This window comes from Mycoplana sp. MJR14, assembly GCF_029210525.1.
Taxonomy (GTDB): domain Bacteria; phylum Pseudomonadota; class Alphaproteobacteria; order Rhizobiales; family Rhizobiaceae; genus Mycoplana.
The window spans coordinates 113,847-344,532 of record NZ_JARGEO010000004.1 but is presented as its reverse complement, the minus strand read 5'-3'; the positions used below and the strand labels follow the sequence as shown (position 1 = coordinate 344,532).

Below are 230,686 nucleotides of genomic sequence, written 5' to 3'. Positions count from 1 at the left end.
GTGGTGGTTCAGCCGCTCCGCCGCCTGCGCAGCCTCGGTCATGAACGCGAACGCCGACGCGAACGTCTTGAACCTGAACGACTTCGCAATCGCGAGCCCGTCATCCTCGAGCGTCCAGCCCTCGAGCATGGAGAGACTGGACGTGATCGCCTCGGTGCTGAGCTTGTCCTGCTTCATCGACAGTGTCCTCCGTTGCAGGCCCTCCTCTTAGCAGATAATTTGCTACCCTTCACCTTCGCGGAGCCCTTCGTGCCCCAGATCTCGATCCTGTTCGCCTGCCTCGGCAACATCTGCCGTTCGCCGCTGGCCGAGGGAATCCTTCGCCATCTCGCCGCAGCGGCGGGTCGCGCCGATGAATTCCTGATCGATTCGGCCGGAACCGGCGCCTGGCATGTCGGCGATCCGCCGGACAGCCGCGCCATCGCCGTTGCCGCCGAGCACGGGATCGATATCTCGACGCTACGGGCGCGCCGGGTCGAGGCGGCGGACTTCGACCGCTTCGACCTGATCCTGGCGCTCGATCGCAAGAACCTGCAGAGCCTGAGGGAATCCGCACCCGCGGGCGCTTCGGCCCGGATCGCGCTTTTCGCCGAACACGCCTTCGCAACTGCGGACGATGTGCCCGACCCCTATTTTGGCGGCAGGGCCGAGTTCGAGGACGTCTACCGCATGCTCTACCGGGGATGCGCTTCCATGGCCGGCAGCCCGAAGGACGAGCCCCCCTCGTAGAGCGGAAAGACCTCTTCGGTCACATAGGGTCCGCCGCCGACCGATTCCTTCGACGACATCAGCACGAAGCGGTTGACCATGAACGGGGAGGAATAGAAATTCCCGCGCCCGGAGAGATAGGATACCACGTCATCGAGCCGCGCGTTCCTGAGCCGGGCCAGCGTCACGTGCGGGGTGAACTTGCGGGGGTCGGCCGGCAGGCCCAGGCGCTGGCAGATCCGCTCGATCTCCGCCTGCAGCGCATACATCTCCGGCGCCTGCGAGACGCCCGCGTAGATGGAATGCGGCTTCCTGGACCCGAAGGAACCGACGCCCGAAAGCGACAGCTGGAACTCGGGTCTCTCGATGCGATCGAGCCGGTCGACGACCTCATCGGCGGTGCGGCCATCGATGTCGCCGATGAACCGCAATGTGATGTGGAAGTTCTCGACGTCGATCCAGCGTGCTCCGGGCAGTCCGCCGCGGAGCAACGAGAGGCTCATGGCGGCATTACGCGGCACTTCGAGGGCAACAAATAGTCTCGGCATGGCGAGCTCCCCGAATCTGTGATCGTTTGCTCAGGGAATCACGCATTACTCATATGCGCAACCCCAATTTCGCACCCGCGAAATCACTCACTCGTTTACCCCCAGGCTTTTTAGAAACTGATGAACTGAGGGCAGCATCTTGTCGACCATCACTGCCACTCCCTTGCTGTTGGGATGCATGCCGTCCTCGAGCTGCAGGTCGGCATGCGTCACCACCCCGTCGAGAAAGAACGGGTAGAGGGGCACCTGATGCTTCTCGGCCAGCCTTTGGTACATGCCGTTGAAGCGCTCGCCATACGCGGCACCCATGTTGGGGGGCGCCAGCATCCCGACGAGCAGCACGGCCATTCCGCGGCCCTTGAGCCCGGAAATCATCCTGTCGAGGTTTTGTTCCGTCTGTTCCGGCGGAATGCCGCGCAGCGCATCGTTGGCGCCGAGTTCGAGGATCACGCCCTTCGTGCCGTCGGGCACCGACCAGTCGAGGCGGGCGAGCCCGCCCGAGGTGGTGTCGCCCGAAACGCCGGCATTGGCGATGGCGACCTCCGCGCCCCTGGCTCGCAACGCCCTTTCCAGCTGTGCGGGGAAGGCGTCTTCGGCCGGAAGCTGGTATCCTGCCATCAGGCTGTCGCCGAAGCCGACGAGGGCCACGGGCTCGGCTGCGGCCGGGCGCGCGGCCGACAACACCATGAGGGCCATGGCGATGAAAATTCCGTGAGCGGCTTTAAACGGCATTTCGCTGATCCTAAGTTGCTGCCGCAGCTCCCGGACATTTCCGGAACCGCGCCTGCGGGCTGCGATTTCGGGAGAGCGGAGGGACTGCCCTGCCGATCCCGCATTGCATCAAGATATAGGATAGATTTCCGTGGGCGAAACCATCATCGATCTCAAAAAGGCCGACCTCACGCTCGGCCGGGACGCGGCCTCGGTCCATGTGCTCAAGGGGATCGACCTGCAGATCGCCGCCGGCCAGTCGGTCGGCATCGTCGGCCCCTCGGGATCCGGCAAGTCTACCCTTCTCATGGTGCTGGCCGGCCTCGAGCGGCTCGATCGCGGCGAGATCCATATCGGCGGCGCGGCGCTGCACACGATGAGCGAGGACCAGGTCGCCGATTTCCGTGGCCGCAACATCGGCATCGTCTTCCAGTCCTTCCACCTCATCCCCAACATGACCGCGCTCGAAAACGTCGCCGTGCCGCTGGAACTCGCCAACGTCAAGGACGCCTTTGCCATCGCCCGGGGCGAACTGGAGGCCGTGGGGCTCGGCGAACGGCTGTCGCACTACCCCGGCCAGCTGTCGGGCGGCGAGCAGCAGCGCGTCGCCATCGCCCGGGCGCTCGCCCCGCAGCCGCGCCTTCTGATCGCCGACGAGCCGACCGGCAATCTCGACGGCGACACCGGGCGGCAGATCTCCGACCTGCTCTTCGCCGAACAGGCCCGACGCGGCATGACGCTCGTGCTGGTCACCCACGATCCCGCGCTCGCCGGCCGCTGCCAGCGCCAGGTGCGCATGCGCTCCGGCGAGATCGTCGGCACGGAGGCCGCCCCGGCGGCGACCGGCCAGAAGGTTTCGGCATGAACGCGCCGGCGCGCTCCACCGCCTGGATGGCGCTCGCCTTCCGGCTTGCGCTGCGCGAGATGCGCGGCGGCCTGCGCGGCTTCTACATCTTCCTCGCCTGCATCGCGCTCGGCACGGCCGCGATCGCCGGCGTCAACTCGGTCTCCGGTGCGATCAGCGAATCCATCGAGGCCCAGGGCCAGACGCTGCTGGCCGCCGACATCCGCTTCCAGTTGCGCAACCGCGTGGCAACGGAGCAGGAACGGGCCTATCTCGACACGCTCGGCGACGTCTCCGTCTCCTCCGGCCTGCGCTCGATGGCGCGCCTGCTGGACGGCTCCGACCAGGCACTGGTCGAGCTGAAGGCCGTCGACGGCGCCTATCCGCTCTACGGCACGGTCGAGACCACACCGGCCGGGCCGCTGCCCCGGCTGACGGCGGAGACTGGCGGCAGCTTCGGCGCGCTCGCAGCACCGCTCCTGCTCGAGCGCCTCGGCATCGGCGTCGGCGACGAACTCCTGCTCGGCAACGCCAGGGTCCGCATCACCGCGACGATCGACCGGGAGCCCGACGCGTTGTCGGACGGCTTCGGGCTGGCGCCGCGCCTCCTGATCTCCAACGACGCGCTGGCGGCCACCGGCCTCGTGCAGACCGGCAGCCTGGTGGAACATCAGTACAAGATCCGCCTCGATCAACCGACGTCGCGGCGCATCGCCGAGATCCGCCGGCAGGCCGAGCGGGCGTTTCCCTCCGCCGGCTGGTCGATCCGCACCAGCAACAACGCCACTCCCGCGCTCACCAACAACATCACCCGCTTCTCGCAATTCTTGACGCTCGTCGGCCTGACGGCGCTGATCGTCGGCGGCGTCGGCGTCGCCAATGCGGTGCGCGCCTATCTCGACACCAAGCGCGGCGTGATCGCCACCTTCAAGTGCCTCGGCGCGCCCGCCCGCCTGATTTCGGCGATCTACCTGATCCAGATCATCCTGATCGCGGCCATCGGCATCCTGATCGGCCTCGTCCTCGGCATGCTGATCCCGATCGTCGCCGTCCGCTTTCTGGAAGGCGTCCTGCCCGTCCCCGCCGGCCTTGCCATCTACCCGGGCGCGCTCGCGCTCGCCGCGGCCTTCGGCATCATCACCGCGCTCGCCTTCGCCATCATGCCGCTCGGCCATGCCCGCGAGGTGCCGGCGACGGCGCTCTTCCGCGAGCAGGGCTTCGAGCGCAGCCGCCTGCCCGCCTGGCCCTACATCGCAGGCGCGGGGCTTTTCCTGGCGGCGCTCGGCGGGCTGGCCGTCTGGACGGCCTATGACCGCTATATCGCCCTCGTCTTCCTCGGCTCGATCGCCTTCGCCTTCGTCGTCCTGAGGCTCGTCGCCTCCCTCGTCACCGCGCTGGCCCGCCGCGCGCCGCGGGTCAATTCGCCGGCGCTGCGGCTCGCGATCGGCAACATCCACCGCCCCGGCGCGCTGACGCCCTCCGTCGTGCTGTCGCTCGGGCTCGGGCTGGCGCTGCTCGTCACCCTGACGCTGATCGACGGCAACCTGCGCCGCGAACTGACGGGCAGCCTGCCGGAACGCGCGCCCAACTTCTTCTTCATCGACATCCAGGGCAGCGACCTGGACGGCTTCCGCAAGGTCCTGAGCGACAGCATGCCGGACGGCAAGATCGTCGAGGTGCCGATGCTGCGCGGCCGGATCACCGCCTTCAACGGCGAGGATGTCGCGCGCCGCAACGTGCCGCCCTCCGGCCGCTGGGTGCTGCAGGGCGACCGCGGCATCACCTATGCGAAGACCCTGCCGGAGAATTCGACGCTGGCTTCCGGCCAGTGGTGGCCGGCCGACTATGCCGGCGAGCCGCTGGTGTCCTTCTCGGCCGAGGAGGCCGGCGAACTCGGTCTGAAGGTCGGCGACACGGTCACCGTCAACGTGCTCGGCCGCAACCTGACCGCCCGCATCGCCAACCTGCGCAACGTCGAATGGGAATCCCTGTCGATCAACTTCGTCATGGTGTTCTCGCCCAACACCTTCGCCGGCGCGCCGCATGCCTGGCTCGCCACCATGATCGACCCCGAGGCGACGGCGGACCAGGAAGCGGCGACGCTGCGCGCCGTCACCAACGCCTATCCGACGATTACCAGCGTGCGGGTGAAGGATGCGCTCGATATCGTCAACGAGCTGATGGGCCAGCTCGCGACCGCCGTGCGCGCCGCCGCCGCCGTGGCGCTGATCGCATCGGTGCTGGTCCTCGCCGGCGCGCTCGCGGCCGGCAACAGGGCGAGGACCCATGACGCCGTGGTGCTGAAGACGCTCGGCGCCACCCGCACGACCCTGATCCGCGCCTTCAGCTACGAGTACATCATGCTCGGCCTGGCGACGGCGACGTTTGCGCTCTTCTCCGGCGGCGTCGCCGCCTGGTTCGTCGTCAGCCGCATCATGACCCTGCCGTCGCGCTTTCTTCCCGATGTCGCCGTCACGACGGTGCTCATCGCACTGGCCATGACGGTGGGCATCGGCCTGGCGGGCACCTGGCGCGTGCTCGGGCAGAAGGCGGCAACGGTCCTGCGGGAGCTCTGAGGGCGCAAGGGCGGCATCGGGCGGCTACCACGCTCGCGCGAAACTGATCGCCCGCCCGGCATTGGTACTTGTACAACAGCAGCTTAGTGATCATATTGATGGCAGGCATGCTGGGGCCCCGCAGCGGCGCCTGGGTGTTCGGCACGAGGCCGGCTGGAAAGCCTGGAGCAGCCGAAAGATCGCCCTGTCCGGAAGAGGACGGGATGCGACACCCGACACCGTAACAACCAACGGGGCTTTCGAGAGGACAAAATGTCAGATTTCCGCAACTACCAGACGCGCGTGACGAATACCGGCACACAGGCCGGCGCCGTCGTCGACGAGGGCCTCCGCGCCTATATGCTGAAGGTCTACAACCTGATGGCACTGGGCCTGGCAATCACCGGCGTGGTCGCGTTCTTCGCGTCCCAGGCTGCCTTCTCCGGCGGCCAACTCACCGCTTTCGGCCAGGCGATCTATGTCAGCCCGCTCCGGTGGGTCGTGATCCTCGCGCCGCTGGCACTGGTCTTCTTCCTGAGCTTCAGGATCCACACCATGAGTGTCGCGGCCGCGCAGGCGACGTTCTGGGTCTATGCCGGCCTGATGGGCCTGTCGCTGTCGTCGATCTTCCTGATCTACACCGGCGCCAGCATCGCGCAGACCTTCTTCGTTTCGGCCGCGGCCTTCGGCGCCCTGTCGCTCTACGGCTACACGACGAAGCGGGATCTCTCCGCGATGGGCTCGTTCATGGTCATGGGCCTGTTCGGCCTGATCATCGCCTCGCTGGTGAACATCTTCCTGCAGTCGACCGCGCTTGATTTCGCGATCTCCGCCATCGGCGTGCTGGTGTTCGCCGGCCTGACCGCCTGGGACACGCAGAAGATCAAGGAACTGTACTACGAAGCCGACGAGGTGGCGGTGGCCGGTCGCAAGGCGATCATGGGCGCGCTCACCCTCTACCTCGACTTCATCAACCTGTTCCTGTTCCTGCTGCGCTTCATGGGCAACCGGAACAGCTGAGCGTCTGCCGGCCAGCCTGCAGACCGCAATCCGTGTGACGACCAACCCCGCCGGGAACGGCGGGGTTTTTGTTTGGCGGTCGGCGATGGCGGAAAGCACTTGCCAATCGTGCATGATTGTGCGCATTTGTGCATGAAGATGCATGATTGGAGATCGAATGTCGCTCAGCGAACTTCTCCTTGGCGAACGCCAGACACTGATAAAGACCCGGCTTGCCGCGCAAGGCCGGGTGATCGCGGCCGACCTCGCCCAGGAGCTCGGCGTCTCGGAAGATACGATCCGCCGGGACCTGCGGGAAATGGCGGCGGCGGGGCTGTGCCGCCGCGTCTATGGAGGCGCGCTGCCGCCGACCCCGGACACCAGGTTCAGCGAGCGCGTGGGCACCGACGACGAACGGAAGGAGGCGCTGGCGCGCGCCGCCGCCGCCCTCGTCCAGCCGGGCCTATGCGTCTTCCTCGACGGCGGCAGCACCAATCTCGCGATCGCCCGCGCCCTGCCGGAGGACAAACGCCTGACGGTCGCCACCAACATGCCGGCCATCGCAGCCGTGCTGATCGACCGGCCGGGCATCGAGGTCATCCAGATCGGCGGCCCGATCGACAGGAAGACCGGCGCGGCGATCGGCGCGAAGGCGCTGCGCGACGCCGAGATGCTGCGCCCCGACCTTTGCATCCTCGGCGTTTGCGGGCTCCACCCGGACGTGGGCGTCACCGCCTTCGGCTTCGAGGACGCCGAATTCAAGCGCTTCATGGCGCTGCGCAGCCGCGCGGTGCTGGCCGCCGTCACCAACGACAAGCTCGCCATGGCTGCCCCTTACACGGTGATTCCGATCGAGCGGCTCGACCGGGCCATCTTCGAGGCCGATGCCGACGCGCAGGAGGTCGCCGAATGCGCGGCGGCGGGACTGCACGTCATCCGCGCGGAGCCTGTGGAACCGCGCCCCGGCCGGCGATCGAGGAATGCGGACACCACGCAGGCCAAGGCCGCACGAACGAACCCGGGCGGCACCGCACCGGCCACCGACAGACTGGAAGCGAAATGAGCACCCAAGAAAACACAGCAACCGCGGCCCTGCGATCGTCCTACTTCCCGGCGCCGCGAACGGCCGTATCCGGCCTGTTTCTCCTGAACGGCACCTTCATGGGCGCCTGGGCGCCGAAGATTCCCGAATTTGCAAGCCGCCTGTCCTTAAGCGAATCCCAGCTCGGGCTAATGATCGTCGGCTTCGGCATCGGCTCGCTCGTCCTGATGCCGCTCGCCGGCATCCTGATCGCTCATCTCGGCACGTCGCGCGCCGTGCGGGGCGCGACCATCGCCTTCATTCCGACGATGCTGCTGTTGTCGCTGGCCCCGAACATCTGGACCGGCGCGATCGCCATCTTCCTCTTCGGTGGACTGACCGGGGCGATGGACATCGCCATGAACGCCAATGCCGTCGAGGTCGAAAAATCGATGCGGCGGGCGATCATGTCCTCCTGCCACGCCTTCTGGAGCCTCGGCGCGTTCCTCGGCGCCACGACCGGCGGTTACCTGATCGAAACCATCGGCGTCCTGGGCCACGCCGGTCTCCTGACCGCGCTCGCGATCGCCGGCCTGGCAGCCCTCTGGACCTCGATCCTGCACGACCGGCCGCACCCGACGGAAACGCGCCAGAAGGTTCGTCTGCCGATGTCGCCGCTGCCCTGGCTGATCGGCATCATGGCCCTGTTCACGATGATCCCCGAAGGGGCCATCCTCGACTGGGGCGCCCTCTACATGCGCGACGAACTCGGTGCCTCGCTGGCGCTGTCGGGCTTCGCCTTCGGCGCCTTCTCAGCCACCATGGCCATCATGCGCTTCGCCGGCGACCATGTGCGTGACCGCTTCGGCGCCGTCCGGACGCTCCGTGTCTCCAGCGTGCTCGCCATCGTCGGCATGATGATGGCCGGCTTCGCGCCGAACGCCTATCTGGCGATGGTGGGCTTTGCCATTTGCGGGATCGGCATTTCCAACATGGTTCCGATCGCCTTCTCTGCGGCCGGAAACCTGCCGGGCTTCGCCCAGGGCGTGGCGCTGTCGGTAACGACGGTGATGGGCTACTCCGGTTCGCTGTTCGCCCCCTCGTCGATCGGCTTCATCGCCGAATATACGAGCTTCGGCCTGATCTTCACCGCGCTGCCCGCCCTGCTGCTGGTCGTGCTGCTCCTGTCGAAACACGCCGTGCATGCGGACGTGCACGAGCGCCACTGATCGGGCCTCCGGCGCCGGATCGACGCTTTACTCGGCCGGACAGGGCGCTCCGGCCGCAGACCATTGTTGCAGCAGCCGGTAGGTCTCCTCCGCCGATCCCGGCGCCGGCTCCCTGCCCTTGCCCGGCGCCCAGCCCCAGCCGACGAGGTCGTCGTCGCGCACGTGCACCGCGATCTCCTCGAGCGTCCTGTTGCCGTTGCGGGCCGGGTCCTTCACCTGCTCGCAGATCTCCTTCGACGATTTCTGCCACCAGACCATCTCGGCCGGTGCGAGGTGCCAGGCGGGCGCGCCGGGCGGGCCGTGCAGCTGCGCGGCGTTCTCCTCCTGGTGGCAGGTCGTGCAGCGCAGGCCCGGATTGCCGAGCCCGTCTGCGCCGCGCTGGACGTTCATGCCGTGCACACGCGTCTTTCCGTAGTGCGCACCCGACCAGCGCGGCCGCGCGTCCTCGACATGGCAGTTGGCACAGCGCGGATGCGAAAAGACGGCATAGATGCCCTGCCATGCATCGAGCCCCGGATCCTGCGCATGCCCGGGGCCTACGGAGATGAGCGCGACAGCGAGGCCGAGACCGGCGAGCCCGACGAAGGTCCTGCGCCGATCGGTCATACGAATTCCACTTCCTTCGACAGCGGCATCGACCGGATCCGCTTTCCGGTGAGCGCGTGGATCGCGTTGGCCAGCGCGGGGATGGACGGCGGCGTGCCCGGTTCGCCGGCACCGCCCATCCGATGCGCCGTCTCCAGAATGCCGACCTCGATCTGCGGACACTGGTGCATCCGCATCGGCGTGTAGTCGTGGAAATTGGACTGCTGCACCGCGCCGTCGGCAAAGGTGATCTCCTCGCCGATCGCCGACGCCAGGCCGTAGACGATGCCGGACATCATCTGCGCCTCGAAGATCGCCGGATCCATGACCTGGCCGGGATCGGCAGCGCACCACACCTTCTCGATGCGGATCCGGCCGCCGACGTCGGCAACCTGCACGACCTGCGCGACCCAGGTTCCGAAGGACAGGGTGAAGGCGAAGCCCTTCGCCCTCCCCGGCGGCAGCTTCTCGCCCCATCGCGACATCGCGCCGACCTTGTCGACCACGTTGACGGCGGTCGGATGGGCCGCCATCAGCCTTCGCCGCAGTTCGAGCGGGTCGAGGCCGCCGGCAACGGCGATCTCGTCCATGAAGCCTTCGTGGAAGAATCCGTTGAAGGAGTTGCCGACCGAACGCCAGAAGCCGACGGGCACCGAAACCGGTGCCTTGATGCCGCCGACGCGATAGTTCTCGATCGTGTAGGGCTGGTTCGCCGACCCGTCGGTGATCGATTTGTCGGGGCCGATCGGGGAGATGCTGGGAAAGTAGCGCGGCAGGAGACTGCCGATGATCGAGGGCGCGGCAATGCACATGTCGACGGCGACGGGCAGTCCGTCCTCGCCGAGCCGGGCGCGGAAGCGGCCGAGCGCTGCGGGACGATACATGTCCTGCTGCATGTCCTCCTCGCGCGTCCAGGTCACCTGCACCGGCCGTCCGCCGGTCTCCCTGGCGACGACGGCGGCATAGATCGCGTAGTCGATGTCGCCGCGACGCCCGAAGCCGCCGCCGAGATAGGTCGTGTGGACGAAGCAGTTGTCCGTCGCAATGCCGACGGCGGCGGCTGCGAGCTGGCGCACCATCGTCGGCATCTGGTTCGGCGCCCAGATGTCGAGCCGGCCGTCTCTCAGCTGCGCCGTCGCATTCATCGGCTCCATCGTGGCATGCGCCAGATAGGGCACGCTGTAGTCGGCCTCGACGATCCGCTCGCGCGGCGCGTCGGCAAAGGCCGTCTCGACGTTGCCGTCGTCCCGGCCGTAGCTGGCGTCCCCCTCCTTCAGCGCCGTCTCCAGCACTTGGCGGATGCCGGCGCTGTCCGCTGGGTAGGAACCCTTGCCCCATTCCGCCCTGACCGCATCGGCCGCGCGGAACGCGCGCCAGCTGTTGTCGGCGATGACGGCAAAGCCGTTGGCGATCCCGGTCTCGACCTTCACGACCTTGACGACGCCCCGCATCCTCTCGGCGTCCGTCGCGTCGAGGCCCGCAATCGGGCCGCCGCGATAGGGGTTCATCCGCAGCGTGGCAAACAGCATGTCGGGCAGGCGGACGTCGATGCCGAAGATCGGCGCGCCGGTCACCTTGGCGCGCATGTCGATCCGCTTCTGCGGCTTGCCGAGGATCTTCCACTCGGATTTCTCGCGCAGGCGGATCTCGGCCGGCGGCGCCAGGGCCGCCGCCTCCTGCGCCAGCGCGCCATAGGGAAAGGTCTTGCCGGAGGCCGGATCGGTGACGATGCCGTCCGATGTCCACAGCGAGGCGGCATCGACCCCCAGCCGGTTGGCCGCCGCCAGCTTCAGCACCTCGCGCGCCGCCGCACCGGCCTGCCGCATCCGGTCGAAGCCGTCGACGATCGAGGTCGATCCCCCGGTGCCCTGCATGCCGAGGAACTTGCCGGCCACCGCCATGCCCGATCGCATCAGTTCCGCGACGGTCGATTCGTCAAAATGCGCAAACGGCACCCCCTCCTCCAGCATCGTCGTGTTGGCGTAGGCGTGGCCGGCCGGGCCGTGCTCGACGATCACCTGGTCGAGCCGGACGTCGAGCTCTTCGGCGACGAGCGCGGCCAGCGTGGTGGCGACGCCTTGGCCCATCTCCGCCCGCGGCGCGATCAGGGTGATGGTGTTGTCGGGCGCAATCTTGACGTAGGGGTTGAACGTGGCCTCGCCCGCGGCGAGCTCACCCTCGAGCGGGTTGGGGTAGGGCTTGCGGTAATAGTAGTAGCCGACCGCCAGGCCGCCGGCGACGAGCCCCGTGCCGATCAGGAAGGTGCGACGCGCGATCGTTCCGAGCCGTCCCATGCTCAGGCCCCCGCCGTGGCGCTGGCCGCCCGTTTGATCGCGGCGCGGATGCGCGGATAGGTCCCGCATCGACAGAGATTGCCCGACATCGCATTGTCGATGTCCTCGTCGGTCGGCTCCGGAACGGCCTGCAGCAACGCCACCGCCGTCATGATCTGCCCGGCCTGGCAATAACCGCACTGGGCGACCTGTTCGTCGATCCAGGCCTGCTGAACCGGATGCAGGCGGCCGTCCGCCGCCAGGCCCTCGATGGTCGTGACCGCACCGGACACCTCGCCGACGGTGACCGAGCAGGAGCGCACCGGAGCGCCGTCGATGAAGACGGTGCAGGCGCCGCACTGGGCGATGCCGCAGCCGAATTTCGGACCGCGGATGTCCAGCGCGTCGCGCAGCGCCCACAGAAGCGGCATTTCCGGCTCGACATCGATCTCATGCTCGCGGCCATTCACGTTCAGCTTCATCTTCGTCTCCTCGAGACCCGCAGCGACGGGCGATGGGCGCAACGCCTTTCCGCCCGTTCATGCGATGTGTTACGGTTGCGCCGCGTTTCAACGCCTTTGACAGAATAACAAAAAATGTCAGAATGTCAAAAATGGAAATGACCGCCGAAGATCCGCGACGAGACATCATCCTGCAGGCCGCCTTCAGGGTCTTCGTCACCTACGGCTTTCGCCGCACCAGCATGAGCGACATCGCCGAGGCCGCCGGCGTTTCGCGCCCGGCATTGTACCAGCACTTCAGCAGCAAGGCCGACATCTTCCGCGCCTATGTCACGCTGATCATGGCCTCGACCCTGCAGGCGATCGGCACGGCCTTTGCCGGCGACGGCGACTTCTCCTCGAAGCTCGCCAGGGCCCTCGACGGGGCCTTCCTCGCCCCGCACCGGCTGATCACCGATTCGCCGCACGGCGAGGAACTCATAGGCGTCAACAAGGAGATCGCCGCCGACCTGTTTGCCGACTGGATGAAGGGCGTGGAACAGGCGCTGCAAGAAGCGTTCGTCGCCGAGTCGAAAGCGGGGCGGCTGGACCTCGGCCGCAGCGGCCTCGATGCGTCGCGGCTCGCGCGCCTCGTCGTCGACGCCATGGAAGGCATCAAGCTGCGCATGGCCTCCCTGGACGAGGCCGAGCATTCGATCGCCGATGTCGTGCGGCTGGTGGCGGCGGCGACGCGACGATAGCGGCGGGGCGCGGCAATGGGCGGGATTTGGCGAGGCCGGGAACAGGCCTGGCAGTTGACAAGCCACATTTCCTGCTCCACCTGAGGGATGAACGTTCCCGCATCGCGCCGTCATGATCGACGGCCTGGACGGAACCCAAGCGGGGCCACGACGAGGCTTATCATGTCCTTCTCCTTCGATTTCGAGCCCAAGCCGCGCCGGCAGTCCGTCGGCGTCGACGTCGGCGGCGTCATGGTCGGCGGCGGTGCGCCGGTGGTCGTGCAATCGATGACGAACACGGACACGGCCGATGTCGATGCGACGGTGGCGCAGGTCGCTGCCCTCTTCCGCGCCGGATCGGAGATCGTCCGCATCACCGTCGACCGGGACGAGAGCGCCGCCGCGGTGCCGAAGATCCGCGAACGGCTGCTCAGGCTCGGCATGGACGTGCCGCTGGTCGGCGACTTCCATTATATCGGCCACAAGCTGCTCGCCGATCATCCGGCCTGCGCCGAGGCGCTGGCAAAATACCGCATCAACCCCGGCAATGTCGGCTTCAAGGACAAGAAGGACCGGCAGTTCGCCGCCATCGTCGAGACGGCGATCCGCCACGACAAGCCGGTGCGCATCGGCGTCAACTGGGGTTCGCTCGACCAGGAGCTCCTCACCCGGCTGATGAACGAAAACCAGGAGAAGGGCTTTCCGCTCACCGCCCAGCAGGTGATGCGCGAGGCGATCTGCGCCTCCGCGCTCCTGTCCGCCGAGCTCGCCGAGGAAATCGGCCTGCCACGCAACCGGATCATCCTGTCGGCAAAGGTCAGCAACGTGCAGGACCTGATCGCCGTCTACGCCATGCTGTCGGCCCGCTCCGACCACGCGCTGCACCTCGGCCTGACCGAGGCGGGCATGGGCACCAAGGGCGTCGTCGCCTCCTCCGCCTCGCTCGGCATCCTCATGCAGCAGGGCATCGGCGACACCATCCGCATCTCGCTGACCCCCGAGCCCGGCGGCGACCGCACCCGCGAGGTGCAGGTCGCCCAGGAACTGCTGCAGGTCATGGGCTTCCGCCAGTTCCTGCCGGTCGTCGCCGCCTGTCCGGGTTGCGGCCGCACCACCTCGACCGTGTTCCAGGAACTCGCCCAGAAGATCCAGGACGATATCCGCAAGAACATGCCGGTCTGGCGCGAGAAGTATCCCGGCGTCGAAGCGCTCAAGGTCGCCGTCATGGGCTGCATCGTCAACGGCCCGGGCGAGAGCAAGCATGCCGACATCGGCATCTCGCTGCCGGGCACCGGCGAACTGCCGACCGCCCCCGTCTACATCGACGGCAAGAAGGCGATGACGCTGCGCGGCACCAACATCGCCGGCGAATTCGAAGCGCTCGTCACCGACTACATCGAACAGCGCTTCGGCCGGGGCCAGGCGGCGGCGGAATAGCGGCCAAGCCTTCGCGCCAGCAGTGATTGACAATTCAAGCGCTAATCCCGACCGCAAATTGCGAGTATGCCTCGCTTATGTCAGGGGCTGCTCGGCCTGCTCGACGGTCAGCACACCCGGTAACTCCTCCTGCCTGTCACCGGGTCTACTAATCCAATGAAGCCAATCCAAATTCTTGTAACGTTCGTACTCATGGGGGAGCATCATTAAAGTTATTCTCTTGAATGAGCACTTTCTAAACGTGCAGTTCTCTACAATTACTCCATTATTGAAATTTCTATCGCCATTTAACATTACTGCATCGACCATTGTAAGTAATTGCTCGTGCACCTGATAATTTCCACGAAGAAATAAATTTGCAGGACCCACGATTTCGCAGTTTATAAATGTCTTATCGGATATGAATAGATCCGAAGGCAAGACAAAATCTGCAAGAAAAATGCGTTTGTTCTCGAACGTGGCCGCCATGGGATCAACGAATCCACTGCGCTGGTACAGATTGTTGTCATATGCGGAACGGATCAAGCTTGCGCGTGCACGGGCAAATATGGCGTAGGCTACAGCAGTCGTGAGCACGCCCGCGAATCCAGCAACCACCCATGAAAGTGGCTGATACCGCGCAAACAAGTCTGTTGCGTATACTGCCCATGCAGGCAAGGCAAAGCTGCCGACAATGCCACTGCCCTTAGCCAGATTCCATAGGGACCATTGCCACTCTAGGGTCGCAAGCAATTGAAGTAATTTTCTCTGTCGCGTCATCCTCACAAGAAAGCACACTTACTGTTGGATGTGTAGCGTCCCTGCTCTACTTCAAGGCGGATATCCCTATGCTTTGCTGCAGCTCACGCCGTACGAAGTATCAAATGAATTCTTCCAGCGCAGCCACCAGCCGGTCGCATTCCTCCGGCGTGCCGATCGTGATCCGCAGGAAATCGGCGATGCGCGGCTTGGCGAAATGGCGCACCAGCACGGCGCGCTCGCGAAGGCCCCTGGCGATGTCTGCGCCGCTGTGGCCGGGATGGCGGGCGAAGACGAAGTTCGCCTGCGACGGCAGCACCTCGAAGCCGCGCTGGCGCAGCGCGCCAGTGACCCGCTCGCGCGTCTCCATCACCCTGGTCCGCGTCTCGTCGAACCAGGCGACGTCCTCGATCGCAGCCGTGGCGCCCGCCTGCGCCACCCGGTCGAGGGGATAGGAATTGAAGCTGTCCTTCACCCGCTCCAGCGCGTCGATCAGCGGTCGCTGGCCGATCGCATAGCCGACCCGCAGGCCGGCGAGCGAGCGCGACTTCGACAGCGTGTGGACGACGAGCAGGTTGTCGTACTTTCGCGTCAGCGGCACAGCGCTCTCGCCACCGAAGTCGATATAGGCCTCGTCGATGACGACCGGCTGGTCGGGGTGCTCGGCCACCAGCCTCTCGATCACGGCAAGCGGCAGGCCGATGCCGGTCGGCGCGTTCGGGTTCGGCAGGATGATCGCGCCGCAGGCCCGCCGGTAGTCGGCAATGTCGATCGTGTAGTCGTCCTTCAGCGGCACCTCGACAGCCTCGATGCCGAACAGCCCGCAATAGGTCGGGTAGAAGCTGTAGGTGATGTCCGGATAGAGCAGCGGCTTCTCGTGCTTCAGCAGCGCGACGAAGGCGTGCGCGAGCACTTCGTCGGAGCCGTTGCCGACGAACACCTCCTCCGCTTCCACGCCGTAGGTGCGGGCGATCGCCTGCCGCAGGCCGAGCGCGGAAGGATCCGGATAGAGCTTCAGACTGTCCGACACCGCCGCCTGCATCGCCGCGATCGCCCTCGGCGACGGGCCGTACGGGTTCTCGTTGGTGTTGAGCTTGACGAGATCGGCGATGCGCGGCTGCTCGCCGGCGACATAGGGCTTCAGCGTCGCAACGACCGGCGACCAGAACTTGCTCATGCGTTCAGCTCCTGCGATTGGCGACGAAGCGGGCAGTCTCTATCAGGATGCCGGCCCGTTCGCCGAAGGGCGCAAGCAGGGCCTCGGCGTCTGCGACGAGTTCGTTCAGCCGTCGCTCCGCCCAGTCCTGCCCCTTCAGCGCCACCAGCGTTCCCTTGCCGCGCGCCACGTCCTTGCCTGTTGCCTTGCCCATCGTCTGCGCGTCCGCCGTCAGGTCGAGCAGGTCGTCCGCCAGCTGAAACGCCAGCCCGACCGTCTCGCCGTATCGCCTGAGCAGGCTTCGCGCTTCGGCATCCGCACCGGCGACGATCGCACCAGCCTCGCAGGCAAAGCGGATCAGCGCGCCCGTCTTCATCGCCTGCAGCAGGACGATGCCCGCCTCGCCGGGGGCGTTCTTCTCGGCAGCCAGGTCCAGCGCCTGCCCGCCGGCCATGCCGCCGATGCCGGCGGCGCGTGCCAGCGCCAGCACGAGTTCCGTCTTGATGCGGTCGGCAAGGACCGTCTCGGGGGCGGCGATGATGTCGAAGGCCAGCGTCAGGAGCGTGTCGCCGGCGAGGATCGCCGTCGCCTCGTCATAGGCGACGTGAACCGTCGGCTGTCCGCGGCGCAGGTCGTCGTCGTCCATCGCCGGCAGGTCGTCGTGCACGAGCGAATAGCAGTGCACGCATTCGAGCGCAGCCCCCACCCGAACCGCGGAAGCGGCATGCTCCTTGCCGAACAGCGCGGCCGCTTCGATCACGAGGAAGGGCCGCAGCCGCTTGCCGCCGTTGAGGGCGCCATGGCGGACGGCCGCCAGCAGCCGTTCCGGCCGCGCGATCTCACCCGCCTGCACATCCGCGGCCAGAAGACCGGCGAGCATGATCTCGACGCTTTCGGCGTTCGATTTCAGGCGTTGCTGGAAAAGGGCGGACGGGCTGGTCATGCGCGCTCTTTGGCACGGGGCGCGGCGTTAGGCAACGGCACAGGCCGGGATAGCCGCATCAAAGCCGGCAAAGTTGGCGGCAACCACTGGCAAACCGCCCGGCATGACGGTATGAAAACCGGGAACGCAAAAGGACGGACGCCGCCCTTGGAGATATCACCGGAAACACGCGCTGATGCGGACTTCGATGCTAGGCAGGGCGATGCCGCCGCGGACGGCGCCGGCGCGAACGAGAGCGTGACCCGGCGGCTCCGGCGCAGCTGGCGCAAGGTCGCTCTCCTCGTCGTGGCGTTCCTGCTCCTGCCCTACCTGCTCATTCCGGTCTACGCCGTCGGCTTCGTCCACCCGGTTTCGACGCTGATGCTGCGCGATCTCGTGACCTTTCAGGGCTACGACCGGCGGTGGGTCGACTTCGAGGACATCGCGCCCGTCCTCGTGCAGTCGGTGATGATGTCGGAGGACGGCCAGTTCTGCCGCCACGGCGGCGTCGACTGGGGCGAGATGCGCGGCGTCGTCAACGACGCGCTCGAAGGCGCCCAGACGCGCGGCGCCAGCACGATCCCGATGCAGACGGTGAAGAACCTCTACCTCTGGAACGGCCGCTCCTTCCTCCGCAAGGGGATGGAACTGCCGCTGGCGGTCGCCGCCGACTTCGTCTGGTCGAAACGGCGGCTGATGGAGATCTATCTGAACGTCGCCGAGTGGGGACCCGGCATCTATGGCGTCGAGGCGGCCGCCCGGCACCATTTCAACGTCCCCGCCAGCAAGCTCTCCCGGCGGCAGGCGGCGCTGCTTGCCGTGTCGCTCCCCAACCCGATCGAGCGCAATGCCGGCGAGCCCGGCCGCGGGCTCCGCCGCCTCGCCGGCGTGATCGAGCGCCGTGCCAGCCGTTCCGGCGAATACATCAAGTGCCTTTATGACTGACTTCATGGGTTTTCATTGGCGCCCGGCCGATCGGACTTCTAGGGTTGCCGCCGATGACATCCGCCAGGAGCGCCGCGCATGACCGACCTCGTCCTCTATATCGGCAACAAGAACTATTCCTCCTGGTCGTTCCGGCCGTGGATCGCGCTGGAGGCGGCCGGGATCCCCTTTTCCGACCGGGTGATCCCCTTCGACTTCGCAGCCGGCAATCCGGCCTTCAAGGAGCTGTCCCCGACCGGCCGCGTTCCCGTGCTCCATCACGGCAAGGTGCGGGTCTGGGAATCGCTCGCCATCATCGAATACGTGGCCGAACTCTTCCCGCAGGCGGGCCTGTGGCCGCAGGACAGAGAGGCAAGGGCCCAGGCGCGATCCGTGTCGATGGAGATGCTGTCCGGCTTCCGGGCGCTCCGCGGCGCCTGCCCGATGAACATTCGCCGGCCGCAACGGGCGATCGACCTGCCCGACGGCGTCGCCGACGACGTCGCCCGCATCGAGACCATCTGGCACGATGCGCTGCAGCGCTGGGGCGGGCCGTTCCTGTTCGGCGGCTTCTCGGCGGCCGACGCGATGTTCGCCCCCGTCGTCAATCGCTTCCACGCCTACCTCTTGACGAAGAACCCGACCACGCTCGCCTATATGGACCGCGTCATGGCGCATCCGGCCTGGAAGAAATGGCAGGCGGCGGCCCTTGCCGAAACCTGGATCGTCCCGGAAGACGAAGCCTGAGAGACCGGGTGCCGGGGCGGCCGATCGCAGCCGCTCCGGCAAAAGCGAAAAAATGCCCGCGGGGACTGGTCAAGCCGGTATTAGCCATGTATAAGCCCGCCAAATTTCCGAGATAGATGCACGTCTTTTTCGGCCATTTTCAGTGGCCTTGGATGTGTTTGCCCGTTCAGTGGAGTAGTGAAATGGCTGTACCGAAAAGAAAAACGAGCCCGTCCAAGCGCGGCATGCGCCGCTCCGCCGACGCCCTGAAGGCTCCGAGCTACATCGAAGACAAGAATTCCGGCGAACTGCGCCGCCCGCACCACATCGACCTGAAGACCGGCATGTACCGCGGTCGCCAGGTGTTGACGCCGAAGGAAAGCGCATAAGCGCTGTCCAGCAGAGCGACATGTTTTGAAAGGCCCGGCTCGTCCGGGCCTTTTTTCTTGCGGGATCGCCGCCGTATGGGCATGGCCGCGCGCGGCGATCGACCCTGACGGCTCGGTTGAATGCGCCGGCCGAGCCCGCCTCAGCCTCAGCCCAGATTGTCGAGCTTCGACTGCAGCGCGCGCAGCTGCTCCTTCAGCTCGTCGATGTCCTTCGCCTCGGCCTTCTTCGTTTCCTTCGGCTGCGGCGCCGTCATGAAGGGCGAGAACATCTGCATCGCCTTGTGGAACATCTCGGTATTGCGGCGCACCTGCTCCTCGACCAGCTGCATCGGCATCTGCAGGTTCTTGGTCAGCGGGCTGTCGCCGAAGGCCTTGTTGATCTGTTCGCGCATCTGCGCCTGCTGGTCAGTGAAGGCCTGCATCGAATGTTCGAGATAGCTCGGCACCACCATCTGCATCTGGTCGCCGTAGAAGCTGATGAGTTGCCGCAGGAAGGATATCGGCAGCAGCGTGTTGCCGGTCTTCGATTCCTGCTCGAAGATGATCTGCGTCAGCACCGAGTGGGTGATGTCCTCCCCGGACTTCGCGTCCTGGACGGTGAAGTTCTCTCCCTTCTTCACCATCACCGCGAGATCGTCGAGCGTCACGTAGGTGCTCGTTCCGGTATTGTAGAGGCGCCGGTTCGCATATTTCTTGATTGTAATCGGATTGTCGTTCTTGGCCATCTGGGTCTCCTCCTCCCCGAATTCCCATCGCTCCATGCATTTGCGAGTATCCGCAAAAAACTACGTTATAACAAACGCATTGTGCGTTGCAGTGAAAAAATGCTGCGCAAAATCATTTTCGCCGTGCCGGCCGGCCGCGCATCGGGGCGGCGATGCCAAGACAAGTCGTTTGACTCTCCCCCTAAGCTTTGACAGGTTTGCCTTGAGGCGGTTGCTCACGCCGGCGGTCGTCCGGCGACGCAACCGAAAAGGGTAATTCCGACAACCGGGCGGGCCGCAGCGCCTCGCCGCCAACGGTTTCGGCACGAAACACGTGAGGAGACGCTTCATGGCTACCCCGTCCATCGTCATCGCCAGCGCAGCCAGGACCGCCGTCGGCTCCTTCAACGGCGCCTTCGCCAATACGCCCGCCCACGAACTCGGGGCCGCGGCCATCGCAGCCGTGCTCGAGCGGACCGGCGTCTCGGCCGAGGAAGTGGACGAGGTGATCCTCGGCCAGGTGCTGCCCGCCGGCGAGGGCCAGAATCCGGCGCGTCAGGCCGCCATGAAGGCCGGCGTCCCGCAGGAAAAGACCGCCTGGGGCATGAACCAGCTCTGCGGCTCGGGCCTGCGCGCGGTGGCACTCGGCATGCAGCAGATCGCGACCGGCGATGCCGGCATCATCGTCGCCGGCGGCATGGAATCCATGTCGATGGCGCCCCACTGCGCCCACCTGCGCGGCGGCGTGAAGATGGGCGATCTGAAGATGATCGACACGATGATCAAGGATGGCCTGACCGACGCCTTCTACGGCTATCACATGGGCATCACCGCCGAGAACGTCGCCAAGAAATGGCAGCTTTCCCGCGAGGAGCAGGACGCCTTTGCCGTCGCCTCGCAGAACAAGGCCGAGGCCGCCCAGAAGGAGGGCCGCTTCAAGGACGAGATCGTTCCGTTCACCGTCAAGACCCGCAAGGGCGACGTGATCGTCGACAGCGACGAGTACATCCGCCACGGCGCGACGCTCGACCAGATGGCCAAGCTGCGGCCCGCCTTCGACAAGGACGGCACCGTGACTGCGGCCAACGCCTCCGGCCTCAATGACGGCGCGGCCGCGACACTTCTGATGAGCGAGGCGGAGGCCGGTCGCCGCGGCATCCAGCCGCTCGCCCGCATCGTCTCCTGGGCGACGGCCGGCGTCGATCCGCAGATCATGGGAACGGGTCCTATTCCCGCCTCCCGCAAGGCGCTCGAGAAGGCCGGCTGGAAGACCGGCGACCTCGGCCTCGTCGAGGCCAACGAGGCCTTCGCCGCCCAGGCCTGCGCCGTCAACAAGGATCTCGGCTGGGATCCCGCAATCGTCAACGTCAATGGCGGCGCCATCGCCATCGGTCATCCGATCGGCGCGTCCGGCGCCCGCGTGCTGAACACGCTGCTCTTCGAAATGAAGCGCCGCGGTGTCTCCAGGGGCCTGGCCACGCTCTGCATCGGCGGCGGCATGGGCGTCGCCATGTGCGTCGAGAGGATGTAAGGAGGAGCTTTCCGACTGCCTTGACCAACAAGCCGCATCGGGGCGGCCCACAAGGTGCCGGCCCGACCCAAGAACAATGGCAGACAACATTGGGGGGAGTGCACACATGAGCAGGGTAGCTTTGGTAACCGGCGGCACACGCGGTATCGGTGCGGCCATCTCCGTCGGCCTGAAGGCGGCCGGCTATACGGTCGCGGCCAACTACGCCGGAAACGACGAGGCGGCGGCCGCCTTCAAGGCCGAGACCGGGGTTCCGGTCTACAAGTGGGACGTGTCCAGCTACGAGGCCTGCGCCGACGGCGTCAGGAAGGTGGAGGCCGACCTGGGCCCCATCGAGGTCCTCGTCAACAATGCCGGCATCACCCGCGACGTCATGTTCCACAAGATGACGCCGCAGCAGTGGCGCGAGGTCATCGACACCAACCTGTCCGGCCTGTTCAACATGACGCACCCGGTCTGGGGCGGCATGCGCGACCGCGGCTTCGGCCGCATCGTCAACATTTCCTCCATCAACGGCCAGAAGGGACAGATGGGGCAGGCGAACTATTCGGCCGCCAAGGCCGGCGACCTCGGCTTCACCAAGGCGCTCGCCCAGGAAGGGGCTGCAAAGAACATCACCGTCAACGCCATCTGCCCGGGCTATATCGGCACCGAGATGGTCCGCGCGATCCCCGAGAAGGTGCTGAACGAACGCATCATCCCGCTGATCCCGGTCGGACGGCTGGGAGAACCGGAGGAGATCGCGCGGTGCGTCGTCTTCCTCGCCTCCGACGAGGCGGGCTTCATCACCGGCTCGACGATCTCCGCCAACGGCGGGCAGTTCTTCGTCTGACGCCTGCCGGGAAGGACCGGCGGGGCCGAAGCGGCGCCGCCGGACAGCCGACATTGATTCTTCTTCGGACTGGCGCTATGTAGGACCCGTCCCGTGGTGATTTGGCCGGCCGGCTTGCAGCCACGTAAAACAAGTCGCTAAAGGGCCGCGAGAAGAGACCTTCCGTGGACCGGTTGCGACTGACGTCGCCGCCGGTTTTTTTATTTTGATCGAGTGAAACATGCCCATCAAGATTCCCGATACGCTGCCCGCATTCGAAACCCTCGTCCACGAGGGTGTGCGGGTGATGACCGAAACGGTGGCCGTCCGGCAGGACATCCGCCCGCTGCAGATCGGGCTTCTCAACCTCATGCCGAACAAGATCAAGACCGAGATCCAGATGGCGCGCCTCGTCGGCGCCTCGCCGCTGCAGGTCGAGTTGTCGCTCGTGCGCATCGGCGGGCACAAGGCGAAGAACACCTCCGAGGATCACCTGCTCGCCTTCTACGACACCTGGGAGGAGATCCGGCATCGCAAGTTCGACGGCTTCATCATCACCGGCGCCCCGATCGAGACGCTCGACTACGAGGACGTGACGTACTGGGACGAAATGAAGCGCATTCTCGACTGGACCGTCACCAACGTCCATTCCACCCTGAATGTTTGCTGGGGCGCCATGGCGGCCATCTATCATTTCCACGGCGTGCAGAAATATGCGCTCGACGAGAAGGCCTTCGGCGTCTTCCGCCACCACAACCGCAATCCGGCGTCGGTCTTCCTGAACGGCTTCTCCGACGACTTCCAGATCCCCGTGTCCCGCTGGACCGAGGTGCGGGCGGAAGACATCCGCAAGCACCCGGACCTGGAGATATTGATGGAATCCGACGAGACGGGCGTCTGCTACGTCCAGGAAAAGGGCGGCAAGCGGCTCTACGTCTTCAACCATGTGGAGTATGATTCGACTTCGCTCGCCGACGAATATTTCCGCGACGTCAACGCGGGCGTGGCGATCAAGATGCCGAAGAACTATTTCCCCCACAACGATCCCACGATCGCGCCGATGAACCGCTGGCGCAGCCATGCGCATCTTCTGTTCGGCAACTGGATCAACGAGATGTACCAGACGACGCCCTACGACCTCGAAAAGATCGGCCAGCAAGGATGAAGCCATGGGTGGACTGACGATCAGACCCCTCTCTCCCTCGGACGAGGCCGACTGGCGGCGCCTCTGGACCGCCTATCTCGCCTTCTACGAAACCGTCCTGCCTGAGGCGATCTTCACCACGACCTTCGCCCGGCTGACCGGCGGCGGGGCGAACGAATTTGCGGGCCTGCTCGCCGTCGTCGACGGCAGGCCCGTGGGTCTCGCCCACTACCTGTTCCATCGCAGCTGCTGGACGGTCGGCAACGTCTGCTACCTGCAGGACCTCTATGCCGACCCGGCGGTCCGCGGCACCGGCATCGGCCGCGCCCTGATCGAGGCGGTCTATGCCAGGGCTGCCGAGGCCGGTGCGGCGGAGGTCTACTGGATGACGCAGGAGTTCAACGCCACCGCCCGCCGGCTCTACGACAGGATCGCCGACAAGACGCCCTTCATCGTCTACCAGAAGGGCCTCTAAGGGTTCGTCCGTCCCATCGTCGCCACGGCGGGGGCGGCGAAGAATATGTATGATTTTTCCGTTGCCCCCCGGCCGGTTTTGCCGCAGTTTGCGGCGCGGATTCGAGAATGCCGGGAGGGACATCGGTGAACGCGCGCAATGAACTGTTCGGCCGGCTCGAAACGGGCGAGCCGGTCCAGCTGGTCGTCCTCACCGGCGGCGGGCTGACGGCGAGGATCATCACCTGGGGCGCCGTCATCCAGGATCTGCGCCTGGACGGGCACGCGCCGCCGCTGGTTCTCGGCCTCGAAAGCCTTGCCGACTACCTCGCCCATTCGCCCTATTTCGGCGCCACCCCCGGCCGCAACGCCAATCGCATCGGCAACGGGCGCTTTGCCATCGACGGCGCGTCCTTCCAGCTCGAACTGAACGAGCGCGGCGTGACCCATCTCCATGGCGGCAGCGACGGCCTCGGCCGGCGCAACTGGCAGATCGTGGACCAGTCGGACAGCCACGTGACCTTGCGGATCGTCGACCCGGCCGGCCGTGCCGGCTACCCGGGCAATTGCACCGTCACCTGCACCTACCGCCTCCACGCCCCGGCAACGCTGTCGGTCACCTACGAGGCCACGACGGACGCCCCGACGATCGCCAATCTCTGCCAGCACAGCTACTTCAACCTCGACGGCGAAAGCGACGCGCTGGGACACGAGATCAGCATTGCCGCCGAGCACTACCTGCCGGTGGACGAGCGCCTGATCCCGCTCGGCGAGATCAGGCCGGTGGCGGGGACGCCGTTCGACCTGCGCACGCTGACGCCGCTGCGCCGCCAGACCGAAGCCGGCGGCGTCGCCTTCGACCACAATTTCTGCCTGGCGAAGGAACGACGCGCCAAGACGCCGGTGGCGCTTGCCCGCAGCAACCGTTCCGGCGTCGCGCTCGAGGTGCACACAACCGAGCCCGGCGTGCAGCTCTACACCGGTTCCATGATCAACGTCGCCGTGCCGGGCCTGGAGGGGCGCCGCTACGGCCCGTTCGCCGGCTTCTGCCTCGAAACGCAGGTCTGGCCCGACGCGGTCAACCACCAGGGCTTTCCGCAGGCGGTCCTGCGGCCGGGCGAGACGCTGCGCCAGGAAACCGACTACATCTTCACGAAGGGCTGACCGCCGGCCGCACGCCCCGTCTGCAGGAGTGTGAGACGGGGAAACAAGCCTGGCGGCGGTATCCTCATGTCGCCGCGACAGCCGGCGCAGCAACACGCAATCTGGAAGGGAGGCCAATTGTCATGACGAAGCAAACGGTGGGATTTATCGGGCTCGGCTACATGGGCCAGGGCATGGCCGCCAACATCCTGGCCAAGGGCTATCCGCTGGTGTGCATGGCGCACCGCAACCGGGCGCCGCTCGAAGCCCTTGTCGCCAAGGGCGCGCGCGAGGCGAAGACGCCGCGCGAGATGGCGGCAGAGTGCGACGTGATCGTGCTCTGCGTGACCGGCTCGCCCGAAGTGCTCGCCATCGTCGAGGGGCCGGACGGCATCGCTTCCGCCGGCCGGAAGCTCTCGATCGTCGACTGCTCCACCTCCGAACCGTCGATCACCACGGCACTAGCCGGGCGGCTGGCGCAGAAGGGCATCACGCTGGTCGACGCGCCCCTGGGACGGACGCCGGCCGACGCTGCCGCCGGCACGCTGGACGTGATGGTCGGGGGCGCCGAGGCCGACGTCGCGCAGGTCCGCCCCATCCTCGACTGCTTTGCCGGCCGGGTCATCCACACCGGCCCGACAGGAACCGGCCACACGATGAAGCTTCTCAACAACTTCCTCTCGATGGGCTATGCGGCACTCTACTCCGAGGCGCTGATGCTGGGGCGCAAAGCCGGACTGGCGCCGGCGACCTTCGACAGCGTGATCCGCGGCGGACGGATGGACTGCGGCTTCTACCAGACCTTCTTCCGCTGGGTGCTGGAACGGGACCCGAACGCCCACAAGTTCGCCATCCGCAACGGCTTCAAGGACATGAGCTACCTCGCCGCCTTCGCCAACGCGGCGGGTGCCGCCAACCCGATGGGTGCTGCCGTCCGCAACACCTTCGCCGAGGCCGTCGGCGCCGGCCGCGGCGAGGACTTCGTTCCGATGCTGTCGGACTTCGTCGCCGCGGCAAACGGCTTGAAGGACTGAGGCCTCAGCCCCCTCAGGCCGGCCCCGACGACCCGGCCTCGGTCAGGAGTTAGCTAGAGAAGCGCGTAGCGGCGCAGGATCTCTGCGATCCGGCCGTCCTGTTCCGGATTGGGCAGCAATGCCGGTTGCCTGCTGGCGCCGACGGAGGCGTCCTGGAGATAGAGCGCGCGCTTGACCATGGCGGGCGCAAATCCCAGCGCGTAGAGATCCGTGCGGAAAGCGGCAAAGGTCGCCTGCTGCCGCTCCGCTTCGGCGACATCGCCGGCGTTGTACGCCTTCAGGATTCCGGCGAGCACATGCGGCATGGCGTTTCCGAGCCCGGAAATGCACCCCGCCGCGCCGTTCTGCAGCGACCAGAGCACCAGGTGGTCCGGCCCCGAATAGACCTCGAACCCGGCGACGTCCTTTGCCACGGCGAGATAGGCTTCCAGCGTCTCCTTCGCCCCGCCCGAATCCTTGATGCCGGCGATATTGCCGTGGCCGGCAAGCAGGCGGGCGGTTTCGGGCTCGATATGGTTCTGGGTGCGGGCCGGGATGTCGTAGAGATAGACCGGCGTCTGCACCGCATCGGCGACGGTGGAGAAATGGCGCACGAGCCCGTCCTGCGTGCAGGCGATGAAGAAGGGCGTGATGACGGCGATGCCGTCGACGCCGATGCTGTCGAATTCCCGCGCCAGCTTCACCGTCTCGAAGGTCGCCGGCATGCCGGCGTTGACGATCACCCGTACACGCCCCCCGACCTCGTCGACCACCTCCTGCGTCAGCCGGACCTTCTCCTCGAAGGTCAGCGCGGTGAAGTCGCCGTTGGTGCCGGCGCACATGATGTTGTTGCCGGCCTCGACCTGGCGACGCACCTGGGCGCGCGTCGCCGCGTAGTTGATGGTTTCATCCTCGTTGAAACAGGTCACGAGGGCGACGAAGGCTTGTTTCGACATGGATCTTTCCTTTGAGTGTGGCGGCCCTTCAGGCGCGTTTAAGACGGGCGGCGCGATGGGCGGCCTGAACGTCCGGGTCGGGATCGAGGCCGGCTGCGAGCAGGGCGCGGGTGTAGCCCTCGCGCGGCGCCTCGAAAACGTCGCGCACCGTGCCGAACTCGACGACCTTGCCCCTCTGCATGACCATGACATGGTCGGCGAAATCGCGCACGACGGGCAGGTCGTGGGCGATGAAGATGAAGGCGATGCCCATTTCCCGGCGCAGCCTGTCGAGCAGCGCGATCACCTGCGCCTGCACCGAGACGTCGAGCGCCGATACCGCCTCGTCGCAGATGATCAGCTGCGGTTCGAGCGCGAGCGCCCGGGCGATCGCGATGCGCTGGCGCTGACCGCCCGAGAACTGGTGCGGATAGCGCCCCATGTGCTCCGGGCCGAGGCCGACCTGCACCAGGAGCTCGGCCACGCGATCGCGCCATTTCGCCCTGGGCAGGATATCGGGATGGATCAGCCAGGCCTCGGAAATGAGCTGGTAGACGGTCATGCGCGGGTTGAGCGACTGGGTCGGGTCCTGGAACACCATCTGCAGGTCGCGGCGCAGCTTGTAGAGTTCGGCCGGCGACAGCGTGAAGAGATCTCGCCCCTTCCACTGCGCGCTGCCGGCGTCGGGCTCGTCGAGGCGGAGCAGCACGCGGGCGAGCGTCGACTTGCCGGAACCGCTTTCGCCGACCACGGCCATCGTCTCGCCGGGCATCAGGTCGAAGGATACGCCCTTCAGCGCCTCGAAGGCGCCGTATCGCTTGCGCACGTCCCGCACCGAAAGCACCGGCTCGGCGCGGGCGGCAGGCTCGTGCATCGCGCCCTTGCCCGGGGCGGCTGCGATCAGCTTCTGGGTATAGGGGTGCTGCGGGTTGCGGTAGACCTCGCGGACCGTGCCGGCCTCGACCAGCACGCCCTTCTCCATCACCACCACGCGGTCGGCGATCTCGGCGACCACGCCGAGGTCATGGGTGATGATGAGCACGGCCATGCCGGTCTCCTGCTGCAGTTCCTCGAGCAGGGCCAGCACTTCGGCCTGCACGGTGACGTCGAGCGCCGTCGTCGGCTCGTCGGCGATCAGGAGGTCCGGGCGCAGCGCCAGCGCCATGGCGATCATGACGCGCTGGCGCTGGCCGCCGGAGAATTCGTGCGGGTACTTGTCGAGCGAGCGTTCGGGCTCGGGAATGCCGACGCGGGTGAGGAGGCGGAGGGCCTCCGCCTGCGCCGTCGCGGCCGCCGTGCCATGGGTGGTCAGCGCCTCGCGGATCTGCCAGCCGACCGTATAGACCGGGTTCAGGTGACTGAGCGGGTCCTGGAAGATCATGGCGATGCGGCGCCCGTTCACGGCGCGCCGCTCGTGCGCCGGCATCTTGAGCAGGTCCACGCCGTCGAGCAGGATCTCGCCGGAGCTGATGCGGCCGGGCGGCATGTCGATCAGGTTCATGATCGCCGAGGACGACACCGACTTGCCGGATCCGCTCTCCCCCAGGATCGCCAGCGTCTCGCCGCGGTCGAGATGGTAGGAGATGTCGCGCACCGCCTTCACCACGCCCGCCGCCGTGTGGAATTCGACCGAGAGGTTGCGGACTTCGAGAAGATGCTCAGCCATTCTTGCGGCCCTTCATTTCGAGACGCCAGCGCTGCACCGGATCCAGCGCGATGCGCAGCCAGTTCGACAGGAGGTTCAGCGACAGGGTGGTGAGGATGATCGCAAGGCCCGGCCAGAACGACAGCCACCAGGCATTGGTGAGATACTGCCGGCCCTGCGAGATCATCAGGCCCCAGGTGATTTCCGGCGGCTGGATGCCGATGCCGAGGAAGGACAGCGCGCTTTCGGCGAGCATCACATAGGCGAAATCGAGCGTCGCCAGCGTCGTCAGCGTCGGCAGCACGACGGGCAGCATGTGGCGGAAGAGAATGCGTCGGCTGGACGCGCCCATGACGCGCGCCGCCTGCACGAACATGCGCTCGCGGATCTCCAGCACCTCCGCCCGCGTGGTGCGCAGGTAGACCGGAATGCGGGTGATCGCGAGCACCAGCACGAGGTTGAGGATGGAGGAACCGAGGATGTAGAGCACGATCACGGCGATCAGCAGCGACGGAAAGGACATGATGACGTCGGCGAGGCGCATGATCACCTGGTTGACGCGCGGCGAGGAGAAGCCGGCGACGAGGCCGAGCAGGGTGCCGACGACCGCCGAGAGCGCGACGGCGCCGGCGGCCACCAGCAGCGTGTTCTGGCTGGCGACGACGATGCGGGCGAGCAGCGGACGGCCGAGGGCATCCGCCCCCATCCACCAGACCCAGCCGCGTTCCCAGTCGAACGGGGCGGCATTGCGGCCGCGCAGGTTCTGCTTGGTGGCGAGGTCGCCCAGCCAGCTCGGCCCGACGATTGCAAGGACCAGGATCACGAGAAGGAAGATCGCCGCGCACAGCGCGAACTTGTCGGCCAGAAGCATGCGCAACATGCGCCTGGCGAAATGAGGTTCTTCGACGAGGACGGCATCGGTCGTCTGTTGGGTCATGGCCATGCTCCTCAGTGGCGAATCCGCGGATCGAGCAGCGCATAGGCAAGGTCGATCAGCAGGTTCATGAGGAAGATCGCGAGCGCCGTGACGAGGATCGCCGCGAGCACCACGTTGAAGTCGCGCTGCAGGATGGAATCGATCATCAGCTTGCCGACGCCGGGAAAGCCGAAAATCGTCTCGACGATCACCGCGCCGTTGAGAAGGCTCGCCGCCTGGTCGCCGATGACGGTGATGACCGGCAGCATGGCGTTGCGCAGCGCGTGCACGAAGATGATCGGCCCCGACCGGACGCCCTTGGCGCGCGCCGTCTTGACGTAGGCCGACGACAACGCGCCGATCATCGAGCCCCGCACCACCTGCACGATGATCCCGAACGGGCGGATGAAGAGCACGCAGATCGGCAGGATCCAGTGGAGCAGCGATCCGGTGCCCGAGGTGGGCAGCCAGCCGAGGTTCACCGAAAAGACGACGATGGCGACGATCGCGATCCAGAAGTCGGGCACCGAGGCGCCCAACAGCGAGATGATGGAAGACAGGCGGTCGAAGAAGCCGCCGGCGCGGAAGGCGGCAAGCGAGCCGACGACGATGGCGGCCCCCGTGACGAGCGTCATGGTGATGATCGCAAGCCACAGCGTCCAGACGAAGGCTTCGAGCACGACATCGAGCGCCGGGCGGGCCTTGCGCAGGGACTCGCCGAGATCGCCTGTGAGGACGTCGCCCACGTAGCGGCCGAATTGCACGAGGAGCGGATCGTTCAGGCCATGCAGTTCGCGAAACTGGTCCTTCATCTCGGCCGAAGCCTCGACCGGAAGGAACAGCGCAGCCGGATCCCCCGTCAGCCGCGACAGGAAGAAGACCATCACGATCAGCCCGACGAGAGAGATCAGGCTGGCCACTGCGCGTTTTCGAATGAAGCTAAGCATGGCATCCCCGGAAAACCGGGCGGCGGGCTTCTCCCGCCGCCTTGATTGCTGTTGTGGCTGGCAAACGCTGCGCGCGCCAGCGCGAGCTTACTTGATCTTGATTTCCGAGAGCTGCAACGTCCCGTTCGTCGCCATCGTCGGCTTGAAATCGAGGCGCTCGGAGACGCGCGAGAAGCCGACCATGTGGAACAGCAGCACGTCGGCGACGACGTCGTCATGGAGATAGGCGATCAGTTCGGACCACAGCTTGGCGCGCTCATCGCCGACGGCGGCCGAAGCGCGCTTGATCAGGTCGTCGACCTTCGGATCGGAGAAGCCCGACTGCGTGCCGTCCGTCGCATACTTGAAGAACATCGAGAACGACGGATCGCCCTTGGAATTGTCATGCATGGCGGCGACGATCTGCGGGCCGCGACCTTCCTTGAAGGGCTTGGAGTAGTACTGCTCGTGCTCGGCGACCTCGACGAATTTCAGGTCGATCGTGAACCCGACTTCCTGCAGCTGCGCCTGGATGGCCTCCATGATCTCGGTGACGTTCGGGAAGTTTGCCGAACGGGCGATGATGGTGATCGGCGTATCGACCTTCACGCCATCGGCCTTGGCCTCCTCGAGCAGCTTCTTGGCGCCTTCCGGATCATAGGGGAAGACCTTGACGTCGGGGTTCCAGCCGAGCGTCGGCGGCGGCACGATGGCGGTGGCGAGCAGCGCGCTTTCCGGGACGAGCGTGCCGAGGAAGGCCTCGCGGTCGATCGCGATGTTGAGAGCGCGGCGGACGCGGACGTCGTTCAGCGGCGCGATGTTGTGGTCGATGCGGAGGTAGACGGTCTCGCTGTCGAGATAGGAGAAGTCCGTATTGAGGTTGGTGGCGTCGAGCTGCGAGATCGACGGCGAGAGATCCACCTCGCCGGCCTGCACCATCGCCGCGCGGACCGACGGATCGGCACGGAAGAGATAGGTCGCCTCCGTCACCTCCGGCTTGTCGCCCCAGTAGTCGTCGCGGGCGGAAAGCACGATCTGCTGGCCGGGGGTCCAGTTGGTCAGCTTGTAGGGGCCGGTGCCCACCGGTTCACGCACGAACTCGAGCGGCGTTTCCTCCGGAACGATGGTGACGAGCGACAGCAGCAACGGAAGGATCGGCTGCACCGGATCGGCCTTGAAGTCGATCGTGTAGTCGTCGACGACGGTCGGCGTGACGGTCATGCCGCCAAAGTAGCGGCGCGACTCGCAGGCGTTCTTGTCGCTCATGATGCGGTCGAAGCTGTGCTTGACGTCCTTGGCGTCGAAGGTCGTGCCGTCGGAGAACTTGACCCCCTGGCGCAGCGTGAAGCGCCAGCTGCCGTCGGCATTCTGCTCCCATTTTTCGGCGAGCCGCGGCATCACGCCCTTGTCGCCGCGCACATCGAGTTCCGTCAGCGTTTCGCTGACGTTCTGCATGATGATGCGGCCGATGTTCGATCGGGTCGCCATGCAAGGCTCGAGCAGGTCCGCCTCCTCGGCCAGCACGATCTTGATCGGCCCCGAGCCGGCGAAGGCTGGCGACAGGGCGGAGCCCAGCATGAGGGCGCCCAGGACAAGCATTTTCTTCACGACATTTTCCTCCCTAGTGAAATAGCGTTCAGGCTGATATTGCTTTTCCGGATCGCGCGGCCGGCAATGCCGCGCAACGGCTTGTGGCCGCCGGACCGCAAGGACCCGGCAAATTCAGGGCCGCGCCCGCAAGCGCGACCACGATGGCAAGATCCATCTCCGCGCCCGACAGACCGGCGATCGCAAGCGCGCCGAGAAGGCCGACCGCCACGATGCCGACCGTCGCCGGGACCATGGCCTCGGCCGGCACGCGGACCGCAGAGACGAGCCGGGCAATCGCAGCCATCGTTGACGTCTGGGGGGGCGCCGGCTTGCGGCATGGATGGATCCTCCTGCCCGGCATTCCTCTCTGCCGGCTCAGCCTGACCATCCTCCTTTCCCTCAAGTTTGTCAAATTATTTCGGAATGTAATTCCTATTCGGCGACGATGCAAAAAATATATGCATTAAATTCAATAATTTAAGTGCCTCAAATTCAGCGTTCGTCGCCATTCATAACATTCTTAAACTTGACAACTTTGTAATTTTGGCGATCTTCAACGGCAGCAGGAGGAGAGAATGGACCCCAACGAAGTCGCCCGCCACATGGATGGCCTGCTTCAGGACGCGTCGCCCGGACGCACCGAAGCGCTGTTGCCCTCGCCCATGATCCAGAACCATGCCGCCTTCCTTCATCTTCTGGCCGACGGTGCGCTCGCCTGCGCCTGGTTCGGCGGCACGCTGGAAGGCAAGTCGGACATCTCGATCTTCGCATCCGTGCTGGAAAAAGGCGCTTCCGCCTGGGGCCTGCCGCAGCGGCTCAGCTTCGATTCCGCGCATTCGGAGCAGAACCCGGTTCTGTTCACCGCGCCGGACGGCCGGCTCTGGCTCTTCCACACCGCGCAGCCGTCCGGCAACCAGGACCAATGCCGGATCCGCATGGCCGAAGTCCGGCGCGATCCGGCGGATCCGCTGGCGCTGACGGCCGAAGAGGGACGCTATCTGGATCTGCCGCTCGGCTGCTTCGTGCGTGCGCCGCTCGTGGTGCGCGCCGACGGGGCGTGGCTTCTGCCGATCTTCCGCTGCGTCCAGCGCCCCGGCCAGAAATGGAACGGCAGCCACGACACCGCCGCCGTCGGCATTTCCCTGGACGAGGGCAGGACCTGGCGGCTGGAGGATCTCGCCCGGTCATTGGGCTGCGTGCACATGTCGCCGGTCGCGCTGGAGGACGGACGCCTTGCCGCCTTCTTCCGCCGGCGCCAGGCGGACTTCGTCTACCGGACGGAAAGCCGCGACGGCGGCCGGTCCTGGTCGACCCCAGAAGCAACCGATGTCCCGAACAACAATTCCTCGATCGCCGCGATCCGTCTCAGCGACGGTCGCGTCGCGATGATCTGCAATCCCGTGAACGCGGACCGGTCGGCCGACCGCCGCGCCTCGCTCTATGACGAGCTCGGCGAGGACGACGGGCGCCCCGATGCGGACCCCGCCGGCGGCTGCGTTCCCGTCTGGGGCGTGCCGCGCGCGCCGGTGGCGCTCTGCCTGTCGGAGGATGGCGGCAACACCTTCCCCGTCCGGCTGCTGGTCGAGGACGGGCCGGGTACCTGCCTGTCCAACGATTCGACCGACGGCCGGAACAAGGAAATGTCCTATCCCTGGCTGCTGGCGGAAGCCGACGGCACGCTGCACCTCGCCTACACCTATCACCGCCGAGCCATCAAATATGTCCGCCTGGCACCCGGCTGGGAGCGGGCCGACACCTGGAGACCATCATGAGCAATATCATCGGCATCACCATGGGCGACCCGTGCGGCGTCGGCCCGGAGATCTCCGTCAAGGCGCTTGCCGGCATGACGCCGGAAGACCGCGCGACGATCCGCATCTACGGCAATCTCGCCACGCTCGAGGCGGCGCGCGAAGCCCTCGGCATCGAGATCGACCTTGCGCCCCATGTCGTGGACCTGCCGATCGAGGGCGCGCCGCTCGCCTTCGGCCAGCTCAGCCCCGTCGCCGGCGACGCCGCCTTCCGCTTCATCGAGAAGGCGGTGCGCGATGCCGAAGCCGGCACCATCGGCTGCATCGTCACCGCACCGATCAACAAGGAGGCGCTGAACCTCGCCGGCCATCACTATGACGGCCATACCGGCATGCTGCGCAGCCTCACCGGCTCCAGGGCCGCCTATATGCTGCTCGCCTCCGATCGCCTCAAGGTGATCCACGTCTCGACCCACGTGTCCCTGCAGGAGGCGATCCGCCGCTCGACGACGGAGCGGGTCCTCGCCACCATCCGGGCCGGGAACGCCCACCTGAAGCGCATCGGCTACGCCGCGCCGAAGATCGCCGTGGCCGGCATCAATCCGCATTGCGGCGAAAACGGCCTCTTCGGCACCGAGGACGACGACCAGATCGCGCCCGCGGTCGAGGCGGCCCGCGCCGAGGGCATCGACGCCTACGGCCCGATCTCCGCCGATACGGTCTTCTACCGCGCCTATTCGGGCGCCTTCGACCTCGTCGTCGCCCAGTATCACGACCAGGGGCACATCCCCGTCAAGCTGGTCGCCTTCGACACCGCCGTCAACGTCTCCGTGGATCTGCCGATCGACCGCACCTCCGTCGATCACGGCACGGCCTTCGACATCGCCGGCAAGGGTATCGCCGATCACGGCAACATGAATTCCGCCATCGCCTACGCCCGCAAGCTGGTGTCGGGCGCCGCCAAGCGAGGATGACGCCATGACCATCGCCCCCATCACGCTCCACCAGCCCCGCCGGCTGGCCGTCGGCGCCGGCACGATCGGCGAGGTCGGCGCCTGGGCGGCAGACGCCGCCTCCGTGCTCGTCATCGCCACCCCCGTCACGGCCGGCTTCGTCGATCGCCTGAAGCTGTCCGGCCGCGTCAGCGTCTTCGACGCCATTCCCGGCGAACCCGACACCGCGACACTGGAGGCCGCGCTCGAGATCGCGCGCCGGTGCCGGCCCGATCTCGTCGTCGGCCTCGGCGGCGGCTCGGTCCTCGACGTCGCCAAGCTCGTCGCCGTCCTCTGGGACAGCGAACAGACGCTCGCAGATGTTGCCGGCCCGAACCGGGTGGCAGGGCGCCGCACGCGCCTCGCCCAGGTCGCCACCACCGCCGGCACCGGCTCCGAGGCCGGCATTCGCTCGCTCGTCATCGATCCCGGCAAGGGCAACAAGATCGCGGTCGAAAGCCCGCACATGATCGCCGACTTCGCCGTGCTCGATCCGGAGCTGACCTATTCCGTGCCGCCGGCCGTCACCGCGGCCACGGGCGTCGACGCCATGGCGCATTGCGTCGAGGCCTTCACCAACCGCCGTGCGCACCCGATGATCGACGGCTTTGCCCGCATGGGATTCCGGCTCGTCGGAACGTATCTCGCCCGCGCCGTGCGCGACGGCGCCGACACGGAAGCCCGCGAGGGGATGATGCTCGCCTCCTACTATGGCGGCATCTGCCTCGGCCCGGTCAACACCGCCGCGGGACACGCGATTGCCTACCCGCTCGGCACCCGGCTTCGCCTCCCGCATGGCTTGGCAAACGCGATCATCTTCCCGCACGTGCTCGCCTTCAACCAGAAGGTCGCGGCTGAAAAGACGGCGGAGGTGGCCGAAGCCCTCGGCCTCGGCGAGAACCTCGCCCCCCAGGACCTGCTTGCCAAAGCCCATGGCTTCTGCCGCGACCTCGGCATCGAAATGGCGCTCGCCGCCCATGGCGCAACCCCGGACGACCTGCCCGTCTATGCCGGCGAGGCCCACGCCAATCGCCGCCTGATGGACAACAATCCCATCGACATGAGCGTCGAGGACGTGCTGGGCATCTACCGGGCGGCCTTCTAGGACAATCCGCACTGCCGTCCAAAACGGTTTGGCGCCCGGACCGTGGAAACGATCCGGGCGCCACCGCACTGCGACATCAAGGCCCCGGTTCGGCCGGGGCCTTGCGCACTATTTCGTGGCCTGGAACAGCCGTTCGCGCGACCCGGTGAGATGGTCGTGCATGAGTTGCCGCGCCTTCGCCGCGTCGCGCGCGGCAATCGCTTCGGCAATCGCCTCGTGCTCGCCGAACACCCGGCTGAGCCCGGTGCTCTCGCGCTTCACCGAGGCGCCGTGGAACCGCATGCCGACGGCGATGTGATCCTTCAGCGCTTCCATGGCCGTGAAGAAATAGCTGTTCTGCGCAGCGCGGGCGATCGCCAGATGGAACTGGAAGTCGGCATCCTCGCGGTGCGATTGGCGGTTGGTGGCGTCCCGCATCAGCTCCAGCGCCTGGCGGATGGCGGCCAGCGTCACCGCGTCGTGGCGCTCCGCCGCCGCCGCCGCCGCAGCCGGCTCGACCGTCAGGCGGAATTCGTAGCAGTTGAGAAGGTCGGCGACGTTTTCGAGCTGCCCGAAGCCGAGCGGCTCGCGCATGCCGACGGCGCGAACGAAACTGCCGGCACCGCGCCGCGAATAGATGAATCCCTGCTCGCGCAGTCGCCGCAGGGCCTCGCGGATGATCGGCCGCGACACCTCGAACTCGATTGCCAGGTCATGCTCGGTCGGCAGCCGCTCGTCCGGCTTGTAGGCGCCGGACTTGATGGCCCGGTGCATGCGTTCGAAGACGAGATCGCCAAGGCTCCTGCGCGCTGTTCCGTTCTCCAGTCCCATTTCCTATCCTGTCCTGCCGCGCAGCCGGCCCGCGATCTGCCTCAATGTGTCCGGCTGCCCAAATCCTCCCGACTTGGCGATAATGCAATGCCCGTCGGCATGCGCCAAGCCCAGTCCGGGCAGGCATTCGCCGAGCAGCCGAAACCGGATGATCCCCATTTTCCGCAGCACCGCCTCCGCCGTGGCGCCGCCGGAAAGCAGAAGCGTCGATGCCGCGCCGGCAAGATCGAGGCAGACGCTGTCGGCAAGCGCCTGCGACACCTCTTCGGCCGTGGCGGCCACAGCACCCGGGACCGCCTGGACCAGCGTCAGCCCGCAGCGGTCGGCCGGGACATCGGCAAGACGGCCGTTCGGCGCCGGCAGGTAGCGGACGTCGCCGTCGCGGCGCAGCGCCTCGATCTGCGCAAGGGTGATCGGATCGCGCGAACCGACCACGAAGAGCGCGGGCCCAGCCGGAATGTCGGCCACCAGCGCCGGCGCCTCTCCGCTCATCTGTTCGGCGAGCGCCTCCGCCAACCCCCGCGCGCCAACCAGCAGGTCGACCCCCGACGCGTCGGCCCGCTCGAGCCAGAGGCGCATCTCGCCCTGGCTGGCGATGTCCGGGATCGTCGCGCGCGCCGCATGCGGCCCGAGCTTCTCGGCAACGGAAATGGGTTCGTCCACGCCGAAGCCCTGTACGCACCCCTCCCTCACGATCCGCCCGAAGTCGGCAATCGCCGGCGCCACCAGCGACGACCGATAGGACATGGCATCGAGCTCGGCCGCGATATGCCCCTTGAGGCGCGAATCGACCTTCTTGAAGAGACGGGTTCCGGCCGGAAGCGCGTGAAGTGCCGCCCTCACCTCACGCTGCGCCGCAGATGGCGCCAATTCGCGCGTGCCGAGGTTGATCGCAAGGACATCCGGCGCCGCTCCGGCTGCCGCACCGACGGCCGCGGCCGCCAGGGCCACCTCCACGTGCAGGCCCCGCGCGGCGAAAGGCGCTGCACTGTCCAGCGCGCCCGTGAGATCGTCGGCGAGAATGGCCAGCATCAAGATCTCCAGAGATTGTTGTTATCTTTATAACGCGACTTTATATTGAAATGTCAACGATATTTGAGGAATCATTACAAATTTTGAGACCACCACGAACGCATGGCGGGCCGCCGGCAGTGGAAAGATTTACGTGCCGATAGGTGCCGTTTTGGTAGCGCGCGCCGGGAATGGCGCCGCTGCCCTCTATCGTGCCAGACGATGACGGTCAGGCGCGGAAGCGGCATGCACCAGGATATCGAACAGTTCTGGGTCAACGTGGCGGTGACGCGCGGATGCTGCAAGCAGGCCAGCTTGCCGCCGTCCACTCCGCCATCCGATGGCGCTCGGAGGTGCAGTCGCTTGCAACCACTTTTGAAACAAATCTGCGCCATCAGCGAAAGGCGAAGCATCTCACGCAGGATCAACTCGCTGCGATGGTAGACCTGTCCTCTGAGATGATCAGCAAGATCGAACGAGGAATCGCAGCTCCTTCCTTCACAACTGTCGAGAAGCTATCCGAGGTGCTTAATGTGCCCGGGGCCGTATTCTTCGGCGTCGGCTTGGTGGTGACGAGCGATAACGCTCGGACGCGCCAGCTTGCGAAGATTCAAACACAGTTATCGCGGATGAACGAGGATCAACTAGTCCGCGCCAGCAAGCTACTGGCGGCACTCATAGATTGACAGCACCAAGAAGTAACAACAGCATACAATTAGGCTGGGCTCGATTCTGCCTATTGCCCGAGGGAACTTCCGTAGCCTCGGTTCAAGTATGTTAGGCACGTTGCTGCAGGGGGGGGCTGTGCATGGCACATGTACGTAAATCAGCAAAGTCAACTACCGAGATTGATACCACAGGGGAAAAAATCAAAGAGGTAAACGAGCGGGTTAAGCAGGAAGTCGCTCGAAGGAAGCGTATTGTGCGCAATTTTCCAGCATCGCCTTTTGAGGAGCCGGTCGATTTCGCAAGACAAATATTTGAATTTGGAAGCGGCGAACCTGTCAGGCGCCTTTCATTTTTTGACCATATCAGCAAAGCACCTGAAAGTGGTTCAAGTCGCCAGCTTATCGTTAACGCAGGTCGCTATGGACTGCTCAAAGGAGGCTACCAATCAGATATTATCGAACTGACTTCGGATGGCGTACGCGCAGTCGATCCTCAGATTCCGGTACGCGATCAAGCCCGCGCGAGAATCAAGCTCGCCATTGAGGACATCGAGGTCTTCGCCAAACTCCATGAAAGATTTGTAGGAAAAGCGTTACCCGCTAGGGCAGCACTCATAGACGCCGCTATGGAGTTTGGTTCATCTAGGGATGCTGCCGAGGAGGCGATTGATACATTTATTGTTAACTTGCGATTTGTCGGCTTGCTAATCACGCTGTCTGGGGCGGAGCGGATTGTTTCGAAGGATCACGCGCTTGATCAGCTTCCCGCCTCCGGTCCTTCGGTGCGCCCCCAGTCAGTCATTGGACAACAAAGTGCTATCGTCACGGCTGAGCACGCCCATTTCGAATCAACATGTTTTTACATTACTCCAATTGGATTGCCAGATAGCGAACAGCGAAAGCATTCTGACTTGTTTCTCGGCTCATTTATTGAGCCTGCACTGCAATCATTCGGTCTATCCGTAGTGCGAGCTGACGGAATCGATAAGCCCGGCGTCATTACAAAGCAAATAATAGAATACATTGTGAAATCACGTTTGGTTATCGTTGATCTATCCTATCATAATCCAAATGTATTTTACGAACTAGCAATACGACACATGATGAGACTCCCTATAGTTCAAATAATTCGGAAGTCTGATCCAATTCCGTTCGACATAAATCAGATGAGAACAATAGTAATCGACACCACTGATATATTTACACTTGTCCCTAAGATCGCTACATACCAAACGGAAATTTCCTCCCAGATACGCAGAGCACTCGACAACGCTGATGCGGTAGAAACGCCGATATCTACCTATTTTCCTGGTCTGCGCGCAGTGACAGGTTAGGCGCCAACCTGAGTTGTAAGTTACGGTCCTAACTGGAAAATGCGACACCCTCCAATTCCCCAGCTTACGGAGTGAGGGCAGGGCGGCGTAGTCGCGAAGCGTCAATGCGGCGGTTGCAAAACTGGACCAGTATTCCTATCTATCTCCAATGATTTCAAGGTTCGGCGTTAGTGACCTTGGGTTTCACCATCGGAGATGTTGGGGCGTGTCTATTCGCTTTCTGGCTCTGCATAGACTGGGTTTTCAACCTTGACTGGCTGACGGAGGCTTACATGAAGGCAATGCTCAAAACTGGTATGAATGCTCTCGCGGTTCTGTGGGGCCTGGGTAGCGAGCAGACACGCCATCAACAAGAAGCGGGAACGAGCCCATAAGTCCAAGCCGGGAGACCGCAGGGCGGTTCGATTCCGTCCCCCCACGCCAATTCGAAGCCAGCGTATCGCCCGATACTAGAGGAAGTTTGCGTACGCCTTAACAAGGCCGCGCTTCATGTCTCATCGGTTACGCAATTCTGTAACCCCGGGTAACCGCGACCTTCCAACGACCCTTGGCGGCTGGCGATTTCAACCGCGCCAGAAAACACAAAAGCCCCGGCGAACCGAGGCTTCGAAGGGCTTGAAAGAATGGAGCGGGTGAGGCGATTCGAACGCCCGACCCCAACCTTGGCAAGGTTGTGCTCTACCCCTGAGCTACACCCGCTCATCGTCGACGGCCTGGGGTAGTCGGTGGCCGAAGGTCGCTGCGTTGCGGCGACGGGCGCTATATGGCCCAAGCGATTTTCAAATGCAACAGGGAAATGACGCCATGTTCGAGAAATTTTCAGACCGATGGTGCCGGCCCCGGCAAGCGCCCGGGCCGCGGCCCGCCATTGCCGTTGCCTGGCGACCGGGAAGGCATTATGGAACGCGGCAGCGGCATATCAGGGCGGCCGGACCGGGCGGGCCGTAACGACAGCGACGATTGAGGACCGACATGGACATGACCTCCGACAGGCAGCAGCCGAAGACCGACGGCGATCTTTTCGCTTTCCTCGACAGCCTCGGCATCGCCCATACGACGAAGACCCATGCGCCGGTCTTCACCGTCGCCGAATCGGTGGCGCTGCGCGACGAAATCCCCGGCGGGCACACGAAGAACCTGTTCCTGAAGGACAAGAAGGACAACTACTTCCTCCTCACGGTGGAGGAGAACGCCACCGTCGACCTCAAGACCGTTCATTCGGTCATCGGCGCGGCGAGCCGCGTCTCGTTCGGCAAGCCCGAGAAGCTGATGGAGTATCTCGGCGTCGTTCCCGGTTCGGTCACCGCCTTCGGCGTGATCAACGACACCGGCCTCAAGGTGAAGCTGATCCTGGACGCGGACCTGATGCACTGCGACGTCATCAACGCCCATCCGCTGCGGAACGACGCCACCACGTCGATCGCCGCAGCCGATCTGCTGCGCTTCATCGCGGCGACCGGCCACGAACCGCTTGTCTTGAAAGTGACCTCCTGACATACGATCTTCAGGCGGCATTGAACGAAGTCGGGCGACGGTCCGCAGGAGCAGGAAGATGAGTGACAATCCCTATGCGACGTCGTTTGGCGGCCAGATGAGCGGCGCAGTCAACTATGGCGCCGCGCCTGCGGCCGATCTCGTCAAGGATACGACGACGGCGACCTTCGCCCAGGACGTCATCGAGGCCTCGCGCCAGCAGCCGGTCCTCGTCGACTTCTGGGCGCCCTGGTGCGGCCCCTGCAAGCAGCTGACCCCGATCATCGAGAAGGTGGTCAAGGAGGCCGGCGGCCGGGTGAAGCTCGTCAAGATGAACATCGACGACCACCCCTCCATCGCCGGCCAGCTCGGCATCCAGTCGATTCCCGCCGTCATCGCCTTCGTCGGCGGCCGGCCGGCGGACGGCTTCATGGGGGCGCTGCCGGAGAGCCAGGTCCGCGCCTTCATCGACAAGATCGCCGGCCCTGCGGATGCCGACCAGAAGGCCGAGATCGAGGCGATCCTCGACGAGGCGAAGACCCTGCTTTCCCAGCACGACATCGGCGGGGCCGCCGATCTCTTCGGCGCGATCCTGCAGGCCGATCCGGAGAATGCCGCAGCCTTCGCCGGCATGGCCCAGTGCATGATCGCGGCCGGCCAACTGGACAATACCCGCCAGATCCTGGCCTCGGCGCCCGAAGCGGTCGCCAAGGATCCAGCCGTCGCCGCCGTGCAGAAGCAGCTGGAACAGATCGAGGAGGCCCGCAAGCTCGGCGACCCGCAGGCGCTCGAACAGGCGTTGGCGGCAGACCCGGACGACCACGCGGCGCGGCTGAAGCTCGCCAAGATCCGCAATGTCGAGGGCAATCGCGAGGCGGCGGCCGACCATCTGCTTTCGATCATGAAGCGCGACCGGAGCTTCGAGGACGACGTCGCAAGGCGCGAACTGCTGCAGTTCTTCGAGGTCTGGGGACCGAAGGACCCGGCCACGATCGCCGCCAGGCGGAAGCTGTCGTCGATCCTGTTTTCCTGACGGTTGCCCGCCGCGCATCTTGAGAAATCCGCTCCGGACCCCATTTCAAGGGTCTTGACGCTGCCTGCCGCCTTCAGCGGCGGGCTATGCCGAATGCGACGGGAAGGCGATGCAATGCATGTCGGGAATGCGCGCTATCTGAAGCCGGAAGACCTGCCGGGGACGATTCCGGTCTTTCCGCTGACGGGCGCCCTGCTTCTGCCGGGCGGACAGTTGCCCCTCAACATCTTCGAGCCGCGATATCTGTCGATGTTCGACGACGTTCTCGCCGGCAGCCGGCTGATCGGCATGGTTCAGCCGGTGTTCGGCGATCACATCGTCTCGGACCCTGCCGCGGAGGCGCCCGCGCTCTGCCAGGTCGGCTGCCTCGGCCGCGTCACCTCCTTCGCCGAGACCGGCGATGGCCGATACATCACCTCGCTCACCGGCGTCTGCCGCTATCGCCTCATCAGCGAGGTCCGCACCGGCAAGGCCTACCGCTCGTTCAAGATCGCGCCCTTCATCAGCGACCTCTCCGGCACCGACGACGAGCGCGGGGTCGATCGGGAGGCCCTTCTGTCGGCCTTCCGCGCCTATCTCGACGCCAACAAGCTGGAGGCCGACTGGGAAAGCGTCGAGCGGGCCAGCAACACCACCCTCGTCAACTCCATGTCGATGATGTCGCCCTACGGACCGGCGGAAAAGCAGGCCCTCCTCGAGGCCCCGGACCTGAAGACGCGTGCCGAAACGCTGATCGCGATCACCGAGATCGTGCTGGCGCGCAATTTCGGCGACGTCGACACGCGCCTGCAATAGGTCCGCCGATGGAAAACAAGACCAACAGCGTCGATACCAAGCTCCTGGAACTTCTCGTCTGCCCGCTGACGAAGGGCCGGCTGACCTGGAATGCGGAAACCGGCGAGCTCGTCTCCGAGCGGGCGAAGCTCGCCTACCCGGTCCGCGACGGCATTCCGATCATGCTCGTCTCCGAAGCGCGCGAACTGAAGGACTGAGAAACGCCCGTTCGGTCGCCCGGCTCAGATCGCTTCGCCGACGAGCATGCGCGGCTGGTCGCGGCCGGCGAGACCCTCGGCCTGGCGGATGAAGAACGACTTCAGCCCCGGCAGCCGGTCGACGATCCCGAGCCCGAGGTCGCGCGCGACGCGCAGCGGTGTCAGGTCGTTCGAGAACAGCCGGTTGAGCACGTCCGTCGTGACCCCCATGCGGAACGTATCGAAGCGCCGCCACGTCTCGTAGCGCTCGAGCACCGAGATAAGGCCGATGTCGAGGCCCAGCCGGTCCGCCTCGATCACGGTTTCGGCCAGTGCCGCCACGTCCTTGAAGCCGAGGTTCAGGCCCTGGCCGGAAATCGGGTGGATGCCGTGGGCCGCGTCGCCGGCAAGGGCGAAGCGGGGAGCGACGAAGGATCGCGCGAGCGTCAGCCCCAGCGGAAAGGCCCTGCGGCCGCCCACCACCCGCAAGGCGCCGAGCTTGTGACCGAAGCGGCGCTCCAGTTCCTCCTCGAACACCAGGTCGTCGCTTTCGATCAGGCGGTTGGCGTCCTCGGTCCGCTCCGTCCAGACGAGCGAGGATCGATTGCCCTTCATCGGCAGGGTCGCGAAGGGGCCGGCCGGCAGGAAATGCTCCTCCGCCGTCCCCTCGTGCGGCCGCTCGTGCTCGACGGTCGTCACGATTCCCGACTGCCCGTAGTCGAAGCGGACGGTCTTGATGCCGGCAAGGTCGCGCAGCTTCGAGCGGACACCGTCGCAGGCGACGAGCAGGCGGGCCTGAAGCGTTTCGCCATTCGACAGGCGGATCGTGCTCGCATGCACGTCGGTGGAAAAATCCACCACGGAGGTTGCCCACCGAATGGGCAGGCCGAGCGGCTCTGCCGCCGCTACCAGGCTTCCCGTGACGGCGCGGTTCGGCACCATGTGGGCGAAAGGCGCGCCGTCGTCGGCCTCGCCCGCGCCCTCGAAGGTCAGGAAGACGGGGCGCACCGGATCGGCCGTGCGCGAATCGGTGATCACCATGCGGCGGATCGGTTCCGCCTCCGGCTCGATCTCGTTCCAGACGCCGAGGACGTCGAGGAGGTTGCGGGCGGCGGCCACCAGCGCGGAGGCGCGCTCGTCGCGCCTCCAGGCATCGGCCGGGGCCGGATCGACGAGTTCAATCTGCAGATGTGGAGCGGCCTTCTTCAGCGCCACGGCCAGCGACAGCCCGACATATCCGCCGCCTGCCACAAGAATGTCGATCATCGCTGGTCTCCGTGCCCTTGAGCCGTCCTTTCATCCTATATAGATGACGCAGACGGAGTTTCCTACACCGGGAGCCTACAGCAGGAGAAGGTCCAAATGTCACGTCCGGAAGAGCGCGGCTCCCCCATGCAGGAACTCCTGTCGACGCTCGACCTCGAGACGCTGGAGGAAAACCTGTTTCGCGGAGGCAGCCCGCAGGTGGGCTGGCAGCGGGTGTTCGGCGGCCAGGTGATCGGCCAGGCGCTGGTCGCCGCCAGCCGCACGGTGGCGGAGGACCGCTTCGTCCACTCCCTTCACGCCTATTTCATCCGGCCGGGCGATCCGGCCGTGCCGATCATCTACGATGTCGACCGCATTCGCGACGGCGCCGGCTTCACCACGCGGCGCGTGATCGCCATCCAGCACGGCAAGCCGATCTACTTCATGACGGCGTCCTTCCAGGGCGACGAGCCCGGGTTCGACCATGCCGTGCCCATGCCGGACGTCCTGCCGCCGGAGCAGGTGCTGCAGGACGGCGAGGAGCGCGCGCGGTTCCTCGCCAGCGCGCCCAAGGCCATTCGCGAATACTGGGAACGCCCGCGGCCGATCGAGCTCCGCCCGGTCGAGCTTGCCGGCCGCCCCGGCCCTGCCGGCAGCATGACCGGGCGCAACGTATGGATGCGCGCCACCGGCCCGGTGCCGGACGATCGCCACCTCCAGGCCGCCGTGCTCGGCTATCTCTCCGACCTGACCCTGCTCGACACCGCCCTCTTCGCGCACGGCACCTCCGTCTTCGACCGGTCGCTGCAGGTGGCGAGCCTCGACCATGCCATGTGGTTCCACCGGCCCTGCCGGCTCGACGACTGGCTGCTGTTTGCCCAGGACAGCCCCTCGGCTTCCGGCGCCCGCGGCATGACCCGCGGCAGCCTCTTCACGCGCCAGGGCCTGCTCGTGGCCTCGGCTGCCCAGGAAGGGCTGATCCGCAAAAAGGCAACTGAACAAATTTAAGGCATTTTTTCAAAATTGCCTATTATTTGCGCTCACTGATTGGCGCTTTTTTGACGTCCGTCGCTCATCGACGACAAAATCATTATTTAACAATACGTTACGAAGTGCGTCGAATCTGGCACGCCCCTTGAATGTGTAGGCTTGGCAGCCGCGGCATGATGCCCGCGGCAGCAAGGAGAAACGGCCTCGGCCGTGGGTGAACACAAGGGATGGGAATCCAGATGAAAATCGTGATGGCAATAATCAAGCCGTTCAAGCTCGATGAGGTACGCGAAGCCCTCACCGCAGTGGGTATCCAGGGCCTCACCGTGACCGAAGTGAAGGGATACGGGCGCCAGAAGGGACACACGGAAATCTACCGCGGTACCGAGTATGCCGTTAGCTTCCTTCCGAAACTGAAGATCGAGATCGCCGTCCCGAGCGAGACCGTCGAGAAGGCCGTCGAGGCCATCGCATCCGCCGCCAAGACCGGCCAGATCGGCGACGGAAAGATCTTCGTCTACTCGATTGACCACGCCGTCCGCATCCGCACCGGCGAAACCGATTCCGAAGCGCTGTAAGAACCGGCAGATCAGGAGCAATATCAATGTCATCGCATACTCTCAACTCCATCCTTGGCCGCGTTGGCGCCGCTGCTGCGGCCGTTCTCGCGCCGGTCGTCGCCTTCGCGCAGGAAACCGCACCGGCCGCTGCCGAGGCCGCCGCTGCCGCCCCCGTTCCGGACAAGGGCGACACCGCCTTCATGTTCATCAGCACCCTTTTGGTGCTGTTCATGCTGATGCCCGGCCTCGGCCTGTTCTACGGCGGCCTGGTCCGCGCCAAGAACATGCTGTCGGTGCTGATGCAGTGCACGATCATCGGCGCCGTCATGATGCTCGTCTGGGTCATCTACGGCTACTCCTTCGCCTTCGGCGGCTCCACCAGCCCCTATTTCGGCGGCACCGCCAAGCTGTTCCTCTCCGGCGTGACGATGGAATCGACCGCTGCGACCTTCTCTGACGGCGTCGTCATCCCGGAATTCATCTTCGTGATGTTCCAGATGACCTTCGCAGCGCTCACCCCGGCCCTGATCGTCGGCGCCTTCGCCGAGCGCATCAAGTTCTCCGCCGCGGTGCTGTTCTGCGTGCTCTGGGCGACCTTCGTCTACTTCCCGATCGCCCACATGGTCTGGGACGCCAACGGTCTTCTGTTCGGCATGGGCGCGCTGGACTTCGCCGGCGGTACCGTCGTGCACATCAACGCCGGCGTGGCCGGTCTGGTCGGCGCGGTCATGGTCGGCAAGCGCATCGGCTACGGCAAGGACATGATGGCCCCGCACTCCATGACCCTCACCCTCGTCGGTGCGGCCATGCTGTGGGTCGGCTGGTTCGGCTTCAACGCCGGCTCCAACCTCGAAGCCTCCGGCGGCGCGATGCTCGCAACCGTGAACACCTTCATCGCAACGGCCGCAGCCATCGTCTCCTGGTCGCTGGTCGAAACCTTCACCCGCGGCAAGGCCTCGATGCTCGGTGCGGCATCCGGCATGATCGCCGGCCTCGTTGCCATCACCCCGGCCGCCGGCATCGCCGGTCCGATGGGCGCCATCGTCATGGGCCTGGTCGTCTCGCCGATCTGCTACTTCTTCATCTCGGTCGTGAAGGCGAAGTTCGGCTACGACGATACCGCTGACGTGTTCGGCGTGCACGGCATCGGCGGCCTGTTCGGCGCGCTGGCAACCGGCATCTTCGCCTCCGACACCCTCGGCGGCATCGGCTATGCCGAAGGCGTCACCATGGGCAGCCAGTTCATGACCCAGCTGACGGCCGTCGCCATCACCATCGTCTGGTGCGGCGTCGTCTCGGCGATCCTCTACAAGATCGTCGATGCGATCGTCGGCTTGCGCGTCACCGCCGAAGCCGAGCGCGAAGGTCTCGACCTGTCCTCGCACGGCGAAGCCGCCTACCACGTCTGATGCGTGCTACCGGCGCCGGTTGGGACCGGCGCCGTCTGATCCTCCCTCCGCGCCTGTGCAAGCAGGCGACAGCCCGGACCTCGCGGTCTGGGCTTTTTGTGTGCCGGGCCGGCATTTTTGGCATTGGGGCCGCTCTGCGCGCCATGGTTAATACGCCATTAACGCTTGTCCCGTTAGGGTCGTACATCATCCATGCCCTCCGGGCCCGGTGGAACGACCGCACCGGGACCAATCGCGCGACAGGCTGAAGACACATGGCGAGAAGCACAACCGCAATGCTGGACAATCGTCCCGAACGATTTGTTCTGTCGGCCTTCCTATGGCGACAGATCAGGGCGCTCCTGGGTTTCGGCCTGTTCGTGGCGCTGGCGCTCGCCGTGGCCGCCCTCTCCACCTGGAACGTCTCCGACCCCAGCTTCTCCTATGCATCGGGCAGCGAGCCCACCAACGCGCTCGGCTATGCCGGCGCGGCCTTTGCCGACATCTTCATGCAGTTCTTCGGGCTTGCCTGCGTGATCGCCCTGCTGCCGGTCGTCGCCTGGGCGCTGGCGCTGATCAAGAACCGCCGCCTGTCGCGCATCGTCAAGCGGCTCGGCTGCTGGTTCGTCGGCGCCGTGCTCGCCTCCGCCGCGCTCAGCTGCATCCCCGCCCCGATCACCTGGCCCCTGCCGAACGGCCTCGGCGGCGTCTTCGGCGACATGATCCTGCGCTTTCCAGCACTCTTCACCGGCGCCTATCCGACCGGAATCCTGGCGAGCATCCTCGGCGGGATCGTCGCCATCCCGGCCGGCTGGCTGCTCGTCTTCAGCGCCGGCCTGATCGGCAACGATCCGGTGGAAGACGACGAGATCGCACCCCCCGTCAGCGTCGAGCGGACGCGCACGGTCAGCGAACCCGACGAGGAGGACGAGGCCGAAGGGCCGCTGATGGTCGTCGCCGGCGCGCTGACCCATGCCTGGTACACCAACCAGGCCCGCCTGCGCCGCCTGTTCGGGCTCACCGGACGCGGCAAGACCCGTTCGCGCGCGGTCGAGCAGCCCTATGATTTCAACGATGACGAGTTCGGCACGCTGAACGAACCGACCCGTGCCAAGGCCGCGCCGCGCTTTTCGGAGCGCGTCGAGCCGTCGCTCGACGGCGGTGCCCGCCGCCATGTCGCACCGCCGCCGATGGCCGGCTACGACGACGAGGAGATGGACGAGGACGACGACGTGCCGCGCCCGGCCGGCATCCTGCCGGACGACGACATGGCCGACGATTGGGCGCCGCGCAAGGCGCCGGCACCGGCGGGCCTGCGCTCGCGGATCGCCGCCGCCGCTCCCAAGCCGAAGCCCGGCGTGCGGGTCGAACGGGAGGCCCAGGCCTCCTTCGCCGCGCCCGGCGGCTTCCAGCTTCCGTCGCTGCACCTGCTGGCCGAGCCCCGCAACGTAGCCCGAGACGCGTCGCTGTCCGCCGATGCGCTGGAGCAGAACGCCCGCATGCTCGAAGGCGTGCTGGAGGACTTCGGCGTCAAGGGCGAGATCATCCACGTCCGCCCGGGTCCGGTCGTCACGCTGTACGAGCTCGAGCCGGCGCCCGGCATCAAGTCCTCGCGCGTGATCGGCCTTGCCGACGACATCGCCCGCTCGATGAGCGCGATTGCGGCCCGCGTCGCCGTCGTGCCTGGCCGCAACGCGATCGGCATCGAACTGCCCAACCAGAGCCGCGAGACCGTCTACCTGCGCGAACTGCTCGCCGCCCGCGACTTCGAGACCAGCAAGGCCAAGCTCGCCATGGCGCTCGGCAAGACGATCGGCGGCGAACCGGTGATCACCGACATCGCCAAGATGCCGCACCTGCTGGTCGCCGGCACGACCGGCTCGGGCAAGTCGGTGGCGATCAACACCATGATCCTGTCGATCCTCTACCGGCTGAAGCCGGAGCAGTGCCGCCTGATCATGATCGACCCGAAGATGCTCGAACTGTCGGTCTATGACGGCATCCCGCATCTCCTTTCCCCCGTCGTCACCGATCCGAAGAAGGCGGTGGTGGCGCTCAAGTGGACCGTCCGCGAGATGGAGGAGCGCTACAAGAAGATGTCGAAGATCGGCGTGCGCAACATCGACGGCTTCAACAGCCGCGTCGAGCAGGCGCTCGCCAAGGGCGAACAGATCACGCGCACCGTCCAGACCGGCTTCGATCGCCAGACCGGCGAGGCGATGTACGAGACCGAGGAATTCGATCTCCAGCCGATGCCCTACATCGTCGTCATCATCGACGAGATGGCCGACCTGATGATGGTCGCCGGCAAGGACATCGAAGGCGCCGTCCAGCGCCTGGCGCAGATGGCGCGCGCCGCCGGCATCCACGTCATCATGGCGACGCAGCGTCCCTCGGTCGACGTCATCACCGGCACGATCAAGGCCAACTTCCCCACCCGCATCTCCTTCCAGGTCACCTCCAAGATCGACAGCCGCACGATCCTGGGCGAACAGGGCGCCGAGCAGCTGCTGGGCATGGGCGACATGCTCTACATGGCCGGCGGCGGGCGCATCCAGCGCGTGCACGGCCCGTTCGTCTCCGACCACGAGGTGGAGGGGGTCGTCGCCCATCTGAAGGCGCAGGGCGCGCCGCAGTATCTCGACGCGATCACCCAGGACGACGATGACGACATGGACGGCGCAGGCCCGGCCGGCACCGCCAACCTCGACGATTCCGACGACCCCTACGACCAGGCCGTCGCCGTGGTCCTGCGCGACGGCAAGGCGTCGACGTCCTATATTCAACGCCGGCTCGGGATCGGCTACAATCGTGCCGCCTCGCTCATCGAACGGATGGAGCAGGAGGGGCTGATCGGCCCGGCGAACCACGCCGGAAAGCGCGAGATCCTGGTTCCGACGGAAGACGACATCACGGGCCGTTGACGGGAACACAAGTCGCTCTACCTGTGCCGTCACGGTCGCAGGCGTCCGGCTCGCGCCATGATCACGCCGTACTTGGCGGACATTCAGAGCGGCATAAGGAGACCAAGATGAACGCTCACGACACCACCCCGGCCGGCCATATCACGCGCAGGAACCTTGCCGGACTGCTGGCGCTGGTCCTCGTCGGCGGCCCGTCCCTGCTGGCATCGGATCCGGCTGCCGCCCAGGCCTCCGGCACGGCGCAGAAGATCGCCAATCACTTCTCGTCGGTGAAGACGATGATGGGCGAGTTCGTGCAGTTCGGTCCCCGCGGCGAGCAGACGGGCGGCAAGTTCTTCATCAGCCGCCCGGGCAAGATCCGCTTCAACTACGAGGATCCCTCGCCGATGCGCGTCATTTCCGACGGCCGCACGGTGGTCATCGGCAACCGCAAGCTGAAGACCTGGGACGTCTATCCCCTTTCCAAGACGCCGCTGAAGCTGCTGCTGGGCGAGCAGATCGATCTCTCCACCCGCATGGTCCGCAACGTGAAGGAAGAGGACGACCTCATCACCATCGTGCTGGGCGACCGCAACATGTTCGGCTCCTCGACCATCACCATGATGTTCGACCCGAAGACCTACGACCTTCGCCAGTGGACGATCAGGGATGCCCAGGGCAAGGACACGTCCGTGATGATCTTCAACGTCAAGAGCGGCGTGCCGCTGGATTCGAAGATCTTCGCCATCCCCTACAACGAGATCCACGGCCGCTGATGCGGCCGGCACGGCTCGAACTTCCACCGGACCGCGCCGCGCCTCGTGGTAGTGGGTGACGGCCCGATTTTCGGCCGGATCGGCGGAAAACCGATTCCGGTCCCGGCTCTTATCGGCTAAGTACCTCGCGACCTGCCTGCCGGGCACAACGAGGATGCCGACCGCATGAGCCTTTCCATCGCGACCTGGAACATCAACTCCGTCCGCCTGCGGATCGGCCTGGTCGAGCATCTCCTGAAGACCCATGCGCCGGACATCCTCTGCCTGCAGGAGACCAAGTGTCCGAACGACCAGTTCCCGTCCAAGCCGCTGAAGGCGCTCGGCTACGAGTACATCGTCATGCACGGCCAGAAGGGCTATCACGGCGTCGCGACGATTTCCCGCCTGCCGCTGACCGAGCTCGTCGAGCGGCGCGACTACTGCGGCGTCGGCGATGCGCGGCACGTCTCCGTCGTCTTCCGCCACGGCGGCAAGTCGATCCGGCTGCATAACTTCTACGTGCCGGCCGGCGGCGACGAACCGGACCGCACGATCAACCCGAAGTTCGGCCACAAGCTCGACTTCATCGAGGAGATGAAGCTCTTGCATGCGGAAGCCGAGACCGGGATCTCCTCGATCCTCGTCGGCGACCTGAACATCGCCCCGCTCGAGCACGACGTCTGGTCGCACAAGCAGCTTCTGAAGATCGTCAGCCACACGCCGGTGGAGGTCGAGGGGCTGACGGAGGTCATGACGAAAGGCGCCTGGGTCGACCTGATGCGCCGCAAGATCCCGGCCGACCAGAAACTCTATACCTGGTGGAGCTATCGCGCCCAGGACTGGGCGGCAGCCGACCGCGGGCGCCGGCTGGACCACATCTGGTCGTCGGCCGATCTCGATCCGCACCTGTCGGAGATCACGGTGCTGCGCGAGGCGCGCGGATGGGAGCGCCCGTCCGACCACGTCCCGGTCATCGCCACCTTCGATCTTTAGGCTATCTGCGCAAGTCCGGTGCCTTCCGCGCCGGACCGTCAGGCGAACCGTCCGGCCATCCCCGAGGCCCCGTCGACCATCGCCGCCAGGTTGGCGCGGATCCGCCCCTGCACCATCACGGCCACGTCCGGATATTCCTCCAGCATCCTTCTGAACAGCGGGCGGTTGATGCGGATGACCTCGCTGTCTTCGACCGCGGTCGCCGTGAACTTCCGTTCGATGACCGAGATCATCGCAAGCTCCGACAGAAGCGTTCCGACATCGGCAGTGCCCTCGTCGCGCACGGAGCCGTCGCGCGCCGTGGACGTGAGGCGAAAGCTCCCCGAGGCGACGACGAAGCCGCAATCGGCCGAAGCCCCCTCACGAAAGAGCGTCTGGCCCTCGACGATTCTCCGCCTCTCCGCACCGAACGCGATCAATCGCAGCTTGTCCTCGGCCAGGCCGGCAAACAGCGGCACTTGCGCGAAAAGCCTGATGTCGTCGATGAGAGCCAAGCGGCGCCTCCGTCTTGCGGCCGGGCGCGGCGATCGCGGCCGCAGCCCTGGTCTGTTGCCTGAATGAATAGCCGACAAGGCCGGGCGGCGTCCAGCGCCCGGCCCCGCAATCCCGGCACGATGGCGCCGGCGACCGGCCTATGGAACGATCTTGTAGCCGCCGTTCTCGGTGACGAGGATCTGCGCGTTCGACGGGTCGCGCTCGATCTTCTGGCGCAGCCGGTAGACGTGCGTCTCGAGCGTGTGGGTGGTGACGCCGGAGTTATAGCCCCAGACCTCTTCCAGGAGCACGTCGCGGGTGACCACCTTCTGGTCCGCCCGATAGAGGTAGCGGATGATCGCCGCCTCCTTCTCCGTCAGCCGGATCTTCTGGCCGTTCTCCATGGTCAGGAGCTTCTGGCCGGGCTTGAACGTGTAGGGACCGACCGTAAAGGTGGCGTCCTCGCTGCTTTCGTGCTGGCGCAACTGCGCGCGGATGCGGGCGAGAAGGACGGCGAAACGGAACGGCTTGGTGACGTAGTCGTTCGCACCCGCTTCCAGGCCGAGGATCGTGTCCGAATCGGTGTCGTGTCCGGTCAGCATGATAATCGGCGCCTTGAAGCCGCCCTTGCGCAGGAGCTTCACCGCCTCGCGTCCGTCCATGTCCGGCAGGCCGACATCCATGATGAGCAGGTCCACCTGCCCCGCCCGGGCGGCCTGGATGCCTTTCGCCGCGGTCGCCTCCTGCTGGATCGTGAACTCCTCGTAGAGCGCAAGCTGCTCGACCAGCGTCTCGCGCAGGTCGTTGTCGTCATCGACAATGAGGATGGTTCGCGATGTCATATGCTTCCCTTCGAATATTGGAACGACCCTATGCGAAATTGCTCTTTTGACAAGTCCGTCAAGGATATATGCAAACCCCATGCCCGCCGGCGAGCATATGCTTGGACCCGGTTTTCCGGGCAACGCACATTCGCGTGAGCATGAAACAGGCACGGTCATGAGACGGGCAAACAAGACAGCATCAGACAATCGCGGCACAATCGTGATCCGTCGCGCGCCGCTGAACAAAAGCCGCGCCATCCTGCGATACGGCCCTTTGTCCATGCCCGCGGCGATCGGGCGGAGCGGCACCACCGCCCGGAAACGCGAGGGCGACGGCGCCACCCCGATCGCGTCGATGCGGCTGCTCAACGGCTTCTTTCGCGGCGACAGGATGCGGGACCTTCGCACCCGCCTGCCGATGCGCCGCATCCGCCCGGACATGCTCTGGTGCGACGAGCCGCGCGATCCGAACTACAACCGCCTCGTCCGCCGGCCGCTGAAAGCGAGCCACGAGGAGATGCGGCGCAAGGACGGGCTCTACGACGCCTGCCTCGTCCTCGACTGGAACGTCACCTCCCGTCGCCGCTACCGCGGATCGGCCATCTTCTTCCACCTGATCCGCCCCGGTTTCGAGCCGACGGCGGGATGCGTGGCGATCCGTCCCGCCGACATGCGCCGCCTGCTGACGCTGATCGGACGCGGAACAATGCTGAAGGTCGTTTGAGACTCTTTCTGCCGGGCAACTTTCAGGCTCCGGCGGATGTGGAATCTGCCGATGGCGACCCTATATGAACCCGGTCGCGCCCGGCCCTGTGGCGCTGCGCGCCGGGCCGGGCATGCCGGCCCCTCGCAACCATTCTGACGCATTCATATGTGGAGACCTTTCGTGACCAAGACGCCCGCCATACCTCTCAGCGACGGCAACACCATCCCCCAGGTCGGCCTCGGCGTCTGGCGCACGCCCGACGACGTGGCCGCGCCCGTCGTGCGCACCGCGCTCGCCGCCGGCTACCGCCATATCGACACCGCAGCCATTTACGGCAACGAGGAAGGCGTCGGCGAGGGCATTCGCTCGTCCGGCGTCGACCGCAAGGAGATCTTCCTGACCACCAAGCTCTGGAACGACCAGCAAGGCTTCGATTCCACGCTGAGGGCCTTCGACGAGAGCCTGAAGCGGCTCGGCACCGACTATGTCGACCTCTACCTGATCCACTGGCCGGCGCCGCAGCGCGGCCTCTACGTCGACACCTGGAAGGCCTTCGTCCGCCTGAAGGCGGAGGGCCGGGCACGCTCGATCGGCGTCTCCAACTTCTACCCCGAACATCTCGAAATGATCATTGCCGAGACCGGCGAGGAGCCGGTGATCAACCAGATCGAGCTCCATCCCGACTTCCAGCAGAAGGCCGCCCGCAAGGCCCATGCCGCCCGGCGCATCGTGACCGAATCCTGGAGCCCGCTCGGCCAGGGCACGCTGCTCGACAACCCGACCATCAGCGCCGTCGCCAAGAAGCACGGCCGCACCGCCGCGCAGACGATCATCCGCTGGCACATCGACAACGGCCTGGTCGTCATCCCGAAATCGGTGACGCCGTCGCGGATCGAGGAGAACTTCCAGGTGTTCGATTTCAAGCTGGACGACGACGACCTGACCGCGATCGCCGCCCTGGACCGCGCGGACGCCCGTATCGGGCCCGACCCGAAGACCGCGGATTTCTGAGCACGGAACGCCTGTCTTCGATGCGGCCGGGAACCACCCGGCCGCTTTTCCATCCCCTATTCCAGCGACCGCGGCGTGACGAAGCGCTCGAGCGTCCCGGTTCCCGCATGCAGGTCGGGCCAGAGGTCGAGCGGCAAGTCGATCACCGCCAGCCCTGCCGTCGGGAACTTCTCCTCCAGCCGCTTCAGCGTCTTGCCGTCCCCGGCGCCGACGAGTGCTGCCGCGAAATGCTGCAGGCCGGGATTGTGCCCGATCAGCATCAGGGTGCGAACCGAGGCATCCGTGGCCCGCACGATCTCCAGCAGCCGGTTGGCCGGCGCCTCGTAGAGCACGTCGATCTCGCGCCCTTCCGTGCCCTTCGGCAGGTGCGGCGCGACCAGCGCCCATGTCTCCTGCGTCCTGCGAGCGCTGGAGACGAGAACGAGATCGGGGATGAGCTTTTCGGCTTCGAGATACTCGCCGATGCGCGGCGCCGCCTTCTGCCCGCGTGGCGCCAGCGGCCGCTCCCGGTCGGAAACCCCGTCCGGCCAGGCGGACTTGGCATGGCGCAACAGCATGAGGCGGCGATGGGTCATGTCCGTTCCTTTCGGCGCGTGGCGCAAGGCGTGCAGCCGATCTTGCGACAAATGCGTGCACCGACAAAGCCCCGAAGCGCGAAATACGATCGTTGCCGCCGCCAAATTGCAGGAGGGCCGTCCCGAACGGGACGGCCCTCGCCATCATGAAGAACCGGCAGGCAGGCCAGGCGACCCGCCCGAGGCCGTCAATTGAATTCGCGGATGTCGACGAAGTGGCCGGCAACCGCCGCCGCCGCCGCCATGGCCGGCGAGACGAGGTGCGTGCGGCCCTTGAAGCCCTGGCGACCCTCGAAGTTGCGGTTCGACGTCGAGGCGCAACGCTCGCCCGGCTTCAGCCGGTCGTCGTTCATCGCCAGGCACATCGAACAGCCGGGCTCGCGCCAGTCGAAGCCGGCCTCCTTGAAGATCCGGTCGAGACCTTCGGCCTCCGCCTGCTCCTTCACGAGACCCGATCCCGGGACGATCATCGCCGAGACGGTCGCGGCGACCTTCTTGCCCTCGACCACCTTGGCGACGGCGCGCAGGTCCTCGATGCGACCGTTGGTGCAGGAACCGATGAAGACGCGGTCGATGTTGATGTCGGTGATCTTCGTGCCCGGCTTCAGGCCCATGTAGTCGAGCGCGCGCTGCTTGGAAGCCCGCTTCGTTTCGTCCTGGATCTCGTCGGGGTTCGGCACGACGCCCTGCACGGAGACGACGTCCTCCGGCGACGACCCCCAGGAGACGATCGGCGGCAGGTTGGCCGCATCCAGCACGACGACGCGGTCGTAGTGGGCGCCCTCGTCGGTGTGCAGCGTCTTCCAGTAGTCGAGCGCCATGTCCCAGGCCTTGCCCTTCGGCGCGCGCGGCTTGTCCTTGACGTAGGCGAAGGTCGTCTCGTCGGGCGCGATCAGGCCGGCACGGGCGCCGCCCTCGATCGTCATGTTGCAGATCGTCATGCGGCCTTCCATCGACAGCGAGCGGATCGCCTCGCCGGCGAACTCGATGACGTAGCCGGTGCCGCCGGCGGTGCCGATCTCGCCGATGATGGCGAGGATGATGTCCTTGGCCGTGACGCCCGGCGGCAGCTGGTTGTCGACGCGCACCAGCATGTTCTTCGCCTTTTTCTGGATCAGCGTCTGGGTGGCGAGCACGTGCTCGACCTCGGACGTGCCGATGCCGTGCGCCAGCGCCCCGAAGGCGCCGTGCGTGGACGTGTGGCTGTCGCCGCAGACGATCGTCATGCCGGGCAGGGTGAAGCCCTGCTCGGGGCCGACGATGTGCACGATGCCCTGGCGCACGTCGTTCTCCGAGTAGTATTCGACGCCGAAGTCGGCGGCATTCTTCGCCAGCGCCTCGACCTGGATCCGGCTCTCCTCGTTCTTGATGCCGTGCTTGCGATCCGGCGAGGTCGGCACGTTGTGGTCGACGACGGCGAGCGTCTTCTCCGGATGGCGGACCTTGCGGCCGGCCATGCGCAGGCCCTCGAAGGCCTGCGGACTCGTTACCTCGTGAACGAGATGACGGTCGATGTAGAGAAGACAGGTGCCGTCTTCTTGGGTGTTGACGACATGGTCGTCCCAGATCTTGTCATAGAGGGTACGGGGTGCGCTCATGGCTCTTCATCCGTGGAATGCAAAGGGAATGGAAGCAAAATGCGGCTGTGCCGCGGATCCGGCAGGGATCAGGCCAGGCGGCTGGTAAGCGCCCCGCATACACGCGCAAAGAAACGGACCGGCAGGCGCTTGTGGTCCTGCAGTACGAAGATGCGCGCGCCGATGCATGCGAACTTGGATTCCATGGGCCTGCACATACCAATTTTTGAGGGCCTCGGCAACGGCTGTCGAAGCGGCCGATACATGACCCTCTCGAACAGCAAGGGGCAATGCCCTTACCGCTCGGCCCCTTTTCGCAAGCGCTGCTCCAGGCCGCGCAGCGCCAGGGACAGCCCGACCGTCAGGATCAGGTAGACATAGGCGACGATCGAATAGGTCTCGAAGAAGCGGAACGAGCCGGAGGCATAGATCTTCGCCATCTGGGTGATGTCGGAAACGCCGAGCACCGAGACGAGCGAGGAGTCCTTCACCATCGCCACGAAGTCGTTGCCGAGCGGCGGCAGGATGACGCGGATCGCCTGCGGCAGCACGACGAGGCGGAAACGCTGGGTGCGCGACAGGCCGAGCGCCTTGGCCGCCTCCACCTGCCCCTTGTCCACGGACTGGATGCCGGCGCGGAACACTTCGCCGATGAAGGCGGAATAGCCGATCGTCAGCGCCAGGATCGCCCGCCACATCAGGGAGACGTCCCGCACGAGGAGCGGCTCGGCATAGCCCGCGGCGATTAGGGGGCCGAGCACGAAATTTGCGAGCGCCACCACCGCCGGCGCACCGACGAAGGCGATGTAGAACAGCAGCACCAGGATCGGCACGCCGCGGATGACCTCCGTATAGAAGCGCGCGACCTGGCGCAGCGCCGCATGGTCGGAGAGACCGAGCAGCGCCACCCCGAGCCCGACGAGGGTGGCGAGCAGAAAGGCGACGACGGTGACGAAGATCGTGACCCACAGGCCCTGCAGGATGACGCCGAAGACCTGCGCATAGATCTCGTTGGCGGCGATCACGACGGCGAGCGCAAGACCGATCGCAACGAGGGCGACCAGCCACCAGGGATAGTCGCCCTTCGTCGTATCCGGATTCCGGGATGCAGCAGCCATGAAGGGCTTACTGGCCCATCTTGTAGTCGAGGAACCACTTCTTGTTCAGAGCGTCCAGCGTGCCATCCGCCTTCAGCGCGGCGATCGCGGCATTGACGGGCGCGACCAGGTCCGACCCCTTGGGGAAGATGAAGCCGAAATCCTCCGTGCCGAGCGGCTCGCCGATCACCTTCAGCGTGCCCGCGGACGCGTCGACATAGCCCTTGGCGGCGACGCTGTCGGTCAGCACGAGATCGACGTCGCCCGCCTTCAGCGCCTGCACCGTCGCCCCGAAGGTCTCGAACAGCTTGATGCGCGGGTTCTGCTCGTTGCCGTCGAGGATCTCGTAGACGGCGGCATAGAACGGCGAGGTGCCCGGCTGCGCGCCGACCAGCCCGTCGGCAAAGGCGCCGAAGCTCTTGGCGTCGGTGAAGCGGCTCTCGTCGCCGCGGACGAGCATGAACTGCTGCGAGCGCATGTAGGGGTCGGAGAAGTCGACCTTCTCCTTGCGATCGTCCTTGATGGTGATGCCGGTCATGCCGATCTGGTACTGGTTGTCGGAGACCGCCTGGATCATCGCGTCCCAGCTGGTGTTCTGGTACTCGACCTTGAAGTTCAGCCGCTTGGCGATCTCGTTCATCGCGTCGTATTCCCAGCCGATCTGCTCGCCGGTCTTCGGGTCGACGAACTGCAGCGGCGGATAGGCGTTCTCCGTGACGACCACCACCGTCTTGCCGCCCAGGTCGGGCAGTTCGGCGGCGTTGCCGGCCAGCGGCATGAGAACAAGGGCGGAGAGCCCGGCGAGAACTGTGCGGCGCGAAAACATCGGAATGCTCCAGAAATTGTGGCACGCGAAACGTGTCACAGAACAATCGGGGCTGGCAAGCTTGAATGTGCCCCGGTCACTCCATGGGCGAAAAATCCGACCCTTCCAACTATCCCCACCAGAAATGCACTTCCAGTGGCATTCTTCCAGCGCGCACGCTGTACGACAGCAGTTGGAGAAATATAATATCCAAGCAAATGCAGTGGCTGGCATTTCCTCGTGCGGTATCGGAGTTGGCATGCCCTTGGAGGCGCGGGATTTTGTAACTGCAGGCTGGGCTTACGGCCCGGACTCAGCAGCCTTGGCCATCTCGATCCTGAGGGCGGCCGGCATTTTCGTGCTGCCACACTCTTATCACCATGCATCTGTTGCATGGCACCACGTCACGGCGCTCGGAGGGATCGAGCTCCGTGTCCCTGCATCGCAAGCGGGTGACGCCCAGGCCATCCTGCGATCAATCGATATCTCGCAGCCCCGCCGGAGCGCCTGGCTTCGCGCCGCGACCGGCATTCTCCTGCTGATATGGATTGGCATACCGCTGCCGGCGGGCGGCCTATTCGCGAGAGGGGCTTTTTCCGCAGCGCAGCAGACGGTCAGCAGGTAGCAGACAGCAAAAAGGCGGCCCGAGAGCCGCCTCTTCGTCAATCCGATGGGACCGGAAACTTATTCCGCCGCTGCTTCAGCGTTCTTTGCTGCCTCTTCGGCGGCCTTGGCTTCCGCGGCCTCGGCCGCTGCCTTTTCGGCCGCGAGCGCCTGTGCAGCTGCGACCTTCTCGGCCTCAAGACGTGCCTTTTCCTCGGCGACGGCCTGACGCTCGGCGTCGTTCAGCTTGCGGGCGCGGGTGCCGGTGTTCTCGACGATACGAGCCGACTTGCCGCGGCGATCGCGCAGGTAGTAGAGCTTGGCGCGGCGGACCTTACCGCGGCGGACGACTTCGACGCTCTCGACGAGCGGCGAGAAGATGGGGAATACGCGCTCGACGCCTTCACCGTAGGAGATCTTGCGAACGGTGAAGCTCTCGTTCAGGCCGCCGCCGGAGCGGGCGATGCAGACGCCTTCATAGGCCTGCACGCGGGTACGGCTGCCTTCCGTCACGCGGACGTTGACGCGCAGCGTGTCGCCCGGGGAGAATTCGGGAAGGGTGCGCTTGGCGGCGATCTTTGCGGCCTGTTCGGCCTCGAGCTGCTCAATGATGTTCATCGGTCTAACCTTTACGTTCTTCTGAAACAGCCAGAGCGCTCGACCTTGTCCCTTGGGTGAAAACCTCGGGGAGATGTCCGTTGCCGGACAGGAGCGGATTCGCCATTCTTTGCTTGCGGCTTTCCGGGACGATCCCAAAACCGAGCGGGCCAATACACCATTCCTCGACCCTTGTCATCCCTTGCGGCACGATAAATCGTTGGCCCTTGCGGCTTTTGGAGGATTGCAGCGCGGCGCGGCGGACGATATCAGCGCTTCCGGAGGAACAGGCGGCTCGTCGGGCTGCCCCCGGGGGAGAGAGCATGTCGATCGTCGATGCCGCCATTCTGTTCGTCGCGGGCTTCCTGTCCGGCGTGGTCAATGCGATCGCCGGCGGCGGCACCTTCCTCACCTTCGGCGCCATGACGCTGACCGGCCTGCCGCCGATCGTCGCCAACGCCACCTCCTCGATCACCCAGTTCCCCGGCTATGTCACCTCCGCGCTCGCCTACCGGCGCGAGATCCGCTCCGACTGGAAGGAGGCGCTCGTCGTCGGCGCCCTGTCGCTGGTCGGCGGGCTCGCGGGCGCGCTGCTTTTGCTCTCCATGTCCAACCCGGGCTTCCGCGCGCTCGTGCCCTGGCTGCTTCTCGGCGCCACCGCGGTCTTCGCCGCCGGTCCGCTCCTGAAGCCGAAACACCTGCATGCCGAGCAGCCGCTCGGCCCGCTCGGGCTCGTCGGCCAGTTCGCGACCTCGATCTATGGCGGCTTCTTCGGCGCCGGCATGGGCATCATGACCCTTGCCGTCCTCGGCCTCTCCAAGGGCGGAGACTATCATCGCCTGAACGCGCTGAAGAATTTCCTCGCCATGGTGATCGCCGCCGTCGCCATCGTCATCTTCGCCAGCGGCAAGGTGGTCGGCTGGCCGCAGGCGGCGGTGATGATCCCCGCCGGCGCGATTGGCGGCTATTCCGGCGTCTGGGTCGCCCGCCGCGTCCCGCAGACCGTCATCCGCGCCCTCGTCGTCGCGGTCGGTGCGCTGCTGACGGTCTATTATTTCGTCTCGGGCTGAGGGCCGAGCAGATCCGGGCGACGCTCCTCGGTCAGCCGGCGCGCCTCCGCCAGCCGCCATTTCTCGATTTCGCCGTGATGGCCGGAGGTCAGCACCGCCGGGATCTCCCGGCCCTCCCACACCTGCGGCCGGGTATAGTGCGGATGCTCCAGCAGCCCGCCCTCGAAACTCTCGTGAACGCCGGAGAGCACGTTGCCCATCACCCCGGGAAGGATGCGGACGATCGCGTCGAGCAGGATCATCGCCGCCGGCTCGCCGCCGGAGAGGATATAGTCGCCGATCGAGACCTCCTCGAGCCCGCGCGCATCGATCACCCGCTGGTCCACGCCCTCGAACCGGCCGCAGACGATGACCGCACCCTCGCCCGCGGCAAGCGCGCGCACCCGCTGCTGCGTCAGCGGCCGGCCACGCGGGCTCATCAGCAGCCGCGGACGTGCGTCCCCATCCGGCGAAGCCTGGTCGATCGCCTGTGCGAGCACGTCGGGCTTGAGCACCATGCCGGCACCGCCGCCGGCCGGCGTATCGTCCACCGTCCGATGCCGATCGGTGGCGAAATCGCGGATCTGGACGGTCTCGAGCGACCAGTCGCCGCGCAGGAGCGCCTTGCCGGACAGGGACTGTCCGAGAAAGCCCGGAAACATCTCCGGGTAGAGCGTCAGGATGGTGGCGCGGAAAGCCACGTCATTCCCCCTCGCGCGGCGGGCGGCGCTTGCGGCTGCCCGGTCCCTCCTCGTCGCCGCCTTCGAGCCCGGCGGCAACCGGATCGATCAGCAGCCGCCCGTTCTCCAGATCGATCTCGATCACGGCGGTCTCGGAGAAGGGAATGAGCACCGGCCGCTTGCCGGGCCCTTTCAGCTCCAGAAGGTCGCCGGCGCCGAAATCGAAGATGCCGCTGACCGTGCCGTGGCTGCGCCCGGTGGCATCGACCGCCTCCAGCCCTTCGAGATCGGCGTAGAAGAACTCGTCGTCGTCCAGTTCCTCGTCCGGCAGCTTGTCACGTTCGATATAGAGATCCAGGCCCCGCAGCGCCTCGGCCGCGGTGCGGTCGTTCACGCCGCGAAAGCGGACGATCGCCATCTCCTTCTGCTCGCGGATCTCCAGCACCTCGAAGACCCGGCCGTCCTCGCTGTGAAGGTTGCCGTAGTCGCCGAGCGAAACGGGATCGAGCGTATAGCTCTTGACGCGGACTTCGCCGCGCAGGCCCTGCGCTGCGCCGATCGTGCCCATCAGCACGGGATTTTGAAGTTTGCTCATCGATCCGGCCCGCGGTCAAAAACAGTCAGACAAAGAATACGCCAAACGAAAACGGGCGGCATGAGACACGCCGCCCGCCCGAATTTCGCTGCGCCGGGATTATTCGGCGGCAGCGGCAGCAGCGGCGTCCTCGGCCTTCTGCTTCTTCTCGGCGACGCGCTCGAGCGCCTTCTTGCCCGGCTTTGCCTTTTCCGGGTTGTTGCGGGCGTCGCGCTTGGCAAGGCCGGCTTCGTTCAGGAAGCGCAGCACACGGTCGGTCGGCTGGGCGCCCTTGGCAAGCCATTCCTTGATGCGCTCGGCATTGAGCTCGACGCGCTTGGCATCGTCCTTGGCCAGCATCGGGTTCCAGGAACCGACCTTCTCGAGGAAGCGGCCGTCGCGGGGCGAACGGGCGTCGGCAACGACGATCTGGTAGTACGGGCGCTTCTTGGAACCACCACGGGCGAGACGGATCTTCAGGGACATTTCATTTCTCCTTGAGCGTAATCAGAGGCCGCTTGTCTTCAAGCGGTAGGCTGGTTGTTGGAGCCGCTGTAATCGGCGGCGATGGCTTCATGATGCCGGATCACCTCGCGGATGACGAAGTTCAGGAACTTCTCCGCGAAATCCGGATCCAGATTGGCGTCCTTCGCCAGACGACGAAGACGTTCGATCTGGTATTCCTCGCGCGCCGGGTCCGCCGGCGGCAAATCGTGGGCGGCCTTGAGCACGCCGACGGCCTTGGTGCAGCGGAAGCGCTCGGCCAGGATATGCACCAGGGCGGCGTCGATGTTGTCGATCGACTGGCGGTACTCGGCCAGCTGCTTCTTGATCTCGGGATCGGTCATCGCCCGCTACCTCACTTCTTCTTCGGCAGGCCGGGAAGGCCCGGGAAACCGCCGCCAAGGCCGGGCAGCTTGCCGCCGAGGCCGGGAAGCCCGCCGCCGCCGAGGCCCGGCATGCCGCCGCCCGGCTTGAGGCCCGCGGCTTCCGCCTGCTTCTGCAACGCTTCGAGCTGCTTCGGGTCGAGCTTCGACAGGTCGGGCATGCCGCCCATACCGCCCATGCCGCCGCCGAGGCCGCCCAGCCCCATCTTGCCGGCAAGGCCGCCCATCATCTGCTTCATCATGCCGCCCTTCTTGCCGCCCATCATCTTCATCATGTCGGCCATCTGGCGGTGCATCTTCAGAAGCTTGTTGATGTCGGCGGCATCGGTGCCGGAACCGGCGGCGATGCGCTTCTTGCGCGAATGCTTGAGCAGGTCGGGGTTGGCGCGCTCGGCCTTCGTCATCGACGAGATGATGGCGAGCTGGCGACCGAACATTTTGTCGTCGAGGCCGGCCGCGGCCATCTTGTCCTTCATGCCGGCCATGCCGGGCATCAGCCCCATGATGCCGCCCATGCCGCCCATCTTCTGCATCTGGCGGAGCTGGTCGGCGAGGTCGTTCAGGTCGAACTTGCCCTTCGCCATCTTGGCGGCCATCGCGGCCGCCTTTTCGGCGTCGATGTTCTCGGCCGCCTTCTCGACGAGCGAGACGATGTCGCCCATGCCGAGGATGCGGTCGGCGACGCGGCGGGGATGGAATTCCTCCAGCTCACCCATCTTCTCGCCGACGCCGATCAGCTTGATCGGCTTGCCGGTGACGGCCCGCATCGAAAGCGCCGCACCGCCGCGGCCGTCGCCGTCCATGCGGGTCAAGACGAGGCCGGTGATGCCGACGCGATCGTCGAAGTTGCGGGCGAGGTTGACCGCGTCCTGGCCGGTCAGCGCGTCGGCGACGAGCAGGATCTCGTGCGGATTGGACTTCCGCTTGATCTCCGCCATCTCGATCATCAGCGGCTCGTCGATATGCGTGCGGCCGGCGGTGTCGAGGATGACGACGTCGTGGCCGCCGAGCCTCGCGGCCTGAACGGCGCGCGCGGCGATATCGGTCGGCGACTGGCCGGCGATGATCGGCAGCGTGTCGATGCCGGTCTGGACGCCGAGCTGGCGCAACTGCTCCTGTGCGGCCGGACGGCGCGTATCGAGCGAGGCCAGCAGGACCTTCTTCTTGTCGCGCGTCTTCAGCCGATTGGCGATCTTGCCCGACGTCGTCGTCTTGCCCGAGCCCTGCAGGCCGACCATCATGATGACGACGGGCGCGGCGGCGTTCAGGTCGATCGACACGCCCTCGGAGCCGAGCATGGAGACCAGCTCGTCGTGGACGATCTTGACGACCATCTGGCCGGGCTTGATCGACTTCAGGATCTCCGCGCCGACCGCCTTTTCGCGCACGGCATCGGTGAAGGCGCGCACCACTTCCAGCGCCACGTCCGCTTCCAGAAGCGCGCGGCGGACCTCGCGCAGCGCCGCCGAGACGTCGGCCTCGGAGAGCGCACCGCGGCCTGTCAGCCCATTCAAGATGGCGCCAAGGCGGTCCTGGAGTGTTTCAAACATCGGGTCTTCCTTCTTGTTTCCGGCTCCCCGGAAACGTCGGTGCTATCTGCGACGAAAACAAGACGCAAAGCCGAAAACCACCCGAGGGCGCATCGCGCTGTCGGGTGTTGACCTCCGGGATCTCTTTATACCTTTTCGGGTCCCGGTCGGCGGCTTCAAGTGTCTGAACTTGTCGCAGATGGCGCGGATAAACAGGAAAGCGGCGCCAAAGTCAAGGATAGCGGCTGAAAATGCGCGAAAGCCGGCCGGAACCCTTACAAAGCACGCGCCGACCTCCCAGATCATGCGTCCAGCAACATTGATTGGTTCGGCATGAAACAGACGCCGCGCGAGAACAGGCCTCGCAACCCCTACTATGACGGACCCGTCTCCGATCACTTCGACGGCACGGTGTTCTTCAATCCCGAAGGGGAAACGCCGCTCGGCCTTCGCGATCTAATGCGCTGGCAGTTCGGCGGCGGCCGGGCGCGGTGGCCGAAGCGCGCGGAGAGCCCCTTTGCGCCGGTGCGGCCCGACGAGCGCGTGGGCGGCGATGGCCTGCGGGTCACCATGATCGGCCACGCGTCCCTGCTGATCCAGGTCGCCGGCCTCAACATCCTCACCGATCCGGTATGGTCGCAACGCGCCAGCCCGTTTTCCTTCGCCGGTCCGAGGCGGGTGGCGGCGCCGGGCGTCCGCTTCGACGACCTGCCGCCGATCGACATCGTCATCGTCACCCACAACCACTACGACCACCTCGATCTCGCCACGCTGAGCCGGCTGCAGGCCCGTCACGCACCGCGCATCGTCACCCCGCTCGGAAACGACACGATCATCCGCCGTGTGATCCCCGGCGCCCGCTTTTCGACGATGGACTGGGGCGACCGGCTTTCGCTGGAAGGCGGGATCGCCATCGATTGCGAGCCCTGCCACCACTGGTCGGCCCGCGGCACGCGCGACCGCCGCATGGCCCTGTGGGCCGCCTTCGTCGTCGCCACGCCTGCCGGAAAGATCTACCATGTCGGCGATACCGGCTTCCACGGCGGCGCGAACTACCGCGCGGCGAAGGAAAAGCATGGCGGCTTCCGGCTCGCCAACCTGCCCGTCGGCGCCTACGAGCCGCGCTGGTTCATGAAGGCGCAGCACCAGAACCCGGAAGAGGCGGTGGAGGGCATGCTGCTCTGCGGCGCGGACTTCGCGATCGGCCATCATTGGGGAACGTTCCAGCTGACCGACGAGGCGATCGGCGATCCGCTGGCGGCCCTGCACGCGGCACTCGACCGCCGCGGCATCGCCCCCTGGCGCTTCCGGCCGATGCATTCCGGCGAAGTCTTCGATGTCCCGGCTTGACGAAAGACGCTCACATTTGCTTGATAGGTTAATTCATGAGTTTTTGGGGAAAGAAATGCAGATCGAACTGGACAATCCCGCCGCGGCCACCCGGATCCAGCGCCTGAAGGCGATGACGGATGCGACGCACGACCGTCTCGACAAGCGGATCATGGCCGCCCAGCCTTTCGCGAGCAAGGAACGCTATGCGCAGTTTCTGGACGTGCAGCACGGCTTCCATGCCGATGTCGCCCCGCTCTATGCCGCGCCCGAGCTCAACCGGCTGTTGCCGGGCCTTGCAGACCGCTGCCGCTTCCAGGCGATCAAGCAGGACATCCGGGACATCACCGGCAACGAGCCGGCCGCGATCGAAAGCCGCAACGGCGCGCTCGACCTTCCGACCGCGCTCGGCTGGGTCTATGTCGCCGAAGGATCCAACCTCGGCGCCGCCTTCCTGCTGAAGGAGGCGATCAAGCTCGGCCTGTCGGAAGACGCCGGCGCACGGCATCTTGCCGGCCATCCGGACGGCCGCGGCCTGCACTGGCGCAACTTCGTCTCCGCCTACAACGCCCTGCCCATGTCGGAGGCGGACGAGCTCAAGGTCGCCGAAGGCGCCAAGGCCGCCTTCAACCGGGTGCATGCGCTGGTGGAAGAGACGTTTGCCTGAGATCCGGTAGGCCCGCACGCCTCTGGTAATTTTCCGGCAGTTCCGCCATATACGCCTGAAGACGGGCAATCGGCGCCCGACGGGATGGGCAACATGGCAGACCTTGTCGCATTCGCGAAGATGAACGGGCTTGGCAACAAGATCCTGGTCGTCGACATGCGCGGCCGCACCGACCGGGTGACGCCGGCGGCGGCGATCGCGCTCGCCGCCGATGCCGAGACCGTCTTCGACCAGATCATGGCGATCCACGATCCGAAGGCGGACGGCACCGACGCCTTCATCGACATCCTCAACTGCGACGGCACCCTGGCGCAGGCCTGCGGCAACGGCACGCGCTGCGTCGTCCAGGCGCTTGCCGCCGAGACCGGCAAGAAGGCGTTCGCCTTCCAGACCGTCGCCGGCATCCTGAACGCGGTGGAGCACGAAGACGGCACGATCTCCGTCGACATGGGCAGGCCCGTCTTCGCCTGGGACAGGATCCCGCTGGCAGAGGAATTCTTCGATACCAGCCGCATCGAACTGCAGATCGGTCCGATCGACGATCCGGTGCTGCATTCGCCCTCGGCCGTGTCGATGGGCAATCCGCACGCCGTCTTCTGGGTCGATCGCGACGTGATGTCCTTCGATCTCGCCCGCTTCGGCCCCCTGCTCGAGAACCACCCGATCTTCCCTGAGCGGGCCAACATCACGCTGACCGAGGTCACGTCCCGCTCGTCGATGAGGACGCGTACCTGGGAACGCAGCGCCGGGCTGACGCTCGCCTGCGGCTCGGCCGCCTGTGCCGCGGCCGTCAGCGGCGCCCGCACCGGGCGCACCGGGCGCAAGGTCGCCATCACCGTCGCCAGCAGCCCGAACCGCGGCACGCTGCAGATCGAGTGGCGCGAGAGCGACGACCACGTGATCATGACCGGGCCGGCCGAATGGGAGTGGTCCGGCACCGTCGATCCTGCGACCGGCACCTGGCGCCGGGACGTGGCCGAAGGCGGAGCGGCCGCGCTTTGAGCGGCGTCGAGGTCATCACCTTCGGCTGCCGTCTCAACACCTACGAATCGGAAGTGATGCGCGGCGAGGCCGAAAAGGCGGGGCTGAACAACGCCATCCTCGTCAACACCTGCGCGGTGACCGGCGAGGCCGTGCGCCAGGCCCGCCAGGCGATCCGCCGCGCCCGCCGCGACAATCCCCATGCCCGCATCATCGTCACCGGCTGCGCCGCGCAGACGGAGAAGGAGACCTTTGCCGGCATGCCGGAGGTCGACGCCGTGCTCGGCAACGAGGAGAAGCTCAAAAGCGCCTCCTACCGATCCCTGCCGGATTTCGGCGTCTCGGCCGAGGAAAAAGTCCGCGTCAACGACATCATGAGCGTGACCGAGACCGCGCCGCAGATGGTCAAGGCCATCGACGGCCATGTGCGCGCCTTCATCCAGGTGCAGAACGGCTGCGACCACCGCTGCACCTTCTGCATCATCCCCTTCGGCCGCGGCAATTCCCGCTCCGTGCCGATGGGCGCGATCGTCGACCAGGCGCGCCGGCTGGTCGAGGGCGGCTATCGCGAGATCGTGCTCACCGGCGTCGACGCCACGAGCTACGGCGCGGACCTTCCCGGGCAGCCGACCCTCGGGCTGCTCGCCAAGACCCTGCTGAGGCAGGTACCCGACATCCTTCGGCTCAGGCTTTCCTCGATCGACGGCATCGAGGCGGACGGCCACCTCTTCGACCTGATCGCCGACGAACCGCGTTTCATGCCCCACCTGCATCTGTCGCTGCAGCACGGCTGCGACCTGATCCTCAAGCGGATGAAGCGGCGGCATTCGCGCCAGGACGCGATCGAGTTCTGTCGCAAGGCGCGCGCCCTTCGGCCGCAGATCAGCTTCGGCGCCGACATGATCGCCGGCTTTCCGACCGAGACTGCGGAGATGGCCGAGCAGAGCGCGACACTCGCCGAGGCCTGCGGCATCGCCCAGTTGCACGTCTTCCCCTACAGCCCGAGGCCGGGCACGCCGGCCGCGCGCATGCCGCAGCTCGACCGCGCGCTGGTCAAGGAGCGCGCCGCGCACCTGCGCGAGACTGGACAAAAGCTGCAACTGGCCCATTTCTCCGCCATGACCGGCAGCCGACAGACGATCCTTGTCGAAAACAACGGCCTGGCGCATACGGAGAATTTCACGCTGGCCGACGCCACCGGCCTTGTCCCGCGTGACCTTGTTTCGGTGATCGTCACCGGCCACAATGGCAAGCACCTGACCGTGCGGGCAGACCCCGCATCCGTTCGCAACTAGCGGAAATCATTCATGGCCTTCGGCTTCATCAAGAAAGTCTTCACCTTCGGCAAGGACACCGCGCCCGCGCCGGAAAAGCATGAGGAGGCCGCACCGCCCGATCGGGCCCCGCTTGTCGAGGACGCCGGCATTCCGCCGACCGAGCCGATCGACGCCGGGCCCGTGTCCGCAGAGCCCGAAGGCGAGCACGACCTTTTGCTCGAGGAGGCCGAGGCCGCCAATCCCGAGGCCACGCTCCATCGCGAGCCGCAGATCGACATCTACCCGCTCCCGCCGGTCGTCCATCCGCTGCCGGTCGCGCCCGACGAGGTGCTGGAGCCGGAGATCGAGACCGCCGGCGGCCCGGCGCCGGACCTGGTCGAGCCGGCCGAAGAGGCCGTCGGCCAACCCGACACGGCGCTCACGCCCGAGGCGGAAGCCATCCGCGCCGCCGAACTGGTGAACATCGGCCTGGGCGGCGTCGAACACGCCCATGAGGAGATCGCCGCGGAAGCGCCGGTCGATACCGCCGCGGCTGACGACGCGTTCAGGGCCGCCGATGCCGACGCGGAAGCCGAGCTTTCCGAACCGTCGCCCCTTCCGCTCGACGAGCCCGCGACCCGGGTCGAAAAGCCGGCCCGTCCCAAGGCGAAGAAGGCAAGACAGACCGACCGGGAGGCCGACGACGAGAGCCGCCCGCAACCGGTTCTGCCGAAGGGCTTCTCCGCGGCCGACCGGAAGCCCAAGGAAGAGGCGGCTGCCGCGCCGGCGCCGAAGCTCAGTTGGTTCCAGCGCCTGCGCGCCGGCCTTGCGCGCACCTCCTCGCACCTGACCGGCCAGATCGCCAGCCTGTTCACCAAGCGCAAGCTCGACGATGCGACGCTGCAGGATCTCGAGGACCTGCTGATCCAGGCCGACCTCGGCGTCGAGACGGCGCTGCGCATCACCGACACGCTCGCTGCCGAGCGCTATGGCAAGGACGTCACCGGGGAAGACGTCGGCCGCATCATGGCCGGCGAGATCACCAAGGTGCTCGAGCCAGTCGCAAGGCCGCTCGAGCTCGACCTCTCGCACAAGCCGCACGTCATCCTCGTCGTCGGCGTCAACGGCACCGGCAAGACGACGACGATCGGCAAGCTCGCCGCAAAGCTTTCGGGCGCCGGCCTGAAGGTGATGATGGCCGCCGGCGACACCTTCCGCGCCGCCGCGATCGAGCAGCTCCACATCTGGGCCGAGCGCACCGGGTCCGACATCGTCTCCTCCAAGCTCGGCGCCGATGCCGCGGGGCTGGCCTACGAGGCCTACGAGCAGGCGAAGGAGAAGAAGAGCGACGTCCTCATCGTCGACACCGCCGGCCGGCTGCAGAACAAGGCCGAACTGATGGCGGAGCTGGAGAAGATCGTCCGCGTGCTCGGCAAGCTCGATCCGGACGCCCCGCACACCGTGCTCCAGACGCTCGACGCCACGACCGGCCAGAACGCGATGAACCAGGTCGAGATTTTCCGCAACGTCGCGGGGGTCTCCGGCCTGATCATGACAAAATTGGACGGTACGGCTCGCGGCGGCATCCTGGTGGCGATCGCCGCCAAGCACAAGCTGCCGGTCTATTTCATCGGCGTCGGCGAAGGGATCGACGACCTCGAACCGTTCGAGGCGAAAGATTTCGCGCAGGCGATTGCAGGGGTTGAGGCATGAGCAACGACAGGATCATCGAGACGCTGGAAGACGCCGGCAAGCCCAAGGTCAGCCCGGCGCTGAAGCTCCTGCTGGAGCTCGGCCCGCTCGTCGTCTTCTTCTTCGCCAATTCGAAAGGCGAATGGCTGGCTGGGAAGTTCCCGGCCCTGACGGAACTCGGCGGCCCGATCTTCATCGCCACCGGCCTGTTCATGGCCGCGACCGCGACGGCGCTGATCGTTTCCTGGGCGCTGACGCGCACCCTGCCGATGATGCCGCTGGTCTCAGGCATCGTCGTCTTCGTCTTCGGGGCGCTGACGCTCTATTTGCAGAACGACGCCTTCATCAAGATGAAGCCGACCATCGTCAATACGCTGTTCGGCGCGATCCTGCTCGGCGGCCTCGCCTTCGGCAAGCCGCTGCTCGGCTACGTCTTCAACGCCGCCTTCAGGCTGACCGAGGAAGGCTGGCGCCGTCTGACGCTGCGCTGGGGCCTGTTCTTCCTCGTGCTCGCGATCCTCAACGAGGTCGTCTGGCGCAGCTTCTCCACCGACTTCTGGGTGGCCTTCAAGGTCTGGGGCACGATGCCGATCACCATCCTCTTCACCCTCGCCCAGATGCCGCTGATCATGAAATACTCGGTGGAGCAGCCGGAAGAGGGCCGGACGCCCTGAGGGCACGAAAGACACGCCCGCCGACCGTCCGGCCTTTTCATCTCGGCGCCGCCACACTCTATGCCGTCATCCCGGCCTTGATCCGGGATCCGGCAGCGTCGCGTCCGCGGCGCGAAAAATGCCTTATCGCACGACAACTTGCGCGGACCGGATACCGCTCGAGGCCCGGCGCGACGATTGTCGGAAGCTCAGCCTGCCGGCGCGGGAGCGGCCAGCGCCTTCTCGATCGCCGGCATCAGCCCGTTCTTCAGACTGTCCCCGTCGAACGGCCCGACCTTCTTGTAGAGGATCGTGCCGTCGGGCCCGACGAGATAGGATTCGGGAATCCCGTAAACGCCGAAGTCGATCGCCATCTTGCCCTGCGGATCGAGGCCGATGGCGGCAAAGGGATTGCCGAGCTCGCCGAGGAACCGCAGCGCGTTCTCGTTGCCGTCCTTGTAGTTGACGCCGACGACGGTCAGCCGCGGATCCTGCGCCAGCGCCATGATGACGGGGTGCTCCTGCCGGCACGGCACGCACCAGGACGCCCAGAAATTGACGAGGGTCAGCTTGCCCTTCACCGTCTCCGCCGTCAGCGGCGGCACCGGGACCCCGTCGCGCATCGCCCCCGCAAGCGGCTCCAGGTTCCGGAACGGCGCCTTGGTCCCAATCAGGGCGGAGGGGATTTCCGAAAGATCGCGCCCGGATCGAAGCTGGAAGAAGAAGATCGAGGCCAGTGCGACGAAAATGGCGAGCGGCAGCAGCGCCAGGAGCACGCGCGTCCGTGACCCGGCCGGCCTGTCGTCGGCCGGCTTTCCGTCTGCCGGCACGCTCACATGGCCTCCCCGGCGGAGCGACGGCGGATGCCGGCCGCCTCCAGCGCCGCCAGTTCCCGCCGGCGGGCGCGGCCATCGAGCCAGACCCAGAGGATGAGACCGGCGACGGTCAGAAGGGCGGCGCCATAGGAGGCGGCGACATAGGCGGCATGGCTCATCGGGACGCCTCCCCGTAGCCGGCGGAGCGGGCGGCCAGCCGCCGCAGGGTCGCCACCCGCCGGCGCAGGATCTCGTTGCGCATGGCCAGGATGTGCAGGGTGAAGAACAAGAGCGTGAACGCGATCGCCATCACCAGCAGCGGCCACAGGAATTCCGGGTCGATCGTCGGCCCGTCGAGGCGGATGACGCTCGCCGGCTGGTGCAGCGTGTTCCACCACTCGACCGAGAACTTGATGATCGGGATGTTGACGAAGCCGACGAGGATCAGGATGGCGCTGACCTTGGCCGCGCGCGCGGGATCGTCGACGGCGCGGTTCAGCGCGATCAGGCCGAGATACATCAGAAAGAGCACGAAGACCGACGTCAGCCGGGCGTCCCAGACCCACCAGGTGCCCCACATCGGCTTGCCCCACAGCGAGCCGGTGATCAGCGCGATGAAGGTGAAACAGGCGCCAATCGGCGCGGCCGTCTTCGCCGAGACGTCGGCGAGCGGATGCCGCCAGACGAGCGTGCCCAGCGCCGAGACCGCCATGACCGAGTAGCACATCATCGACAGCCAGGCCGCCGGCACGTGCACATACATGATCCGGACCGTCTCGCCCTGCTGGTAGTCGCCGACCGATATGAAACAGAGATAGAGGCCGACGGCGAAGAACAACGCCGTGATCGCCGCCATCCATGGCCAGACGATCGCGCTCAACGCCAGGAACCGGGTCGGGTTGGCGAGATCGGAAAACTTGCGGATGGCCAGGCTCTGTTCGCTCATGGGCTCTATCTACCGCTTTCCCCCCACAGCTGCAATTGACCGCCATCAATCACATTTGCGTCAATTCGTCGACGCGCGAAGTGCCGCGGCGGCGGCGACCGGGCCGATGACGGCGAAGACCAGCGTCAGCGCGGTCAGAAACAGGAACGGCGGCAGGAACGGCGCCGGCTCCTGCACGGCGGCATAGACGGCGCTGACCCCGAAGATGAGGACCGGGATCGCGAGCGGCAGGACGAGGATCGAGACGAGCAGCCCGCCGCGCGGCAGCGCCACGGCGACGGCGGCGCCGGCGGCGCCGATGAAGGTGATCGCCGGCGTTCCGACGAGCAGCGTCAGCATCGTCGCCGCCATCGCGGCTGCGTCCATGTTCATGAACAGCGCCAGAAGCGGCGAGGCGACCACCAGCGGCAGGCCGGTCGCAAGCCAGTGCGCCAGGCACTTGACCAGCACCGTCAGCACCAGCGGCGTCTCCTGCATCAGGATCAGGTCGAGCGAACCGTCCTCGCGCTCGGCCTGGAACAGGCGGTCGAGGCCGAGGAGGGCGGCGAGCAGCGCGCCGATCCACAGGATCGCCGGGCCGATGCGGGCGAGCAGGTTCAGGTCCGGTCCGACGCCGAAGGGGATGACGGCGACCACGGTCATGAAGAACAGGACCCCGATCATCGCCCCGCCCCCGGCGCGCACGGCGAGCTTCAGGTCGCGGAAGAGGAGGGCGGTCATGCGAAAGCCCTCCGGCCGGTGTGCGCGCAGCCACCTCTCATCCGCCTGCCGGCACCTTTTCCCCGCATGCGGGGAAAAGGACGCGTGCCGCTGACGTCTCCGTCCCCTCTTTCCGCCTGCGGGGGGAGGGTCAGGGTGAGGGGCCATGCGCACCGAATGGGCAAACGTACATGGAAAACGCAGAAATCCCTCACGCCCACGCCTCCACGGAAACCCCGGCGAACCCCGCCATGTGCAGCTCCTGCGCCGCTCCGAGTCCCAGCGGCTGGTGCGTCGCGGCGAGCGCCAGCCCGCCCTGCGAAAGATGCGCCTTCACCAGCCCGGCGAACATCGTCTCGGCGGCCGCGTCCAGCGCCGCCGTCGGTTCGTCGAGAATCCAGATCGGTCGCCAGGCGACGAGCAGCTTCGCCATCGCCATCCGCCGCTGCTGGCCGGCGGACAGGTAGCCGAACGGCAGGTGCACGATGCCGCCGAGGCCGACGGCCTCTGCCGCCGCGTCGATCGCCACGCCCGCGCCGCCGTGCGAATCACCGGCAAACGCCTTCCAGAAATGCAGGTTTTCCTCCACCGTCAGCTCGCGCTTCATCGCATTGCGGTGGCCGAGATAGTGGCAGGCGGATGCGACGGTCTCGAACGCCTGCGCACCCTCCCCGGCAAGCGCGACCTTGCCGGCCTCGCGGGGCAGCAGGCCCGCCACGACGCGCAGCAATGTCGACTTGCCCGACCCGTTCGGCCCCTTCACCACCAGGGCCTCTCCGGGCCCGATTTCGAAGGAAATGTCCCGGAAGATCAGGTCTTCGCCCCGTCTTGCACTCAGCCGCTCGGCAACGAGGCGCATCCTGTTCGCTTTCCCTCTGCGACCTTGGTCGCACTGCAAAAAAATTCTTCCGATCCATACACCGGTCCTCTGGATCGTTCCTTAGAAATTATCTATAAGGCCCGCAACACGCCAGCGGTCGGCGTGAATTTCATCCTAGCGCCGAACCCGGAAATGACTTCCGCGTACGGACAGCGGAAATGGCCGCACCCGCATCCCATACAGCGCCTCCCAGGCGCACGGGCGTTCGTACGTCAGCTTTTGGCGACCAGACGGAACGGGGTATCAAGTGTCCAAATCCCTAGACAGCTTCAACTGTCGCTCGACGCTCAAGGTCGGCGATGTCGACTACGTTTACTACAGCCTCCCCAGGGCCGAGGCCAACGGCCTCGCCGGCGTCTCGAAGCTCCCCTATTCGATGAAGGTGCTGCTCGAGAACCTGCTGCGCAACGAGGACGGCCGGTCGGTCACGAAGAAGGACATCGAGAGCGTCGCCGCCTGGCTGACGAACAAGGGCCTGACGGAGAGCGAGATCGCCTACCGCCCCGCCCGCGTGCTGATGCAGGACTTCACCGGCGTTCCTGCCGTCGTCGACCTCGCCGCCATGCGTGACGGTATCAAGGCGCTCGGCGGCGATCCGGAAAAGATCAACCCGCTCGTGCCCGTCGACCTCGTCATCGACCACTCCGTCATCGTCGACGAGTTCGGCACCGCTTCCGCCTTCGCCCGCAACGTCGAGCTCGAATACGAGCGCAACGGCGAGCGCTACCGCTTCCTGAAGTGGGGCCAGCAGGCGTTCAAGAACTTCCGCGTCGTCCCCCCCGGCACCGGCATCTGCCACCAGGTCAACCTCGAATATCTCGGCCAGACCGTCTGGACCAAGGAAGAGGACGGCGAGACGATCGCCTATCCGGACACCTGCGTCGGCACCGACAGCCACACGACGATGATCAACGGCCTCGGCGTTCTCGGCTGGGGCGTGGGCGGCATCGAGGCGGAAGCCGCCATGCTCGGCCAGCCGGTCTCCATGCTCCTGCCGGAAGTCATCGGCTTCAAGCTGACCGGCAAGCTGAAGGAAGGCGTCACCGCCACCGACCTCGTGCTGACCGTCGTGCAGATGCTGCGCAAGAAGGGCGTCGTCTCCAAGTTCGTCGAATTCTTCGGCCCCGGCCTCGACAACATGACGCTCGCCGACCGCGCCACCATCGGCAACATGGGGCCTGAGTACGGCGCCACCTGCGGCTTCTTCCCGGTCGACGCGGAGACGATCAACTACCTCACCATGTCCGGCCGCGAAGAGAAGCGGATCGCGCTCGTCGAGGCCTACTCGAAGGCGCAGGGCATGTGGCGCGAAGGCGACGGCTCCGACCTCGTCTTCACCGACACGCTGGAGCTCGACCTCGGCGACGTCGTCCCCTCGATGGCCGGCCCGAAGCGTCCGGAAGGCCGCCTGCCGCTCGAGACCATCGCGCCCAATTTCGCGACCGCGCTCGAGAACGACTACAAGAAGCCCGGCCAGCTCCAGAACCGCTATGCGGTCGAAGGCACCGACTTCGATCTCGGCCACGGCGACGTGGCGATCGCCGCCATCACGTCGTGCACCAACACCTCCAACCCGAGCGTCCTGATCGCCGCCGGCCTTCTGGCCCGCAACGCGGTCGCCAGGGGGCTGAAGTCCAAGCCGTGGGTGAAGACCTCGCTCGCACCGGGATCGCAGGTGGTCGGCGAATACCTCGCCAAGTCCGGCCTGCAGAAGGACCTCGACGCGCTCGGCTTCAACCTCGTCGGCTTCGGCTGCACGACCTGCATCGGCAACTCCGGCCCGCTGCCGGCGCCGATCTCCAAGACGATCAACGACAAGGGCCTGATCACCGCCGGCGTGCTCTCGGGCAACCGCAACTTCGAAGGCCGCATCTCGCCGGACGTCCAGGCCAACTACCTGGCTTCCCCGCCGCTCGTCGTCGCCTACGCGCTCGCAGGCACGGTCCAGAAGGACCTGACCAAGGAGCCGATCGGCGAGGACAAGGACGGCAAGCCGGTCTATCTGAAGGACATCTGGCCCTCCTCCAAGGAGATCCAGGACTTCATCATGAAGTACGTCACCCGCGAACTCTACGCCACCAAGTACGCCGACGTCTTCAAGGGCGACGCCAACTGGCAGGCGGTGCAGGTTCCGGCAGGCCAGACCTATGCCTGGGACGACAAGTCGACCTACGTGCAGAACCCGCCCTACTTCGTCGGCATGGGCAAGAAGGGCTCCGGCATCAAGAACATCAAGGGTGCGCGCGTCCTCGGCCTGTTCGGCGACAAGATCACCACCGACCACATCTCGCCTGCAGGCTCCATCAAGGCCGCCTCGCCGGCCGGCGCCTACCTGCTCGGCAACGGCGTCCAGGTCGCCGACTTCAACCAGTACGGCACGCGCCGCGGCAATCACGAGGTGATGATGCGCGGCACGTTTGCCAACATCCGCATCCGCAACCACATGCTCGGCCCGAACGGCAAGGAAGGTGGCTACACCATCCACTATCCGTCCAAGGAAGAGATGTCGATCTACGATGCGGCCATGAAGTACAAGGAAGAGGGCACCCCGCTCGTCATCTTCGCCGGCGTCGAATACGGCAACGGCTCCTCGCGCGACTGGGCGGCCAAGGGCACCAACCTGCTCGGCGTCAAGGCCGTGATCGCCCAGTCCTTCGAGCGCATCCACCGCTCCAACCTCGTCGGCATGGGCGTCGTGCCCTTCGTCTTCGAGGAAGGCACGACCTGGGCAAGCCTCGACCTGAAGGGCGACGAACTCGTCGAGATCGACGGGCTGGAGGGCGAGATCAAGCCACGCGAGAAGAAGATCGCCAAGATCACCTACTCCGACGGCACGGTGAAGGAGGTTCCGCTCCTCTGCCGCATCGATACGCTCGACGAGGTGACCTATATGAACAACGGCGGTATCCTGCAGACGGTTCTGCGCGATCTCGCCGCCTGATTTCGACTGGATTTTCAATCAATGCGGTGCCGGGGCGATTGCCCCGGCATTTGTTTTCGGGCCATAGTTCCCGTTAAGGAAGCCTCACTCCTTCGTGACTTCCTGTTGACTGTGCAAGCGGGTATGACGGTCGCGACAATGGCGCCCAGCCTGCATTCTCCGGAATTCCCAATGTCCAGACTGCTCATCATCGGTTGCATTGCGAGCCTGCTGGCGGTCATCCCGGCAGTCGGCGGCGCAGTTGCGCAGGATGCCGGCAAGCAGCCGATGGGCGTCGTCGAACTGTTCACCAGCCAGGGATGCTCGTCCTGCCCGAAGGCGGACAAGGCGCTGGAAACGCTGATTCGCGAAGGCCGGGTGGTGGCGCTCGCCTATCATGTCGACTACTGGAACTACCTCGGTTGGACGGACACGCTCTCCACCAAGGAAAACACCGAGCGCCAGTACGACTATGCCCGCATGTTCGGGCGCGGCAGCGTCTACACCCCCCAGGCCGTGATCAACGGCCGCGCGCATGTCAACGGCGGCGAACTGGGACAGATCCGCAGCCAGGTCGAAGCGCTCGGCGCGCAGGGGCGCGGCCTCTCGGTCGACGTGTCGGCAGAGGTCGTCCAGGACGAGATCCGCATCCGGATCGGCAACGGCCACGGCAAGGCCAACGTGTTTGCCGCCTACTTCGACGACCAGCAGGATGTGGACATCATGGAGGGCGAGAACCGCGGCCGGCGGGTGACCTATTGGCATGCGGTGCGCGACATGGAGACGATCGGCATGTGGGAAGGGGCCGAGACGACCCTCGTCCTGCCGGCCAGCATCCTCAATCAGAAAGGCACGGGCGGCTGCGCCATCCTCGTGCAACGGATGAAGACCGCCGACACGCCGGGTGCGATTCTCGGCGCGACCGTCGTCAGATCGACACTGCCGCAGACGGCGCGTCGGCAATAGCGCCCGACCGGGCTGACTGACTTCCAAGGCTGATGGTGAAGGTTGGGGGGGGGGGGGTCCGGACCGGGCTCTTCGAGGGGCTGGGGCTTGAGGGTTCGAAGACACGCCGGGCCGGACCTTGACGAAGCTTCCGGCAACGGAATACAGGATGAGCTTCGACGCATACCCCTGTGGCCGACCGATTTCCCGCACATGCAAAGCGGTCCGGCTGCAGGGCAGCGTGATGACTTTCCTAGAAAAATTGGGCGCGGATTTGTCTGAATTGGGGCAAGGACGCATTTTGCCGTGCCGTACTGGTTAACGGCGTCCCGGATCGAAACGGTTTTGTCCGGATTTTCAGGCATTTGCCCGGGAAGGGCACACTGCGATCGGCGATCCGGCCTGTGGAAATCCGGCCGCAGGCGCGGTTTTTTTCATCCGCGACGGCCCTCGTTTCGATCCGAATGCCCGCAAATCAGGCGCAGCGGCGCGATGGAATTCCCTGCCTGTTTTCCGTGCGTTTGCGGGCTTGCCAGGCATATTCGGCGCCCCGGGCCTGCCTCCGGCGCTTGCAATTCCGTTCAGGTGAGGCACACTGTCATCCAACCGTCATTGTCGAAGTGCGGAGAACTGATGACTGATCAACCGGATTTGTCGCCGGGAGAAGCGGTATCCCAAGGGTCGGGTGTCGTCGTCGACCTGAGGGAATACCGCAACCGCAAAGACCCGCTTCCGGTCACCTTCCATCGCAAGGAACTCGACTGCATCCTCCGGATCTACGGCCGTATGGTCGGCGAGGGAGAATGGCGCGACTATGCGATCGACCATACCCATGAGAAGGCGGTGTTCTCGATCTTCAAACGCTCCGGCGAGATGCCGCTGTTCCGGGTCGAGAAGAACCCGAAGCTGGCGTCGAAACAGGGCGCCTACAGCGTCGTCAACACCCACGGCATGATCCTCAAGCGGGGACGCGAGCTGCAGCAGGTGCTGAAGGTTTTCGACAAGGTCCTGAAACTGGTCGAAACCTGACGTCCGTTTCCGCCGAACTCACGCCGGCTGGAACGTGCCCTGGAGACCGGCCGTCTGCATCGCGCGCAGGAGCGCCTCGTCCACCCGGTAGCGCGCGGCATCCGACGGTGCCTTCCGCGCCGTCCTGTTGTATTTCCAGTTCGTGGTGATCTCGCTGAAATGGCCGTAGGCGAAGCGGCTGGAACGGGTGAAGTAGTTCTCCAGCCCCTTCACCCGATGCGCCGACCACGTCATCGCCCGCGTGCAGCGCCATGGAACGACGGCCCATTTCAGCGGGCAGCCGGCCTTGTCGCTCGCATCGTATCGGGCGAAATCGGCATGGCGCGGGACCTGCTCGCCGCGCCCGGCGCCGGCGTCGCCGATCCACCGGCCGCGGAAATGAACGGCGCCGAACAGCGACGTTTCCGCCGCCCTGAAGACAGATCCGCCCGCGCGCGACGGCAGCACCAGTTCGTCGATGTCGCAGCTGAGCACGCTCCTCGCCTTCTGCAGGAACCGGAACCGGGCGTGCTGCAGGGCGCCGGCCTGGCAGAACTTCGAACTGATCCGCCGCTCGTTGCCGCTTGCATCGCGCCGACGCCAGACGCGCGGGCCGAACCGGAAGGGCCAGTTCACGACACGGATGGTGACACCGGGAAAGGTCCGCTCCAGTTCCGCCTCGAGCTCCCGCGCACTGTAGGCGGTGGATGCGTTGTCATAGAGCAGCACCGCGTCCGCGCCGTGGATGCGGACATGGAATTGCACCCAGTCCTTGATCCACTGGACGTCGTTATCCTTCGAGAGGGTGAAGAGCACGCGCTTGTTCCGAAAGACCTGGCCGAGCTCCGGCTGCACCCGCACTTCGACGCGGCCGAGGCGGCCTTCGATCCTGATGTCCGGCGGACCTCCCTTCAGCCAGAGCTCCACCCCCGACGACCGGTCGATGACGACGCCACCGTTCCGGATGAATCCGCATGGAACGCCGTCTCCTCCAGATGGCCCTGGAAATTGAACAGCGGCGGCCCCTGCAGCACGGTATAGTTCCCGCACCGGTAGACGTCGTAGAACAGCGTGTCGAAGTCAAAAAGGGCATTGTAGGCCCTGTCCCTGAACTCCGGTGGCAAAGGCGCGTCGCGCAGGACGCCGCAGTCCTCGGCCACCTTCACGAAGCTCAGTTCCGTGTCGATTGTCATCGTTCCATCCCAACGCCGTTCGGCGGCTTCCGGCCCGATGGATACGGCCTTCAAACACGCTTGCCAAGAATGCCGATGGCAACGGGCCGGAGCCGCGCCGTCAGATCTTCGCTTCCGACAGGGGGACGCCGGGGTCCGGATCCGTGCCCGCGCCCTCGCCCAGCGCGCGCTGCATGATCACGGTATCGAGCCACCGGCCATGCTTGAAGCCCGTCGCCTTCATCCGCCCGCCATGCTCGAAGCCGGCCGCCTGGTGAACTGCCACGGAAGCCGGATGCGCGCCGCCGATGACGGCCACCATCTGCCGGAAGCCGAGCGCCGTGCAGCGCGCGATCAGTTCGGCGAGCAGCGCGCCCCCGATGCCCCGGCCGCGCGCCTCCGGCGCAAGATAGATGGAATCCTCCACCAGCCAGCGGTAGGCCGGCCGGGTGCGGAACGCGGAGGCGTAGGCATAGCCGAGGATCGTCCCGTCCTCGCCCATGGCGACGATGTAGGGATAGCGCGCCGAGGTGATGGCGGCAAAGCGGGCCCGCATCTCGTCCAGCCCCGGAGGCTCGATCTCGTAGGAGGCAACCCCGTTAAGCACGGATTCGCGGTAGATTTCGGCGATCTCGGCGATGTCGCCTTCTGCGGCATTGCGGATGGTAAAGGCCATCTTTGGGCAACCATTGGCTTGATGAAAAAGGCTGACGCTACAGGACCAGCGCGAGACGCGGCGGGGCGGTTCGTCGCACGCCCCCGCGGTGGCCGGATCGCCACCGCATAGCCGCACATCATCCGTCCCGCAAGGTGCTCCCGCCAGCCGGACGGAAGGACACCCCGGCGGGGGGGCGCCCACGGCGCCTGCCGGCTAGCCGAACACGATCAGCAGGTCCTTGGCGTCGATCTGGTCGCCGGCCCTCACCAGGACTTCGGCAACGATGCCGTCCTTCTCCGCATGCAGGGCCGTCTCCATCTTCATGGCCTCGATCGAGAGCAGCACGTCGCCGGCCTTGATGGACTGGCCGGCGGCGACGGCCACCGTCGAGACGACGCCCGGCATGGGCGCGCCGAGCTGGGCGGCGTTGCCGGCTTCCGCCTTGCGGCGGACGGCGCCGGAAGCCCCGCGGTTGCGATCGGGAACCTTGATCGGGCGCGGCTGGCCGTTCAGCTCGAAGAACACCTTGACCATGCCCTTCTCGTCGACCTCGGCCTGTGCCTGGTTGAGGACGACGAGCGTCTTGCCCTTCTCCAGATCGGCGAAGAGCTCCTCGCCGGACGCGATGCCGTAGAAATAGGCATGCGTCGGCAGCACGCTGACCGGGCCGTAGGTCTCGGCCGCCTGCGCATAGTCGGTAAAGACCTTCGGATACATCAGATAGGAGGCGAACTCGAAATCGGTGACCTTGCGCTCCAGCTTCGTCTCGATCGCCTTGCGCTCGGCGTCAAGATCGGCGTCCGGCAACAGCGAACCCGGCCGGTCCGTATAGGCCGCCTCGCCCTTCAGCACCTTCGCCTGCAGCGCCTTCGGCCATCCGCCGGGCGGCTGGCCGAGGTCGCCCTTCAGCATCGAGACCACCGATTCGGGGAACGACACGTCCTTGGCGGGGCTCTCGACATCGGCCACCGTCAGGTCCTGGCTCACCATCATCAGCGCCATGTCGCCGACGACCTTGGAGGACGGCGTCACCTTGACGATGTCGCCGAACATGCGGTTGGCGTCGGCATAGGCCTGCGCCACCTCGTGCCAGCGCGTCTCCAGCCCCAGCGAGCGGGCCTGCTCCTTCAGGTTGGTGAACTGCCCGCCCGGCATCTCGTGCAGGTAGACCTCCGAGGCCGGCCCCTTGAGATCGCTTTCGAAGGCGGCGTACTGGTGGCGCACGGCCTCCCAGTAGAAGGAGATGCGGCGGATCCATTCCGGATCCAGCCCCGGATCGCGCTCCGACCCGCGCAGCGCCTCGACGATCGAGCCGAGGCAGGGCTGCGAGGTGTTGCCGGACAGCGCATCCATCGCCGCATCCACCACGTCGACGCCGGTCTCCACCGCGGCGAGCACGGTCGCAGCCGCGATCCCCGAGGTGTCGTGCGTGTGGAAGTGGATCGGCAGGTCGGTCGCCTCCCTGAGCGCCTTGAACAGCACCCGCGCGGCCGCGGGCTTCAGCAGGCCCGCCATGTCCTTCAGCGCGATGATGTGCGCGCCGGCCTTCTCCAGCTCGGCCGCCAGCGCCGTGTAGTACTTCAGGTCGTATTTCGGCCGGGCCGAGCTCAGGATGTCGCCGGTGTAGCAGATCGCCGCCTCGCAGATCCTGTTCTCCTCCACCACCGCGTCCATCGACACGCGCATGTTCTCCACCCAGTTCAGGCAGTCGAACACGCGGAACACGTCGATGCCGCCTTTGGCCGCCTGGCGGACGAAATACTTCACGACGTTGTCCGGATAGTTCTTGTAGCCGACGCCGTTCGCCCCGCGCAGCAGCATCTGCAGGAGCAGGTTCGGCGCGCCCTCGCGGACCATCGCCAGGCGCTCCCACGGGTCCTCCGTGAGGAAGCGCATGGAAACGTCGAAGGTCGCCCCGCCCCAGCATTCGAGCGAGAACAGCTGCGGCAGGGTGCGCGCATAGGTCTCGGCGATGCGGGCGATGTCATAGGTCCGCATCCGCGTGGCCAGCAGCGACTGGTGCCCGTCGCGCATGGTCGTGTCGGTGAGCAGCACCTGCTTCTGCGCCCTGACCCATTCGGCGAACTTCTGCGGACCGAGTTCGTCCAGCTTCTGCTTGGAGCCGGCGGCGATCGGACCCTCCGAATAGGGCACCACCGGCGCGGCGATGTCGTCGGACGGCATCGGCCGGCCCTTGGCCTCCGGATGGCCGTTGACGGTCACGTCGGCGAGGTAGGTCAGAAGCTTGGTCGCGCGGTCCTGCCGCTTGACCTGGGCGAACAGCTCCGGCGTCGAATCGATGAAGCGCGTGGTGTAGCTGTTGTCGCGGAACTTCGGGTGGCCGATGATCGCCTCGAGGAAGGTCAGGTTCGTGGCGACGCCGCGGATGCGGAATTCGCGCAGCGCCCGGTCCATGCGCTGGATCGCCTCCTCCGGCGTCGGTGCCCAGGCCGTCACCTTTTCCAGGAGCGGATCGTAGTAGCGCGTGATCACCGCGCCCGAATAGGCCGTGCCCCCGTCGAGCCGGATGCCGAAGCCGGTCGCGCCGCGATAGGCGGTGATCCGCCCGTAGTCGGGAATGAAGTTCTGCTCCGGATCCTCGGTCGTGATGCGGCACTGCAGCGCGTTGCCGTTGAGGCGGATGTCTTCTTGCGCCGGCACCCCCGATTCCGGTGTGCCGATGGCGAAGCCGTCCAGGATGTGGATCTGCGCCTTCACGATGTCGATGCCGGTCACTTCCTCGGTGACGGTATGCTCGACCTGGATGCGCGGGTTGACCTCGATGAAGTAGAACTTGCCAGTATCGGCGTCCATCAGGTACTCGACCGTGCCGGCGCCGACATAGTCGGTGGCCCGGGCGATCTTCAGCGAATAGTTTGCAAGCTCCTGCCGCTGCGCCTCCGACAGGTAGGGCGCCGGCGCGCGTTCGACGACCTTCTGGTTGCGGCGCTGGATCGAGCAGTCGCGCTCGAACAGGTGCACCGCGTTGCCGTGCGTGTCGCCGAGGATCTGGCTCTCGACGTGGCGGGCCCGCTCCACGAGCTTTTCGAGATAGACCTCGTCCTTGCCGAAGGCCGCCTTCGCCTCGCGCTTGGCTTCGGTCACCTCGCGGGCCAGGTCCTTGGGGTCGCGGATCGCGCGCATGCCGCGCCCGCCGCCGCCCCAGGACGCCTTCAGCATGACGGGGTAGCCGATCGCTTCGGCCATCCTCGCCACTTCCGCCATGTCGTCCGGCAAGGGATCGGTCGCGGGCACGACCGGCACCCCGATCGAAATCGCCAGGTTGCGCGCGGCCACCTTGTTTCCGAGCTGGCGCATCGTTTCCGGCTTCGGCCCGATGAAGGTGATGCCGGCAGCCGCGCAGGCCTCGGCGAACTCCGGGCTTTCCGACAGCAGGCCGTAACCCGGATGGATGGCGTCCGCCCCGGCGAGCTTGGCGACGCGAATGACCTCGTCGATCGACAGATAGCTCTCGATCGGACCGAGATCGCGGGAAAGATGCGGCCCGCGCCCGACCTGGTAGCTCTCGTCCGCCTTGAAGCGGTGCAGCGCCAGTTTGTCCTCCTCGGCCCAGATCGCGACTGTTTTCAGACCGAGCTCATTGGCCGCGCGGAACACGCGGATGGCGATCTCGGAACGGTTGGCGACAAGGATCTTGGATATGGGCAAGTCGGACTCCTCATTGACTCGAACACGGGTATGCTGCACCCGCGAAATGAAACATTAGCGAGTCCCGGACGGAAGTTCAATTTCCGCCATCCGCTGCCGCAGAGGATTTGCGCCGTCAGGAAATCAGCCCCAGCCGGAAGGACAGAGCGACCACGTGGTGCCTGTTCTTGGCCTTCAATTTCTCCTGGATTCCGTTCATGTACCAGTCGACCGTGTGGTTGGAAATCGACAGCACCCGGGCGATCTCGTGCGAGGTCATGCCGTCGGCGAGGTAGTTCAATGCCTCCATCTCCCGGCGCGTCAGGTGAAGGTTGACCTCCGCCGACAGCTCCAGCGACTTCTGCGGATCGACATGCTGCAGGAGCTTCCAGAACAGTTTCTTCGCGACGTTCTCGAACAGTCCGATCTCGGCCGGATGAAGGTCCACCACCTTCCCGCCGATGGTGATGCTTCCGAGCAGGCCGCGGCGGCCGTGAACCGGAAACGTGTAGCCGTCCTGCAGGCCGTTGTTGCGCGCGTCGACCATCATCCGCTCCATCCGCTTGCGATGCGGATTGGCATGCAGGGCGGCGAGCGAATCGCGCCAGCGAAAGCCGGAATGGGCGTGGTTGAGGTACTGAACGGTGGGATCGATGACGATGTACTTCTTCCGGGCGTAGACCTCCGGCCAGCCATCGGGCCAGCGCCCCGCCAGCACCAGGCTCATCACATCGTCGTGAGGCTTCGGCTGACGGGCGACGACGTAATAGTCGAAGCCGTAGCGGTCGAGCAGCCGCTCGAACTCCGGCAGCAGCTCGCTCGGTTCGGACAGTTCATCGAGCAGGCCCGTAAACTGGGCCAGAAGATTGATGTTCATAATAAAATAGACCGGTCACGCGGCCCCTCCAAAACACTTTGTCACTAAGTGGCCCCTGCTCGCAAAACGGGCACGGTGCGGAAAAACACCCCGCTGACGACCCGTTTATCAAGTTGCGCCGATTTGGCAACGTACCGTTCAGCGTCCATTCATCGACAAGCAAATAGCATTCGGCCATCGCTGAACATGTGCCCGGTGGACAAGCCTCCCGGAGAGGACCGGTCACAGACCGTGTGCGAGCCTCAATCGCAGGATTGGCGCAGTGCACACTACAGGACCGCGAAAGGGTTTCGAAGTGTCGTTGTTCCAGGTTTACACGCGAGCGTTAAGCTATCTTTCCGTATATCGGTTCCGCGTGTCGTCTATCGTCGTCGCAAACGTCGTGCTGGCAATCATCACCATTGCCGAGCCGGTGCTGTTCGGCAAGATCATCGACGCCATCTCGTCGAAGGGCGCCGTCACGCCCATGCTCCTGATGTGGGCGGGCTTCGGCGTGTTCAACACCATCGCCTTCGTCCTGGTGGCGCGCGAGGCCGACCGGCTGGCCCATGGCCGCCGCGCGAGCCTGATCACGGAGGCCTTCGGCCGGATCATTTCCATGCCGCTCTCCTGGCACAGCCAGCGCGGCACCTCGAACGCGCTGCATACGCTGCTGCGCGCCTGCGAGACCATGTTCGGCCTCTGGCTCGAATTCATGCGCACCCATCTGGCGACCGCGATCGCGCTCGTGCTGCTGGTGCCGACCGCCTTCGTCATGGACTACCGGCTGTCGTTGGTCCTCCTCGTCCTCGGCATCGCCTATGTCATCATCGGCAAGGTGGTGATGAACAAGACCCGCGATGGCCAGGCTTCGGTGGAGGGCCATTACCACACCGTCTTCTCGCACGTGTCGGATTCCATCAGCAACGTCTCGGTCGTCCATAGCTACAACCGCATCGAGGCCGAGACGAAGCAGCTGAAGCAGTTCGCCCAGCAGCTCATCAATGCCCAGTATCCGGTGCTCGACTGGTGGGCGCTCGCCAGCGCGCTGAACCGCATTGCCTCGACGATCTCGATGATGACGATCCTCGTGATCGGCACCGTCCTCGTCCAGCGCGGCGAGCTGCGCGTCGGCGACGTCATCGCCTTCATCGGCTTCGCCGGCCTTCTCATCGGCCGCCTGGACCAGATGAAGCAGTTTGCCGAGCAGATCTTCGAGGCGCGCGCCAAGCTCGAGGACTTCTTCGTCCTGGAGGATTCCGTCAAGGATCGCGAGGAGCCCGTTGACGCCGGCGAGCTGACCGATGTCCGCGGCAAGGTCGAGTTCCGCGATGTCAATTTCGACTTCGCCAATGCGACGCAGGGCGTCCGCGACATTTCGTTCACCGCCGAGGCCGGCCAGACGGTCGCGATCGTCGGCCCCACCGGTGCCGGCAAGACGACGCTCGTCAACCTGCTGCAGCGCGTCTACGAGCCCAAGAGCGGCCAGATCCTGATCGACGGCGTCGACATCTCGACGGTGACGCGGAAGTCGCTGCGCCGCTCGATTGCCACCGTCTTCCAGGACGCCGGCCTGCTCAACCGCTCGATTTCCGACAACATCCGCCTCGGCCGCGAGGGTGCTACGGACGACGAGGTCATCGATGCGGCGGAGGCCGCCGCCGCGGACGACTTCATCCAGTCGCGTCAGGAAGGCTACGATACCCGGGTCGGCGAGCGCGGCAACCGGCTCTCCGGCGGCGAGCGCCAGCGCATCGCGATCGCCCGCGCCATCCTCAAGGACGCGCCGATCCTCGTGCTCGACGAGGCGACCAGCGCGCTCGACGTCGAGACCGAGGCCCGCGTCAAGGCGGCGATCGACAACCTGCGCAAGAACCGCACCACCTTCATCATCGCCCATCGCCTGTCGACGGTGCGCGAGGCCGACAAGGTGCTGTTCCTCGACCATGGCCACATCGCCGAGATGGGCACCTTCCACGAGCTCAGCCAGAGCAACGGTCGCTTCGCGGCGCTGCTGCGGGCAAGCGGCATCCTCACCGACGAGGACGTCCGCAAGAGCCACACCGCCGCCTAAGGCTTTCGGTCGGTCGACAATCTGACGCCGCATTCGGTTTCGAGTGCGGCGTCTTGCGTTGTGGCCCCAGGCGCACGCAAGAAGGCAAGCACCGGCCCTGTTGCCGCGATCGCCGACGTCAGGCGGGCTGCTTGCCGGCCTTGGCGGCGACCGGCCTGGACAGGCCCGCAAGCCAGTCCAGGTAGCGCGCATAGGCGAAGAGGAGCCCGATCCCGATGAGCACGAAGACCGTGCCCACGAGCTGGCTCCTGCCGGAGATGAAGACCAGCACCTGGCCGGTCATCGCCAGGATCGTCCCGAAGATGAAGATCGCAAGGCCATGGCGGCCGACGGATGTCAGCGGATGGGCCACAGGCAGGGCCAGCCGGCGCGAAAGGGCCGGGACCATCGCCAGGAGATAGGCGATCGCGAGCACGTGCAGCAGCCGCGGCGCCGACAGGAAGGTCTTGTCGAAGCCGGTGAGGACCACCGGCAACCCGAACGAGGTGTCGATCCACCAGAGCGACAGCGCCACCCAGACGAGCGAGAGGGCGAGATAGGCGCAGCACAGCGCGATCACCGCCCTGTTCGCCGCGGGCCAGTCCCCGCGCCGGGCCCGGCTGCTCGCGGCGAGGCCGATCGCAAAGAGGAACTGCCACGAGAACGGATTGAGGAACCAGTAGCCGTCGTCCAGGAGGTTGGACGGCGCGATGTTGAAGACGCCGGCCGCAAGCCACAGCAACCCGGACAGTGTGAGCATGAGCATGGGACTGCGTGCATGCAGCCACAGCATGCCGGGCAGCATCAGCAGGATGACGGCATACATCGACAGGATGTTGTTGTAGCCGAACTGGTGGCCCAAAAGCACCATGCCGAGCAGCCCCTCCTCGGTCCGGTCGACCACCGCGCGCAGGTTGATCTCCGACAGCAGGTCGGGCCGCGAGAACCACAGCGCCCCGCCGGCAAAGATCGCGAAGGTGACGAGGCTCGTCATCACATGGGCGACATAGAGGCTGAAGGCGCGCCGCAGGATCCGCACGCTGACGGCGAGACGCTTGCCGGGGACGAACGTCGCCCCGAAGGCGAGGCCCGCCGAAATGCCCGAGATCAGCACGAAGGCCTCGGCCGAATCGGAGAACCCGAAATTCTTGTGCGTCAGGTGCTCGAGCAGGTTGCCCGGAACGTGGTTGATGAAGATCGCAATCAGCGCCAGCGCGCGCAGAACGTCGATCCGCGTATCGCGTGCCGGCCTTGCCACCGGCGTTGCCGCCACGCTCGTGGTTCCTTCATTCCGTATCAATGCCTGCCTTCCCGAACAGTCGACGTGAAAAGGGGCACGGCGGCCCCCGCGTCACCCGCTGGAACCGACATGCCCCAATGTCTGCAATCCGAGCCTAGAGCGAATACTCTTCTTGAGCGCTCTTTATGACAGTTTCATCAATCTTCACGTCGATTTTGCCGTCGGCTTTGCGTTCCGCACGGATTTCGTGCTTCACGCCGTCGAGGGTGACCGTGGCGGAGAAGTTCGACCAGTGCGAGGGGATCGCCGGTTCGACCACCAGGCGGCCGTTCTCCTTGCGGATGCCGAGCAAGCCTTCGACGGCGGCCCGATAGAGCCAGCCGGCCGAGCCCGTGTACCACGTCCAGCCGCCCCTGCCCTTGCGATCGCCTTCGCCGTAGACGTCGGCCGCCACCACGTAGGGTTCGACGCGATAGGTCTCGATCGCCTCCGGCGTCTGGCCGTGCTTGATCGGGTTCAGCATGTTCAGGCAGTTCCAGGCATCGTCCGCCCGGCCCTGCATGGCCAGCGCCATCACCACCCATGCCGCCGCATGCGTGTACTGGCCGCCGTTCTCGCGCACGCCCGGCGGATAGGCCTTGATGTAGCCGGGATCCTGCTGGCTCTTTGCGAAGGGCGGCGTGAACAGCTTGATGATCCCCGCCTCGCTGTCGGCAAGCTCGGCCAGCACCGCGTCCATCGCCAGCCACGCCCGCTCCTTGTCGCCCTCGCCGGAAAGAACGCTCCACGACTGCGCGATGGAATCGATGCGGCATTCCGCATTGTCCTTCGAGCCGAGCGGGGTGCCGTCGTCGAAATAGCCGCGTCGGTAGTGTTCGCCGTCCCAGCCGGCCGATTCCAGCGCCGCCTTGAGTTTCTCCAGATGCTCCAGCCAGACCCGGGAGCGATGGTTGTCGCCCCGTTCGCGCGCGATCGGCGCGAAGGCGCGCAGCGTGCCCGCCAGGAACCAGCCGAGCCAGACGCTCGTGCCCTTGCCGGCCTCGCCGACACGGTTCATGCCGTCGTTCCAGTCGCCGCCGAGGATCAGCGGCAGGCCGTTCTCGCCCGTTCTGCGGATCGCGAGATCGAGCGCCCGGGCGCAATGCTCGTAGAGTTCGGCCGGCTCCGTCGAGCGCCCGGGCTTGAAGAACGAATCGTGCTGCCCTTCGGCCAGCGGCGGCCCTTCGATATAGGTCAGCTTCTCGCTCAGGATCGCATGATCGCCGGTCGAACGGCAGTACTGTGTGACCGCATAGGCCAGCCAGACGACGTCGTCCGAAATGATCGTGCGTACGCCCGCGCCGGTTTCCGGCAGCCACCAGTGCTGCACGTCGCCTTCGGGGAACTGCCGCGACGCCGCGTTCAGGATCTGCTTCCTGGCGAGCTCCGGCCTGTGCGTCAGGAAGGCCAGCGTATCCTGCAGCTGGTCGCGGAAGCCGTAGGCCCCGCTCGCCTGGTAGAAAGCGGCCCGCGCCAGCACGCGGCAGCCGAGGCTCTGGTAGGGCAGCCAGGTGTTCACCATCAGGTTCAGCGCCGGATCCGGCGTCTCGACCTGCAGCGTCCCCGTGAATTCGCCCCAGAAGTCGCGCATCTTCTTCAGGGCCGCGTCGATGGACACCGATATCGCCTCGCCTGCGAGCGCGCTCGCCGCCTCCGCCGTGTCGCAGTCGCCGAGAACGAAGAGGATTTCCTTCTCCTCGCCCGGCTGCAGCTTGAAGTCGGTGACCAGCGCCGCACACGGCGCCCCGTTGCTTTCCATAGTGCCCGACAGTCCGGCACCGGTCGCAAGCACCGCCGGCATGACGATGTCGCCCTGGCGGCCGATGAACTCGCGCCGGCTCGTCGTCACCCCGGCCAGCTTGCCGTTGGTGGCGAAGAAGGCGACACGGCCCGAATAGTCGAGGCTGTAGGGATTGGTCGCGAAGATCGCCCCGCTCGCCTCGTCCTGGCTGCAAAGGACGAATGGCGCCGTCTTGGCCGGGTTGTTGCCGAGCACCCATTCGACATAGCCATAGGCCGAAAGATTGCGCGCCGACTTGCCGGTATTGCGCACGATCAGGCGCGAATACTTCACCGGACGCTCGGCATCGACCGTCTGCACGAGGTCCAGCTCCAGCCCGCCCGACGAACTGCGGAAGGCGGAATAGCCGAGTCCGTGCCAGGCCTCGAAGAGGATGGACGGATCGCGCGACAGGCCGGCGAAGGGAACGTGCACGCTCCCGCTGTCGCGGTCCTTGACGTAGAAGGCCTCGCCCGGCCGGTTGATGACCGGGTCGTTCGTCCATTGCGTCAGCTGGTAGTCGCGCGAGTTGCGGCTCCAGGTGAAGGCGCCGCCTTCGGCGGCGACGTGGAAGCCGAAGTTCTCGTTGGCGATCACGTTGATCCAGGGATGCGGGGTGCCCTCGCCGCCGCGGACCTTGATGACATACTCGCGCCGTGCCGCATCGAAGCCGCCATAGCCGTTCCAGAAGGCGAGATCGCCGCCGTCGATCGCCACGGGCTGCCCCTTGCGATCGGAAGCCGGCGCCGGCGCGGACTGCCGTGTTGCTTCCTCCGCGGCGACGGCGGGCGTGGCGAAGATCGAGATGGCACGCTCGATCTGGTCGGCAAGCGTGCCGTTGCGCGCGTGGAAGACGGCGCGTGCCGTCGCCAACAGCGCCTGCCAGGTGGAGACGTCCATCAGGTCGCGGCGGACCGCGAAGATGTGCTGCCGCATGCCATCCGACTGGCCGCGCATCCTGAGGTTCTCGCAGATCTGCTCGAGCGTGTGCTGCATGTCCTGCGCATAGGAGGAGGCCTTCTCGTTCAGGATGACGAGATCGGCCATCACGCCGCGGTGGCGCAAATACTCCTGGGCCCGCAGCGCCTCGCGGGCGATTTCCAGGTCCGCATCGTCGTTGATGCGAAGGACATAGATCGGGTAGTCGCCGGAAATCGCCAGCGGCCACAGCGCCGACTGCGAGGCAAGGCCCGCCTGGACGGTCGCGGCATCGGCGCGCAGGTGCATGTCGGGATAGACGAGATAGCGGCCGAGCGCCTGGAAGCTCGCCGCCTCCTGCGAGGTGACGCCGATGTGGCGCAGGTGGACCTGCGAGCGCGTCCAGGCATGGATGAGCTCGTTGTTGAACGCTTCCGGATGCCGGTAGCGGTCGATCGCCCGGTCCAGCTCGTCACGGTTCGGCGCGGCGATCGTCCAGAAGATCACCTTCACCTTCTTGCCGGCCGGCACGCGCACGACGCGGCGCAGCGACACGATCGGATCGAGCGTGAAGCCGTCGGTGCCCGAGAGCTGCGCGCCCGGCTCGAAGGCCGCGGCGGTCGCAAGGCTGCGGCCGCGGCCGATGAAGTTCCGCCTGTCCGTCTCCACCTCCGTGCGGCGCGAGCCGGCATTGTCTACGATCAGGTGCGCCACGCACATGTCCGGATCGCCCGGGCTGCGCTTGTTGCGCAGGATGCGCACGACGTCGCCGCGCCGGCCGATCTCGGTCTTGAGGAACATGCGCGCGAACAGCGGATGCGCATTGTCGGTGTCGTCGGTCGTGACCACCGGCTCCATGTAGGAGGTGACCTCGATGAAGCGATCCTCGGCGCCGGTGTTGAGCAGCGTCAGGCGACGGCCCTCCGCGTCATGCTCGGTGGCGACCAGGCATTCCAGCTCGCTCGACAGCGTGCCGACGGTCTTGATGAACTCCGCCTTGTCGTCGCTGAACTGCGTCTTTGCCTCCTCGCCCTCGGCGCGCTTGGGCTCGACGGTCGTCGACCACCATTCGTTGGTGGCCGTGTCGCGCAGGAAGACGAAGGTGCCCCAGCGGTCCTCCACCGGGTCGGGCTCGAAGCGGGTGACCGACTGGCCGTTCCAGTGCGAGTAGCCAGAGCCGGTCGCGGTCAGCATGACCGAGTAGTGACCGTTGGAGAAGAAGGCCGCCTCGCGGTCCTCGGCCACCGGATCCTTGATCACGCGGACTTCCGGCCTGAGCAGGTCGGCCTGCGTGCTGCCGACCGTTTCCGGCTCGCGCTTGGTGTTGATGATCGGGATCTCGCGCGGCGCCTTCTCCTGCAGCAGGAGTTCGGCCGCCTCGATCACCGGGTCGGCGTGGAAGCGTGCCCTCAGCGCCCCGTTGAAGGCGACGTTGGCCACGGCTGCGATCGACATGCCGTGATGGTGGGCCATGTAGTTGTACACGACCGCGCAGCGCTTGCCCTCCGGCACGCGGGTCGGCGTGAAGTCGACCGCGTCGTGGAAGCCGTAGATCCCGAGCGCACCGAGCTTGCGCAGCTCGTTAAGGTTGTCGAGTGCCGCCTTCGGCGCATACTGCGTCGCTAGCAGCGAGGCATAGGGCGCGATGACGGCATTCTGGCCGAGGCCGCGCTTCAGGCCGAGCGTCGGCACGCCGAAGTTGGTGTACTGATAGTTCATGTCGTGGTCGCGGGCGTTGAACGCCGCTTCCGAGATGCCCCAGGGCGTACCGAGCCGCCGGCCGTGGTTCTGCTGCTCCTGGACGATCAGGTTGTTCGTCTGGTTGAGGATGCCGCCCTGCGGCTCCTGCATGACGAGCGGCGGCATCAGGTACTCGAACATCGAGCCGGACCAGGAGACGAGCGCGCCGCGCGAACCGATCGGCACGACCGGGCGGCCGAGCTTGTGCCAGTGTTCCGTCGGCAGGTCGCCCTTGGCGATCGCAAACAGGCTGGTCAGGCGGGCCTCGGAGGCGAGAAGGTCGTAGCAGGCCTCGTCGAGCTCGTTCGTCTCGACGCGGTAGCCGATCGAAAGCAGCCGCCGCTCGGGCCGGAACAGGAAGCCGAAATCCATCGAGAAGGCGATGTCGCGGGTGCGGTCGCGCAGTACGACGAGGCGCTGGCGCAGGGCCTCGATGCTGCCGAGGTCGAACATGCTGTCGGCGATGTGCCCTTCGCAGCTGGCGACCAGCGCATCGGCCCACTTCACCACTTCCGCGCTCTGCGGACTCTTGATCTCGTGGTCGAGGTTGGCGATCAGCTTGTGGACGTCGCGGGCCAGCACGCCAAGGTTGATCACGCGGATCGAGGCGAACTCGTGCTCGCGCTTGACCGCGGCGAGCGCATTGTGGAAGCCGGCGATCCGCTCCTCCAGCAGACGGCGCAGCGGACGCACCGTCTTGCGGTCGTCCGGAAGTTCCGCCAGCACTTCGGACAGGATCGAGGCTGCGTCGCCGATGCCGTCGAGGCTGCCGTGCAGATGTGCCGAGGGCGCTTCCGCCCATTCGCGGCAGACCGACGAGACGGCGATCAGGTGGCCCGCAAGGTTGCCGCTGTCCACCGCCGACACATAGCGCGGGCCGAGCGTTTCGAGCGTGTTCGTGCGGTACCAGTTATAGAGATGGCCGCGGAACTTCGGCATGCTGTCGATGGTCGAGACCGTCTCCTCGAGCCGCCGCACCGTCTCCTCGAAGCCGATCCAGCCGAAATCGCGCGCCGACACGACCGACAGCAGATAGACGCCGATGTTCGTCGGCGAGGTCCGTTCCGCCAGCACCGGATGCGGCCTCTCCTGGAAATTGTCCGGCGGCAGGAAATGCTGCTCGGCGGTGACGAAGGTCTCGAAGTAGCGCCAGGTGCGCCGTGCGATCTTGCGCAGCTCGGTCACCACCCCTTCGGGCACGATCAGCTGGTCCTCCGTCTCCGCCGACTGGCTGACGTACCAGGCGATCGCCGGTGAAAGGATCCAGATCGCTGCGAACGGGATGGCGATGAAGGGAAGGCCCGTCTTGGAGAAGAGCGCCAGGCCGACCGCGACCAGGGCCAGCGCCGGGGCCTGCCACATGTCGACGTAGTAGGACCAGATGCCGCCGCCGGACGAGCTGTGCACCTGTGCCGCCGTGCGCCATTCGAGCATGTGCTTGCGGCTGACGAACATGCGGTAGAGCGAGCGGATCGTGGCATCCGCCATCACCGCGGCCTGATGGGCGATGAAGACGATGCGGAGCGCGACCTGCGCGTTCGCCGCACGGATATCGGACAGGATCGTCTGCAGGTGGGCGCGGGCGACGATGTCGCTGCGGCGCGGCACGGCGCCGGTGAAGAGCGACAGGGTGGGCGCGACGAACAGGAGGAAGATCAGCACCAGCTGCCAGATCAGCGCCTGGCGCGGCTCCATGTAGTACCAGCCCATGACCGAGGCGACGAGCCAGCAGATCGGGATCAGGCAGCGGCGGAGATTGTCGTACATCTTCCAGCGGCCGAGCATAGAAACGCCGCTGGACGGCTTGAAGATGTAGGGCAGCAGCTGCCAGTCGCCGCGCGCCCAGCGATGCTGGCGCGAGTTCTCAACCTCGTAGCGGATCGGGAAGTCCTCGACGAATTCCACGTCGGTGACGAGCGCGCAACGGGCGTAGGACCCTTCGAGCAGGTCGTGCGACAGGATCGAGTTTTCCTCGATGCGCCCCTTCAGCGCCGCCTCGAAGGCGTCGACGTGATAGAGCCCCTTGCCGGTGAACGTCCCTTCGTCGGCGAGGTCCTGGTAGACGTCCGAGACGGTGAAGACATAGGGGTCGACGCCGCGGTTGGCCGAGAAGATGCGCTGGAACGTCGAGGCCTCGTCGCCGGTCGTCAGCGACGGGGTGACGCGCGGCTGCAGGATGCTGTAGCCGGCGACGACGCGCTGGGTCTGCGGATCGATCAGCGGACGGTTGATCGGGTGGAACAGCTTGCCGACGAGATTGGTGGCGGCATCGCGCATCAGCCGCGTGTCGGAATCGAGCGTCAGCACGTACTGGACGTTCTCCGGAACGATGTTGGCGCCCGGCAGGAAGCTCGTGTCGCCGTCGCCGCGCAAGAGCAGGTTCAGCTCGTGCAGCTTGCCGCGCTTGCGCTCCCAGCCCATCCACACGCCTTCCTGCGGATTGAACTGCCGGCGGCGGTGCAACAGGTAGAAGCGGGTGCGCCCGTCATAGGCATAGCGCGCCGAAAGCAGCGCGATCTCGCGCTTGGCATATTCGAGGACGTCGAGATCCTCCGGCGTCTCCTCCACCGTGCTGTCGACCCAGTCGCTGACCAGCGAGAAGTAGATCTCGCCGCGCGGATTGGCGAGGTAGTGGACCTCCAGGTTGCGGACCAGTTCGTCGACGTGGTCGCGCTTGGAGATCAGGCAGGGGACGGCCACCAGCGTGCGCGCCTCCTCCGGAATGCCCTCGCGCAGCTCGTAGCCCACCAGCCTGGTCGGCTTCACGCAGAGCGTGACGAGCGTGTTGTAGAGGCCGACGGCGCCCTCCGAAGCCGGAACCGCGAACAGGATCAGCATGATCAGCCACGCCCCGTCCGGAATGTCCATCTGGTCGAGGAAGTAGTAGACGCCGACCATGGCCAGAAGCGTCAGGAGGACCACAGGTCCGGCAATCGCGAACCAGTCGAGCGACCGGCCGAAACGGACGATGCGCTGCAGGATCGACGGGCGGTAGCCGATCCGCTTTTCCAGGATGTCGCGCTTCTGGCCGACCAGATAGCTGCCGACATTGGCCTCGTGCGCACCGGCGACGTTGCCGGCCGCCATGTCCTCGGCGGTCAGCGCCAGCGCGATCTGGGTCACCTCGAGCTCGGTCTTGCCCGAGCGGCGGGCCATCTTCTCGATCGTGTCGCGATAGGAATTGCGCGAGCCGAAATCGAGCTCGGTATAGTCGGAGCCCTCGCGCAGCGCCGCATCGAGGCGGCTGACGCTCTCCACCCAGACGGGCCATTCCGTGTCGTCGATCGAGCGCAGGCCCTTGATCAGGTTGCTCATCGTGACATTGCCGGACGACAGCCGGTTCTGCTCGGCGACGAGCACCTCCTCGAGGTCAGTGCCGCGCGCCTCGATCTGCTTCTCCAGCCACTGGATGGCGGCACCCGAGGCCTGCAAGCCGTCGCGCAGGCGATAGAGCAGTTGCGCCACGAAGGTGTTGTCGGCGACGAGATGCTCGATCTCGCGCAGGATCACGACGCTCTTTTCCGGGTCGTTCTGGCGGATCAGCTCGTCGGCCACCTCGTTCGCCTTGCGGCGCATGCCGCGCGAGCGCTCGACGCGGCTGGAAATGCGCCGCAGGTTCTCGATCAGGATGAAGCGGACGATCGACGGCAGCGCCCACAATTCGCCGATCTTGAAGGCCTCGACCTTCTGGAAGCCTTCGACGATCGCCGTCAGGCTCTCGCGCGAGACGCTGCTCTGGGTATGGGCGACGTAGAGCCAGCCGAGCGCCAGCGTGCGCGGGATTTCGACGTCGCCGATCTTCATCGTCGGCAGCTGGCGATAGAAACGCCGCGGGAAGTCGCGGCGCACTTCCTGGATCGCCTCCTCGACCACATAGTAGTTGTCGAGCAGCCATTCGGCCGCCGGCGTGATCGTCATGCCCGCCTCGACGTCGCGGGCGGTCGTCTGGTAGACGCGGAAGATCTCCTTCTCGTTCTCCCGGTGCCGGGCACGGAAGTCGAACGGCGTGAAGCCCGGCAGCGTCTGCGCGCCGTTTCTCGCCAGGTCCTCACCGCAGGCGCTCAGTTCCTCGAGGGTGAAATAGGTATCCCGGATCGAGTCGTTGTAGTCGATCTGCTTGGATTCCGTCTCGCGCGACGAAGTCTGTGGTCGGTTGTGAAGGGACATCAGCGTCTTTTTCTGTTTTCGAGCAGGGTTGGTGGTTCCGGCGGCAGCCGGATTGCATTCGGCAGGCGGGACTATCCGTGCGGCTCCGCGTCACGGGACGGCGTCATTCGTTTCCTCCGCGACGGCCCGTCGGAAGGACCAAGACGCACGGGCACGCGCCCATCGGTTCGTGGGCGAACTGCAACGGACGATATATCCATATCCCGCTTGACTGAGTGACGCATGAAAACGGCATTCTTTAGCCGCAATGGCAGGCTGTTGCAACAGAACTGGAAGGCAGGGCAAGTCCACTCCGACAATAGATAGGCCATTATATACCGCGACTGCCCTACGCGATCAGCGGTGAACGGGGCCTGAACGCGACGCCGCCGATTCGGTTCCGTTCCGGATTCATTTCGGTCGACAACGCCTTTTGCCGCGTTGACAGCGGCCCCGCTGCCGAGCCACCTTGCGGCCATCAGGGTTCTTCCGAATCGTCGAAGATGAGGAAGCGAAGAGGGAAGCCGGTGCGATGGGAAACCATCCATTCCGGCGCTGCCCCCGCAACTGTAGGCGGCGAGCCGCTGTCCCCCATGCCACTGGCGCGAAAGCGTCGGGAAGGCCGGACAGAAGCGACGACCCGCAAGCCAGGAGACCTGCCCTGATGAACTCGTAACGTCCATGGGCGGGGTGTCCCACGGGTGCGCTTGCTCCGCGTCGAAGCGGAACTCCAGCATGCGTGCGTCCGGTCATCCCCCAATTCCAAGATTGGGGAAGTCAAATGTCTGCCATCATCAATTCCGAACCCTCCGGCTCCGGCAGGCCGGAATCCGTCTTCATCTCCTGGCTGCTGTGGCAGCCGCGCGGCGCCGATCTCGCCGTGGCGGCCGCAAAGGAAATCAGCAAGCTCGCACCCTATCAGGACCGCGATCCGGACATCGTCCGGCTCCGGAGGCTGTTCGAACAGCTGGCGGGGCGAACGGGCAGGCCGCACTGAAGCAACATAAAGACATATTGACATAAACATATCTTTATGTGATCTCCGATGCAGACATGCTGCATCGGAGGGCTTCGCCATGGCATCGGCCGACCTCGACGACCTTTTCGGTCCGGAACTTCCACCCCGCAACGGCAAGGACATCGCCGAGGCGCTCCATGCCGCCGCGCGTGAGCGCATCCTCGTGCTCGACGGCGCGATGGGAACGGAGATCCAGACGCTGGGCCTGGTCGAGGACGATTTCCGCGGCAGCCGCTTCGGCGACTGCGCCTGCCACCAGCAGGGCAACAACGACCTCCTGACGCTGACCCAGCCGGCCGCGATCGAGGACATCCACTATCGCTACGCGCTGGCCGGCGCCGACATCCTCGAGACCAACACCTTCTCGTCGACGACCATCGCCCAGGCCGACTACGGCATGGAGGACATGGTCTACGAGCTCAACCGCGACGGCGCACGCCTTGCCCGCCGCGCCGGCCTGCGCGCGCAGAAAAAGGACGGCCGGCGCCGCTTCGTCGCCGGCGCGCTCGGCCCGACCAACCGCACCGCCTCGATCTCCCCGGACGTCAACAATCCCGGCTACCGCGCCGTCACCTTCGACGATCTCAGGCTCGCCTATGCCGGCCAGGTCCGCGGCCTGATCGACGGCGGCGCCGACATCATCCTGATCGAGACGATCTTCGACACGCTGAACGCCAAGGCCGCGATCTTCGCCACCCGCGAAGTCTTCGAGGAAAAGGGCATCGAGCTGCCCATCATGATCTCCGGCACCATCACCGACCTGTCCGGCCGCACCCTGTCCGGCCAGACGCCGGAGGCGTTCTGGAACTCGGTCCGCCACGCGCGGCCCTTCTCGATCGGGCTGAACTGCGCGCTCGGCGCCAACGCCATGCGCGCCCATCTGGACGAGATCTCGTCCGTCGCCGACACCTTCGTCTGCGCCTATCCGAACGCCGGCCTGCCGAACGCGTTTGGCAAGTATGACGAGACGCCGGCGGAGATGGCCGCTCAGATCGAGGGCTTCATGCGCGACGGCCTCGTCAACATCGTCGGCGGCTGCTGCGGCTCGACGCCGGCGCATATCGAGGCGATCGCCGCCGCGGCCGCACGCCACCGGCCGCGGCCGATCCCCGACATTCCGCGCCACATGCGCCTTTCCGGCCTCGAGCCCTTCACGCTGACCGAGGCCATCCCCTTCGTCAACGTCGGCGAACGTACCAACGTCACCGGCTCGGCGAAATTCCGCAAGCTGATCACCGCCGGCGACTATGCCGCAGCGCTGGACGTCGCGCGCGACCAGGTGGCGAACGGCGCACAGGTGATCGACATCAACATGGACGAAGGCCTGATCGATTCCGGCAAGGCCATGGTGGAATACCTCAACCTGATTGCCGCCGAGCCGGACATCGCCCGCGTGCCGGTGATGATCGACAGTTCGAAATGGGAGGTGATCGAGGCCGGCCTGAAATGCGTGCAGGGCAAGCCGCTGGTCAATTCGATCTCACTGAAGGAAGGCGAGGAAGCCTTCCTGCACCATGCGAAACTCGTGCGTGCCTATGGCGCCGCCGTCGTCGTCATGGCCTTCGACGAGAAGGGCCAGGCCGACACCAGGGCGCGCAAGGTCGAGATCTGCACCCGCGCCTACAGGCTCCTCACCGAGGTCGCCGGCCTCGCCCCGGAAGACATCGTCTTCGACCCGAACATCTTTGCGGTCGCCACCGGCATCGAGGAGCACGACAATTACGGCGTCGACTTCATCGAGGCGACGGCCGAGATCACCGCCACCCTGCCGCACGTCCACGTGTCCGGCGGCGTCTCCAACCTCTCCTTCTCCTTCCGCGGCAACGAGCCGGTGCGCGAGGCGATGCACGCGGTCTTCCTCTACCACGCCATCCAGGCGGGCATGGACATGGGCATCGTCAATGCCGGTCAGCTCGCCGTCTACGACACGATCGAACCCGACCTGCGCGAAGCCTGCGAGGACGTGGTGCTGAACCGCGTTCCGAAAGCCGGCGGGACGTCGACCGAGCGCCTGCTGGAGATCGCCGAACGCTTCAAGGGCGCGGCCGGCAAGGAGGCCAGGGAGAAGGACCTCGCCTGGCGCGAGTGGCCGGTGGAGAAGCGCCTCGAGCACGCCCTCGTCAACGGCATCACCGAATTCGTCGAGGCCGATACGGAGGAAGCGCGGCAGGGCGCCGAACGGCCGCTGCACGTCATCGAGGGCCCGCTGATGGCCGGCATGAACGTCGTCGGCGACCTTTTCGGGGCCGGGAAGATGTTCCTGCCGCAGGTGGTGAAATCCGCCCGCGTCATGAAGCAGGCCGTCGCCCTGCTCTTGCCCTACATGGAGGCCGAGAAGCTCGCCAATGGCGGCGGCGGCGAACGCCAGAGCGCCGGCAAGATCCTGATGGCGACCGTCAAGGGCGACGTGCACGACATCGGCAAGAACATCGTCGGCGTCGTGCTCGCCTGCAACAACTACGAGATCATCGACCTCGGCGTGATGGTGCCGGCGACGAAGATCCTCGAGACGGCGAAGGCCGAGAAGGTCGACATCATCGGCCTGTCCGGCCTCATCACCCCCTCGCTCGACGAAATGGCGCATGTGGCGAGCGAGATGGAGCGCGAGGGTTTCGAGGTCCCGCTGCTGATCGGCGGCGCCACCACCAGCCGCGTCCACACTGCCGTCAAGATCCACCCGCGCTACAGCCGCGGCCAGGCGGTCTACGTCACCGATGCCAGCCGCGCCGTCGGCGTCGTCGCGAGCCTGCTGTCGGCCGACATCAGGCCCGGCTATGTCGAGACCCTGCAGGCCGAATACCGCAAGGTCGCCGACGCCCACGCCCGCAGCGAGGCGGAGAAGAAGCGCCTGCCGCTCGCCAGAGCCCGCGAGAACGCCTTCCGGCCCGACTGGTCCGCCTATCGCCCGAAGACGCCGTCCTTCCTTGGCACCCGCACCTGGCAGGACTGGGACCTGGCCGAGCTCGCCCGCTACATCGACTGGACGCCGTTCTTCCAGACCTGGGAACTGAAGGGCGTCTATCCGAAGATCCTCGACGACGAGAAGCAGGGGGCGGCCGCCCGCCAGCTCTTCGCCGATGCCCAGGCGATGCTGGAAAAGATCATCGCCGAGAAATGGTTCACGCCGAAGGCGGTCGTCGGCTTCTGGCCGGCCAATGCCGTTGGCGACGACATCCGTCTCTTCACCGACGACGGACGGACCGGGGAGCTTGCGACCTTCTACACGCTGCGCCAGCAGCTGTCGAAGCGCGACGGCCGGCCGAACCTCGCCCTTTCCGACTTCGTCGCACCGGTCGGCAGCGGCAGCCACGATTATCTCGGCGGCTTCGTCGTCACCGCCGGCATCGGCGAGATCGCCATCGCCGAGCGCTTCGAGCGCGCCAACGACGACTATTCCTCGATCCTGGTCAAGGCGCTGGCCGACCGTTTCGCCGAGGCCTTCGCCGAGCGCATGCACGAATATGTCCGCAAGGAGCTGTGGGCCTATGCGCCGGACGAGGCCTTCACGCCGCAGGAACTGATCGCCGAGCCCTATGCCGGCATCCGGCCCGCCCCCGGCTATCCGGCCCAGCCCGACCATACCGAGAAGACGACGCTCTTCCGCCTGCTCGACGCGGAACGACAGATCGGCGTCAACCTGACCGAAAGCATGGCCATGTGGCCCGGCTCCTCCGTCTCCGGTCTCTACATCGCCTCCCCCGAAAGCTACTATTTCGGCGTCGCCAAGGTGGAGCGCGACCAGGTCGAGGACTATGCGGCGCGCAAGGGCATGGACGTCGCCGAGGTCGAACGCTGGCTCGGCCCGGTGCTGAACTATGTGCCGGCGCCCGCGGCGGTGGCGGCGGAGTAGACGACGAAGCGACTGCAACCCGCCGTTCCGCCGCGTACCCGGGCGGTGCCCGGCCGACCAGCGGCGCGATGTCTCGCGCTCGCGCCACCGCCCCGTTTGACAAGCGGGCCGGAGCCGCCGAAAGTTGCCGCATGCCCTATCTGCACCGCGACGGGACGGCGTTGTATTACGAATGGGACGACGGCGGCGCGCCGCCGGTCGTGCTGCTGCACGGCTGGTGCTGCGATCTGAGCTTCCTCGCCCCGCAGCGCGAACACCTCGCGGCTGCCGGCCATGCGATCCTTTCCCTCGACCTGAGAGGCCATGGCCGCAGTGACGCGCCGGACCAGCCCTATCCGATATCCGGCTTTTCCGACGATGTGGTGTGGGCGTGCGGCGAACTCGGCCTGGCAAGGCCGGTTTTCCTGGGCCACAGCATGGGCGGCAACGTCGCCTACGACATCGCCGCCCGCTGGCCGGACCTTGCCGCCGGCATCGTCATGATCGATTCGGCGGTGGCCCGGCCGGCGGCGGCACGCGCCATGATGGGGCCGATCGCCGAGAAGCTGAGCGGCCCCGACTACCGCGACGAACTGCGCCGGCTGGTGACGACCACGTTCTTCCTCGAAAGCGACGACCCCGCGCGGCGCGCGCAGATCCTGCAGGCGATGACGGCCGCCCCGCAGCATGTGGTGGTCGGCGCCTATCGCGGGCTCGCAGCGTTCGACCCCGCCGCCGGCCAGGTGCCCGTCCTGTCGCCGAGCCTCTACATTGCCGCCAACGAGCCGTCGCCGCGCAGCGACATGGCCCGCCTGCTGCAGCTCATTCCGCACCTGATGGCCGGGCAGACGGTCGGCTCCGGCCATTTCTGCCAGCTCGAAGTGCCCGGCCAGGTCAACGCCATGATCGACCGCTTCCTGGCCCTTGCCGGCCTGACTGTCCGCTGACGCCTATTCCCCTCGTCCCCGGAACCGCCGCTGGTAGGCCGGATCGTAGAGGGAGCTTTCGCGGAAATCCTCCGCCGCGAGCGTCCTTCCGACGAAGATCAGCGCCGTCCGCTCGATCGGCTCCTCGGCGACCTTCGCAGCGATGTCGGCGAGCGTGCCGCGCACGACCCGCTCGTCCGGCCAGGAGGCCTTGACGACGATCGCCACGGGGCAGTCGGCGCCATAGAGCGGCGCCAGCTCCGACACGACCTGGTCGAGCGCGTGGATGGCGAGGTGGATCGCAAGCGTCGCCCCCGTCGCGCCGAAGCCCTGCAGCGTCTCCCGGTTCGGCATCGGCGAGGCACGGCCGGAAACGCGGGTGAGCACGAGGCTCTGCGCCACCGCCGGGATCGTCAGTTCCCGCTTCAGCGCCGCCGCCGCCGCCGCAAAGGACGGCACCCCGGGCGTCAGTGTGTAGTCGATGCCGTGCTTCTCCAACCGGCGGATCTGCTCGGCAACTGCGCTCCAGACCGAAAGATCGCCCGAATGCAGCCGCGCCACGTCCTCGCCCGCCTGCGCCGCGCGCAGATATTCCGCCTCGATCTCGTCGAGCGACATCGGCGCGGTATCGACGATGCGAGCACCCGGCGGGCAGTATTGCAGGAGCTCCGGCGAGACGATGGAGCCTGCGTGCAGGCAGACGGGGCAGCGGCCGATCAGGTCGCGCCCGCGGACGGTGATCAGGTCGGCGGCCCCCGGCCCCGCGCCGATGAAATGAACGGTCATGGTCTTTCCTCGATCCTGCCGCAGGGCCGTCCCGGCCGCGGTCGCCTTGTCCCCTGGATGGCCGTGCGCCCACATGCGTCTGCACAACCGGTCCGGTTCCCAGTCTGTCGCATTGTGTGCAGGGCCCGCGGGCCCCCGGTCACCTCAATCATTCGCCGGCTTCGCCCAGCTCCATTGCGTCACCGGCATCGCCGGCCGCCAGCCCGTCATCGTTCCGACCGGCGCGGCGCGGGCGATGTCGATGCGGACCAGCGTGCCGCCGAGCTTCGCCTGCGCGGCCAGCAGCACGGCCTCCATCTCCGTCGTGACCGCATTGGCGACCAGCCGGCCGCCCGGCTTCAGCGCCGCGACGGCGGCCGCAAACACGCCGTCCTCGCTGCCGCCGCCGCCGATGAAGATCGCATCGGGCTCAGGCAGGCCGCTCAGCGCTCCGGGCGCCTGGCCCTCCACCACGGCAAGCCCCGGCACGCCGAACTGCGCCGCGTTCCGGCGGATGCGCGCCGCCCGCTCCGGCACCGCCTCCACCGCGATCGCCCGCAGCGACGGATCGGCCAGCATCCATTCGATCCCGATCGACCCGGAGCCTGCGCCAATGTCCCACAGGAGCTCGCCGCGGCGCGGCGCCAGCGCCGAAAGCGTCAGCGCCCGCACCTCGCGCTTGGTGATCTGGCCGTCGTGCTCGAACAGCGCGTCGTCGAGCCCCGGCGCGTAGGGCAGGACGCGGGCGCCCGCCTTGGCCGCGACGTCGACCGCGCAGACGTTCAGCATGTCGACTGCCGCAAGCGCGAACGTATCCGCCTGATGGGTGCTCACCCGCTCCCGCGGGCCGCCGAGCGCTTCCAGCACCGTCAATGACGAGCAACCGAATCCGGCTTCCGAAAGCAGGCCCGCCAGTGCCGCCGGCCCATCGCCGTCGGAGGTCAGCGCCAGGATGCGGGCGCCCGGATGCAGATGCGGCCGGATCAGGTCGATCGGCCGGCCGTGCAGCGAAAGGCAGATCGTCTCCTGGAGCCCCCAGCCCAGGCGCGATGCGGCGAGGCTGAAGGCCGAGGGCGCCGGCAGCACCGTCATTTCCGTGCGCGCGATCGTCCGCGACAGCGTCACGCCGACGCCGAAGAAGAACGGATCGCCCGAGGCAAGCACGACGACCGGCCGGCCACGTGCGGCGACCACCGCCTCGACCGAACGCTCGAAGGGGCTGAGCCACCGCCGGGCCTCGCCGGTGATCGCGGCCGCCGCCAGTTCGAGGTGCCGCATGCCGCCGAAGACGACCTCCGCCTTCGCAATTACCGCCTTGGCCGCGTCGGAAAGACCGGCTAGACCATCTTCGCCGATCCCGACGATGGTGAGCCATGGGGCCGCGGCAGGCATTTTGGACCGATCAGGCGTGGACAAGCAGCGCATCCTCATTCTGGGCGGCACGGCGGAAGCCCGCGAACTGGCGGGCCGGCTGGCGCAACGCGGTGACCTGGAGGTGACGCTGTCGCTTGCCGGCCGCACCCTCGACCCCGCGCCGCAGCCCGTCCCCGTCCGCACCGGCGGCTTCGGTGGCGTGCAGGGACTGGCCGGCTATCTCGCCGACAACCGCATCGATCTCCTGATCGACGCCACCCATCCCTTCGCCAGGCAGATCTCGGCCAATGCCGAACGCGCCGCCGAACGGACGGCCACGGCGATGATCCGGCTGCAGCGGGCCGGCTGGCGACCGGTCGCGGGCGATCGCTGGACGCCGGTCGCCTCCCTGCCGGACGCCGTCGCCGCCCTCGGCGCCGAACCGCGCCGAGTCTTCCTCGCGATCGGCCGCCAGGAGGCTCATCACTTCAATGCCGCTCCGCAGCACGCCTACCTCGTTCGAAGCGTCGATCCGCTCGATCCGCCGCTGACGGTTCCCGAGGTCGACTACGTTCTCGCCCGCGGCCCCTTCGTCGAGGCCGACGAGGTCGCGCTCCTGCGGGACCACCGCATCGACGTCGTCGTCTCCAAGAACAGCGGCGGCGCGGCGACCTACGCCAAGATCGCGGCTGCCCGCACGCTGGGCCTGCCCGTCATCATGGTCGAGCGCACCGGCAGCGGCCATGTTCCCACGGCGCAGACGATCGACGAGGCGCTGGCGCTGATCGGTCATGTCGCCTCCGGCGGCAGGAAGCGCGGCGTGTAGACGAGATCGGGGCGGCCGTCGCGGGCGATCACCCGCGTCTGCGGCGAGCCGATGATGACGCAGGTGGCCATGTCGGCCCTTTCCGCATCCGCTTCGCCGAGCGGCATCACCAGCATGCGTTCGTCCGGCCGGCCGGCGGCCCGGCCGAAGACGACCGGCGTCTGTCCCGGCAGCACCTCGCGCAGGATTTCGAACGCCTTGCCGAGCTGCCAGGGCCGCGCCTTGCTGATCGGATTGTAGAGCGCGGTCACCAGCCCCGCCTCGGCGACCAGCCGCAGCCGGCGCTCGATCACCGCCCAGGGCTTGAGGTTGTCGGAGAGCGAGATCGCGCAGAAGTCATGGCCGAGCGGCGCGCCGATGCGGGCGGCGACGGCGAGCATGGCCGTGACGCCGGGGACGACGACGAGATCGATCGCCCGCCATTCGGAAGGCCCCGCGTCGATTGCCTCGCAGACGGCGGCCGCCATGGCGAAGACGCCCGGATCGCCGCCGGAGACGACGCAGACGTTCACCCCCTCGGCCGCCCGCAGCAGGGCGGCCTGCGCCCGGTTCAGCTCCTCGCGATTGTCGGAGGCCACCTTTTTCTGGTCCGGCCGCAGCGACAGCCGGTCGATATAGGGGAAATAGCCGAAGAACTCGCTCGAGGCCGAAACCGCGCGCGCCGCCTCCGGCGTCATCTGGTCCGGATCGCCGGGACCGGTGCCGATCACGTAGAGCGTGCCGCTCATGACCTGCCGCTCCACCCCGGGACGAGCACCAGCGAAAAATAGGGCGCACTGTCGTCGAGCTTCTCCGACAGCCGCACCGCGCGGCTCTCCGGCATCGTGCCGCGTTCGACATAGATCGCCTCGACGAGGCGGCCGGACGCCGACAGCGCGCGGCGGATCTTCGGCAGGTTGCGCCCGACCTTCATGATCACGGCCGCCTGCGTATCCCCCAGCCGGCGCGACATCTCGTCTTCGCCCATGGTGCCGGGCAGCACCGAAAGCACGTCGTCGCCCTGAACGATCGGCAGGCCGGACAGCGACCAGCATCCGGACATCGCCGTGATCCCGGGGATCACCTCGGTCGGGAAGCGGTCCGACAGGCGCACGTGCAGGTGCATGTAGGAGCCGTAGAACATCGGATCGCCCTCCGAGAGGATGGCAACGGTGCGGCCGGCGGCAAGATGCTCGGCGACGGCCGCCGCCGATGCGTCGTAGAAGGCGGTGATCTGGCTCTTGTAGTCGGCGTGCTCCTTGTCGATCTCGACGGTGACCGGATAGTAGAGCGGCAGCTCCATCGTGCCGGGCTTCAGCAGCCCCTCGACGATCGCCCGGCCGTTGCCGGAGCGGCCGGCCTTGGCGAAGAAGGCGAGCACGTCCGCCTCGCCGATCGCGCGTACGGCCTTCAGCGTCAGGAGCTCCGGGTCGCCCGGCCCTGTTCCCACGCCATAGAGGCGTCCCGTCGCGGGCCGGCTCACAGGCCCGCCCTCGAAAGCGAGTTGAGCGCGGCCGCCGTCATCGCGCTGCCGCCCATGCGGCCGCGAACGATGGCATAGGGAACGCCATAGGAGTTCTCCGCCAGCGCCGCCTTCGATTCCGCCGCCCCGACGAAGCCGACCGGCATCCCGAGGATCGCAGCCGGCTTCGGCGCCCCGTCGCGCAAGAGTTCCAGCAGGTAGAACAGCGCCGTCGGCGCGTTGCCGATCGCCACCACCGAGCCGGCCAGCCGCTCCAGCCACAGCCGGATGGCCGCGGCCGAGCGCGAATTGCCGATCTCGCGGGCGATTTCGGGCGTGCGCGGGTCGCGCAGCGTGCAGACCACCTGGTTCTCCGCCGGCAGCCGTGCCGCCGTCACCCCGCGGGCCACCATCTCCGCGTCGCAGAAGATCGGGGCGCCGTTCGCAAGCGCCGCCCGGCCGGCCGAAACGAGATCCGCCGAGAATTCGATGTGCGCGGCGGCCTCGACCAGTCCGCATGCATGGATCATCCGCACGGCCACGTCCGCCTCGTCCTCCGAGAACCGGGCGAGGTCGGCCTCGGCGCGGATGATCGCGAATGATTTCTCGTAGATGGCGTTGCCATCCTTGATGTAGTCGTAGTCTGTCATTGTCTGCCTTGCCGGACGATGTCGGCGATCGCTGCGGCACCGAGCCGCTCGATTGCCTGCCGCACCGTCTCTCCCTTCGATTTCGTCTTTCGGACCAGCGCCGCGAGCCGTTCCATGGTTCTGCCGATCGTCTCCGGCGCCAGCGTCGAAAGCGCGGCGGCATCGCTGCGGCCGTCGAATACCAGCCCGATCCCGGCCGCCTGCCCGGAGAGGGCGAGCGTGGCCGGCTTCGGATGCGCGCACCCCTTTGGACATCCGGAGACATGGACGGTCATCGATCCGTCCAGCAGCTCCGGCGCGCTCGACACCAGCAGGTCGGCGACCGCCTTCGTGTCGAAGGTTCCCGACGCACAGCCGCGGGCACCGGCGCAGACGGCGATCGCATTGCCCGGCGCATCCGCGCGCGTCCAGTATCCGGCGGCCTCCGCCAGTCCCGCCGCGGCATCGATCGCCCCTGCGGCCAGGCCGAGCACCAGCAGTGCCCGGTGTGGCGACAGCCGGATCTCGGCTTCGCCCAGCCCGGCAAGCCCGCGCATCAGCCGTTCCAGCGTGGCGGCGTCGGTGGCGCCATAGGGCAGGCCGAGGCCGAGCACCGGCCGCACCCCGACCGTGTGACGGCCGACCGGCGACGGCGGAAACGCCGGCACGGCCGGAAAGTCCGCATCGACGGTCATCGGCGCCAGCGCGCTCCGCAAGGCCCCGGCGTCGAGGTCGCGGCCGCGCGTCGCAGGGCCCATCCCGTCCAGCGCCCTGAGCAGGATCGCAACCGCCGGGATCGCATCCCCGTCCGCGACCGCCGCCAATGGCTGCGCCGTGCGCGCGTCGCCACCGATCGACAGCCGCCAGAACTGGCCCTCCCCCCGGCGAACGGCGTCGAGCCGGATGTCGCCCACCTGGTCGGCAAGGCTCAGCCGCCCGCCGCCGTCGACGACGATCGCGAGCTTCGGCGCCAGCCGCAGCATCGACAGCGGCCCGGCGATCGCCGCACGGATCGCCGTCGCGAGCTTCGTCGCATCGGCGATCTCGTCCGGATCCAGCCCCGACAGCGCCGGCGTCTCCACCGCCACGCCGCGGTTAAGGTCGATACCGGCGTCGTCGAGCCCTTCGGCAAGACGCCGAACCGTCTCCGCCTTCAGGCCGCGAAGCTGCAGGTTGCCGCGGGCGGTGACCTCCAGCAGGCCGTTGCCGTGGTCTGCGGCAAGCCGCGCAAGGCAAATGTAGTCGCCGGGGGTGAGGCCCGGGCGCGACGGGCGCAGCCGCACCAGCAGCCCGTCCCCGGTCTGCATCGGGGTCGCCAGCGACGGGCAGGCGCCACGACGCAGGGACGGAGCGGGCGAGGCCACGGCCGGAAAGCCTGTTCCAGCCGGCATGGGCATGGGCATGGGCGCAGACTTGTGCGTGGGCGTCATCATGCCTCGCCCTCGCCGGCCTGCCCCGGGGTCCGGCGGATCAGATAGGTGTCCATGATCCAGCCGTGCTCCTGCCGCGCCCGGCCGCGCAGGTCGGAGATCGTCTCCGCCACCTCGCCGAGCCGGCCGGAAACCGTGATCTCCAGCGGCGTGCCGAGATAGGCGCCCCAGTGAATTTCCGCCCCGGGATCGTCGACGGAGCGAAACGCCTCGACGCCGTCGAGCATGACGACGACATCGTCCGCGCCCGCAGGCCATCCCTGGGAGAGCTTGCGTCCGGTGGTGACCTGCACCGGCAGGCCGATGCGGTTCAAGGCGATCTTCCGGCTGGCGCACAGCGCCTGGATGCTGGTGATGCCGGGGATCACCTCGAGCTCGAAGGCGACGCGGCCGGAGGCGCGCACATGCTCGACGATGCGGATCGTGCTGTCGTAGAGCATCGGGTCGCCCCAGACGAGCAGGCCGATCGTCTCCTCCGCGCCCGAGCGTTCGAGGATCAGGTCCTCGTAGATCCGCGCGATCGCATGGTGCCAGTCGTCGACGCCGTCGCCGTAAGCGCCGTCCGTGCGCCGCCGGGGCACGGCATATTCATGGATGCGGGTGTTCGGATTGGTGAGGTAGCGCTCGCAGATGTCGCGGCGCATGTCGGCGAGGAAGGCCTTCTCCTCCCCCTTGGTCGGGATCAAAAGCACGTCCGCGCGGTTCAGCGCGTTGATCGCCTGAACGGTCATGTGCTCGGGATTGCCAGCGCCTATCCCGATGATCAGAATTGTCCTCGACACGTCCACTCCCCGTGCGGCCAGCGCTCCCGGTTGCGTCCCGATTTGGGTCCCGCCCATCCTTCCTAATCCCAAAGCGTCGCGAGGAACAGTGCCCCAGGGGCGGCGTCTGCCGGTCTTTTTGAGACGCATCGCCTCAGGCGGCCGCCTGGCGGGCGGTGAAATAGCTGCGCGGCGAGGCGCCGAGCATGCGCTTGAACATGGTGATGAAGGCCGGGACGCTTTCATAGCCGGCATCGAGCGCGACCGTCGTCACCGGCTCGCCGCGCGCAAGCCGCGGCATGCAGGCGAAGATGCAGGCCTGTTGCCGCCATGTGGCGAAACTGACCCCGGTCTCCTCGCGAAACAGGCGGGTGAACGAGCGGCGGCTCATGTTCAGACGCCCCGCCCAGTCGTCGATCTTGGCGCCGGGAATGGGACGGTCGAGAAATTCGCGGCAGAGCGCGGTCAGCCGGCCGCTGGCCGGGAACGGCAGGCCGAGCGGCTGCTCCGGCAGCCGGCCGATCTCGTCGACGAGCAGCGCCATCACCAGATCCTCCCGGCGGCCATCGTCCTCCTGACCCTTCAGCCGGATCGCCTCGGCCAAAAGATGGTGGGCGAGCGCGGAAACCTCCAGCACCGTCGGTGCGTCGGCCGCGGCCCGGCCGACGGGCGAGAGGACGTAGATCGAGCGCATGCTGACGTCGCTGTACATCTCCACCGAATGCTCGAGCCCGCGCGGGATCAGCAGCGCATGCCCCGGCGGGATCATCCACCGCCCGCGCTCGGTCGAGACCACCACGACGCCGGCGAAGACGCAAAGCACCTGGGTGCGCCGATGGCTGTGCACGGGAACGACATAGCCGCTCGGAACCTCGCTGCTGTGCACCAGCACGTCCGCATTGGACTGCTCCATCGACAGGAGATTGCGGACGTGCGCCTCGTCCAGCACGGAGAGAATGGCGGGGTCGAGCTTCTGCATGTTTGGCCCACTTGCGAAATTAATGGACCACAGCACGAAAGCAGGCAGAACGCAACCGCGCTATGGGACGCTTGAGGAAACACAAGACAATCCAGTCAACACCAGAATCGATCGAGGTCGTATGTCGACGGCAGTCCCCACCGCGCCGGCGCGCGCCGCGCAGACCAGTTTTTCCATCATCGTCGCGGTCAGCGTCTGCCACATGCTGAACGACATCATGCAGTCGCTGCTGACGTCGCTCTATCCGCTCCTGAAGGACAACTATGCCCTGGACTTCGTCCAGATCGGCCTTCTGACCATGGCCTTCCAGGTCACCGCCTCGCTGCTGCAGCCGGTCGTCGGCCTGGTGACGGATCGCTGGCCGATGCCGTTCTCGCTGCCGCTCGGAATGGGCAGCACCTTCTTCGGCCTCTTCTTCCTCGCCTATGCCCATTCCTTCCCGGTGCTGGTCCTCGGCGCCTGCCTGATCGGCTTCGGTTCGGCGGTATTCCATCCGGAATCCTCGCGCATCGCCCGCGCGGCCTCCGGCGGCCGCCACGGCCTGGCGCAGTCGATGTTCCAGGTCGGCGGCAATGCCGGAACGGCGATCGGACCGCTGCTCGCGGCCTTCATCGTCCTGCCCTTCGGCCAGACGAGCGTCGCCTGGTTCTCCGTCTCCGCCATGCTCGGAATGGTCATCCTGACCTGGGTCGGCCGCTGGTACGCCGAGGAGCGCCTGCGCATGGCGAGCCGCCCCGCCGTCAGCCGTGACCTGCCGCTGCCCGGCGGTCGCGTCGCCTGGGCGCTCGCGGTGCTGGTGCTTTTGACGACGACGAAGAACGTCTACCTGTCGTCGATCGGCAGCTACTTCACCTTCTACACGATCGGGCGCTTCGGACTTTCGGTGCAGGAAGCGCAGCTGATGCTGTTCCTCTTCCTCGGCGCATCCGCCGCCGGCGTCTTCCTCGGCGGCCCGATCGGCGACCGCTTCGGCGCCCGCTTCGTCATCTGGTTCTCGATCCTCGGCGTCATCCCCTTCGCCCTGCTTCTGCCCTATGCGAACCTGTTCTGGACGGGCGTCCTGAGCGTGATGATCGGGCTGATCTTCTCTTCGGCCTTTTCCGCCATCGTCGTCTTCGCGCAGGAGCTCGTGCCCGGCCGCGTCGGCCTGATCGCCGGCGTCTTCTTCGGCTTCGCCTTCGGCGCGGGCGGGTTGGGGGCGGCGGCGCTGGGCGTGTTCGCCGACACGCACGGCATCGATTTCGTCTACCGGGTCTGCTCCTACATGCCGCTGCTCGGCATCCTCACCGTCCTCCTGCCCCGCCTGCCGACCAGCCGGCTCGTGCGATAGGAAACACGACCCGCCATCCCCGGATGGCGGGTGCTTTGCGTCCGTTCCGGTCGTTGCAGCTCAGATCCGCGCCTGCACCAGATGCGCCAGCTGGGCGCCGACCTCGTAGTAGCCCTCGCGGATCGGCCGGAAGGATTGCGCCATGGGGTCGGTGACCGGCAGCGGCAGGTCGCCCTCGGTGAGTTCGCCGGCGATATGCCGGGCCAGCACCTTGCCGAACACGGTGCCCGGCGCGATGCCGCGGCCGTTGTAGCCGGAAAAGCCGATGACGTTCGGCGCCAGCCGGTGGAACCGCGGCAGGTTGTCCGCCGTCATGCCGATATTGCCGTACCACTCCGCCTCGAACGCGATCTCCCCGATTTCGGGGAAGAGCTTCTTCAGCGCCCGCCGCGCCCAGGCCTTGTGGATCGCCGTTCCCGTCCCCCGCAAGGCCCCGACGCTGCCGAAGACGAGCCGCCCGAGCCTGTCGTAGCGGAAGGAGGAGAGGATCTCGGCCGTATCCCAGGCGCCTTCCCGTCCCGGCAGGATCTTTTTCTGCAACGCGGGCGACAGCGGCGTCGTGGCGAAGTTGAAATAGGGCAGGTGGACGAGCTCGGCTCGCACCTCGGCCCAGGGGGCGACGGTATAGGCGTTCGTCGCCACCACCACCCAGTCCGCCGAGACCGAGCCGCGCTCGGTCTTCACCGTCCAGCGGCTGCCGGACCGCTCCGCCGCCGTCACGGGGCTTGCCGTGAACACCTGGACGCCCGCCGCGATCGCCGCCTTCGCCAGCCCGCGGACATAGGCGAGCGGCTGGATCGTGCCGGCGCGCATGTCGAGCAGGGAACCGGCATAGGCGTCGGTGCCCACCCGCCGCGCGGTTTCCGCCGCGTCGAGCAGCGTCACCGGCGCGCCGCGGCGGCTCCATTGTTCCGCGCGCGCCTCGAGCTCCTCCAGCCCGGACCGGCCGATCGCGCAGTGCAGCGTGCCTGCCGGATTGATCTCGCAGTCGATCGCGTGTTTCTGCACCAGCTCGAAGACGACTTTCGGCGCATTGCCGAGCAGGTCGAGCAGGCGGTCGCCGTAGAGCTGTCCGAGCACGCCCGGAAGCTCGTCCGGCATCGTCCACATGCCGGCATTGACGAGGCCGACATTGCGTCCCGAGCCGCCGAAGCCGATCTCGCGACCCTCCAGTAGCACCACCTTCGTGCCGCGCTCGGCGAGATGGAGTGCCGCGGAAAAGCCGGTGAACCCGCCGCCGACGACCACCACGTCGGCCTCCATCGGGCCGGACAGGGTCTGCGTTTGCGGCGCCGGCGGGGCGGTCAGTTCCCAGAGGCCGTGGGAGCGGGGATCGTTCTGCATCGGGTTTCTGCTTCAACCTGCTTCGAAAGGATTTTCGGATGGCGCCACAATCCGCCATTGCCCGCAAGGAGGAAAATGCCGTTTCGGCACCGGGTCATTCTGGACGCGAATGAGCCGGCCGCCGCCGCCTCAGCCGACCTCCGTGCCGATCCACGCCCGGAAGGCCTGGCTCAGCGAATTTTCCAGCTTCCCCTCCGGCACGACGAGATAATAGCTGTTGTCGGTCTGCATCGGCCGGTCGAACACGACGGCCAGCCGCCCGCTCGCCAGTTCCTGCTCGATCAGGTAGCGCGGCAGGAGCGCGAAGCCGAGCCCGGCCACCGCCGCCTCGATGACCATCGAGAACTGGTCGAAGCGGTGGCCGCGATAGGCCGTTTCCGTCGCTCCGCCGTTCATCTCGAACCATTGCGCCCAGAGCTTCGGCCGGGTCGCCAGGTGCATCAGCGGCGCCCGCTCCAGGTCCTTCGGCTCCTCCGGCCGCCAGCGCTCCATCAGCTCCGGGCTCGCCGCCGGCAGGATCACCTCGCTGCAGAGATAGGAGCAGCTGGCCCGCGCCCAGACCGGCTGGCCGTAGTGGATGGCGAGATCGAAGCTCTCCTCTTCGAAGTCGAAGGGGGCGGAGCGCGAGGCGACGTTGATGACCGTGCCGGGATACTGCGCCAGGAAGGCGGGAAGGCGGGGCGTCAGCCAGCGGCTGCCGAAGGTCGGCAACGTCGCGATCGTCAGGCTGTGGTCGGAGCGTGCCGCCGACATGGCGCGCAGCATCGTCTCCTCGGTCTGGTGCAGGAGCTTGCGCACCTCCGGCAGGAAGCGGCGGCCGTCTTCCGACAGCACCACGCGCTGGCGCACGCGCTCGAAAAGCAGCACGCCGAGCTGCTCCTCGAGATCCTTGATCTGGCGGCTGACCGCGCTCTGGGTCAGGCTCAGCTCATTGGCGGCCTGGGTGAAGCTGCCATGACGCGCAGCGCATTCGAACGCCTGCAGCGTGGTCACGTCGGGGATCAGCCTGCGGCTCAACTTCATTCGGCTCTCGCATCAACCTGTTCAGAACATGCGCGATCAATCGGCATTCCGATCCACTATGATCCGTTTTGAGAATGATCGGGGCGCTTGCCCCTTGTAGAGCAAATCCGGGAAGAGTGGAAAGCGCTTTTCCGCCCGGGATTGCCCGAAACTGAGCCGGGACGGACCGCCATGAAAGAAAGAACCTACGTTTCCGCCGACGCGATCCGCTCGGAGTTCTCCGCCGCCATGTCGGCCATGTATCGCGACGAGGTGCCGGCCTATGGCACGCTGATGGCGCTCGTCGCCCGCGTCAACGACGAGACGCTCGCAGCCGACCCGCACCTCAAGGGCCGCCTGGAGGCCACCGATTCACTGGAGCGCATCTCCGAGGAGCGCCACGGCGCGATCCGCCTCGGCACGCCGGACGAGCTGTCGATGATGCGCCGCGTCTTCGCGATCATGGGCATGTACCCCGTCGGCTACTACGACCTGTCGACCGCCGGCGTCCCGGTCCACTCCACCGCCTTCCGGCCGGTCGGCGACGCGGCGCTGAAGCGCAATCCCTTCCGCGTCTTCACCTCGCTGCTCCGTCTGGACCTGATCGCCGACGAGACGCTGCGCGAGGAGGCCGCCGGCGTCCTGGGCGCCCGCAGGATCTTCACCGATCACGCCATCGAACTGGTCGGCAAGGCCGAACGGGACGGGGGTCTCGACGCTGCCGACGCGAAGGCCTTCGTCCATGAGGTACTGGAGACCTTCCGTTGGCACGACAAGGCGATCGTCAGCGCCGACATGTACCGGCGCCTGCACGACGCGCACCGGCTGATCGCCGACGTCGTCTCCTTCAGGGGGCCGCACATCAACCACCTGACGCCGCGCACGCTCGACATCGACAGGGTGCAGGCGCTGATGCCGGAAGAAGGCATCGCGCCCAAGGCCGTCGTCGAGGGCCCGCCGACCCGCAACTGCCCGATCCTCCTGCGCCAGACCTCGTTCAAGGCGCTGGAAGAGCCGGTGTCCTTCATCGGCGAGGACGGCGCGTGGAAGGCCGGCTCGCACACCGCCCGCTTCGGCGAGATCGAGCAGCGCGGCATCGCCCTGACGCCGAAGGGCCGCGCCCTCTATGACCGGCTTCTGAATGACACCCGCGCCATCGCCCGGCCCGCCGCCGACGGCTCCAACGCCGCCGCATACGAAGCCGCGCTCGCGAGCGTCTTCCAGGCCTTCCCCGACGACTGGAACACGATCCGCAAGGAGGGCCTCGGCTATTTCGCCTATTCGCTGACGGACAAGGGGCGCGCTGCAAGGGCCTCCGGCCGGAACCTCGGCGACGACATCGAGGCCCTGATCGCCGCAGGCCACGTCCAGTTCGACCCGATCGTCTACGAGGACTTCCTGCCCGTCTCCGCCGCCGGCATCTTCCAGTCGAACCTCGGCGACGAGGCGACGCAGGAATTCGCAGCCAGCCCCAACCAGGTGATGTTCGAGCGCGACCTCGGTGTGGCCGTCCTCGACGAATTCGCCCACTATGCGGGCATCGAAAAGGCCTCTATGGAAGAGTGCCTCGGCGCCGCATCCATGGCGGACGCCGCAGAGTGACGGTCGGCCGATGATCGATAGCAGGCACATCGAAGCGCTAGGGCGGCTTCTCGGCGGAAAGGGTCTTCTGACCGCGCCCACCGACATGGCGTCTTACGAGACCGGCGCGCGCTACGACAAGGGCCGTGCCGCCTTCGTCGCCCGCCCCGCCTCGACGCAGGAGGCCTCCGCCACCGTTGCCTACTGCGTCAGGAACGGCATCGCGCTGGTGCCGCAATCCGGCAATACCGGCCTCGTCTCCGGCTCGACGCCCGACGCGTCCGGCAGCCAGGGCATCCTCAGCCTCGATCGCCTGACCGCCGTCTTCGACCTCGACCGGGTGAACCGGACGGTCACGGCCGGCGCCGGCCTTCGCCTGTCGGACGTCAACCAGCGGCTCGAGCAGGCAGGCCTGTTCTTCCCGATCGACCTCGGCGCCGATCCCCGCCTCGGCGGCATGATCGCGACGAACACCGGCGGCTCGCGCTTCCTGCGCTACGGCGACGTCCGCCGCAACACGCTGGGGCTGACGGTCGTTCTCGCCGACGAGGCCGGCACCGTGCTCGAGCTCGGCTCGGGCCTGCGCAAGAACAACACCGGCGTCGACTGGAAGCAGCTCTTCATCGGCACCTCCGGCGCCTTCGGCATCGTCACCGAATGCGTGCTGAACCTGGAACCGCTGCCGCGCCAGACCGCGACCGCCTTCCTCGTCCCGTCCTCGCCGGACCGCGTGCCGGAACTCCTGGTCGCCATGGAAGAGGCACTCGGCAGCTACCTGTCGGCTTTCGAGGGCATGTCGAGGAACGCCGTGTCCGCCGCGCTCGCCCACGTGCCCGCGCTGCGCAATCCCTTCCAGGGCGGCCATGTCCCGGACTTCGTCATCCTGGCGGAGATCTGCCGCACCTCGCCGCCGCGCGACGGCGAACAGCCGCTAGACGCCGTGCTGGAGGAGGTTCTGGCCGGCCTGTGGGAGCGCGAGGACGCCCCGCTCGCCGACGCCTTCATCGGCCCGCCGCACGAGATGTGGGCGCTGCGCCACGGCTTGTCGGAAGGAGTCAAGCACAGCGGCCGGCTGATCGCCTTCGATCTTTCCTTCCGCCGGGGTGATATCATGCGCTTCCTCGACCATATGAAGGTCGAGATGCCGAGGCGGTTCGAGAATGTCACGATCTGCGACTTCGGCCATATCGGCGACGGCGGCGTGCATTTCAATCTCGTCGTCCCCGCCGACGACCCGCGCCTTGCCGATGCCGGCTTCGAGGGGGCCCTGCGCGCGTGGGTGTTCCAGATCGCGGTCGAGGACTTCGGCGGCAGCTACAGCGCCGAGCACGCGATCGGCCGCAAGAACCAGGTCTTCTACGAACGGTACACGCCGGACGAGATCCGCCGCCTGGCTGCGGGGCTGAAGGCGATCACCTCGCCCGGCCCGCTCGGCAGCGTAACCTTCTGAAAGATCGGCGGCGTCATGCCGCCTTGCGAAACACAGTCACGATGGAGAACAGGACGATGACCAAGGTCGATGTGAAACAGGAAACCGCAAAGCTTCTCGACAAGCTCGGCGTGCCGGCCTCCGCCTGGCAGAACGGCGACATGGCCTCTTTCAGCCCCGTTTCCGGCGAGGAGATCGCCAAGCTGAAGACCCATTCGCCCGCCGATGCGGGCAAGGTCATCGACGCCGCCCACGAGGCCTTCAAGGCCTGGCGGCTGGTGCCGGCGCCGAAGCGCGGCGAGCTCGTCCGCCTTCTCGGCGAGGAACTGCGCGCCGCCAAGGCCGATCTCGGCCGCCTCGTCTCGATCGAGGCCGGCAAGATCACCTCGGAGGGCCTCGGCGAGGTGCAGGAGATGATCGACATCTGCGATTTCGCCGTCGGCCTCTCCCGCCAGCTCTACGGCCTGACGATCGCCACCGAACGCCCCGGCCACCGCATGATGGAGACCTGGCATCCGCTCGGCGTCGTCGGCATCATCTCCGCCTTCAACTTCCCCGTCGCCGTCTGGTCCTGGAACGCGGCGCTCGCGCTCGTCTGCGGCAATCCGGTCGTCTGGAAGCCGTCCGAGAAGACCCCGCTGACGGCACTTGCCAGCCAGGCGATCCTCGAGCGCGCCATCGCCCGCTTCGGCGACGCGCCGAAGAACCTCTCGCAGGTGCTGATCGGCGACCGCACGGTCGGCGAAGCGCTCGTCGACAACCCGAAGGTCGCGCTCGTCTCGGCGACCGGCTCCACCCGCATGGGCAAGGAGGTCGGCCCGCGGCTCGCCAAACGTTTCGCCCGCTCGATCCTCGAGCTCGGCGGCAACAATGCCGGCATCGTCTGCCCGTCGGCCGACCTCGACATGGCGCTGCGCGCCATCGCCTTCGGCGCCATGGGCACCGCCGGCCAGCGCTGCACGACGCTGCGCCGCCTGTTCGTGCACGACAGCGTCTACGACCAGCTCGTGCCACGCCTGAAGAAGGCCTATGAAAGCGTCTCCGTCGGCAACCCGCTGGAAACCTCCGCCCTCGTCGGCCCGCTGGTCGACCGGCAGGCCTTCGACAACATGCAGAAGGCGCTGGAGGCCGCAAGAGCCGAGGGCGGCAAGGTCACCGGCGGCACCCGCGTCGCCGAGGCCGGCAAGGACACCGCCTACTACGTCAAGCCGGCGATCGTCGAAATGCCGAAGCAGGCCGGCCCCGTGCTCGAGGAGACCTTCGCGCCGATCCTCTACGTCATGAAATATTCCGACTTCGACAAGGCGCTCGCCGAGCACAATGCCGTCGCCGCCGGCCTGTCGTCGTCGATCTTCACCCTGAACATGCAGGAGGCCGAGCGCTTCCTCGCTGCCGACGGCTCCGACTGCGGCATCGCCAACGTCAACATCGGCACCTCGGGTGCGGAGATCGGCGGCGCGTTCGGCGGCGAGAAAGAGACCGGCGGCGGCCGCGAATCCGGCTCCGACGCCTGGAAGGCCTACATGCGCCGCGCCACCAACACGGTGAACTATTCGAAGGCCCTGCCGCTGGCCCAGGGCGTTTCCTTCGATATCGAATAGGGCGCGAAGGACACATCCATGACCATGGCAACCAAGATCGAGGAGGCGGGCTTCCGGCCCGCCTCGCGGATCGCCGCGATCGGCGTTTCGAAGATCCTGCAGATCGGCGCCCGCGCCAGTCAGATGAAGCGCGACGGCCATCCCGTCATCATCCTCGGCGCCGGCGAGCCGGATTTCGACACGCCGGACAACGTCAAGGAAGCGGCCAAGGCCGCGATCGATCGCGGCGAGACCAAGTACACCGCGCTCGACGGTTCGCCGGAGCTGAAGAAGGCGGTCGTCGAAAAGTTCCGCCGCGAGAACGGCGTCGAATACGCCCTCGACGAGGTGACGGTCGCGACCGGCGCCAAGCAGATCCTGTTCAACGCCTTCATGGCCAGCATTGATCCGGGCGACGAGGTGATCATCCCGACGCCCTACTGGACCTCCTATTCCGATATCGTCGAGGTCTGCGGCGGCATGCCGGTGCTGATCCCCTGCGACGCGGAAGCCGGCTTCCGGCTGCAGGCGGACCAGCTGGAAAGGGCGATCACGCCCAGGACCCGGTGGCTGCTCCTGAACTCGCCGTCCAACCCGTCCGGCGCCGCCTACGGCGAGGCCGACTACCGGCCGCTGCTGGAGGTGCTGCTTCGCCATCCGCATGTCTGGCTGATGGTCGACGACATGTACGAGCACATCGTCTATGACGGCTTCCGCTTCGTCACCCCCGTGGCGATCGAGCCTAAGCTGAAGGCGCGCACGCTGACCATCAACGGCGTCTCCAAGGCCTATGCCATGACCGGCTGGCGCATCGGCTACGCCGGCGGCCCGAAGGCGCTGATCAAGGCGATGGCGGTCATCCAGAGCCAAGCCACCTCCTGCCCGAGCTCCGTCAGCCAGGCGGCCTCCGTCGAGGCGCTGAACGGGCCGCAACACATCCTGAAGGAACGGCAGGAGAGCTTCCGCCGCCGCCGCGATCTCGTCGTCGCCGCCCTCAATGCCATCCCCGGCATCGACTGCCGCACGCCCGAAGGCGCCTTCTACACCTTTGCCGGCTGCGCCGGGCTGATCGGCAAGATCACGCCCAAGGGCAGGCGGATCGCGACGGACGCCGACTTCACCGACTACCTGCTGGAAGACGCCCACGTCGCCGTCGTCCCCGGCTCCGCCTTCGGTCTCTCGCCCTACTTCCGCATTTCCTACGCGACGTCGGAAGGCGAGCTGAAGGAAGCCCTGACGCGGATCGCGACGGCCTGCGCGAAGCTGGTGTAGGAAATTTGCGATCTCTACGGCTCATGGTCCGCAGGAGGGGCGCGACGTCGCTGAAGTCTCTTATCCCCTTGAGGGAGAAGAAGCGAAATCAGCATCTTAGCCGCAAGGCTAAGTGCTAGTTTTCGCAGATGAGGGGGCTATCCGGTGCCGCCCCCTCACCAACAAAATCTGAGGTTTAGCCTGCAGGGCGACGCCCTTTGGCTAAGCCCTCGATTTTGTATCCTCTCCCTCAGGGGGAGAGGAACGGCACGCTACGCCCTGCCTTCCAGCACCGCGACGATGTGTTCGAGCACGGCGCTCCGATCTGCGAACACCTCCTGGTTCCAGAAGCGCAGCACACGGTATCCGACGCCTTGCAGGAACCTGCCGCGCTCAACGTCGCGGAGGTCGTCGGCATGCTGCCAGCCGTCGAGTTCGACCACCAGCCTGCGTTCCTGACAGACAAAATCGACGATGTACGGCCCGATCGGCACCTGGCGACGGAACTTGAAGCCATTCAGCTGGCGATTGCGCACGAACGACCAGATGATCGCTTCGGGGTCCGTCCCATCCCTGCGAAGTTTGCGCGCGTTGCCTCTGGCGGTCTCTGGATAGGGTCGAGCCATGTCGTGTCCCGGCATTGGCCGAAATACCGCCATTGAGACCCGTCCCTGTCAAGTTGTGTGCATCCGCTGCCGACACGCAACCGAAAACGCCCCGGACGAGCCGGGGCGCTGACAGTGTTCCCTCACGGTTATGAGCCGTCAACCCGCCGCGCGGTGGCCGTGCTGCTCCTGGGCGTAGTAGTGCCCGAAGCGGTTGGCGAGGAACGCGTCGAGCGAGATCTCCTCCTGCTTCACGAAGCCCGCAGCCCGCAGCGAGCCGTCGGCGAGCATGTCGAGGACCGCGCAGATCGAGCCGGCAGTGGTGATCTGGATCGCCGAATGCATGCGCCCGGCGATGACGGCGCTGTAGATCTTGTTGGCGTAGGTCTCCTGGATCAGGCGCCCGTCCTTGCGGCCGGAGACGGTGACGAAGACGATGACGACATCCTGGGTCGTCGCCGGCAGCGCGTTCTCGAAGATGTCCTTCAGCACCTCGCGCCGATGGCGCAGGCCGAGGTCGTTGAGCAGCGCCTTCATGATCGCGGCATGGCCGGGATAGCGGATCGTCTTGTAGTTCAGCGTCCGTACCTTGCCCTTCAGCGTCTCGCACAGCGTGCCGAGACCGCCGGAGGTGTTGAACGCCTCGTAGGTGACGCCGTCGAGCGAGAACTCCTCACGCTCCTCCAGAGCCGGAACCTCGATCAGCGCGCCTTCGACGATCGCCTCGCACGGCTCGATGTACTCGTTGATGACGCCGTCGGTGCTCCAGGTGAGATTGTAGTTCAGCGCGTTCGAGGGATACTGCGGCAGGGCGCCGACGCGCATGCGCACGTTCTCCAGCGTATCGAAGCGGCTGGCGAGATCGTTGGCGACGATCGAGATGAAGCCCGGCGCCAGCCCGCACTGCGGGATGAAGGCCGTCCTTGCGTTTTCGGCGATGCGCTTGACCTGGCGGGTCGACTCCACGTCCTCGGTCAGGTCGAGGTAGTGGACGCCCGCAGCCGCGGCCGCCTCGGCGATCGCGACGGTCAGGTGGTAGGGCGCCGCACTGAGCACGGCGAACCGGCCCTTGAGCAGGGCCACGAGTGCGGCCGTGTCGGCGATGTCGACCACGGCCGTGGTGACGGCCTTGTGCTCTTCGATGGCGAGAAGCTGCTCGGCCGAACGGTCGGCGACCGTGACGCGGTAGTCTCCGCTATGGGCAAGCAGACGCGCGATCGTGGAGCCGATCTTTCCCGCACCGATGACGACGATATCCTTCATTTTTGTTTTTCCCCGCAGGTTAGACGTTCGCTGATGATTCTGACGCCGAATCCTGTCGATTCACAGCTGCCGATCTGGCATAATGCAGCATCTTCATCGGCAGAACGACGACCGAAATGAGCATAACGACATTAAACGCCAAGGATCGCGAATTGCTCGCCATCCTCAGCGACAACGCCCGCGAACAGACGGCGGCGATCGCCCGTAGGCTCGGCCTGTCGCGAACCACGGTGCAGGCCAAGATCGAGCGGCTGGAGCGCGAGGGGGTGATCACCGGCTACGGAGTGCGGCTCTCCGACGCCTATGAGAGCGGCATGGTCAAGGCGCACGTTCTGATCACCATCGCCCCGAAGACGCTGCAGCGGATCACCGGCGAGCTTCACGCCATCGCCGAGGTGCAGACGCTGCATTCGGTCTCCGGCGCCTTCGATCTGATCGCCATCGTCGCGGCCGGCTCGATCGCCGAGCTCGACCACCTGATCGACCGGATCGGCGAGATCGAGGGCGTCGAGCGCACGCTGTCCTCGATCATCCTGTCGACGCGCATCCGCCGTTAGCCGGGTAACAAATTATCGGCGCCCTCCAACCCGCGGGGACCGCCCACCGTCGCGCGTCTACGCGAGGAAGCGGTCGGGCCGATAGGGCGCGAGATCGACGATCGTCTTCTCGCCGAGCATCGCCTCCGCCAGCGCCCGCCCGGTCACCGGCCCGAGCGTCATGCCGTGATGGGCGTGGCCGAAGGCGAACCACAGGCCGGCATGGCGCGGCGCCTTGCCGATGATCGGCATCATGTCCGGCGTGCAGGGCCGCGCCCCCATCCACGGTTCCTCGTCGCGCCGCTCGGCGAGCGGAAAGAACTCGCGCGCCACCCGCTCCGCCCGGCGAAGCTGCACCGGCGTCTTGCGCGCGTCGCGCTTGGCGAACTCGGCCCCCGTCGTCAGCCGGATGCCGCGGTTCATCGGCGCCAGGAAATAGCCGCGCTCGGAATCGAGCACCCAGTTGTTCAGCCGTGCGCCGTCGGCCGCGCCATAGTGCATGTGGTAGCCGCGCTTGACGGCCAGCGGGAAGTGATAGCCGAACCTGCGCGTCACCGTGTCCGCCCAGGGCCCGAGCGCGACGACGACGTCCGTCGCCTCCAGCGGCCCCTCGGGTGTCGCCACCCGCCAGCCCTCGCCCTCGAGCACATGCTCGATGGTCGCCGCGTCGCCGGCCTTCAGCGTCCCGCCCAGCGACTGGAAATAGGTCACGTAGGCCTTCAGCAGCCCGCCCGGATCGAGGATCGACCAGGGGTCGGTCCAGCGCAGGCCGCCCGTCAGCTCGACGCGGATGTGCGGCTCGAGCCGCTTCATCTCTTCCGGGGTGAACTTCTGATGGTTGACGCCGAACTTCGCCGAAAGCTGCTCGGCGTCCGCATAGGCCGCATCGCGCGCCTTCTCCGTGCGGAACACCTTCATCCAGCCGTCCTTGCGGATCAGCGCCTCGGCGCCCGACGCCTTGATCAAGTCGGCATGCTCGCTCACCGAATGCTCGATCAGCGGCGCATAGAGATGGGCGATCCGCTGGTGCTGAGTGAAGCCGGAATGCCACCAGTAGCGCAGCAGGAACGGCACCAGCCCCGGCAGCGCCGAGAGATGATAGTGCGCATCGATCGTGTTGTTCAGCGCATAGCGGAACAGCGCCCCGAAATCGTGCGGGAAGCCGTAGGGAAAGACGCCCTCGCGCTGGATCAGCCCGGCATTGCCGTAGGACGTCTCCTCCGCCGGCCCGCGGCGATCGACGAGCACGACGGATTTCCCCCGCCGCGCCAGATGGATCGCCGTCGAGATGCCGACGACGCCCGCGCCAAGTACGATGACATCCGTTTTCATGCCGGGCCCCGAATTCTCGCTTGCTTTGCCGCGATCATGCACGCCCGCCGTTCGGTGGCAAGGCTCGCATCGTCAGACGGACGTGCTCATGCCGCCGTCGACATAGAGCGTGTGGCCGTTGACGAAGGAGGAGGCGTCGCTGGCGAGAAACACGGCCGCCCCGACGAGTTCGCCGACCTCGCCCCAGCGGCCGGCCGGCGTCCGCTTTTCCAGCCAGGCGGTGAAATCCGGGTCCTCCACCAGCGCCTTGTTGAGCGGCGTCTTGAAATAGCCCGGCGCGATCGCGTTGATCTGCAGCCCGTATTTCGCCCAGTCGGCGCACATGCCGCGGGTGAGATTGCGCACCGCGCCCTTCGTCGCCGTATAGGGGGCGATCCCCGTGCGCGCGAGCTCGCTCTGCACCGAGGCGATGTTGATGATCTTGCCGCGCCCGCGCGCGATCATCGGCCGGGCCACGGCCCGGGAGACGTGAAAGACGCTGGACACGTTGGTGCGCAGCAGTTCGTCCCACTTCTCGCCCGGAAAGTCCTCCAGCGGCGCGCGGAACTGCATGCCGGCATTGTTGACGAGGATGTCGATCGGCCCCGTCTCCGCCTCGATGACCGCGACCATCTGCGCCGCCGCCGCGCCGTCGGTGACGTCGAAGGGCGCGGCCTGGGCGCTGTAGCCCTTGTCGCGCAGCACCCGCACGGCACCTGCGAGCTTCTCCGCCGAACGGCCGTTGACGAGCACGCTGGCGCCATGGGCCGCAAGGCCCTCGGCGATCGCAAAGCCGATGCCCTGGCCCGAGCCGGTCACCAGCGCGCGGCGTCCGGCGAGATCAAACAATGGAAATGCCATGCTGTTCATTCCTCCCGATGCGTTCCGGTCGATCCCGCCGGCAGCCTGCCGGATCGGAACCGCCCGTGTCGAATGGATCACGCGGCGGACGAAATTACCAGTCCGCAGCCGTCATTCGCGCCTCGACGCGGCGGCAATGGGAGCAGGGGAACGGACGGGTTGTTCGGCGGGATTGGTGCGCTCCGGCGCGGCATCGGCGCCGGTCGGGCTACTGCCCGGCCAGCCGCAGCAGGTTCTCGATCGCCGCCCGCTCGAAGCCGCCGATGCCCTCGCAGATGTCGGCATTGATTGCCGCCGCCACCGCGTCCTCGTCACGCTTGCGGAGTGCCGCGATCGCCTCCTGGTGCCGGTCGACGAAATAGAGCTGCGCCACATGCGCCATGGCGATGCCGAGGAACGGCCCGAGCTGCAGCCACACGCTTTCCACCATCGGCATGATGATCTGGTCGGGATTGGCGGTGTAGAGCGTGCGGTGGAACTCCTGGTTCAAGAGGAGGGCCGCGGCGTTGTCCTTCTTCGCGATCGCCTCGTCCTGCGCCTTGTCGATCGCCACCAGCCGGTCGATCTGCCGCTCCGTGATGTGGCCGACGGCACGGCGGGCGGCATGCTGCTCGAGCGTGGCGCGCAGGGCGATCAGTTCGCCGAACCGTTCGACGGTCATCTTCGGCACCATGATGCGCCGGTTGTCCAGCACTTTCAGCGCCCCCTCGGAGGACAGCCGCCGCAGCGCCTCGCGGACCGGCGTCGGGCTGCTTTCCATCGCCTCGGCGATGCCGCGGATGGTCAGCGATTCTCCGGGGCGGATGGAGCCGACCATGATCGCCTGCCGCAGCCTGCGGTGCGCGTATTCATGGGTCGTCATGCCTTCGGGCCGATCGAGCGGCTCCAGTTTCAACACTGCCAAAGTCCCCTCCTGGCCGGCCGGGATGCGGCCGAGGCCGATTCGAGTCCCCTCTCCGCTCCGCTCTTACCAGCTTGACCGGAAACAAGAAAGTGTGCATATTTTCAAAATGTGATCACAAAAATCAATATGTGATACTGAATAAGTTTCACAGGAATTCGAGGGGTTCATGTCCGATTCCGAGGCGCAAGACTGGCTTGCGAACGCTGATTCCGTCGAAAGCATCCAGGCGGTCGTCTGTGACCTGAACGGCATCCTTCGCGGCAAGCGCGTGCCGATCGGGCAGGCCAAGAAGGTGCTCGAGGGCGGCATCCGCATGCCGCTGTCCATCGTCGGCGTCGATGTCTGGGGCGAGGACATCGTCGGCTCGTCGCAGGTCTTCGCCAGCGGCGACATGGACGGCATCTGCAGCCCCACCGGGCGCGGCGCCCTGCCGGTCAACTGGACGCTGAAGCCGAGTGCGGTGGTGCCGCTCTGGCTGTTCAAGGAGACGGGCGAGCCCTTCCTGGCCGACCCGCGCCAGGCACTCGCCCATATCGTCCGCCAGTATCACGAACTAGGCCTGCGGCCGGTCGTCGCCTCCGAGATGGAGTTCTACCTGATCGATTCGGAGCCCGACCACGCCGAGCCGCCGATTTCCCCCTATACCGGCAAGCGCCTCGATTCCGATGCGATCCTGTCGATCGACGAGCTGGACGACTTCGGCCAGTTCTTCTCCGACGTCTATGCCGAGTGCGAGCGGCAGAACGTGCCGGCGGATTCCGCCGTCGCCGAAAACGGCATCGGTCAGTTCGAGATCAACCTGATGCACACCGACGACCCGCTGAAGGCCGCCGACGACGCCCTGTTCTTCAAGCGCATCATCAAGGGCGTGGCGCGCAAGCACGGCTTTGCCGCCACCTTCATGGCCAAGCCCTACGGCCTGCGCTCCGGCAGCGGCATGCACGTCCATTTCAGCCTGATCGACGAGGACGGCCGCAACGTCTTCGACGACGGCACCGAGCTCGGCTCCGACGTGATGCGCCATGCGGTCGCCGGCCTCACCCGCGGCATGGCCGAGACGACGCTTCTCTTCGCCCCGCACTACAATTCCTATCGCCGCCTGCGCCCGGATACGCATGCCCCCACCTCGATCACCTGGGGCTACGAGAACCGCACCGCAGCCATTCGCATTCCCGGCGGCAACACCTCGGCGCGGCGCATAGAGCATCGCGTCGCCGGCGCCGACGCCAACCCCTACCTCGTCATCGCCGGGATCCTGGGGGCCGCGCTCACGGGCATCCGCAACAAGTGGGAGCCGCCGGCGCCGGTGACCGGCCGCGCCTACCAGGCCAAGGCCGCGCGCATCCCCAGCGAATGGGGCTCGGCGGTGACCGCCTTCGAGAACGGCGCCATCGTCTCGGAGATCTTCGATCCCGAGTTCCGCTCCATGCTGATCGCCTGCAAGCGACAGGAGATCGCCGGCTTTGCCGAACAGGTGACCGACTTCGAATTCAGCGCCTATCTGGAAATCGTCTGATGCTCGACATTACCTCCAAATCCCCAGTCTCCTATGCCGGCGACGGCAGCTATCCGGGCAGCTACTATGCTGCCTCACGTAACGTCATCCGCACGCCGAAGGTGCTCGAAGGCGATGTCGAGGCGGACGTCGCCGTCCTCGGCGCCGGCTATTCCGGGCTGTCGACGGCGATCCATCTCGCCGAGAAGGGCTACAAGGTCGTGGTCGTCGAAGGGGCCGGGGTCGGCTGGGGCGCGTCCGGGCGCAACGGCGGCCAGGTCGTCAACGGCCTGAACGCCAGCCTCGACACGATCCGCCGCCGCTACGGCGAGCAGGCCGGCGCCTTCGTCGGATCGCTCGTGCAGCAGGGCGGACGGATCATCCGCCGCATCGTCAGCCAGTACGGCATCGATTGCGACTTGAAGGACGGCAACATCTATGCCGCCTACACCAGCGCCCACATGAAGGAACTGGAGCACAAGAAGGCGCTCTGGCAGCGCTACGGCATGGACGACCACGAGCTTCTCGACAGGGAGGCGATCCACAGGCTGGTCAACACCGACGCCTATGTCGGCGGCATGCTCGACCGCACCGGCGGCCACATGCATCCGCTGAACCTCGTCCTCGGCGAGGCCGCGGCACTGGAGACGCTCGGCGGCGTGGTCTACGAGCAGTCGCCGGTGACGAAGGTCGAGCACGATGCCGCGCGCCCGGTGATCCACACCGCACGGGGCCGGGTCACGGCAAACGTCGCGGTGCTCTGCGGCAATGCCTATCTCGGCGACGTGGTGCCGAAGCTCGTCTCCCGCGTCATGCCGGTCTCCACCCAGATGATCGCCACCGAGCCGCTCGGCGCCGAACGCGCCGATGCGCTGATCCCGAGCGACATGTGCGTCGAGGACGTCCGCTACATCCTCGACTACTTCCGCCTCTCCGCCGACAAGCGGATGATCTTCGGCGGCGGCACCGTCTACGGCGGCACCGACCCGGCCGACGTGCGCGCCAAGCTGAAGCCCAACCTGGAAAAGGTGTTTCCGTCGCTGAAGGGGGTGAAGATCGACTATGCCTGGAGCGGCAACTTCGCGCTGTCCTTCTCGCGCGTGCCGCAGATGGGCAAGATCGGGCCCAACACCTATTTCGCCCATGGCTACAGCGGCCACGGCGTCACCGGCTCGCATCTCTTCGGCAAGATCCTGAGCGAGGCGATCCATGGCGACGCCACCCGCTTCGGCCAGTTCGAAAAACTGCCCTGGATCCCCTTCCCCGGCGGCCGCATGTTCCGCGCCCAGTATTCCACCATCGGTTCCTGGTGGTACCAGTTCAAGGACGCCTTCGGCCTGTAGCGACCGGCCGGGCAGCCCCCGAAAACGACAAGGCCGGCGGAGCGATCGCCGGCCTTTCTCTGTTGCGGGCCTTTTCGCTCAGCCCATGCGTTCGGACTTGTAGGAGCCCGGGCTTGCCGGGAAGACGATCGTCTTGTTGCCGTTCATGAACACGCGGTGGTGGATGTGGGCGTGCACGGCGCGGGCCAGCACCTGGCTCTCCACGTCGCGACCGATCGAGACGTAGTCGTCGGCCGACTGCGCATGGGTGATGCGGGCGACGTCCTGCTCGATGATCGGGCCTTCGTCGAGATCCTCGGTGACGTAGTGCGCCGTCGCCCCGATCAGCTTCACGCCGCGCTCGAAGGCCTGCTTGTAGGGGTTGGCGCCCTTGAACGACGGCAGGAAGGAATGGTGGATGTTGATGATCCTGCCCGACATCTTCTTGCACACCGCATCCGAGAGGACCTGCATGTAGCGGGCGAGCACGATCAGGTCGGCGTCCGACTGCTCGACGATCTCCATCAGCCGGGCCTCGGCCTGCGGCTTGTTCTCCTTCGTCACCTTGATGTGGTGGAAGGGAATGTCGTGGTTGACGATGACCTTCTGGTAGTCGAAGTGGTTGGAGACGACGCCGACGATGTCGATCGGCAGCGCGCCGATCTTCCAGCGGTAGAGCAGGTCGTTGAGGCAGTGGCCGAAGCGCGACACCATCAGCAGCACCTTCATGCGCGCCTCGGAATCGTGCATCTGCCAGGTCATGCCGAACTTCTTGGCGACCGGCTCGAAGCCCTCCCTGATTTCGGTCTCGGTGGCGCCCTCCTGGCTGATGAACGTCAGCCGCATGAAGAACATGCCGGTCTCCAGGTCGTCGAACTGCGAGCTGTCGGAGATGTAGCCACCCTTGTCGGCGAGATACGTGGTGATGGCGGCAACGATGCCGCGGGTTGAAACGCAAGATACGGTCAGTACATAGCTCTTCATCGGTTCCACTCTCGCTGTCGATACGCCCCGCTGCGGGCCTCGGACCCCGCCCATCGGCGGCTGACGATATCTCAATCGCCGGCGGCTTTGGCAAGGCCCGCATGTGAGCGCAAGCTAAGTCGGCCCGCCGGGTGCGGGCGCATCGGTTCGCGACATCCAGTGGCAGGAAAGAGGCAAGGGCTGGCAAGATCGTCGAAGTTCTGCGACAAGTCCGCTTCCAGCAGCCCCGCGCACGCCGGGGCAGCCCGATGTCAGCCCTTCCGATGGTCAAGCCCGTGTTCACCCTGCAAGCCACCGCGACCTTCGACCAGGAGATCAAAAAGAGCCGGTTCCGCGCCACGGCAGGCCCGATCGCCAATGAGCAGGCGGCACGGGCGTTCGTCGCCGCCCATTCGGACACGGCCGCGAACCACAACTGCTTTGCCTGGCGCATCGGCCAGGTCTATCGCTTCAGCGACGACGGCGAGCCCGGCGGCACCGGCGGAAAGCCGATCCTCCAGGCGATCGACGGCCAGGCGCTGGACGGCGTCGCCGTTGTGGTCACCCGCTGGTTCGGCGGCATTCTGCTCGGCAGCGGCGGCCTGGTCCGCGCCTATGGCGGCACCGCCGCCGCCTGCCTGCGGGCGATGGACAGGATCGAACTGGTCGCCCGCGTCACCGCGCGCGTCGCTTGCGTCTTTACCGACCTCGCCCTCGTCCGGGCACGCCTCGCAGCCGCGCCCGGCGTGCGCATCGATGAAGAGACGTTCGTCGAGACCGGCGCGGAACTGCTGGTGGCGCTCCCGGAGGCCGGCGCGGAAACGATTGCCCGCATGCTGATCGACATCACCGCGGGCCGGACGCGGGTCGACTTCGACACCTAGACGGCCGCAAGCCGCCAGAGCCGCCAGAGCCGCCGGGATCCGCATCCTAGGCTGCGGGCGACGACGGGCGCGCGACCTCGCCCTCTCCTCCGCCGCCTTCGGGCCGGCCCGGCATCGTCTCGCGCCGATAGGCGGCCGGGCTCTTCGAGGTCCACTTCCGGAAAGCGCGATGGAAGGCGCTCGGCTCGGAGAAGCCGAGCTGCACCGCGATCTCGCCGATCCCGAGCGCACTCGTCTGCAGCATCTCGATCGCCATCTCCCGGCGGATCTCGTCCTTGATGCCGGCATAGCTCTGGCCCTCCGCCTGCAGCCTGTGCCGCAGCGTCGAAGGCGCCATGCGCATCTGCGCGGCGAGCGCGTCGAAGCCGGTCCACGCCACCGGCGGCACCTGCCGCAGCCGCTTGCGCACCCCGGCCGCAAGCCCGGCGTCGTAGCGGTAGCGGACCAGGATGTTGGCCGGCGCGCCGCGCAGGAACTGCTTCAGCGCCTGCTCGCTGCGGGCGATCGGCAGCTTCAGCACGCTGGCGTCGAACGAAAGCCGGCTCGCCGGCTGGGAGAAGCGCACCGGCGCGCCGAAGAACAGCCGGTAGTCGGCGGCCTGCCGCGGCTCGGAGCAGCGGAAATCGACGGAGCGGATCGGGATGCGACGCCCCACCAGCCAGCAGGCGATCCCGTGCAACAGGATCCAGTAGGTGCGATAGGCGAAGGCCGACCGCGGGCCGCCGCGGTCCGACAGCGTGACCTGCGCCAGCCCGTCGGCGATGTCGAGCCGCCCCGCCGGATCCTCCAGCACCACGTCGAGGAAGCGCAGCGCCCGCCGCAGCGCCTGCTCCAGCGTGCCGGCATGCAGCACGCAATGGCAGAGCAGGGTGAAACTGCCGCGCCGCATCGGCCGGCCTCCCATGCCGAAGAACTCGTCGTCCACTTCGGCCGCGATCGCAAGCCACAGGCGGCCATAGCTTTCCGCCGACACCGGCACATGGATCGCCGGCGGCAGGCCGATCGCCGCCAGCACCGGCTCCACCGGCCTGCCGCGCCGGCGCAGGCAATCCAGCGCCTCCTCCACAAAGGAGGGCGATATCATGCGCCGCCCGGTTTCCGTCATCGTCATGGCCGCGATCATATGGTAAAATCGGCCGAAAAATCGAGATGGTTCGGTCATCGCTTGCAATATTCCGCCGGAATAGGATCGAGCGAACGTCGGGCATGAGCGCCCGGCGGCAATGCAGCGCTGGGAGGACTGCATGGCCTATCGGAACCGCCGCGCGGATCGCATCGGCATCGTGGGAGCGAAGCCATGGTGATCGCCGGCAAATCGTTCATCGTCACCGGCGGCGGCTCCGGCCTCGGCGCCGCGGTCGCCCGCATGCTGACGGGCGCCGGCGCCAACGTCGTCATCGCCGACATCAACGACCAGGCCGGCGCCGAGACCGCCGCCGCGCTCGGCGATGCCGCTGTCTTCGTCCGCACCGACGTGACGCAGGAGCACGACGCCCAGGCCGCCGTCGACGCCGCGATCGCCCGCTTCGGCCATCTGCACGGCCTGGTGAACTGCGCCGGCGTCGCCCCGGGCGAAAAAGTGCTCGGCCGCGACGGCCCGCATCGGCTGGACAGCTTCGCCCGCACCGTCGCCATCAATCTGACCGGCACCTTCAACATGATCCGGGTCGCCGCCGCGGTGATCGCCAACGAGGCGCCGGAGCAGGACGGCGAGCGCGGCGTCATCGTCAGCACGGCCTCCGTCGCCGTCTTCGACGGCCAGATCGGCCAGGCGGCCTATGCGGCCTCCAAGGGCGGCGTGGCGGCGATGACGCTGCCGATCGCCCGCGAGCTCGCCCGCCACGGCATCCGCGTCGTCACCATCGCACCCGGCATCTTCGAGACGCCGATGATGGCCGGGATGCCCCAGGAGGTGCAGGATGCGCTGGGAAAGAGCGTCCCCTTCCCACCGCGTCTCGGCCGCCCCCCGGAATTTGCCGCGCTGGTGCGCCATATCTGCGAAAACGTGATGCTCAACGGCGAGGTCATCCGCCTCGACGGCGCGCTGCGCATGGCGCCCCGCTGACACAGGATCGGAACAGCCAATAGAGGCTCGGGAGGAAACGCAATGGCAATGGAAGACCCGGTCGTCATCGTCGGCATGGCACGGACACCCATGGGCGGCTTTCAGGGCGAACTGAAGGACGCGACCGCGCCGCAGCTCGGCGCGACCGCGATCCGCGCAGCGCTCGACCGCAGCGGCGTGAACCCGGAGACGGTCGACGAGGTGCTGTTCGGCTGCGTGCTGCCGGCCGGCCAGGGCCAGGCGCCCGCCCGCCAGGCCGCGATCGGCGCCGGCCTGCCCTATGGCACCGGCGCCACGACCGTCAACAAGATGTGCGGCTCCGGCATGCAGGCCGTGATGCTCGCCCACGATCTGCTTGCCGCGGGCAGCGCCGCCATCGCGGTGGCCGGCGGCATGGAAAGCATGACGAATGCGCCCTATCTGCTGGAGCGTGCCCGCGGCGGCTATCGCCTCGGCCACGGCCGGATCGTCGACCACATGTTCCTCGACGGGCTGGAGGATGCCTATGACAGGGGCCGCCTGATGGGAACGTTCGCCGAAGACTGTGCCGAGGCCTACCAGTTCACCCGTCCTGCACAGGACGACTATGCCGTCACCTCTCTGACCCGCGCGCAGCAGGCGATCGAGAAGGGCGCCTTCGACGCCGAGATCGTGCCGGTGACGGTGAAGAACGGCCGCGGCGAGCAGGTGGTCGCCCGGGACGAGCAGCCGGGCAAGGCGCGCCTCGACAAGATCCCGACGCTGAAGCCGGCCTTCCGCGAGAACGGCACGGTGACGGCCGCCAACTCGTCCTCGATCTCCGATGGCGCCGCGGCACTGGTGCTGATGCGCCGCTCGCAGGCCGAGCGGGAGGGCATCGATCCGCTCGCCACCATCGTCGGCCACGCCACCCATGCGCAGGCGCCCAATCTCTTCGCGACCGCCCCGATCGGCGCGCTTCGGAAGTTGAGCGAGCGCACCGGCTGGAACCTGAAGGACGTCGACCTGTTCGAGGTCAACGAGGCCTTCGCCGTCGTCGCCATGGCGGCGATGCGCGACCTCGACCTGCCGCACGACAAGGTCAACGTCCACGGCGGCGCCTGCGCGCTCGGCCATCCGATCGGCGCGTCCGGCGCCCGCGTCCTCGTCACCCTGCTCTCCGCGCTGGAGCGCTACGGCATGAAGCGCGGCATGGCGACGCTCTGCATCGGCGGCGGCGAGGCGACCGCGCTCGCCGTCGAACTGCACTGAAACGCACTGAACGGTTTCGGGGAGGAGACCGGCGCATGATCCTGAACGAAGAGCAGATCCAGATCCGCGACATGGCGCGCGACTTCGCCCGCGAACGGCTGATGCCGGGCGCGGCCGAGCGCGACGAGAAGAGCCGCTTCCCCCGCGAGGAGCTCAAGGAGATGGGCGAGCTCGGCTTCCTCGGCATGCTGGTGCCGGAAGCCTATGGCGGCTCGGAGACGGGAACCGTCGCCTATGCCGTGGCACTGGAGGAGATCGCCGCCGGCGATGGCCCCTGCTCGACCATCATGAGCGTGCACAGCTCGGTCGGCTGCGTGCCGATCCTGAAATACGGGACCGAGGCGCAGAAGCAGCGCTTCCTGCCGAAGCTGGCATCCGGCGAGTGGATCGGCGGCTTTGCCCTGACCGAGCCGCAGGCGGGCTCCGACGCCTCCAACCTGAAGACGCGCGCCCGCCGCGACGGCGATCACTACGTCATCGACGGCGCCAAGCAGTTCATCACCTCCGGCAAGAACGGCAACGTCGTCATCGTCTTCGCCGTCACCGATCCCGACGCCGGCAAGAAGGGCATCTCCGCCTTCATCGTCCCCACCGACACGCCGGGCTACGAGGTGGTGCGGGTGGAGCACAAGCTCGGGCTGCATTCCTCCGACACCTGCCAGATCGCCTTCAACGGCATGCGCATCCCCGCCGATCTCCGCCTTGGTGCGGAAGGCGAGGGCTATCGGATCGCGCTGTCGAACCTGGAAGGCGGGCGCATCGGCATTGCCGCCCAGGCCGTCGGCATGGCGCGCCAGGCTTTCGAGGCGGCGCGCGACTACGCCCGCGAGCGCACCGCCTTCGGCACCCCGATCGTCGAGCACCAGGCCGTCGCCTTCCGCCTCGCCGACATGGCGACCAAGATCGAGGTGGCCCGCCAGATGGTGCTGCACGCGGCCCACCTGAAGGAGGAGGGGCGGCCTTGCCTGACCGAGGCGTCTATGGCCAAGCTGTTTGCCTCCGAGATGGCCGAGAAGGTCTGCTCGGACGCGATCCAGATCCATGGCGGCTACGGCTACATGGCGGACTACCCGGTGGAGCGCATATACCGCGACGTCAGGATCTGCCAGATCTACGAGGGAACGAGCGACGTCCAGCGCATCGTCATTGCCCGCAATCTATAGCATTCTGAGTGCCGGTCCTTCTGCAGGGAGAAGTGGAAGCGACGGCCAGCGAGGGAGGAACGACACGGCATGACCGATGTCCCGCATCTGAGCCTGCATGTGCCAGAGCCCGCCGTCCGGCCGGGCGGCCAGCCGGACTTTTCCAACGTGAAGATCGCCAAGGCCGGTTCCGTGCCGCGGCCGCCCGTCGACGTGGCGTCCGAAGACATCCGGGATCTCGCCTACTCGATCATCCGCGTCCTGAACCGCGACGGCGAGGCGGTCGGGCCCTGGGCCGGGCTGCTCTCCGACGAGGACCTGCTGACGGGCCTGCGCAACATGATGAAGCTGCGCGCCTTCGACGCCCGCATGCTGATGGCGCAGCGGCAGGGCAAGACCTCGTTCTACATGCAGCACCTCGGCGAGGAGGCGGTCAGCTGCGCCTTCCGCAAGGCGCTGGTCAAGGGCGACATGAACTTCCCCACCTACCGGCAGGCGGGGCTTCTGATCGCCGACGACTATCCGATGGTCGAGATGATGAACCAGATCTTCTCGAACGAGGCCGACCCGCTGCGCGGCCGGCAGCTGCCGATCATGTACTCCTCGAAGGAGCACGGCTTCTTCACCATCTCCGGCAACCTCGCCACGCAGTACGTGCAGGCGGTCGGCTGGGCGATGGCCTCGGCGATCAGGAACGACACGAAGATCGCCGCCGCCTGGATCGGTGACGGCTCCACCGCCGAATCCGATTTCCATTCCGCCCTCGTCTTCGCCTCGACCTACAAGGCGCCGGTGATCCTCAACATCGTCAACAACCAGTGGGCCATCTCCACCTTCCAGGGGATCGCCCGCGGCGGATCGGGCACCTTCGCCGCCCGCGGCCTGGGCTTCGGCATCCCTGCCCTGCGCGTCGACGGCAACGACTACCTCGCCGTCTACGCCGTGGCGAAATGGGCGGCCGAGCGGGCGCGGCAGAACCTCGGCCCGACGCTGATCGAATACGTCACCTACCGCGTCGGCGCCCATTCGACCTCGGACGATCCGAGCGCCTACCGCCCCAAGACCGAATCGGAGGCCTGGCCGCTGGGCGACCCCGTCCTGCGGCTGAAGAAGCACCTGATCGTCCGCGGCGTCTGGTCGGAGGAGCGCCACGCCCAGACCGAGGCGGAGATCCTCGACGAGGTGATCCAGGCGCAGAAGGAGGCGGAGAGCCACGGCACGCTGCATGCGGGCGGCAAGCCCTCCGTGCGCGACATCTTCGAGGGCGTCTATGCGGAAATGCCCGCCCATATCCGCCGCCAGCGGCAGAAGGCAGGATACTGACATGGCACGAATGACAATGATCGAAGCCGTCCGCAGCGCCATGGACGTCTCCATGGGCCGCGATGAGAACGTCGTCGTCTTCGGCGAGGACGTCGGCTATTTCGGCGGCGTCTTCCGCTGCACCCAGGGACTGCAGGCGAAGTACGGCAAGACCCGCTGCTTCGATGCACCGATCAACGAATCCGGCATCCTCGGCACCGCGATCGGCATGGCGGCCTATGGGCTGAAGCCCTGCATCGAGATCCAGTTCGCCGACTACATGTATCCGGCCTACGACCAGATCACCCAGGAGGCGGCCCGCATCCGCTATCGCTCCAACGGCGATTTCACCTGCCCGATCGTCGTGCGCATGCCGACCGGCGGCGGCATCTTCGGCGGCCAGACGCACAGCCAGAGCCCCGAGGCGCTGTTCACCCATGTCTGCGGCCTGAAGGTGATCGTCCCCTCCAACCCCTATGACGCCAAGGGCCTGCTGATCGCCGCGATCGAGGATCCGGATCCCGTCATGTTCCTGGAGCCGAAGCGGCTCTACAACGGGCCGTTCGACGGCCATCACGAGAGACCGGTGACCCCCTGGTCGAAGCACGACCTCGGCGAGGTGCCGGAAGGCCACTACACGATCCCGATCGGCAAGGCCGAGATCCGCCGGCCCGGCAACGCCGTCACCGTGGTCGCCTACGGCACGATGGTCCATGTCGCGCTCGCGGCCGCCGAGGAGACCGGCATCGACGCCGAGGTGATCGACCTGCGCAGCCTGCTGCCGCTCGATCTCGACACGATCGTCCAGTCGGTCAGGAAGACCGGCCGCTGCGTCGTCGTGCACGAGGCGACGCTGACCTCCGGCTTCGGCGGCGAGGTGGTGTCGCTGGTCCAGGAGCACTGCTTCTACAATCTCGAGGCCCCCGTCGTCCGCGTCACCGGCTGGGACACGCCCTATCCGCACGCGCAGGAATGGGACTATTTCCCCGGCCCCGCCCGCGTCGGCCGGGCGTTGAAGGAAGTGATGGAGGGCTGAGGAATGGGCGAATTCGTCATCAAGATGCCGGACGTGGGCGAAGGCGTTGCCGAGGCCGAACTGGTGGAATGGCACGTCAAGCCGGGCGATCCGGTGCGCGAGGACATGGTGCTCGCCGCCGTCATGACCGACAAGGCGACCGTCGAGATCCCCTCGCCGGTCGACGGCACCGTGCTCTGGCTCGGCGCCGAGGTCGGCGACACGGTCGCCGTCAAGGCGCCGCTGCTGCGGATCGAGATCGCCGGCGAGGGCGAACCGATGGCGGCGGAGAGCCCGGCCGTGGCGGAACCCGCCGCGAAGGCCGAGGCGAAGGAACCGGCACGGCCGGAGCCCGTCAAGCCGCAGCCGGCAGCCGTTGCACCGGCGAGGCCGGCCCCCGCGGAGCCTGTGGCGCCGGAAGCGCGCAAGCCCGCCGAGCGTCCCGTCCCGCGCGAGCCCGCCGAGCGGCCGCTGGCCTCGCCGGCCGTCCGGCTTCGCGCCCAGGAGGCCGGCATCGACCTGCGCCAGGTGACCGGCACCGGACCTGCGGGCCGCATCGGCCACGATGACCTCGACCAGTTCCTGGCCCGTGGCCCCCAGCCTGCCATCGCCCCGACCGGCCTTGCCCGGAAGACGGCGACCGAGGAGATCAAGGTCACCGGCATGCGCCGGCGGATCGCCGAGAAGATGCGGCTTTCGGCATCGCGCATCCCCCACATCACCTATGTCGAGGAGGTGGACGTCACCGACCTGGAGGACCTGCGCGCCACGATGAACGACGGCCGCAAGCCGGACCAGCCGAAGCTGACGATCCTGCCCTTCCTGATGCGGGCGATGGTCAAGACGCTCGGCGAGCAGCCCGACGTCAACGCCACCTTCGACGACGATGCCGGCATCGTCACCCGCTACGCTGCGGTCCACATCGGCATCGCCACCCAGACGCCGGCGGGGCTGATCGTCCCGGTCGTGCGCCACGCCGAGGCCCGTTCGGTCTGGGACAGCGCCGCCGAGCTGGCGCGCCTCGCCGAGGCCGCCAGGAACGGCACCGCCGCGCGCGAGGAATTGTCCGGCTCGACGATCACCATCACCTCGCTCGGCGCGCTCGGCGGCATCGTCACCACCCCGATCATCAACCACCCGGAAGTGGCGATCGTCGGCGTCAACAAGATCGCGATCCGCCCCGTCTGGGACGGAACCCAGTTCGTCCCCCGCAAGATCATGAACCTCTCCTCCAGCTTCGACCATCGGATCGTCGACGGATGGAACGCGGCCGTCTTCGTCCAGCGGATCAAGACGCTGCTCGAAACCCCCGCCCTGATCTTCATCGAAGGCTGATCGAATGAAAGAGATCGTCTGCAAGCTTCTCGTCATCGGCGCCGGTCCCGGCGGCTATATCTGCGCCATCCGCGCCGGTCAGCTCGGGGTCGACACCGTCATCGTCGAGGCCGGCAAGGCCGGCGGCACCTGCCTCAACATCGGCTGCATCCCTTCCAAGGCGCTGATCCACGCCGCCGAGGAGTTCGACAAGGTCCGCCACATGAGCTCGGCCCCGGACGCGCTCGGCATTTCCGTCGAGCAGCCGAAGCTCGACCTCGCCCAGACGGTGCGCTGGAAGGACGGCATCGTCGGCCGCCTGAACAGCGGCGTGCTCGGCCTGCTGCGCAAGGCCAAGGTCAAGATCGTGCACGGCCCGGCGCGCTTCCGCGACGGCAAGACGGTCGAGGTCGAGACGGAGACCGGCACCCAGGTCATCCGCGCCGAGACCGTCGTCATCGCCACCGGCTCCGAACCCGTCGAACTGCCGTCGCTGCCCTTCGGCGGCCCGGTGATCTCGTCGACCGAGGCTCTGTCGCTCACCACCGTGCCGAAGCGGCTCGTGGTCGTCGGCGGCGGCTATATCGGTCTCGAGCTCGGCACCGCCTTCGCCAAGATGGGGGCCGAGGTGACCGTGGTCGAGGCGACCCCGCAGATCCTGCCGCAATACGATGCCGAACTGGTAAAGCCGGTGGCCAAGCGGCTTGCCGAACTCGGCGTGCAGGTCCTGACCGACACCAAGGCCAAGGGGCTTTCCGGGCAAGGGGACGCACTGCTGATCGAGACCGCCGATGGCCGGGAGCAGTCGCTGCCCGCCGACAGGATCCTCGTGACCGTCGGCCGCAGGCCGCGCACCGAGGGCTGGGGTCTCGAGGAACTCGATCTCGACCGCGCCGGCCGCTTCATCCGCATCGACGACCGCTGCCGCACCTCCATGCGCGGGGTCCATGCGATCGGCGACGTCACCGGCGAACCGATGCTCGCGCACCGGGCGATGGCACAGGGCGAGATGGTCGCCGAGATCGTCGCCGGTCGCAAGCGGTCGTGGGACAAGCGCTCGATCCCCGCCGTCTGCTTCACCGACCCGGAGATCGTCACGGCCGGCCTCTCGCCGGACGAGGCCCGCGACCAGGGTCTCGAGGTCAGGATCGGCCAGTTTCCCTTCACCGCCAACGGGCGGGCGATGACCACCCAGTCAGAGGACGGCTTCGTGCGGGTCGTGGCCCGCGCCGATACCAACCTCGTGCTCGGCCTGCAGGCCGTCGGCGCCGGCATCTCCGAGCTCTCCAGCGCGTTTTCGCTGGCGCTCGAGATGGGCGCCCGGCTGGAGGACATCGCCGGCACCATCCACGCCCACCCGACCCGTAGCGAAGGCCTGCAGGAGGCCGCATTGAAGGCGCTTGGCCATGCCCTCCACATCTGACCCGGCAACGACCGCCGCCGCTGCGGCGGACATCCAGACGCTCGTCGAACGCACCGGCGCGCTCGGCCGAATCCGGCTCAACAGGCCGAAGGCCCTGAACAGCCTGACGCTGGCGATGGTGCGCGACATCGAGCGCGCGCTGGACGACTTCGAGGACGACCCGCAGGTCGCAGCCGTCCTCGTCAGCGGCGAGGGCGAGCGCGGGCTCTGCGCCGGCGGCGACATCCGCATGATTTACGAAGGCGGCAGGGCCGGCACCGACGCACCGGCGACCTTCTGGCGCGAGGAATATCGCCTGAACGCCCGGCTCGGGCGCCTGCGCAAGCCCCATGTCGCCTTCATGGACGGCATCGTCATGGGCGGCGGCGCCGGTGTCTCCGTCCACGGCAGCCACCGCATCGTCACCGAGCGCACCCGGCTCGCCATGCCCGAGACCGGCATCGGCTTCTTTCCCGATGTCGGCGCCTCGTGGTTCCTGACGCGCGGCGGAGGCGAACTCGGCACCTATGCGGCCCTGACCGGCGAACAACTGTCGGCCGCCGACGCGATCGCATTCGGCCTTGCCGATCACTATCTCCCCTCGGCGCGCCTGCCCGCACTGGTCGAGGCGCTGGCGGGCCTGCCCGCATCGGCCACGCCGGCCGACGTATCGGCCGCCATCGCCGCTCTGGCCCTTGCCCCGCCGGACGCGGCCGTGGCGCTGCAGAAACCTGCGATCGACCGGCTGTTCGCCTTCGACACGATGGAGCAGATCTTCCAGGCGCTCCAGCAGGAGGGCACGCCCTTTGCAGAAGCTGTGCTTGCCGTCCTCAAGACGAAATCGCCGCTGAGCCTCAAGGTCACGTTGCGGCTCTTGCGCCTCGGCCGCGCCGCGCCATCGCTTCGGGCCTGCCTCGAAAACGAATTTGCCGCCACCGCGGCCGTCCTGCGAAGCCATGATTTCTACGAGGGCGTCCGCGCCGCCGTGATCGACAAGGACCGCAATCCGCAATGGCGTCCGGCGCGGCTCGCCGATGTCGCGGAAGCCGACGTCGCCGCATTCTTCGAGCCCTCTATCGAACCGCTGTTTCCGGAAGCCGCCGGGAAAGGAGAGCGCACATGACCGCCATCGCATTCATCGGCCTCGGTCACATGGGCGGCCCGATGGCCGCGAACCTGGTGAAGGCGGGACACGACGTCCGCGGCTTCGATCTCGCGGCACCGTCGCTGGAACTGGCCCGGCAGAACGGTATCGCCACCTATCCCTCGCTCGCCGAGACGGTGTCCGGCGCCGGCACGGTCATCACCATGCTGCCGGCCGGACAGCATGTCATCTCGGTCTGGCAGGAACTCGTCGATGCGGTGCCGGCCGGCACGCTCCTCATCGATTGCTCGACGATCGACATCGACAGTGCCCGCAAGGCCCATGCCCTTGCGGCGGCGAAGGGCTGCCCGGCGCTCGATGCCCCGGTCTCGGGCGGCACCGGCGGCGCTGCCGCCGGCACGCTCACCTTCATGGTCGGCGGCGCGGCCGACGTCTTTTCCGGCGCCGGACCGATCTTTGCGGCCATGGGCAAGAGGATCATCCATTGCGGCGACGCCTCCGCCGGCCAGGCGGCAAAGATCTGCAACAACATGATCCTCGGCATCAGCATGATTGCCGTCGGCGAGGCTTTTGTGCTTGGCGAGAAGCTGGGCCTGACCCATCAGGCGCTCTACGACGTCGCCTCCGTCTCCTCCGGCCAGTGCTGGTCGCTGACGACCTATTGCCCGGTGCCCGGCCCCGTGCCGACGTCGCCCGCCAACCGCGGCTATGAGCCGGGTTTCGCCGCAGCCCTGATGCTGAAGGACCTGAAGCTGTCGCAGGCCGCGTCCGAGGCGACCGGCGCGATGACCCCGCTCGGCGCCAAGGCCGCCCGCCTCTACCAGCTGTTTGCCGACGAGGGCTTCGGCGAGAAGGATTTCTCTGGCATCATCAACATGTTACGCGACAAGTCCGGTTCGGCTGTCGAGTGACGGGCGATCAGCAGATTAGGAGAGACACCGTTGGAAAAGCCGATCATCGTCGAACATCAGGGCCGCGTCGTGGTCGTCACGCTGAACCGGCCCGCAGCCCGCAACGCGCTGAACACCGAGATCATGCGGGCGATGGGCGAGGAACTCGCCCCCCTCGACCGCGATCCCGGCGTCGGCTGCTTCGTCATCCGCGGCTCGGACAAGGCGTTCGCCGCCGGCGCCGACATCAAGGAGATGGCCGAAAAGTCGTTCTCGGCCATGTACAATGACGATTTCTTCGCCGGCTGGGAGAGGTTCGCGTCCCTGCGCACCCCGAAGATCGCCGCCGTCTCCGGCTACGCGCTGGGCGGCGGCTGCGAGCTGGCGATGATGTGCGACATGATCTTCGCCGCCGACACCGCCATGTTCGGCCAGCCGGAGATCAAGCTCGGCGTGATCCCCGGCATGGGCGGCTCGCAGCGGCTGACGAAGCTGGTCGGCAAGTCCAAGGCGATGGACTTGATCCTGACCGGCCGGATGATGGATGCGGCGGAGGCCGAGCGCTGCGGCCTCGTCGCCCGCGTCGTTCCCGCCGACCGGCTGATGGAGGAGACGATGCAGGCCGCGCAGACCATAGCCGGCTATGGCAAGGCCGCGACGACGGCGGCCCGCGAGGCGGTCGACCGGGCGCTGGAGCTGGGCCTGCGGGAAGGCATCCAGTTCGAGCGCCGCCTGTTCCACGCGCTGTTCGCCACCGCCGACCAGAAAGAGGGCATGGCCGCCTTCGTCGAGAAGCGGAGCCCGAACTTCAAGGGCGAATAGGGGCCAGCGGGAGGGTCGCGTCGGGCGCGCCCCCCTGTGATCTCGTCAGTGCCGGGTCTGTGCCGGCATCTCCTCGCTCAGGAAGCGATGGGCGTCGCGCAGGGCGCTGACGAGCATGTCGGTCAGGATATCGCCGCTGCCGCCTTCGAGAAACTGGGCGAGCATCTCTTCGCTGATTTCGCCGTCCCGCGTTCCATCGTCCGACCTCATGGCGTCCCCCCGTCTTCCCGCCGCGCCGGCATCCAGGCCAGGCGCGGGTAGTTTCAATGGCCTGCGCGGGACCGAAGCGTCATCGACGACGCAGCGACCCTGCACAGTATCGAGGGAGATAGGAAGCGAGGCTTGCGCTGGGCTGTCCAAAGGGGCGCCCGATGGGTGCGTAGCCTCTGAATGCAGGCAATGAAGGCCCGGCCGGAGCAACGCCCGGCCGGGCCGATTTGGTTCTAGGCGTTCAGCGACTTGGCGAAGGGCATGACGCGGATCCGCTTGCCGAGCGCGCGGTAGGCGGCGTTCGCCACGGCGGGACCGGTCGGCGGCACGCCCGGCTCGCCGATGCCGGAAGGCGCATTGGCGGAGGCCAGGATATGCACCTCGACCCTCGGCATCGCGTCGATCCGAAGCGGCGTGTAGGTGTCGAAGTTGCCCTGGTCGACCTGGCCGTTGGTCAAGGTGATCTCCTCGCCGAGGATCGAGCCGAGACCGAAGCCGATGCCGCCCTCGACCTGGGAGCGGACCTGGTCGGGATTGACCGCCAGCCCGCAATCGACGGCGGCAACGATCCGCTCGACCTTGATCCCCCCGCTTCCGTCGGCGCTCACCTCGGCGACCTGCGCGACCACCGAGCCGAAGCTCTCGGCCACGGAGACGCCGCGGAAACGGCCCTCCGGCAGCGGCTTGTCCCAGCCGGACTTCTCCGCCACCAGCTTGAGCACGACCGCATGGCGCGAATCCGGCTCCAGCATCGACAGACGGAACTCGATCGGGTCGCGCCCTGCCGCCTCGGCCACCTCGTCGAGGAAGACCTCGGCGGCGAACGCGGTGTGGGTCGAGCCGACCGATCGCCACCACAGGACCGGAACGCCGACGTCGGTGGTCGTCAGGCCGACCTTCTGGTGTGGGATGGCGTAGGGCAGGTTGCTGGCGCCTTCCACCGATGTCGGGTCGACACCGTTCTTGACCATGCCCTCGAAGGCCGTCTTCGCCATGATCGACTGGCCCACCACATGGTTCTCCCAGGCGACGAGCTTGCCGTTGCCATCGAGACCCGCCTTGACGTTGTGGACATAGGCCGGCCGGTAGCGGCCGGCGCGCATGTCGTTTTCCCGCGTCCACTGCAGCTTCACCGGCGCCCGGAAGCCGATCGCCTTGGCGACATGGACGGCCTCGGCGACCACGTCGCCGTCGAAGGTGGCGCGACGGCCGAAGCTGCCGCCCGCCTTCATCACGTGAAGGCGCACCTTCTCCACGGCGACGCCGGCGATCTGGCCGGCGATCTGCTGCTGCACGTCGGGGAACTGCAGCCCGCCCCAGACCTCGAGCGTGCCGTCCTCGTTCATGCGCGCTACCGCGTTGAGCGGCTCCATCGGCGCATGCGCGAGATAGGGGAACTCGAAGCTCGCCTCGAGCACCTTGGCGGCCGAGGCGAAGCCCGTCTCGACATTGCCGTCGTTGCGGGCCGTGGCGACCGGCGGCTTGCCGGCGAGGTCGCGATACATCGCCATCAGGTCGCTCGTGCTGCGCTTCTCGGCGCCGGTGTCGTCCCACTGCACGGTCACGGCATCGCGGCCCTTGATCGCGGCCCACATGTTCTCGCCGATCACGGCAACCCCGCGGGGCGTCTCGACGACGTCGACCACGCCCTTGACCTTCTTCGCTTCGGCGGCATCGAACGACTTCACCTTCGCCCCGAAGAGCGGCGGATGGATCATCACCGCCGTCAGCAGGCCGGGCAGCTTCACGTCGATCGTGTACAGCTGCGTCCCGTTCGCCTTGCGGGCACTGTCGAAGCGCTTCAGCTTCTCGTTGCCGATCAGCGTCCATTTGGCCGGCTGCTTCAGCGTCACTTCGGCCGGAACCGGCAGCGCCGCCGCCTTTGCGGCAAACTGGCCGAAATGCCCGCTCTTTCCCGACGGATGCGACAGCACGCCGTTTTCGACGCTGATCTCCCCGGCGTTCACGCCCCACTCTGCGGCAGCGGCGGCGACCAGCATGGCCCGGGCGGCGGCACCCGCCTTGCGGTAGCGCTCCCACGACGTCACCATCGAGGTCGAGCCGCCGGTCCCCTGGATCGCCCCGCCGAAGGCGAGGTTGCCATAGACCTTGACGTTGCCGGCGGCACCGACGACGTCGATCGTCGACCAGTCGGCATCGAGTTCCTCGGCGACGAGCGTGGCAAGGCCGTTATAGGACCCCTGCCCCATCTCGAACTGCGACGAGAGAACCGTGACCTTGCCATCGCCGTCGATGACGACATAAGGCGAGAAGCTGTGCTGGCCTTCGCCCGCCGCCGTCTCGCTTGCGAGCGCCGGCGCCGAGGCCAGGATGTTGAAGCCGACGGCCAGGCCGCCGCCGGTGGCGAGGGCGCCGAGCAGGAACTGGCGGCGGGACGCCTGCACCGTCTTTGCCGGCAGGCTTATCGATTGCATGATCTTCGGAAACATCGCTCAGGCCTCCAGGCGTCTTGCAGCTTCGTGGATACCGGCCCGGATGCGGTGATAGGTGGCGCACCGACAGAGGTTTCCGGACATGGCGGCGTCGATGTCGTCGTCGGTAGGCTTGGGATTGTTGGCCAGAAGGTCGGTCGCCGACATGATCTGGCCGGATTGACAGTACCCGCACTGCGGCACGTCGAGATCGGCCCAGACCGCCTGCACCGTTTCGGCGACCTTGCCGCTGATGCCTTCGATCGTCGTCACCTGCGCGCCCTCGATGTCGCCGATGAAGGTCTGGCAGGACCTGACCGGTACGCCGTCGACGTGCACCGTGCAGGCGCCGCACTGCGCCATGCCGCAGCCGAACTTCGTTCCCGTCAGACCGACGAGGTCGCGGATGACCCAGAGAAGCGGCATGTCCGGCTCGGCATCCACGCTGTGTTCGGTGCCGTTGATGGTTACAGTCACCATGATTGTCTCCTTGCGTTGAGGCATGAGGCTGGGGCGGCAGGCATCCGGACAGGCCGGGGGCAGCCACGGCAGCGAGCCATGCGAGCAGCTGCACGATAGGAGAAGGGGACTGCAGCGGATAGAAACGATCCTGCCGGATTATTGCCCGATCCTGTCGAAAGGGCCAGCGATCGGCGATCTGCCGGTAACATTTCCGCGACCCGGCACGGCGCCGGGACCGACTAGCCCACGGATCCGCGGCGCGTCGAATCGTCGGATTTGAGGATGACCTTGATGTCGCGAACCGGCGGATGGCCGAACATCCTGCGGTATTCGCGGCTGAACTGCGTCGGGCTCTCGTAGCCGACCCGGAGCGCCACGGTCGCCGCATCCAGCGGTTCGGCGAGCATGAGATCGCGCGCGTGATGGAGGCGAAGCTGCTTCTGGAACTGCAGCGGACTCATCGCCGTCATCGCGCGGAAATGATGGTGCAGGGTGGAAACGCCCATGTTGGCGATTTCGGCGAGCTCCTCGACGCGCAGGGGCCGCGTGTAGTTTTCCTTCAGCCAGGCGACCGCCTTTGCCACGCGATTGCTGCTCGTTCCGCTGAGCGCGATCCGCCGAAGTCGCGCCCCCTGCTCACCCGTCAAAAGCCGGTAGAGGATCTCGCCATGGATATGGCCCGCCAGGAACGGGATGTCCTGCGGCGAAATCGTCAGCGATATCAGGCGGTAGAAGGCATCGAACAGTTCCGGCGTCGCCGTCCCGACCGCAACGTCGAGATCGCGGCCGTTCGTCTCGGCGCCGTTGAGATCGAAGTCGGCGATCAGCCGCCGCAGCTTCTCGAGATCGAGCCGTAACGAGGCGGCCACATAGGGCTCCACCACGCTCGCCTCGCAGATCTGTCCCGTCATCGGCAGGCCGATCGCCGTCAGGAAGAAGCACCGCTCGTCATAGACGAAGGTCTCCCCGCCCACATGCACGCGCTTGCTGCCCTTGATGATCACCGACAGGCTCGGCTCGTAGACGGTGGAGAACGGCCCCGCTGGCTCGACGACCCGAAAGAGGGAAAGGCCGGGCACGTCGTGCGCGAAGGAACGGCCATCCCACGGCAGCCGCGACATGACCTCCAGGATCCGCTCGCGAATGCCGGCGGTTTGCGAGCGCAGGTCCAGATCCGTCACCATGTTCAATCGCTGCCATTGCCGTGTTATCGTTCGACAATCCTATACGATCGAAGCGCGATTGTCGCGCAGAATTGCCGAACGCTTCCGCGCGCAAGAGGATCGGGCAACAATGCAACCGGCGGCGTCCTTCCCGGCGCCGCCGGCGCGCCATGACCTCGCCCTGTCCTTCCGGCAGGGCGAGGCCTCGCGAAGGGCGATCAGACGAAGAGGAAGTCGCTTTCGCGCAGCTCGGCGACCGTCGTATCCTCCAGCGTCAGCCGGGCGCCGCCGAAGTCGAACCGCAGGTCGTCGCCGCCGTCCGCAGGCCGCGCCAGCGCCACGAATTCGTCGAAGTCGGACACGCCGAGGGACGTGCCGATCCTGATCGTGTCGGTGCCGGCCCGATAGTCCTCGATTTCCGTGTAGCCGCGCGTGAACACGAACGTGTCGGCGCCGCTGCCGCCGTGCAGTTCGTTGCGGCCGCTGCCGCCGTCGAGCCAGTCGTTGCCCGCCCCGCCTTCGAGGTCGTCATTGCCCGCCTCGCCATGAAGCCGGTCGTTTCCCTTGCCGCCTTCCAGCTCGTCGTGGCCGCTGCCGCCGTAGAGCCTGTCCCGGCCGTCACCGCCACGGATGTCGTCGCTGCCGGTGCCGCCCCGCAGGGTGTCGTTGCCGCCATAGCCCCAGATGTCGTCGTTGCCGGCGCCGGCGTCGATCGTATCGGCCCTGCCGGTGCCCTTGTGAGATCCGTCTGCCGAAGGCTTGGCGTCGACGGTCTCGGAAGCCGAGAAGCCGAAATGGGAGGCCTTGAGGCTCGAAAGCTTGACGTCTTCGAGACGCAGCGTGTTGCCGCCGCCGAAGTCGAACAGCACGTCCTCGCCCTCGTCGACCTGGCGCGCCTTGCCCATCAGTTCGGCGAAGCTGTCGATGCCGAGCGCGCTCGAAAGGTTGATCGTGTCGTCCCGGACGCTGAAGTCGTCGATCTCGTCGCGGCCGGAATGATAGACGAACAGATCGCGGCCCGCGCCGCCCTCGAGCTCGTCGTTGCCGGAGCCGCCGATCAGCGTGTCGTTGCCGCTGCCGCCTTCGAGCTCGTCATGGCCGGCGCCGCCTTCGAGCCGGTCATTGCCCGAGCCCCCTTCGAGATCGTCGTGGCCGCCATAGCCATAGAGACGATCGTGGCCGTCCCTGCCCGAAATGTCGTCGCCCCGGCCCGTGCCCTTCAGCAGATCCGCTTTCGTCGTCCCGTTCAATCTGGCCATGTCCGGCCTCCTTTCAGTTCTGAGTGGCGGCGCCGCGGGAGAAGGTCCCGGCCGGCGCCTGGAAGAATGGGCGGAGACTGGACGAGGACGCCTTTTGCCGTCCTGACAGCGGCTGTCAGCGAGTTGTCAGCTTCGGCCGGATATGCAAGAGCATGTTCAGAAACAGAAAATCCGCGCATGTCGGCCTCAGGGTGCTGGCGGCATGCTTTGTTCTCTATCCGGTGGTGGCGCTGAGCGAGACCGCGCAGGATGATGACGACGAGGACGTCAACGACGCGCGCGAGCACTACGAGGCCCGCGAGGCGCTGCGGCTCGGACAGGTCCGTCCGCTGGACCAGATCATCGCCGTGGTGCGCAAGGAGATCGCCGGCGATATCATCGAGATCGAGTTCGAGCGCAACGACGGGCGCTACGTCTACGAACTCGAGATCATCGATCCGTCGGGACGGGTCATCGAGGTCGAGGTCGACGCCAAGACGGCCGAGATCCTGGAGCGCGAGGAGGACGAGTGAGGTTGCTCGTTGCGGAAGACGATCGACGGATTGCCGAAGACGTGCGGACGGTGCTGACGTCGGCGGGCTATGCCGTCGATCTCGTCCGCAACGGCGAGGAAGCCTGGTTCAAGGGCGACACGGAAGACTACGGCCTGATCGTTCTCGATCTCGGGCTGCCGGGCATGGACGGCATCAGCGTCCTCAAGCAGTGGCGCATGAGCGGGCGGCATACGCCGGTCCTCGTGCTCACGGCGCGGGGAAGCTGGGCCGAGCGGGTGGAAGGGATCGACGCCGGCGCCGACGACTACCTGCCCAAGCCGTTTCAGTTCGAGGAACTGCTCGCCCGTGTTCGCGCGCTGATCCGCCGCTCGGTCGGCCACGGCGCCGCCACGATCGAGATCGGTCGCCTGGTCGTCGATACCCGGATGATGCGGGTGGCCGTCGACGGGATACCGCTCAGCCTCACCCCCTTCGAGTTCCGGCTGGTCAGCTACCTGGCCCATCATCGCGGCCGCGTCGTGCCGGCCTCCGAGCTGCAGGATCACGTCTACGGCGACGACTTCTCGCGCGAGGCCAACGCGCTCGAGGCCATGATCGCCCGCCTGCGCAAGAAGCTCGGCAGCGAGATGATCGCCACGCGGCGCGGCTTCGGCTACCTCATGGGCGACGACGGGTGATCTCGCGGCGCTCCCTGCGGCTGCGGCTCGCCCTGGCCGGTGCGGCGTCGATCGGCCTCGCCCTGGTCGTCGCCTTCTTCGGCCTGTCCTTCCTGTTCGAGCGCCACGTCGAACGCCGCGTGGTCGAGGAACTGCGCCTGCATCTGGACCAGACGATCGCCGGTCTCGGACGGGACGCCTCCGGCGCCGTCGATGTCGTCCGTCCGCCGGTCGATCCGCGCTTCCAGGCGCCGCTTTCCGGGCTCTACTGGCAGATCCAGGGCGGCGGCATCGAACGCCATTCGCGTTCGCTGTGGGACGAGGTGCTCGATCTGCCGCAGCTGTCGCCGTCCGCCCCCCGCGAGTTCTCGCTGAAGGGTCCGGCGGGTGCGGACCTGCTCGTTCTCGCCCGCGAGGTCATCCTCGAACATCCCCTCGGCGACCAGCCGGTGATCGCCGCCGTCGGCATGGACCGTTCCGACATCTTGAGGGCAACGGCGGGTTTCCGCCGCGACCTCGCCCCCTTCCTCGCCCTTCTGGCCGCAGTCCTCATGGCGGCGAGCCTTGCCCAGATCCTGATCGGCCTGCGGCCGCTCGCCGATCTCCGCGCCCGGATCGCGAAGATCCGCAGCGGCGAGGCGCAGCGCCTCGGGATCGCCTTTCCCGACGAGGTCCAGCCGCTGACCATGGAGGTGGATGCGCTGCTGGCCTCCCGCGAGGAGCAGTTGCGCCAGGCGCGCGAGCGCGCCTCCGGGCTGGCGCATGCGTTCAAGACGCCGCTTCAGGCCCTTTCCGGCGATGTCCTGCGGCTCAGGCAGCGCGGCGAGACCGGTGCTGCCGACGAGATCGAGGCGCTGATTGCCGTCATGCGCCGGCTGGTGGATCACGAAATGGCGCGGGCACGCATCGCCGGAAAGGGCCATTCGGCGCGCTCGGATGTCGCGCGTGTCACGTCCAGCGTCGTCGCGGTCGTCTGCCGGACGCCGGCCGCCGCCGCCATCGAATGGAGCATCGACGTCCCGGATGGCCTCCAGGCCCGCATCGATCCGGACGATCTCTCCGAACTGCTCGGCAGCCTGACGGAGAACGCGGTCCGCTACGGCCGATCGCAGGTCGCGATCACGGCGAGGCGGGAGGGCAGTGCCATCCTGCTGGAAATCCGCGACGACGGGCCGGGCATTCCGCAGGAAAAGCTGCGGCACGTCCTGCGCCGGGGCGAACGGCTCGATACCAGCAGCGGTGGAGCAGGACTCGGCCTGGCCATAGCCGAAAGCATCATCCGGACGGTCGGCGGCGACATAAGGCTCGAAAACGGCGGGCCCGGTCTATGCGTCTCGATAAGCCTGCCGGCTGCGGAGGCGTAGGGCCATAGCGCATTGGCCGTGATGTGTACGCGATCCCCTGCGCGGGCTCCCCCCTTTGGTCAGATTGCGGCCGCGCCGGACAACCGCTACCCTACCCGGAATGCGAGCAGGGGGCGGCTCGTAGCGCGGAATACCTGCGCTGGCCTGCGCTTGTCTTCGTCGCATTGAGGGTGGCAAACCGGCGGCGGCGGGGGGTTGCATGAGCGTGGTGCAGATTGTCCTTGGCGTGCTCGCTTTCGCCGCAGCCTCTGTCGCCGGCGCCGTCTGGGCCTTCCAGACCTACGGCATGTATCGCTTCGATCCCAGACCCAACAGCCCCGGCGAGTTCGGACTGCCGTCCACGGTAAGGGTCGTCCGCTACACCTCGGAGGACGGCGCGCCCGTGCACGCCTGGATCGCCGATCCGGCTAAGGGTCTGCCGGTCATCCTCAGCTTCTACGGCAACCAGTCGTGCATCGGCGGCTCGATGGGACGGCTCAGCCGGCTGATCCAGGCCGGCTACGGCATCATGATGATGGAGTATCGCGGTTCCGGCGGAACGCCCGGAAAGCCGAGCGCGGCGAATTTCGCGCGGGATGCGCGCGCGCTCTACGACCAGATGGATGCGCTGCTGGGAGAGGTGATACCGACCGATCGCCGGGTGCTCTACGGCTTCAGCCTGGGGGCGGGCGTCGCCAGCAGGCTTGCCGAGGAACGCAGTTTCAGCGCCGCGATCTTCGAGGCCGCGCCCTACCGGACCTGTCTCTTCTACGAGGACCGCTATTTCGGCTTTCCGCTCTGCCGCCTGATGTGGTCCGAGCGCTACGACATCATCGATCACCTGCGCAACGTCAGGGTGCCGAAGCTCCTGGTTCACGGCCGGCTCGACCGGTCCCTGCCGGTGGAACGTGCCCGCCGCCTGTTCCAGGAGGCCCCGGAGCCGAAGCAATATGTCGAACTGCCCGGCGGCGGCCATGCCGATCTGCACGAGTACGGGTTGATTCCGGCTATCGAATCCTTCCTTCAGGAGCAGTTGCGCCCCGTCGTTCAATGACGGGGCGCCCTCCCGCGGCCGCAAGCGCCGCCGGCAGGTCGCGCCTTACGACGACAGCCTTTCCTCGATCAGGGTCGCGAGGGTGCGGGCGTTCTCTTCCCGCAGCATCGTCAGGTGGTCGCCGGGCACCCAGGGCGTCTCCAGCCGCTCCGGTGCCACGAACGTCTTCCAGCCGAGCGTCGGATCCGCCTCGAGCGTCAGTTTCTGCACGAGATGCAGGGGCCGCGTCCTGAACAGCGTTACCGGCGCCTCGATCGGGCCGCCCTCATACTGCCGGGCCGCCGCCAGCCACAGCCGCTCGACCTGCCGCTGCCGATAGAGCGGCAGGTTGGTCCGCCTGATCAGCTCCAGCACGGGGCCGCGCTGGACGAACTTGCGCACCTTCGCCGAAAGCCGCCGGAAGAAGTAGCTGAGCCCTTCGTCGCGCATGAGCGCGATTTCGTTTTCGAGCCGTTGGCGCGGCGTCAGGCGGACGTGGGGACGGAAGTCCTTCGCGAAGTCCGGCGCATAGGTGTCGAGCACGAACAGCCGCTCCACCTTGGCGCCCATCGCCTCCAGCTGCCGCGTCATCTCGAGCGCCGTATAGGCGCCGCCCGAATAGCCGGCCAGGATGTAGGGCCCTTCCGGCTGGTGCCGGCGCAGGTAGCGGATGTTCTCCGCCGCCATCTCCTCGATGCTCGAATGCGGCGTATGCCCCTGCACCCCACGGGTCTGGAAGCCGATCGCCGGCCGCTTGCGCCCGAGGAGGGTGCCGAGCTCGAAGAGGTTGTTGACGTTGCCGCCGACGCCGCCGACGACGAAGAACGGCATGCCGCCGGCATCCGGGCCGGGATCGATGACGGTGCTCGTGTCCCAGGGCGCATCCGGACCCTCCGTCGCGACGACCTCACGCTGCAGCAGCGCGGCCAGCTCCCGGACCGTCTGGTTGCTGAACAGCGTCGAGATCGGCAGGTCGTGGCCGAACTCGCGGCGGATGCGGTCGAACAGCCGCACCGCCAGCAGCGAATGGCCGCCGAGCGCGAAGAAATTCGCATTGGCCCCGATCCGCTCGACGCCCAGCACCTCGCACCAGATCTGCGCGACCCGCGTCTCGACATCCCCGCGCGGCAGCTCCGCCTCGGGGTCGGTCAGCGCGTCGATGCGCACCGCCGGCAGGCGGCCGCGGTCGACCTTGCCGTTCTGGTTCAGCGGTATCTCGTCGACCGCCATGAAGAAGGCCGGCCGCGCGAACTCGGGAAGCGTCTTCGCCACGTGCTCGGCCAGCTCCTCGGCCGTCGGCGCAGGACCGTCGGCGATGAAATAGGCGACGAGGATCTTGTCAGCCTGGCCATCCGGCACCTTGGCGACCACCACGGCCTGGCGGATCGCGGGATGGCTTTCCAGCGCGCCCTCGATCTCCGTCAACTCGACGCGGAACCCGCGCACCTTGACCTGGGTGTCGGCGCGCCCGAAGAAGCGGATGACGCCGTCGCCGGGATCCATCGCCAGGTCGCCGGACCGGTAGAGCCGCAGCTCCTTGTCCCACGGCGCGGCGACGAACTTCTGCTCGGTCAGCTCCGGCCTGTTCCAGTAGCCCAGCGCCAGGCCGCGCCCGGCAATGCACAATTCGCCGATCATCCCGGTCGGCACCGGCTGCAGCGCATCGTCGACGATGTAGATCTGCGTTCCGGGGATGGCCTTGCCGATCGGCAGCGGCAGCCCGCGGGCGAGATCGGCTGCCGTCACCGCATGGGCGTTGGTGACATTGCTTTCCGTCGGCCCGTAGCCGTTGATCACCGTCAGCCCCGGGCAGGCCGCCATCACCTGCGCCACATGCGTCGGCGACACCACGTCGCCGCCGACCACCACCTGGTCGACGCGGGCGAAGGCCGAGGGCCGCATGTCCGCCACCGCATGGAACAGGCCGGACGTCAGCCAGAGCGTGTTGACGCCCTGGCTTTCGATCGCGTCGGAGAGTTCGGAGATCGAGAGCGTCCCGTCCGGCGGGACCACCATCGTGCCCCCGTGCAGCAGGGCGCCGAAGATATCGATGATCGAGGTGTCGAAGGCGAAGGCGGAGGAATGCAGCGTCACCGTCTCCGGGCCGAGCCGCAGCCAGTCGGTATCCCGCAGCAGCCGGATGACGGAGCGATGCGGCAGCACCACGCCCTTCGGCACCCCGGTCGTCCCGGAGGTGAACATCACATAGGCGATCGTCTCGCCGGTGATGCCCGGCTCCGGCGGTCTGGCCGGACCGGTCGGCAGGTCGGTCATCGGGATCGTGGGGACCCCGGTCGCCGAGACCGGCTCGCACGCGCCGAGCAGCACCTTGATGCCGGTATCCCGCGCCATGAACTGCAGCCGGTCGGCCGGCAGCGTCACGTCGAAGGGCACGTAGCCGGCGCCCGCCTTCAGCGCCCCAAGAACCGCGACCGGCAGGAGCAGCGAGCGGTTCGAGGAGATGCCGACGAGATCGCCGTGGCGAACCCCTTGCGATGCGAGGAGGGCCGCCAGCGCGTCCGAGCGCGCGTCGAGCGTCGCATAGTCCATCGCCTGGTCGAGATAGCGGACCGCGACGCGGGTGGGGGCCTGGGCCACGATGCTCCGGAACACCTCCACGATCGTCTGCGGCCCGGCCGCCGCCGGATCGACATGGCTGCCGCTCGCCGGCCGGCTGGTGTCGCCGCGCAGAAGCTCCGACAGCGGCGCCTCCAAGCCCGCCGGCGCGGATGCAATGGCTCCGAGGAACTGGCGGAAGTTCGTCGCATGATGGGTGATCGTCTCGCGATCGAACAGCGCCGTGGCATAGTTCCACGAGAATTCGACGCGGCCCGGCGCATCGAACAGGTTGAAGAACAGCTCGAAGAACTCGTGGCCGGTCGGATTGACCTCGACCCGCGGCACGACGGCGCCAAACCGCAGATCGCCGATATCCGCCAGGCCGTCCATGTTGACGACCACCGGAACCAGCGCCAGCCGCGACGGATCGCGCGGCACCTGCAGGTCGCGCATCAGCGATCCGTAGGAGTAGGTCTGGTGGTCGATCGCCTCCAGAAGCTCCTGCCGGGTCTGCGCGACGAGCTCGCCGAGCCGCGCATCGGCGCGGATGGTGCCGCGCACCGGCAAGAGGCTGATGCCGTGCCCGACCGCGCCCTCCAGCCGGTGGGCGAGCTGTCCGGAAGCCGGAATCCCGATGACCACGTCGGACGACTGCGACAGCCGCGACAGGTAGTAGCGGAAGGCGGCCAGCACCAGGTTGCGAAGCGAGGTGCCACCCTCCTGGGCGCGCCGCCGCAGCGACGTCTCGAGCGCGGCATCGAGCCTGGTTTCGACCCGGTCCGCCTGCGTGCCGCGCACGACCGGATAGGGCCGGTCCGTCGGCAGGTCGATCGCCGGCAGCGGCCCGGCATATTTCTTCAGCCAGTAGTCGCGGTGACGCGCGGCTTCCGCGCCCTCGGCCCATTGCGCCTCGGCCGCGACCAGCGCGGCGATGCTTGTCGGCGCCGGAAGCTTTGCCGGCTTTCCGGCCAGCGCCGCCGTATAGAGCGCAGCGAGATCGCTCATCAGCACGCCCATCGACCAGCCGTCGCAGGCGATATGATGGACGAACAGCAGAAGCTCCGTCCTGGACGCCGAGTACCGCACGAGCAGGGCGCGCAGCACCGGCCCCTCGACGAGATCGAAGGGCGTGCGCGCATTCTTCGCATGCAGCGCATCCCGCCGCGCCCTCTGCTCCAGCTCGCCGAAGGCGGAAAGATCGGCCTCCTCAAGCGTTGTTTCGCGGCGCGGGTGGATCGTCAGCATCATGTTGTCCACGTCGAAGGACGATCGCAGGCTGTCGTGACGCGCAACGAGCCCGTCGAGCGCGGTGCGCAGCACAGCCGCGTCGATGGCGCCGTCGAAATGCAGGCTGAAGGACAGATTGTAGGAGAGCGACGCAGCCGGATTGATGCTGATCGCCGTGGCGAGCTCCCGCTGCCCCTCCGTCATTCCGATCCGGCGAACCGCCGTCATGTCCGGCACGGCTTGCCCTGGCTCTTCGGCCACGGTCGCGACGGCTTCCACATCCGGAGCCTCCGCGCGCACCAGCGCGGCCAGGTCGCCGAGCCGCGACGCCTGGAACAGGCTTGCGAGCGGCAGCGCGACGCCGAAGTCCTTGCGGATGCGCGCGAACATCCGCACGGCATTGAGCGAATGGCCGCCGAGCACGAAGAAATCGTCGTCCGCGCCGACGTTGGAAACGCCGAGGATCTCGGTCCAGATCGCCGAGAGCCTGGCTGCGACGGGATCGCCGATCGGCCCGCCGCCGCCCTGCCGCGCGATCGGCATGCCCGAAGGTGCGGCGGCCTCGGCGAGGGCAAGCCGCACATGGTCCAGCGACACCGGCGAGACGACCAGCTGGCGGCCCGGATGGGCAAAGACGCGTGCGAAGAGATCGGGCGCCTCGCAGGCGCGGATGCCGGTCGCCATCAGCTGGGTCGTCAGCCCGGGCGGCGTCGCAGCCCCCGCGAAGCTGTCCCGCCCGACCTCGCGCATGGAGAGACCTTCGAGGACGGCGACGATGCGGCCGTCCCGGTCGAACAGGGCGACGTCGAAGGACACGAACCGGCCCGGCTCGCCGTCCACCCGGACGGCACGACTGGTGATCGCCGCCGGCAGCGGCCGGAAGACACCGATCCGGCCGACCGACATCGGCACCCACAGCCGGCCCTCGCGCCGTTCCAGCGCGGCCAGCCCGACTGTCATCGCCATATCCATGAGCGCCGGATGCAGGGCATGGACCTGCAGGTCGTCCGCGAACGGAGCGGCGAGTTGGAAGTCGCCCTCCGCCCTGCCATCGCCGGTGCGCAGCGCCTCGATGCAGTTCCAGCGCGGCCCGAAGGCGATCACGTCCTGCTGCGGTGCCTGCCGGCCCGAGGCCGCCACCGTCCCGGCCAGGACGTGATCGAGAGCGGCCGGCAGATGCGCCTGCGCGTTCTCGGTGGCGACCACCTGCAGCCGGACGTGCTCGACCGGCATCCGTTCCGCCCCGATGGCGCTGTCGATCGACAGCTCGTAGCCCTTGCCCTGCGGCTGCAGCCGGATGATGACGCGGCGCGGCAGGCCCTCGAACGTCATCGGCAGCGCGAAGGAGAGCGCGGCAAGCTCGAACCGGCCGGCACCCATCACCGCTTCCGCGGCCGCCTGGGCAAGCTCGACATAGGCGGTCCCGCACAGCACCGGCTGGCCGGCGACCACATGTTCTGAGACCCGCCAGTCGGTTTCCGGATCGATCACCGTCTCGAAGCGGACGACCCCGCCCGGTTCGTCGTGGCGCTGCCCGAGCAGATCGCCGGTGACGGCATCCCCGGCACCATAGGCGCGCGCGGCCATGCCGGTATCGCGCCAGGCTCCCCATGCGATCGACAGCCCGTCGGCGCGCGCGGCGGCGAGCGCCTCGAGGGCCGCGTTCGCCCCGGCATAGCCGGCCTGGCCGGCGCCGCCGATCACGACGGAGGACGACGAGATCACGGCGAAGAAGTCGAGGCTGCCTTCCGGCAGCAGCCGGTGCAGCACCAGGGCACCGTCGAGCTTCGGCCGCATCACGGCGACGGCCGCCTCCAGCGGCTGGGTCGCAAGCGGGCCATCGTCCAGGATGCCGGCGGCGTGGATGACGCCCTGCAGCGCTCCGAACCGCGACCGTACCGTCTCGATCGCGGCCGTCATCGCAGCCGCATCGGCGACGTCGGCTTTCAGGAACACCACCGCCCCGCCCGCAGCCTCGATGGCGCCGCGCAACACCGCATCGTCCCCGGCCGAGCGCGAGAGCAGCGCCAGCCGGGCTCCGGCCCTCCGGGCGAGCCAGAGCGCCAGTTCGCGGCCGATGCCGCCGGTGCCGCCGGTGATGAGGTAGACGCCGCCCTTGCGCAGCCGCTCGGGCAGGTCCGGCGCAGCCGGCGCAGGCACGCGCACGCGGCTGCGGACGAAGCGGCGCTTGCCGCGAAGGACGACGTGATCGGCCTCGTCGCTGCCCGCAGCTTCCGCCAGGACCGCCGCCACGGCGGATGGATCCGAATCCGGCTCAATATCGGCGAGGCCGGCGCTGAGCCCGGCGATTTCGCGCGGGGCAACCCGGACGACGCCGAGCAAGGCGGCGAGCTCTGGCCGCTCCGCCGCAGAACCGGGCAAGGATGCCGCCCCGGAGGAGACGAGCAGCAGGCGCGTCCCCGGCTCCGGGTCGGCCTGCTGCAGCAGCCGGGCCAGCAGGTAGGATGCGCCGAAGGCACGCTCCGAAAGGGCCGGATCGGCGCCCCAGAGGCAGAGCACCCGGCGGGGCACCGACGGCAGGGCCGCAGCCAGCGCCTCGAAGTCGGCCGGTGCGTCGGGACGAAGCACGAATCCCCCCGGCGAGGCGGCAAAGCCGTCGCCCGCCCGCAGCACCGTCACGCGCGCGCCGGCGGCGCCGAGCCGGGTCAGCACGGCCTCGGAGAAGACGTCGCCGCCGGCCAGCACCAGCCAGTCGCCGCCGAGTTCGGCGGCACCGCCCGAACGCGGCCGCTCGGTCCATTCGAGGACCTCCACCCAGTCCGCCGGATCGGCGATCCGCGCCAGCGGCGGGGCGGAATCGTTCTCCGCCCCGGCCGTCTTGCCGCGGCCCGGCTCGATCCAGTGCCGTTCCTTCTCGAACGGGTAGGTCGGCAGCGAGACGCGGCGGCCGCGACCGCCCGGAAGCCGGTCGGGGTCCAGCTCGACGCCGTTCGCCCAGAGCCCTCCGAGCGCCGCCACCGCGATCCCCATCTCGTCTTCCCCGTCGCGCGGACGCGGCGCCGACGGCAGGATCGCCAGCGGCGCATTCTTCGTCTTTGCCGCCGCCACCAGCGGCCCGACGGTCTGGCCCGGACCGACCTCGATCACGACGCTGTCGGGCGCTTCCAGGACCGCGGCGACCGCATCGGCAAAGCGCACCGTATGCCGCAGATGGCGCACCCAGTAGTCGGCGGAGACGAAATCCTGCCCGTCGGCCCAGCTGCCGCGCAGCGACGAGACCATGGGCACGGTCGGCTGCCGGAACGAAATGCCTTCGAGCCCCTCCCTGAACCGGTCGAGCTGGTCGTCCAGCTGCCGCGAATGCGCGGCGACGTCGATGTGGATGCGCCGCGCCTCGTGCTCGCTGCCCGCAAGCTGCGCCTCGAGCGCCTCGATGCCGGCGATCGGGCCGGAAACGATCGTCGACTGGGCGGTGTTCACCGCGGCGATGTCGAGGCCTTCGCCGATCAGCTCGCGCACGCGCATCTCGCCGAGCGGCACGGCGGTCATCGCGCCGGCGGGCGCCTGCTCCATCACCTGCCCGCGCAGCGTCACGATCTTCAACGCGTCCGCAAGCTCCATGACGCCGGCGGCGAGCGCGCCGGCATATTCGCCGGCACTGTGGGCGACGATGGCGTCCGGGCGGATGCCCCAGCTCTCCCACAGCTTGCAATAGGCATATTCCAGGATGAACACCGCCGGGATGGCATAGCTCGAACGCAGGAGCTTGACCCGCGCGCGCTCGTCGTTCAGGCGCGCGCCGAACATCACCTGGCGCAGGTCGGAAGGAGCCGTGGCCGGCAGCATCGCGAAGCACTGGTCCACCGCGGACGCGAAGACGGGCGACGACGCCATCATCCCCGCGCCCGCCCCCGGATACTGGGCACCGCCGCCCGGGAACATGAAGATGATCCGCGGCGGCTTGGAGCGGGCCCTGCCGTGCCGGCGGAACGGCGTCACCTTTGCCGTGAGCGCGCCCTTCAGGTCCTCCCCCGTACGGGCCGCGATCGCGAAGCGCTCGGCAAAATGCCGGCGCCCCTGCCTGAGCGTGAATGCGATGTCCGCCATCTCCGGAACCTCCCCGTCTGAGTAGGACTTCCACCGTTCGCGCAGCCGCTCGAGCGCGGCCTCGTTGCGGGCGGAAAAAGGGAAGAAGCGCCATTCGGCGGCAGCGGCCGCCGGCGGTCGGACCGGCGCCTCCTCGACGATCACATGGGCATTGGTGCCGCCGACCCCCAGCGAATTGACGGCGGCACGGCGCGGACCGTGTGCGGACGACCATTCCCGGCCCTCGGCAACGACCCGAAAGGGGCTCGCGGCAAAGTCGAACCGGCTGTTCGGCTTGCGGAAGTGCAGGCTCGCCGGCAGGTACCGGTGGCGCAGGGCCTCCACCACCTTGATCAGGCTCGCAGTCCCCGCGGCCGTATCGAGATGGCCGATATTGGTCTTCACCGAACCGATGCCGATGCTGCCCGCAGGCGCGGTCCCGTAGACCTGCTTCAGGGCGGCGAGCTCGATCGGGTCGCCGATCGGCGTGCCGGTGCCGTGCGTCTCGATGTAGGAAAGGCTCCGGGCCTCGACGCCCGAAAGCGCCAGCGCCTCGGCGGCCGCCTCCGCCTGGCCGTCGACGGAGGGCGCGAGATAGCTGGCCTTGCCCGCGCCGTCGTTGTTGACCGCGCTTGCCAGGATCACCGCCTTGATGTCGTCGCCGTCGGCCAGCGCATCCTCGTAGCGCCGCAGCACCACCAGTGCCGCCCCCGATCCGAACACCGTGCCCCGGCTGTCGTCGTCGAAGGCGCGGCAGAGCCCGTCCGACGACAGGATCTCGCCCTCCGCATAGCGATAGCCGGTGCGATGCGGCAGCTCGATCGTCACCCCGCCGGCGATCGCCATGTCGCATTCCATGTTCAGGAGCGACCCGATCGCCGTATGGACGGCGACGAGCGAGGTCGAGCAGGCCGTCTGCACCGCGATCGAGGGCCCGGTGAGGTTCAGCAGATAGGACAGCCGCGTCGGCAGGAAGTCCTTGTCGTTGCCGTTGTGGCGCAGGAGAAAGAGGCCGGTCTCCTCGACCAGCTCCGGATTGGACAGCAGGTTGAAGGGCAGATAGGCCTGCATGCCCGAGCCGGCAAAGACGCCGATCCGGCCGTCGAAGCGCTCGGGAACGTAGCCCGCATCCTCCAGCGCCTCCCAGCCGCATTCCAGAAAATGCCGGTGCTGCGGATCGAGGATCGCCGCCTCGCGCGGCGAGAAGCCGAAGAAGCCGGCGTCGAAGCACTCCATGTCCGGCAGCACGTTGGCGACCCGCACATAGGCGGGATCAGCGAGCGCCTTGCGGCTGACGCCGGCGGCCAGAAGTTCCGCCTCGCCGAGCCGCTGCGCGGCCGATCGTCCCTCGAACAGCATGGACCAGAACTCGCCGACGGTGCGCGCAGACGGGAAGCGCCCCGCGCGGCCGATGATTGCGATGCGTTGGTCGGGTAGGGTCCTGTCCATGGGCTGTTTTTCTTCCCTTTGATGATCTTGTGGTTTCCGGCAGGCCGGCGTCGGCGGGTCAGCGGCGGCCGAGCCGGGCAAGGCGCGCCGCGGCCCGCGCCGCGCCGCGATCGACCGCGCTGGCCGTCTCGGTCGCCTCGCCTGCGAGATGCGTGGCGATCGCGCGGATGGTGGGGAAACGGAAGAGGTCGGTGATGGCGACCTCGTGCCCGAGCTTCTCCTTCATCCGGCGCTGGACCTGGACGACCAGCAGCGAGTGCCCGCCGAGGTCGAAGAAGTTGTCCGTGACCGAGACCGCGTCGAGCCCCAGCGCCTCGCGCCAGATCTCGGCGATGCCGGTCTCGAAGTCCCCCTCCGCTGCCGTCATCTCGCTCCGCTGCGAACGGACCGAGGGCACGGGCAGGGCCTTGCGATCGATCTTGCCGTTCGGCGTCAGCGGCATCCGCTCCAGCACGACGATCTGGGACGGCACCATGAAGTCGGGCAGCTTCGCCTCCAGCAGGCTGCGCAGTTCGCTGGCCGCGGGACGCATCTCCCCCGCCGTCACATAGGCGACGAGGCGCACGTCGCCCGGGCCGAATTCCACCGCCCTGACCGCCGCCTGCCGCACGCTCGGCTCTGCCGCAAGCAGCGCCTCGATCTCGCCGAGCTCGATCCGGTGACCGCGGATCTTCACCTGCCCGTCGATCCGGCCGAGGAATTCCAGCGTTCCGTCCAGGTGGCGGCGCACCAGGTCGCCGGTGCGGTAGTAGCGGCCGTCCGGCGTGTCCACGAAGCGTTCGGCCGTCAGGTCCGGCCGGCCCCAGTAGCCGAGCGCGAGCCCGGCGCCGCCGATCCACAGCTCGCCCTCGATCAGGTTGGGCAGCGGCAATCCGGCCGGCGAGCGCACGCTAAGCTCCGTGTTGGCGATGGGGGCGCCGAGCGGCACGCGATCGCCGACCGCATCCAGCCGCGCGACCGACGACCAGATCGTCGTCTCCGTCGGGCCGTACATGTTGAGAAGTGCGCCCGGCAGCGCCGCCCGCAGGCTGCGGGCGAGATCGGGCGGGAAGGCCTCGCCCCCCACCATCATGCAGTCGAGCCGCGAGAGCGCCTGTCGGCCGGCCGGATCGCCGGCAAGATAGGTCGCCATCGACGGCGTGCACTGCAGATGCGTGATGGCGCCAGCGACGATGTCTTCGGCGACGGAGGCCTTGCGCGAGACCCCGCCCTCCGCCTGCAGCCTGTCCATCAGCCGACGGATGTTGGGCAGGTTGGCGAGCGCCGTCTCGGTCTCCACCCCAAAGTCGATCAGGCAGGCGATCTCGTCGACGCCGATGGCCGCCACGTTGCGGACGATCTCGCCGGCCGTTTCCGGCGTTCCGAACAGGCCGGCCGTCCGGTAGTAGCGTTCGAAGGCGTGATCGAGCAGCGCATCAAGCTCTGCCGCCGAAAGCTCCTCCTTCTCGAACACCTCCTGCGGCGTCATCCCGGCCTGTCCGGCCCGCTCCACGATCGTCGGGAAGGTCCAGGCGGCGCGGCGCACGAGATCGACCGCGCTCTTCAGGTAGGATTTCATCGGCTGGCGCGCGGCCGAAAGCACCGTCTCCTCGTCCTCGCCGATGAAGGTATGGAGCATCAGCACCACGTGTCCCGGGCCGGCATGGCCGGCCTCGGCCCGTGCGACCCGGTAGCTGCGGATCTTGTCGGCGACCTCCGCCAGCGTCTGGCCGAGCAGATGGGTCAGCACGCCGCAACCGAGCCGCCCGGCCGCCTCGAAGGTCTCCGGATTGCCGGCTGCGGTCAGCCACAGCGGCATGTCGCGCTGCACCGGGCGCGGGTGGATCTGGATCTCCACCGGCTTGCCGTCGTGGCCCGGAAACGCCATCGCCTCGCCGCGCCAGAGCTTCCGCAGCGTCTCGACGGAGCCGAGCATGATCTCCTTGCGCTCGCCGAAGGCCTCCGGCCTCAGCAGGAAGTCGTTGGGCTGCCAGCCCGACGCCAGCGCAAGGCCGGCGCGCCCGTTGGAGAGATTGTCCACCAGCGCCCAGTCCTCGGCCGCCCGCACCGGATGATGCAGCGGCAGCACGGTGGACCCGGCGCGCAGCTTGACGTTCTTCGTCAGCCCCGCAAGTGCCGCCGAGCTGATGGCCGGATTCGGGTAGAGCCCGCCGAAGGCATGGAAATGCCGCTCCGGCGTCCAGATCGCCTCGAAGCCGTTCTCGTCGGCAAAGCGCGCGCCCTCGAGCAGCAGGCGATAGGCCTGGTGGCCGCTGCCGGCCGCCTCGGAGGCGAAGTAGAAGAGCGAGAAGCCGGGCAGCGCGCTCTCGCCGGCCCCGTCGGTCTGCAACACCAGGGTCGCGCCGCGGGCGAGCGTCCACAGGATCTCCAGGACGGAGATGTCGAAGGACACCGAGGTGACCGCCAGAAGCCGCGCGCCCGCAGAAAGCGGCACGGTGGCGTCCATGCCGGTGAAGAAGTTGGCCACGTTCCGGTGCGCGATCATCACGCCCTTCGGCCGCCCGGTCGAGCCGGACGTGTAGATGAGATAGGCGACGTCGGCCGGCGTGCCGCGCGCATCGTCGAACTCCGGCCCCACCGCATCCGGCAGGATGACGAGACCGGGGTCGAGTGCCAGCCGGCTGGCCGCGGACCGGCTCGCCACGACGATCGGCGCCCCGGAATCGGCGAGCATGAAGCCGATGCGATCGGCCGGATAGGAGGGATCGAGCGGCAGGTAGGCCGCTCCCGTCTTCAGGATGGCGAGCATCGCCACGACCAGTTCGGCCGACCGCTCCAGGCAAAGCCCGACCACGACGCCGGGGGCGGCACCGCGTTCGGCCAGCGCGCCCGCAAGCCGCGCCACCCGTGCCTCGAGCTCCCGGTAGCTGAGCCGCACGGGGCCCGCTTCCAGCGCCGGCGCATCCGGCCTCGCGCGGCAGCTGTCGGCGAACATCGCATGGATCGTGCGCGCCTCAACGCCCGGCAGGTCGTTGCGCACCGCCGCCATCTCTCCCCCCAGCGGCAGGGTGGCGAGCGGCGCGCCCATCCGCCCGATGAACGCCGCAAGGAAGACGGCGAAGTCCGAGGCGAGGGCGGCGAGCACCGGCGGCGCGTATCGCCCGCCTGCGACATGGATCGCCGGCGGATCGGCGCAGAGCACGATGTCGGCGTTCTCGGGCAGGCCGTCTGCGCGCGCCGTCACGACGACGCCGAGCGCCTGCAGCGCCCTGTCCCTCGTTTGCGCCTCGTTCAGGCGGAGCGGCAGATCCGCCGCCATCGCCGTCCGCGCGAAGGCCGCCTGCCGGGCCGCCCGCACGGCCACGGTCGCATCGTGCGGGGTCATGCCGGCGACGAGGCCGAGCGTCACGGGACGCCGTGCCGAGAACCATGGGGCCGAGGGCTCCGGGTCGAGATAGGCGATGGTCGCCTCCGCCTGCCCGGTCAGGCCCGCAATCCAGGCGAGCCAGGCCGCGGCAAGCGTGTCGGCATCCAGCCGGTCGACGGCGAGCGCCGCCACACCGCTGCCTGCGGTATGCGACAGCGGATAGGGCGGCAGCGCCGGCGCTGCTCTCCGCAGTTCGGCCTCCCACTCCGGCTCCGCCGCGCCCGCCTCCGAAGGGGTCGGCCCCTCGGCCTTCCCGACCGGTGGCAGCACCCGGCCCGGCATCAGGGCCGCGGCCGCAGGATCGATCGGCCTGCCGTCGAGATCGGCAAGGCCGCTCAGCCGCACGCCGCAGTCCGCCGCCATGACGGTGACGGTATCGGCATCGCTCGCAACGATCGTCCCGGGTGCGCCGGCGACGCCCGCCACGATCTCGAGCCGGCCGACCGACAGAAGCGCCTTGCCCGTCCACAGCTTGGCGAGCGCCAGCGGATTGGCGTAGCCGCCGAAATTCAGGCCGCGCACGATCCGGCAGAGCGCGCCGGCCGGCCGGGCGAAATCGAGCGTGCCCAGCGCATCGGGTCGCCTGGCCTTGGCATACCAGGCCCGGTCGGAGGCGGCCGGCGCCACCGGCACGCAGCGGTTCTCCAGGAGTTCCGGCAGGAGTTCGCAGAAGCTCTCGAATCCGGCTTCGTAGCACCGCGCGTTCAGGCTGAAGGCGGTGTCGTTCGCCCCGATCGGGAAGCGCCGCTGCTTCAGCACCCGGCCGGCATCGACGCGCTCGGTCATCTCGTGCCACGTCACCGCATGCTCGGTCGCGCCCTCGATGACGCTCCAGGCCGGCACGTTCGATCCGGCCCGTTCCGGCAGCGGCCCGTCATGGAAGTTGACGGCCGCAAGCCTCGCCCTGCCGAGCATTGCCGGCGTCAGCACGGTCAGGTTGGCGACGCTGAAGATATAGTCCGCCGCTTCTCCCGTCTCGGCATCGTCGAATGCCGTGTGGGGGATCCCTTCCGCCTCGGCCCAGCCGGCGATCTGCGGATCGGTGGACACGATTCCTGCGATGGTTCCCCCTGCGTTGCGAAACGCCTCCGCGCAGCGAAGGAGCAATGTGCCATTACCAAAGAAAAAGGCATTCGGATGAAATTCAACCACAGCGATACCCTCGAAGCCTGGCTGTCGAAAGTGTCGAAGTATCAGCCGGCCCCCAAACGGAATCCAGCGGTTAAGGCCTTTTCACAATGATGACATTGGCTGCCTTCACAGTCGGAAGTGGATGGCCCGGGTGATCACGTCGTCGCCATGCGCGCAACCTTGGGTATCCGAAAAAGGGTACGCCCGAGCAGCAAGAAGACTGACCCATACGCCATCCCGCTAAGCGAGCGGTACTGGACATATCCATGCCGGTTGATGCGGGCGGATGGGGGCGGCCATGCCTTTTCCTGCGCCACCGCCCGGCGGATGTTCGCGCATTCGTTTCATAGCCCGAAGGATGGATCTGATCTAAATCTTTGGATTTAAATTGATAGTTTGAGCGGCGCCGGGCGGGTCGGGCGGGGCCGGCGCAGCGCCACACGCCCCACGCGCGCTGCCGTGGCACAATCTGGACATGTCCGGCCATTTTTCCCGAGCGCCGCCCGTGTAAGCGCGCCCTACCCGCCGCCCGCCTTTGGGTGGTCAGCCTATCGGCTGCACCGGATGCATGCCGTCGTCATGCCGTCATGGAGGCCCTCCGTCTCAGGCCTGCTGCACCCCCATGATCCTGTCCCACCCGCCGACGACGTCGGCGAGATCGCGCCACACGATCTCGGCGCCGCGCTCCCATGCCTCCCGCGCATCGACCTTCAGGATGCTGCCGCCGCCTGCGACCGCCTGCCGGACGGACGCCGCCTCGTCCTCGACGATGAGCCGGTTGAAGTAGGTCGCCCCCTCGGCAGAGGCCTCCCGCAGCACCTGCCGCTCCGCCTCCGAAAGCTGGCTCCAGAAACCGGCCGCGAAGTAGACCACGCCGCAGGCGCGGATATGCGCGGTCTCCGACAGGTACGGCACCACCTCGAAGAGCCGGAAGCCGGCATAGGCGGATTTCGTCAAGTCCATGGCATCGGTCACGCCGGTCGAAAGCGCGTTGTAGGTCTCGGTGATCGGGATGCCGACCGGAATGGCGCCGTAGGCGCTCCACAGCCGCGTGTGCAGCGGGCTCTGGATGACGCGCATCTTCATCCCGCGCATTTGGCCCGGCTCGGTGACCGGCGCCTTCGTCAGGAGATGGCGGGCGCCATAGTCGATGAACCCGCCGACCACGAAGTTCTGCGCCGCAAGCCGCTGCTTCAGGTCCTCGCCGACCGGCCCCTCGACCACCCGGCGCAGGTGGTCCGCATCCCGGTAGAGGAACGGCAGGTCGAGGATCTGCGTTTCCGGCACCCAGCCCGAAAGCGACGACATGGTGGCGAGGCTGGCCTGGACTGAGCCCAGCCGCGTGCCTTCCGCCACCTCCTTCTCGCCGCCGAGCGCCCCGTTCGCAACGACATTGAAGCGGAACCGGCCCGGCAGCCGCGCCTCGACCGTTTCGGCGATCCGTCGCCAGATCTTCGTCTCCGGCTTGTCCTCGCCGAGCAGCGAGGCGACGGTGATCGTGGTCACCTGCGCCTGCGCCGGGCGGACGAATGCTGGTGCGGCGAGGAGCGCGGCGGTTGCCGAAGAGCGGAGGAACAGGCGGCGGGTCAGATGGGTCATGGAAAGCTCCGATCAGGAAACGAGCGCATAGGCGCTGAGAAGAAGGAGGGCGAACAGCAGGGCTGCGAGATAGGGCAGGACGGCGCGGAACAGCGCCGGCACCGGCACCCCGGTGACGCCGCCGACGACATAGACGAGCATGCCGAGCGGCGGGGTCAGGCCGTGGATCATCAGGTTGACGACGACGATGACGCCGAACTGGACGGGGTCGATGCCGGCCGCGACGGCGGCGGGCAGCAGGATCGGGCCGAGCAGCAGGATCGCCGCACCGATATCGAGCACCAGCCCGAGGACGAGTAGCACGACGTTCGACAGAAGCAGCACCGCGAGCGCGCCGCCGCCGACCTCCGAAACGGTTCGTGCGACGGCTCCCGCGATGTCGTCCATGGCCAGAAGGGCCGCGAACGGGCCGGCCGAGCCGATCAGGAGGCCGATCCCCGCCGCCTCGACCGCGGCGCGGCGAAAGGCCGACCAGAGCTTTCCGGCCCGCGTTCCGGCGACGATCCCGAGTGCGAGCGTATAGAAGGCGGCGACCGCGGCGGCCTCCGTCGCCGTGACGATGCCGAGGCGGATGCCGGCGACGACGATCACCCCGAGGCCGAGCGCCGGTAAGGCGGCCGCTACGGCCAACCGGCGGTCCTCGCCGGACGCCGGCGGCCGTGCCGCGCCTTCGCGCACGCTGAGATGGATCGCGACCGCCAGGCAGAGCGCCATCAGCCCGCCGGCGAAGATCCCGCCGACCAGGAGCGGCCCGACCGGCAGGCTGGTCGCCGCCGCCAGCAGCAGGAAGGCGATCGACGGCGGAATGACATTGTCCAGCACCGAGGTCGCAGCGATGATCGCGCCGGCCTGCTGCGGCCGATACCCGTTGCGGACGAGCTCAGGATAGAAGGTGGAGGCGCCGAAGGCGGCGTTCGCCACCGAGGACCCGGAGGCGCCGGAGAACAGCACCCCGGTCAGGAGCGTCGTCTGCGCCAGTCCCGCCCGCCGGTGCCCGACCAGCGTCTCGGCCAGCCGCACCAGCCGGCCGGCCGCCCCCGAAACGGTCAGGAGCCCTCCGGCGAGCAGGAAGAAAGGGATGGACAGGAGCAGGAAGCGGGACATGCCCGAGACGGCCGAGGAGACGATCGCCGGTTCGGGCAGGCTCGCACCGAGGACGATCGCCCCATAGGCGGCGGCGAGAAAGGCATGCGGCAGCGGCGCGGCGAGGAGAATGCCGATTCCGGCGACGATCGCGACCGAAAGGCTCGGCGGCCAGGATGCCGCGACCTGCAGATGCGGCACCGCCAGGTAGATGCCGACCCCGGCGACGAGCGACAGCAGCATCGACATCACGAGCCCCTGCGCCACCCGCTGCAGGATCAGTGCACCGAGCAGGAGCCCGCCGCCGATCCCGAACAGGCCGAAGCGCACCCATTCCGGCAGGCCCAGCATCGGCGAGGTGCCGCCGAGCAGGGCCGCGATCTTGTGGCTGCCAAACAGCAGCACCAGCGCCGCCACGACGCTAAAGACGTCGCCGCCGGCCTGTCGCCAGCGCACCGGCAGGTTGCGCGAAATGAGATCCATGCGCATCGCCAGCCCGCCGTTCAGGGCCAGCGGCATGCCGAACGCGATCAGCGCCACATTGAGCCAGATGCACAGCTCCTCCACGCCGACGACGCCGGTGTGGAAAACGTAGCGCAGGACGACGGAGGCGAGCACGATGGCCAGCAGCGCGGCGAGGATCAGCGCGCACAGCAGGCCGAGCACGGCCTCCATCGCCGTCAGCGTCCGCTGGCTCAAGCGGGCCACCAGCGATGGAAGTGATGCACCGGCCCGCGACCGCCGCCGACGGCCAGGTCGCGTCCCGCCACCAGCGCCTCGTGCAGGTAGGCCTTGGCCGTGGCCACGGCCGCGACGAGGTCCTGGCCCCGGGCGAGGTTGGCGGTGATCGCGGCCGCCAGCGTGCATCCGGTGCCGTGGTCATGCCGTGTCGCGATCCGCGGCGCCGACAGCCGGCGCACGTCGTTGCCGTCGAAGAACAGGTCGGCGCTCTCCGCCCCGTCGCCGTGACCGCCCTTGACGAGCACCGCGCCGGCGCCCGCCTTCATGATCGCCTCCGCCTGGCGGGTCATCGCCGCCCAGTCGGCGGCGATCGCCGTGCCGGTCAGCAACGCGGCCTCCGGCAGGTTGGGCGTCACGATCAGCGACAGCGGAACGAGTTCCTCGACCAGCGCGGCGATCGCCTCTTCCCGCAGCAGCCGGTCGCCGGAGGTGGCCACCATCACCGGGTCGAGCACCGGGCGCAGGTCGAACCGCCGCAGGCCTTCGGCGATCGTCGTGATCGTTTCGCAGCGCGAGACCATGCCGATCTTGACCGCCCCGACCGAAAGATCCGTCAGCACCGCCTCCATCTGCGCCGCCACCATCGGCGGCGAAATGTCCTCCACGGCGCTGACGCCCTTCGTGTTCTGCGCGGTGATCGCGGTGAGGACGCTCGCGGCATAGACGCCGAGCGCCGAGAAGGTCTTGATGTCCGCCTGGATGCCGGCGCCGCCGCCGCTGTCGGACCCGGCGATGGTGAGTGCGATCGCGGTCATGCGGCCGCCCTCCCTGCAAGGGCTGCATCGACGGCCGTGCGGAACGCCGCCGTCGCCTGCGCGACATCGCGGTTGCGGAAGATCGCCGAGATCGTGGCCACGCCGTCCGCGCCGGCGGCGATGACGGCAGGTATGCGGGAAAGATCGATGCCGGCAATTGCGCCGACCGGCAGCGCCGGATTGAGCGCGCGCAAGGCCTGGCGCAGGCGTGCGAACCCGTCGATCCCGACCGGCGGGTCGGGGTTCACCTTGGAAAGCGTCTCGAACACGCCGCCGATGCAGGCATAGTCGACCGGCGCCCGGCCGGCCCGCTCGGCATCGGCCGTGTTCTTCACCGTCAGCCCGATGATCGCCTCCGGTCCCAGGAGCCGCCGCGCGGTCTGCGCGTCCATATCGTCGGCGCCGAGGTGCACCCCGTCGGCGCCGGCGGCGAGCGCCACGTCGACGCGATCGTTGACGACGAACGGCACGCCGGTGCCGTCGAGCGCCGCGGCGATCGCCTTTGCCTGCCCGATCATCCTTGCCGTCGAGGCGGTCTTGTCGCGATACTGGATCAGCGTCGCCCCGTTGCGCGCGGCCGCCTGCGCGAGTTCGGCAAGCGGGCCGATGTCCGAAAGCCCGGCATCCACCAGGGCGTTCAGCCGATAGTCAATCCTGGTCATGTTCGATCCTTGCATGTGAGAGCAGCTCCCGCTCGCCGATCGCCGACAGCGCGTCGAGGAAGGCGATGCCGAAGCTGCCGGGGCCGCGGGAGAGAGGCGCGGCGAGTTCGGCTGCGACGCCGGTGACGGCAAGGGCGCTCGCCGCGGCGGCAACGGCATCCGGCTCCACCGCCAGGAAGGCGGCGATGACGCCGCCGGTGAGGCACCCCGTCCCCGTCACCTCGGCCATCCAGCGATGCCCGTTCTCGACGCGCATTGCGCCCTTGCCGCTGCCGATCCGGTCGACCGCACCCGTCTGGATGCGCAGCCCCGGGCCGTCCGTGCCGATGAGCGCCATCTCCGCGGCATTGCCGCGCACGATCGTCGGGCCGAGCGCGATGAGCTCCTGCGCAAAGGCGAGGCGTTGTGGCGAGTAGTCGCAATGGACGGGATCGAGGATCCACGGCTTGCCGGCCTCGTTGACGACCGCGACGGCGCGCAGGATCGCCCGCCGGCGTTCCGCGTCCAGCGTGCCGAGATTGACCGTCAGCGCATCCGCCTTTCCGGCGAAGGCGGCAATCTCCTCCAGGGACGAGGTCATCGACGGGATGCCGCCGACGACGGTGATGCCGTCGGCGGTGAATTTCTGCACCACCGTGTTCATCAGGCAGTGGACTCGCGGCCGCAGCCGGCGCACGCGGGCGAGCACATCGGCCGCCGTCTGCGGTGTCGGATATGCCCCCATCGGCATCACCGGATCTCGACGGCGACGTCGTCGACGGCCGGCGCCGCCTCGATCAGGCCGCTGTCCTTCATGAAGGCGCCGAACCGCTCGTAGCGTCCGCGGTCGAGCGCGGCCGGCCGCTTGGCGAAACGCGGCAGCGTGTCGGTGAAGGCCTGGCGGTTCAGCGCGTCGTCGAGATCCGGATAGGCCTTGACGAAGAGCCGCCAGGCCTCGTCCGGATGGTTGGTGATGAACACTGACGCCGTCTCCACGGCGGCGAGGAAGCGCGGCAGGCGGTCGTCGGCCGCAAGTTCCCGGTGGGTCACGAAGACCAGCTCGTCATAGACCGGCACGCCGTGCTCCTCGGGAAAGAAGGAGCGGCCCTCGTGGCCTTCCAGCCGCATCTGCGTCAGCTCGAAATTGCGAAAGCCGCCGAGGGTGGCGTCCACCTTGCCGCCGATCAGCGAGGGCGACAGCGAGAAATTGACGTTGACCAGTTCGACGTCGCCCTTGGCAAGACCTTCCGAGGCGAGCATGCGCCCGAGCATCGCATCCTCGAAGCCGGAAACGGAAAAGCCGACCTTCTTGCCCTTCAGGTCCTTCAGGCTCCGGATCGGGCCGTCGGCGAGCACGGTGACCGTGTTCAGCGGCGTTTCCACCAGCGTGCCGAAGCGGACGAGCGGCAGGCCCGCGGCATGGTCGAGATAGAGGTTGGGCTGGTAGTGCACGCCCACATCGGCCTGCCGGGCCGAGACGAGCCGCGGCACGGCGGAGGGATCGGCCGGCGGCACGAGTTCGACCTCGAGGCCCGCCTCGGCGAAGAGGCCGCGCTCGCGGGCGATCACCATCGGCGCGTGGTCGGGATTGACGAACCATTCGAGCAGCACCGTCAGCTTGTCGGCAGCGGATGCGGGGCCGGCGGCGACGCCTGCGATGAAGAGCGCCACGAGGAAGGAAAGCGTGCGGATCATGATGTGGGATGTCTCCTGCGCAAAAAAAGGAAGGACGGGGTTTCTGTTTCTTCGGCCCACGGGGTGAGCCCGGCGGTGAGCCGGTCGACGGCAAGCCGCAGAAGCACGGTCAGCGCCGCGAGGATCGCCATGGCGGCGAAGACGGTGGCGGTCTGCATGCGCGCGTTCGCCTGCACCATCACGAAGCCGAGGCCGGCCGAGGCGCCGACCCACTCGCCGACCACGGCGCCGAGCGGCGCCAGCGGCGCGGCGACCCTGAGGCCGGAGATGAGCCCCGGCAGCGCCAGCGGCACCCGGATCGCGACGAGCGCCTGCCAGTGCGTCGCCGGCGTGAGCGAGACGGCATCGAGGAGCACGCGGTCGGTGCGCCGCAGCCCGTCGGCAAAGGCGGATGCGACGGGAAAGAAGATGATGATCGTCGTCATCACCACCTTCGAGGCCATGCCGAAGCCGAACCAGAGGACGAGGATCGGCGCGAGCACGAAGACCGGCAGCGCCTGCAGGATCAGCACCATCGGCCAGACGAGCTGGCCGAGCCGCGGCAGCGCCGCGATCCCGAAGGCCGCCGCTGCCCCGAAGACGGCGCCGGACAGAAGGCCCGCGAGGATCTCCGCCAGGGTCACGAGGCTGTGCTCGAGGAAAAAGCCGGGCCGCTCCGCCAGGGCGGAAACCACGGCGGCGGGCGCGGGCAACAGATAGGGTGGGGGAGCGAAGAGCCGGACCGAGACCTGCCAGAAGGCGGCAAGACTTGCGATCGCCAGCCCCGCGTGAAGGGCGCGCATGGTCCTGTCAGGCGGCGGCAGTGCGTCCGTCGGAAGGCTTCTTTCCTGGCCTGTCTGTGGCCGGATGGTGTGCAGGCGTCATTGGTCGATCTCCAGAACTGTTTTCACGGAGATCCAGGTGAAGCGGAGAAGAGAAAGAGGCGCGTGCAGCGACGCGTATTTCCGTTCCTACGCCGGTATGACCCGGATCAGGTTCAAGGGTCCGGCTCACCGCCATCTCAGCACCGTTACGGTGCCCCCCTCGGAATGGAACGGAAACTGACGAAAATATCGGCCGATGTCAACGCCCGAAGGCGACCGGCGGCACCTTGGCGCTCCGGCCTGCCGGCTGGTCGGCCGGATAGGGCGTCGGCAGAAGCAGGATGAGGCCGACGACGAGGAACACCACCAGCGCGCCCATGCCGAGCGCCGCCGAGCCGGTGAGGCTCGTGACGATGCCGACGGAAAGGGGCGCTGCGAACGACGTCGCCCGGCCGGTCAGCGCGTAGAGGCCGAAATAGCGGCCTGCCTCCTCCGGCGCGACGCTCCTGGCGAGGTAGGAGCGGGCCGAGGCCTGCGCCGGGCCGAAGGCGATGCCGATGAACAGGCCGTAGACGATGTAGGCCTTCTCCGCCGCCGTGCCGAACAGGTCGCCGGAATCTTCGTCCGACAGCGGGATCAGGCCGAACAGCGTGTGCCCGGGCGCCGTCGAGACGATCCCGAGCGTGGCGAGGGTCAGGCAGACGAGGCTTGCGATCACCACCGTCTTGGAGCCGAGGCGGCTGTCGAGCCGGCTCGCCCAGTAGCAGCCGCCGATGGCCACGATGTTGAGGATGATGCCGTAAATCCCGAGCTCCATCGTCTGCCAGGCGAACATGCCGGCGGCGAAGGTACCGCCGAGCGCCAGCAGGCCGTTCACCCCGTCCTGGTAGACCATCCGGGCGACGAGGAAGCGCAGGATGCCGCGCCGCACCTTGAGTTCGCCGATCGTGTCGCCGATCGAGGCGAAGCCCGCGCGGACGGCTTGGCCGATCGCAAGGCCGCGGCCGCGATCCGGCGTGAACAGGAACATCGGCAGGATGAAGACGAGATACCAGATGGCCGAGATCGGCCCGGTGATGCGCGCATCCTCGCCCATCGCCGCGTTTAGCCCGAACAGCGGCGCGATGCCGAGTGGCGTCAGCCCGGTCTCGGGATTGGCGGCGAAGAACAGCACGACGGCGATCAGCAAAACCATGCCGCCGAGATAGCCGAGCCCCCAGGCGAGGTTCGAAACCCGTCCCGCCTCCTTGGGCGGCACCAGCGACGGCATCATCGAATCGTTGAAGACGATGGAGAATTCCGCCGCAACCGTGGCCAGCACCATCAGCGTCAGCGGCACAAGCAGGCTGGTTCCCGGCGCCGCATACCAGAGCATCCAGACCGACACGATCTGGATGACCGCGAGCGCCCCGATCCAGGGCTTGCGCCGGCCCGAGGCGTCGGCGATGGAGCCGAGCACCGGCGACAGGAGCGCAATCACGATGCCGGAAACCGTCAGCGTATAGCTCCAGGCCGCTTGGCCGGTGACCGGATCGGCGGCCATGCGCGAGACGAGATAGGGGCCGAAGACGAAGGTGGTGATCACCGTGAAGAACGGCTGCGCCGCCCAGTCGAACAGCATCCAGCCGAGGATGCCCCGCCGTCCCGTGGGGCGCCGTTCGCCCCCGTCATGCCCTGTCGTCATCGTTCCCCCGCCTGCGCGGCAATCGGTCTGCCGTGCGCCGTTCCGGCCATGCTGCCGGCTGTGCCGCACCTGGCGCCAGCCGGCTACCGATCACGGCCGCGCACGCCCGCAATCAGCAGGCGACCCGGGCCGCACCGGGCGGGGACTGTGTCACCTCGTCCTGCCGTGCGCAAGGTCGCTGACGACGCCGGCGGCCACGGAGATCTTGGCAAGCGTCGCCTCCCCCGCCTCCGACAGCGCGCCCAGCCGCCCGGTGACCGTCCCCAGCCTCTCCGCATCGGCCGCCTGCCAGGAGGCGAGCGGGTTCTTGTCGCCCTTGTGCCGATCGAGGATGGCGATCGTCAGCGCGCGGCGCGCATTGGAAATGTCGGAGAGGTTGCGCGACAGCGCCAGCGATTCGTAGAGGTCGGTCGTCGGCACCCGCCCCGCCGCCCCGAGGAGCGCGCCGATGTTCAGCGTGTCGCTGACGCCGGCATAGGTCTGCGCGGTGCGGATCAGGTTGTCTCCGGTCTGCGTCGCGATCAGCATGATCTCGGGCACGAAGCTCATGGCGCGCAGGTCGGTGATCTCGCGGGCCAGGCGCTCGGGAACGCCCTTGTCCTCGAAATAGAGCGCCTTGCGGCGCAGTTCCTCGCGCGCGGCATCCGGCAGGAGCGTCGACAGGTGCGGGCGCAGCTGCTTCAGCGCCTGCTTCAGCTTGTGCACCGCCACGTCCATCGGCGCGTCGATCGCCCCGGTCGTCAGCAACAGCGACGTGGCGTTGGAGAAGACGCGGCCGAGGCTCTCGTAGACCTCGTTCTGTGCCGATCCGCTCATCTGGTTGTCGAGAGCGTCCGTCGCCGCATAGAGCGGAAACAGCTCGTAACCCTCGAAGGCCAGCATCGCCGCCTTGACCACGTCGGCGCTCATGTAGCCGGTGCCGTCCGTGAGCTGGCTCACGAAGGCAGGGCCGCCGCGATTGATCACGCCGTTGGCGAGGATGGTCGCGATGATCTCGCGGCGCAGCCGGTGCGTCCGGATGTCGTCGGCATAGGTCCGCTGCATCTTGGCGGGGAAATAGCCGATCAGCGTCGGTTCGAAATAGGGATCGTCCGGCAGCTCGCTGTCCAGGATCTCGTCGAACAAGACGATCTTCGCATAGGAGAGCAGCACGCCGATCTCCGCCCGCGTCAGCGGCATGCCCGCGCGGTATCGCTCGTCCATCGCCTGTTCGCTGGGCAGCACCTCGACCTGGCGGTTGAGCTGCCCGGCCGACTCCAGCCGGCTCATCAGTCGGGACAGACCGGTCCGGTTGCCCTGCCCCTGGCGCTCGCAGAGCGAGATCGCCAGCGGCTGCAGGTAGTTGTTGCGCAGCACCAGCTGCGCCACCTCGTCGGTCATCGACGACAGGAGCTTGTTGCGCTTCTCCCGCGTCAGCCGCTCGTCGCGCATCGCCGAGGCGAGCGCGATCTTGATGTTCACCTCGACGTCGGAGGAGTTCACTCCGGCGGAATTGTCGATCGCGTCCGAATTGCAGCGGCCGCCCTTCAGCCCGAAGGAGATGCGGCCCCGCTGGGTGACGCCGAGATTGGCGCCCTCGCCGATCACCTTGGCCCGCACCTCGTCGGCGGTGACGCGGATCGCATCGTTGGCGCGGTCGCCGACCTCGGCGTCCGTCTCGCCGGCCGAACGGACATAGGTGCCGATGCCGCCGAACCAGAGCAGGTCGACCGGCGCCTTCAGGATCGCCGTCATGATCTCGAACGGCGTCGCCTTCTGCTTGTCGATCCCAATCGCGGCCATCGCCTCGGCAGTCAGCGTCACCGACTTCTCGTTGCGCGAGATGATCATGGCGCCCTTGGAGAGCGCGGCGCGATCGTAGTCCTGCCAGCTCGAGCGCGGCAGGGCGAACATGCGCTTGCGCTCGGCAAAGGACAGTTCGGTATCCGGGTTCGGGTCGATGAAGATGTCACGGTGGTCGAAGGCGGCGATCAGCCGCGTCTTGCGCGACAGGAGCATGCCGTTGCCGAACACGTCGCCCGACATGTCGCCGACGCCGACGACGGTGAACGGCGTCTTCTGGATGTCGACGTCCATCTCGCGGAAATGCCGCTTCACCGCCTCCCAGGCGCCGCGGGCGGTAATGCCCATCTTCTTGTGGTCGTAGCCGGCCGAGCCGCCGGACGCAAACGCGTCGTCGAGCCAGAATCCGGCTTCCTGCGCCAGCGCGTTCGCCGTGTCGGAGAAGGTCGCCGTGCCCTTGTCGGCCGCGACGACGAAATAGGGATCGTCGCCGTCGAGCCGCACGGTGTCGCGCGGCGGCACGACGGCCTGCCCCTCGATGTTGTCCGTCACCGACAGCAGCGTGCGGACGAAGGTCTTGTAGGCCTCCTTGCCGGCATTGAAGACGGCGTCGCGGCTGCCGCCGGCCGGAAGCTGCTTCGGATAGAAGCCGCCCTTGGCGCCGACGGGCACGATTACCGCGTTCTTCACCTGCTGGGCCTTGACCAGCCCCAGCACCTCGGTGCGGTAGTCCTGCGCGCGGTCCGACCAGCGCAGGCCGCCGCGGGCGACGCGGCCGAAGCGCAGGTGCACGCCCTCGACCTCCGCGCCGTAGACGAAGATCTCGCGGAACGGCCGCGGATCCGGCAGCCCCTCCAGCGCCTGCGGGTCGAGCTTGAAGGCGAGCGTCGAGAGCGGCCGGTCCTCGGCGTCGCGCTGGAAATAGTTCGTCCGGAGCGTCGACTGGATGGCGTTGACGTAGCGCCGGAGGATCCGGTCCTCGTCGAGGCTCGGCACGGCGGCGAGCTCGTCCTCGATCCGGGCGGCGAGTTCCTCGCTGCGCTTGATCCGCTTGCGCTCGGCGAGCTTGGGATCGAGCCGTGCGGCGAACAGGCGGAACAGGTCGGCCGCGATCGTCGGATACTTGTTCAGCGTATCGGCGATATAGCCCTGCGAGTAGGCGATCGCCGTCTGGCGCAGGTAGCGCGCATAGGCCCGCAGGACCATGATTTCGCGCACATTCACCCCGGCGGTCATGATCAGCCGGTTGAAGGTGTCGTCGTCGGTCAGTCCGCGCCAGGTCGACAGGAAGGCCTCGGTCAGGACGCCGGAGAGCTTCGGAAGGTCGATGTCCAGCCCGTCGCGGTGGCGCAGCTCCATGTCGTGCAGCACGACGAGCCGGCTTTCGCCGTCGAGCCCGATCACGGTGATGTCGTGCGTCTGCTCGCTGACGACGTTGAAGCCGAGGTTTTCCAGGAGCGGCACCCGCCGCGACAGCGAGACCGCGTCGCCGGCATGGAAGATCTTCAGTTCCAGCGTCTTCGTGTCGCTGTTGGACGGCTTCCGGTAGAAGGCGATCTGGATCGGATCGGCATCCGTCGCCGTCTCGAAGAAGCGCAGGTCCGCATGCGCCTCGCCCGGGGAGAACGCCTCCTGATAGGCCTGCGGCGTGATCAGCTTGATCGAGTCCGGGCCCGAGAGCGCCTCGAAGCGGTCCGTCCAGCGGGTGGCGATATCGCGGATCGCCTGCTCGAGCTTCTTCTGCGCAATCCGCGGCGTCTTGCCGCCGGAGCGGCCGATGATGAAATGCACGCGCGCCAGCCCGCCCTCGGGGAAGGCCGGATAGTAGGCGGAGACACGCCCCTCGTAGACGGTCTTCAGGTAGCTGCCGATCTTCTCGCGCACGTCGGAATCATATTGCTCGCGCGGCACGTAGACGATCACCGAGACGAAGCGGTCGAAATGGTCGATGCGCGGCAGCACGCGGATCCGCGGCCGGTCGGCGAGCTCGTTGATCTGCTCGCAGAAGGTGGCCAGGAGCCCGGTGTCGATCTGGAAGAGGTCGTCGCGCGGATAGGATTCCAGCGTGTTGATCAGCATCTTGCCGGAATGGCTCTGCGGATCGTAGCCGAAATGATCGACGATCGCCTGCACCTTGGAGCGCAACAGCGGGATCTCGGAGGCCGCATGCGTATAGGCGGTCGAGGTGAACAGGCCGACGATCCTCAGTTCGCCCGTCACCTTGCCGTTCCTGTCGAAGCGCTTGACGCCGATATAGTCCATGTAGGCGCGGCGGTGGACCACGGACCGCACATTCGCCTTGGTGACGATCAGGAAGTCCGGTCCCTCGAGGAAGGCGAGGATCTCCGGCGTCGTCGTCACCGTGTCCTTGCCGAGCCGCAGCACGCGCACCTCCGGGTCGGAGAGGATGCCGAGCCCGGCGCCGTCGCTCCGCTCCACCGAGGCGCTGTCGCCGTCGCGGCTGTAGGTGTATTCCCGCATGCCGAGGAAGGTGAAGTTGTTGTCGCGCAGCCATTCCAGGAAGGCGACGGCCTCGTCCTTCTCCGCCTGCCGGCGCGCGGGGCCGAACTCCGCCATTTCGGAGACCGCCATCGCCAGAGTCTCCATCATCGGCTTCCAGTCGCCGACCGCCATGTGCACCTGGGCGAGCACGTGCCGGACGCGCGCGATCAGCGCCTCGGCCTCCGAGGCGGCGAGCTCGGACAGATGGATCTCGATATGGCTGACCCGGTGCGCGGGGTCGCTCGGCTCGTCCGGGGAGAACAGCTTCGGCTGCTCGTCCGGCGCGATCACCAGGATCGGATGGATCGCGAGATGCAGGTCGCGATGGGTGCTCGTCACCTCGCCCATCACCGAATCGTAGAGGAACGGCTGGTTGCGGTCGGTGACCGACAGGATCGACACCGGCTTGCCCTGCGGCGCGATCGCCGCGACGGTGGCGATCGTGACCCGCGGCTCGCCGCCGTCCCAGGCCCCGACCTCGCGATGGGCATGGGCCGCGGTGGCGGCCAGCATGTCGGCGGAACAGGTTTCCAGGTCGTCGTTGCTCGCCCGACCGAACAGGATCGAAGGATCGATCGCCTTCTCCCCCAGTTTTGCCACGGCGGCCGTGGCCGCCTCGATCTGCTTCTCGCGCCTGGTGTTGATGCGTGACGCCATGAATCACTCCCCGGATTTTTGTCAGGACCCTAGCAGAAGAACGACGGTTCGCGATGGTTTTATAGGTTGCAACCGGATTTCAATCGATTTTGGCCGAAAATCTCCAAAATCCTGGCCGGATTGCCGCGACAGGCACGATTTTTTGCCGATTTTCAGGGCAAATTCAGTCGAAAGCGCGGGTCCCGAACGCCCCGATGCCGCCCTCCGGGGCAAGATCGCGCCCGGCCATGCCGGGCCGCGGCCCGATGCAACAATGTCTTGCAGAGCATCGGCCCATGGTCCATTGGATCTCAGCGGCAGGAAAAGACGAGGAATGGTCGGATGAACGAGAGCGAAAAGGGCGCGATCCTGGTCATATCGAGCCATGTCGTGCGCGGCACGGTGGGCAACCGCGCCGCCGTCTTTGCGCTCGAAACCCTCGGCCATCCGGTCTGGGCGCTGCCGACCGTCGTCCTATCCTGGCACCCGGGCCACGGAAGATCGACGCGGGTGGCGATGGCGCCGGCCGAGTTCGACGCGATCGTCGACGATCTTCGCACCTCGCCCTGGCGCGGCGAGATCAGGGGCGTGCTGTCCGGCTATATCGGCGATCCGGCCCAGGCGGCCTCGATTGCCCGGCTGGTCCGGACCCTGAAGACGGAAAATCCCGACCTCCTCTATCTGTGCGATCCGATCTGCGGCGACGAGGGCGGCCTCTACGTGCCGGCCGCGACCGCCGAGGCGATCCGCGACGAACTGCTGCCGATCGCCTCGATCGCCACGCCCAACCGCTTCGAGCTCGCCTGGCTTGCCGGCGCGCCGCTCGAAAGCAACGCCGCGATCATGGACGCGGCCCTGTCGCTCGGGCCGTCGCGCATGCTGGTGACGTCGGCCTATCCGATGATGGCGGGCAGTATCGGCAATCTCTATCTCTCCGGCCGCACCGCCCTGCTCGCCGAGCACCGACAGGTGCCCGCGCCGCCGCACGGCACCGGCGACCTGATGGCGGCCCTGTTCCTGTCGCGCATCCTCGAAGGGCATTCCGAGGAGCGGGCGCTGCATCTCGCCACCGCCAGCGTCTTCGAGATCGTGGCACGCAGCGCCAAGCGCGGCGCCGACGAGCTGACGCTGGAGCAGGATGCCTCCAGCCTGTCGACGCCGATGGCGATGGTCCAGATGCGCCGCCTCGTTCACCCTGGCGGAGCAAAGCCCGGGCAGTGACCCGCACCGGTTGCGCGAAGGCGAAGATGGCCGCGGCAGCGCTCGGAACGGCTGCCGCCCCGAGGCTTGCGCTCGGCCGCCCTCATCGCTACAGCAAACGCGGCGCCTACTACTCATTCGTCACCGCACGGGGGTATCGACCACATGCATCGCTTTCCTGACCACCTTCTGACCGGTTATCAGAATTTCATGGAGGGGCGCTTCAGCGAGCAGCAGCAGCGCTACAGGACGCTCGCCGACAGCGGCCAGAAGCCGAAGGCGATGGTGATCGCCTGTTGTGACTCGCGGGCAGCACCCGAGACGATCTTCGACAGCGGCCCGGGCGAGCTCTTCGTCGTCCGCAACGTGGCGAACCTGATGCCGCCCTACGAGCCGGACGGACACTACCACTCGACCTCCGCCGCCCTCGAATTCGCCGTCCAGTCGCTGCGCGTCTCCGACATCGTCGTCATGGGCCACGGCCGCTGCGGCGGCATCAAGGCGGCGCTCGACCTCGATGCCGAGCCTCTGTCTCCCGGCGATTTCATCGGCCGCTGGATGCACCTGTTGAAGCCTGCCGCCGAGCAGATCCAGAGCAACGACGTGATGACCGCCGGCGAGCGCCAGCGGGCGCTCGAGCGCGTCTCGATCCGCAACTCGATCGCCAACCTGCGCACCTTCCCCTGCGTCCAGATCCTGGAGCAGCGCGGCAAGCTCAACCTTCACGGCGCCTGGTTCGACATCTCCACCGGCGAACTGTGGATCATGGACGCCAAGACCGGCGATTTCCGCAGGCCCGGAATGTGAAAAGGCCCGGCGCAAGGCCGGGCCCCTCGAAATCCCTCGGGATGGCGGCGGTCAGTCGCCGTCGATCTCCGCGCCGATGATCGCGATCGCGCGCTGGTAGACGTTCGCCGCATTCCAGCCCTGGATCGCCGCGAAGTTCGCCTCGCCCGGCTGATAGCCGGCGCCGGCCGTCCAGCCATGGCCGCGCAGGAAGTTCGCCGTCGAGGCGAGCGCGTCCGCCTTGGAGCGGACGAGATCGATCCGGCCGTCGCCGTCGCCGTCGACGCCGTACCGCAGCACGTTGACCGGGAGGAACTGCGTCTGGCCGATCTCGCCATGGGCGGCACCCCGCGCCTGGGGGCTGAGCGTGCCGTTCTGGACGAGGTTCAGGGCCGCGTAGAGCTGGTTCGTGAAATATTCCGACCGGCGGCAGTCATAGGCGAGCGTCGCGACGGCCGAGAGCGTATGCTCCTTGCCGAGGAAGCCGCCGAAGCCCGTCTCCATGCCCCAGATGGCGATCAGCGGCCCGGCCGGCACGCCGTACTGGCCCTCGATGCGGGCGAACAGGGCGGCATTCTGGCGCTTCAGCCCCTTGCCGCGGTTCATGATCGCTTGGCCGCCGCGCTTCTGCATGAACTGGTCGAGCGACAGCTTGAAGCTCTTCTGGCCGCGGTCGGCGCGGATCGTCGCCCGGTTGTAGCCGACCTCGGCGAACGCCCGGTCGAGCGTGCGCGGGCTGATGCCGTTGGCGGCCGCTTCGCCCTTGAACTGGTCGACCCAGGCCGCGAAGCCTGCGGAATTGTCGCCGCATTGCGCGGCCGCGGCCGCCGCCGGCACGGCTGCCGTCAGCGCGATCGCCGCCAGCCCCTGGAACATCCGCTTCATCAAGCCCATTGGAATAAACCCCGATCTCTCGCTTCGCTTCGTGCGTGAATTTTGATGCGTGTCAGACAGTTCCTGGCCGTTCGATGCGGTCCGGGGCGCCGTGGCGCCGCCCCGCGCGTCGTGACAGGCAAAGGGCCCGCACCGTCTGACGGTGGATGCGGGACCTTCAATTTTCCGGGACCCGAAAAGTTCCCTCAGGCGGCCTGCTTCTTGGACTTGATCAGCCCGCGATTGACCAGCAGCTCGGCGATCTGGATCGCATTCAGCGCAGCACCCTTGCGCAGGTTGTCCGAGACGACCCAGATGTTCAGGCCGTTCTCGACCGTCGCGTCCTCGCGGATGCGCGAGATGTAGGTCGCATCCTCGCCCGCCGATTCGTAGGGCGTGATGTAGCCGCCGTTCTCCTGCTTGTCGATCACCTGGCAACCCGGCGCCTCGCGCAGGATGTCGCGCGCCTCGTCGGCGGTGATTTCCTTCTCGAACTCGATGTTGACCGATTCCGAATGGCCGATGAAGACGGGCACGCGCACGGCCGTGCAGGTCACCTTGATCTTCGGGTCGAGCATCTTCTTGGTCTCGGCGAGAACCTTCCACTCTTCCTTCGTGTAGCCGTCCTCCATGAACACGTCGATGTGCGGGATGACGTTGAAGGCGATGCGCTTGGTGAACTTCTTTGATTCGATCGGATCGGCGACGAAGACGGCGCGCGTCTGGTTGAACAGCTCGTCCATGCCTTCCTTGCCGGCGCCGGAAACCGACTGGTAGGTCGAGACGACGACGCGCTTGATCGTGGCGCGGTCGTGCAGCGGCTTCAGCGCGACGACGAGCTGCGCCGTCGAGCAATTCGGATTGGCGATGATGTTCTTCTTCGTGAAGCCGTCGATCGCATCCGGGTTCACCTCCGGCACGATCAGCGGCACTTCGGCGTCGTAGCGCCAGGCCGAGGAGTTGTCGATGACGACGCAGCCCTGCGCGCCGATCTTCGGCGAATACTTCAGCGACACGGCCCCGCCGGCGGACATCAGGCAGATGTCGGTGTCGGAGAAGTCATAGGTCTCGAGATTGTGCACCTTCAGCGTCTTGTCGCCGTAGGAGACCTCCGTGCCGACCGAGCGGCTCGAGGCCAGCGCCACGACCTCGTCGGCCGGGAAGCCGCGCTCGGACAGGATGTTCAGCATTTCGCGCCCGACATTGCCGGTAGCGCCGGCGACTGCAATCTTGAAGCCCATTGGTCTTTGCTCTCTTTCTCTGCCTCTCCTCGGGTTCTTGAGGGGAAGCCCGGCAGCCGGAGCACGCGGGCCTCTTGTCCCCGGCCGTGCCGGGGAGAGAGCGGCGGCCAAGGACGTCAGACGGTTTTCGTCGTCGTTTTGGCCATGAATTTGGAAGAAGCGGGCACGCACCGTTCCGATCCGGCAGTCTCTGCCGGCCGGCTGCTGTCAGCGATGTCGAGGTCGCGGCGAAGCATGGGTGCTGTCCTTTTCCGGAGGCTGCTAATAAGCGTTTTTGACCGCGAGTCAAGGGATGCCCGGCCGCGCGGCGATCAAGTTCGCGTCACGATTGCGCCGCCCCGCCATGCCCGGCACCACCGGACGCTGCAGCGCAGCAGGCGCCCTGCATTAGACTAAAGTCATAATCCGAAAGCCGCGCAGCGCCGATTCCTCTTTTCTGCCATCCTCTTGCCAGGCGCACCACGCTCGCCTGACCGAGGAGGGTCGGCGGGCAAGGGGAATGGGCGCTCGACAGCTGTTTGAACTGGAGGATTTCACAATGGCAAATGTCGCGACGGCGGACGTCAGCAAGACGCGTCCGATGACCGCCGAGGAGAAGAAAGTCATCTTCGCCTCGTCGCTGGGTACCGTGTTCGAGTGGTACGATTTCTATCTCTACGGCTCTCTCGCCGTCTTCATCGGCGCCGCCTTCTTCAGTGATTATCCGGAAACGACGCGCAACATCTTCGCCCTTCTCGCCTTTGCCGCGGGCTTCCTGGTCCGCCCCTTCGGCGCACTGGTCTTCGGCCGGCTCGGCGACCTGGTCGGCCGCAAGTACACCTTCCTCGTCACCATCCTGATCATGGGTCTGTCGACCTTCCTCGTCGGCATCCTGCCCGGTGCCGCCTCGATCGGCATCGCCGCGCCGATCCTGCTGCTGGCGCTGCGCATGCTGCAGGGCCTGGCACTCGGCGGTGAATACGGCGGCGCTGCGACCTATGTGGCCGAACACGCCCCGCACGGTCGCCGCGGCTACTTCACCTCCTGGATCCAGACGACGGCGACGCTCGGCCTGTTCCTGTCGCTCGTGGTCATCCTCTCCGTCCAGTTCATGGTCGGCAAGGAAGCCTTCGCGGCCTGGGGCTGGCGCATCCCGTTCCTCGTCTCCGTCGTCCTGCTCGGCATCTCCGTCTGGATCCGTCTGAAGATGAACGAATCGCCCGCCTTCCAGAAGATGAAGGAAGAGGGCAAGGGCTCGAAGGCCCCGCTGACGGAGGCTTTCGGCCAGTGGCGCAATGCCAAGATCGCGCTGCTCGCGCTCTTCGGCGCCGTCGTCGGCCAGGCGGTCGTCTGGTATTCCGGCCAGTTCTACGCCCTGTTCTTCCTGACCGGCGTGCTCAAGGTGGACGGCCAGTCGGCCAACATCATGGTGGCGATCTCGCTCCTGCTCGGAACCGGCTTCTTCGTCTTCTTCGGCTGGCTGTCCGACAAGGTCGGCCGCAAGCCGATCATCATGGCCGGCCTGCTGCTCGCCATCCTGACCTACTTCCCGCTGTTCAAGGCCCTGACCTGGGCCGGAAACCCCGCTCTCGCCCAGGCCCAGGCGACGGTCCGCGCGACGGTCACCGCCGCTCCGGGCGACTGCAAGTTCCAGTTCAACCCGACGGGCACGGCGAAGTTCACCACCTCGTGCGACATCGCAACCGCGTTCCTGACCAAGAACTCGGTGCCCTATGACGTCGTGACCACGGCGGCCGCCGGCACCCCGGCAACGGTGAAGGTCGGCGACAGCACGATCAACAGCTTCGACGCCATTGCTGCCGGCGACAAGGCGAAGGCGATGACGGCCGCCTTCGAAAAGCAGGTCAACATGGCGCTGCACGCGGCCGGCTATCCGCTCGTCCGCGCCGCCGCCAAAGTGCCGGACGCCAAGCTCGACGCCTTCGTCGCCGCCAATCCGGAACTCGCGCTCGACGCCGCCGCCATCCGCGCCGGCGACAAGGCGAGCATGACCGGCGCCGAGCTCGTCAAGGCGAAGCTCCTGACGGCCGAGGAGGCCACCGGCGTCGACAGCATGCCGGTCTTCACGATCGCCAACGGCGGAACCTTCTCGATGGTCGCCGACCCGGCCGCCGTCAACTGGACCACGATCATCGCCGTTCTCACCGTCCTCGTCATCTACGTGACGATGGTCTACGGCCCGATCGCCGCGCTGCTGGTCGAACTGTTCCCGACCCGCATCCGCTACACCGGCATGTCGCTGCCCTACCACATCGGCAACGGCTGGTTCGGCGGCCTGCTGCCGGCAACCGCGTTCGCGATGAGCGCGGCCAAGGGCGACATCTACTACGGCCTCTGGTACCCGATCGTGTTCGCGGCGATCACGCTGGTGATCGGCCTGCTGTTCCTGCCGGAAACGAAGGACCGCGACATCCACGCGATGCACTGATCGCGGTTCGCTCTCTCATTGAACAGCGGCCCGGCGGAGCGATCCGCCGGGCCTTCTTCGTCAGACGAGCCGGCCGAGCCGCGGCACCGGCCACCCTTCCCGGTTGAGCGTGAAAACCAGCCCGAAGCGGGCGAACAGGACGGAGGTCGCGAACGCGAACCAGGCGCCCGAGGCCAGCCCGGCCACAACGTCGCTCGGATAGTGGACGGCGAGGATCACCCGGGTTGCGGCGAGCCACAGGGCAAGACCGGCGAAGAACAGCCTGAAGCGCGGAAAGAGCAGCACCAGCGCCATGAACAGGGCGCCGACATGGGCGGAGTGACCGGAGGGAAAGCTCTGGTGCATCCAGCCGCTGAAGGGCTGCAGCGAGAAGATGCCCTCCTCGGCGTAGAGCGGCGGGCGGGCCCTACCGATCACCACCTTCAGCACATGCACGAAGATGCTGGCGAGCACGACCGACAGCGTGACATAGGCCGTCATCTGCGCCAGGTAGATCAGCCGGAACCTGCGCCGCACCTTCCACAGCCGCCGGCGCAGGAGATAGACGAGCGCTGCGAGCGTGGAGAGCGCGCCGAGAATGATGGCGAGCTTGCCGATGTCGGTGACGTTGCCGGCGATGCCGACCAATGGCGGCGACAGCACGTCGGCCGCCTCGCCGAGCGGCCGGTCGAAGACGAGGAAGGCGATCGCCACCACGTTCAGCGCCGACAGGGTGAAGCCCTTCCACGGCACGCGCCGGTGCAGCTTGCGCCTGGCCTCGTAGCGCCGCCTGAGCGCGGTCCACACACTCTTTTTCTCGCCTGCCTGCCGGATCATGGGGCTCCTTGCGCGTCGCGTCGTCCTGCAAGCGAGATAGGCAGGCACGCCCGCCCCTTCAATGAAGGCAGGCCGTGTTTTGTCCGGGACGCATCGCGACCGGCCCGGTCGGGCGCGGATCGGTCCACCGGCGCCGCCGCAGGCGACGGCGCCGGGGAAAGGTCGTTGCGATCAGGCCGAAAGCGCCTTGAATTCGGCGAGGATGGCGTCGCCCATCTCCACCGTGCCGACCTTCGTGCAGCCCTCGGCCATGATGTCGCCGGTGCGGATGCCGCGGTCGAGCACGTTGGCGATCGCCTTCTCCAGGCTGTCGGCGTCCTGCACCAGGTTGAAGGAGTAGCGCAGGCACATGGCGAACGAGGCGATCATGGCGATCGGATTGGCGATCCCCTTGCCGGCGATGTCCGGCGCCGAGCCGTGCACCGGCTCGTAGAGCGCCTTGCGCTTGCCGGCCTTCGGATCCGGGGCGCCGAGCGAGGCCGACGGCAGCATGCCGAGCGAGCCGGTCAGCATGGCGGCGACGTCCGACAACATGTCGCCGAACAGGTTGTCGGTGACGATCACGTCGAACTGCTTCGGCGCGCGCACGAGCTGCATGCCGCCGGCATCGGCCAGCATGTGCTCGAGCTGGACGTCGGAATAGGCGCGCTTGTGCGTCTCGGTCACCACCTGGTTCCAGAGCACGCCGGACTTCATGACGTTGCGCTTCTCCATCGAGCAGACGCGGTTGTTGCGGGTCCGCGCCAGCTCGAAGGCGACGCCGGCGATGCGCTCGATCTCGTAGGTGTCGTAGACCTGCGTGTCGATGCCGCGCTTCTGGCCGTTGCCGAGGTCGATGATCTCCTTCGGCTCGCCGAAATAGACGCCGCCCGTCAGTTCGCGCACGATCAGGATGTCGAGGCCTTCCACCAGCTCCGGCTTCAGCGACGATGCCGAGGCCAGCGCCGGGTAGCAGATCGCCGGGCGCAGGTTGGCGAACAGTTCCAGGTCCTTGCGCAGGCGCAGGAGGCCGGCTTCGGGGCGGACCTCATAGGGGACGGCATCCCACTTCGGCCCGCCGACGGCGCCGAACAGCACAGCATCCGCGTTCAGCGCCTTCTGCATGTCCCCTTCCGAGATCGCCACGCCATGGACGTCATAGGCCGAGCCGCCGACGAGGCCCTCGTCGATGACGAAGCCGGCGCCCTTCTCGGCGTTCATGTAGGCGATGATCTTGCGGACTTCCGCCATGGCTTCCGGGCCGATGCCGTCGCCGGGCAGGAGGAAAAGGTTGCGCACTGTCATGGGACTGTCCTTGTCGAATGCTCGGTGGGATTCAGGTCGCGCGGTTCTTAGCGCAACTTCCGTTCAAGGAAAATCGCCGTGACGAAAGAAATTTGCGCGGCTGCCCGGCAGATGTCACCGCGGAAACATGCCCGCTCCCGCCGTCATGCGATCAAGGTTGCGTCGCGCCGCAACACCCGGAAACGCCCCGAAACCGGCGCACGAGACGGAGGACCTGGAATGTATAGCTACGTGCAGGCAGTCCTCGCCGCGATCCGCTCGGCGATCGATGCGCTCCTCTTCCAGCACCGGCCGCCGCCGGGCTTCCGCTGAGCGACACGCGACCGGCAAAGGCGCCGGAATGCGGGCCGCAGAACCCCGTGGCTTCTTCCCGGCAGGCCCGTTTCGTTGCAGGATACGCCGCCCACTGCTGCGAAGAAGGAGAAGCCGCCATGAAGATCCTGCCCTGCGGCAGCCGCCCGTCCGCCACCCCGCCGTCCGACTATTTCACCGGCCGCGTCCGCCAGGATCCGATCATCGAGGCGCCGGAGCCGGCCCGCCTGCGCGCCGTCACCGTCACCTTCGAGCCCGGTGCGCGCACGGCCTGGCACACCCATCCGCTCGGCCAGACGCTGGTCGTCACCGCCGGCTGCGGCCTGGCGCAGAGCTGGGGCGGGCCGGTCCGCGAGTTCCGCGCCGGCGACACCGTCTGGTTCGAACCGGGCGAGAAGCACTGGCACGGCGCAGCGCCGGACACGGCGATGACCCATATCGCGTTGCAGGAGGCGCTCGACGGCAAGGCCGTCGACTGGCTGGAGCACGTCACCGACGAGCAATATGCCGGCAAGTGACACCGGCGGCGAACGCCGTCCGGCCACCTGGCCGCCACCGCAGCTGACGCGACCCCGGTGATGCTGTTTGGACTTGCCGTCAGCCCCTGCCCGGCCGCAGCGGCGCGTAGTCGGCGGCATCCACCGTTTTCGGCCGGCCGGCAAGGTCGAGCGTGCTGACGCGCGGCGCAGCGCGCGCGATCGCGTTGCCGCGGCGCATGACGAGCAGGCGGTTGGCCTTCAGCCGCAGCGCTTCGAGCGGGTCGCGCGCCTGCAGGATCACGAGGTCGGCGTTGCAGCCTTTCTCGAGGCCGTAGCCTTGCAGCCCCATGGTCTTCGCCGAATTGACGGTGAGCGCGTCGAAGATCTTCCTCTTGTCCTCGATGCCGGCCATCTGGGCGACGTGGATCGCCATGTGGCCGACCTCCAGCATGTCGCCGGAGCCCATCGAGTACCAGGGATCCATCACGCAGTCGTGGCCGAAGGAGACGTTCAGGCCCGCCTCCATCAGCTCGCGCACCCGCGTCATGCCGCGCCGCTTCGGATAGGTGTCGTGGCGGCCCTGCAGCATGATGTTGATCAGCGGATTGGGGATGACGTTGATCTCCGCCTCCGCCATCAGCGGGATCAGCTTGGAGACGTAGTAGTTATCCATCGAGTGCATCGAGGTCAGGTGCGAGCCGGCGACACGGCCCTTCAGCCCGAAGCGCACCGTCTCGGCGGCGAGCGTCTCGATGTGCCGCGACATCGGGTCGTCGGTCTCGTCGCAATGCATGTCGACCGGCAGCCCGCGCTCGGCGGCGATCCGGCACAGCGCCGCGACGGAGGCCGCACCGTCGGCCATGGTCCGCTCGAAATGCGGGATGCCGCCGACGATGTCGAGGCCCATGTCGAGCGCGCGGTTCAGCGCGTCCACCCCGCCCTCGGCGCGGTAGTAGCCGTCCTGCGGGAAGGCGACGAGCTGCAGGTCGATATAGGGGGCCACCGCCTCGCGCACCTCGATCAGCGCCTCGGCCGTCACCAGCTTCGGGTCGCTGGTGTCGACGTGGCTGCGGATCGCGAGCAGGCCCTGGCTGACGGCGAGATCGCAGTAGCGCAGCGCCCGTTCGACCAGCGCCTCGCGCGTCAGCGTCGGCCGCAGTTCCCCCCAGAGCGCGATCCCCTCCAGAAGCGTGCCGGAGACGTTCATGCGCGGCAGGCCGAGCGACAGCGTCGCGTCCATGTGGAAGTGCGGGTCGACGAAGGGCGGCGTCACCAGCCGGCCGGTGGCATCGATCGTCTCGCCGGCTTCCGCCGCGATCCCCGGTCCGACCGCGGCGATCCTGCCGCCGGAAATGGCGATGTCGATCCCCTCGCGGCCGTCGGGGAGATTGGCGTTCTTGATCAGCACGTCGAACATGGGGGCACCTGGAGCGGTTGTTGGAACGTCAGCGCTCGCCGCGCCGGTAGGGCTGCATCAGCGCCTGCGGCACGCGGGCGCGACGCGCCATCACGGCGAGTGCGGCGATCGAGAGGATATAGGGCATCATCAGGAAGATCTGGTAGGGCACGTCGCCGAGCACCGTCTGCAGCCTGAGCTGGAAGGCGTCGAAGAAGGCGAACAGCAGCGCCCCGAACAGCGCCCGCCCCGGCCGCCACGAGGCGAAGACGACGAGCGCGATGCAGATCCAGCCGCGCCCCTGCACCATGGTCGGGAAGAAGCTGTTGAAGGCCGAGAGCGTCAGGAACGCCCCGCCCATCGCCATCAGCGCGCTGCCGGCCATGATCGCGCCGTAGCGCACCCTGATCGGATCGACGCCCTGCGCCTCCGCCGCATGCGGGTTCTCCCCGCTCATGCGCAGCGCCAGCCCGAGCGGCGTGCGGTAGACGACATAGGCGAGCAGCAGCGCAATCGCGATCGAGAGGTAGGTCGGCAGCGTCTGGGTGAACAGCGCCGGGCCGACGAAGGGCAGGTCGGAGAGGCCGGGCACCGCGATCGGCTGGAACGGCGTCACCGTCGGCGGCGTCGAGGCGAGCGGCACGGTCAGGCGGAAGATGTAGTAGCTGAGCGAGGAGGCGAACAGCGTGATGCCGAGCCCGGTCACGTGCTGCGACAGGCCGAGCGAGACGGTCATCGCCGCGTGCACCAGCCCGAACAGCGCCCCCGATGCCGCCGCCACCAGCATGCCGGTCCAGAGGTCGGCGCCATTGAAGACGGCGAGCCAGCCGGCCATCGCGCCGAAGGTCATGATCCCCTCGATGCCGAGGTTGAGCACGCCGGAGCGCTCGGACAAGAGCGCGCCGAGCGTGCCGAAGATCAGCGGCGTGGCGATCCTGAGCACCGCCGCCCAGAGGCCGGCCGAGGCGACGATGTCGAGAAAGGCGCTCATCGGCGGATCCTGTACTGGGTGAAGAAGATCGCCACCAGCATGGTGAGCAGCGACAGCGCCACGGTGACGTCGGCGATATAGGTGGGGATGCCCATCGCCCGGCTCATGCCGTCGGCGCCGACGAACATGGTGGCGGTGAACAGCGCTGCGGCGATGACGCCGAGCGGATTGAGGTTGGCGAGCATGGCGACGATGATGCCGGAATAGCCGTAGCCCGGCGAAAGATCGGTCGTGACGTAGCCCTTCACGCCCATCACCTCGATCGCTCCGGCGAGCCCCGCAAGCCCGCCCGACAGGCAGGCGACCTTGACGAGCGTGCGGCCGAGCGGCACGCCGGCGAAGACGGCGCCTTCCGGATTGAGGCCGGCGGCGCGCGACTGCAGGCCGAAGACCGTGCGCGCCTGCAGAAGGTAGATCACGAGTGCGGCTGCGATCGCCACCGCGAGGCCGATATGCAGGCGCGAGCGCTCGATCAGCTTCGGCAGCAGCGCGTGGTCTGCGACCGGCATCGACTGCGGCCAGCCGAAGGCGAGCGGATCCTTCAGCGGCCCGTCGATCATCATCGAGACGAACAGCACCGCGACGAAATTCAACAGCAGGCTCGTCACCACCTCGTCGACGGAGAAGCGCAGCCGCAGCCACAGCGGCACCAGCATCAGCGCCATGCCGGCGATCGCGCCCGCGGTAAAGAGAAGCGGGATCAGCACCGGCCCGGGCATGCCCGACAGCGCGCTCGATCCGAGGGCCGCCACCATGATCGCGCCGAGATAGAACTGCCCCTCGGAGCCGATGTTCCAGAGCCGCGCGCGGAAGGCGATCGCGGCCGCAAGCCCGGTCAGCATCAGGGGCGTCGCCCGCGTCAGCGTCTCGGTGGCCGCGAGCCGGGTGCCGAAGGCGCCGGTCAGGATCCGCCCGTAGGCCTCCAGCACCGGCGCGCCGGCGGCCGCGATCAACAGGCCCGCAAGCACGAGCGCGGCCGCAACGGCCAGGATCGGCGACAGCACGACGAGGGCGAGCGGCCGGTGTTCGCGGCGTTCAAGACGCATGGGGATGTCCTTCACCGGTATTTCCTTCGCCGGCCGCCCAGTCTCCGGACATCATCAGGCCGAGCCGGCGCGGATCGGCGTCCTCTGCGGCGATCGGGGCGGAAAGCCGCCCCTTGACGATCGCCTGGATGCGGTCGGCGAGCCCCATCACCTCGTCCAGGTCCTCGGAGATGAGCAGGACGGCCGTCCCCGCCTGGCGCGCCTCCAGGATGCGGGCATGGACGGCGGCGACGGCGCCTTCGTCGAGCCCGCGGGTCGGCTGCGCCGCGATCAGGATGCGCGGCCGCCGGTAGAGATTGCGGCCGAGGATGAGCTTCTGCATGTTGCCGCCCGACAGAAGCCGGGTACGGCTCGTCGGCGTCCCGCCGCGCACGTCGAACTCCTCGATGATCGTGGCCGCGAAGGCCTGCCCGGCCGAGCGGTTGACGATGCCGCGCCGCGAAAACAGCGGCTGGCGGATGCGTTCCAGCACCGCGTTCTCCCAGATCGCCATCTCGCCGATCGCGCCCTGGCGGTGACGATCCTCCGGGATGCGGCCGACACCGGCCTGCACCAGGTCGTCGACGTCGAGCGCTGCGACCGGCTCGCCGAACAGGCGCATTTCCCCGCCGCTGGGTGCGGCGAGCCCGCCCATCAGTTGCGACAGTGTCGCCTGGCCGTTGCCGGAAACGCCGATGATGCCGAGCGTCTCGCCCTCGCGCAGGAAGAAATCGATCGCCTTCAGCCGCTCGACGCCGCCGCTCGACACGGTGAGCCGCGATGCCTGGAACACGGTCGCGCCCGGCTCGGCCGGCGCGCGGGTCGGCCGCGTCACGCGGTGGCCCACCATCAGCTCGGCCAGTTCCGCCTTGTTCGTCTCGGCCGCCCTTCGCTCCGCCGCCACCCTGCCGCCGCGCAGGACGACGATGCGGTCGGCCGCCGCCATCACCTCGTCCAGCTTGTGCGAGATGAAGATCAGCGACAGGCCCTGCCGCGCCATCTCCCGCAGCGTCCGGAACAGCCGCTCGGCCTCGATGTTGGTGAGCACCGCGGTCGGCTCGTCGAGGATCAGGATGCGGGCATCGTTGTAGAGCGCCTTCAGGATCTCCACCCGCTGCTGCTCGCCGACCGAGAGATCGCCGAGCCGCGCGTCCGGATCGACGCTGAGCCCGAAGCGTTCGGCGATCGCGGCGAGCTTGCGGCGGGCGGCACCCTTGCGCGAGCGCAGCGACCAGAGCGGCTCCGTCCCGGTCATGACGTTTTCCAGCACGGTGAGGTTCGGCGCCAGCGAGAAGTGCTGGTGCACCATGCCGACGCCGGCCTTGATCGCCGCGCGCGGGCGGCCATGCGGCAGCTCGACGCCGTCGACCCGCACCGTGCCGGCATCCGGCGTGTAGTGGCCGAACAGGATGCTCATCAGCGTCGTCTTGCCGGCGCCGTTCTCGCCGAGCAGCGCCAGCAATTCACCCCTGCCGAGCGCGATCGAGATGTCGTCATTGGCGACGATCGGGCCGAAGCGCTTGGAGATGTGCGAAAGCGCGAGGACGGGTGCGGCGGTCGTCTCGGTCGTCATGCGGCAAGCCCCGCGACGGAAAAGCGATGGCGCCAGCGTCCCTCGGCTTCGAGCGACGCCGCCAGCGAAAGCAGCAGCCGGTCTCCGCCCATCGGCGCCATCAGCTGGACCGGCAGCGGCAGGCCGTCCGCGTCCGCGCCGAAGGGCAGCGTCAGCGCCGGAAAGCCGGCGATGTTGGCAAGGCCGGCGAGCGGCGCGAAGGCCTGCATCCGCCGCAGGTGCAGATCGGTGTCGTCATGATCGGTCGGAAACGACCCGATCGGAAGGGGGGCAGAGGCAAGCATCGGCATGACAAGGCAATCCAGGCTGTCGAACAGCGCCCAAGTCTCATGGCTCACATGCACCGCCGCATCGAGCGATGTCCAGAGGGCGGTCGCCGATATCCTCCGCCCTCTTTTCACGAAGGCGCGCGTCATCGGCTCGGCGAGGTCCAGGTCGAGCGACAGCGTCTCCACCAGCCCGGCGAGGTTGATCGAGACGATGTCGGCGAAGATGCTCGAGGAGGCCGACACCAGCCCGGCGAAGGCCGGCCAGCCGAGGGCGACGATCCGGTGGCCGCGTCCTTCCAGCGCCTTCGCGGCCGCCTCGACCGCACGGCTGCGCTCAGGCTCCGTCGGACAGTCGGCCCCCGTCTCCGTCAGCACGCCGATGCGCAGGCCGCCGTGCGGGGCGGTGGTATCGGCCGGATCGGCGAAGGGCCCCCTCGCCCGTCCATGTGCCGCCTCGAAGATCGCAGCCATGTCGCGCACCGAGCGGCAGACGGCGAGTTCGGCCGCGATGCCGCCCAGGTGATTGCCGAAACGGGGACCGCCGGGGACGGCGCCGCGCGTCGGCTTCAGCCCGACCAGCCCGCAGCAGGCCGCCGGCACGCGGATCGACCCGCCGGCGTCGGTGGCATGCGCGATCGCAACCATGCCCGCCGCGACGGCCGCCGCCGCACCGCCCGAAGAGCCGCCGGCGGTGCGGGCCGGATCGAGCGGATTGCGACAGAGCGGACCCCGCGCCGGCTCGCTCGAAAGCGACAGTCCGAATTCCGGGCTGGTCGTCAGGCCGAACGGAACGAGACCGGCCGCGCGAAACCGGCCGGCCAGGTCAGAGTCCATAACGGGGTCGAGCGCGTGATCGAGCATGCGCGAGCCGGCGCGCACCGGAAAGCCGGCAAAGGGTCCGCCGAGATCCTTGGCGAGCGTCGGCACGCCTGCGAAGGGACGCGCGGCGAAGCGGGCCGGATCGGCCGCCCGCTCCGCATCGAATTGTGTCGCTGCGGCGCGACCGCGCACTTCGTCGAGGTGGCAGACCGCGCCGAGTTCCGCATGGCCGGAAGCGGACGCGATCGCGGCCTCCATCGCCTCGCCGGCGGAAAGCGCACCTGCCCGGATCGCCGCGGCCAGCGCCGTGGCGTCTCCGATCGTTGCGCTTTCGATGCCGGGCACGGGCGCAGGTCTGCTTACTTCGGCTCTTCCATCATGATCGGCACCTCGAAGGTGCCGGCCTTGATCTCGGCCCGCTTGGTCTCCATCGCGGCTTCCGCATCGGCCGGCGCCACGCCCTTGACGTAGACGATGTCGCTGCCGCCTTCCTTCATCAGCCCGAAGGCGGTGTAGCTCTTGCCGACCGGCTTGCCGGCGTTGACGTCGGCGACGGCCGCATCGAGGATCGGCCGGAAGTACCACATGGCATTGGCGAAGACCGTGTCGGGGTAGCGCGGGGTGTAGTCGAGCAGCGAGCCGACCGACTTGATGCCGCGCTCCTTGGCGGCGTCGGCGGTGCCGATGCGCTCGCCGAACAGGATGTCGGCGCCGCCGTCGATCTGGGCCAGGCCCGCCTCGCGCGCCTTCGGCGGGTCAAAGAAGGTGCCTATGAACGAGACGAGGTGCTTGGCGTCGGGATTGACCGCCTTCACGCCGGCGGCAAAGGCGTTGATCAGCATGTTGACCTCGGGGATCGGGATCGCCCCGACCGAACCGACGACGTTGGACTTCGTCATCTTGCCGGCCAGCATGCCGGCGAGATAGGCGCCGTCATGGTTCCAGGTGCCGAACACGCCGAAATTGTCGCCGGCGGCATCGCCGCTCGAGCCCATCAGGAAGGCGGTGTCCGGATAGTCGGCCGCGACCTGCCGCGCCTCGCGCTCGACCGCGTAGGACTCGCCGACGATCAGCTTGTTGCCCTGTTCGGCATATTCGCGCATCGCCCGCGGATAGTCGGTGCCGGAGACGCCCTCGGAGAAGGTGTATTCGATCACGCCGTCCTTGGCGGCCGCCTGCAGCGCTTCGTGCAGGCGCGAGTTCCAGGCGTTTTCGACCGGCGAGGCGTGGATGCCCGCGACCTTCAGCGGCGCCTGCGCGCGTGCCTGCGGCAGGAAGGCGCCGGCACCGAGGACGAGACCGCCGGCAAGAACCGTGCGGCGTTTGATCTGAAGGCTGCCCGTCATGTTTTCGTTCCCCTTACTTTGACCAATTGGTTCAAAAATTCATAGGTTTCGCACAAAAACGAGTCAAGCGCGCCGGCCGCCTACAAATTCGCCAGCAAGCGCTTTCTCGCCGCGCGACGGAGGCGGAGGACCGCCAGCCGGCAGACGGCGGGCGCTCTCGCGGCCCGGCCGCGTTCAGGTTGCTGTCAGTTTCCTCCGCCAGTTTCCCGAAAAATCGGAACGGACCGGCCGGCGCGCGTCTTGCCGTCCCGTCCCTCGCCGGGCCGCGCATCGCTCTCCAATGCCGCGGGTGGCGCGAAGAACTGAAAGCGTATCGGAGCGAAAAGGCCACCCATGGCGACCATCACGGACAGCCTCGCCGCGAGCGGGCGCAGCCTTCGCCCGTCGATCGGCGCGATCGCCCTGAGTTTTCTCGTCGTTTTGTTCGTCGTCGCAACCGCAAACCGGACCTTCTGGGCGAAGACGGCGCTCTATTTCGGCGGCACGCCGCAGGCCCTGGCGGTCTTCGCGGTCGGCCTTGTCGCCCTGCTTCTGGCCGTCTGCATCGCCCTTTCGATGCGGTTCGTCGCCAAGCCGCTGTTCATCTTCCTCATTCTCGCCAGCGCCTGCGCCTCCTGGTTCATGGATCGCTTCGGCGTCGTCATCAATGTCGACATGATCCGCAACGCCGCCGAGACGACCCATGCCGAAGCCGGCAACCTGATCACGCCCGCCTTCGTCTGGCACATCGTGCTCTTCGGCATCGTCCCGTCGCTGCTGGTCGCCTGGGTCCGCGTCACGCACCGGCCCTTCCTGGCCAAGGCAAGGTTCAATTCCTTCTTCGTCCTGCCGCTGCTGCTGGTCGCGGTCCTGGCGGCCTCGACGCAGATGCGCCTGCTGATCACGACGAGCCGCACCCATCACGACTGGCTTGCGAGCCTCAACCCGATCGGCCCGATCGTCGGCGCCGTGCGCTATGCGGCCAGCACCGAGGGCGAGGCGAACATCGTCGTCGAGCCGCTCGGCCGGGATGCGCATGTGGCGGCCCCGGCCGGTCGCAAGCCGAAGGTGGTGGTCGTCGTGGCCGGCGAGACGGCACGGGCGCAGAACGTCTCGCTCGGCGGCTACGGACGCCCGACGACGCCCGAGCTCGCGGCGCGCGACGTCACCTATTTCCCCGACACGACGAGCTGCGGCACCGCGACGGCCGTGTCGCTGCCCTGCATGTTCTCCATCTATACCCGCGCCACCTATACCCACCGCAAGGGACTGTCGACGGAGAGCCTGCTCGATGTGCTGTCGCATGCGGGCATTGCCGCGGAGTGGTGGGACAACAACACCGGTGACAAGGGCGTGGCCGACCGGGTCACCTACCGCTTCCTCCCCGACAGCGCCGATCCCCGTTTCTGCACAGACGGCGAATGCAAGGACGGCATCCTGCTGGACCGGCTCGGACCCTGGCTCGACGGCGTGACCAGGGACAGCGTGCTCGTCATCCACCAGCTCGGCAGCCACGGCCCCTCCTACTACGAGCGCTATCCGGACGCCTATCGCCGCTTCACGCCCGACTGCCGCACGGCCGAGTTCGCCGATTGCAGCCGCGAAGAGATCGTCAATGCCTATGACAACACGATCGCCTATACCGACCACGTGCTGGCGACCGTCATCGATATGCTGAAGAACCATCAGGACCGGTTCGACGCCTCGATGATCTACATGTCCGACCATGGCGAATCGCTCGGCGAGAACGGGCTCTATCTCCACGGTGCCCCCTACATGATCGCGCCGAAGGAGCAGACGCAGGTCCCCTTCGTCCTCTGGCTCGGCGGACAGGACCGTGCGGCGGTGAATGGCGCCTGCCTCCGGCAGCGCGCCGGCGAGCCCGCCTCGCACGACAATCTCTTCCACACGGTGCTGGGGCTGATGGCGGTGGAAACCCGCATCTACGACCCATCCCTGGACGTCCTGTCCCGGTGCCGCAACGAATCTTCCAGCTGATGCCGGTGACCACGGTGCAAGACGGCTTGATCGCGGCCGGAAAAATCCGGACGATGGGCGCCGGCGCGTCCGCCTCGGACGCGCTTGCGGAGGGAGGCCATATGCGGGTGCTACTGATCGAGGACGACGCCATCCTCGGCGAGGCGGTGCGCGACCATGTCGCCGCCGGTGGCCATGCCGTGGACTGGGTGCGCGCGCTCGACGACGCCCGTGCCGCGGCAAAGGCGGTCAACTACGCGCTCATCCTGCTCGACCTGCGCCTGCCGGACGGCAGCGGCATCGCCTTCCTCAGAACCCTGCGCGAGGCCGGCGACCGGACGCCGGTGATCATCCTGACCGCGCACGACCAGATCTCCGACCGCATCGAGGGGCTGAACAGCGGTGCCGACGACTATCTCGTCAAGCCGTTCAACCTCGGCGAACTGTCCGCCCGCATGCTCGCCGTCGCCCGCCGCTATGGCGGCAACCCCTCCCCGGTCATTCGCCTGGGCCCGCTGGAAATCGGCCCGGCCGACCGCCGGATCGTGTCCGACGGCCGGGAGATCATCCTTTCGGGGCGCGAATGGGCGGTGCTCGACACGCTGCTCGCCCGCCCCGGCGCCACCGTCTCCAAAGGGCAGATCGAGGAGGCGCTCTACGCCTTCGGCTCGGAGATCGAGAGCAACACGGTCGAGGTCTATGTCAGCCGCGTGCGCAAGAAGCTCGGCCACGACCACATCCTCACCGTGCGCGGCGTCGGCTACCGACTCGGGACCTCGGCATGAGGGAAGGCAGCATCACCCGCAAGTTGACGCTGGCGCTCTCCGGCGCGCTCGCCTGCTTCTGGCTGCTCGCCGCGGGCCTCGGCGTCATGGTCATGCAGGACGAATTCGCCGAGATCTTCGACAGCGCCCTGCAGGAGACGGCCGAGCGCCTGCTGATCCTGGTCGCCGACGACGTGGACCGCGGCGACGCGGCCGGCTCGAACGCCCGGTTCGAGAACGTGGTGCCGGCATCCGGCGAGGAATACCTGACCTATCAGCTGCGCAACGACAGCGGCGCCGTGCTGCTGCGCTCGCACGACGCCCCGGCGGCGCCCTTCGACGCCCCGCTCCGGCAGGGGTTCTGGGGCGACGACACCCACAAGTTCTATACCGCCGTCACCGCCGGCGATGGCGACCGGCTCTACCTGCAGGTGGCCGATGCGCTCGCCAACCGTCGCGAGGCCCTGATCGAGGGCGCGACGGCGCTGTTTCTGCCGGTGCTCTTGCTGGTGCCGGTGAGCATCGCGCTCGTCTGGTTCATCGTGCGCCGGTTGCTCGCCCCGATCGACGAGCTGCGCCAGGCGATCGCCAGCAAGGACGGCGGCAACCTCGCCGTGATCGCCCGCGAGGGCCTGCCGCAGGAACTGCTGCCGATCGTCCGCTCGGTCAACCTGCTGCTGGCGCGCCTGAAGGCCGCGCTCGACGCCGAGCGGGAGTTCACCGCCAACAGCGCCCACGAGCTGCGCACGCCGATCGCCGGCGCCCTGGCCCAGACCCAGGTGCTGATCGACGAGCTGCCGGCAGGGCCGAAGAAGGCCCGCGCCCGCCAGATCGAGGCCTCGCTCCTCAAGCTCGGCCATCTGGCGGAGAAGCTGCTGCAGCTTGCCCGCGCCGAAGCCGGGCTCGGCACGGCCGAGACGCCGGTCGACCTCGCCCGCGTGCTGGAGCTGGTGGTGCTCGACTTCCAGCGCGACCCCGACGAAGCCGGGCGCCTGCGGCTTCACCGCACCGACGGCGCCACCCTCCGCCGCGCGGCGAGCGAGGACGGCTTTGCGATCGCGCTGCGCAACCTGATCGAGAACGCGCTGGTGCACGGCACGGCGGCGGCACCGGTCGATGTGTTTCTCGATCGCGACGGCACGGTCCGGATCGTCAATGACGGCCCGCGGCTCGCCGACTGGGAGCTGGACATGATCCGCAGGCGTTTCGGCCGCGGTCCGACCGCGGCCAAGGGATCCGGGCTGGGGATCTCGATCGCCGAGCGGCTTCTGGCGCAGATGCAGGCGCGCCTCGAACTGGTCTCGCCGCCGGAGGGACGCAGCGGCGGCCTCGAGGCGCGGATCGTCTTCGATGCCCCTCGGGCGGGCTGAGCCCGACCGAAATCACATTGCCGAAACCTGACGCCGCCGGAAGCGGGTGGCGGGAGCGGTTATTGCTCCGAGAGCTTGATGTCGGGGTGATATTCCTTGCCCTCGACTTCCTTCACCACCGCCTGGCCGCACTGCATCAGCTTGGTTTCGGCATTATAGGCGTAGGTCGGCGAGCCGTGCAGCGACCAGCCCTTGTTCAGGGCGAGCGTCACCTTGTGGCAGAAGGAGGCGTCGTCGGGGCCGGTGAGGAAGCGATAGACTTTCATGGGGACTTCTCTTTGTCTGCGATGAGGTCTGCCTTGGCGAGCAGGCGTTGTGCCTGCGCGAGGTGGAGGCGCTCCACCATGCGGCCGTCGAGGTTGAGGGCGCCCTTGCCGGCGCTCTCCGGCAGGGCGAAGGCTGCGACGATGGCGCGCGCGGCGGCGGCCGCGGCCGCGGGGACGCCGAAGGCCCGATTCGCGCCGTCGATCTGGGCCGGGTGGATCAGCATCTTGCCGTCGAAGCCCATCTGCCGGCCCTGCTCGCATTCGGCGGCGAAGGCTTCGAGATCGGCAAAGTCGTTGTGCACGCTGTCGATGATGTCCAGCCCCGAGGCGCGCGCGGCGACGATCGCCTGCATCAGGAGCGGCACGAGATAGGGGCGGCCGGGCATGTCGGCAATGCCGGTGGCAAGCCGCAGGTCGTTGAGCCCGATCACCAGGCAGTCCAGTCCGCTGCCGCTGGTGCGCCCGACCTCGGCGATCGCGGCGATGTTGAGGATCGCCGCCGGCGTCTCGATCATCGCCCACAGGCGCGGGCCGTCGTCGGCGCCCTGCTCGCTCAGCCAGTCCGCCACGGCCAGCACGTCCTGCGGCTCGCAGACCTTCGGCAGCAGCACCGCATCGGGCGCGCATTCGAGCACCGCCTCGAGATCGGCGGCGCCGTCGTCCTCCGACAGGGGGTTGACGCGGACGATATGCTCGCGCCCACAGGTGCGATCGAGCGTCGAAAAATGCCGCTTCAGCGCCGCGCGCGCCTCCGCCTTCTTCTCCGGCGCCACGGAATCCTCAAGATCGAAGATTACCCCGTCGCAGGCGAGCGTCTTCGACTTCTCCAGCGCCCGCGCATTGCTGGCCGGGACGCTGAGCAGCGACCGGCGCACACGGAGCGGATGATTCTGGAACGGCGTGTTCATGACGTCTTCATGCCCCGCTTCCGGCAAATCGGCAAGGGCCCGCCGGGATGTCGGGGCCGAACTGACGATCCGCAAACTGCGACATTCTGGCTCTCCCCGCGCGACTGTCACAGCCTTGTAATGAACACATTCACTGCCCACATTCGTTTCCAGAGAAAGGGCCAGTCATGCAAAGCATCCGCTCCATCTTCCTCGCTACCGCAGCCATCGTCATCGCCGGCGCGACGCTCGTCTTCGCCGCCTCGATCGGGCTCGCCCTCGCCGGCATCGCCTCGGTCGTGATGCTGGGGAGCTGGATCTCTGCGAAACTCCAGCCGACGCCCGTCCGCGCCAGGGTCTACGCCCGCACCGGCAAGCCCGGCCAGCGCGAGCCGCGCGTCTGGAACGACGGCCGCGGCACGATCATCGACCTCTGATTGCCAACCGGGTCTTTCACCCGGGCAGGCCGCCGGTCCCCGGCGGCCCCGATCTGCGTTCCGGCGCAAGATTCTTCTTCAATTCCCCGTGAAACTGCACTAAACGCAAACCCGGAACGATCCGCATCGCAATCGAGGTTCACGTCATGGACAAGTTCGTCAAGCTGACCGGCGTCGCCGCGCCCCTGCCCGTCGTCAATATCGACACGGACATGATCATTCCGAAGGACTACCTGAAGACCATCAAGCGGACCGGTCTCGGCAAGGGTCTCTTCGCGGAAGCGCGCTACAACGAGGACGGCTCGCCGAACCCGGATTTCGTGCTGAACAAGCCCGCCTACCAGAACGCCAGCATCCTCGTCGCCGGCGACAACTTCGGCTGCGGCTCCTCGCGCGAGCATGCCCCCTGGGCGCTCCTCGATTTCGGCATCCGCTGCGTCATCTCCACCTCGTTCGCCGACATCTTCTACAACAACTGTTTCAAGAACGGCATCCTGCCGATCGTCGTCAGCCCCGAGAACCTCGAGAAGCTGATGGACGACGCCAGCCGCGGCTCCAACGCCGTCCTGACCGTCGACCTCGAGGCGCAGGAAATCTCCGGTCCCGACGGCGGCAAGATCGCCTTCGAGATCGATGCCTTCCGCCGCCACTGCCTGCTGAACGGCCTCGACGACATCGGCCTGACGCTCGAGAAGTCGGCCGCGATCGACAGCTTCGAGAAAACCACCGCCGCAGCCCGCCCCTGGGCCTGAGCGGCCCTTCGGACATGCGCCGCCTGGTCTCCTCCGGATCGCCCTTCGAACGCACCGCCGGCTATTCGCGGGCGGTGGTGCAGGGCGACTGGTGCTTCGTCTCCGGCACGACCGGCTACGACTATGCCACCATGACGATGCCGGACGGCGTCGAGGCGCAGACCCGCAACTGCCTCGCGACCATCCGCAAGGCCATGGACGAGGCGGGCTTTGCCCTCGCCGACGTGGTGCGCTGCCACTACTACGTGACGGACGCGTCGTTCGCCGACATCGTCTTCCCGATCCTCGGCGAGGCCTTCGGCGAAATCCGCCCGGCCGCGACGATGATCGTCTGCGACCTGATCAAGCCGGAAATGCTGATCGAGATCGAGGTTACCGCGCTGCGGCAGCGCTGACCGGCCATTGCAGAACAAGGAACAGGGTATGCGCCCGCGTTCACGTGCGGAAGCCGCCGTGGCATGAGCATCGTTTCGGACGGGGCACCGGGAGCTGCCTCATCTGAAATTCAATAGCGTGCACCTTTCAGTGCCCCGTTCGGCGGTTGTTGCCCGCAACTCTGCCCTTCTGCTTCCGCGGATTTCGGTCCGCGGCCCGTGCGCCACCCGGACGCATCCGGAGCGAAACTCGGGATACCCCGCCGTCTCCAGAGGAGGGCCTTTCTGCGCACCCCCGATGCCGGGACTTGCGTCCTTTCCGAGGCACCGGGCGCCGGCCCCGCCTCGCCGCGACGTCTCGCGGTGCATCCGATGGCTGAACGGAACGATGCTGCCACGGCCGAAGAACACGAGGATGGGCAGAGCACGGAATTTTGGCGCGACAAGACCCGTGTTGGCGACAACGCAGGAAATACGAAATATTATCAAATACTTGATATAGAGCAGATCGAAGATCTGCCTGCCGGGCCGATCGGCCGACGCAGGGGCCGTCCCCGCAATCGCGGGAGCGGTCCCCGCTGGCGGCGGCCCGGCGGGTGCGGGAATTCATCCCTCGAAAAGCGTGGGCGAAATGCTATATGACATGTAAAGGAGCGCTCATGGCCCGCATCGACCAGACCGAAGATTGGCGCAACCGCCACGCCCCGACGATCAGCACCTTCGAATCGCTGGCGCTGGAGGCCTATGGTCACCTGCCGGAGGAATTCCGCGCGCTCACGGGCAACCTGATCATCGAGATCTCCGACTTTCCGACCGACGACGTCTTCGAGGACATGGCGCTGGAGACCCCGTTCGACCTGCTCGGGCTGTTCGAGGGACGCGGCATCTCCGAGCGCTTTACCGTCGAGACAGGCGAGATGCCGAACCGCATCACCCTCTACCGGCGCCCGATCCTCGACTACTGGGCCGAGAACGAGGAAACGCTGGGCGACATCGTCACCCACGTTCTGATCCACGAGATCGGCCATCATTTCGGCCTTTCCGACGACGACATGGAGCGCATCGAGGCCAGCGCCGAGATCGCCGCGGGCTGAGGCAGCCGTCCGGCGGGCGGCGACGGCACCCGAAGGGTCGGGCGCCTGCGCCGTCGCCCGAGGCTCAGCCGATCGCCATCAGGCTGGCATTGCCGCCGGCGGCCGTGGTGTTGATCGAGGTCGAGACCTCCTCCAGCAGCCAGTTCAGGCAATAGGCCTCCGCATTGGCGGCGGCGATCGCCGCGCTCGAGGCGGCCTGCACCAGCACCAGCGGGCCCGGCAGGGCGGCAATCCTTTCATTGGCCGCGCGGATCTGTTCGCCATCGCCCTCGACCAGCGCGCCGGCGAAAGGCCCGCTCTTCTCCCAGTCGTTCGACCAGGCGATGCGGGCGGCAACGCTCGCCGGCAGGTCCTTCAGCACCGGCTGCAGGCCGCACGCCGTATCGATCACGACCCGATTGCCGGTGGCGAGCGCGGCCACGATCTGGGCGTAGAGACCGCCTTCCGTCTGCGGCACCAGCAGCACCTGCCCGCGCGGATGCAGCGCATAGAGATTGCGCTCGCCGACCGGACCGGGCAGCTCGATGTCGAGGCCGAGCGCCGAGGTGCTGCCGGTGTCGCGGGCCGCCTGCGCCTGCGCATTCATGCCGCGCTGGCCGAGCCAGCGGGCAAAATCCGTCAGCGCCGGGTCGGTGTGCACCGAGCTGTGCTGCGGCGGGATCGGTGCGGTCCTGACGAGGCGGCCGAGATAGAGCGGGCCGCCGGCTTTCGGCCCGGTGCCGGAGAGGCCGCGGCCGCCGAAGGGCTGGACGCCGACGACGGCGCCGATGATGTTGCGGTTGACGTAGAGGTTGCCCGCCTTCACCCGGCTCGTCACATGCGCGATCGTCTCGTCGAGGCGCGTATGCAGGCCGAAGGTGAGGCCGTAGCCGGTGGCGTTGATGTCGTCGATCAGCTTGTCGAGCTCGTCGCGCTTGAAGCGGATCACGTGCAGCACCGGCCCGAACACCTCGCGCTTCAGCTCCGTCAGGCTGCCGAGCTCGATGATCGTCGGCGGCACGAAGGTACCCTCGGCGGTCGCCGCGTCGAGACCGATCTGCTCGACCTTGCGGCCCTTGCCGCGCATCGCCTCGACATGCGTCTCGATGATGCCCTTGGCCTCGGCGGTGATGACCGGGCCGATATCGACGCTGAGCCTGTCGGTGCGGCCGATCTTCAGCTCGTGCAGCGCCCCCTTGAGCATGCCGAGCGTGCGGTCGGCTATGTCGTCCTGCAGGCAGAGCACGCGCAGCGCCGAGCAGCGCTGGCCGGCGCTGTCGAAGGCGGATGCGATCACGTCGAAGACCACCTGCTCGGCGAGCGCCGACGAATCGACGATCATCGCGTTCTGGCCGCCGGTCTCGGCGATCAGCGGGATCGGCCGCCCGTCGGCCGAAAGCCGGCCGGCGAGCTGCGCCTGGATCAGGCGGGCGACCTCGGTCGAGCCGGTGAACATGACGCCGGCCGTCTCAGGAGCGGCGACGAGCGCCGCGCCCACCCGGCCGTCGCCCGGCAGAAGCTGCAGCACCTCGGCCGGAATGCCGGCCTCGTGCAGCAGCCGCACGCCTTCGGCGGCGATCAGCGGCGTCTCCTCGGCGGGCTTGGCCAGCACCGGATTGCCGGTGACGAGCGCGGCAGCGATCTGGCCTGTGAAGATCGCCAGCGGGAAGTTCCACGGGCTGATGCAGACGACCGGGCCGAGCGGCGCATGCGCCGGGCCGAGTGTGCGCCGGGCCTGTTCGGCATAGTAGCGCAGGAAATCGATCGCCTCGCGCACCTCAGCGATGGCGTTCGGCAGCGATTTTCCGGCCTCGCGCGCGATCAGCCCGAGCAGGGTCGGCATGCGCGCCTGCATGGCATCGGCAGCACGGGTGAGGCTGGCGGCCCGCTCGGCGGGGGAGACGGCGGCCCAGCGGGGGGCGGCGGCAGCGGCGAGCGAAACGGCGGCCCGCGCCGTCTCCTCGGATGCCTCGGTCACCGTGCCGACCACGTCTCGACGGTCGCCCGGGTTGAGCACGTCGCGGGTGACGCCGCCGGCAGCGCCGGTCGCAAGCTGCGGCTCGGCCTTCCAGGCGATGGCGGCGCTCTTTTCGAGCGCCTCCGTCAGCGTGGCGAGCGTCGTCTCGTCGGAGAGGTCGAGGCCGGCGGAATTCGGCCGCGCCCCATAGAGATTGGCCGGCAGCGAAATCTGGTCGTGGCGGGCGCCGACGACCGCCATCGCGCGGACGACCTCGACCGGATCGGCGACGAGCTCGTCGATCGAGACGGCCGGATCGGCGATGCGATTGACGAAGGAGGAGTTGGCGCCGTTCTCCAGCAGCCGGCGGACGAGATAGGCAAGCAGCGTCTCGTGCGTGCCGACCGGGGCGTAGATGCGGCAGGGCCGGTCGAGGTTGCCGCGGCCGACCACCTCGTCATAGAGCGGCTCGCCCATGCCGTGCAGGCACTGGAACTCGTATTTGCCGACGGTGAAATCGGGGCCGGCGAGATGGTAGATGGCCGAAAGCGTCTGGGCGTTGTGGGTGGCGAACTGCGGAAAGACCACGTCGGCCGCGGCCAGAAGCTTGCGCGCGCAGGCGATGTAGGAGACGTCGGTGTGCACCTTTCGGGTATAGACCGGGAAATCGGCAAGCCCGTCCACCTGCGCCCGCTTGATCTCGGCATCCCAGTAGGCGCCCTTGACGAGGCGCACCATGATGCGCCGGCCGGAGCGGCGGGCGAGATCGATGATGAAATCGAGCACGAACGGGCAGCGCTTGCCATAGGCCTGGACGACGAAGCCCATGCCGTTCCAGCCGGATAGGTCGGGATCGGTGCAGAGGCTTTCCAGCAGGTCCAGCGACAGCTCCAGCCGGTCGGCCTCCTCCGCGTCGATGTTGAGGCCGATGTCGTAGCGCTTCGAGAGCAGCGCCAGCGCCTTCACCTTCGGCAGCAGCTCGTCCATGACGCGTTCGGCCTGGGCGCGCGCATAGCGCGGATGCAGCGCCGACAGCTTGATCGAGATGCCGGGGCCCTCGTAGATGCCGCGGCCGGCCGAGGCCTTGCCGATCGCATGGATGGCGTTCTCGTAGTCGCGATAGTAGCGCGCGGCATCGGCCGCCGTCGTCGCCGCCTCGCCCAGCATGTCGTAGGAATAGCGGAAGCCCTTCTGCTCCAAGGCGCGCGAGCGGGAGAGCGCCTCCTCGATCGTCTCGCCGGTGACGAACTGCTCGCCCATCATCCGCATCGCCATGTCGACGCCGCGGCGGATGACCGGCTCGCCGCAGCGGGCGATCAGCCGGGTCAGCGCCGCAGACAGGCTGCGGTCGTTGACGGTGCCGGTGAGCTTGCCGGTGACGACGAGGCCCCAGGTCGCGGCGTTGACGAACAGCGAGCGGCCGCCGCCGATATGCGACTTCCAGTCGCCGTCGGCGATCTTGTCGCGAATCAGCGCATCGCGGGTAGCCGTGTCGGGGATGCGCAGCAGCGCTTCCGCCAGGCACATCAGCGCCACGCCCTCCTGGCTCGACAGCGAATATTCATGCACCAGCCCCTCGACGCCCGTGCCCTTGTGCTTGGCCCGCAGCGCGGCGATCAGCGTGCGGGCGGTGGCGGCGATCGCCGCGCGCTGTTCGGCGCTCACGGTCGCCGCCTCCAGAAGCGGCGCCAGGCATTCCGCCTCCGGCCGGCGATAGGCTTCGGTGATCGCCCGGCGCAGCGGACCCTGCGGGCGGATCGGCGGGGCGAAATCGGCAAAGGGGCGACCGGCGGGGATCGTGGTCTGCTTCGAGGGGGAGGTCTTGCTCATGGCGGCGCTCTTGGTTGGTGGGGCATCGCGACCGGTCGCCCGGCCGGGCCGCGCCGCTTCGCCGGCATTCGCCGGCGCCTCGTCTCGCAGCCCTGGAATGGTAGCACCGATGCGAAATCCATGTTGACTTGATTTCGATCCGAATTAGTCCGATTAAGCTGAATGAGACCCACTTTGAAGGCAATTCGGATGGCGAAGGCGCAGACGATCGACGATTTGGACCAGTTCGACATTCGCATCCTCGACGTCCTCAGCCAGGACGGGCGGATCTCCGTGACAGAGTTGTCCAAGCGGGTGGGCCTGTCAAAGACGCCCTGCCAGGCACGCCTGAAGCGGCTGATCGACGAGGGCTTCATTCTCGGCTTCCACGCCGAGATCAACCTGCGCAAGCTCGGCCTCGACCATGTCGCCTTTGCCGAGGTCAAGCTGTCGGACACGCGCGAGAAGGCGCTGGAGGCGTTCAACAGTGCGGTGCGCCGCATCCAGGAAGTGGAGGAATGCCACATGATCGCCGGCTCCTTCGACTATCTCCTGAAGGTGCGCACCTCCGACATCCGCCGCTACCGCGAAGTGCTGGGAGAGAAGATCTCCAGCCTGCCGAACGTCGCCAACACCTCCACCTTCGTCGTCATGCAGGCGGTCAAGGACAGCGGCGCTGCGGGTTCGCCGGCGGCCCTGCTCTAGCGGGCACGCCGGCCGACCTGTTTGCTCCTGTCGCACGGCGGCACGCTGATTGCACAATGGAAACCTGACGTTAACCATGCGCCCCGTATGCAGGACCGACCGCATGCGAGGGGACAGCATTCATGAGCGCAGCATCCGCAAACGCCAGCCTGACGACCGGCACGGCGCCGATCCCGTTTCCGATCGCCAGGCGGACGAAGGTGGTGCGCCGCTGCGCCGCCGAGCTGGAGGCCCTGCATGGCGAGCCGGCGCTCGTCTACTGGCGCGGGGAATGCCGCAAGCTCGCCGAAGAGCTGCTGTCGCTCGGCTGCGACGAGGCCGAAATGCGCAGCCAGGTCCTCGACTTCCAGGACGAGGTGCAGGCCGAACTGCGCCGCCGGCACGAGGCCCGCTGCCTGCGGGAAAACGCCGGCACGGCGTGATTCGCGCGGGGCTGATTCGCACAGCGGAACGGCCCTTCCATCGACATGCACGCCAGGAATAGACCCGTTCACGGATTGTGCGGGTAAATTATATCTTTTTTATATGTTTTTAGCACTTGCGTGCCTAAAATGCGTCGAAATCATTCTTATGGGTGGCGCGCATTCGATCCCCCGGCTAGACGGGCATTCTCTCGCAGGCGGCCGCGCTCCGGCGCGGTCCGCGCGATATCATTTTTGCATCGGGAAAGCAGGCAGACATGCTGACGAAGAAGGGTAAGTACGGGTTGAAGGCCTTGGTCGATCTGGCACGGCTGGCGCCCGGGGAGACGGCCTTCGTCAGCGAGATCGCGCTGCGCAACAACATCCCGAAGAAGTTCCTCGACACGATCCTGCTCGAACTGCGCAATGCCGGCATCCTGCGCTCCAAGAAGGGGCCGGGCGGCGGCTATGCGCTGTCGCATCCCGCCTCCACGATCAGGATCGGCCATGCCATCCGCGTGCTCGACGGGCCGCTGGCGCCGATCCGCTGCGCCAGCCGCACCGCCTACGAGGCCTGCGACGACTGTGCCGATCCGGAGGCCTGCCAGGTTCGCCGCGCGATGACCGACGTCCGCGACGCGATCGCCGCCATTCTCGACACGATGACACTGGAACAGTTCGTCGCGGCCCCCGGCGCCGCCGGCCTCGTCGATGACGAGGTGGAAGACGTGAAGGCCGCCGGCTAGCACGCCGGTGCGCCGGCCGGCGCCGCGGCCGACCATAGAACACCAAATCTATAGACTATTGACAAGCGCCATGTTTCCGCCATGATCGTGTCACGGTCGTTAACGACCGGGGACGACCAGGAGTGGGCGCATGTTCTATATGGGTGGAATGACGCTTGGCTATTTCTCGCCGCATCCGCGCGACGCGGGCCGGGACGAACCGGCGGAGGGATCCTGCGCCACGGAGCGGAAGCCCGAGCACAAGGGCCTGCTGGACTTCCTGAAACCGGCCGCGCCGATCCGGCAGCCGAAGCCGTCCCGCCAGCCGCCCGTCTGGCCGATCCACATCTTCTACTGACAAAAGCCGCGTTCATTGCGGCGATCCGGCCGCCCGTGCCGCGCGAGACGCCGTTCGAAAGCGATGCCCGCACCGGGCGATCGCGAAAGTGACGCCCCTTTCTCGGCGCATCCCCTATGACGCTGCCCTGTGACGCTGCCCTGTGACGCTGCCGGCCGGCTGAACGCGCCGGCGACAGGAAGCGGGACCTCCGCGGTCCAGCCGCCGCCGAGCAGAAGAGCGACACGGCCGCCGTCCTCTCGATCGGTTCCCCTCGCGAGACCGGCTTCCCGAGGCTGAATGGCATGCACGGGCGCGCCGCACGCGGGCGCACAGACCGGGTACACGTGCGACCGGTACCGGCAGCCTTGCCGAGCCGGCTTTCCGCAGCACGGCATAATAATCTATAGATTTTATAGAAAACTACGGTATCATGCCTCCCTGCGCTGCTGGCGGCCATGCCCCGAATGCCGGGCGGCCGCCGTCGGCCCTCCCGCGCCGGCGGTCGGCCCGGCCAGGGGACAGGACCGGAGGATGCGCAAGCAAGGGAGAGAACGGCATGTCTTCTCGCAACGCCATCAGGACGACCCCTTCGAAGCAGCCGGCCGACGGCCACCCGCGCCTGGCCATCGTCGGGCGCGGTCCGGCCGGGATGGCGACGGCGATCGCGCTGTTGCGCCGCCTGCGCCGACCCTTCCACCTCTGGATGATCGACGCAGCCGATTTTCCCCAGAGCTTCGGCAACGGCCCCGCCGGGCAGGCGCTGATGAGCGAGCGGGCGGGCCAGCTGTCCGCGCTCGCCGACCGGCCGCTGGATTTCGTCGACTGGCTGAAGTCCGGCCTGGGCGGCGGGCGCGGCGCCGTCCTCGCACTTCGCGGCTTCGAGAACGTCTACGTGCCGCGCTCGGTCTTCCGCGACTATCTGACCGCCCGTTTCGGCGAGGCCTTTGCCGCCCGCCGCGACACGACGGTGCAGACCGTCTCCGCCGCCGTCACCGCCGTTCGGACGGCGTCCGGGGGCCGTCTCTGCCTGACGCTCGACGACGGCGAGGAAATGGCGTTCGACCAGGTCTTCCTTGCGACCGGGCATGGCAGGCAAGGCGGGGAATCCGCCTCCTGGCAGGCGGCCGAGCGGCTTCTCTGGAGCAGGGAACGCAAGGCCGACGCGCCTCTTCTTTTGGCCGGGGACGGACCCCGCATGGCGGCGATCCTGCTGCATCTGCGGGCAAGCGGCCATGCCGGCCCGATACGCATCCTCTCCGACGGCGGCCGCATTCCCGAGCCGCATGCAGCCACGCTCCTCGACCCGCTGACGCCGGCGATGTCGGCAGCGACGGGGCTTGCGGAGACGCTGCGCCACCTGCGCGCCGACGGCGCCCGCACCGTCGAAGCCGGCGGCAGCTGGCAGGCGATGATCGATGGCCTGAACTGCCAGTGGCCCGCCCTCTGGCGCGCGCTTCCGCCCGAAGCGCGCAAGCGCTACTGGCGCCATCTGCGCACCGTGCACCGGATCCACTCCGAGAGGATCGCGCCGGAGCTGCACGGCAGGCTCCTGCGGGACCTGCGCCATCCGGCGACCGAGCTGGTCGACGCCCGCATCCTCGGCGTGGCGGCGGACGGCGTCTTCGTCAGGCGAAGGGGCAGCCAAGAGACAGACGTCATGCCCGGCCGACTGATCGACTGCAGGGAAGACGTCGCCCAGCCGGCCGACGGCCTGCTGGGCGAACCGGGAACGGCCATGCAGGTGGAAGACGACGGGCGGCTGACGGGATGGGGCGCCGCCGCGCCCGGCCTGCATGTCCTCGGCCGGGCCGCCGGCTGTCTCAGGCCCGATACCCGACTGTTTGCCGACACGGTGCGACAGATCTATCGGGCAGCGACCGGCCTCGACGCCGCGCGCACGGATCTCTCCGCCCGCACCCTGGCCTGAAGGACGACGGCGGCACCCGCGTCCCCGCCGTCGCAGCGGGAGGACCAAACGCGAATGGACGGACGCAACCGGCCGGCGAGGGCTGCCTTTGCCATGGATCATTTTATCCTTTCATTTCAAAAGCCTGCAGGCTCCGCTTCGTTTGGCCGCAAAGATCGCGGCCAGATGTGATCGCTCCGGCGCAAATTGCCGTTGACTCTTTTTCCCGGTTCTGGAATCCATAAGAACATAACAGGAACAAACAGAGGAATGAACGTCATGGCAACGTCTGCCCTGGCGCGCGAGCAGCTTTTTGCGCTGCGCGAAACCATCGCGCGCATCGAGAACGCCGACGGGCCGGGCCTCGTCCCGCGCAAGCAGCGTTGGCAGTGGGATGCGCCCCAACCGCCGGCCCAGGCGGCGTCCCAGCCGTCGTCCCAACCGCTGGCCCAGCCGTCCCAGTCGTCGCAGCCGTCGGGCGGCGATCCGGCCGCCGACGGCGAAGCGGACGGTCTGGATGCCGTGTTCGCAGGCGGCCTTCCGGATCGGGGCCTTGTCGAGATCCGCAATCCCCAGACCCGCGGCATGGGGGCCGCGAGCGGATTTTCGCTTGCGCTTGCCGCAATACGGCAGGAGCAGGCAGGCGCCGGGGCGACCCTCTGGATCAGCCAGGCCCTGGCGCTTTCGGAGGCCGGAACGCCTTACGCACCGGGACTGATGAAGCACGGCCTCGATCCGGCACGCTTTCTTCTCGCCCGGCCCCGCACGGTCCCGGACGCCCTCTGGATGGCCGAGGCGGCGCTCGGCGTTTCGGCCTTTTCGGCCGTGATCCTGGAGATCCGCGGCAATCCCGAATGCTTCGGCCTGACCGAAAGCCGGCGCCTGCAACTGCGGGCCAGGGCGAACGGCACGCTTTTGCTGCTGCTGCGCCAGGCGGGCGAGGAGGAGGCGAGCAGCGCCCGCTGTCGCCTGCGCGTCGATCCCGCCCCGGCCGCCGAACGGCCGCTGCCGGACGGATCGACGCTCGAAGACAGCATCGGCAACCCGGCTTTTCTCGTCACGCCGGAGAAAAGCAAGCTCGCCGACCCCCTCGGCATACTCCTGGAGTGGAACCCCGATGACCGCCGCTTTCGCCGCCTCGAACCTCGCCCCGCCGCTCCTCGCGCAGAACGGCGCACACAGGATCCTCTGCCTCTGGTTTCCCTATCTTCCCGCCGACCGGGTGGCACGGGCGCGCTGGGGGCGGTCGTGGCTTTCGAAGGGGCGCCCTGACCATCCGCCGATCGCCTTCGCCGGCCGCAGCGGCACGGCCGTCCAGATCGCCTTCCTCGACCGGGAGGCCGAGCGGATCGGCCTGACCAGGGGGCAGGGGGTCGCAGAAGCCCGCGCCATCTGCCCGTCGCTGGACGTCCTTCCCGCCGACCCTGCCGCCGACCGGGCCCTCCTCGAGGCGCTTGCCGACTGGTGCGACCGCTACACCCCGCTCGTGGCCCTGGACGGGGACGACGGGCTCCATCTCGACATCACCGGCTGCGCCCATCTGCATGGCGGCGAGCGGGCGCTGCTCGATGGCGTGCTGTCCTCGCTCTTCGCGCTCGGCATCGAGGCCCGCGGGGCGATTTCGTCCTCGGTCGGCCTGTCCTGGGCGGCCGCCCATTTCGGCGATGGCGGCGTGATCGACACCGATGCGGCGCCGGAAACGCTGGCGCCGCTGCCGGTCGCGGCATTGCGCCTGCCCGAGGCGGTGGTCGGTCCGCTCGGCCGCGTCGGGCTGAAGACGGTCGGCGATCTTTTCCCCTTGCCCCGCGCCCCTCTTGCCCGCCGCTTCGGCCCGCTGCCGCTTCTGCGCCTGGACCAGGCGCTGGGGCTGGAGGACGAGCCGATCTCGCCGCGCCTGCCGGTGCCGATGCTGTCGGCCGAGCGCCGGCTTTTCGACACCGTCCGGTCCGAGGACGACGTCCTTGCGCTCACCGCCCACCTGGCCGGCACCCTCAGGGAAGGGCTCGAGCGGCGCGGCGAGGGCGGTCGCCTGTTCGCGCTGCTGCTCTTCCGGGTCGATGGCCGGGTCTTCCGTATCCATGCGGCGACCTCGACCCCCTTGCGCGATCCCCAGCGCATCGCGCTTGTCTTCCGCGAGCGGCTTGCGGCCGTGCATGACGACCTGGATGCCGGTTACGGCTTCGAGATCGTCCGCCTTTGCGTGCTCAGGAGCGAGGCCTTCGAGGCGGTGCAGGAGGGCTTTTGCGCCGGCGCGGACGGTAACGGCCCGCTTTCGGCCTTCGCCGAGCGGGTCGTGGCCCGCTTCGGTCCGGAGAGCCTCTTCGCCGTCACCCTTCCCGAAAGCCATGTGCCGGAGCGCGCGGCCCATCTCGTTTCCGTCCTGGATCTCTGGGAGGGCGGACCGGGCGCCGGTGAGGGACTGGGCGCCGGGGCGGCAAGGCCGGCGAAATCCACGTCCGCCCAAGATCGTCCCCTTCGCCTGTTCGCCCCGCCCGAACCGGTCGAGACCGTGGCCGGCGTGCCGGAGGACGCCCCGAAGACCTTCCGCTGGCGCCGCAGCTTCCACCGCATCACCCGGACGGAAGGGCCGGAGCGGATCGCCGCCGAATGGTGGATCGACGGCGAGGACCAGCCGTCCCGCGACTACTTCCGCGTCGAGGACGATGCCGGCCGCCGCTTCTGGCTCTTCCGCGAGGGGATCTACCGGGACGATGCCGCACGTCCCCGCTGGTTCATCCACGGGGTCTTCGCATGAGCACCGCCCCGGCCTTCTACGAATTCGGCGCGCGCACCAATTTCTCCTTCCTGGAAGGGGCCGCCTCCGCCGAGGCCATGGTGGCGACCGCCGGGCGGATCGGCCTTGCCGGCCTCGGCATCGCCGATCGCAACACGGTGGCCGGCGTCGTGCGGGCGCACAGCAAGGCCCGTTTCGAGAAATACGCCTCGTTCCGCCCCGGCGCCCGGCTGGTCTTTGCCGACGGGACGCCCGACATCCTCGCCTATCCGAAGAACCGCCGCGGCTGGGGCCATCTCTGCCGCCTGCTGAGCACCGGCAACCTGCGGGCACGCAAGGGAGAATGCATCCTTTTCCTGGCCGACCTGCTGGAATGGCAGGCCGACCTCCAGCTCGCCGTCATGCCGGCCCCAGGCCGGCCCGATGCGGACCGGCTGAAGGGGGTTCTGGCCCGCCTGCGGGAGCACGCCGGCGACAGGCTCTATCTCGCCCTGGTGCCGCGCCGTGACGGCTGCGACCGGCACGACCTTGCCGTCCTGGCCCAGCTGGCGGGACAGGCCCGCATCCGCACCATCGCCAGCAACGACCCGCTCTACGACGTCGCCGAAAGCCGGCCGCTCGCCGATGTGGTGACGGCCATCCGCAGCAGGAAGACGATCGACGCGCTCGGCTTCGCGCGCCAGGCGAACGCCGAGCGCTACCTCAAGGGTCACGCCGAGATGGCGCGGCTTCTGCGCGACTATCCCGAGGCGATCGCCAATACCGAGCGCTTCTTCTTCGGCCTGACGTTCGACCTGGAGGAGCTCGGCCACCAGTATCCGGACGAATCCGACCCGGGCTCGACCCCGGCGCAGACGCTGTTGCGGCTCGTGCGCGAAGGCGGCGCCAGGCGCTATCCCGGCGGCATTCCGCCCAAGGTGGAGGAACGGCTTGCCTATGAACTCGCCCTGATCCGCAGGAAGAACTACGAATCCTATTTCCTGACGGTCCACAAGCTGGTCGCCTTCGCCCGCAGCAAGGGCATCCTCTGCCAGGGGCGCGGCTCGGCCGCCAACTCCTCGGTCTGCTATTGCCTGGGAATTACCGAGGTCGACCCGGACAGGTTCACGCTGCTGTTCGACCGCTTCCTCTCCGAGGACCGCGACGAGCCGCCCGATATCGACGTCGATTTCGAGCACGAACGGCGGCAGGAGGTCATCGAATACATCTACGCGACCTACGGAAAGGAGCATGCGGGGCTGGCCGCGGCCGTCATCAGCTATCGCGGCCGCTCGGCCGGTCGCGAGGTCGCCAAGGCGTTCGGCCTGTCCGACGACGTGCAGTCCGCCCTCTCCGGCTCGATCTGGGGTTGGGGGCGGTCTTCCTTCTCCGAAGAACAGGTGAAGGCGGCCGGCCTCGACGTCAACGACCCGACCACCGGCAAGGTGCTGTCCTGTGCCGGGCGGCTGCTGGACTTTCCGCGCCACCTTTCCCAGCATGTCGGCGGGTTTCTCATCACCAGGGACCGGCTCGACGAGATCGTTCCGATCATGCCGACAGCCATGCCCGACCGCTACATGGTCGAATGGGACAAGGACGATCTCGACACGCTGAAGCTCCTGAAGGTCGACGTTCTGGCGCTCGGCATGCTGACCTGCATCGCCAGGGCCTTCCGGCTGCTGGAAAGCCATTATCAGACGCCGAAGACGCTTGCGGAGATCTATGTCGACGACAAGCCCGAGGTCTACGACATGATCTGCCGGGCCGACACGCTGGGCGTCTTCCAGATCGAGAGCCGCGCGCAGATGAGCATGCTGCCGCGCCTGAAGCCCCGCCGGTTCTACGACCTCGTCATCGAGGTGGCGATCGTCCGCCCCGGGCCGATCCAGGGCGACATGGTCCACCCCTATCTGAAGCGGCGGGAGGGCAAGGAACAGGTGATCTATCCGAAGGAGGAGATCCGCGCGGTGCTGGAGCGGACGCTCGGCGTTCCGCTCTTCCAGGAACAGGCCATGCAGATCGCCATTACCGCGGCCGGCTTTTCGCCCGCCCAGGCCGACAAGCTCCGCCGTGCCATGGCCACCTTCCGCCGGACCGGCCAGGTCGGCGATTTCCGCCAGCAGATGATCGACGGCATGCTCGGCAAGGGCTACACGCGCGAATTCGCCGAACGCTGCTTCAGCCAGATCGAGGGTTTCGGCGAATACGGCTTCCCCGAGAGCCACGCCGCCTCCTTCGCGCTTCTCGTCTATGCCTCGTCCTGGCTGAAGGCCTATTATCCCGATGTCTTCTGCGCGGCGATCCTCAACGCCCAGCCGATGGGCTTCTATGCGCCGGCCCAGCTCGTGCGCGATGCGCGCGAACACGGCGTCGACATTCGCAGCGTCGACGTCAACCACTCCGACTGGGATTGCACGCTCGAGGGGGAGGGCGCCTTCGATCCGGCCGCGATCGCGCCGCGCCACCGGCAGATGCGCACGGTGATAAGATCACAGAAGGCGGTCCGGCTGGGTTTCCGGCTCGTGAAGGGGCTGCGGGAGAAGGACATGGCCGAACTCGTGGCAAGGCGGCAGGACGGCTACCGGTCCGTGCGCGATCTCTGGCTTCGCTCCGGCCTTTCGCGCAGCGTCCTCGAACGGCTCGCCGACGCCGATGCCTTCCGCTCGATGAACCTCGACCGGCGCGCCGCCCTCTGGGCCGTCAAGGCGCTCGACGAGACGAGCGGGGCGGCCCCCCTGCCGCTGTTCGAACGGGCGGGAACGGACGAGCTGCGGCCGGAGCCGCAGGTGCCCCTGCCGGCGATGCCGGCGGGCGAGCATGTGCTGAACGACTATCGCTACCTGACGCTGTCGCTGAAGGCGCATCCGGTCTCCTTCATGCGCGCCGATTTCGCCCGCCAGGGCATCACACGCAACGATGGACTGGAAAGCGCGCCGAAGGGCAGCATCGTCACCGTCGCCGGGCTCGTCCTCGTCCGCCAGCAGCCGGGTTCCGCCAAGGGCGTGGTCTTCATGACCATCGAGGACGAAACCGGGATCGCCAACATCATCATCTGGAAGAAGACGATGGAGGCCTATCGCCGGGTGGTGATGGGCGCGCGTCTTGTCCGGGTGCGCGGCCGGCTGCAGCGTGAAAGCGGCGTCATTCACGTGGTGGCAGAACACCTGGAGGACTGGACCCAGGCGCTCGGTCTCCTGAAGAGCGAGTTGCGCAGCTTCGCCGCCATGAGTCGGGCCGACGAGGTCCTGCATCCGGTGGACGAGGAGGGCCGCGACAAACGGGCGCTCCGGCAGTTGCGGCAGGCCGGACGGGAGGCGAGCCGGATGCGGGACCTCCAGTCCGAACTGCGACGCGACGCCGGCGTCATGCCGAAGGGGCGCAACTTCCAGTGAGGGCATCCGGATCGAGGCCCCGCCACGGTCTTCCACCCGACCCGGCCGCAGGCTCCGGCTTTCTTCTTTGGCAGATGGAAAAGGCGCCGATGCAACAAAAAGTGATCGCGCGCGAGCGCGGGAAAGGCGCCTTGCAAGTGGCGATGGGAGACCTCGCAACATTTTGAAAAGGCGAAGGAAACTTTCAAGTTTAGAACCAATGTAAAGAGAGCGGCAGCAATGCTGACCTGTTTTATCTTGACAGCAAATATCGCCTTTTGCTTAATCGCAGGAAATCAGGGCATTGCGCATGGCAGGCAGAACGAATGCTGGTTTGCAGCTGTAACTTCATCAGTGAAAAAGAGATCGTGGACGTCATCAACGACCTCCTCGACCAGGATCGTTGGCAGCTGATCGTGCCCGCGAAAGTCTACCATGCGATGGAAAAACGCGGCCGCTGCTGCGGCTGTTTCCCCAATGTCGTCGACATCATCATCCGCACCACCGAACGCTATCACGCCGAGCGCCACTCGACGGATGCCGAGATATTTGATTTCATGATCCGCCTCAAACAGTTCCATGAAGACAACAGGAGAGCGGACATTGAAAGGCGACAAAAAAGTAATCGAGCAGCTTAACGAAGCGCTCTTCCTAGAACTCGGCGCCGTCAATCAATACTGGGTTCACTACCGCCTGCTGGAAGACTGGGGCTACACCCTCCTTGCCAAGAAGGAGCGCGCCGAGTCGATCGAGGAGATGCACCACGCCGACAAGCTTGTCGCGCGCATCATCTTCCTCGAGGGCCATCCCAACCTGCAGACGCTCGCACCGCTGCGCATCGGCCAGAATGTCAAGGAAGTCCTCGAAGCGGACCTCGCCGGCGAGTATGACGCCCGGACGGCCTACAAGAAGTCCCGCGACATCTGTCATGACGCGGGCGACTATGTCTCCATGAAGCTTTTCGAAGAGCTCCTCGCCGACGAGGAAGGCCACATCGACTTCCTCGAGACGCAGCTGGACCTGTTCGAAAAACTCGGCGCCGAGAAATACGGCCAGCTCAACGCCGCCCCGGCCAACGAGGCGGAATAGCAAGCGGCCTTTTCATCGGCCGTTCCGAAGATCCCCGGCACACCGCCGGGGATTTTGCGTTTCTGGACCACCACAAAAGACAGACCCATCGCGCCGACTGAACCCGTGAGGTTCCGCGCGCTCGACGTCAACCGTTCCGCCATTCGGGTCACGCGCTGCGCCAGCAGCCTGTCGGTGCGTCACCGTCGGGGCGAAACCGCGCCCCGTTCGACGGCTTGGCCAAGCAGCCAGGAACACGCCTGGCTGCCCAAATCTTGGCACCACACCTGGGCCAAACCCTCCGCTCGGCCAGGGACGGCGAGGCACACATTCCAGCCAGCACTGCACAATCCTCCCGTTGCCGCGGCCGGCGTCCCCCGATTGCAGCCTGACCGCGAATTGCGGGCGACCATCGGACGGTTTCCGGTGCGCCTGCCCGGTTCGCCAATCCCTCCCCAGCCGCGCGCGGTTCTCCGGAACGGCACCGTTCCCTTGCGCCGCGCAGCGCTGCTCATCGACGCCGGACACCTCGGCCACCTCGAGGTCTCGTACGGCGACCGTGACGGCGGCGACACGCCTGTCGGGCTTCGGGCACGCCCCCCTGATGGCCCGGAGCCGGACTGGGTGCCCCCCGCGCTCAACCGGGTCCCACTTGAGCAGTTCGACCACGGCAGACCAACTTCACCCCTGATGTCCAGGATGCGGCCCAAGATTGCCCCGCCAGTGAATTCCAGGACTGCCGGGGGCGGCCTCCCGCACCCGGTCCACGCTCTCGCGCTTTCTCCGCAACCCATCGTCGCCTCCGACACTGGCTACAGCTTCCAGTTCGGTCGACCCTTCCGCCCTGCCGCGCTCGCTTCAGTCATCGTCCCTTGCGTGTTCATGCGAAAATTCGACCGCTGCGTGTATCGCCGCGCAACTGTCAGTTACCGCAGGAACAGGGATCGCGTTGTTTTTCAACAATATGGCGGCGCAATCGGTGCATCCCGCGCCGAAGCGATGCCGGACGCCTCGTCTGGCGCGGTGGAGGAACGATCAGGTGCAGTGACGAGAAAGCAAAAATGGCGCGTATCGCGGCGACGTTCGCCCGCGCGCTGCACCTCCACCTCGAACCGGGCCAGCTCTGCTGCTTTGCCCGGAAATATCAATTTCCGTAAACCGAACATCAGGAGAGACGAATGGGTACGATCATGGGCTCGATGGGAGCCGACAATCTGAAAGGCACCGATCTTGAAGAAGGCGATATGATCCTTCTGCTCAACGGCGCCGACATCGCCGACGGCGGCATGGGAGCCGATACAATCATGGGGGGCGAGGGCGACGACCAGCTCAACGGATCCTTCCAGAGCGACTACCTCGCGGGCGATATCGGCGCTGACACGCTGAACGGCGACAGCGGCGACGACCTTCTCAGCGGCGGCGGCGGTGCAGACCGCCTCAACGGCGGATCCGGCAGGGACACGCTGATGGCCGGCACGCTGGAGGAAATCAACGGCGACATTCTCGACGGTGGATCCGGCACCGATCGGCTAATCGTCGACTACAGCGATCACACCAGCGGCCTGTCCCTCGTCATCAAGGACTGGATCACGCCGCAGACCCTACTCGGCAACCTCAAGACGAGCTATGTCGAGAGCTACCAGATCACCGGCACCGACTTCGCCGACAGCATCACCGGCGGCAACTATGCCGACATGTTCACCGGCGGCGCCGGCAAGGACGTGCTGAAGGGCGGTCGCGGCAGCGACATCCTGGGCGGCGGCGAGGACGACGACACCCTCTATGGCGGCTACGGCGTCGACATCCTCAATGGCGACGAGGGCAAGGATACGCTCTACGGCGAAAAGGGCGTCGACATCCTTTCCGGCGACGACGGTGACGACAAGGTCTATGGAGGCGACGACGGCGACATCGTCGGCGGCGGCAAGGGCAATGACATTCTCTATGGCGACGACGGCAACGACAGCCTTGATGGCGGAGAAGGTAACGACACCCTTTCCGGCGGCACCGGCGACGACACGTTGACAGGTGGTCTCGGCAACGACACGATCACTGGCAGCACCGGCAACGATACCTACAACTACGCCTTCGGCGATGGCAAAGACACGATCAGCGACAGTTCCGGCAGCGATCGCCTGGTCGTGACCAAGTTCGCGGGTAACTTCACGGCAAAGCTGCCGACGCAGACGAATACCCTTTCCGGCGGCACGACCTTCGTCGGCATCGAGCACTACAGCATCTATGCAACGGGGACCGGCTCCAATGTCATCACCACCGGCAGCGGCAGCGACGTGGTCGATGCCGGCGCCGGAAACGACGCCATCAATGGTGGCAGCGGCAACGACCAGCTTCGCGCGGGGACTGGGAAGGACTCAGTTGTTGGCGGTGATGGCGACGACCTCGTCTATCTGGGCGATGGTGGCATGGACAAGGCGGATGGCGGTGCACAAACGGACCGGGTCTACGTCGACCGCAAGTCCCTGACTTCCAGCCAGAACTTCTCCGTCAGCGGTTCGACCGCATCGATGACCGACGGCACATGGATGAAAAATTTCGAGTACTTCCAGGTCGAATTCGGTTCCGGAAACGATGTGGTGAAATCAGTCGGCTCGGCTAGGGGTGTCAGCTTCTTCGGCAACGCCGGTAACGACACGTTGCTGGGCACTGCCTTTGCGGACGTATTGGACGGCGGCGAGGGCAACGACAGGATTACCGGCGGTGCTGGCAGCGACAACATCCGCGATTCCGGCGGATCCAATGTGATCGATGCCGGCACCGGATCCGACGATGTTTGGGTACGGGACGGCGCGAGGGCGACGGGCCACTATGCCGTCAACCTCGGGGATGGTGACGACGAGTTTACCCGTGAGGCTTCGACGGGCAAATTGACGCTTGACGGAGGTACGGGCACGGATTTCGCCTCGATCGACTTCAGCAAGTACACGCAGGGTATCACCTACAAGGTTGCGACGTCCGTCACGGTCACGAATGCGCCGGTGACGGTGAAGAACGTCGAACGCGTGTCTCTCTTCGGCGGCAGCGGCAAGGATGTGTTCACCGGCGGCAGCCTGACGGACCACCTGCGGGGCCGGAGCGGGGACGACACGCTCTCCGGCGGCGGTGGAAACGACACGCTTTCCGGCGATACCGGCAACGACACGCTCTATGGCGGGGACGGCAACGACACCCTCTATGGCGATGGCCCCAACCTGACCGGTGGCAAGGACCGCCTCTACGCCGACAAGGGCAATGACGACGTCTATGCCGGTGCCGGCGACGCGGCCGATGGCGGCGAGGGGACGGATGACCTGCACCTGCTGATGAGCGAGCAGACGAAGGATATCGCGTTCAATTTCTCGAGCGGCACGGTGAAGGTCGATGCAACGACGCTCGTCAAGGGCTTTGAAACCCTAGATTACGACGGCGGTAAGGCAAAGGACATGATCGCTGGCGGATCGCTGGCGGATTGGCTAAGGGGCAACGCCGGCAACGATACCCTGCGCGGCGGTTTCGGCGCCGACAGGCTTGAAGATGGCGCGGGCGATGACCTGCTGTATGGCGATGCCGACAACGACAGGCTTGTCCGGACCGAGTTTGGTGGCAAGGATGTATTCGACGGCGGAACGGGTATCGACACGCTGTACTTCAAGGAGGGCGGCACCTCGATCGTGCTCGATCTGCAGACCCAGTCCGCCAACAAGGGCTTCGCGCTCGGCCTGACGGTCAAGAACATCGAGATCGTGCAGGGCAGCTCCCATGACGATGCGATCCGCGGCGATGCCACCGACAACGTGTTCTACGGCAACGGTTCGGACGACGTCCTCGACGGGCGCACCGGCAACGACAAGCTCATCGGCGGCGCCGGCGACGACTGGCTGACCGGCGGCTCCGGCAAGGACCAGTTCGTCTTCGACAGCGCCGGTCGCGATGGCGAAGGTGACGTCATCACCGACTTCACGCGTGGCCAGGACAAGCTCGTCATCAGCAAGGCGTCCTACGGTATCGCGTCGGCCGACAAGACCGTCACGCTCGTCGTCGGCGCAGACCCCGTCTCCACGAGCAGCAAGGGCACCTTCCTGTTCGAATCGGACAATGGCCGCCTGTGGTTCGACGCCGACGGCAAGGGTGCGGATGCCGATCTCGAGCTCGTGGCCACGCTGAACGGTATCAAGACGCTGTCGGTCGACGATTTCAGCTTCCTCTGATCTCGTTGCAACCTGAAACCGAGGAGCCGCCCCGGCATCGGGGCGGCTCCATCTTTATCACAATGGCGACACGCTGGGGCCCGCCTCAGGGTGCCAGATGCCTGAAGGCGGCGACAACCTCCTCATAGACCTTGCGCTTGAAGGGAACGATGAGATCCGGAAGCGCCTGCATGGGTTTCCACGCCCAGGCGTCGAACTCCGCCTCATGCCCGCCCGGAGGCGGATTGATCGCGATCTCGCTCTCGTCGCCCTCGAAGCGGAAGGCATACCATCGCTGGGTCTGGCCGCGATACTTGCCCTTCAGGCCGATGCCGATCAGATGCGCCGGCAGGTCGTAGTTGATCCATCGTCCGGCATCTGCGAGCAGCGACACCGTTTGCATGCCGGTCTCCTCGTAGAGCTCGCGCCGGGCGGCCTGCAACGGATCCTCGTCGCGATCGATCCCGCCCTGCGGCATCTGCCAGAGTTGCGGCGAGCCGTCGTACTCGGAATTGCCGATGGCGATTCGACGCCCCGCCCAGACCAGGCCGTCGCGGTTCAGCACCATGACGCCGACGCAGGGGCGATAGGGGAGGTCCTCCGCCGAGACCGGCTTCTTCTTGTCCTTGCTCATCGTCGATCCTATTGCTTGGAAGGGTTGTCGGCCACGGCCGCGACGCCGACGATCTCGATCCCGCGCCGGCTCGCCTCCTCGCTCCAGCCGGCGATCGCCTCGATGCTCTCGTCGAAGGCCGAGGCCACCCCGATCGCGGTTCCGTTGCGGCGCGCGACGCGCTCGAGTTCGTCGAGCTTGCGCAGGATCGCCTCGCGCGACAGCGTTCCGTCGAGCTGGATGTCGGCAAAGGCGTGGGGCATGTCCAGCGCCCCGGCCACCGTGCCCGACAGCGATTGCGCCGACGAACCGTCGTCCAGAAAGAGCAGCCCGCGCTCGGCGATGTCGCGCATGACCGGCTCGACCGCGTCCGCATCGGACAGAAACCGGCCACCCATGTAGTTCATGATGCCGGTATAGTTGGTGATCTGCCCCATGGCGCGGTGGAGCTCGTCGAGATTCTTCTTCGCTCCGGCGTCGGCGAGGAGCGTGTGTGCCCCCGGATCGTTGTCCGCATCGTCGAACGGTTCCAGCGGAACCTGCAGAAGGATCTCGTGACCGTCGCGTCGGGCCTCCTGCATCCAGCGGGGTAGGCTGTTGCCGGTGGCGGCGAAGGCCAGCGTGATTTCGCCGGGCAGGTCGCGGATCGCCCGCTGGGTGCCGGTCTGGCTGAGCCCCAGCCCGCCGACGACGATTGCGACCCGCGTGCCGCGTGCGCCGGACCAGGGGCGGGCATATTGCTCGACCGGGCGCAGCCCGTCCGGGCCGATGATCGGCAGCTTGCCGAATGCGGTGTCCTCGATCAGGTCGTCGTTGGGGAAGGCGGCCGAGCGGGGATCCTGGCCGACCCGGCTGGCATCCAGGATCAGCGGGCCGGCGCCGTCGCGCGCCTTCGGCGTGAACGTCCGTACGATGCTGCCGTCGGGATTGCGCGTTTCCTCGATCTCCGCGCCGGACAAGCCCCGTTCGCGGCGAACCCCCGGCTTGTCCGACGGATCGCCGCCGGACGTGCTGCCGGCAGTAGCGCTCTCTGAAGAAGGCCTCTCAGCCTGCGCCGTCTGTTGCCCGGGCGGATCCGGCGTCTTGAAGGAGCCGCGGGGTGCGAGCAGGCTCCAGAGCGACCCGCCAAGGATGGCGACCACGGCACAGGCCGCAGCAAGCCGCGCGGCGCTGATGCGGGGCGCGCGGTTGCGGCCGGGCGACACCTTCCGGTTCTGACCGAGGGGTGCGTTGAGATCGGTTCCCAAGGAGCGGCCGCCCTGACCTTGACGGCGCAGGCCCGGATCGATGCGAGGTCGACCCGGGCACCAGCGCTAGTTCTTCAGCTCTGCCTTTTCCGGATTGGCCGGAAAGGACGGGTCGGTCTTCTGGCCGCGCAGCAGTTCGAGCGCATACTGAAGCTGGAGGTCGTCCTTGGCTTCCGGCGGCACATAGGCTGCCGAGCCCGAACCCTCGTCGCTCTCGCTCTGGCCCTTGATGTGGCCGCGCAGGCTCGATTCGCCGGCAGTCTCGAGCTTGCCCTGCAGTTCGGGCGGCAGCGGCTGCTCGACGGTGATGTCCGGCGTGATGCCGGTGCCCTGGATCGACTTGCCGGAGGGCGTGTAGTAGAGCGCCGTCGTCAGACGCAGCGCGCCGGCGTCGCCGAGCGGAATGATCGTCTGCACCGAGCCCTTGCCGAACGAGCGCGTGCCGACGACCGTCGCACGGCGAAGGTCCTGAAGCGCGCCGGCCACGATCTCCGACGCGGAGGCGGAGCCGCCGTTGACGAGCACGATGACCGGTTTGCCGTCGGTCAGGTCGCCCGGGGAGGCGTTGAACCGGCGGGTCTCGTCTTCGTTGCGGCCACGGGTCGAGACCACTTCGCCGCGCTCGAGGAAGGCGTCGGAAACGTTGATCGCCTGGTCGAGCAGGCCGCCCGGGTTGAGGCGCAGGTCGAGCACGTAGCCCTTCAGCTTGTCGGCCGGAACATCGGCCTTGATCTTCTCGATGCCGGCTTCGAGGTCGTCGAAGGTCTTCTCCGTGAACGAGATGACGCGCAGGTAGCCGACGTCGTTCTCGACCCGGTACTTGACGGCCTTGACCGCGATGATGTCGCGCATGATCGTCAGCTCGATCGGCTTGTCGGCGCCCTTGCGCAGGATCGTCAGCTTGATCGGCGTATTGACCTTGCCGCGCATCTTGTCGACGGCTTCCTCGAGCTTGAGGCCGCGCACGTCGGCGCCGTCGATCTTCGAGATCAGGTCGCCCGCAAGCACGCCCGCGCGCGCCGCCGGCGTGTCGTCGATCGGCGTGATGACCTTGACGAGTTCATCCTCCATGGTCACCTCGATGCCGAGGCCGCCGAACTCGCCGCGCGTCTGCGTGCGCATTTCCTCGGCGTCCTTGGAGTTCATGTAGGAGGAATGCGGATCCAGCGAGGAGAGCATGCCGTTGATGGCGTTCTCGATCAGCTGGTCTTCCTTCGGAGGCGTCACATACTGGGCACGGACGCGCTCGAACACGTCGCCGAAGATCGAAAGTTCGCGATAGGTCGATGCTCCGGCCGCCTCGGCCGGCACCGTCAGCGAGTAGACTGCGCTCATGGCAGTGGCACCCATCAGTGCCCCGACGAGAACAAGGGAAGCCCTACGAATCATTGCGTACCTTTCCAGACACTGTAGCAGACCACCACGGCCGAGGATCAACCGGTTTGCCATTCTTTCGAAACTCAATGTAAAGCGTCGGCCGATCCGTTTCCAGCGCCAATGCGTTTACACTCGCCACTCTTTTCGCCCCCATCACCGCCAGCGGTTCACCCGCCACGACGAACTGGCCTTCCCGTACATTCACCTGGTCCATGCCCGAAAGCACGAGGTGGTAGTCCTCGCCGGCGTTGAGGATGACCATCCGCCCGTAGCTCCGGAACATGCCCGCGAACACCACCCACCCGTCGGCGGGCGCCGTCACCAGCGCACCCGGGTTTGTCGCGAGAATCAGCCCCTGGGCGGAATGACCCGTACCATCCGCATCGCCGAACTGCCGCACGGGCTCACCCGCAACCGGATAGGCCAGGCGCTTGTGCAATTCGGAGAAGGGATATGCGGGAGCAATGCGGTTTTTGTCGGGCGATGCGGAGAGCGCCGCCTCCCGCGCCCTGGCCCGCTCCTCCTCGGTCTGGCGCGCCCGTTCGGCCTCCTGCACGCGCGCCAGCGCCGCCGCCTCGCGCACCGAGGCGATCTCGGCCTCGAGGCTGCCGATCAGGCCCTCGAGGCTGGTGGCCCGCCCCGCAAGCTCCTCAGAGCGCCGGCGTTCGGCCTCCAGCGTGCGGGTGTTTTCCGCCGCGAGCGCCTCGTTCTGGCCGATCAGCAGTTCGGAGCGTTTTTCCTCTTCGAGCCTGCTCGCCATGGCGCTCGCAAGCTCGGCCTTCTCCTTGCCGATCTCCGTGCGGATCGTCGTCAGTCGCTGCAGGTCGGCGACCAGCTTGTCCGTCTCGGCGCGGATGCCCGGAACCACCGCTCCGAGCAGGATCGCGCTCCGGACGGAGGCGAGCGCATCGTCCGGGGTCACGAGGATCGCAGGCGGCGGATTGCGCCCCATGCGCTGCAGTGCCGCCAGCACCTCGGCCAGCAGGCCGCGGCGTTCGTGCAGCGACAGGCGTGCGGCATCCTCGTCGCCGCGCATGGCTTCAAGCCGCCGCTCGCCCGCCAGGATCCTTGCTTCCATCTCCTGGCGTGCGCGCGCCGACTGGACGATGGCCTCGCGCAACGTGGCGCGATCCTTTTCCAGCTTGCCGATGCTGGCCTCAAGGTCGCGCACCTTTTCTTCCGACAGCGTGATCGTCTTCGACAGCTGCTCCAGCTCCTGGCGCGTGGTGTCCCGGCGCAGCGCAATGCCCGCGGCGGGATCGACGGGCGGGCCGGCCTGGGCGGTGACGCGACCGGTCGGGGCGAGGCTCACCGTCGGCTCGGCGGAATGGGCGGAAAGCGGGGAGGCCAGCGACAGGCCGAGGACGAGGGCGAGCAACCGGAGCGCGCGCTGCCGTCGCCACAGCAGGGTCGCCGTGCAGGTGTCGTTCCAGGACGGGGCCAACGTGGTTATGCTGCGCGCCTTGCCTTTTGCCATGTGTCTAGCGCACTCGCCGATGCACATCGAAATCAATTTTCCGTTGGGCCGCCGCGGCACGACGCGCTCACACCCGATGATAGGGATGCCCCGAAAGAATGGTGACCGCCCGATAGAGCTGTTCGGCGATCAGGATGCGGACCAGCTGGTGCGGCCATGTCATCTTGCCGAGGCACAGAACCTGGTCGGCCCGCTCGCGAAGCACCGGATCGAGCCCATCGGCGCCGCCGATGGCGATCATCAGGTCCCGCTTGCCGGCATCGCGCCAGCGGCCGAGCAGCTCGGCAAAGTCTTCCGAGCCGACCGCCTTGCCGCGTTCGTCCAGAAGCAGGAGCACGGCATCGGCCGGCAACGCCTTTTCCAGGAGCGCGGCTTCCTCGCGCTTGCGCGTCTCCGGATTGGAGGCCCGGCTTTCCGCAACCTCGGAAATCTTGCCGAGCTCCAGCCCCACGGCCGGTCCCGATTTCGCAACCCGGTCGAGATAGCGCGCGGCAAGTTCCTTCTCAGGCCCGGCCTTCAGCCGTCCGACCGCAAAAAGTCCGATCCGCATCTACCCGGTTCCTCCGACGCACACAGCGACACTGCCCACCCGAAAGGGTGCCGGAAATATGGCCGCAGGCGACGCCCGAACCCGGGCGGTGCGACGATCTAGTGCAACGTGCCCTCTTCCATGTCCGGAGCCGCCCACATCTTCTCGATGTTGTAGAACTCGCGGATTTCAGGACGGAACACGTGGACGATGACGTCGCCCGTATCGATCAGCACCCAGTCACCGGTCTCCAGCCCTTCGACGCGGGCGGAACCGAAGCCTTCATCCTTGAGGTCGGTGATCAGGTGGTCACAGATCGCCGCGACATGACGGCTGGATCGTCCGGACGCGACCACCATGTAGTCGCCCAGCGCCGATTTCCCAGCAATGTCGATCGAGACGATATCTTCTGCCTTCGAGTCCTCGAGGCTTGCGAGGACCGCTTGAAGAGCGCGTTCGGCGGCATCGTCGCCACGTCCTGCGCTTTTGGGAAGAGCGTTACGAACGCCCCCCTTCGCGTGCACTGTTGTCAGAGCAAATCCTTTCCACTTTAACAGGTCTGGCACGGTCGTGATTCGCGTCAGATGCCGCGAACCACCACTAGATTTAGGCATCAATACGTACCGGTTTCAAGACACTACTTGTTGCCCGTGTTTTTCTTTGTTTCCTCCCGCTGGCGCAGCGCGCTCGAACTGAGCGGCGAGCGGGGTCCGTGGATGAAGGTCCAGGCCGGGGCGCGACGGAAGGCCAGCGCCCGGGCATCCTCCTCGTCGACGCGCGCATGGTCGAACGTCTTGGCCATGATCGAGGACAGGAAGGCGAGCGTGGAGCCCGGACGGTCGATCACCGCGATCGGGAAGGTGCGGGCGATTCGCTGCCAGTTCTGCCAGCGATGGAAATTCCGCAGGCTGTCGGCCCCCATGATCCAGACGAAATGAACGCCCGGATTGCGCGCCCGGACGATCTCGAGCGTGCGCGCCGTATAGTTCTGGCCGATCGTCTTCTCGAAGGCGGTGACCTTGATGCGCGGATCCGGCGTGATCGCCTCCGAAAGCGCCAGCCGCTGCGCCAGCGGCGCGAGATGGCTGTGATCCTTCAAGGGATTGCCCGGCGTCACCATCC

At 67.2% G+C, this 230,686-nt stretch carries 188 protein-coding genes, 1 tRNA gene, 1 pseudogene and 3 riboswitches (2 of these 193 only partly in view); of the genes and pseudogenes, 93 read left to right on the top strand and 97 right to left on the bottom strand.

Translation table 11 applies throughout. The features are described from left to right. Positions 1-177: the 5' portion of a 4a-hydroxytetrahydrobiopterin dehydratase gene (locus P0086_RS12195; RefSeq protein ID WP_112595528.1), read on the bottom strand. 123 nt of this gene lie to the left of the window's left edge; 177 of the gene's 300 nt are visible here — the first part of the coding sequence; it begins with the start codon at positions 175-177; its stop codon lies off the left edge, out of view. A 72-nt stretch (positions 178-249) separates the two neighbouring features. On the opposite strand from P0086_RS12195, the gene P0086_RS12190 reads away from it, so the two are divergent. Beyond that, a complete protein-coding gene (locus tag P0086_RS12190) occupies positions 250-729 on the top strand; it encodes a low molecular weight protein-tyrosine-phosphatase (protein ID WP_275785762.1) in 480 nt (159 codons plus the stop codon). Here P0086_RS12190 and thpR read toward each other — a convergent pair. Both thpR and P0086_RS12180 read right to left on the bottom strand, forming a co-directional pair. After that, positions 675-1,256, bottom strand: coding sequence for an RNA 2',3'-cyclic phosphodiesterase (thpR, locus tag P0086_RS12185; RefSeq protein ID WP_112595530.1), 582 nt, complete (start codon positions 1,254-1,256; stop codon positions 675-677). The two genes, P0086_RS12190 and thpR, sit on opposite strands and share 55 nt — an antisense overlap. Positions 1,257-1,343: 87 nt before the next feature. Next, positions 1,344-1,988 (bottom strand): arylesterase, encoded by a 645-nt coding sequence (locus P0086_RS12180; RefSeq protein ID WP_275785758.1) that lies wholly within the window; start codon positions 1,986-1,988, stop codon positions 1,344-1,346. A gap of 130 nt (positions 1,989-2,118) precedes the next feature. Between P0086_RS12180 and P0086_RS12175 the strand changes: the two genes are divergently transcribed. The 5 genes from P0086_RS12175 to P0086_RS12155 all read left to right on the top strand — a co-directional run bounded on the left by P0086_RS12175 (position 2,119) and on the right by P0086_RS12155 (position 8,615). Then, on the top strand, positions 2,119-2,832 hold the full coding sequence (locus P0086_RS12175; RefSeq protein ID WP_148150147.1) for an ABC transporter ATP-binding protein: 714 nt from the start codon (positions 2,119-2,121) through the stop codon (positions 2,830-2,832). Beyond that, entirely contained in the window at positions 2,829-5,387 is a 2,559-nt protein-coding gene (locus P0086_RS12170) for an ABC transporter permease (RefSeq protein ID WP_275785756.1), read from the top strand. The genes P0086_RS12175 and P0086_RS12170 overlap by 4 nt, the downstream gene beginning before the upstream one ends. 252 nt (positions 5,388-5,639) lie before the next feature. Beyond that, positions 5,640-6,386: a Bax inhibitor-1/YccA family protein gene (locus P0086_RS12165; RefSeq protein WP_112595538.1), complete on the top strand. Its 747-nt coding sequence runs from the start codon at positions 5,640-5,642 to the stop codon at positions 6,384-6,386. A 157-nt stretch (positions 6,387-6,543) separates the two neighbouring features. Further along, the gene (locus tag P0086_RS12160; protein ID WP_275785751.1) at positions 6,544-7,428 is read left to right on the top strand and encodes a DeoR/GlpR family DNA-binding transcription regulator; all 885 of its coding nucleotides are present in this window, start codon (positions 6,544-6,546) and stop codon (positions 7,426-7,428) included. After that, the gene (locus P0086_RS12155) at positions 7,425-8,615 is read left to right on the top strand and encodes an MFS transporter (RefSeq protein ID WP_275785748.1); all 1,191 of its coding nucleotides are present in this window, start codon (positions 7,425-7,427) and stop codon (positions 8,613-8,615) included. The genes P0086_RS12160 and P0086_RS12155 overlap by 4 nt, the downstream gene beginning before the upstream one ends. A 27-nt stretch (positions 8,616-8,642) precedes the next feature. On the opposite strand, the gene P0086_RS12150 is transcribed toward P0086_RS12155, so the two are convergent. Genes P0086_RS12150 through P0086_RS12140 form a run of 3 tightly spaced genes read right to left on the bottom strand, consistent with a single transcriptional unit; the run spans position 8,643 to position 11,955 of the window. Beyond that, positions 8,643-9,221, bottom strand: coding sequence for a hypothetical protein (locus tag P0086_RS12150; RefSeq protein WP_275785745.1), 579 nt, complete (start codon positions 9,219-9,221; stop codon positions 8,643-8,645). Further along, on the bottom strand, positions 9,218-11,494 hold the full coding sequence (locus tag P0086_RS12145) for a molybdopterin cofactor-binding domain-containing protein (RefSeq protein WP_275785742.1): 2,277 nt from the start codon (positions 11,492-11,494) through the stop codon (positions 9,218-9,220). Before P0086_RS12145 ends, P0086_RS12150 begins: the two co-directional genes overlap by 4 nt. Before the next feature lie 2 nt (positions 11,495-11,496). After that, entirely contained in the window at positions 11,497-11,955 is a 459-nt protein-coding gene (locus tag P0086_RS12140; protein ID WP_148150153.1) for a (2Fe-2S)-binding protein, read from the bottom strand. A 131-nt stretch (positions 11,956-12,086) separates the two neighbouring features. Here P0086_RS12140 and P0086_RS12135 point away from each other — a divergent pair, with 131 nt between their 5' ends. Then, positions 12,087-12,674 (top strand): TetR/AcrR family transcriptional regulator, encoded by a 588-nt coding sequence (locus tag P0086_RS12135; RefSeq protein WP_275785739.1) that lies wholly within the window; start codon positions 12,087-12,089, stop codon positions 12,672-12,674. 162 nt (positions 12,675-12,836) lie between these two features. Continuing rightward, entirely contained in the window at positions 12,837-14,090 is a 1,254-nt protein-coding gene (ispG, locus tag P0086_RS12130; RefSeq protein ID WP_112605771.1) for a flavodoxin-dependent (E)-4-hydroxy-3-methylbut-2-enyl-diphosphate synthase, read from the top strand. Positions 14,091-14,165: 75 nt separating this feature from the next. On the opposite strand, the gene P0086_RS12125 is transcribed toward ispG, so the two are convergent. The 3 genes from P0086_RS12125 to P0086_RS12115 form a co-directional block, all read right to left on the bottom strand. Beyond that, on the bottom strand, positions 14,166-14,822 hold the full coding sequence (locus P0086_RS12125; protein WP_275785735.1) for a hypothetical protein: 657 nt from the start codon (positions 14,820-14,822) through the stop codon (positions 14,166-14,168). A gap of 127 nt (positions 14,823-14,949) precedes the next feature. Then, positions 14,950-16,005 carry a histidinol-phosphate transaminase gene (gene hisC, locus P0086_RS12120; RefSeq protein ID WP_275785733.1) on the bottom strand — a complete coding sequence of 352 codons (1,056 nt, stop codon included), beginning with the start codon at positions 16,003-16,005 and terminating at the stop codon, positions 14,950-14,952. Between the two features lie 4 nt (positions 16,006-16,009). Then, positions 16,010-16,927, bottom strand: coding sequence for a polyprenyl synthetase family protein (locus P0086_RS12115; RefSeq protein WP_275785730.1), 918 nt, complete (start codon positions 16,925-16,927; stop codon positions 16,010-16,012). A gap of 237 nt (positions 16,928-17,164) precedes the next feature. On the opposite strand from P0086_RS12115, the gene mtgA reads away from it, so the two are divergent. The 3 genes from mtgA to rpmF all read left to right on the top strand — a co-directional run bounded on the left by mtgA (position 17,165) and on the right by rpmF (position 18,945). Continuing rightward, the gene (gene mtgA / locus P0086_RS12110) at positions 17,165-17,851 is read left to right on the top strand and encodes a monofunctional biosynthetic peptidoglycan transglycosylase (RefSeq protein WP_275786181.1); all 687 of its coding nucleotides are present in this window, start codon (positions 17,165-17,167) and stop codon (positions 17,849-17,851) included. Positions 17,852-17,929: 78 nt separating this feature from the next. Next, on the top strand, positions 17,930-18,577 hold the full coding sequence (locus tag P0086_RS12105; protein WP_148651595.1) for a glutathione S-transferase family protein: 648 nt from the start codon (positions 17,930-17,932) through the stop codon (positions 18,575-18,577). Between the two features lie 182 nt (positions 18,578-18,759). Next, positions 18,760-18,945, top strand: coding sequence for a 50S ribosomal protein L32 (gene rpmF, locus P0086_RS12100; protein WP_097137963.1), 186 nt, complete (start codon positions 18,760-18,762; stop codon positions 18,943-18,945). 146 nt (positions 18,946-19,091) lie between these two features. Here rpmF and phaR read toward each other — a convergent pair whose 3' ends face one another. Continuing rightward, positions 19,092-19,670 carry a polyhydroxyalkanoate synthesis repressor PhaR gene (phaR, locus tag P0086_RS12095; RefSeq protein ID WP_275785725.1) on the bottom strand — a complete coding sequence of 193 codons (579 nt, stop codon included), beginning with the start codon at positions 19,668-19,670 and terminating at the stop codon, positions 19,092-19,094. A 328-nt stretch (positions 19,671-19,998) separates the two neighbouring features. Between phaR and P0086_RS12090 the strand changes: the two genes are divergently transcribed. The 6 genes from P0086_RS12090 to P0086_RS12065 all read left to right on the top strand — a co-directional run bounded on the left by P0086_RS12090 (position 19,999) and on the right by P0086_RS12065 (position 25,765). After that, positions 19,999-21,180, top strand: a complete 1,182-nt coding sequence (locus P0086_RS12090) for an acetyl-CoA C-acetyltransferase (RefSeq protein WP_275785722.1) — start codon at positions 19,999-20,001, stop codon at positions 21,178-21,180. Positions 21,181-21,286: 106 nt separating this feature from the next. Next, positions 21,287-22,012, top strand: coding sequence for a beta-ketoacyl-ACP reductase (locus P0086_RS12085; protein ID WP_112595564.1), 726 nt, complete (start codon positions 21,287-21,289; stop codon positions 22,010-22,012). A gap of 83 nt (positions 22,013-22,095) precedes the next feature. Beyond that, positions 22,096-22,173: riboswitch (SAM riboswitch) on the top strand. 59 nt (positions 22,174-22,232) lie between these two features. Then, positions 22,233-23,156: a homoserine O-succinyltransferase gene (metA, locus tag P0086_RS12080; RefSeq protein WP_112595566.1), complete on the top strand. Its 924-nt coding sequence runs from the start codon at positions 22,233-22,235 to the stop codon at positions 23,154-23,156. Between the two features lie 4 nt (positions 23,157-23,160). After that, a complete protein-coding gene (locus P0086_RS12075) occupies positions 23,161-23,610 on the top strand; it encodes a GNAT family N-acetyltransferase (RefSeq protein ID WP_275785719.1) in 450 nt (149 codons plus the stop codon). A 125-nt stretch (positions 23,611-23,735) separates the two neighbouring features. Beyond that, positions 23,736-24,752, top strand: coding sequence for an aldose epimerase family protein (locus P0086_RS12070; RefSeq protein WP_275785716.1), 1,017 nt, complete (start codon positions 23,736-23,738; stop codon positions 24,750-24,752). 122 nt (positions 24,753-24,874) lie between these two features. Further along, complete coding sequence (locus P0086_RS12065) at positions 24,875-25,765, top strand: NAD(P)-dependent oxidoreductase (RefSeq protein WP_112613923.1); 891 nt, start codon at positions 24,875-24,877, stop codon at positions 25,763-25,765. 53 nt (positions 25,766-25,818) lie between these two features. Here the strand turns inward: P0086_RS12065 and P0086_RS12060 are convergent, their stop codons facing one another. From P0086_RS12060 to P0086_RS12035, 6 genes are all read right to left on the bottom strand, one after another. Further along, positions 25,819-26,700, bottom strand: a complete 882-nt coding sequence (locus P0086_RS12060) for a dihydrodipicolinate synthase family protein (RefSeq protein WP_275785713.1) — start codon at positions 26,698-26,700, stop codon at positions 25,819-25,821. 28 nt (positions 26,701-26,728) lie between these two features. Next, positions 26,729-28,345 carry an ABC transporter ATP-binding protein gene (locus tag P0086_RS12055; protein ID WP_275785710.1) on the bottom strand — a complete coding sequence of 539 codons (1,617 nt, stop codon included), beginning with the start codon at positions 28,343-28,345 and terminating at the stop codon, positions 26,729-26,731. Continuing rightward, a complete protein-coding gene (locus P0086_RS12050; RefSeq protein WP_275785707.1) occupies positions 28,338-29,261 on the bottom strand; it encodes an ABC transporter permease in 924 nt (307 codons plus the stop codon). The genes P0086_RS12055 and P0086_RS12050 overlap by 8 nt, the downstream gene beginning before the upstream one ends. Positions 29,262-29,272: 11 nt before the next feature. Further along, positions 29,273-30,187, bottom strand: a complete 915-nt coding sequence (locus tag P0086_RS12045; RefSeq protein ID WP_112605810.1) for an ABC transporter permease — start codon at positions 30,185-30,187, stop codon at positions 29,273-29,275. A gap of 87 nt (positions 30,188-30,274) precedes the next feature. Further along, positions 30,275-31,774: an ABC transporter substrate-binding protein gene (locus P0086_RS12040; protein WP_112595581.1), complete on the bottom strand. Its 1,500-nt coding sequence runs from the start codon at positions 31,772-31,774 to the stop codon at positions 30,275-30,277. A gap of 28 nt (positions 31,775-31,802) precedes the next feature. After that, a complete protein-coding gene (locus tag P0086_RS12035) occupies positions 31,803-32,060 on the bottom strand; it encodes a hypothetical protein (protein WP_275785703.1) in 258 nt (85 codons plus the stop codon). Positions 32,061-32,331: 271 nt separating this feature from the next. On the opposite strand from P0086_RS12035, the gene P0086_RS12030 reads away from it, so the two are divergent. From P0086_RS12030 to P0086_RS12020, 3 genes are read left to right on the top strand one after another with little or no spacing between them, the layout of a single operon-like run. Further along, positions 32,332-33,528 (top strand): exo-alpha-sialidase, encoded by a 1,197-nt coding sequence (locus tag P0086_RS12030; RefSeq protein ID WP_275785701.1) that lies wholly within the window; start codon positions 32,332-32,334, stop codon positions 33,526-33,528. Then, entirely contained in the window at positions 33,525-34,481 is a 957-nt protein-coding gene (gene pdxA / locus P0086_RS12025; protein WP_112595586.1) for a 4-hydroxythreonine-4-phosphate dehydrogenase PdxA, read from the top strand. Before P0086_RS12030 ends, pdxA begins: the two co-directional genes overlap by 4 nt. Positions 34,482-34,485: 4 nt before the next feature. Next, a complete protein-coding gene (locus P0086_RS12020) occupies positions 34,486-35,604 on the top strand; it encodes an iron-containing alcohol dehydrogenase (RefSeq protein WP_112595588.1) in 1,119 nt (372 codons plus the stop codon). A 108-nt stretch (positions 35,605-35,712) separates the two neighbouring features. Here the strand turns inward: P0086_RS12020 and P0086_RS12015 are convergent, their stop codons facing one another. Together P0086_RS12015 and P0086_RS12010 are read right to left on the bottom strand one after the other, a co-directional pair. Beyond that, positions 35,713-36,414, bottom strand: coding sequence for a FadR/GntR family transcriptional regulator (locus P0086_RS12015; protein ID WP_112613937.1), 702 nt, complete (start codon positions 36,412-36,414; stop codon positions 35,713-35,715). Positions 36,415-36,417: 3 nt separating this feature from the next. Continuing rightward, positions 36,418-37,446 carry a four-carbon acid sugar kinase family protein gene (locus tag P0086_RS12010; protein WP_275785695.1) on the bottom strand — a complete coding sequence of 343 codons (1,029 nt, stop codon included), beginning with the start codon at positions 37,444-37,446 and terminating at the stop codon, positions 36,418-36,420. Positions 37,447-37,721: 275 nt separating this feature from the next. On the opposite strand from P0086_RS12010, the gene P0086_RS12005 reads away from it, so the two are divergent. Both P0086_RS12005 and P0086_RS12000 read left to right on the top strand, forming a co-directional pair. Beyond that, the gene (locus P0086_RS12005; RefSeq protein ID WP_275785693.1) at positions 37,722-38,111 is read left to right on the top strand and encodes a helix-turn-helix transcriptional regulator; all 390 of its coding nucleotides are present in this window, start codon (positions 37,722-37,724) and stop codon (positions 38,109-38,111) included. Positions 38,112-38,233: 122 nt separating this feature from the next. Further along, the gene (locus tag P0086_RS12000; RefSeq protein WP_275785691.1) at positions 38,234-39,427 is read left to right on the top strand and encodes a hypothetical protein; all 1,194 of its coding nucleotides are present in this window, start codon (positions 38,234-38,236) and stop codon (positions 39,425-39,427) included. A gap of 624 nt (positions 39,428-40,051) precedes the next feature. Here the strand turns inward: P0086_RS12000 and P0086_RS11995 are convergent. Further along, a tRNA-Gly gene (locus tag P0086_RS11995) sits at positions 40,052-40,126 on the bottom strand. Positions 40,127-40,399: 273 nt separating this feature from the next. On the opposite strand from P0086_RS11995, the gene P0086_RS11990 reads away from it, so the two are divergent. From P0086_RS11990 to P0086_RS11975, 4 genes are all read left to right on the top strand, one after another. After that, a complete protein-coding gene (locus tag P0086_RS11990) occupies positions 40,400-40,921 on the top strand; it encodes a prolyl-tRNA synthetase associated domain-containing protein (RefSeq protein ID WP_148150177.1) in 522 nt (173 codons plus the stop codon). Between the two features lie 58 nt (positions 40,922-40,979). Next, complete coding sequence (gene trxA / locus P0086_RS11985) at positions 40,980-41,933, top strand: thioredoxin (RefSeq protein WP_275785686.1); 954 nt, start codon at positions 40,980-40,982, stop codon at positions 41,931-41,933. Positions 41,934-42,047: 114 nt separating this feature from the next. Then, positions 42,048-42,728, top strand: coding sequence for an LON peptidase substrate-binding domain-containing protein (locus P0086_RS11980; protein ID WP_112595600.1), 681 nt, complete (start codon positions 42,048-42,050; stop codon positions 42,726-42,728). Between the two features lie 8 nt (positions 42,729-42,736). Beyond that, complete coding sequence (locus P0086_RS11975; RefSeq protein WP_112595602.1) at positions 42,737-42,925, top strand: Trm112 family protein; 189 nt, start codon at positions 42,737-42,739, stop codon at positions 42,923-42,925. 24 nt (positions 42,926-42,949) lie between these two features. Here the strand turns inward: P0086_RS11975 and P0086_RS11970 are convergent, their stop codons facing one another. Continuing rightward, the gene (locus tag P0086_RS11970; protein ID WP_275785681.1) at positions 42,950-44,170 is read right to left on the bottom strand and encodes a ubiquinone biosynthesis hydroxylase; all 1,221 of its coding nucleotides are present in this window, start codon (positions 44,168-44,170) and stop codon (positions 42,950-42,952) included. Positions 44,171-44,266: 96 nt separating this feature from the next. Here P0086_RS11970 and P0086_RS11965 point away from each other — a divergent pair, with 96 nt between their 5' ends. The 6 genes from P0086_RS11965 (at position 44,267) to P0086_RS11940 (ending at position 51,738) form a co-directional block, all read left to right on the top strand. Next, positions 44,267-45,157, top strand: a complete 891-nt coding sequence (locus P0086_RS11965) for an acyl-CoA thioesterase II (RefSeq protein ID WP_275785678.1) — start codon at positions 44,267-44,269, stop codon at positions 45,155-45,157. A gap of 221 nt (positions 45,158-45,378) precedes the next feature. After that, complete coding sequence (locus tag P0086_RS11960) at positions 45,379-45,717, top strand: P-II family nitrogen regulator (protein ID WP_112595818.1); 339 nt, start codon at positions 45,379-45,381, stop codon at positions 45,715-45,717. A 26-nt stretch (positions 45,718-45,743) separates the two neighbouring features. Continuing rightward, the gene (locus tag P0086_RS11955) at positions 45,744-47,108 is read left to right on the top strand and encodes an ammonium transporter (protein WP_112606476.1); all 1,365 of its coding nucleotides are present in this window, start codon (positions 45,744-45,746) and stop codon (positions 47,106-47,108) included. 254 nt (positions 47,109-47,362) lie between these two features. Next, entirely contained in the window at positions 47,363-50,011 is a 2,649-nt protein-coding gene (locus P0086_RS11950) for a DNA translocase FtsK (RefSeq protein ID WP_275785673.1), read from the top strand. Positions 50,012-50,118: 107 nt separating this feature from the next. Continuing rightward, a complete protein-coding gene (locus P0086_RS11945; protein ID WP_112595613.1) occupies positions 50,119-50,766 on the top strand; it encodes an outer membrane lipoprotein carrier protein LolA in 648 nt (215 codons plus the stop codon). A 165-nt stretch (positions 50,767-50,931) separates the two neighbouring features. Further along, on the top strand, positions 50,932-51,738 hold the full coding sequence (locus P0086_RS11940) for an exodeoxyribonuclease III (RefSeq protein WP_275785669.1): 807 nt from the start codon (positions 50,932-50,934) through the stop codon (positions 51,736-51,738). Positions 51,739-51,776: 38 nt separating this feature from the next. Here P0086_RS11940 and P0086_RS11935 read toward each other — a convergent pair whose 3' ends face one another. Beyond that, a complete protein-coding gene (locus P0086_RS11935; protein WP_112595617.1) occupies positions 51,777-52,232 on the bottom strand; it encodes a Crp/Fnr family transcriptional regulator in 456 nt (151 codons plus the stop codon). A gap of 138 nt (positions 52,233-52,370) precedes the next feature. Continuing rightward, the gene (locus tag P0086_RS11930) at positions 52,371-53,054 is read right to left on the bottom strand and encodes a response regulator transcription factor (RefSeq protein WP_112595619.1); all 684 of its coding nucleotides are present in this window, start codon (positions 53,052-53,054) and stop codon (positions 52,371-52,373) included. Positions 53,055-53,211: 157 nt separating this feature from the next. Between P0086_RS11930 and P0086_RS11925 the strand changes: the two genes are divergently transcribed. Further along, on the top strand, positions 53,212-53,760 hold the full coding sequence (locus tag P0086_RS11925) for a L,D-transpeptidase family protein (protein WP_275785664.1): 549 nt from the start codon (positions 53,212-53,214) through the stop codon (positions 53,758-53,760). A gap of 162 nt (positions 53,761-53,922) precedes the next feature. Continuing rightward, the gene (locus tag P0086_RS11920) at positions 53,923-54,753 is read left to right on the top strand and encodes an aldo/keto reductase (protein WP_275785662.1); all 831 of its coding nucleotides are present in this window, start codon (positions 53,923-53,925) and stop codon (positions 54,751-54,753) included. Between the two features lie 56 nt (positions 54,754-54,809). Here P0086_RS11920 and P0086_RS11915 read toward each other — a convergent pair whose 3' ends face one another. From P0086_RS11915 to rplS, 5 genes are all read right to left on the bottom strand, one after another. Beyond that, a complete protein-coding gene (locus tag P0086_RS11915; RefSeq protein WP_275785659.1) occupies positions 54,810-55,328 on the bottom strand; it encodes a histidine phosphatase family protein in 519 nt (172 codons plus the stop codon). A 188-nt stretch (positions 55,329-55,516) separates the two neighbouring features. Continuing rightward, positions 55,517-56,926: a 3-isopropylmalate dehydratase large subunit gene (leuC, locus tag P0086_RS11910; protein WP_275785656.1), complete on the bottom strand. Its 1,410-nt coding sequence runs from the start codon at positions 56,924-56,926 to the stop codon at positions 55,517-55,519. 275 nt (positions 56,927-57,201) lie between these two features. Next, on the bottom strand, positions 57,202-58,023 hold the full coding sequence (locus tag P0086_RS11905) for an amino acid ABC transporter permease (protein ID WP_112606461.1): 822 nt from the start codon (positions 58,021-58,023) through the stop codon (positions 57,202-57,204). Between the two features lie 7 nt (positions 58,024-58,030). Further along, on the bottom strand, positions 58,031-58,828 hold the full coding sequence (locus tag P0086_RS11900) for a transporter substrate-binding domain-containing protein (RefSeq protein ID WP_112595633.1): 798 nt from the start codon (positions 58,826-58,828) through the stop codon (positions 58,031-58,033). A 663-nt stretch (positions 58,829-59,491) separates the two neighbouring features. After that, a complete protein-coding gene (rplS, locus tag P0086_RS11895) occupies positions 59,492-60,028 on the bottom strand; it encodes a 50S ribosomal protein L19 (RefSeq protein WP_148150186.1) in 537 nt (178 codons plus the stop codon). A gap of 302 nt (positions 60,029-60,330) precedes the next feature. Here rplS and P0086_RS11890 point away from each other — a divergent pair, with 302 nt between their 5' ends. After that, positions 60,331-61,077, top strand: a complete 747-nt coding sequence (locus tag P0086_RS11890) for a sulfite exporter TauE/SafE family protein (RefSeq protein WP_112606457.1) — start codon at positions 60,331-60,333, stop codon at positions 61,075-61,077. Here the strand turns inward: P0086_RS11890 and trmD are convergent. The 5 genes from trmD to ffh all read right to left on the bottom strand — a co-directional run bounded on the left by trmD (position 61,059) and on the right by ffh (position 64,747). Next, on the bottom strand, positions 61,059-61,757 hold the full coding sequence (trmD, locus tag P0086_RS11885; protein WP_148651614.1) for a tRNA (guanosine(37)-N1)-methyltransferase TrmD: 699 nt from the start codon (positions 61,755-61,757) through the stop codon (positions 61,059-61,061). The two genes, P0086_RS11890 and trmD, sit on opposite strands and share 19 nt — an antisense overlap. A gap of 1 nt (position 61,758) precedes the next feature. Continuing rightward, positions 61,759-62,331, bottom strand: coding sequence for a ribosome maturation factor RimM (rimM, locus tag P0086_RS11880; RefSeq protein WP_112595641.1), 573 nt, complete (start codon positions 62,329-62,331; stop codon positions 61,759-61,761). Positions 62,332-62,430: 99 nt separating this feature from the next. Beyond that, complete coding sequence (rpsP, locus tag P0086_RS11875; RefSeq protein WP_112595643.1) at positions 62,431-62,796, bottom strand: 30S ribosomal protein S16; 366 nt, start codon at positions 62,794-62,796, stop codon at positions 62,431-62,433. A 38-nt stretch (positions 62,797-62,834) separates the two neighbouring features. Next, the gene (locus P0086_RS11870; protein ID WP_112595645.1) at positions 62,835-63,158 is read right to left on the bottom strand and encodes a chorismate mutase; all 324 of its coding nucleotides are present in this window, start codon (positions 63,156-63,158) and stop codon (positions 62,835-62,837) included. 11 nt (positions 63,159-63,169) lie between these two features. Then, on the bottom strand, positions 63,170-64,747 hold the full coding sequence (gene ffh, locus P0086_RS11865) for a signal recognition particle protein (protein WP_112595647.1): 1,578 nt from the start codon (positions 64,745-64,747) through the stop codon (positions 63,170-63,172). A 312-nt stretch (positions 64,748-65,059) separates the two neighbouring features. On the opposite strand from ffh, the gene P0086_RS11860 reads away from it, so the two are divergent. The 6 genes from P0086_RS11860 to P0086_RS11835 all read left to right on the top strand — a co-directional run bounded on the left by P0086_RS11860 (position 65,060) and on the right by P0086_RS11835 (position 71,325). Continuing rightward, positions 65,060-66,076, top strand: a complete 1,017-nt coding sequence (locus tag P0086_RS11860; RefSeq protein ID WP_275785647.1) for an MBL fold metallo-hydrolase — start codon at positions 65,060-65,062, stop codon at positions 66,074-66,076. Positions 66,077-66,131: 55 nt separating this feature from the next. Further along, positions 66,132-66,722 carry a biliverdin-producing heme oxygenase gene (locus P0086_RS11855; protein ID WP_112595651.1) on the top strand — a complete coding sequence of 197 codons (591 nt, stop codon included), beginning with the start codon at positions 66,132-66,134 and terminating at the stop codon, positions 66,720-66,722. Positions 66,723-66,815: 93 nt separating this feature from the next. After that, positions 66,816-67,724 carry a diaminopimelate epimerase gene (dapF, locus tag P0086_RS11850; protein ID WP_275785643.1) on the top strand — a complete coding sequence of 303 codons (909 nt, stop codon included), beginning with the start codon at positions 66,816-66,818 and terminating at the stop codon, positions 67,722-67,724. After that, the gene (mtaB, locus tag P0086_RS11845; protein WP_275785640.1) at positions 67,721-68,998 is read left to right on the top strand and encodes a tRNA (N(6)-L-threonylcarbamoyladenosine(37)-C(2))-methylthiotransferase MtaB; all 1,278 of its coding nucleotides are present in this window, start codon (positions 67,721-67,723) and stop codon (positions 68,996-68,998) included. Before dapF ends, mtaB begins: the two co-directional genes overlap by 4 nt. Before the next feature lie 12 nt (positions 68,999-69,010). Further along, positions 69,011-70,672, top strand: a complete 1,662-nt coding sequence (ftsY, locus tag P0086_RS11840; RefSeq protein WP_275785638.1) for a signal recognition particle-docking protein FtsY — start codon at positions 69,011-69,013, stop codon at positions 70,670-70,672. 14 nt (positions 70,673-70,686) lie between these two features. Next, positions 70,687-71,325 (top strand): septation protein A, encoded by a 639-nt coding sequence (locus tag P0086_RS11835; RefSeq protein WP_112595822.1) that lies wholly within the window; start codon positions 70,687-70,689, stop codon positions 71,323-71,325. 188 nt (positions 71,326-71,513) lie between these two features. Here the strand turns inward: P0086_RS11835 and P0086_RS11830 are convergent, their stop codons facing one another. The 5 genes from P0086_RS11830 to ccmA form a co-directional block, all read right to left on the bottom strand. Beyond that, complete coding sequence (locus P0086_RS11830; protein WP_112595824.1) at positions 71,514-72,134, bottom strand: DsbE family thiol:disulfide interchange protein; 621 nt, start codon at positions 72,132-72,134, stop codon at positions 71,514-71,516. 2 nt (positions 72,135-72,136) lie between these two features. Next, positions 72,137-72,298, bottom strand: a complete 162-nt coding sequence (ccmD, locus tag P0086_RS11825) for a heme exporter protein CcmD (protein WP_275785636.1) — start codon at positions 72,296-72,298, stop codon at positions 72,137-72,139. Then, the gene (locus P0086_RS11820) at positions 72,295-73,065 is read right to left on the bottom strand and encodes a heme ABC transporter permease (protein ID WP_275785633.1); all 771 of its coding nucleotides are present in this window, start codon (positions 73,063-73,065) and stop codon (positions 72,295-72,297) included. Before P0086_RS11820 ends, ccmD begins: the two co-directional genes overlap by 4 nt. Positions 73,066-73,125: 60 nt before the next feature. Beyond that, positions 73,126-73,785: a heme exporter protein CcmB gene (gene ccmB, locus P0086_RS11815; protein WP_275785631.1), complete on the bottom strand. Its 660-nt coding sequence runs from the start codon at positions 73,783-73,785 to the stop codon at positions 73,126-73,128. Between the two features lie 190 nt (positions 73,786-73,975). After that, entirely contained in the window at positions 73,976-74,623 is a 648-nt protein-coding gene (ccmA, locus tag P0086_RS11810) for a heme ABC exporter ATP-binding protein CcmA (protein ID WP_275785628.1), read from the bottom strand. 268 nt (positions 74,624-74,891) lie between these two features. On the opposite strand from ccmA, the gene acnA reads away from it, so the two are divergent. The 3 genes from acnA (at position 74,892) to P0086_RS11795 (ending at position 79,538) form a co-directional block, all read left to right on the top strand. Next, positions 74,892-77,585, top strand: a complete 2,694-nt coding sequence (gene acnA, locus P0086_RS11805; RefSeq protein WP_275785625.1) for an aconitate hydratase AcnA — start codon at positions 74,892-74,894, stop codon at positions 77,583-77,585. 267 nt (positions 77,586-77,852) lie between these two features. Continuing rightward, positions 77,853-78,530 (top strand): DUF1223 domain-containing protein, encoded by a 678-nt coding sequence (locus tag P0086_RS11800; RefSeq protein ID WP_275786176.1) that lies wholly within the window; start codon positions 77,853-77,855, stop codon positions 78,528-78,530. Positions 78,531-79,142: 612 nt separating this feature from the next. Further along, positions 79,143-79,538: a DUF2794 domain-containing protein gene (locus tag P0086_RS11795; protein ID WP_112595669.1), complete on the top strand. Its 396-nt coding sequence runs from the start codon at positions 79,143-79,145 to the stop codon at positions 79,536-79,538. Between the two features lie 18 nt (positions 79,539-79,556). Here the strand turns inward: P0086_RS11795 and P0086_RS11790 are convergent, their stop codons facing one another. From P0086_RS11790 to P0086_RS11770, 5 genes are all read right to left on the bottom strand, one after another. Beyond that, a complete protein-coding gene (locus tag P0086_RS11790; protein WP_275785623.1) occupies positions 79,557-80,444 on the bottom strand; it encodes a glycosyltransferase family 92 protein in 888 nt (295 codons plus the stop codon). Next, complete coding sequence (locus tag P0086_RS11785) at positions 80,429-80,710, bottom strand: hypothetical protein (RefSeq protein ID WP_275785620.1); 282 nt, start codon at positions 80,708-80,710, stop codon at positions 80,429-80,431. The genes P0086_RS11790 and P0086_RS11785 overlap by 16 nt, the downstream gene beginning before the upstream one ends. Before the next feature lie 100 nt (positions 80,711-80,810). After that, the gene (locus P0086_RS11780) at positions 80,811-81,365 is read right to left on the bottom strand and encodes a GNAT family N-acetyltransferase (RefSeq protein WP_275785618.1); all 555 of its coding nucleotides are present in this window, start codon (positions 81,363-81,365) and stop codon (positions 80,811-80,813) included. 195 nt (positions 81,366-81,560) lie between these two features. Further along, positions 81,561-85,016, bottom strand: coding sequence for a pyruvate carboxylase (gene pyc, locus P0086_RS11775; protein WP_112606432.1), 3,456 nt, complete (start codon positions 85,014-85,016; stop codon positions 81,561-81,563). A 115-nt stretch (positions 85,017-85,131) separates the two neighbouring features. After that, positions 85,132-85,872 carry a LuxR family transcriptional regulator gene (locus P0086_RS11770; protein WP_112606430.1) on the bottom strand — a complete coding sequence of 247 codons (741 nt, stop codon included), beginning with the start codon at positions 85,870-85,872 and terminating at the stop codon, positions 85,132-85,134. A gap of 295 nt (positions 85,873-86,167) precedes the next feature. On the opposite strand from P0086_RS11770, the gene P0086_RS11765 reads away from it, so the two are divergent. After that, positions 86,168-87,925 carry a glucan ABC transporter ATP-binding protein/ permease gene (locus P0086_RS11765; RefSeq protein ID WP_112595679.1) on the top strand — a complete coding sequence of 586 codons (1,758 nt, stop codon included), beginning with the start codon at positions 86,168-86,170 and terminating at the stop codon, positions 87,923-87,925. Between the two features lie 118 nt (positions 87,926-88,043). On the opposite strand, the gene opgC is transcribed toward P0086_RS11765, so the two are convergent. Both opgC and P0086_RS11755 read right to left on the bottom strand, forming a co-directional pair. Beyond that, positions 88,044-89,177 carry an OpgC domain-containing protein gene (gene opgC / locus P0086_RS11760; protein ID WP_275785612.1) on the bottom strand — a complete coding sequence of 378 codons (1,134 nt, stop codon included), beginning with the start codon at positions 89,175-89,177 and terminating at the stop codon, positions 88,044-88,046. Positions 89,178-89,298: 121 nt separating this feature from the next. Further along, positions 89,299-97,788, bottom strand: a complete 8,490-nt coding sequence (locus P0086_RS11755) for a glucoamylase family protein (RefSeq protein WP_275785609.1) — start codon at positions 97,786-97,788, stop codon at positions 89,299-89,301. Positions 97,789-98,231: 443 nt separating this feature from the next. Then, positions 98,232-98,446: riboswitch (cobalamin riboswitch) on the top strand. Positions 98,447-98,548: 102 nt separating this feature from the next. On the opposite strand from P0086_RS11755, the gene P0086_RS11750 reads away from it, so the two are divergent. The 3 genes from P0086_RS11750 to P0086_RS11740 all read left to right on the top strand — a co-directional run bounded on the left by P0086_RS11750 (position 98,549) and on the right by P0086_RS11740 (position 103,561). Next, on the top strand, positions 98,549-98,764 hold the full coding sequence (locus P0086_RS11750; protein ID WP_275785606.1) for a hypothetical protein: 216 nt from the start codon (positions 98,549-98,551) through the stop codon (positions 98,762-98,764). Positions 98,765-98,843: 79 nt separating this feature from the next. Beyond that, positions 98,844-102,635, top strand: coding sequence for a methionine synthase (gene metH / locus P0086_RS11745; RefSeq protein WP_275785603.1), 3,792 nt, complete (start codon positions 98,844-98,846; stop codon positions 102,633-102,635). Positions 102,636-102,766: 131 nt separating this feature from the next. Then, complete coding sequence (locus P0086_RS11740; RefSeq protein WP_275785601.1) at positions 102,767-103,561, top strand: alpha/beta hydrolase; 795 nt, start codon at positions 102,767-102,769, stop codon at positions 103,559-103,561. A 3-nt stretch (positions 103,562-103,564) separates the two neighbouring features. Here P0086_RS11740 and cobM read toward each other — a convergent pair whose 3' ends face one another. Continuing rightward, complete coding sequence (gene cobM / locus P0086_RS11735; protein ID WP_275785598.1) at positions 103,565-104,326, bottom strand: precorrin-4 C(11)-methyltransferase; 762 nt, start codon at positions 104,324-104,326, stop codon at positions 103,565-103,567. Between the two features lie 144 nt (positions 104,327-104,470). Further along, positions 104,471-105,697, bottom strand: coding sequence for a precorrin-6y C5,15-methyltransferase (decarboxylating) subunit CbiE (gene cbiE, locus P0086_RS11730; RefSeq protein ID WP_275785596.1), 1,227 nt, complete (start codon positions 105,695-105,697; stop codon positions 104,471-104,473). Between the two features lie 16 nt (positions 105,698-105,713). On the opposite strand from cbiE, the gene P0086_RS11725 reads away from it, so the two are divergent. Then, entirely contained in the window at positions 105,714-106,484 is a 771-nt protein-coding gene (locus tag P0086_RS11725) for a cobalt-precorrin-6A reductase (protein ID WP_275785594.1), read from the top strand. On the opposite strand, the gene P0086_RS11720 is transcribed toward P0086_RS11725, so the two are convergent. The 6 genes from P0086_RS11720 to P0086_RS11695 all read right to left on the bottom strand — a co-directional run bounded on the left by P0086_RS11720 (position 106,448) and on the right by P0086_RS11695 (position 111,724). Then, positions 106,448-107,212 carry a precorrin-3B C(17)-methyltransferase gene (locus P0086_RS11720; RefSeq protein WP_275785591.1) on the bottom strand — a complete coding sequence of 255 codons (765 nt, stop codon included), beginning with the start codon at positions 107,210-107,212 and terminating at the stop codon, positions 106,448-106,450. The genes P0086_RS11725 and P0086_RS11720 overlap by 37 nt on opposite strands. Continuing rightward, positions 107,209-107,946, bottom strand: a complete 738-nt coding sequence (locus tag P0086_RS11715) for a precorrin-2 C(20)-methyltransferase (protein WP_275785589.1) — start codon at positions 107,944-107,946, stop codon at positions 107,209-107,211. The genes P0086_RS11720 and P0086_RS11715 overlap by 4 nt, the downstream gene beginning before the upstream one ends. Next, entirely contained in the window at positions 107,943-108,575 is a 633-nt protein-coding gene (locus P0086_RS11710; RefSeq protein WP_148191966.1) for a precorrin-8X methylmutase, read from the bottom strand. The genes P0086_RS11715 and P0086_RS11710 overlap by 4 nt, the downstream gene beginning before the upstream one ends. Next, positions 108,572-109,945, bottom strand: a complete 1,374-nt coding sequence (gene cobG, locus P0086_RS11705) for a precorrin-3B synthase (RefSeq protein ID WP_275786173.1) — start codon at positions 109,943-109,945, stop codon at positions 108,572-108,574. The genes P0086_RS11710 and cobG overlap by 4 nt, the downstream gene beginning before the upstream one ends. A gap of 38 nt (positions 109,946-109,983) precedes the next feature. Then, positions 109,984-110,766 carry a precorrin-6A synthase (deacetylating) gene (gene cobF / locus P0086_RS11700; RefSeq protein WP_275785587.1) on the bottom strand — a complete coding sequence of 261 codons (783 nt, stop codon included), beginning with the start codon at positions 110,764-110,766 and terminating at the stop codon, positions 109,984-109,986. A 133-nt stretch (positions 110,767-110,899) separates the two neighbouring features. Next, a complete protein-coding gene (locus P0086_RS11695; RefSeq protein WP_275785584.1) occupies positions 110,900-111,724 on the bottom strand; it encodes a helix-turn-helix transcriptional regulator in 825 nt (274 codons plus the stop codon). A 121-nt stretch (positions 111,725-111,845) separates the two neighbouring features. Between P0086_RS11695 and P0086_RS11690 the strand changes: the two genes are divergently transcribed. After that, a complete protein-coding gene (locus P0086_RS11690; protein ID WP_275785582.1) occupies positions 111,846-113,054 on the top strand; it encodes an MFS transporter in 1,209 nt (402 codons plus the stop codon). A 60-nt stretch (positions 113,055-113,114) separates the two neighbouring features. Here P0086_RS11690 and P0086_RS11685 read toward each other — a convergent pair whose 3' ends face one another. Both P0086_RS11685 and P0086_RS11680 read right to left on the bottom strand, forming a co-directional pair. Then, complete coding sequence (locus tag P0086_RS11685) at positions 113,115-114,398, bottom strand: FAD-binding oxidoreductase (protein WP_275785580.1); 1,284 nt, start codon at positions 114,396-114,398, stop codon at positions 113,115-113,117. Positions 114,399-114,527: 129 nt separating this feature from the next. Then, positions 114,528-115,421 (bottom strand): LysR family transcriptional regulator, encoded by an 894-nt coding sequence (locus P0086_RS11680; protein WP_112614013.1) that lies wholly within the window; start codon positions 115,419-115,421, stop codon positions 114,528-114,530. A gap of 171 nt (positions 115,422-115,592) precedes the next feature. Between P0086_RS11680 and P0086_RS11675 the strand changes: the two genes are divergently transcribed. The 4 genes from P0086_RS11675 to P0086_RS11660 are packed head-to-tail and all read left to right on the top strand — an operon-like array spanning position 115,593 to position 121,262. Then, entirely contained in the window at positions 115,593-117,002 is a 1,410-nt protein-coding gene (locus tag P0086_RS11675) for a VOC family protein (RefSeq protein ID WP_275785576.1), read from the top strand. Positions 117,003-117,012: 10 nt separating this feature from the next. Beyond that, a complete protein-coding gene (locus P0086_RS11670; RefSeq protein ID WP_275785573.1) occupies positions 117,013-118,431 on the top strand; it encodes an FAD-binding oxidoreductase in 1,419 nt (472 codons plus the stop codon). A gap of 41 nt (positions 118,432-118,472) precedes the next feature. Further along, complete coding sequence (locus P0086_RS11665; protein WP_275785572.1) at positions 118,473-120,011, top strand: aldehyde dehydrogenase family protein; 1,539 nt, start codon at positions 118,473-118,475, stop codon at positions 120,009-120,011. Positions 120,012-120,029: 18 nt separating this feature from the next. Next, positions 120,030-121,262: a pyridoxal phosphate-dependent aminotransferase gene (locus tag P0086_RS11660; protein ID WP_275785569.1), complete on the top strand. Its 1,233-nt coding sequence runs from the start codon at positions 120,030-120,032 to the stop codon at positions 121,260-121,262. Positions 121,263-121,513: 251 nt separating this feature from the next. Here P0086_RS11660 and P0086_RS11655 read toward each other — a convergent pair whose 3' ends face one another. Together P0086_RS11655 and P0086_RS11650 are read right to left on the bottom strand one after the other, a co-directional pair. Next, positions 121,514-121,867 carry a DUF559 domain-containing protein gene (locus tag P0086_RS11655; protein WP_275785566.1) on the bottom strand — a complete coding sequence of 118 codons (354 nt, stop codon included), beginning with the start codon at positions 121,865-121,867 and terminating at the stop codon, positions 121,514-121,516. Positions 121,868-122,005: 138 nt separating this feature from the next. Continuing rightward, positions 122,006-123,109, bottom strand: coding sequence for a saccharopine dehydrogenase family protein (locus tag P0086_RS11650; RefSeq protein WP_112595717.1), 1,104 nt, complete (start codon positions 123,107-123,109; stop codon positions 122,006-122,008). A gap of 116 nt (positions 123,110-123,225) precedes the next feature. Here P0086_RS11650 and P0086_RS11645 point away from each other — a divergent pair, with 116 nt between their 5' ends. Continuing rightward, on the top strand, positions 123,226-123,666 hold the full coding sequence (locus P0086_RS11645; protein ID WP_112595719.1) for an Lrp/AsnC family transcriptional regulator: 441 nt from the start codon (positions 123,226-123,228) through the stop codon (positions 123,664-123,666). Positions 123,667-123,723: 57 nt separating this feature from the next. Here the strand turns inward: P0086_RS11645 and P0086_RS11640 are convergent, their stop codons facing one another. From P0086_RS11640 to P0086_RS11630, 3 genes are all read right to left on the bottom strand, one after another. After that, on the bottom strand, positions 123,724-124,977 hold the full coding sequence (locus tag P0086_RS11640) for an FAD-binding oxidoreductase (protein ID WP_112595721.1): 1,254 nt from the start codon (positions 124,975-124,977) through the stop codon (positions 123,724-123,726). A 72-nt stretch (positions 124,978-125,049) separates the two neighbouring features. Next, a complete protein-coding gene (locus tag P0086_RS11635) occupies positions 125,050-125,817 on the bottom strand; it encodes an SDR family oxidoreductase (RefSeq protein WP_112595723.1) in 768 nt (255 codons plus the stop codon). Positions 125,818-126,025: 208 nt separating this feature from the next. Then, a complete protein-coding gene (locus tag P0086_RS11630) occupies positions 126,026-126,679 on the bottom strand; it encodes a GntR family transcriptional regulator (RefSeq protein WP_112595831.1) in 654 nt (217 codons plus the stop codon). Between the two features lie 208 nt (positions 126,680-126,887). Between P0086_RS11630 and P0086_RS11625 the strand changes: the two genes are divergently transcribed. Together P0086_RS11625 and P0086_RS11620 are read left to right on the top strand one after the other, a co-directional pair. Then, the gene (locus P0086_RS11625; RefSeq protein WP_275785559.1) at positions 126,888-128,237 is read left to right on the top strand and encodes a glutamine synthetase family protein; all 1,350 of its coding nucleotides are present in this window, start codon (positions 126,888-126,890) and stop codon (positions 128,235-128,237) included. Beyond that, complete coding sequence (locus P0086_RS11620; RefSeq protein WP_275785556.1) at positions 128,237-129,559, top strand: FAD-binding oxidoreductase; 1,323 nt, start codon at positions 128,237-128,239, stop codon at positions 129,557-129,559. The genes P0086_RS11625 and P0086_RS11620 overlap by 1 nt, the downstream gene beginning before the upstream one ends. Before the next feature lie 78 nt (positions 129,560-129,637). Here P0086_RS11620 and purU read toward each other — a convergent pair whose 3' ends face one another. After that, entirely contained in the window at positions 129,638-130,522 is an 885-nt protein-coding gene (purU, locus tag P0086_RS11615) for a formyltetrahydrofolate deformylase (protein WP_275785554.1), read from the bottom strand. A 275-nt stretch (positions 130,523-130,797) separates the two neighbouring features. Here purU and P0086_RS11610 point away from each other — a divergent pair, with 275 nt between their 5' ends. Then, positions 130,798-131,385: a YigZ family protein gene (locus P0086_RS11610; RefSeq protein ID WP_275786170.1), complete on the top strand. Its 588-nt coding sequence runs from the start codon at positions 130,798-130,800 to the stop codon at positions 131,383-131,385. A gap of 46 nt (positions 131,386-131,431) precedes the next feature. On the opposite strand, the gene P0086_RS11605 is transcribed toward P0086_RS11610, so the two are convergent. Continuing rightward, positions 131,432-132,490, bottom strand: a complete 1,059-nt coding sequence (locus tag P0086_RS11605; RefSeq protein WP_275786167.1) for an AraC family transcriptional regulator — start codon at positions 132,488-132,490, stop codon at positions 131,432-131,434. Positions 132,491-132,682: 192 nt separating this feature from the next. On the opposite strand from P0086_RS11605, the gene P0086_RS11600 reads away from it, so the two are divergent. The 10 genes from P0086_RS11600 to P0086_RS11555 all read left to right on the top strand — a co-directional run bounded on the left by P0086_RS11600 (position 132,683) and on the right by P0086_RS11555 (position 143,672). Next, positions 132,683-133,450, top strand: a complete 768-nt coding sequence (locus P0086_RS11600; RefSeq protein WP_275785551.1) for an SDR family NAD(P)-dependent oxidoreductase — start codon at positions 132,683-132,685, stop codon at positions 133,448-133,450. 42 nt (positions 133,451-133,492) lie between these two features. Further along, on the top strand, positions 133,493-134,680 hold the full coding sequence (locus tag P0086_RS11595) for an acetyl-CoA C-acyltransferase (protein ID WP_112606383.1): 1,188 nt from the start codon (positions 133,493-133,495) through the stop codon (positions 134,678-134,680). 35 nt (positions 134,681-134,715) lie between these two features. Next, complete coding sequence (locus P0086_RS11590; protein WP_112606381.1) at positions 134,716-135,843, top strand: acyl-CoA dehydrogenase family protein; 1,128 nt, start codon at positions 134,716-134,718, stop codon at positions 135,841-135,843. Positions 135,844-135,912: 69 nt separating this feature from the next. After that, positions 135,913-137,145 (top strand): 3-methyl-2-oxobutanoate dehydrogenase (2-methylpropanoyl-transferring) subunit alpha, encoded by a 1,233-nt coding sequence (locus P0086_RS11585; RefSeq protein ID WP_112606379.1) that lies wholly within the window; start codon positions 135,913-135,915, stop codon positions 137,143-137,145. 1 nt (position 137,146) lies between these two features. Then, positions 137,147-138,160, top strand: coding sequence for an alpha-ketoacid dehydrogenase subunit beta (locus tag P0086_RS11580; protein ID WP_112606377.1), 1,014 nt, complete (start codon positions 137,147-137,149; stop codon positions 138,158-138,160). A gap of 3 nt (positions 138,161-138,163) precedes the next feature. Further along, on the top strand, positions 138,164-139,474 hold the full coding sequence (locus P0086_RS11575; protein WP_275785546.1) for a dihydrolipoamide acetyltransferase family protein: 1,311 nt from the start codon (positions 138,164-138,166) through the stop codon (positions 139,472-139,474). 4 nt (positions 139,475-139,478) lie between these two features. Beyond that, the gene (lpdA, locus tag P0086_RS11570) at positions 139,479-140,876 is read left to right on the top strand and encodes a dihydrolipoyl dehydrogenase (protein WP_275785544.1); all 1,398 of its coding nucleotides are present in this window, start codon (positions 139,479-139,481) and stop codon (positions 140,874-140,876) included. After that, complete coding sequence (locus P0086_RS11565) at positions 140,860-141,978, top strand: enoyl-CoA hydratase/isomerase family protein (RefSeq protein WP_275785541.1); 1,119 nt, start codon at positions 140,860-140,862, stop codon at positions 141,976-141,978. Before lpdA ends, P0086_RS11565 begins: the two co-directional genes overlap by 17 nt. After that, on the top strand, positions 141,975-142,871 hold the full coding sequence (gene mmsB, locus P0086_RS11560; protein WP_275785538.1) for a 3-hydroxyisobutyrate dehydrogenase: 897 nt from the start codon (positions 141,975-141,977) through the stop codon (positions 142,869-142,871). Before P0086_RS11565 ends, mmsB begins: the two co-directional genes overlap by 4 nt. A gap of 30 nt (positions 142,872-142,901) precedes the next feature. Beyond that, the gene (locus P0086_RS11555; RefSeq protein WP_112595749.1) at positions 142,902-143,672 is read left to right on the top strand and encodes an enoyl-CoA hydratase; all 771 of its coding nucleotides are present in this window, start codon (positions 142,902-142,904) and stop codon (positions 143,670-143,672) included. Between the two features lie 45 nt (positions 143,673-143,717). Here P0086_RS11555 and P0086_RS11550 read toward each other — a convergent pair whose 3' ends face one another. The 5 genes from P0086_RS11550 to P0086_RS11530 all read right to left on the bottom strand — a co-directional run bounded on the left by P0086_RS11550 (position 143,718) and on the right by P0086_RS11530 (position 149,198). Beyond that, positions 143,718-143,882, bottom strand: coding sequence for a hypothetical protein (locus P0086_RS11550; protein WP_162714960.1), 165 nt, complete (start codon positions 143,880-143,882; stop codon positions 143,718-143,720). Between the two features lie 233 nt (positions 143,883-144,115). Next, entirely contained in the window at positions 144,116-146,332 is a 2,217-nt protein-coding gene (locus P0086_RS11545; RefSeq protein WP_275785535.1) for a xanthine dehydrogenase family protein molybdopterin-binding subunit, read from the bottom strand. Between the two features lie 3 nt (positions 146,333-146,335). Next, positions 146,336-146,794, bottom strand: a complete 459-nt coding sequence (locus tag P0086_RS11540; RefSeq protein ID WP_112595753.1) for a (2Fe-2S)-binding protein — start codon at positions 146,792-146,794, stop codon at positions 146,336-146,338. 221 nt (positions 146,795-147,015) lie between these two features. Next, positions 147,016-147,960, bottom strand: coding sequence for an AraC family transcriptional regulator (locus tag P0086_RS11535; RefSeq protein ID WP_112595755.1), 945 nt, complete (start codon positions 147,958-147,960; stop codon positions 147,016-147,018). A gap of 197 nt (positions 147,961-148,157) precedes the next feature. After that, positions 148,158-149,198 carry a calcium-binding protein gene (locus P0086_RS11530; protein ID WP_275785530.1) on the bottom strand — a complete coding sequence of 347 codons (1,041 nt, stop codon included), beginning with the start codon at positions 149,196-149,198 and terminating at the stop codon, positions 148,158-148,160. A 152-nt stretch (positions 149,199-149,350) separates the two neighbouring features. Here P0086_RS11530 and P0086_RS11525 point away from each other — a divergent pair, with 152 nt between their 5' ends. From P0086_RS11525 to P0086_RS11510, 4 genes are all read left to right on the top strand, one after another. Continuing rightward, complete coding sequence (locus P0086_RS11525) at positions 149,351-149,710, top strand: PepSY domain-containing protein (protein WP_275785527.1); 360 nt, start codon at positions 149,351-149,353, stop codon at positions 149,708-149,710. Continuing rightward, complete coding sequence (locus P0086_RS11520) at positions 149,707-150,369, top strand: response regulator transcription factor (protein WP_112595761.1); 663 nt, start codon at positions 149,707-149,709, stop codon at positions 150,367-150,369. The genes P0086_RS11525 and P0086_RS11520 overlap by 4 nt, the downstream gene beginning before the upstream one ends. Next, entirely contained in the window at positions 150,366-151,712 is a 1,347-nt protein-coding gene (locus P0086_RS11515; protein ID WP_148651648.1) for a HAMP domain-containing sensor histidine kinase, read from the top strand. The genes P0086_RS11520 and P0086_RS11515 overlap by 4 nt, the downstream gene beginning before the upstream one ends. A 199-nt stretch (positions 151,713-151,911) precedes the next feature. After that, the gene (locus P0086_RS11510) at positions 151,912-152,745 is read left to right on the top strand and encodes an acetylxylan esterase (RefSeq protein ID WP_112614049.1); all 834 of its coding nucleotides are present in this window, start codon (positions 151,912-151,914) and stop codon (positions 152,743-152,745) included. Positions 152,746-152,790: 45 nt separating this feature from the next. On the opposite strand, the gene P0086_RS11505 is transcribed toward P0086_RS11510, so the two are convergent. The 11 genes from P0086_RS11505 to P0086_RS11455 all read right to left on the bottom strand — a co-directional run bounded on the left by P0086_RS11505 (position 152,791) and on the right by P0086_RS11455 (position 180,446). Further along, entirely contained in the window at positions 152,791-162,006 is a 9,216-nt protein-coding gene (locus tag P0086_RS11505) for a non-ribosomal peptide synthetase/type I polyketide synthase (protein ID WP_275785522.1), read from the bottom strand. Positions 162,007-162,064: 58 nt separating this feature from the next. Next, on the bottom strand, positions 162,065-166,423 hold the full coding sequence (locus tag P0086_RS11500; RefSeq protein WP_275785520.1) for a MupA/Atu3671 family FMN-dependent luciferase-like monooxygenase: 4,359 nt from the start codon (positions 166,421-166,423) through the stop codon (positions 162,065-162,067). A 684-nt stretch (positions 166,424-167,107) separates the two neighbouring features. Beyond that, entirely contained in the window at positions 167,108-168,103 is a 996-nt protein-coding gene (locus tag P0086_RS11495; RefSeq protein ID WP_148655990.1) for a TRAP transporter substrate-binding protein, read from the bottom strand. 12 nt (positions 168,104-168,115) lie between these two features. Beyond that, on the bottom strand, positions 168,116-169,861 hold the full coding sequence (locus P0086_RS11490; RefSeq protein WP_345799311.1) for a TRAP transporter large permease subunit: 1,746 nt from the start codon (positions 169,859-169,861) through the stop codon (positions 168,116-168,118). A 20-nt stretch (positions 169,862-169,881) separates the two neighbouring features. Continuing rightward, positions 169,882-170,682 (bottom strand): bifunctional hydroxymethylpyrimidine kinase/phosphomethylpyrimidine kinase, encoded by an 801-nt coding sequence (gene thiD / locus P0086_RS11485; protein WP_112599427.1) that lies wholly within the window; start codon positions 170,680-170,682, stop codon positions 169,882-169,884. Then, on the bottom strand, positions 170,679-171,344 hold the full coding sequence (thiE, locus tag P0086_RS11480; RefSeq protein ID WP_275785516.1) for a thiamine phosphate synthase: 666 nt from the start codon (positions 171,342-171,344) through the stop codon (positions 170,679-170,681). Before thiE ends, thiD begins: the two co-directional genes overlap by 4 nt. Continuing rightward, positions 171,331-172,068: a hydroxyethylthiazole kinase gene (locus tag P0086_RS11475; protein ID WP_148655987.1), complete on the bottom strand. Its 738-nt coding sequence runs from the start codon at positions 172,066-172,068 to the stop codon at positions 171,331-171,333. The genes thiE and P0086_RS11475 overlap by 14 nt, the downstream gene beginning before the upstream one ends. A gap of 5 nt (positions 172,069-172,073) precedes the next feature. Then, the gene (locus P0086_RS11470) at positions 172,074-173,018 is read right to left on the bottom strand and encodes an ABC transporter substrate-binding protein (RefSeq protein ID WP_275785514.1); all 945 of its coding nucleotides are present in this window, start codon (positions 173,016-173,018) and stop codon (positions 172,074-172,076) included. Further along, positions 173,015-173,800 carry an ABC transporter permease gene (locus P0086_RS11465; RefSeq protein WP_148150234.1) on the bottom strand — a complete coding sequence of 262 codons (786 nt, stop codon included), beginning with the start codon at positions 173,798-173,800 and terminating at the stop codon, positions 173,015-173,017. Before P0086_RS11465 ends, P0086_RS11470 begins: the two co-directional genes overlap by 4 nt. A gap of 148 nt (positions 173,801-173,948) precedes the next feature. Continuing rightward, positions 173,949-174,052, bottom strand: a riboswitch (TPP riboswitch). A 28-nt stretch (positions 174,053-174,080) separates the two neighbouring features. Beyond that, positions 174,081-175,505, bottom strand: a complete 1,425-nt coding sequence (locus P0086_RS11460) for an MFS transporter (protein WP_275785511.1) — start codon at positions 175,503-175,505, stop codon at positions 174,081-174,083. A 150-nt stretch (positions 175,506-175,655) separates the two neighbouring features. Beyond that, positions 175,656-180,446, bottom strand: a complete 4,791-nt coding sequence (locus tag P0086_RS11455; protein ID WP_275785509.1) for an NAD-glutamate dehydrogenase — start codon at positions 180,444-180,446, stop codon at positions 175,656-175,658. A gap of 321 nt (positions 180,447-180,767) precedes the next feature. On the opposite strand from P0086_RS11455, the gene pdxY reads away from it, so the two are divergent. Together pdxY and P0086_RS11445 are read left to right on the top strand one after the other, a co-directional pair. Further along, complete coding sequence (gene pdxY / locus P0086_RS11450; RefSeq protein ID WP_275785505.1) at positions 180,768-181,646, top strand: pyridoxal kinase PdxY; 879 nt, start codon at positions 180,768-180,770, stop codon at positions 181,644-181,646. A 144-nt stretch (positions 181,647-181,790) separates the two neighbouring features. Continuing rightward, on the top strand, positions 181,791-182,432 hold the full coding sequence (locus tag P0086_RS11445; RefSeq protein ID WP_112599421.1) for a carbonic anhydrase: 642 nt from the start codon (positions 181,791-181,793) through the stop codon (positions 182,430-182,432). Positions 182,433-182,483: 51 nt separating this feature from the next. Here the strand turns inward: P0086_RS11445 and P0086_RS11440 are convergent, their stop codons facing one another. Continuing rightward, the gene (locus P0086_RS11440) at positions 182,484-183,296 is read right to left on the bottom strand and encodes a lytic murein transglycosylase (protein ID WP_275786161.1); all 813 of its coding nucleotides are present in this window, start codon (positions 183,294-183,296) and stop codon (positions 182,484-182,486) included. A 194-nt stretch (positions 183,297-183,490) separates the two neighbouring features. Next, the gene (locus P0086_RS11435) at positions 183,491-184,525 is read right to left on the bottom strand and encodes an aspartate-semialdehyde dehydrogenase (RefSeq protein ID WP_112610581.1); all 1,035 of its coding nucleotides are present in this window, start codon (positions 184,523-184,525) and stop codon (positions 183,491-183,493) included. 538 nt (positions 184,526-185,063) lie between these two features. Here P0086_RS11435 and P0086_RS11430 point away from each other — a divergent pair. After that, positions 185,064-186,953, top strand: a complete 1,890-nt coding sequence (locus P0086_RS11430) for an MFS transporter (protein WP_112610579.1) — start codon at positions 185,064-185,066, stop codon at positions 186,951-186,953. Positions 186,954-187,013: 60 nt separating this feature from the next. Here P0086_RS11430 and P0086_RS11425 read toward each other — a convergent pair whose 3' ends face one another. Together P0086_RS11425 and leuB are read right to left on the bottom strand one after the other, a co-directional pair. Further along, positions 187,014-187,769 carry a phosphatase PAP2 family protein gene (locus P0086_RS11425; protein ID WP_275785499.1) on the bottom strand — a complete coding sequence of 252 codons (756 nt, stop codon included), beginning with the start codon at positions 187,767-187,769 and terminating at the stop codon, positions 187,014-187,016. A 171-nt stretch (positions 187,770-187,940) separates the two neighbouring features. Continuing rightward, positions 187,941-189,053 (bottom strand): 3-isopropylmalate dehydrogenase, encoded by a 1,113-nt coding sequence (leuB, locus tag P0086_RS11420; RefSeq protein WP_275785498.1) that lies wholly within the window; start codon positions 189,051-189,053, stop codon positions 187,941-187,943. 431 nt (positions 189,054-189,484) lie between these two features. On the opposite strand from leuB, the gene P0086_RS11415 reads away from it, so the two are divergent. After that, complete coding sequence (locus P0086_RS11415) at positions 189,485-189,883, top strand: cupin domain-containing protein (RefSeq protein ID WP_112610573.1); 399 nt, start codon at positions 189,485-189,487, stop codon at positions 189,881-189,883. A 79-nt stretch (positions 189,884-189,962) separates the two neighbouring features. On the opposite strand, the gene P0086_RS11410 is transcribed toward P0086_RS11415, so the two are convergent. Genes P0086_RS11410 through P0086_RS11385 form a run of 6 tightly spaced genes read right to left on the bottom strand, consistent with a single transcriptional unit; the run spans position 189,963 to position 197,263 of the window. Then, positions 189,963-191,261, bottom strand: a complete 1,299-nt coding sequence (locus P0086_RS11410) for an amidohydrolase family protein (protein WP_275785494.1) — start codon at positions 191,259-191,261, stop codon at positions 189,963-189,965. Between the two features lie 28 nt (positions 191,262-191,289). Continuing rightward, the gene (locus P0086_RS11405; protein WP_148178035.1) at positions 191,290-192,231 is read right to left on the bottom strand and encodes an ABC transporter permease; all 942 of its coding nucleotides are present in this window, start codon (positions 192,229-192,231) and stop codon (positions 191,290-191,292) included. Then, the gene (locus tag P0086_RS11400) at positions 192,228-193,277 is read right to left on the bottom strand and encodes an ABC transporter permease (RefSeq protein WP_275785489.1); all 1,050 of its coding nucleotides are present in this window, start codon (positions 193,275-193,277) and stop codon (positions 192,228-192,230) included. The genes P0086_RS11405 and P0086_RS11400 overlap by 4 nt, the downstream gene beginning before the upstream one ends. After that, entirely contained in the window at positions 193,267-194,829 is a 1,563-nt protein-coding gene (locus P0086_RS11395; RefSeq protein WP_275785487.1) for an ABC transporter ATP-binding protein, read from the bottom strand. Before P0086_RS11395 ends, P0086_RS11400 begins: the two co-directional genes overlap by 11 nt. After that, on the bottom strand, positions 194,826-196,253 hold the full coding sequence (locus P0086_RS11390) for an amidase (protein WP_275786159.1): 1,428 nt from the start codon (positions 196,251-196,253) through the stop codon (positions 194,826-194,828). The genes P0086_RS11395 and P0086_RS11390 overlap by 4 nt, the downstream gene beginning before the upstream one ends. 23 nt (positions 196,254-196,276) lie before the next feature. Continuing rightward, a complete protein-coding gene (locus P0086_RS11385; RefSeq protein WP_275785484.1) occupies positions 196,277-197,263 on the bottom strand; it encodes a BMP family protein in 987 nt (328 codons plus the stop codon). A gap of 333 nt (positions 197,264-197,596) precedes the next feature. Here P0086_RS11385 and P0086_RS11380 point away from each other — a divergent pair, with 333 nt between their 5' ends. The 3 genes from P0086_RS11380 to P0086_RS11370 all read left to right on the top strand — a co-directional run bounded on the left by P0086_RS11380 (position 197,597) and on the right by P0086_RS11370 (position 201,353). After that, the gene (locus P0086_RS11380; protein WP_275785481.1) at positions 197,597-199,240 is read left to right on the top strand and encodes a phosphoethanolamine--lipid A transferase; all 1,644 of its coding nucleotides are present in this window, start codon (positions 197,597-197,599) and stop codon (positions 199,238-199,240) included. Between the two features lie 101 nt (positions 199,241-199,341). Continuing rightward, positions 199,342-200,004: a response regulator transcription factor gene (locus tag P0086_RS11375; protein ID WP_148651660.1), complete on the top strand. Its 663-nt coding sequence runs from the start codon at positions 199,342-199,344 to the stop codon at positions 200,002-200,004. Further along, entirely contained in the window at positions 200,001-201,353 is a 1,353-nt protein-coding gene (locus P0086_RS11370) for a HAMP domain-containing sensor histidine kinase (protein ID WP_275785478.1), read from the top strand. The genes P0086_RS11375 and P0086_RS11370 overlap by 4 nt, the downstream gene beginning before the upstream one ends. A gap of 59 nt (positions 201,354-201,412) precedes the next feature. On the opposite strand, the gene P0086_RS11365 is transcribed toward P0086_RS11370, so the two are convergent. After that, a complete protein-coding gene (locus P0086_RS11365; protein ID WP_112599409.1) occupies positions 201,413-201,619 on the bottom strand; it encodes a DUF1737 domain-containing protein in 207 nt (68 codons plus the stop codon). Next, the gene (locus P0086_RS11360) at positions 201,616-202,527 is read right to left on the bottom strand and encodes a CoA ester lyase (protein WP_275785474.1); all 912 of its coding nucleotides are present in this window, start codon (positions 202,525-202,527) and stop codon (positions 201,616-201,618) included. Before P0086_RS11360 ends, P0086_RS11365 begins: the two co-directional genes overlap by 4 nt. Positions 202,528-202,694: 167 nt before the next feature. Here P0086_RS11360 and P0086_RS11355 point away from each other — a divergent pair, with 167 nt between their 5' ends. The 4 genes from P0086_RS11355 to P0086_RS11340 all read left to right on the top strand — a co-directional run bounded on the left by P0086_RS11355 (position 202,695) and on the right by P0086_RS11340 (position 205,163). Then, on the top strand, positions 202,695-202,943 hold the full coding sequence (locus tag P0086_RS11355; protein ID WP_112610555.1) for a hypothetical protein: 249 nt from the start codon (positions 202,695-202,697) through the stop codon (positions 202,941-202,943). A 146-nt stretch (positions 202,944-203,089) separates the two neighbouring features. After that, a complete protein-coding gene (gene leuD / locus P0086_RS11350; protein ID WP_112614121.1) occupies positions 203,090-203,695 on the top strand; it encodes a 3-isopropylmalate dehydratase small subunit in 606 nt (201 codons plus the stop codon). Between the two features lie 14 nt (positions 203,696-203,709). Beyond that, a complete protein-coding gene (locus tag P0086_RS11345) occupies positions 203,710-204,090 on the top strand; it encodes a RidA family protein (RefSeq protein WP_275785471.1) in 381 nt (126 codons plus the stop codon). 638 nt (positions 204,091-204,728) lie between these two features. After that, complete coding sequence (locus tag P0086_RS11340; RefSeq protein ID WP_112599404.1) at positions 204,729-205,163, top strand: metallopeptidase family protein; 435 nt, start codon at positions 204,729-204,731, stop codon at positions 205,161-205,163. A gap of 64 nt (positions 205,164-205,227) precedes the next feature. Here the strand turns inward: P0086_RS11340 and putA are convergent, their stop codons facing one another. Beyond that, positions 205,228-208,929, bottom strand: coding sequence for a trifunctional transcriptional regulator/proline dehydrogenase/L-glutamate gamma-semialdehyde dehydrogenase (putA, locus tag P0086_RS11335; protein WP_275785469.1), 3,702 nt, complete (start codon positions 208,927-208,929; stop codon positions 205,228-205,230). Between the two features lie 189 nt (positions 208,930-209,118). On the opposite strand from putA, the gene P0086_RS11330 reads away from it, so the two are divergent. The 10 genes and pseudogenes from P0086_RS11330 (at position 209,119) to P0086_RS11285 (ending at position 224,342) form a co-directional block, all read left to right on the top strand. Further along, entirely contained in the window at positions 209,119-209,613 is a 495-nt protein-coding gene (locus tag P0086_RS11330; protein ID WP_112596759.1) for an Lrp/AsnC ligand binding domain-containing protein, read from the top strand. 122 nt (positions 209,614-209,735) lie between these two features. Then, complete coding sequence (locus P0086_RS11325) at positions 209,736-210,035, top strand: DUF6074 family protein (RefSeq protein WP_112614129.1); 300 nt, start codon at positions 209,736-209,738, stop codon at positions 210,033-210,035. A gap of 257 nt (positions 210,036-210,292) precedes the next feature. Beyond that, complete coding sequence (locus tag P0086_RS11320) at positions 210,293-210,760, top strand: Rrf2 family transcriptional regulator (protein ID WP_112596762.1); 468 nt, start codon at positions 210,293-210,295, stop codon at positions 210,758-210,760. A gap of 130 nt (positions 210,761-210,890) precedes the next feature. After that, a complete protein-coding gene (locus P0086_RS11315; RefSeq protein ID WP_275785466.1) occupies positions 210,891-211,097 on the top strand; it encodes a hypothetical protein in 207 nt (68 codons plus the stop codon). A gap of 538 nt (positions 211,098-211,635) precedes the next feature. Further along, a complete protein-coding gene (locus P0086_RS11310; RefSeq protein ID WP_275785464.1) occupies positions 211,636-213,006 on the top strand; it encodes an FAD/NAD(P)-binding protein in 1,371 nt (456 codons plus the stop codon). Positions 213,007-214,102: 1,096 nt separating this feature from the next. Further along, positions 214,103-215,740 (top strand): DNA polymerase Y family protein, encoded by a 1,638-nt coding sequence (locus P0086_RS11305; RefSeq protein WP_275785462.1) that lies wholly within the window; start codon positions 214,103-214,105, stop codon positions 215,738-215,740. Continuing rightward, the gene (locus tag P0086_RS11300; RefSeq protein ID WP_275785460.1) at positions 215,737-219,090 is read left to right on the top strand and encodes an error-prone DNA polymerase; all 3,354 of its coding nucleotides are present in this window, start codon (positions 215,737-215,739) and stop codon (positions 219,088-219,090) included. The genes P0086_RS11305 and P0086_RS11300 overlap by 4 nt, the downstream gene beginning before the upstream one ends. A gap of 305 nt (positions 219,091-219,395) precedes the next feature. Further along, positions 219,396-219,707: pseudogene (locus P0086_RS11295) on the top strand ((2Fe-2S)-binding protein); the annotation flags it as partial. Continuing rightward, a complete protein-coding gene (bfr, locus tag P0086_RS11290) occupies positions 219,673-220,158 on the top strand; it encodes a bacterioferritin (protein ID WP_112596773.1) in 486 nt (161 codons plus the stop codon). The pseudogene P0086_RS11295 and the gene bfr, both read left to right, overlap by 35 nt. A gap of 1,157 nt (positions 220,159-221,315) precedes the next feature. Beyond that, entirely contained in the window at positions 221,316-224,342 is a 3,027-nt protein-coding gene (locus P0086_RS11285; RefSeq protein WP_275785458.1) for a calcium-binding protein, read from the top strand. 85 nt (positions 224,343-224,427) lie between these two features. Here the strand turns inward: P0086_RS11285 and P0086_RS11280 are convergent, their stop codons facing one another. From P0086_RS11280 to P0086_RS11250, 7 genes are all read right to left on the bottom strand, one after another. Continuing rightward, positions 224,428-224,955: an RNA pyrophosphohydrolase gene (locus P0086_RS11280; RefSeq protein ID WP_112596775.1), complete on the bottom strand. Its 528-nt coding sequence runs from the start codon at positions 224,953-224,955 to the stop codon at positions 224,428-224,430. An 8-nt stretch (positions 224,956-224,963) separates the two neighbouring features. Further along, positions 224,964-226,181, bottom strand: a complete 1,218-nt coding sequence (locus P0086_RS11275) for a divergent polysaccharide deacetylase family protein (RefSeq protein ID WP_275785455.1) — start codon at positions 226,179-226,181, stop codon at positions 224,964-224,966. A 66-nt stretch (positions 226,182-226,247) separates the two neighbouring features. After that, positions 226,248-227,570 (bottom strand): S41 family peptidase, encoded by a 1,323-nt coding sequence (locus P0086_RS11270; RefSeq protein ID WP_112596778.1) that lies wholly within the window; start codon positions 227,568-227,570, stop codon positions 226,248-226,250. After that, entirely contained in the window at positions 227,560-229,035 is a 1,476-nt protein-coding gene (locus P0086_RS11265; RefSeq protein WP_275785452.1) for a murein hydrolase activator EnvC, read from the bottom strand. Before P0086_RS11265 ends, P0086_RS11270 begins: the two co-directional genes overlap by 11 nt. A 67-nt stretch (positions 229,036-229,102) precedes the next feature. Then, complete coding sequence (gene rlmH, locus P0086_RS11260) at positions 229,103-229,585, bottom strand: 23S rRNA (pseudouridine(1915)-N(3))-methyltransferase RlmH (protein WP_275785450.1); 483 nt, start codon at positions 229,583-229,585, stop codon at positions 229,103-229,105. Between the two features lie 98 nt (positions 229,586-229,683). After that, positions 229,684-230,178 (bottom strand): ribosome silencing factor, encoded by a 495-nt coding sequence (gene rsfS / locus P0086_RS11255; RefSeq protein WP_275785448.1) that lies wholly within the window; start codon positions 230,176-230,178, stop codon positions 229,684-229,686. A gap of 23 nt (positions 230,179-230,201) precedes the next feature. Further along, positions 230,202-230,686, bottom strand: partial view of a nicotinate-nucleotide adenylyltransferase gene (locus P0086_RS11250; RefSeq protein WP_112596972.1) — the 3' portion only. 145 nt of this gene lie beyond the right edge of the window; the window shows 485 of its 630 coding nt (coding positions 146-630); its start codon lies off the right edge, out of view; the stop codon is at positions 230,202-230,204.

Excerpts from the sequence above, each read along its gene's own strand:
- P0086_RS11640 (WP_112595721.1), bottom strand. The coding sequence starts at position 124,977 with ATGAAAACGGATGTCATCGTACTTGGCGCGGGCGTCGTCGGCATCTCG.
- P0086_RS11650 (WP_112595717.1), bottom strand. The coding sequence starts at position 123,109 with ATGAAGGATATCGTCGTCATCGGTGCGGGAAAGATCGGCTCCACGATC.
- P0086_RS11365 (WP_112599409.1), bottom strand. The coding sequence starts at position 201,619 with ATGAAAGTCTATCGCTTCCTCACCGGCCCCGACGACGCCTCCTTCTGC.
- P0086_RS11785 (WP_275785620.1), bottom strand. The coding sequence starts at position 80,710 with ATGACAATCGACACGGAACTGAGCTTCGTGAAGGTGGCCGAGGACTGC.
- P0086_RS12180 (WP_275785758.1), bottom strand. The coding sequence starts at position 1,988 with ATGCCGTTTAAAGCCGCTCACGGAATTTTCATCGCCATGGCCCTCATG.
- cobM (WP_275785598.1), bottom strand. The coding sequence starts at position 104,326 with ATGACCGTTCATTTCATCGGCGCGGGGCCGGGGGCCGCCGACCTGATC.
- leuB (WP_275785498.1), bottom strand. The coding sequence starts at position 189,053 with ATGACAGTGCGCAACCTTTTCCTCCTGCCCGGCGACGGCATCGGCCCG.
- P0086_RS11360 (WP_275785474.1), bottom strand. The coding sequence starts at position 202,527 with ATGAACACGCCGTTCCAGAATCATCCGCTCCGTGTGCGCCGGTCGCTG.
- P0086_RS11285 (WP_275785458.1), top strand. The coding sequence starts at position 221,316 with ATGGGTACGATCATGGGCTCGATGGGAGCCGACAATCTGAAAGGCACC.
- P0086_RS11405 (WP_148178035.1), bottom strand. The coding sequence starts at position 192,231 with ATGAGCGCCTTTCTCGACATCGTCGCCTCGGCCGGCCTCTGGGCGGCG.
- P0086_RS11320 (WP_112596762.1), top strand. The coding sequence starts at position 210,293 with ATGCTGACGAAGAAGGGTAAGTACGGGTTGAAGGCCTTGGTCGATCTG.
- cbiE (WP_275785596.1), bottom strand. The coding sequence starts at position 105,697 with ATGCCTGCCGCGGCCCCATGGCTCACCATCGTCGGGATCGGCGAAGAT.
- P0086_RS11945 (WP_112595613.1), top strand. The coding sequence starts at position 50,119 with ATGAACGCTCACGACACCACCCCGGCCGGCCATATCACGCGCAGGAAC.
- cobG (WP_275786173.1), bottom strand. The coding sequence starts at position 109,945 with ATGCCGGCTGGAACAGGCTTTCCGGCCGTGGCCTCGCCCGCTCCGTCC.
- P0086_RS11565 (WP_275785541.1), top strand. The coding sequence starts at position 140,860 with ATGCCCTCCACATCTGACCCGGCAACGACCGCCGCCGCTGCGGCGGAC.
- metA (WP_112595566.1), top strand. The coding sequence starts at position 22,233 with ATGCCCATCAAGATTCCCGATACGCTGCCCGCATTCGAAACCCTCGTC.
- P0086_RS11645 (WP_112595719.1), top strand. The coding sequence starts at position 123,226 with ATGAGCATAACGACATTAAACGCCAAGGATCGCGAATTGCTCGCCATC.
- ccmD (WP_275785636.1), bottom strand. The coding sequence starts at position 72,298 with ATGAGCCATGCCGCCTATGTCGCCGCCTCCTATGGCGCCGCCCTTCTG.
- P0086_RS11685 (WP_275785580.1), bottom strand. The coding sequence starts at position 114,398 with ATGCAGAACGATCCCCGCTCCCACGGCCTCTGGGAACTGACCGCCCCG.
- P0086_RS12010 (WP_275785695.1), bottom strand. The coding sequence starts at position 37,446 with ATGCTGGCCATTCTCGCCGACGATCTCACGGGCGCGCTGGACAGTGCA.
- P0086_RS12155 (WP_275785748.1), top strand. The coding sequence starts at position 7,425 with ATGAGCACCCAAGAAAACACAGCAACCGCGGCCCTGCGATCGTCCTAC.
- rpmF (WP_097137963.1), top strand. The coding sequence starts at position 18,760 with ATGGCTGTACCGAAAAGAAAAACGAGCCCGTCCAAGCGCGGCATGCGC.
- P0086_RS11380 (WP_275785481.1), top strand. The coding sequence starts at position 197,597 with ATGGCGACCATCACGGACAGCCTCGCCGCGAGCGGGCGCAGCCTTCGC.
- dapF (WP_275785643.1), top strand. The coding sequence starts at position 66,816 with ATGGCAGACCTTGTCGCATTCGCGAAGATGAACGGGCTTGGCAACAAG.
- thiD (WP_112599427.1), bottom strand. The coding sequence starts at position 170,682 with ATGACCGCGATCGCACTCACCATCGCCGGGTCCGACAGCGGCGGCGGC.
- P0086_RS11675 (WP_275785576.1), top strand. The coding sequence starts at position 115,593 with ATGAAAGAAAGAACCTACGTTTCCGCCGACGCGATCCGCTCGGAGTTC.
- P0086_RS11890 (WP_112606457.1), top strand. The coding sequence starts at position 60,331 with ATGTCGATCGTCGATGCCGCCATTCTGTTCGTCGCGGGCTTCCTGTCC.
- rlmH (WP_275785450.1), bottom strand. The coding sequence starts at position 229,585 with ATGCGGATCGGACTTTTTGCGGTCGGACGGCTGAAGGCCGGGCCTGAG.
- P0086_RS11315 (WP_275785466.1), top strand. The coding sequence starts at position 210,891 with ATGTTCTATATGGGTGGAATGACGCTTGGCTATTTCTCGCCGCATCCG.
- ispG (WP_112605771.1), top strand. The coding sequence starts at position 12,837 with ATGTCCTTCTCCTTCGATTTCGAGCCCAAGCCGCGCCGGCAGTCCGTC.
- P0086_RS11800 (WP_275786176.1), top strand. The coding sequence starts at position 77,853 with ATGGGCGTCGTCGAACTGTTCACCAGCCAGGGATGCTCGTCCTGCCCG.
- P0086_RS11310 (WP_275785464.1), top strand. The coding sequence starts at position 211,636 with ATGTCTTCTCGCAACGCCATCAGGACGACCCCTTCGAAGCAGCCGGCC.
- P0086_RS11855 (WP_112595651.1), top strand. The coding sequence starts at position 66,132 with ATGCAGATCGAACTGGACAATCCCGCCGCGGCCACCCGGATCCAGCGC.
- P0086_RS11720 (WP_275785591.1), bottom strand. The coding sequence starts at position 107,212 with ATGAGCGGCACGCTCTACGTGATCGGCACCGGTCCCGGCGATCCGGAC.
- P0086_RS11975 (WP_112595602.1), top strand. The coding sequence starts at position 42,737 with ATGGAAAACAAGACCAACAGCGTCGATACCAAGCTCCTGGAACTTCTC.
- P0086_RS11620 (WP_275785556.1), top strand. The coding sequence starts at position 128,237 with ATGCTCGACATTACCTCCAAATCCCCAGTCTCCTATGCCGGCGACGGC.
- lpdA (WP_275785544.1), top strand. The coding sequence starts at position 139,479 with ATGAAAGAGATCGTCTGCAAGCTTCTCGTCATCGGCGCCGGTCCCGGC.
- P0086_RS11385 (WP_275785484.1), bottom strand. The coding sequence starts at position 197,263 with ATGACGGGCAGCCTTCAGATCAAACGCCGCACGGTTCTTGCCGGCGGT.
- P0086_RS11530 (WP_275785530.1), bottom strand. The coding sequence starts at position 149,198 with ATGGCCAGATTGAACGGGACGACGAAAGCGGATCTGCTGAAGGGCACG.
- P0086_RS11905 (WP_112606461.1), bottom strand. The coding sequence starts at position 58,023 with ATGGCTGCTGCATCCCGGAATCCGGATACGACGAAGGGCGACTATCCC.
- P0086_RS12050 (WP_275785707.1), bottom strand. The coding sequence starts at position 29,261 with ATGACCCAACAGACGACCGATGCCGTCCTCGTCGAAGAACCTCATTTC.
- P0086_RS11925 (WP_275785664.1), top strand. The coding sequence starts at position 53,212 with ATGAGACGGGCAAACAAGACAGCATCAGACAATCGCGGCACAATCGTG.
- P0086_RS11505 (WP_275785522.1), bottom strand. The coding sequence starts at position 162,006 with ATGGACAGGACCCTACCCGACCAACGCATCGCAATCATCGGCCGCGCG.
- P0086_RS12045 (WP_112605810.1), bottom strand. The coding sequence starts at position 30,187 with ATGCTTAGCTTCATTCGAAAACGCGCAGTGGCCAGCCTGATCTCTCTC.
- P0086_RS11670 (WP_275785573.1), top strand. The coding sequence starts at position 117,013 with ATGATCGATAGCAGGCACATCGAAGCGCTAGGGCGGCTTCTCGGCGGA.
- ccmB (WP_275785631.1), bottom strand. The coding sequence starts at position 73,785 with ATGACCGCCCTCCTCTTCCGCGACCTGAAGCTCGCCGTGCGCGCCGGG.
- P0086_RS11355 (WP_112610555.1), top strand. The coding sequence starts at position 202,695 with ATGCAAAGCATCCGCTCCATCTTCCTCGCTACCGCAGCCATCGTCATC.
- P0086_RS11860 (WP_275785647.1), top strand. The coding sequence starts at position 65,060 with ATGAAACAGACGCCGCGCGAGAACAGGCCTCGCAACCCCTACTATGAC.
- ccmA (WP_275785628.1), bottom strand. The coding sequence starts at position 74,623 with ATGCGCCTCGTTGCCGAGCGGCTGAGTGCAAGACGGGGCGAAGACCTG.
- P0086_RS11340 (WP_112599404.1), top strand. The coding sequence starts at position 204,729 with ATGGCCCGCATCGACCAGACCGAAGATTGGCGCAACCGCCACGCCCCG.
- P0086_RS11600 (WP_275785551.1), top strand. The coding sequence starts at position 132,683 with ATGGTGATCGCCGGCAAATCGTTCATCGTCACCGGCGGCGGCTCCGGC.
- P0086_RS12005 (WP_275785693.1), top strand. The coding sequence starts at position 37,722 with ATGCTGCAAGCAGGCCAGCTTGCCGCCGTCCACTCCGCCATCCGATGG.
- P0086_RS12060 (WP_275785713.1), bottom strand. The coding sequence starts at position 26,700 with ATGTCGAAACAAGCCTTCGTCGCCCTCGTGACCTGTTTCAACGAGGAT.
- P0086_RS11265 (WP_275785452.1), bottom strand. The coding sequence starts at position 229,035 with ATGGCAAAAGGCAAGGCGCGCAGCATAACCACGTTGGCCCCGTCCTGG.
- putA (WP_275785469.1), bottom strand. The coding sequence starts at position 208,929 with ATGAGCAAGACCTCCCCCTCGAAGCAGACCACGATCCCCGCCGGTCGC.
- P0086_RS12075 (WP_275785719.1), top strand. The coding sequence starts at position 23,161 with ATGGGTGGACTGACGATCAGACCCCTCTCTCCCTCGGACGAGGCCGAC.
- P0086_RS12105 (WP_148651595.1), top strand. The coding sequence starts at position 17,930 with ATGACCGACCTCGTCCTCTATATCGGCAACAAGAACTATTCCTCCTGG.
- P0086_RS12140 (WP_148150153.1), bottom strand. The coding sequence starts at position 11,955 with ATGAAGCTGAACGTGAATGGCCGCGAGCATGAGATCGATGTCGAGCCG.
- leuC (WP_275785656.1), bottom strand. The coding sequence starts at position 56,926 with ATGAGCGCACCCCGTACCCTCTATGACAAGATCTGGGACGACCATGTC.
- P0086_RS11900 (WP_112595633.1), bottom strand. The coding sequence starts at position 58,828 with ATGTTTTCGCGCCGCACAGTTCTCGCCGGGCTCTCCGCCCTTGTTCTC.
- P0086_RS11915 (WP_275785659.1), bottom strand. The coding sequence starts at position 55,328 with ATGACCCATCGCCGCCTCATGCTGTTGCGCCATGCCAAGTCCGCCTGG.
- P0086_RS11430 (WP_112610579.1), top strand. The coding sequence starts at position 185,064 with ATGGCAAATGTCGCGACGGCGGACGTCAGCAAGACGCGTCCGATGACC.
- P0086_RS11540 (WP_112595753.1), bottom strand. The coding sequence starts at position 146,794 with ATGGTGACTGTAACCATCAACGGCACCGAACACAGCGTGGATGCCGAG.
- P0086_RS11965 (WP_275785678.1), top strand. The coding sequence starts at position 44,267 with ATGTCACGTCCGGAAGAGCGCGGCTCCCCCATGCAGGAACTCCTGTCG.
- P0086_RS11695 (WP_275785584.1), bottom strand. The coding sequence starts at position 111,724 with ATGCAGAAGCTCGACCCCGCCATTCTCTCCGTGCTGGACGAGGCGCAC.
- P0086_RS12020 (WP_112595588.1), top strand. The coding sequence starts at position 34,486 with ATGACCATCGCCCCCATCACGCTCCACCAGCCCCGCCGGCTGGCCGTC.
- pdxA (WP_112595586.1), top strand. The coding sequence starts at position 33,525 with ATGAGCAATATCATCGGCATCACCATGGGCGACCCGTGCGGCGTCGGC.
- rplS (WP_148150186.1), bottom strand. The coding sequence starts at position 60,028 with ATGAACATCATTGAGCAGCTCGAGGCCGAACAGGCCGCAAAGATCGCC.
- pdxY (WP_275785505.1), top strand. The coding sequence starts at position 180,768 with ATGAACGAGAGCGAAAAGGGCGCGATCCTGGTCATATCGAGCCATGTC.
- P0086_RS11635 (WP_112595723.1), bottom strand. The coding sequence starts at position 125,817 with ATGGCATTTCCATTGTTTGATCTCGCCGGACGCCGCGCGCTGGTGACC.
- P0086_RS11455 (WP_275785509.1), bottom strand. The coding sequence starts at position 180,446 with ATGGCGTCACGCATCAACACCAGGCGCGAGAAGCAGATCGAGGCGGCC.
- P0086_RS11980 (WP_112595600.1), top strand. The coding sequence starts at position 42,048 with ATGCATGTCGGGAATGCGCGCTATCTGAAGCCGGAAGACCTGCCGGGG.
- P0086_RS12055 (WP_275785710.1), bottom strand. The coding sequence starts at position 28,345 with ATGGCTGAGCATCTTCTCGAAGTCCGCAACCTCTCGGTCGAATTCCAC.
- P0086_RS11605 (WP_275786167.1), bottom strand. The coding sequence starts at position 132,490 with ATGACGGAAACCGGGCGGCGCATGATATCGCCCTCCTTTGTGGAGGAG.
- P0086_RS12150 (WP_275785745.1), bottom strand. The coding sequence starts at position 9,221 with ATGACCGATCGGCGCAGGACCTTCGTCGGGCTCGCCGGTCTCGGCCTC.
- P0086_RS11280 (WP_112596775.1), bottom strand. The coding sequence starts at position 224,955 with ATGAGCAAGGACAAGAAGAAGCCGGTCTCGGCGGAGGACCTCCCCTAT.
- P0086_RS11395 (WP_275785487.1), bottom strand. The coding sequence starts at position 194,829 with ATGACGACCGAGACGACCGCCGCACCCGTCCTCGCGCTTTCGCACATC.
- P0086_RS11595 (WP_112606383.1), top strand. The coding sequence starts at position 133,493 with ATGGCAATGGAAGACCCGGTCGTCATCGTCGGCATGGCACGGACACCC.
- P0086_RS11580 (WP_112606377.1), top strand. The coding sequence starts at position 137,147 with ATGGCACGAATGACAATGATCGAAGCCGTCCGCAGCGCCATGGACGTC.
- P0086_RS11625 (WP_275785559.1), top strand. The coding sequence starts at position 126,888 with ATGTCCGATTCCGAGGCGCAAGACTGGCTTGCGAACGCTGATTCCGTC.
- P0086_RS11940 (WP_275785669.1), top strand. The coding sequence starts at position 50,932 with ATGAGCCTTTCCATCGCGACCTGGAACATCAACTCCGTCCGCCTGCGG.
- thpR (WP_112595530.1), bottom strand. The coding sequence starts at position 1,256 with ATGCCGAGACTATTTGTTGCCCTCGAAGTGCCGCGTAATGCCGCCATG.
- metH (WP_275785603.1), top strand. The coding sequence starts at position 98,844 with ATGGCATCGGCCGACCTCGACGACCTTTTCGGTCCGGAACTTCCACCC.
- P0086_RS11970 (WP_275785681.1), bottom strand. The coding sequence starts at position 44,170 with ATGATCGACATTCTTGTGGCAGGCGGCGGATATGTCGGGCTGTCGCTG.
- P0086_RS11930 (WP_112595619.1), bottom strand. The coding sequence starts at position 53,054 with ATGACATCGCGAACCATCCTCATTGTCGATGACGACAACGACCTGCGC.
- P0086_RS12015 (WP_112613937.1), bottom strand. The coding sequence starts at position 36,414 with ATGGGACTGGAGAACGGAACAGCGCGCAGGAGCCTTGGCGATCTCGTC.
- P0086_RS11425 (WP_275785499.1), bottom strand. The coding sequence starts at position 187,769 with ATGATCCGGCAGGCAGGCGAGAAAAAGAGTGTGTGGACCGCGCTCAGG.
- P0086_RS11370 (WP_275785478.1), top strand. The coding sequence starts at position 200,001 with ATGAGGGAAGGCAGCATCACCCGCAAGTTGACGCTGGCGCTCTCCGGC.
- P0086_RS12030 (WP_275785701.1), top strand. The coding sequence starts at position 32,332 with ATGGACCCCAACGAAGTCGCCCGCCACATGGATGGCCTGCTTCAGGAC.
- P0086_RS11545 (WP_275785535.1), bottom strand. The coding sequence starts at position 146,332 with ATGTTTCCGAAGATCATGCAATCGATAAGCCTGCCGGCAAAGACGGTG.
- rpsP (WP_112595643.1), bottom strand. The coding sequence starts at position 62,796 with ATGTCCCTGAAGATCCGTCTCGCCCGTGGTGGTTCCAAGAAGCGCCCG.
- P0086_RS11465 (WP_148150234.1), bottom strand. The coding sequence starts at position 173,800 with ATGCGCGCCCTTCACGCGGGGCTGGCGATCGCAAGTCTTGCCGCCTTC.
- P0086_RS11470 (WP_275785514.1), bottom strand. The coding sequence starts at position 173,018 with ATGATCCGCACGCTTTCCTTCCTCGTGGCGCTCTTCATCGCAGGCGTC.
- P0086_RS11490 (WP_345799311.1), bottom strand. The coding sequence starts at position 169,861 with ATGGAGGCCGTGCTCGGCCTGCTGTGCGCGCTGATCCTCGCCGCGCTG.
- P0086_RS12165 (WP_112595538.1), top strand. The coding sequence starts at position 5,640 with ATGTCAGATTTCCGCAACTACCAGACGCGCGTGACGAATACCGGCACA.
- P0086_RS11550 (WP_162714960.1), bottom strand. The coding sequence starts at position 143,882 with ATGAGGTCGGACGATGGAACGCGGGACGGCGAAATCAGCGAAGAGATG.
- P0086_RS11680 (WP_112614013.1), bottom strand. The coding sequence starts at position 115,421 with ATGAAGTTGAGCCGCAGGCTGATCCCCGACGTGACCACGCTGCAGGCG.
- phaR (WP_275785725.1), bottom strand. The coding sequence starts at position 19,670 with ATGGCCAAGAACGACAATCCGATTACAATCAAGAAATATGCGAACCGG.
- P0086_RS11440 (WP_275786161.1), bottom strand. The coding sequence starts at position 183,296 with ATGAAGCGGATGTTCCAGGGGCTGGCGGCGATCGCGCTGACGGCAGCC.
- P0086_RS11655 (WP_275785566.1), bottom strand. The coding sequence starts at position 121,867 with ATGGCTCGACCCTATCCAGAGACCGCCAGAGGCAACGCGCGCAAACTT.
- P0086_RS12170 (WP_275785756.1), top strand. The coding sequence starts at position 2,829 with ATGAACGCGCCGGCGCGCTCCACCGCCTGGATGGCGCTCGCCTTCCGG.
- P0086_RS11870 (WP_112595645.1), bottom strand. The coding sequence starts at position 63,158 with ATGACCGATCCCGAGATCAAGAAGCAGCTGGCCGAGTACCGCCAGTCG.
- P0086_RS11750 (WP_275785606.1), top strand. The coding sequence starts at position 98,549 with ATGTCTGCCATCATCAATTCCGAACCCTCCGGCTCCGGCAGGCCGGAA.
- P0086_RS11435 (WP_112610581.1), bottom strand. The coding sequence starts at position 184,525 with ATGGGCTTCAAGATTGCAGTCGCCGGCGCTACCGGCAATGTCGGGCGC.
- leuD (WP_112614121.1), top strand. The coding sequence starts at position 203,090 with ATGGACAAGTTCGTCAAGCTGACCGGCGTCGCCGCGCCCCTGCCCGTC.
- ffh (WP_112595647.1), bottom strand. The coding sequence starts at position 64,747 with ATGTTTGAAACACTCCAGGACCGCCTTGGCGCCATCTTGAATGGGCTG.
- P0086_RS11300 (WP_275785460.1), top strand. The coding sequence starts at position 215,737 with ATGAGCACCGCCCCGGCCTTCTACGAATTCGGCGCGCGCACCAATTTC.
- P0086_RS12160 (WP_275785751.1), top strand. The coding sequence starts at position 6,544 with ATGTCGCTCAGCGAACTTCTCCTTGGCGAACGCCAGACACTGATAAAG.
- P0086_RS12065 (WP_112613923.1), top strand. The coding sequence starts at position 24,875 with ATGACGAAGCAAACGGTGGGATTTATCGGGCTCGGCTACATGGGCCAG.
- ftsY (WP_275785638.1), top strand. The coding sequence starts at position 69,011 with ATGGCCTTCGGCTTCATCAAGAAAGTCTTCACCTTCGGCAAGGACACC.
- P0086_RS11795 (WP_112595669.1), top strand. The coding sequence starts at position 79,143 with ATGACTGATCAACCGGATTTGTCGCCGGGAGAAGCGGTATCCCAAGGG.
- P0086_RS11400 (WP_275785489.1), bottom strand. The coding sequence starts at position 193,277 with ATGCGTCTTGAACGCCGCGAACACCGGCCGCTCGCCCTCGTCGTGCTG.
- P0086_RS11535 (WP_112595755.1), bottom strand. The coding sequence starts at position 147,960 with ATGGTGACGGATCTGGACCTGCGCTCGCAAACCGCCGGCATTCGCGAG.
- trxA (WP_275785686.1), top strand. The coding sequence starts at position 40,980 with ATGAGTGACAATCCCTATGCGACGTCGTTTGGCGGCCAGATGAGCGGC.
- P0086_RS11510 (WP_112614049.1), top strand. The coding sequence starts at position 151,912 with ATGAGCGTGGTGCAGATTGTCCTTGGCGTGCTCGCTTTCGCCGCAGCC.
- P0086_RS11460 (WP_275785511.1), bottom strand. The coding sequence starts at position 175,505 with ATGACGACAGGGCATGACGGGGGCGAACGGCGCCCCACGGGACGGCGG.
- mmsB (WP_275785538.1), top strand. The coding sequence starts at position 141,975 with ATGACCGCCATCGCATTCATCGGCCTCGGTCACATGGGCGGCCCGATG.
- P0086_RS12115 (WP_275785730.1), bottom strand. The coding sequence starts at position 16,927 with ATGACCAGCCCGTCCGCCCTTTTCCAGCAACGCCTGAAATCGAACGCC.
- P0086_RS11780 (WP_275785618.1), bottom strand. The coding sequence starts at position 81,365 with ATGGCCTTTACCATCCGCAATGCCGCAGAAGGCGACATCGCCGAGATC.
- P0086_RS11325 (WP_112614129.1), top strand. The coding sequence starts at position 209,736 with ATGAGCGCAGCATCCGCAAACGCCAGCCTGACGACCGGCACGGCGCCG.
- P0086_RS12085 (WP_112595564.1), top strand. The coding sequence starts at position 21,287 with ATGAGCAGGGTAGCTTTGGTAACCGGCGGCACACGCGGTATCGGTGCG.
- thiE (WP_275785516.1), bottom strand. The coding sequence starts at position 171,344 with ATGACCAGGATTGACTATCGGCTGAACGCCCTGGTGGATGCCGGGCTT.
- P0086_RS12000 (WP_275785691.1), top strand. The coding sequence starts at position 38,234 with ATGGCACATGTACGTAAATCAGCAAAGTCAACTACCGAGATTGATACC.
- P0086_RS11665 (WP_275785572.1), top strand. The coding sequence starts at position 118,473 with ATGGAGAACAGGACGATGACCAAGGTCGATGTGAAACAGGAAACCGCA.
- P0086_RS11740 (WP_275785601.1), top strand. The coding sequence starts at position 102,767 with ATGCCCTATCTGCACCGCGACGGGACGGCGTTGTATTACGAATGGGAC.
- rsfS (WP_275785448.1), bottom strand. The coding sequence starts at position 230,178 with ATGCCTAAATCTAGTGGTGGTTCGCGGCATCTGACGCGAATCACGACC.
- P0086_RS11710 (WP_148191966.1), bottom strand. The coding sequence starts at position 108,575 with ATGACAGACTACGACTACATCAAGGATGGCAACGCCATCTACGAGAAA.
- P0086_RS11415 (WP_112610573.1), top strand. The coding sequence starts at position 189,485 with ATGAAGATCCTGCCCTGCGGCAGCCGCCCGTCCGCCACCCCGCCGTCC.
- P0086_RS11955 (WP_112606476.1), top strand. The coding sequence starts at position 45,744 with ATGTCATCGCATACTCTCAACTCCATCCTTGGCCGCGTTGGCGCCGCT.
- rimM (WP_112595641.1), bottom strand. The coding sequence starts at position 62,331 with ATGAGCAAACTTCAAAATCCCGTGCTGATGGGCACGATCGGCGCAGCG.
- P0086_RS11495 (WP_148655990.1), bottom strand. The coding sequence starts at position 168,103 with ATGACCCATCTGACCCGCCGCCTGTTCCTCCGCTCTTCGGCAACCGCC.
- hisC (WP_275785733.1), bottom strand. The coding sequence starts at position 16,005 with ATGAGCAAGTTCTGGTCGCCGGTCGTTGCGACGCTGAAGCCCTATGTC.
- P0086_RS11305 (WP_275785462.1), top strand. The coding sequence starts at position 214,103 with ATGACCGCCGCTTTCGCCGCCTCGAACCTCGCCCCGCCGCTCCTCGCG.
- P0086_RS11270 (WP_112596778.1), bottom strand. The coding sequence starts at position 227,570 with ATGATTCGTAGGGCTTCCCTTGTTCTCGTCGGGGCACTGATGGGTGCC.
- P0086_RS11990 (WP_148150177.1), top strand. The coding sequence starts at position 40,400 with ATGGACATGACCTCCGACAGGCAGCAGCCGAAGACCGACGGCGATCTT.
- P0086_RS11375 (WP_148651660.1), top strand. The coding sequence starts at position 199,342 with ATGCGGGTGCTACTGATCGAGGACGACGCCATCCTCGGCGAGGCGGTG.
- P0086_RS12035 (WP_275785703.1), bottom strand. The coding sequence starts at position 32,060 with ATGGCTGCGATTGCCCGGCTCGTCTCTGCGGTCCGCGTGCCGGCCGAG.
- P0086_RS11330 (WP_112596759.1), top strand. The coding sequence starts at position 209,119 with ATGGCGAAGGCGCAGACGATCGACGATTTGGACCAGTTCGACATTCGC.
- P0086_RS11575 (WP_275785546.1), top strand. The coding sequence starts at position 138,164 with ATGGGCGAATTCGTCATCAAGATGCCGGACGTGGGCGAAGGCGTTGCC.
- P0086_RS11475 (WP_148655987.1), bottom strand. The coding sequence starts at position 172,068 with ATGGGGGCATATCCGACACCGCAGACGGCGGCCGATGTGCTCGCCCGC.
- P0086_RS11410 (WP_275785494.1), bottom strand. The coding sequence starts at position 191,261 with ATGTTCGACGTGCTGATCAAGAACGCCAATCTCCCCGACGGCCGCGAG.
- P0086_RS11820 (WP_275785633.1), bottom strand. The coding sequence starts at position 73,065 with ATGAGCGAACAGAGCCTGGCCATCCGCAAGTTTTCCGATCTCGCCAAC.
- P0086_RS11585 (WP_112606379.1), top strand. The coding sequence starts at position 135,913 with ATGACCGATGTCCCGCATCTGAGCCTGCATGTGCCAGAGCCCGCCGTC.
- P0086_RS12135 (WP_275785739.1), top strand. The coding sequence starts at position 12,087 with ATGGAAATGACCGCCGAAGATCCGCGACGAGACATCATCCTGCAGGCC.
- P0086_RS12090 (WP_275785722.1), top strand. The coding sequence starts at position 19,999 with ATGGCTACCCCGTCCATCGTCATCGCCAGCGCAGCCAGGACCGCCGTC.
- P0086_RS11345 (WP_275785471.1), top strand. The coding sequence starts at position 203,710 with ATGCGCCGCCTGGTCTCCTCCGGATCGCCCTTCGAACGCACCGCCGGC.
- P0086_RS11960 (WP_112595818.1), top strand. The coding sequence starts at position 45,379 with ATGAAAATCGTGATGGCAATAATCAAGCCGTTCAAGCTCGATGAGGTA.
- P0086_RS12145 (WP_275785742.1), bottom strand. The coding sequence starts at position 11,494 with ATGGGACGGCTCGGAACGATCGCGCGTCGCACCTTCCTGATCGGCACG.
- P0086_RS11630 (WP_112595831.1), bottom strand. The coding sequence starts at position 126,679 with ATGACGACCCATGAATACGCGCACCGCAGGCTGCGGCAGGCGATCATG.
- P0086_RS11690 (WP_275785582.1), top strand. The coding sequence starts at position 111,846 with ATGTCGACGGCAGTCCCCACCGCGCCGGCGCGCGCCGCGCAGACCAGT.
- P0086_RS11660 (WP_275785569.1), top strand. The coding sequence starts at position 120,030 with ATGACCATGGCAACCAAGATCGAGGAGGCGGGCTTCCGGCCCGCCTCG.
- purU (WP_275785554.1), bottom strand. The coding sequence starts at position 130,522 with ATGAAGAGCTATGTACTGACCGTATCTTGCGTTTCAACCCGCGGCATC.
- P0086_RS11590 (WP_112606381.1), top strand. The coding sequence starts at position 134,716 with ATGATCCTGAACGAAGAGCAGATCCAGATCCGCGACATGGCGCGCGAC.
- P0086_RS11950 (WP_275785673.1), top strand. The coding sequence starts at position 47,363 with ATGGCGAGAAGCACAACCGCAATGCTGGACAATCGTCCCGAACGATTT.
- P0086_RS11445 (WP_112599421.1), top strand. The coding sequence starts at position 181,791 with ATGCATCGCTTTCCTGACCACCTTCTGACCGGTTATCAGAATTTCATG.
- P0086_RS11755 (WP_275785609.1), bottom strand. The coding sequence starts at position 97,788 with ATGTCCCTTCACAACCGACCACAGACTTCGTCGCGCGAGACGGAATCC.
- P0086_RS11770 (WP_112606430.1), bottom strand. The coding sequence starts at position 85,872 with ATGAACATCAATCTTCTGGCCCAGTTTACGGGCCTGCTCGATGAACTG.
- P0086_RS11525 (WP_275785527.1), top strand. The coding sequence starts at position 149,351 with ATGTTCAGAAACAGAAAATCCGCGCATGTCGGCCTCAGGGTGCTGGCG.